Source organism: Hyphomicrobium sp. 2TAF46 (assembly GCF_052114865.1).
Taxonomy (GTDB): domain Bacteria; phylum Pseudomonadota; class Alphaproteobacteria; order Rhizobiales; family Hyphomicrobiaceae; genus Hyphomicrobium_B.
On record NZ_JBFRFO010000003.1, the window covers coordinates 57,672 to 288,357 of the forward strand.

The 230,686-nt window shown below is 60.0% G+C and carries 211 protein-coding genes, 3 tRNA genes and 2 pseudogenes (1 of these 216 running past the window's edge); 115 read left to right on the top strand and 101 right to left on the bottom strand.

The genetic code is table 11. The features are described 5' to 3' along the window. The first annotated feature begins 60 nt into the window (after positions 1–60). Positions 61–3,336 carry an O-linked N-acetylglucosamine transferase family protein gene (locus tag AB4Z24_RS07020; RefSeq protein WP_441706924.1) on the top strand — a complete coding sequence of 1,092 codons (3,276 nt, stop codon included), beginning with the start codon at positions 61–63 and terminating at the stop codon, positions 3,334–3,336. Between the two features lie 32 nt (positions 3,337–3,368). Here the strand turns inward: AB4Z24_RS07020 and AB4Z24_RS07025 are convergent, their stop codons facing one another. The 3 genes from AB4Z24_RS07025 to AB4Z24_RS07035 all read right to left on the bottom strand — a co-directional run bounded on the left by AB4Z24_RS07025 (position 3,369) and on the right by AB4Z24_RS07035 (position 6,339). Beyond that, entirely contained in the window at positions 3,369–4,535 is a 1,167-nt protein-coding gene (locus tag AB4Z24_RS07025; protein ID WP_441706926.1) for an extensin family protein, read from the bottom strand. Between the two features lie 184 nt (positions 4,536–4,719). Further along, positions 4,720–5,733, bottom strand: coding sequence for a helix-turn-helix domain-containing protein (locus AB4Z24_RS07030; RefSeq protein WP_441706928.1), 1,014 nt, complete (start codon positions 5,731–5,733; stop codon positions 4,720–4,722). A 141-nt stretch (positions 5,734–5,874) separates the two neighbouring features. Beyond that, the gene (locus AB4Z24_RS07035; protein WP_441706930.1) at positions 5,875–6,339 is read right to left on the bottom strand and encodes a MarR family winged helix-turn-helix transcriptional regulator; all 465 of its coding nucleotides are present in this window, start codon (positions 6,337–6,339) and stop codon (positions 5,875–5,877) included. Between the two features lie 392 nt (positions 6,340–6,731). Here AB4Z24_RS07035 and AB4Z24_RS07040 point away from each other — a divergent pair, with 392 nt between their 5' ends. The 4 genes from AB4Z24_RS07040 to AB4Z24_RS07055 all read left to right on the top strand — a co-directional run bounded on the left by AB4Z24_RS07040 (position 6,732) and on the right by AB4Z24_RS07055 (position 11,460). Continuing rightward, positions 6,732–8,648, top strand: coding sequence for a hypothetical protein (locus tag AB4Z24_RS07040; RefSeq protein ID WP_441706932.1), 1,917 nt, complete (start codon positions 6,732–6,734; stop codon positions 8,646–8,648). A 167-nt stretch (positions 8,649–8,815) separates the two neighbouring features. After that, a complete protein-coding gene (locus tag AB4Z24_RS07045; protein WP_441706934.1) occupies positions 8,816–9,514 on the top strand; it encodes a hypothetical protein in 699 nt (232 codons plus the stop codon). A gap of 114 nt (positions 9,515–9,628) precedes the next feature. Next, a complete protein-coding gene (gene dusA / locus AB4Z24_RS07050; RefSeq protein ID WP_441706936.1) occupies positions 9,629–10,633 on the top strand; it encodes a tRNA dihydrouridine(20/20a) synthase DusA in 1,005 nt (334 codons plus the stop codon). A gap of 2 nt (positions 10,634–10,635) precedes the next feature. Next, on the top strand, positions 10,636–11,460 hold the full coding sequence (locus AB4Z24_RS07055; protein ID WP_441706938.1) for a sulfite exporter TauE/SafE family protein: 825 nt from the start codon (positions 10,636–10,638) through the stop codon (positions 11,458–11,460). Between the two features lie 52 nt (positions 11,461–11,512). Here the strand turns inward: AB4Z24_RS07055 and AB4Z24_RS07060 are convergent, their stop codons facing one another. From AB4Z24_RS07060 to AB4Z24_RS07075, 4 genes are all read right to left on the bottom strand, one after another. Beyond that, positions 11,513–13,018 carry a phosphomannomutase/phosphoglucomutase gene (locus AB4Z24_RS07060; RefSeq protein WP_441706939.1) on the bottom strand — a complete coding sequence of 502 codons (1,506 nt, stop codon included), beginning with the start codon at positions 13,016–13,018 and terminating at the stop codon, positions 11,513–11,515. A 129-nt stretch (positions 13,019–13,147) separates the two neighbouring features. Next, positions 13,148–13,723: a retropepsin-like aspartic protease family protein gene (locus tag AB4Z24_RS07065; RefSeq protein ID WP_441706941.1), complete on the bottom strand. Its 576-nt coding sequence runs from the start codon at positions 13,721–13,723 to the stop codon at positions 13,148–13,150. Between the two features lie 47 nt (positions 13,724–13,770). Further along, positions 13,771–14,463 (bottom strand): retropepsin-like aspartic protease family protein, encoded by a 693-nt coding sequence (locus AB4Z24_RS07070; RefSeq protein ID WP_441706943.1) that lies wholly within the window; start codon positions 14,461–14,463, stop codon positions 13,771–13,773. 21 nt (positions 14,464–14,484) lie between these two features. Beyond that, positions 14,485–16,152, bottom strand: a complete 1,668-nt coding sequence (locus AB4Z24_RS07075; RefSeq protein WP_441706945.1) for a sensor histidine kinase — start codon at positions 16,150–16,152, stop codon at positions 14,485–14,487. A 182-nt stretch (positions 16,153–16,334) separates the two neighbouring features. Between AB4Z24_RS07075 and AB4Z24_RS07080 the strand changes: the two genes are divergently transcribed. After that, entirely contained in the window at positions 16,335–16,820 is a 486-nt protein-coding gene (locus tag AB4Z24_RS07080) for a thermonuclease family protein (RefSeq protein WP_441706947.1), read from the top strand. A gap of 11 nt (positions 16,821–16,831) precedes the next feature. After that, complete coding sequence (locus tag AB4Z24_RS07085; protein WP_441706949.1) at positions 16,832–17,443, top strand: glutathione S-transferase; 612 nt, start codon at positions 16,832–16,834, stop codon at positions 17,441–17,443. Between the two features lie 35 nt (positions 17,444–17,478). Here the strand turns inward: AB4Z24_RS07085 and AB4Z24_RS07090 are convergent, their stop codons facing one another. Beyond that, positions 17,479–17,925, bottom strand: coding sequence for a beta-lactamase hydrolase domain-containing protein (locus AB4Z24_RS07090; RefSeq protein ID WP_441706951.1), 447 nt, complete (start codon positions 17,923–17,925; stop codon positions 17,479–17,481). A 193-nt stretch (positions 17,926–18,118) separates the two neighbouring features. Between AB4Z24_RS07090 and AB4Z24_RS07095 the strand changes: the two genes are divergently transcribed. Next, a complete protein-coding gene (locus AB4Z24_RS07095; RefSeq protein ID WP_441707777.1) occupies positions 18,119–18,616 on the top strand; it encodes an Lrp/AsnC family transcriptional regulator in 498 nt (165 codons plus the stop codon). Between the two features lie 5 nt (positions 18,617–18,621). Here AB4Z24_RS07095 and AB4Z24_RS07100 read toward each other — a convergent pair whose 3' ends face one another. Together AB4Z24_RS07100 and AB4Z24_RS07105 are read right to left on the bottom strand one after the other, a co-directional pair. Continuing rightward, complete coding sequence (locus tag AB4Z24_RS07100; protein WP_441706953.1) at positions 18,622–19,602, bottom strand: NAD(P)-dependent oxidoreductase; 981 nt, start codon at positions 19,600–19,602, stop codon at positions 18,622–18,624. 42 nt (positions 19,603–19,644) lie between these two features. Next, positions 19,645–20,349: a hypothetical protein gene (locus tag AB4Z24_RS07105; protein WP_441706954.1), complete on the bottom strand. Its 705-nt coding sequence runs from the start codon at positions 20,347–20,349 to the stop codon at positions 19,645–19,647. 182 nt (positions 20,350–20,531) lie between these two features. On the opposite strand from AB4Z24_RS07105, the gene AB4Z24_RS07110 reads away from it, so the two are divergent. Continuing rightward, positions 20,532–21,797 carry a threonine ammonia-lyase gene (locus AB4Z24_RS07110; RefSeq protein WP_441706956.1) on the top strand — a complete coding sequence of 422 codons (1,266 nt, stop codon included), beginning with the start codon at positions 20,532–20,534 and terminating at the stop codon, positions 21,795–21,797. A 125-nt stretch (positions 21,798–21,922) separates the two neighbouring features. Here AB4Z24_RS07110 and AB4Z24_RS07115 read toward each other — a convergent pair whose 3' ends face one another. Then, positions 21,923–22,093 carry a hypothetical protein gene (locus AB4Z24_RS07115; protein WP_441706958.1) on the bottom strand — a complete coding sequence of 57 codons (171 nt, stop codon included), beginning with the start codon at positions 22,091–22,093 and terminating at the stop codon, positions 21,923–21,925. A gap of 224 nt (positions 22,094–22,317) precedes the next feature. Between AB4Z24_RS07115 and AB4Z24_RS07120 the strand changes: the two genes are divergently transcribed. Next, positions 22,318–24,645, top strand: coding sequence for a DUF4384 domain-containing protein (locus tag AB4Z24_RS07120; RefSeq protein ID WP_441706960.1), 2,328 nt, complete (start codon positions 22,318–22,320; stop codon positions 24,643–24,645). Positions 24,646–24,915: 270 nt separating this feature from the next. After that, a complete protein-coding gene (locus AB4Z24_RS07125) occupies positions 24,916–26,094 on the top strand; it encodes a type III PLP-dependent enzyme (protein ID WP_441706962.1) in 1,179 nt (392 codons plus the stop codon). A 143-nt stretch (positions 26,095–26,237) separates the two neighbouring features. Here the strand turns inward: AB4Z24_RS07125 and msrA are convergent, their stop codons facing one another. The 4 genes from msrA to AB4Z24_RS07145 all read right to left on the bottom strand — a co-directional run bounded on the left by msrA (position 26,238) and on the right by AB4Z24_RS07145 (position 28,589). Next, the gene (gene msrA, locus AB4Z24_RS07130) at positions 26,238–26,981 is read right to left on the bottom strand and encodes a peptide-methionine (S)-S-oxide reductase MsrA (RefSeq protein WP_441706964.1); all 744 of its coding nucleotides are present in this window, start codon (positions 26,979–26,981) and stop codon (positions 26,238–26,240) included. 171 nt (positions 26,982–27,152) lie between these two features. Then, positions 27,153–27,701 carry a BPSL1445 family SYLF domain-containing lipoprotein gene (locus AB4Z24_RS07135; RefSeq protein ID WP_441706966.1) on the bottom strand — a complete coding sequence of 183 codons (549 nt, stop codon included), beginning with the start codon at positions 27,699–27,701 and terminating at the stop codon, positions 27,153–27,155. A gap of 175 nt (positions 27,702–27,876) precedes the next feature. Beyond that, positions 27,877–27,951, bottom strand: a tRNA-Val gene (locus AB4Z24_RS07140). A 107-nt stretch (positions 27,952–28,058) separates the two neighbouring features. Further along, positions 28,059–28,589 carry a hypothetical protein gene (locus tag AB4Z24_RS07145; protein WP_441706968.1) on the bottom strand — a complete coding sequence of 177 codons (531 nt, stop codon included), beginning with the start codon at positions 28,587–28,589 and terminating at the stop codon, positions 28,059–28,061. Positions 28,590–28,888: 299 nt separating this feature from the next. Here AB4Z24_RS07145 and AB4Z24_RS07150 point away from each other — a divergent pair, with 299 nt between their 5' ends. Beyond that, positions 28,889–31,201 (top strand): efflux RND transporter permease subunit, encoded by a 2,313-nt coding sequence (locus AB4Z24_RS07150; RefSeq protein WP_441706970.1) that lies wholly within the window; start codon positions 28,889–28,891, stop codon positions 31,199–31,201. Positions 31,202–31,286: 85 nt separating this feature from the next. Continuing rightward, a complete protein-coding gene (locus tag AB4Z24_RS07155; RefSeq protein WP_441706972.1) occupies positions 31,287–31,664 on the top strand; it encodes a DsrE family protein in 378 nt (125 codons plus the stop codon). On the opposite strand, the gene AB4Z24_RS07160 is transcribed toward AB4Z24_RS07155, so the two are convergent. Further along, complete coding sequence (locus AB4Z24_RS07160) at positions 31,654–32,337, bottom strand: HAD family hydrolase (RefSeq protein ID WP_441706974.1); 684 nt, start codon at positions 32,335–32,337, stop codon at positions 31,654–31,656. The two genes, AB4Z24_RS07155 and AB4Z24_RS07160, sit on opposite strands and share 11 nt — an antisense overlap. Positions 32,338–32,494: 157 nt before the next feature. Between AB4Z24_RS07160 and rpiA the strand changes: the two genes are divergently transcribed. The 8 genes from rpiA to gltX all read left to right on the top strand — a co-directional run bounded on the left by rpiA (position 32,495) and on the right by gltX (position 41,769). Then, positions 32,495–33,217: a ribose-5-phosphate isomerase RpiA gene (gene rpiA, locus AB4Z24_RS07165; protein ID WP_441706976.1), complete on the top strand. Its 723-nt coding sequence runs from the start codon at positions 32,495–32,497 to the stop codon at positions 33,215–33,217. 1 nt (position 33,218) lies between these two features. Then, positions 33,219–33,707, top strand: coding sequence for a DUF2059 domain-containing protein (locus tag AB4Z24_RS07170; RefSeq protein WP_441706977.1), 489 nt, complete (start codon positions 33,219–33,221; stop codon positions 33,705–33,707). Positions 33,708–33,738: 31 nt separating this feature from the next. Beyond that, positions 33,739–35,121: a glutathione-disulfide reductase gene (gene gor, locus AB4Z24_RS07175; RefSeq protein ID WP_441706979.1), complete on the top strand. Its 1,383-nt coding sequence runs from the start codon at positions 33,739–33,741 to the stop codon at positions 35,119–35,121. Between the two features lie 80 nt (positions 35,122–35,201). Then, positions 35,202–35,957, top strand: a complete 756-nt coding sequence (locus tag AB4Z24_RS07180; RefSeq protein ID WP_441706981.1) for an SDR family NAD(P)-dependent oxidoreductase — start codon at positions 35,202–35,204, stop codon at positions 35,955–35,957. A 142-nt stretch (positions 35,958–36,099) separates the two neighbouring features. After that, positions 36,100–37,503: a class II 3-deoxy-7-phosphoheptulonate synthase gene (locus AB4Z24_RS07185; RefSeq protein ID WP_441706985.1), complete on the top strand. Its 1,404-nt coding sequence runs from the start codon at positions 36,100–36,102 to the stop codon at positions 37,501–37,503. 137 nt (positions 37,504–37,640) lie between these two features. Then, complete coding sequence (locus AB4Z24_RS07190; RefSeq protein WP_441706987.1) at positions 37,641–38,165, top strand: hypothetical protein; 525 nt, start codon at positions 37,641–37,643, stop codon at positions 38,163–38,165. A 340-nt stretch (positions 38,166–38,505) separates the two neighbouring features. Next, positions 38,506–40,260 carry an NAD+ synthase gene (locus tag AB4Z24_RS07195; RefSeq protein WP_441706989.1) on the top strand — a complete coding sequence of 585 codons (1,755 nt, stop codon included), beginning with the start codon at positions 38,506–38,508 and terminating at the stop codon, positions 40,258–40,260. Positions 40,261–40,398: 138 nt separating this feature from the next. Continuing rightward, on the top strand, positions 40,399–41,769 hold the full coding sequence (gene gltX / locus AB4Z24_RS07200) for a glutamate--tRNA ligase (protein WP_441706991.1): 1,371 nt from the start codon (positions 40,399–40,401) through the stop codon (positions 41,767–41,769). 43 nt (positions 41,770–41,812) lie between these two features. Here the strand turns inward: gltX and AB4Z24_RS07205 are convergent, their stop codons facing one another. Beyond that, positions 41,813–43,108 carry a DUF2865 domain-containing protein gene (locus AB4Z24_RS07205; protein ID WP_441706993.1) on the bottom strand — a complete coding sequence of 432 codons (1,296 nt, stop codon included), beginning with the start codon at positions 43,106–43,108 and terminating at the stop codon, positions 41,813–41,815. A 289-nt stretch (positions 43,109–43,397) separates the two neighbouring features. On the opposite strand from AB4Z24_RS07205, the gene cysS reads away from it, so the two are divergent. Then, entirely contained in the window at positions 43,398–44,870 is a 1,473-nt protein-coding gene (gene cysS / locus AB4Z24_RS07210) for a cysteine--tRNA ligase (protein ID WP_441706995.1), read from the top strand. A gap of 114 nt (positions 44,871–44,984) precedes the next feature. Here the strand turns inward: cysS and AB4Z24_RS07215 are convergent, their stop codons facing one another. After that, positions 44,985–45,872 carry an SDR family oxidoreductase gene (locus AB4Z24_RS07215; RefSeq protein WP_441706997.1) on the bottom strand — a complete coding sequence of 296 codons (888 nt, stop codon included), beginning with the start codon at positions 45,870–45,872 and terminating at the stop codon, positions 44,985–44,987. 91 nt (positions 45,873–45,963) lie between these two features. Here AB4Z24_RS07215 and AB4Z24_RS07220 point away from each other — a divergent pair, with 91 nt between their 5' ends. The 4 genes from AB4Z24_RS07220 (at position 45,964) to AB4Z24_RS07235 (ending at position 50,402) form a co-directional block, all read left to right on the top strand. Further along, positions 45,964–46,845 carry a helix-turn-helix transcriptional regulator gene (locus tag AB4Z24_RS07220; protein WP_441706999.1) on the top strand — a complete coding sequence of 294 codons (882 nt, stop codon included), beginning with the start codon at positions 45,964–45,966 and terminating at the stop codon, positions 46,843–46,845. Positions 46,846–47,052: 207 nt separating this feature from the next. Further along, positions 47,053–47,565: a GNAT family N-acetyltransferase gene (locus tag AB4Z24_RS07225; protein ID WP_441707778.1), complete on the top strand. Its 513-nt coding sequence runs from the start codon at positions 47,053–47,055 to the stop codon at positions 47,563–47,565. Further along, positions 47,562–49,193 carry a citramalate synthase gene (gene cimA / locus AB4Z24_RS07230; protein WP_441707001.1) on the top strand — a complete coding sequence of 544 codons (1,632 nt, stop codon included), beginning with the start codon at positions 47,562–47,564 and terminating at the stop codon, positions 49,191–49,193. Before AB4Z24_RS07225 ends, cimA begins: the two co-directional genes overlap by 4 nt. A 357-nt stretch (positions 49,194–49,550) precedes the next feature. Next, complete coding sequence (locus tag AB4Z24_RS07235) at positions 49,551–50,402, top strand: outer membrane protein (protein WP_441707003.1); 852 nt, start codon at positions 49,551–49,553, stop codon at positions 50,400–50,402. A gap of 88 nt (positions 50,403–50,490) precedes the next feature. On the opposite strand, the gene AB4Z24_RS07240 is transcribed toward AB4Z24_RS07235, so the two are convergent. Both AB4Z24_RS07240 and AB4Z24_RS07245 read right to left on the bottom strand, forming a co-directional pair. Beyond that, on the bottom strand, positions 50,491–50,787 hold the full coding sequence (locus AB4Z24_RS07240; protein ID WP_441707005.1) for a MoaD/ThiS family protein: 297 nt from the start codon (positions 50,785–50,787) through the stop codon (positions 50,491–50,493). Next, positions 50,784–51,899: a WD40/YVTN/BNR-like repeat-containing protein gene (locus AB4Z24_RS07245; RefSeq protein WP_441707006.1), complete on the bottom strand. Its 1,116-nt coding sequence runs from the start codon at positions 51,897–51,899 to the stop codon at positions 50,784–50,786. The genes AB4Z24_RS07240 and AB4Z24_RS07245 overlap by 4 nt, the downstream gene beginning before the upstream one ends. 280 nt (positions 51,900–52,179) lie before the next feature. Here AB4Z24_RS07245 and AB4Z24_RS07250 point away from each other — a divergent pair, with 280 nt between their 5' ends. From AB4Z24_RS07250 to AB4Z24_RS07260, 3 genes are all read left to right on the top strand, one after another. Continuing rightward, positions 52,180–53,091 carry a LysR family transcriptional regulator gene (locus AB4Z24_RS07250; protein ID WP_441707008.1) on the top strand — a complete coding sequence of 304 codons (912 nt, stop codon included), beginning with the start codon at positions 52,180–52,182 and terminating at the stop codon, positions 53,089–53,091. A 255-nt stretch (positions 53,092–53,346) separates the two neighbouring features. Next, on the top strand, positions 53,347–54,546 hold the full coding sequence (locus AB4Z24_RS07255; RefSeq protein WP_441707010.1) for an NAD-dependent formate dehydrogenase: 1,200 nt from the start codon (positions 53,347–53,349) through the stop codon (positions 54,544–54,546). A gap of 73 nt (positions 54,547–54,619) precedes the next feature. Beyond that, entirely contained in the window at positions 54,620–55,117 is a 498-nt protein-coding gene (locus AB4Z24_RS07260; RefSeq protein ID WP_441707012.1) for an HPP family protein, read from the top strand. Between the two features lie 72 nt (positions 55,118–55,189). Here AB4Z24_RS07260 and AB4Z24_RS07265 read toward each other — a convergent pair whose 3' ends face one another. Beyond that, positions 55,190–57,013 carry a methanol/ethanol family PQQ-dependent dehydrogenase gene (locus AB4Z24_RS07265; protein WP_441707014.1) on the bottom strand — a complete coding sequence of 608 codons (1,824 nt, stop codon included), beginning with the start codon at positions 57,011–57,013 and terminating at the stop codon, positions 55,190–55,192. A gap of 285 nt (positions 57,014–57,298) precedes the next feature. On the opposite strand from AB4Z24_RS07265, the gene AB4Z24_RS07270 reads away from it, so the two are divergent. After that, positions 57,299–57,907: a c-type cytochrome gene (locus AB4Z24_RS07270; protein ID WP_441707016.1), complete on the top strand. Its 609-nt coding sequence runs from the start codon at positions 57,299–57,301 to the stop codon at positions 57,905–57,907. Between the two features lie 36 nt (positions 57,908–57,943). Here AB4Z24_RS07270 and soxZ read toward each other — a convergent pair whose 3' ends face one another. Beyond that, on the bottom strand, positions 57,944–58,267 hold the full coding sequence (soxZ, locus tag AB4Z24_RS07275; RefSeq protein WP_441707018.1) for a thiosulfate oxidation carrier complex protein SoxZ: 324 nt from the start codon (positions 58,265–58,267) through the stop codon (positions 57,944–57,946). A 12-nt stretch (positions 58,268–58,279) separates the two neighbouring features. Next, positions 58,280–58,768, bottom strand: coding sequence for a thiosulfate oxidation carrier protein SoxY (gene soxY, locus AB4Z24_RS07280; RefSeq protein WP_441707020.1), 489 nt, complete (start codon positions 58,766–58,768; stop codon positions 58,280–58,282). Between the two features lie 178 nt (positions 58,769–58,946). Here soxY and AB4Z24_RS07285 point away from each other — a divergent pair, with 178 nt between their 5' ends. From AB4Z24_RS07285 to AB4Z24_RS07305, 5 genes are all read left to right on the top strand, one after another. Continuing rightward, positions 58,947–60,263 (top strand): FCSD flavin-binding domain-containing protein, encoded by a 1,317-nt coding sequence (locus AB4Z24_RS07285; RefSeq protein WP_441707022.1) that lies wholly within the window; start codon positions 58,947–58,949, stop codon positions 60,261–60,263. A 239-nt stretch (positions 60,264–60,502) separates the two neighbouring features. Beyond that, on the top strand, positions 60,503–62,980 hold the full coding sequence (locus tag AB4Z24_RS07290; RefSeq protein WP_441707023.1) for an acyl-CoA dehydrogenase: 2,478 nt from the start codon (positions 60,503–60,505) through the stop codon (positions 62,978–62,980). A 34-nt stretch (positions 62,981–63,014) separates the two neighbouring features. Next, complete coding sequence (locus AB4Z24_RS07295; RefSeq protein ID WP_441707024.1) at positions 63,015–65,036, top strand: 3-hydroxyacyl-CoA dehydrogenase NAD-binding domain-containing protein; 2,022 nt, start codon at positions 63,015–63,017, stop codon at positions 65,034–65,036. 14 nt (positions 65,037–65,050) lie between these two features. Beyond that, positions 65,051–66,355: an acetyl-CoA C-acetyltransferase gene (locus AB4Z24_RS07300; protein ID WP_441707026.1), complete on the top strand. Its 1,305-nt coding sequence runs from the start codon at positions 65,051–65,053 to the stop codon at positions 66,353–66,355. Between the two features lie 70 nt (positions 66,356–66,425). Then, a complete protein-coding gene (locus tag AB4Z24_RS07305) occupies positions 66,426–67,739 on the top strand; it encodes a class I SAM-dependent methyltransferase (RefSeq protein ID WP_441707027.1) in 1,314 nt (437 codons plus the stop codon). A gap of 6 nt (positions 67,740–67,745) precedes the next feature. Here AB4Z24_RS07305 and AB4Z24_RS07310 read toward each other — a convergent pair whose 3' ends face one another. Both AB4Z24_RS07310 and AB4Z24_RS07315 read right to left on the bottom strand, forming a co-directional pair. Continuing rightward, positions 67,746–68,180 carry a MerR family transcriptional regulator gene (locus AB4Z24_RS07310; RefSeq protein WP_441707029.1) on the bottom strand — a complete coding sequence of 145 codons (435 nt, stop codon included), beginning with the start codon at positions 68,178–68,180 and terminating at the stop codon, positions 67,746–67,748. Beyond that, on the bottom strand, positions 68,177–69,814 hold the full coding sequence (locus tag AB4Z24_RS07315) for a long-chain-fatty-acid--CoA ligase (RefSeq protein WP_441707031.1): 1,638 nt from the start codon (positions 69,812–69,814) through the stop codon (positions 68,177–68,179). Before AB4Z24_RS07315 ends, AB4Z24_RS07310 begins: the two co-directional genes overlap by 4 nt. 396 nt (positions 69,815–70,210) lie before the next feature. Here AB4Z24_RS07315 and AB4Z24_RS07320 point away from each other — a divergent pair, with 396 nt between their 5' ends. The 4 genes from AB4Z24_RS07320 (at position 70,211) to AB4Z24_RS07335 (ending at position 73,617) form a co-directional block, all read left to right on the top strand. Further along, positions 70,211–70,480, top strand: coding sequence for an acyl carrier protein (locus AB4Z24_RS07320; protein WP_045836129.1), 270 nt, complete (start codon positions 70,211–70,213; stop codon positions 70,478–70,480). A 94-nt stretch (positions 70,481–70,574) separates the two neighbouring features. Further along, a complete protein-coding gene (locus AB4Z24_RS07325) occupies positions 70,575–71,816 on the top strand; it encodes a beta-ketoacyl-[acyl-carrier-protein] synthase family protein (protein WP_441707034.1) in 1,242 nt (413 codons plus the stop codon). A gap of 228 nt (positions 71,817–72,044) precedes the next feature. Then, a complete protein-coding gene (locus AB4Z24_RS07330) occupies positions 72,045–72,425 on the top strand; it encodes a cyclophilin-like fold protein (protein ID WP_441707036.1) in 381 nt (126 codons plus the stop codon). Positions 72,426–72,471: 46 nt separating this feature from the next. Beyond that, positions 72,472–73,617 (top strand): alpha-hydroxy acid oxidase, encoded by a 1,146-nt coding sequence (locus AB4Z24_RS07335; protein ID WP_441707037.1) that lies wholly within the window; start codon positions 72,472–72,474, stop codon positions 73,615–73,617. 37 nt (positions 73,618–73,654) lie between these two features. Here AB4Z24_RS07335 and AB4Z24_RS07340 read toward each other — a convergent pair whose 3' ends face one another. The 3 genes from AB4Z24_RS07340 to AB4Z24_RS07350 form a co-directional block, all read right to left on the bottom strand. Continuing rightward, entirely contained in the window at positions 73,655–75,160 is a 1,506-nt protein-coding gene (locus tag AB4Z24_RS07340) for an undecaprenyl-phosphate glucose phosphotransferase (RefSeq protein WP_441707039.1), read from the bottom strand. 282 nt (positions 75,161–75,442) lie between these two features. Continuing rightward, a complete protein-coding gene (locus AB4Z24_RS07345; RefSeq protein WP_441707041.1) occupies positions 75,443–76,447 on the bottom strand; it encodes a YXWGXW repeat-containing protein in 1,005 nt (334 codons plus the stop codon). Positions 76,448–76,728: 281 nt separating this feature from the next. Then, on the bottom strand, positions 76,729–77,343 hold the full coding sequence (locus AB4Z24_RS07350; protein ID WP_441707043.1) for a hypothetical protein: 615 nt from the start codon (positions 77,341–77,343) through the stop codon (positions 76,729–76,731). A gap of 935 nt (positions 77,344–78,278) precedes the next feature. On the opposite strand from AB4Z24_RS07350, the gene AB4Z24_RS07355 reads away from it, so the two are divergent. The 3 genes from AB4Z24_RS07355 to AB4Z24_RS07365 all read left to right on the top strand — a co-directional run bounded on the left by AB4Z24_RS07355 (position 78,279) and on the right by AB4Z24_RS07365 (position 82,909). Further along, a complete protein-coding gene (locus AB4Z24_RS07355) occupies positions 78,279–79,562 on the top strand; it encodes a tyrosine-type recombinase/integrase (protein ID WP_441707045.1) in 1,284 nt (427 codons plus the stop codon). 683 nt (positions 79,563–80,245) lie between these two features. Then, a complete protein-coding gene (locus AB4Z24_RS07360; protein WP_441707047.1) occupies positions 80,246–80,494 on the top strand; it encodes a helix-turn-helix transcriptional regulator in 249 nt (82 codons plus the stop codon). Between the two features lie 606 nt (positions 80,495–81,100). Then, the gene (locus tag AB4Z24_RS07365) at positions 81,101–82,909 is read left to right on the top strand and encodes a hypothetical protein (protein ID WP_441707049.1); all 1,809 of its coding nucleotides are present in this window, start codon (positions 81,101–81,103) and stop codon (positions 82,907–82,909) included. A gap of 305 nt (positions 82,910–83,214) precedes the next feature. On the opposite strand, the gene AB4Z24_RS07370 is transcribed toward AB4Z24_RS07365, so the two are convergent. The 4 genes from AB4Z24_RS07370 to AB4Z24_RS07385 all read right to left on the bottom strand — a co-directional run bounded on the left by AB4Z24_RS07370 (position 83,215) and on the right by AB4Z24_RS07385 (position 87,292). Then, a complete protein-coding gene (locus AB4Z24_RS07370; RefSeq protein WP_441707051.1) occupies positions 83,215–85,767 on the bottom strand; it encodes a site-2 protease family protein in 2,553 nt (850 codons plus the stop codon). Positions 85,768–86,010: 243 nt separating this feature from the next. Next, positions 86,011–86,475 (bottom strand): hypothetical protein, encoded by a 465-nt coding sequence (locus AB4Z24_RS07375; protein ID WP_441707053.1) that lies wholly within the window; start codon positions 86,473–86,475, stop codon positions 86,011–86,013. Between the two features lie 104 nt (positions 86,476–86,579). Next, positions 86,580–86,861 carry a tetratricopeptide repeat protein gene (locus AB4Z24_RS07380; RefSeq protein ID WP_441707055.1) on the bottom strand — a complete coding sequence of 94 codons (282 nt, stop codon included), beginning with the start codon at positions 86,859–86,861 and terminating at the stop codon, positions 86,580–86,582. 47 nt (positions 86,862–86,908) lie between these two features. After that, positions 86,909–87,292 (bottom strand): hypothetical protein, encoded by a 384-nt coding sequence (locus AB4Z24_RS07385; protein WP_441707057.1) that lies wholly within the window; start codon positions 87,290–87,292, stop codon positions 86,909–86,911. 249 nt (positions 87,293–87,541) lie between these two features. Here AB4Z24_RS07385 and AB4Z24_RS07390 point away from each other — a divergent pair, with 249 nt between their 5' ends. Next, a complete protein-coding gene (locus tag AB4Z24_RS07390; protein WP_441707059.1) occupies positions 87,542–90,499 on the top strand; it encodes a DUF3857 domain-containing protein in 2,958 nt (985 codons plus the stop codon). Positions 90,500–90,764: 265 nt separating this feature from the next. Here AB4Z24_RS07390 and AB4Z24_RS07395 read toward each other — a convergent pair whose 3' ends face one another. From AB4Z24_RS07395 to AB4Z24_RS07405, 3 genes are all read right to left on the bottom strand, one after another. Next, complete coding sequence (locus AB4Z24_RS07395) at positions 90,765–91,457, bottom strand: hypothetical protein (RefSeq protein WP_441707061.1); 693 nt, start codon at positions 91,455–91,457, stop codon at positions 90,765–90,767. A 264-nt stretch (positions 91,458–91,721) separates the two neighbouring features. Then, positions 91,722–92,249, bottom strand: coding sequence for a hypothetical protein (locus tag AB4Z24_RS07400; protein WP_441707062.1), 528 nt, complete (start codon positions 92,247–92,249; stop codon positions 91,722–91,724). Positions 92,250–92,408: 159 nt separating this feature from the next. Continuing rightward, on the bottom strand, positions 92,409–92,564 hold the full coding sequence (locus tag AB4Z24_RS07405; protein ID WP_441707064.1) for a hypothetical protein: 156 nt from the start codon (positions 92,562–92,564) through the stop codon (positions 92,409–92,411). A gap of 234 nt (positions 92,565–92,798) precedes the next feature. Between AB4Z24_RS07405 and AB4Z24_RS07410 the strand changes: the two genes are divergently transcribed. Continuing rightward, entirely contained in the window at positions 92,799–93,209 is a 411-nt protein-coding gene (locus AB4Z24_RS07410; RefSeq protein ID WP_441707066.1) for a hypothetical protein, read from the top strand. A gap of 87 nt (positions 93,210–93,296) precedes the next feature. Here AB4Z24_RS07410 and AB4Z24_RS07415 read toward each other — a convergent pair whose 3' ends face one another. The 3 genes from AB4Z24_RS07415 to AB4Z24_RS07425 form a co-directional block, all read right to left on the bottom strand. Next, positions 93,297–93,947, bottom strand: coding sequence for a HEAT repeat domain-containing protein (locus tag AB4Z24_RS07415; RefSeq protein WP_441707067.1), 651 nt, complete (start codon positions 93,945–93,947; stop codon positions 93,297–93,299). Next, positions 93,940–94,932 carry a hypothetical protein gene (locus tag AB4Z24_RS07420; protein WP_441707069.1) on the bottom strand — a complete coding sequence of 331 codons (993 nt, stop codon included), beginning with the start codon at positions 94,930–94,932 and terminating at the stop codon, positions 93,940–93,942. Before AB4Z24_RS07420 ends, AB4Z24_RS07415 begins: the two co-directional genes overlap by 8 nt. 263 nt (positions 94,933–95,195) lie before the next feature. Continuing rightward, positions 95,196–95,681 carry a hypothetical protein gene (locus AB4Z24_RS07425; RefSeq protein WP_441707071.1) on the bottom strand — a complete coding sequence of 162 codons (486 nt, stop codon included), beginning with the start codon at positions 95,679–95,681 and terminating at the stop codon, positions 95,196–95,198. Positions 95,682–96,327: 646 nt separating this feature from the next. Between AB4Z24_RS07425 and AB4Z24_RS07430 the strand changes: the two genes are divergently transcribed. After that, positions 96,328–96,882 (top strand): hypothetical protein, encoded by a 555-nt coding sequence (locus AB4Z24_RS07430; RefSeq protein ID WP_441707073.1) that lies wholly within the window; start codon positions 96,328–96,330, stop codon positions 96,880–96,882. 111 nt (positions 96,883–96,993) lie between these two features. Then, entirely contained in the window at positions 96,994–98,043 is a 1,050-nt protein-coding gene (locus tag AB4Z24_RS07435; protein ID WP_441707074.1) for a DUF2971 domain-containing protein, read from the top strand. Positions 98,044–98,086: 43 nt separating this feature from the next. On the opposite strand, the gene AB4Z24_RS07440 is transcribed toward AB4Z24_RS07435, so the two are convergent. Beyond that, positions 98,087–98,356, bottom strand: a complete 270-nt coding sequence (locus AB4Z24_RS07440) for a helix-turn-helix transcriptional regulator (RefSeq protein ID WP_441707076.1) — start codon at positions 98,354–98,356, stop codon at positions 98,087–98,089. A gap of 222 nt (positions 98,357–98,578) precedes the next feature. Here AB4Z24_RS07440 and AB4Z24_RS07445 point away from each other — a divergent pair, with 222 nt between their 5' ends. From AB4Z24_RS07445 to AB4Z24_RS07455, 3 genes are all read left to right on the top strand, one after another. Beyond that, complete coding sequence (locus AB4Z24_RS07445; RefSeq protein WP_441707078.1) at positions 98,579–99,544, top strand: tyrosine-type recombinase/integrase; 966 nt, start codon at positions 98,579–98,581, stop codon at positions 99,542–99,544. 312 nt (positions 99,545–99,856) lie between these two features. Continuing rightward, entirely contained in the window at positions 99,857–101,473 is a 1,617-nt protein-coding gene (locus AB4Z24_RS07450; RefSeq protein ID WP_441707080.1) for a VPA1262 family N-terminal domain-containing protein, read from the top strand. Continuing rightward, on the top strand, positions 101,470–102,915 hold the full coding sequence (locus AB4Z24_RS07455) for a hypothetical protein (RefSeq protein ID WP_441707082.1): 1,446 nt from the start codon (positions 101,470–101,472) through the stop codon (positions 102,913–102,915). The genes AB4Z24_RS07450 and AB4Z24_RS07455 overlap by 4 nt, the downstream gene beginning before the upstream one ends. Before the next feature lie 28 nt (positions 102,916–102,943). Here the strand turns inward: AB4Z24_RS07455 and AB4Z24_RS07460 are convergent, their stop codons facing one another. After that, positions 102,944–107,596, bottom strand: a complete 4,653-nt coding sequence (locus AB4Z24_RS07460) for a TIR domain-containing protein (protein WP_441707084.1) — start codon at positions 107,594–107,596, stop codon at positions 102,944–102,946. Positions 107,597–108,382: 786 nt separating this feature from the next. Here AB4Z24_RS07460 and AB4Z24_RS07465 point away from each other — a divergent pair. Beyond that, on the top strand, positions 108,383–108,910 hold the full coding sequence (locus AB4Z24_RS07465) for a hypothetical protein (protein WP_441707086.1): 528 nt from the start codon (positions 108,383–108,385) through the stop codon (positions 108,908–108,910). A gap of 397 nt (positions 108,911–109,307) precedes the next feature. Here AB4Z24_RS07465 and AB4Z24_RS07470 read toward each other — a convergent pair whose 3' ends face one another. After that, on the bottom strand, positions 109,308–110,444 hold the full coding sequence (locus tag AB4Z24_RS07470) for a hypothetical protein (protein WP_441707088.1): 1,137 nt from the start codon (positions 110,442–110,444) through the stop codon (positions 109,308–109,310). 410 nt (positions 110,445–110,854) lie between these two features. After that, positions 110,855–110,930 (bottom strand) — tRNA-Ile (locus tag AB4Z24_RS07475). Between the two features lie 330 nt (positions 110,931–111,260). Here AB4Z24_RS07475 and AB4Z24_RS07480 point away from each other — a divergent pair. Continuing rightward, a complete protein-coding gene (locus AB4Z24_RS07480; protein WP_441707089.1) occupies positions 111,261–111,989 on the top strand; it encodes an SIMPL domain-containing protein in 729 nt (242 codons plus the stop codon). 23 nt (positions 111,990–112,012) lie between these two features. Here the strand turns inward: AB4Z24_RS07480 and AB4Z24_RS07485 are convergent, their stop codons facing one another. The 3 genes from AB4Z24_RS07485 to AB4Z24_RS07495 are packed head-to-tail and all read right to left on the bottom strand — an operon-like array spanning position 112,013 to position 113,983. Beyond that, on the bottom strand, positions 112,013–112,921 hold the full coding sequence (locus AB4Z24_RS07485; protein ID WP_441707091.1) for a carbon-nitrogen hydrolase family protein: 909 nt from the start codon (positions 112,919–112,921) through the stop codon (positions 112,013–112,015). After that, the gene (locus tag AB4Z24_RS07490; RefSeq protein WP_441707093.1) at positions 112,921–113,535 is read right to left on the bottom strand and encodes a GNAT family N-acetyltransferase; all 615 of its coding nucleotides are present in this window, start codon (positions 113,533–113,535) and stop codon (positions 112,921–112,923) included. Before AB4Z24_RS07490 ends, AB4Z24_RS07485 begins: the two co-directional genes overlap by 1 nt. Before the next feature lie 13 nt (positions 113,536–113,548). Next, positions 113,549–113,983, bottom strand: a complete 435-nt coding sequence (locus AB4Z24_RS07495) for a ketosteroid isomerase-related protein (protein ID WP_290988735.1) — start codon at positions 113,981–113,983, stop codon at positions 113,549–113,551. 132 nt (positions 113,984–114,115) lie between these two features. Between AB4Z24_RS07495 and AB4Z24_RS07500 the strand changes: the two genes are divergently transcribed. Then, a complete protein-coding gene (locus AB4Z24_RS07500; RefSeq protein WP_441707095.1) occupies positions 114,116–114,736 on the top strand; it encodes a TIGR02466 family protein in 621 nt (206 codons plus the stop codon). 30 nt (positions 114,737–114,766) lie between these two features. Here AB4Z24_RS07500 and AB4Z24_RS07505 read toward each other — a convergent pair whose 3' ends face one another. After that, positions 114,767–115,186 carry a secondary thiamine-phosphate synthase enzyme YjbQ gene (locus tag AB4Z24_RS07505; protein ID WP_441707097.1) on the bottom strand — a complete coding sequence of 140 codons (420 nt, stop codon included), beginning with the start codon at positions 115,184–115,186 and terminating at the stop codon, positions 114,767–114,769. Between the two features lie 37 nt (positions 115,187–115,223). Here AB4Z24_RS07505 and greA (AB4Z24_RS07510) point away from each other — a divergent pair, with 37 nt between their 5' ends. After that, positions 115,224–115,682 (top strand): transcription elongation factor GreA, encoded by a 459-nt coding sequence (gene greA, locus AB4Z24_RS07510; RefSeq protein WP_441707099.1) that lies wholly within the window; start codon positions 115,224–115,226, stop codon positions 115,680–115,682. 18 nt (positions 115,683–115,700) lie between these two features. Here the strand turns inward: greA (AB4Z24_RS07510) and AB4Z24_RS07515 are convergent, their stop codons facing one another. The 7 genes from AB4Z24_RS07515 to AB4Z24_RS07545 all read right to left on the bottom strand — a co-directional run bounded on the left by AB4Z24_RS07515 (position 115,701) and on the right by AB4Z24_RS07545 (position 123,093). After that, positions 115,701–116,198, bottom strand: a complete 498-nt coding sequence (locus tag AB4Z24_RS07515; RefSeq protein ID WP_441707100.1) for a VOC family protein — start codon at positions 116,196–116,198, stop codon at positions 115,701–115,703. 208 nt (positions 116,199–116,406) lie between these two features. After that, positions 116,407–117,123, bottom strand: coding sequence for an acireductone synthase (gene mtnC, locus AB4Z24_RS07520; protein WP_441707102.1), 717 nt, complete (start codon positions 117,121–117,123; stop codon positions 116,407–116,409). Between the two features lie 14 nt (positions 117,124–117,137). Further along, positions 117,138–117,686 carry a 1,2-dihydroxy-3-keto-5-methylthiopentene dioxygenase gene (locus tag AB4Z24_RS07525; RefSeq protein ID WP_441707104.1) on the bottom strand — a complete coding sequence of 183 codons (549 nt, stop codon included), beginning with the start codon at positions 117,684–117,686 and terminating at the stop codon, positions 117,138–117,140. After that, complete coding sequence (gene mtnB, locus AB4Z24_RS07530) at positions 117,683–118,333, bottom strand: methylthioribulose 1-phosphate dehydratase (protein ID WP_441707106.1); 651 nt, start codon at positions 118,331–118,333, stop codon at positions 117,683–117,685. Before mtnB ends, AB4Z24_RS07525 begins: the two co-directional genes overlap by 4 nt. A gap of 96 nt (positions 118,334–118,429) precedes the next feature. Next, positions 118,430–120,403: an RNA polymerase sigma factor RpoD gene (gene rpoD / locus AB4Z24_RS07535; protein WP_441707108.1), complete on the bottom strand. Its 1,974-nt coding sequence runs from the start codon at positions 120,401–120,403 to the stop codon at positions 118,430–118,432. A 113-nt stretch (positions 120,404–120,516) separates the two neighbouring features. Further along, entirely contained in the window at positions 120,517–122,487 is a 1,971-nt protein-coding gene (dnaG, locus tag AB4Z24_RS07540; protein WP_441707110.1) for a DNA primase, read from the bottom strand. A gap of 168 nt (positions 122,488–122,655) precedes the next feature. Next, a complete protein-coding gene (locus AB4Z24_RS07545) occupies positions 122,656–123,093 on the bottom strand; it encodes a GatB/YqeY domain-containing protein (protein WP_441707112.1) in 438 nt (145 codons plus the stop codon). Positions 123,094–123,261: 168 nt separating this feature from the next. On the opposite strand from AB4Z24_RS07545, the gene carA reads away from it, so the two are divergent. From carA to greA (AB4Z24_RS07580), 7 genes are all read left to right on the top strand, one after another. Next, positions 123,262–124,461 carry a glutamine-hydrolyzing carbamoyl-phosphate synthase small subunit gene (carA, locus tag AB4Z24_RS07550; RefSeq protein ID WP_441707114.1) on the top strand — a complete coding sequence of 400 codons (1,200 nt, stop codon included), beginning with the start codon at positions 123,262–123,264 and terminating at the stop codon, positions 124,459–124,461. A gap of 3 nt (positions 124,462–124,464) precedes the next feature. After that, a complete protein-coding gene (locus AB4Z24_RS07555; protein ID WP_441707115.1) occupies positions 124,465–125,535 on the top strand; it encodes a ChaN family lipoprotein in 1,071 nt (356 codons plus the stop codon). Between the two features lie 112 nt (positions 125,536–125,647). After that, entirely contained in the window at positions 125,648–126,274 is a 627-nt protein-coding gene (locus AB4Z24_RS07560) for a hypothetical protein (protein WP_441707116.1), read from the top strand. A gap of 36 nt (positions 126,275–126,310) precedes the next feature. Continuing rightward, positions 126,311–127,027 (top strand): hypothetical protein, encoded by a 717-nt coding sequence (locus AB4Z24_RS07565; protein ID WP_441707118.1) that lies wholly within the window; start codon positions 126,311–126,313, stop codon positions 127,025–127,027. A gap of 118 nt (positions 127,028–127,145) precedes the next feature. Continuing rightward, positions 127,146–128,372: an MFS transporter gene (locus tag AB4Z24_RS07570; RefSeq protein ID WP_441707120.1), complete on the top strand. Its 1,227-nt coding sequence runs from the start codon at positions 127,146–127,148 to the stop codon at positions 128,370–128,372. A 149-nt stretch (positions 128,373–128,521) separates the two neighbouring features. Beyond that, entirely contained in the window at positions 128,522–131,797 is a 3,276-nt protein-coding gene (carB, locus tag AB4Z24_RS07575; protein WP_441707122.1) for a carbamoyl-phosphate synthase large subunit, read from the top strand. A 129-nt stretch (positions 131,798–131,926) separates the two neighbouring features. After that, positions 131,927–132,400, top strand: a complete 474-nt coding sequence (gene greA, locus AB4Z24_RS07580; RefSeq protein ID WP_290989306.1) for a transcription elongation factor GreA — start codon at positions 131,927–131,929, stop codon at positions 132,398–132,400. A 21-nt stretch (positions 132,401–132,421) separates the two neighbouring features. Here the strand turns inward: greA (AB4Z24_RS07580) and AB4Z24_RS07585 are convergent, their stop codons facing one another. Then, positions 132,422–132,991, bottom strand: coding sequence for a hypothetical protein (locus AB4Z24_RS07585; protein WP_441707124.1), 570 nt, complete (start codon positions 132,989–132,991; stop codon positions 132,422–132,424). Positions 132,992–133,017: 26 nt separating this feature from the next. After that, a complete protein-coding gene (locus tag AB4Z24_RS07590; RefSeq protein WP_441707126.1) occupies positions 133,018–133,506 on the bottom strand; it encodes an Lrp/AsnC family transcriptional regulator in 489 nt (162 codons plus the stop codon). A 135-nt stretch (positions 133,507–133,641) separates the two neighbouring features. Here AB4Z24_RS07590 and AB4Z24_RS07595 point away from each other — a divergent pair, with 135 nt between their 5' ends. From AB4Z24_RS07595 to ettA, 3 genes are all read left to right on the top strand, one after another. After that, positions 133,642–134,670: a mitochondrial fission ELM1 family protein gene (locus AB4Z24_RS07595; RefSeq protein WP_441707780.1), complete on the top strand. Its 1,029-nt coding sequence runs from the start codon at positions 133,642–133,644 to the stop codon at positions 134,668–134,670. A 35-nt stretch (positions 134,671–134,705) separates the two neighbouring features. After that, positions 134,706–135,455: a CPBP family intramembrane glutamic endopeptidase gene (locus AB4Z24_RS07600; RefSeq protein ID WP_441707128.1), complete on the top strand. Its 750-nt coding sequence runs from the start codon at positions 134,706–134,708 to the stop codon at positions 135,453–135,455. Positions 135,456–135,588: 133 nt separating this feature from the next. Beyond that, positions 135,589–137,247 carry an energy-dependent translational throttle protein EttA gene (ettA, locus tag AB4Z24_RS07605; protein ID WP_441707129.1) on the top strand — a complete coding sequence of 553 codons (1,659 nt, stop codon included), beginning with the start codon at positions 135,589–135,591 and terminating at the stop codon, positions 137,245–137,247. A gap of 66 nt (positions 137,248–137,313) precedes the next feature. Here ettA and AB4Z24_RS07610 read toward each other — a convergent pair whose 3' ends face one another. The 4 genes from AB4Z24_RS07610 to AB4Z24_RS07625 all read right to left on the bottom strand — a co-directional run bounded on the left by AB4Z24_RS07610 (position 137,314) and on the right by AB4Z24_RS07625 (position 141,514). Continuing rightward, the gene (locus AB4Z24_RS07610; protein ID WP_441707131.1) at positions 137,314–139,179 is read right to left on the bottom strand and encodes a hypothetical protein; all 1,866 of its coding nucleotides are present in this window, start codon (positions 139,177–139,179) and stop codon (positions 137,314–137,316) included. A 176-nt stretch (positions 139,180–139,355) separates the two neighbouring features. Further along, positions 139,356–139,943 (bottom strand): PRC-barrel domain-containing protein, encoded by a 588-nt coding sequence (locus tag AB4Z24_RS07615; protein ID WP_441707133.1) that lies wholly within the window; start codon positions 139,941–139,943, stop codon positions 139,356–139,358. Between the two features lie 226 nt (positions 139,944–140,169). Then, positions 140,170–140,643: an ABC transporter substrate-binding protein gene (locus AB4Z24_RS07620; protein WP_441707135.1), complete on the bottom strand. Its 474-nt coding sequence runs from the start codon at positions 140,641–140,643 to the stop codon at positions 140,170–140,172. Positions 140,644–140,893: 250 nt separating this feature from the next. Beyond that, entirely contained in the window at positions 140,894–141,514 is a 621-nt protein-coding gene (locus AB4Z24_RS07625; RefSeq protein ID WP_441707136.1) for a hypothetical protein, read from the bottom strand. A 161-nt stretch (positions 141,515–141,675) separates the two neighbouring features. On the opposite strand from AB4Z24_RS07625, the gene AB4Z24_RS07630 reads away from it, so the two are divergent. From AB4Z24_RS07630 to metH, 3 genes and pseudogenes are all read left to right on the top strand, one after another. Continuing rightward, complete coding sequence (locus AB4Z24_RS07630) at positions 141,676–142,689, top strand: ArsR/SmtB family transcription factor (RefSeq protein WP_441707138.1); 1,014 nt, start codon at positions 141,676–141,678, stop codon at positions 142,687–142,689. Next, the gene (gene metF / locus AB4Z24_RS07635; protein ID WP_441707140.1) at positions 142,689–143,597 is read left to right on the top strand and encodes a methylenetetrahydrofolate reductase [NAD(P)H]; all 909 of its coding nucleotides are present in this window, start codon (positions 142,689–142,691) and stop codon (positions 143,595–143,597) included. Before AB4Z24_RS07630 ends, metF begins: the two co-directional genes overlap by 1 nt. Positions 143,598–143,621: 24 nt before the next feature. Next, positions 143,622–147,384 (top strand): annotated as a pseudogene (gene metH / locus AB4Z24_RS07640) (methionine synthase). 667 nt (positions 147,385–148,051) lie between these two features. Here metH and AB4Z24_RS07645 read toward each other — a convergent pair. The 3 genes from AB4Z24_RS07645 to AB4Z24_RS07655 form a co-directional block, all read right to left on the bottom strand. After that, positions 148,052–148,531, bottom strand: a complete 480-nt coding sequence (locus AB4Z24_RS07645; protein ID WP_441707141.1) for a GNAT family N-acetyltransferase — start codon at positions 148,529–148,531, stop codon at positions 148,052–148,054. Between the two features lie 125 nt (positions 148,532–148,656). Beyond that, positions 148,657–149,757: a polysaccharide deacetylase family protein gene (locus AB4Z24_RS07650; protein WP_441707143.1), complete on the bottom strand. Its 1,101-nt coding sequence runs from the start codon at positions 149,755–149,757 to the stop codon at positions 148,657–148,659. Between the two features lies 1 nt (position 149,758). Then, positions 149,759–150,562 carry an enoyl-CoA hydratase gene (locus AB4Z24_RS07655; RefSeq protein WP_441707145.1) on the bottom strand — a complete coding sequence of 268 codons (804 nt, stop codon included), beginning with the start codon at positions 150,560–150,562 and terminating at the stop codon, positions 149,759–149,761. A gap of 221 nt (positions 150,563–150,783) precedes the next feature. Between AB4Z24_RS07655 and cysE the strand changes: the two genes are divergently transcribed. Genes cysE through AB4Z24_RS07670 form a run of 3 tightly spaced genes read left to right on the top strand, consistent with a single transcriptional unit; the run spans position 150,784 to position 152,391 of the window. Further along, entirely contained in the window at positions 150,784–151,611 is an 828-nt protein-coding gene (gene cysE / locus AB4Z24_RS07660; protein WP_441707146.1) for a serine O-acetyltransferase, read from the top strand. Positions 151,612–151,632: 21 nt separating this feature from the next. Further along, positions 151,633–151,848, top strand: a complete 216-nt coding sequence (locus AB4Z24_RS07665; protein WP_290988666.1) for a DUF3126 family protein — start codon at positions 151,633–151,635, stop codon at positions 151,846–151,848. Between the two features lie 12 nt (positions 151,849–151,860). After that, positions 151,861–152,391, top strand: coding sequence for a gamma carbonic anhydrase family protein (locus tag AB4Z24_RS07670; protein ID WP_441707148.1), 531 nt, complete (start codon positions 151,861–151,863; stop codon positions 152,389–152,391). On the opposite strand, the gene AB4Z24_RS07675 is transcribed toward AB4Z24_RS07670, so the two are convergent. The 7 genes from AB4Z24_RS07675 to AB4Z24_RS07705 all read right to left on the bottom strand — a co-directional run bounded on the left by AB4Z24_RS07675 (position 152,388) and on the right by AB4Z24_RS07705 (position 156,329). Further along, complete coding sequence (locus AB4Z24_RS07675) at positions 152,388–152,819, bottom strand: CopD family protein (protein ID WP_441707782.1); 432 nt, start codon at positions 152,817–152,819, stop codon at positions 152,388–152,390. The genes AB4Z24_RS07670 and AB4Z24_RS07675 overlap by 4 nt on opposite strands. Positions 152,820–152,830: 11 nt before the next feature. After that, positions 152,831–153,163, bottom strand: a complete 333-nt coding sequence (locus AB4Z24_RS07680; protein WP_441707150.1) for a DUF3817 domain-containing protein — start codon at positions 153,161–153,163, stop codon at positions 152,831–152,833. After that, complete coding sequence (locus AB4Z24_RS07685; RefSeq protein WP_441707152.1) at positions 153,163–153,426, bottom strand: hypothetical protein; 264 nt, start codon at positions 153,424–153,426, stop codon at positions 153,163–153,165. The genes AB4Z24_RS07680 and AB4Z24_RS07685 overlap by 1 nt, the downstream gene beginning before the upstream one ends. An 11-nt stretch (positions 153,427–153,437) precedes the next feature. After that, positions 153,438–153,734 carry an ArsR/SmtB family transcription factor gene (locus tag AB4Z24_RS07690; protein ID WP_441707784.1) on the bottom strand — a complete coding sequence of 99 codons (297 nt, stop codon included), beginning with the start codon at positions 153,732–153,734 and terminating at the stop codon, positions 153,438–153,440. A gap of 330 nt (positions 153,735–154,064) precedes the next feature. Continuing rightward, entirely contained in the window at positions 154,065–154,745 is a 681-nt protein-coding gene (locus AB4Z24_RS07695; RefSeq protein WP_441707153.1) for a transglutaminase-like cysteine peptidase, read from the bottom strand. Positions 154,746–154,904: 159 nt separating this feature from the next. After that, positions 154,905–155,534, bottom strand: coding sequence for a PilZ domain-containing protein (locus tag AB4Z24_RS07700; protein WP_441707155.1), 630 nt, complete (start codon positions 155,532–155,534; stop codon positions 154,905–154,907). A 159-nt stretch (positions 155,535–155,693) separates the two neighbouring features. Then, a complete protein-coding gene (locus AB4Z24_RS07705) occupies positions 155,694–156,329 on the bottom strand; it encodes a PAS domain-containing protein (RefSeq protein WP_441707157.1) in 636 nt (211 codons plus the stop codon). 239 nt (positions 156,330–156,568) lie between these two features. Between AB4Z24_RS07705 and AB4Z24_RS07710 the strand changes: the two genes are divergently transcribed. Together AB4Z24_RS07710 and AB4Z24_RS07715 are read left to right on the top strand one after the other, a co-directional pair. After that, positions 156,569–157,294, top strand: coding sequence for a rhomboid family intramembrane serine protease (locus AB4Z24_RS07710; RefSeq protein WP_441707159.1), 726 nt, complete (start codon positions 156,569–156,571; stop codon positions 157,292–157,294). A 190-nt stretch (positions 157,295–157,484) separates the two neighbouring features. After that, a complete protein-coding gene (locus AB4Z24_RS07715; protein ID WP_441707160.1) occupies positions 157,485–157,916 on the top strand; it encodes a CBS domain-containing protein in 432 nt (143 codons plus the stop codon). Here AB4Z24_RS07715 and rssA read toward each other — a convergent pair. Both rssA and hisI read right to left on the bottom strand, forming a co-directional pair. Continuing rightward, positions 157,898–158,920, bottom strand: coding sequence for a patatin-like phospholipase RssA (gene rssA, locus AB4Z24_RS07720; RefSeq protein WP_441707162.1), 1,023 nt, complete (start codon positions 158,918–158,920; stop codon positions 157,898–157,900). The genes AB4Z24_RS07715 and rssA overlap by 19 nt on opposite strands. A 156-nt stretch (positions 158,921–159,076) precedes the next feature. Further along, positions 159,077–159,523, bottom strand: coding sequence for a phosphoribosyl-AMP cyclohydrolase (gene hisI, locus AB4Z24_RS07725; protein ID WP_441707164.1), 447 nt, complete (start codon positions 159,521–159,523; stop codon positions 159,077–159,079). A 200-nt stretch (positions 159,524–159,723) separates the two neighbouring features. On the opposite strand from hisI, the gene AB4Z24_RS07730 reads away from it, so the two are divergent. The 5 genes from AB4Z24_RS07730 to AB4Z24_RS07750 all read left to right on the top strand — a co-directional run bounded on the left by AB4Z24_RS07730 (position 159,724) and on the right by AB4Z24_RS07750 (position 163,942). Continuing rightward, the gene (locus tag AB4Z24_RS07730; RefSeq protein WP_441707166.1) at positions 159,724–160,185 is read left to right on the top strand and encodes an iron-sulfur cluster assembly scaffold protein; all 462 of its coding nucleotides are present in this window, start codon (positions 159,724–159,726) and stop codon (positions 160,183–160,185) included. Between the two features lie 289 nt (positions 160,186–160,474). Continuing rightward, entirely contained in the window at positions 160,475–161,125 is a 651-nt protein-coding gene (locus AB4Z24_RS07735; RefSeq protein ID WP_441707168.1) for a hypothetical protein, read from the top strand. Between the two features lie 57 nt (positions 161,126–161,182). After that, positions 161,183–161,461: a membrane protein insertion efficiency factor YidD gene (gene yidD, locus AB4Z24_RS07740; protein WP_441707170.1), complete on the top strand. Its 279-nt coding sequence runs from the start codon at positions 161,183–161,185 to the stop codon at positions 161,459–161,461. A 111-nt stretch (positions 161,462–161,572) separates the two neighbouring features. Further along, positions 161,573–163,516, top strand: coding sequence for a threonine--tRNA ligase (thrS, locus tag AB4Z24_RS07745; protein WP_441707171.1), 1,944 nt, complete (start codon positions 161,573–161,575; stop codon positions 163,514–163,516). Positions 163,517–163,693: 177 nt separating this feature from the next. After that, positions 163,694–163,942 carry a DUF883 family protein gene (locus AB4Z24_RS07750; protein WP_441707173.1) on the top strand — a complete coding sequence of 83 codons (249 nt, stop codon included), beginning with the start codon at positions 163,694–163,696 and terminating at the stop codon, positions 163,940–163,942. Positions 163,943–164,103: 161 nt separating this feature from the next. Here the strand turns inward: AB4Z24_RS07750 and AB4Z24_RS07755 are convergent, their stop codons facing one another. From AB4Z24_RS07755 to AB4Z24_RS07765, 3 genes are all read right to left on the bottom strand, one after another. Next, positions 164,104–164,922 (bottom strand): GTP-binding protein HSR1, encoded by an 819-nt coding sequence (locus AB4Z24_RS07755; protein WP_441707175.1) that lies wholly within the window; start codon positions 164,920–164,922, stop codon positions 164,104–164,106. A gap of 85 nt (positions 164,923–165,007) precedes the next feature. Then, entirely contained in the window at positions 165,008–165,898 is an 891-nt protein-coding gene (locus tag AB4Z24_RS07760) for a lysophospholipid acyltransferase family protein (RefSeq protein WP_441707177.1), read from the bottom strand. 134 nt (positions 165,899–166,032) lie between these two features. Then, positions 166,033–167,235 (bottom strand): FAD-dependent monooxygenase, encoded by a 1,203-nt coding sequence (locus tag AB4Z24_RS07765; protein ID WP_441707178.1) that lies wholly within the window; start codon positions 167,233–167,235, stop codon positions 166,033–166,035. Positions 167,236–167,472: 237 nt separating this feature from the next. On the opposite strand from AB4Z24_RS07765, the gene AB4Z24_RS07770 reads away from it, so the two are divergent. The 8 genes from AB4Z24_RS07770 to AB4Z24_RS07805 all read left to right on the top strand — a co-directional run bounded on the left by AB4Z24_RS07770 (position 167,473) and on the right by AB4Z24_RS07805 (position 172,323). After that, positions 167,473–168,804 carry a porin gene (locus AB4Z24_RS07770; RefSeq protein WP_441707180.1) on the top strand — a complete coding sequence of 444 codons (1,332 nt, stop codon included), beginning with the start codon at positions 167,473–167,475 and terminating at the stop codon, positions 168,802–168,804. 267 nt (positions 168,805–169,071) lie between these two features. Continuing rightward, entirely contained in the window at positions 169,072–169,416 is a 345-nt protein-coding gene (locus AB4Z24_RS07775) for a hypothetical protein (RefSeq protein ID WP_441707182.1), read from the top strand. Between the two features lie 132 nt (positions 169,417–169,548). Then, entirely contained in the window at positions 169,549–169,881 is a 333-nt protein-coding gene (locus tag AB4Z24_RS07780; RefSeq protein WP_441707184.1) for an FtsB family cell division protein, read from the top strand. A gap of 131 nt (positions 169,882–170,012) precedes the next feature. Beyond that, complete coding sequence (locus AB4Z24_RS07785; protein ID WP_441707186.1) at positions 170,013–170,342, top strand: DUF5076 domain-containing protein; 330 nt, start codon at positions 170,013–170,015, stop codon at positions 170,340–170,342. A gap of 232 nt (positions 170,343–170,574) precedes the next feature. Further along, positions 170,575–170,955, top strand: coding sequence for a hypothetical protein (locus AB4Z24_RS07790; RefSeq protein WP_441707188.1), 381 nt, complete (start codon positions 170,575–170,577; stop codon positions 170,953–170,955). Positions 170,956–171,154: 199 nt separating this feature from the next. Further along, entirely contained in the window at positions 171,155–171,442 is a 288-nt protein-coding gene (locus AB4Z24_RS07795; protein ID WP_441707189.1) for a hypothetical protein, read from the top strand. Between the two features lie 62 nt (positions 171,443–171,504). Then, positions 171,505–171,759 (top strand): GlsB/YeaQ/YmgE family stress response membrane protein, encoded by a 255-nt coding sequence (locus AB4Z24_RS07800; RefSeq protein WP_441707191.1) that lies wholly within the window; start codon positions 171,505–171,507, stop codon positions 171,757–171,759. A gap of 93 nt (positions 171,760–171,852) precedes the next feature. Then, positions 171,853–172,323 (top strand): type II toxin-antitoxin system RatA family toxin, encoded by a 471-nt coding sequence (locus tag AB4Z24_RS07805; RefSeq protein WP_441707192.1) that lies wholly within the window; start codon positions 171,853–171,855, stop codon positions 172,321–172,323. On the opposite strand, the gene AB4Z24_RS07810 is transcribed toward AB4Z24_RS07805, so the two are convergent. From AB4Z24_RS07810 to AB4Z24_RS07830, 5 genes are all read right to left on the bottom strand, one after another. Continuing rightward, positions 172,320–173,177: a pentapeptide repeat-containing protein gene (locus AB4Z24_RS07810; RefSeq protein ID WP_441707194.1), complete on the bottom strand. Its 858-nt coding sequence runs from the start codon at positions 173,175–173,177 to the stop codon at positions 172,320–172,322. The genes AB4Z24_RS07805 and AB4Z24_RS07810 overlap by 4 nt on opposite strands. Next, positions 173,174–173,677, bottom strand: a complete 504-nt coding sequence (locus AB4Z24_RS07815; protein WP_441707196.1) for a CinA family protein — start codon at positions 173,675–173,677, stop codon at positions 173,174–173,176. Before AB4Z24_RS07815 ends, AB4Z24_RS07810 begins: the two co-directional genes overlap by 4 nt. A 95-nt stretch (positions 173,678–173,772) precedes the next feature. Continuing rightward, complete coding sequence (locus tag AB4Z24_RS07820) at positions 173,773–174,258, bottom strand: MarR family winged helix-turn-helix transcriptional regulator (RefSeq protein WP_441707197.1); 486 nt, start codon at positions 174,256–174,258, stop codon at positions 173,773–173,775. Between the two features lie 156 nt (positions 174,259–174,414). Continuing rightward, positions 174,415–175,035: a cation transporter gene (locus AB4Z24_RS07825; protein ID WP_441707199.1), complete on the bottom strand. Its 621-nt coding sequence runs from the start codon at positions 175,033–175,035 to the stop codon at positions 174,415–174,417. Then, complete coding sequence (locus AB4Z24_RS07830) at positions 175,032–176,216, bottom strand: bifunctional 2-C-methyl-D-erythritol 4-phosphate cytidylyltransferase/2-C-methyl-D-erythritol 2,4-cyclodiphosphate synthase (RefSeq protein ID WP_441707201.1); 1,185 nt, start codon at positions 176,214–176,216, stop codon at positions 175,032–175,034. Before AB4Z24_RS07830 ends, AB4Z24_RS07825 begins: the two co-directional genes overlap by 4 nt. Positions 176,217–176,496: 280 nt before the next feature. Here AB4Z24_RS07830 and dusB point away from each other — a divergent pair, with 280 nt between their 5' ends. The 9 genes from dusB to AB4Z24_RS07875 all read left to right on the top strand — a co-directional run bounded on the left by dusB (position 176,497) and on the right by AB4Z24_RS07875 (position 188,080). Then, positions 176,497–177,483, top strand: a complete 987-nt coding sequence (gene dusB, locus AB4Z24_RS07835; protein WP_441707203.1) for a tRNA dihydrouridine synthase DusB — start codon at positions 176,497–176,499, stop codon at positions 177,481–177,483. Beyond that, positions 177,480–178,646: a two-component system sensor histidine kinase NtrB gene (locus AB4Z24_RS07840; protein WP_441707205.1), complete on the top strand. Its 1,167-nt coding sequence runs from the start codon at positions 177,480–177,482 to the stop codon at positions 178,644–178,646. The genes dusB and AB4Z24_RS07840 overlap by 4 nt, the downstream gene beginning before the upstream one ends. After that, positions 178,646–180,091, top strand: coding sequence for a nitrogen regulation protein NR(I) (gene ntrC / locus AB4Z24_RS07845; protein WP_441707207.1), 1,446 nt, complete (start codon positions 178,646–178,648; stop codon positions 180,089–180,091). The genes AB4Z24_RS07840 and ntrC overlap by 1 nt, the downstream gene beginning before the upstream one ends. Positions 180,092–180,352: 261 nt before the next feature. Continuing rightward, positions 180,353–182,677, top strand: a complete 2,325-nt coding sequence (locus tag AB4Z24_RS07850; protein WP_441707208.1) for an ATP-binding protein — start codon at positions 180,353–180,355, stop codon at positions 182,675–182,677. 33 nt (positions 182,678–182,710) lie between these two features. Continuing rightward, a complete protein-coding gene (gene ntrX, locus AB4Z24_RS07855; protein ID WP_325021752.1) occupies positions 182,711–184,111 on the top strand; it encodes a nitrogen assimilation response regulator NtrX in 1,401 nt (466 codons plus the stop codon). Between the two features lie 12 nt (positions 184,112–184,123). After that, complete coding sequence (locus tag AB4Z24_RS07860; protein ID WP_441707210.1) at positions 184,124–184,984, top strand: D-amino-acid transaminase; 861 nt, start codon at positions 184,124–184,126, stop codon at positions 184,982–184,984. Between the two features lie 198 nt (positions 184,985–185,182). Continuing rightward, positions 185,183–185,431, top strand: a complete 249-nt coding sequence (gene hfq / locus AB4Z24_RS07865) for an RNA chaperone Hfq (RefSeq protein ID WP_045836201.1) — start codon at positions 185,183–185,185, stop codon at positions 185,429–185,431. A 62-nt stretch (positions 185,432–185,493) separates the two neighbouring features. Next, entirely contained in the window at positions 185,494–186,843 is a 1,350-nt protein-coding gene (gene hflX, locus AB4Z24_RS07870; RefSeq protein ID WP_441707786.1) for a GTPase HflX, read from the top strand. Between the two features lie 10 nt (positions 186,844–186,853). After that, positions 186,854–188,080: an FAD-dependent oxidoreductase gene (locus tag AB4Z24_RS07875; RefSeq protein WP_441707213.1), complete on the top strand. Its 1,227-nt coding sequence runs from the start codon at positions 186,854–186,856 to the stop codon at positions 188,078–188,080. Here the strand turns inward: AB4Z24_RS07875 and mazG are convergent. Both mazG and AB4Z24_RS07885 read right to left on the bottom strand, forming a co-directional pair. After that, a complete protein-coding gene (gene mazG / locus AB4Z24_RS07880; protein WP_441707215.1) occupies positions 188,077–188,970 on the bottom strand; it encodes a nucleoside triphosphate pyrophosphohydrolase in 894 nt (297 codons plus the stop codon). The genes AB4Z24_RS07875 and mazG overlap by 4 nt on opposite strands. A gap of 67 nt (positions 188,971–189,037) precedes the next feature. Next, the gene (locus AB4Z24_RS07885; protein ID WP_441707217.1) at positions 189,038–189,658 is read right to left on the bottom strand and encodes a DUF2306 domain-containing protein; all 621 of its coding nucleotides are present in this window, start codon (positions 189,656–189,658) and stop codon (positions 189,038–189,040) included. On the opposite strand from AB4Z24_RS07885, the gene AB4Z24_RS07890 reads away from it, so the two are divergent. From AB4Z24_RS07890 to AB4Z24_RS07905, 4 genes are all read left to right on the top strand, one after another. Then, entirely contained in the window at positions 189,636–190,226 is a 591-nt protein-coding gene (locus AB4Z24_RS07890; RefSeq protein WP_441707218.1) for a hypothetical protein, read from the top strand. The two genes, AB4Z24_RS07885 and AB4Z24_RS07890, sit on opposite strands and share 23 nt — an antisense overlap. An 80-nt stretch (positions 190,227–190,306) precedes the next feature. Next, positions 190,307–191,035: a hypothetical protein gene (locus AB4Z24_RS07895; RefSeq protein ID WP_441707220.1), complete on the top strand. Its 729-nt coding sequence runs from the start codon at positions 190,307–190,309 to the stop codon at positions 191,033–191,035. Between the two features lie 20 nt (positions 191,036–191,055). Continuing rightward, on the top strand, positions 191,056–191,412 hold the full coding sequence (locus tag AB4Z24_RS07900; protein WP_441707222.1) for a putative signal transducing protein: 357 nt from the start codon (positions 191,056–191,058) through the stop codon (positions 191,410–191,412). Between the two features lie 238 nt (positions 191,413–191,650). Then, entirely contained in the window at positions 191,651–192,499 is an 849-nt protein-coding gene (locus tag AB4Z24_RS07905) for a hypothetical protein (RefSeq protein ID WP_441707224.1), read from the top strand. A gap of 116 nt (positions 192,500–192,615) precedes the next feature. Here AB4Z24_RS07905 and AB4Z24_RS07910 read toward each other — a convergent pair whose 3' ends face one another. Beyond that, positions 192,616–194,160: a leucyl aminopeptidase gene (locus AB4Z24_RS07910; protein WP_441707226.1), complete on the bottom strand. Its 1,545-nt coding sequence runs from the start codon at positions 194,158–194,160 to the stop codon at positions 192,616–192,618. 393 nt (positions 194,161–194,553) lie between these two features. Between AB4Z24_RS07910 and lptF the strand changes: the two genes are divergently transcribed. The 6 genes from lptF to rsmA all read left to right on the top strand — a co-directional run bounded on the left by lptF (position 194,554) and on the right by rsmA (position 202,760). Continuing rightward, positions 194,554–195,744, top strand: coding sequence for an LPS export ABC transporter permease LptF (gene lptF / locus AB4Z24_RS07915; protein ID WP_441707227.1), 1,191 nt, complete (start codon positions 194,554–194,556; stop codon positions 195,742–195,744). Next, positions 195,741–196,835 carry an LPS export ABC transporter permease LptG gene (gene lptG / locus AB4Z24_RS07920; RefSeq protein WP_441707229.1) on the top strand — a complete coding sequence of 365 codons (1,095 nt, stop codon included), beginning with the start codon at positions 195,741–195,743 and terminating at the stop codon, positions 196,833–196,835. Before lptF ends, lptG begins: the two co-directional genes overlap by 4 nt. A gap of 3 nt (positions 196,836–196,838) precedes the next feature. Then, on the top strand, positions 196,839–199,376 hold the full coding sequence (locus tag AB4Z24_RS07925) for an LPS-assembly protein LptD (RefSeq protein ID WP_441707788.1): 2,538 nt from the start codon (positions 196,839–196,841) through the stop codon (positions 199,374–199,376). A gap of 222 nt (positions 199,377–199,598) precedes the next feature. Then, positions 199,599–200,855 carry a peptidylprolyl isomerase gene (locus tag AB4Z24_RS07930; RefSeq protein WP_441707230.1) on the top strand — a complete coding sequence of 419 codons (1,257 nt, stop codon included), beginning with the start codon at positions 199,599–199,601 and terminating at the stop codon, positions 200,853–200,855. After that, entirely contained in the window at positions 200,839–201,888 is a 1,050-nt protein-coding gene (gene pdxA, locus AB4Z24_RS07935; protein WP_441707232.1) for a 4-hydroxythreonine-4-phosphate dehydrogenase PdxA, read from the top strand. The genes AB4Z24_RS07930 and pdxA overlap by 17 nt, the downstream gene beginning before the upstream one ends. After that, positions 201,885–202,760 (top strand): 16S rRNA (adenine(1518)-N(6)/adenine(1519)-N(6))-dimethyltransferase RsmA, encoded by an 876-nt coding sequence (gene rsmA, locus AB4Z24_RS07940; RefSeq protein WP_441707234.1) that lies wholly within the window; start codon positions 201,885–201,887, stop codon positions 202,758–202,760. The genes pdxA and rsmA overlap by 4 nt, the downstream gene beginning before the upstream one ends. On the opposite strand, the gene gmk is transcribed toward rsmA, so the two are convergent. The 11 genes from gmk to AB4Z24_RS07995 all read right to left on the bottom strand — a co-directional run bounded on the left by gmk (position 202,757) and on the right by AB4Z24_RS07995 (position 211,642). Continuing rightward, on the bottom strand, positions 202,757–203,446 hold the full coding sequence (gene gmk / locus AB4Z24_RS07945; protein ID WP_441707236.1) for a guanylate kinase: 690 nt from the start codon (positions 203,444–203,446) through the stop codon (positions 202,757–202,759). The genes rsmA and gmk overlap by 4 nt on opposite strands. Position 203,447: 1 nt before the next feature. Then, positions 203,448–204,338, bottom strand: coding sequence for a YicC/YloC family endoribonuclease (locus tag AB4Z24_RS07950; RefSeq protein WP_441707238.1), 891 nt, complete (start codon positions 204,336–204,338; stop codon positions 203,448–203,450). A gap of 91 nt (positions 204,339–204,429) precedes the next feature. Beyond that, positions 204,430–205,776: an endolytic transglycosylase MltG gene (gene mltG, locus AB4Z24_RS07955; RefSeq protein ID WP_441707239.1), complete on the bottom strand. Its 1,347-nt coding sequence runs from the start codon at positions 205,774–205,776 to the stop codon at positions 204,430–204,432. Positions 205,777–205,907: 131 nt separating this feature from the next. Then, a complete protein-coding gene (gene fabF, locus AB4Z24_RS07960) occupies positions 205,908–207,170 on the bottom strand; it encodes a beta-ketoacyl-ACP synthase II (protein WP_441707241.1) in 1,263 nt (420 codons plus the stop codon). A gap of 133 nt (positions 207,171–207,303) precedes the next feature. After that, a complete protein-coding gene (locus AB4Z24_RS07965) occupies positions 207,304–207,546 on the bottom strand; it encodes an acyl carrier protein (RefSeq protein ID WP_013215676.1) in 243 nt (80 codons plus the stop codon). Between the two features lie 396 nt (positions 207,547–207,942). After that, positions 207,943–208,689 (bottom strand): 3-oxoacyl-[acyl-carrier-protein] reductase, encoded by a 747-nt coding sequence (gene fabG / locus AB4Z24_RS07970; protein WP_441707243.1) that lies wholly within the window; start codon positions 208,687–208,689, stop codon positions 207,943–207,945. A 10-nt stretch (positions 208,690–208,699) separates the two neighbouring features. Further along, positions 208,700–209,647 (bottom strand): ACP S-malonyltransferase, encoded by a 948-nt coding sequence (gene fabD / locus AB4Z24_RS07975; RefSeq protein WP_441707245.1) that lies wholly within the window; start codon positions 209,645–209,647, stop codon positions 208,700–208,702. Positions 209,648–209,780: 133 nt separating this feature from the next. Beyond that, complete coding sequence (locus AB4Z24_RS07980; RefSeq protein WP_441707247.1) at positions 209,781–210,038, bottom strand: hypothetical protein; 258 nt, start codon at positions 210,036–210,038, stop codon at positions 209,781–209,783. Between the two features lie 103 nt (positions 210,039–210,141). Then, positions 210,142–210,669: a VOC family protein gene (locus tag AB4Z24_RS07985; protein ID WP_441707249.1), complete on the bottom strand. Its 528-nt coding sequence runs from the start codon at positions 210,667–210,669 to the stop codon at positions 210,142–210,144. Between the two features lie 139 nt (positions 210,670–210,808). Then, positions 210,809–211,051, bottom strand: a complete 243-nt coding sequence (locus tag AB4Z24_RS07990; RefSeq protein ID WP_441707251.1) for a hypothetical protein — start codon at positions 211,049–211,051, stop codon at positions 210,809–210,811. A 108-nt stretch (positions 211,052–211,159) separates the two neighbouring features. Further along, the gene (locus AB4Z24_RS07995) at positions 211,160–211,642 is read right to left on the bottom strand and encodes a hypothetical protein (protein ID WP_441707253.1); all 483 of its coding nucleotides are present in this window, start codon (positions 211,640–211,642) and stop codon (positions 211,160–211,162) included. Between the two features lie 295 nt (positions 211,643–211,937). Here AB4Z24_RS07995 and rpsF point away from each other — a divergent pair, with 295 nt between their 5' ends. The 11 genes from rpsF (at position 211,938) to AB4Z24_RS08050 (ending at position 222,372) form a co-directional block, all read left to right on the top strand. After that, positions 211,938–212,501 carry a 30S ribosomal protein S6 gene (gene rpsF, locus AB4Z24_RS08000; protein ID WP_441707254.1) on the top strand — a complete coding sequence of 188 codons (564 nt, stop codon included), beginning with the start codon at positions 211,938–211,940 and terminating at the stop codon, positions 212,499–212,501. A gap of 3 nt (positions 212,502–212,504) precedes the next feature. Beyond that, positions 212,505–212,759 carry a 30S ribosomal protein S18 gene (rpsR, locus tag AB4Z24_RS08005; RefSeq protein ID WP_045836217.1) on the top strand — a complete coding sequence of 85 codons (255 nt, stop codon included), beginning with the start codon at positions 212,505–212,507 and terminating at the stop codon, positions 212,757–212,759. A 170-nt stretch (positions 212,760–212,929) separates the two neighbouring features. Beyond that, positions 212,930–213,883, top strand: coding sequence for a DUF2232 domain-containing protein (locus tag AB4Z24_RS08010; protein ID WP_441707256.1), 954 nt, complete (start codon positions 212,930–212,932; stop codon positions 213,881–213,883). 39 nt (positions 213,884–213,922) lie between these two features. After that, positions 213,923–214,498 carry a 50S ribosomal protein L9 gene (rplI, locus tag AB4Z24_RS08015; RefSeq protein WP_441707258.1) on the top strand — a complete coding sequence of 192 codons (576 nt, stop codon included), beginning with the start codon at positions 213,923–213,925 and terminating at the stop codon, positions 214,496–214,498. 149 nt (positions 214,499–214,647) lie between these two features. After that, a complete protein-coding gene (locus AB4Z24_RS08020; protein WP_441707260.1) occupies positions 214,648–216,159 on the top strand; it encodes a replicative DNA helicase in 1,512 nt (503 codons plus the stop codon). Between the two features lie 22 nt (positions 216,160–216,181). Further along, positions 216,182–217,324 (top strand): alanine racemase, encoded by a 1,143-nt coding sequence (gene alr, locus AB4Z24_RS08025; RefSeq protein ID WP_441707261.1) that lies wholly within the window; start codon positions 216,182–216,184, stop codon positions 217,322–217,324. Between the two features lie 3 nt (positions 217,325–217,327). After that, complete coding sequence (radA, locus tag AB4Z24_RS08030) at positions 217,328–218,704, top strand: DNA repair protein RadA (protein WP_441707263.1); 1,377 nt, start codon at positions 217,328–217,330, stop codon at positions 218,702–218,704. 55 nt (positions 218,705–218,759) lie between these two features. Next, positions 218,760–219,395 carry a CvpA family protein gene (locus tag AB4Z24_RS08035; protein WP_441707265.1) on the top strand — a complete coding sequence of 212 codons (636 nt, stop codon included), beginning with the start codon at positions 218,760–218,762 and terminating at the stop codon, positions 219,393–219,395. A gap of 83 nt (positions 219,396–219,478) precedes the next feature. Further along, positions 219,479–220,966, top strand: a complete 1,488-nt coding sequence (gene purF / locus AB4Z24_RS08040) for an amidophosphoribosyltransferase (protein WP_441707266.1) — start codon at positions 219,479–219,481, stop codon at positions 220,964–220,966. 29 nt (positions 220,967–220,995) lie between these two features. Further along, complete coding sequence (locus tag AB4Z24_RS08045) at positions 220,996–221,763, top strand: SDR family NAD(P)-dependent oxidoreductase (RefSeq protein WP_441707268.1); 768 nt, start codon at positions 220,996–220,998, stop codon at positions 221,761–221,763. A gap of 216 nt (positions 221,764–221,979) precedes the next feature. Then, positions 221,980–222,372, top strand: coding sequence for a DUF930 domain-containing protein (locus AB4Z24_RS08050; RefSeq protein ID WP_441707270.1), 393 nt, complete (start codon positions 221,980–221,982; stop codon positions 222,370–222,372). A gap of 33 nt (positions 222,373–222,405) precedes the next feature. Here the strand turns inward: AB4Z24_RS08050 and AB4Z24_RS08055 are convergent, their stop codons facing one another. From AB4Z24_RS08055 to AB4Z24_RS08085, 7 genes are all read right to left on the bottom strand, one after another. Then, positions 222,406–223,203, bottom strand: coding sequence for an MBL fold metallo-hydrolase (locus AB4Z24_RS08055; RefSeq protein WP_441707272.1), 798 nt, complete (start codon positions 223,201–223,203; stop codon positions 222,406–222,408). Continuing rightward, the gene (locus AB4Z24_RS08060; RefSeq protein ID WP_441707789.1) at positions 223,200–224,009 is read right to left on the bottom strand and encodes a TatD family hydrolase; all 810 of its coding nucleotides are present in this window, start codon (positions 224,007–224,009) and stop codon (positions 223,200–223,202) included. Before AB4Z24_RS08060 ends, AB4Z24_RS08055 begins: the two co-directional genes overlap by 4 nt. Positions 224,010–224,063: 54 nt before the next feature. Continuing rightward, positions 224,064–225,602: a methionine--tRNA ligase gene (metG, locus tag AB4Z24_RS08065; protein WP_441707274.1), complete on the bottom strand. Its 1,539-nt coding sequence runs from the start codon at positions 225,600–225,602 to the stop codon at positions 224,064–224,066. A gap of 48 nt (positions 225,603–225,650) precedes the next feature. Continuing rightward, positions 225,651–226,772 (bottom strand): DNA polymerase III subunit delta', encoded by a 1,122-nt coding sequence (locus AB4Z24_RS08070; protein WP_441707275.1) that lies wholly within the window; start codon positions 226,770–226,772, stop codon positions 225,651–225,653. Next, on the bottom strand, positions 226,772–227,401 hold the full coding sequence (tmk, locus tag AB4Z24_RS08075) for a dTMP kinase (protein WP_441707277.1): 630 nt from the start codon (positions 227,399–227,401) through the stop codon (positions 226,772–226,774). Before tmk ends, AB4Z24_RS08070 begins: the two co-directional genes overlap by 1 nt. A gap of 27 nt (positions 227,402–227,428) precedes the next feature. Further along, positions 227,429–228,607: a D-alanyl-D-alanine carboxypeptidase family protein gene (locus tag AB4Z24_RS08080; protein WP_441707279.1), complete on the bottom strand. Its 1,179-nt coding sequence runs from the start codon at positions 228,605–228,607 to the stop codon at positions 227,429–227,431. Positions 228,608–228,721: 114 nt separating this feature from the next. Further along, positions 228,722–229,723, bottom strand: coding sequence for a septal ring lytic transglycosylase RlpA family protein (locus AB4Z24_RS08085; RefSeq protein WP_441707281.1), 1,002 nt, complete (start codon positions 229,721–229,723; stop codon positions 228,722–228,724). A gap of 480 nt (positions 229,724–230,203) precedes the next feature. On the opposite strand from AB4Z24_RS08085, the gene AB4Z24_RS08090 reads away from it, so the two are divergent. After that, positions 230,204–230,293 (top strand) — tRNA-Ser (locus AB4Z24_RS08090). Here the strand turns inward: AB4Z24_RS08090 and AB4Z24_RS08095 are convergent. Next, positions 230,264–230,686 (bottom strand): annotated as a pseudogene (locus AB4Z24_RS08095) (recombinase family protein); its annotated part runs 1,218 nt beyond the window's last position; the annotation flags it as partial. The gene AB4Z24_RS08090 and the pseudogene AB4Z24_RS08095 sit on opposite strands and share 30 nt — an antisense overlap.

Genomic DNA, 230,686 nt, shown 5'->3' on the forward strand with positions numbered 1-230,686 from the left:
CGCCGGAGTCAAAACAGACTCCGGCGTTTTTCATTGGCCGATGCGAATCAGGACTGCGACATGAACCGAAGAGACCGGCGGCTGGCACTTGCGACGTCGCGAACGGCACCACAGCGCGTAGGCAATCCCGGGGTCATGCGGGATTATCAGCAGGCGGTCGAACTCCTCAAAAGCGGCCGCTTGGCGGAATCGGAGGCCGCCCACCGCCGCGTCCTCGCTCAACTCCCGGCCCATGCACCGAGCCTGCACCACCTGGGCCTGATTGCGTACAAGCGGCAGGAAACGGTCGACGCGGTCGACTATATCCGGCGAAGCGTTGCGGTTCAGCCCGATTACCACGAAGCGTGGCTCAATCTGGCGATCATCCTCGGCGAGATGCGACGTTCTCAAGAGGCGATTGCCGCTTGCCGTGAATGTCTGGCGCTGCAGCCGCGTAACTCGGAAGTTTACACGGTTTTGGGCAACCTCCTCACCGTGGTGGAGAACGAATCCGAGGCCATGACGGCCTATATCAAATCGCTCGAGCTGAAGCCCGATCAGCCCACAGTGTTGACCCGTCTTGGCGTCTTGATGTTGAAGACCGGTCAGGCCGAAGCGGCGGCGGCACGCTGTCGCCGGGCCCTCGATCTCGATCCAAGCCTGGAGGAAGCGCGCGTTCTCGAGCGCCGGATCGCGGCATCGCTGCGTCCCATCGGGGCGCTCGTCGCCGACGTCGAGACGGCATCGAAAAACGACGATGACCGCGCCAAGGGGCTGGACGAGCTGGCCGTCTGTCTGCGTCAGGATCGCCGATTTGACGAAGCGATCGAACTTTGCCGCCGCGCCGTTGAAATCAAGCCCGATAACGCCGACTACCACTTCAACTTGGCCCTCGCGCTCGAAGGGCGAGGGCTTATTCAGGAGGCTCTCGAGAGCTATCAGGTCGGTCTCGCGATCGAACCGGACCGTGCCGATGCCTACATCGGCGTTGGCGGTGTCTTGAGGTCGCTGAACATGCAGACGGGCGCCATCCAGGCATTCGAGCATGCAATCAAGCTCGATCCCAAGTCCGCTCATGCGCATTACAATCTGGCGATCACGCTCAAGACGATGGAGCGCTACGATGAAGCGGACGCCGCCTTTCAGAAATCCCTCGAATGCGCGCCTGACGCGTTCGTCAACCGTTTCGAGTACCTGAACCTCCTCCATTTTCAATGCGATTGGCCCGGTGTCGATGAGGAGGGGCGCTACTGCCTCGAAAATTTCCGCACGAGGTCGATGCATATCGCGCCGTTCCAGCTCATTTCGCTGTGGGCGACGCGCGCCGATCAACGGAGAGCCGCTGAGAACTACATCAAGCCCATGGGTGTTCCGCAGCAGATGCGGTTCAAGACGTACCAGAATCGTCTCGGCATTGGGCAGCGGATCCGTCTCGGTTTCCTCTCATGTGATTTCTTCGAGCACGCGACAGCAATGCTGTTCTCCGAAGTCTTGGAGAAGCTCGATCGCACGCGCTTCGAGATCTTCGGTTATTGCTTCAGTCCCGAGGATGGCAGCGCCATGCGTCAGCGGATGCTGAAGGCGTTTGAGCATGTGCGGAAAATCGGTCCGATGACCCACCGCGATGTAGCCGCGGCAATCAACGCCGATGCCATCGACATCCTCATCGATCTCAAGGGCTATACAAAGGACGGACGTCCAGAAATTCTCAGCTATCGCCCGGCGCCGATCCAGGTGAACTACCTCGGCTATCCAGGGACGATGGGAGCCGACTTCATCGACTATATCGTCGCCGACGCCATCGTTGCACCGATGGAACATCAGGCGGACTATTCCGAAAAAATCGTCCACCTCCCGAATACGTATCAGCCGAACGACCGGCAGCGGAAAATCTCGGATGAGCCGCTAACGCGCGCCGATTGCGGGCTGCCTGAAAATGCCTTCGTGTTCTGTTCGTTCAACAACAGCTACAAGCTCAACCCGACGATGTTCGACGTCTGGATGCACCTTTTGAGAAAGGTGCCGGGTTCCGTGCTGTGGCTGCTCGTACCGAACGCGACCTGCGCCAGCAATTTGCGACGGGAAGCAGCGGCCCGTGGCATCGATCCAGGCCGGCTCGTCTTTGCCGAACGCATGAGGGTCGAAAAACATCTCGCCCGCCATCGCCTTGCCGATCTCTTTTTGGATGCGCTTCCTTGTAACGCACACACGACGACGAGCGATGCCCTTTGGGCCGGATTGCCGGTTCTGACATGCCTCGGCGAAACGTTTTCCGGCCGCGTCGCAGGTAGTCTCCTGACGGCCATGGGCGTGCCGGAACTCGTCACCACCGACCTCGACGCCTATACCGCTCTGGCGCTCGAACTCGCGCGAGACAAGGAGAAGCTCGGTCGGATTCGGCGCAAACTCGCATCGATGAGAGATACCGCGCCGTTATTCGACTCCACGCGCTACACGCGCAACCTCGAAGCCTCGTTTGAGAAGATGGTGGAAATCATGCGATCCAGCGAAGCGCCACGGGCATTTGCAATCGTTGAAAACGACCGCACGTCGGCGCCCTCGCAAATGCCAAAGCCGGAGAGCCAAGGGCCGAGGGCAATTTACGATGCCTGCCCACTTTGCGAGAGCCGCGATATTTCGCACGCACAGGAGGCACGGATAACGAACCATCCGTCCTACAACTCGATACTCCCGACGATGCTGAAATGGTGCCGTTGCGGATCGTGCGCACACGTCTTTACGGAAGGATATCTGACGCCCGAGGGCCAGGAGCTGATCTATCCGGCCGCGAAGGCGGAGCAGAAGGTCGGAAAGGATGCTGAAAACCAGCGCAAGGTGTCAGCGAAAACCGTCGCGCGCGTGGCTCGGCACATGCCGCAAGGCGACTGGCTGGACGTCGGCTTCGCCAATGCATCGCTCCTTTTCACGGCAGCCGAATGGGGATTTTCACCCGTTGGCGTCGATGCAAACGTCGAACGCGTTACCAAGCTGAAGAAATTCGGATACGAGGCGCATCATGACATCGAGGCTCTTGCCGCCGAGGAACGTTTCAGTGTCGTCAGTTTGGTCGACGTCCTGGATAGAACGCCTTTTCCCGCGGCGATGCTTCGTTCCGTCAATCAAAGGATGAAGCGCGGGGGCGCGCTTTTCCTATCAATGCTCAACCGCGACACCATCGTCTGGCGCGCGCTTGATGCAACGGGCACCAACCCGTATTGGGCGGAGATCGAGCACTACCATCACTTTACGCGAGCGCGGCTCGTGCAGCTGCTCGAGGCGGAAGGCTTCAGGTTTGCCGAATACGACATCGGCGAGCGCCATCGCAGCTCCATGGACGTCATCGCACTTAAGATTTGACGCACCGGAACCGGCAGTTCGCGCGCACCTATTTATTCACACAGCGAAGTCTGTTGCCGGCGCACTTTCATATCGAGATGAAAGTGATCGTGGTGGGCGTCGTTGGCGTCAGGGCCGAGTACGGTGCCGAAGATCTCGCAGGCGCTATCGTGCGCATGATGCAGAAACGATGACAGGGCTAATTTCGCGGCGGCTTCCTTCTCCGCTTCTGGCGATTTTGGCTTGTCTTCGCCGTGCTTCGCAATGTCGTTGGCGCCGAGCTTCGAAGCCGAGACGAGTAATTTTTCGCCTTTGACTTTATTGACAGTTGGAGGTTCGCTCGCCTTCGCAGCTGCTCGTTTCAGTTGCGCCGCGGTTGGACCCCATCCCTTGGAAATTCGGATGACCTTGCCATCGGCGAGAACGAACGCCGCAATGTCGACGGCATCCATCAGCGCGTGCTCGCTCAGCGGTGCGCGCGCAAGCCCATAGCGATTCCGGCATGAGTAGGATGCGCCGATGACCCGGGCGATGGGCGAACCGAAGCTCTGCTGGGCAGCTGGCTGCAGTTTGTCGTTTATCCAAGTGGCGAGCCCGGCAATCATCGGGCAATTGAGCGTGGCGGGCGGTTCAAATTTCACCTTGCCCTCACCGACGCTCCTGAGTTCGCGTGGCGCAGGCGCTCCGCAAATTCCCTCGCGCGCGGGAGGAAGTTCTTCCGTTACGGCAGTGATATTGGCGAGCAGCCGTCCGCACTCAGCCTTCGCGTCCGCGATTTCGGCATCCGTCCACGGCCGAGCCGCCTGCTTTGAAGGTGGAAGGGGTTTTCCGTCCGGCGCCACGGGCTCTGCCGGCGAGGCATTTGGTTCGGCCGGCTGCGCAGGCAACAGAGGCGTCGGCATATCTACCGGCGGCAAGGTGGGGACCTTGCTGTCGGCTGCCCTCGTTGATGCCGATTCAACGTCTGCCTCGGAGGGCGGTTGGTCGGCTTCGGCCGTAACCCCCGGCGCAATTTCAGGGGCCGCAGCGCCAACCTCCGATCGCGCATGCAACTCTGTCTCCAGCGGCAACGTCACGCGGCCGGCGCGAATGATAGAGAAGCTGTTGGGCTCGATCAGCGGAAGCAGCAAAAGGCCGAGAAAAGCAACGCGGGTGAGAATGACGGAATAGCGAACGGCCAAGCGATGCGCCTTGGCTATGGCCTTCGATCGAAGCGCCATGACACGGGCTAACAATTCCTGTTGCGCGCTCAAGACGGACCTACAAGCTGCTTACCCTTACAATGCGCCCGCGCGCATGAAGATTAAAATTTAGACCCGAAATTTGACCACAGATGGTCTCGAAGCAAAAGAAAAGCAAAATGACGGGCGTATGGTTCCGCGATCACAGATCGCTAGCAGGAATTTATTCAGATTTCGTCAACGCGCTGAGGTTGAACTTTTTGTAATCGCGCGGCGTCATGCCGGCCATCGCCTTGAAGAGGCGGCCGAAGTGCGAAACGTCGCCGAAACCCCAAGAATACGCGATATCGCTGATCTGGCGATGGGCTTGGGCAGGGTCGGAAAGTGCCGCCTGGCATTTTTCTATTCGCCGATTGAACAGCAATTTCTGCAGCGATGTCTGCTCAGCTTCGAGCAACTGATTGGCATACCGAACCGAAATACCTGCCGCCGTGGCAAGCTCTTCGCATGTTGCATTGCAGTTCGTCAGGTTGGCATCGACCACGGATTTGAGACGAAGCAGCGATGCAAGCCGCGCCGACGAATGGGAAAAAGCAGCGCCTTCGATTTCTTTCACCGCCAAGGCGACGAGATCTAGGAATTGCCGAGCGATCTCGGCCTGTGACGGACCGCTCATGAAGGAAAGCTGGTCGGGAAGCTGTCTTGCGAATGTCGATGCGAGCGCGCCGCCTCCTTGCTTGCCGCTGACACACCGCGCCGTCCACCGGGTGAGCGGCCCGAGACGAGCCTCGCACTCGCGCCGCGGAAATTCGACGACAAGACAACGGGCTTGCGACGATTGAATAAGCGTAGATGCCCTTCCGGCATCGATGAGACAGAGGTCTCCGGTCTCCAGTTCAGCCTCTCGGCCATCCTGCCTGAGCTTCACTGAGCCGAAGAGGGGGACGGTGATATGGACGAGATCGCCGAACAGGTTGGCCTGACGCTCTGTGCGCCATGCCCGCATGCCGTTGCAACGGTAGATAATGAGCGACATCCCAGGCATCGTGAGATAGCGCAAGTCTCCTTCGAAACGCGCCCGCTGGTTTGGGCGGTTTTCGTAGGGCCCAAAAACGCGTCGCGTCGACTCAAACCAATATTGGAATCGGTCGCGCGGATGCACATCGGATGTGTGGATGGAATACTCGGCCAACTCGTCTGATGACGAATTAGCCCAGTCAACTGGCGTGCGTAGCATAGCCCTCAACCCCTTACCAATATGTAAGATAGGTGGCAATCGCGACACGTCAATTGCAAAGTCTAAAAGGCCGCCCAACATTCTACGATTAATGTGGGCGGCCTATATATGGCAGGTATATGGCAGGCAAACTTGCGAAAGTTACGCAGACGCTCCGGTTTGCTCATCGTCAGCGTGCGCCGAGAGGATCGTCTTTAAGGTCGAAACGAACTTGGACGCCTCCGCTGCCGGAACCGATGCGAGAAGCTTCTTTTCTACGCGCGAGTAAAGACGGTCGGCGCCGGAAACGGCCTTTTGGCCGCGCTTTGACAGACGGACGCAGTAGGCCCGGCCATCGAGTGGCGAACGCTTGCGTTCCAGAAGTCCTTTGCGAAGCAGACGGCTAACGATGCCGGCTACGGTAGAGCGGTCGATCCCGGTCATCGCGACGAGATCGGTCTGGCTCAGGTTCTCCTGACGAGAGATCGCCGTCAGGATCGCAAGCTGCCGGAGCGTGAGATCGTTGTCGGCACTTTCGGTCGTATAAAGCTGAGCAGCGCACTGATCAACGCGGCGAAGAAGATGGATGACCGAGCGCTGGGGATTCGTGGACGGCGATTGACTCATTGAAGATCTTTTCCTTGGTTTTCGTATGCGCGTGAGTTGGTCAGCACGCAAATACTCAGTGAAGAAAACAGCTTTCAGTCGGCGCCGTCTCTTCTGGTGTGGGTATGAAAGTCGGATGTGCGGGAGATAAGGTCGAAGACGCGTCAAACGATCACAGAGACGCGCTTGCCTATTCTCGATGCGAGGCAAAGTGGCCCGTCGTTGCGCAAAGCAGCAAGGCCACATAGGCAAACATTCGTGACGCCTGAGATTTTGCCTGATGCCACCGTTGATGGGATGCGGCATCATCCGCCGCCGTTCGGGCATAGGGACGTCATGCGGAATTCGTAATCGCGGCTCACGACCCCGGTGAATGGGTTTGGGACCGTCGCGTGAGGACGGAGGAGGGGGCTTTGGCAACGATTATTGCGGTGCACGGCACGTTCGCGGGTCCGACGGCGGCGAATCCTGACGGTAGCCCCCCGCCTGAGTTGCAATGGTGGGAAAAGGGAAGCGTCTTCGAAAAGGAGATGCACGATTTCATCGACGCGCGTGACGGCGAGCTGAACTTTGTGCCTTTTCCCTGGGCGGGAGATAATAGCGAGACCCAACGGCGCGACGCAGGCGAGCGGCTTACCAGGTTCATGCGCGAGCTCGAGGCCAAAAGTGAGCCCTATTGCCTCATAGGCCATAGCCACGGCGGCTCGATCCTCTCCGATGCGCTGCTCGAAAGCGCCGCACGCAAGAGACCTCTCGCGAACCTGAAGCGCTGGATCACCGTCGGCACGCCATTTCTCAAATTGCGCAAAGAGGTTTTTCTGCTGACGAGATTGAGCTTGATGCGCAAGGTCATCTTCGTCGCATCGATGATGCTGCTGTTGATGTTCATCGTCTACGTGTTGGCGACCCAGCTCGGCAACGAGCGTACGCTCTTCGGAAATACCTTTCCGCGCGTATGGATCGCAACCGGTGTCCTCGCCAGCCTGCCTGCGCTCACGTTCTATATAGTGCTACACTGGCTCGATAGCCGGAGCTTGCTAAGCTACCATTCTCGAATAACGAGACGCGCGAAAAACAACTTCGGGGCGCGCTGGCTGCCGTTGTCTCATCCCGAAGACGAAGCCATTCAGGGCCTCGCGCTCTTGCCCGATGCCCGCCTCGAATTTTTCGACAAGTCGTTCGCGGTTTCGTCGATCACTCTTCTATCCGTCATAACCCTGCCGATGATCTATTTTTTGATCCTGTTTTCGCCTCCCGCGATGGTTGGCATAGCGGAATGGCTCAAAACGGAAATTTACGATGCGAACGCATCGCCCGAGGCCGAAGCGGCGTTGGCCGCGCTGCGCAACCAGCTCGTCGTTGCACGCAAGGGTGATGGCCAAGAGGTGACGACGGAAAGCGGCGCGCCCGTACAACCACCCCAAGACCGCAAGGCGGCCTGGCAGCAGTATCGTGAAAAGCGCGAGGCGCTCGAGGCGCAATATCCAAACCTCGACGCCATCGAGCGAGGCATTCGCTTCAAGAGGCGCTTCTTCGAAGCCGGGGGGCAGCCTTGCCCCAGCGGCACGTTGTGCGGCGGCGGACACGATCTCTCGATCAACAGCGGGCTACTGCTTCATGTGGTGACCGACGAGCTTTCCTGGGCCCTCGGAGCCGCTGATTTGCAGGATCGGCGCAAGCGTTGGTTCTGGTCGTTGTTCGTCCCCGCGATCATCGTGCCGGCGATCTTGGGAGTCGTGGCACTTCTCCTGATGGTTGTCATTCAAGCCCTGGCGACATTCATAAGCGCCGTCGCGAGCAAGTTCTTAAACGGCATCACGAATGCCGAGGTGAAGCGCGCCGCCTACGGCAACGACACAGCGGGCGAGGTCGCTATAGGAGCGCTGGATCGTCCTATGTGGGTCGAAAAATCGTTGCCCCGGCTCCCGGCGGCGGTCGCAGACATTATCACCGACTACAGCAATGCGGCCGCGAGCCTGTCGATCGCCAAGTTTCGCCGTGCCATCGGACAGATCAGGTTCGCAGTTCCCTCCCATACGGCAGACACCGCCATCAGCACCTACTTCACGTGGAAGGAACTTGTGCACGCGTCGTATTTCGACGTTCCGGAATTTCGCAAGCTCATCGCGCAGGCCATCAGTCGTTCCGAAGGTTTTGCGCCGAGCGAACGGTTCACGGCCGATCCCGATTTCACGCGAACGGCCGAATGGCTGAGCGAAATCGAGAACGCTCCGGGCACGACCGACGAACCTTCTGATCGCGATCCCGGCCCTAAAGATTCAAAAGCAGTGGCAGCCGTCGTCGGCTCGACCGTAAAGGCATCGCCATAGGCGGCGCCTAATGAAGAAAAAGTGACAAAAGCGCGCTCATGGCCGCAGAGCGCGTTTGAGCGCGTTTGAAAGACACAATAGAGATCGCAATCCTCCCGACGTGCCTTGACGTCCGTCGAGCATGCTGGTTGCTTGCCGCGGGGACTTGAGATTGGGGGATGTCGGATATGGCGAAGGCTCAACACGAGCTGGCAGTTGACGGCTTGGAAAGCGATGCAAGCCCGTCATCCGGACACAGCCGCGGCACGCTTTCGGCAATGATCTCGGTGCTGGCGCTCGTCTTCTCCGGCTACAGCCTTTGGGAAAGCTCTCTCAAGGCTCCGGATATCAAAGTCTTTGTGCCCTCTGTCATCCAATTCAGCTCGCCTTACAACAACACTAATTTCGAGGTCATTGAGGTGCCCGTCACGCTCCTGAACGATGGGGGCCGCACCGGCACGATCCTGTCGATGGATCTCGAAGTGACAAACCCCAAGACCGGCGACACGAAACGCTTCTACGCCGCCGATCTCGGCAGGTGGACGATGGATAAAGCCCGCGCCAACGGTTTTGAACCATTCGCGCCGATCCCACTGTCCGGCAAGTCAAGCAAGACGCAGACGGTTCTATTCTACACGAACGGCCCGGCCCAAAAGCCCGATCAGCTCATTCGCGAGCCTGGCTCTTACAACTTCCGTCTGGTGCTCGATCAGGCAGAGGTTAACGATTTCGGACCTCTCGACCATATTCTTCGGGGTGGTCCCGCGCAGGTGAAGTTCGCAATGGAGCTGCGCGAATACGACGCGCGTGCTTTCCAGACTGGAACGCTTCCGCTTTATTCGACGACAGGGCGCTCCGCCAAAAGCGGAGAAGCCCCACAGCCATAGTAGAGACGTTCATAACGCATTGCACAGCCAGCCAAGCCGCACTATTCCGGGGTGCGAGTTACGCGCGCGTGGCCGCGGGCAAGCGCCTGATGCCCGCTGAAAGCAGGATCCGGTTTGCAATACCAAGCCCATAGATTCTCTGTGGCCCCCATGATGGACTGGACTGACCGGCATTGCCGCGTCTTCCACCGTGGGCTGACGAAGCGCGCGCTTCTCTATACGGAGATGGTCACCGCCGACGCCGTCATCCGCGGCGATCGCCAACGCTTGCTCGGCTTCTCGGCCATCGAGCACCCGATCGCTCTGCAGCTTGGCGGCTCGGATCCGGCAAAGCTCGCGGAAGCGGCCTCCATTGGCGCGGGCCTCGGTTACGACGAAATCAATCTCAACATTGGCTGCCCGTCGGACCGCGTTCAGGAGGGGCGTTTCGGCGCCTGCCTGATGGCGGAGCCTGAATTGGTCGCCGCATGCGTATCAGCGATGCGCAACAGCCAATCAATGCCTGTCACCGTCAAATGCCGCATCGGCATTGACGATCAGGACGCAGAAGCCGACCTGCAGCGTTTCATCGACGTCGTGGCAGCAACCGGCGTCAGCACGTTCATCGTGCACGCGCGCAAGGCTTGGCTGAAGGGATTATCGCCGAAAGAGAACCGCGAAGTTCCACCGCTCGATTATCAGCGCGTGTACCGCCTGAAGGCGAAGCACCCCGAACTCACCATCGTGATCAACGGTGGCGTCGAGACGCTTGACGATGCCTGCCGCCATCTCGAGCACGTCGACGGCGTCATGCTCGGCCGCGCCGCCTATCAAAATCCTTACATCCTTGCGGACGTCGATCAGAGGATTTTCGGAGATAACGACGTTGTGCCGGGAAGAGGGCAAGCGTTGTCCAGCCTGCTTCCCTACGCGGCCGAGCACATGCGCAACGGCGGCCGGCTGTCAAACATCACGCGGCACGTCTTGGGCCTTTATCATGGTCAGCCGCGCGGCCGTGCATTCCGCCGCCTGCTCAGCGAGCGCGCGACGAACGCATTGGCAACGATCGGCGTGTTGGAGGATGCGATCGCTCTCGCCGAGCACGGGTACGGCCGCGACGACCAATCGGACGCGGCGTAGGAATGCATGCGATTTCGCCTGAACATCTGATCGCACTGCTGGCTCTGCTGGGGGCCGCCGGCCTTCTCGCAGGATTTCTTTCGGGCCTGCTCGGCATCGGCGGCGGTGGCGTCATCGTCCCGGTGCTTTACGAGGTGTTCGGCGCGGCGGGTGTGCCTGAGGATGTCAGGATGCACGTCACGCTCGGGACGACACTCGGCGTCATCGCGCCGACAGTGTTTCGATCTTTCTCGGCGTTTCGCGCGCGAGGCACCGTCGATATCGATGTCGTGAAACGCATGGGGCCCTGGATCTTTCTCGGAGTGATCGCGGGGATCGTCATTGCGTATTACGCCAGCAGCGAAGCACTCCGCTGGATATGGGTCGTCTTCGGCACGGCGCTCGCCGCGAAAATGTATCTCGGCAGGGACGATTGGCGGATCGCCGATAAGCTTCCTCAGCCGCCCTGGCTCGAGGGCGCAGCGGCAATCATCGGCCTCATCTCGACGCTGATGGGGATCGGCGGCGCGACGTTCACCGTTCCGCTGCTCACGCTCTACGGGATGCCGCTGCTGAGAGCCGTCGGAACCGCGACCGGCATCGGCACGGTCATCGCCGTTCCGGGCATCGCGGGATACATCATATCCGGATGGGGCGAACCAAACCTGCCGCCGCTATCGCTTGGCTATGTCAATCTCGGCGCATGCGTTATCGCCCCGCTGGCCGTGCTGACGGCACCCTTGGGCGTGAAGGTTGCGCACGGCATCTCGAAACGCAGGCTCGAACTTGCGTTCGCCGTCTTCATCACGACCGTTGTCGCGCGCTTCCTTTGGACGTTGCTGGATTGACACGCAATGCGCCGGCGGCTGGCTCCGTGAGCGAAACCGCCGGGCGTCGAGATTAGACGGCGATCTTCTGATTGTACTCACCGACCTCGGGAAAGCGCGCGAGCTGCTGGTCGATGTCCTTGAAGATCGCCTTCATGTTCGCTTCCGACGTCGGGCTCTCGACGACGACTACCAGCTCCGGCTTGTTCGAAGATGCGCGGACAAGACCCCAGGTGCCATCCTCGAGCATCACGCGCACGCCATTGACCGTGATGAGATCGCGGATCGCCTGACCGGCCACACGTCCACCCGTCTCCTGCTGGCGTTTGTAGTGCTCGGTCACTCGATCGACGACATTGTACTTCTTCTCGTCGTCGCAATGCGGAGACATCGTCGGTGAGCCGTAGGTCTTGGGCAGCGCATCGCGAAGATCCGCAACCGTCTTTCCGGGACTGCGATCGAGCATGTCGCAAACGGCAATGGCCGATACCAGACCGTCGTCGTAGCCGCGGCCGAGCGGCTCGTTGAAGAAGAAGTGGCCGGACTTCTCGAAGCCCACGAGTGTTTTGTGTTCGAAATTGTAGCGCTTGATGTAGCTGTGGCCCGTCTTCCAGTAGCTGGTCGTTGCGCCGTTCGCGAGCAGCACCGGGTCGGTCGAGAACAGTCCCGTCGATTTCACGTCCACGACGAATTTGGCGTTCGGATAGATCGAAGAAATATCGCGGGCCAGCATCACGCCGACCTTGTCCGCGAAGATCTCATGCCCGTCGTTGGCGACAACGCCGCAACGATCGCCGTCGCCGTCGAAGGCGAGACCGACATCCGCGCCGGTTTCGAGCACCTTTGCCGAAACCGCATGCAGCATCTTCATGTCTTCGGGATTGGGATTGTGGTTGGGGAATGTGTAGTCGAGGTCGGCATTGAGCGGCACGACTTCGCAGCCGAGTGCTTCGAGAACCTTCGGCGCGAATGCGCCCGCAGTGCCGTTGCCGCTTGCCGCGATGACCTTGAGGCGGCGCTTGAACTTCGGACGGTTGGTCAACGCCTTGATGTAGCGCGCTTCGAGGTCCGGAACGAAAATATATTTGCCGCCCGATCCTTCCTGGTACTCGCCGTTGAGAACAATCGACTTCAGTTCGGACATGTCATCGGGTCCGAACGTCAGCGGACGCGACAATCCCATCTTGATGCCGGTCCAGCCGTTGTCGTTGTGGCTTGCCGTTACCATCGCGACGCCTTCGACGCCAAGCTCGAACTGCGCGAAGTAGGCCATCGGCGAAAGTGCGAGTCCGATGTCGTGAACTTCACAGCCTCCGGCCAGAAGACCCGTCATCAGCGCCTGCTTTACGGCGGCGGAGTACGATCGGTAGTCATGCCCCACCACGAGACGCTTGGGCACGCCGCGCCGGGCGAAGAGCGTCGCCATGCCGAGGCCCACGGCGTTGAGGCCCATGAGGTTGATTTCTTGCGGGTAGAGCCAACGCGCATCGTATTCGCGGAAGCCGGTCGGCTTGACGAGCGGAAAGCGCTCAAAGTCGGCGGTATTCGGCTTCAGGTCGGCGCGTGGCTTCGGCAGCATATGCCTCTCCTCGAACAGGATTCATTCGGGGAACCTAACGCACTGATGCCAGGGCCGGGTTCCGGGGTGCGCTCTATCAGCAATGTTATGGGCGGAATAGTGGAATAGTGGAGGGGTATTTGCGGATAGTTACTCTTGCAGCACGAGGGTGCCACCGCGCATTTCGACACGGGAAAGCCGCCCGAGGAACGACATACCGAGCAGCGTCCGCTCGGAAGCGCCACGCTCCGATACTACGCCTGCAACGTTTCGAACGGTAATATCGCCGATGCTGATGCGTTGAATTGTGACAGGTGCAACTCGGGCGATGCCGTTCGCGGTCTGGGCCGTATGCGTGAAGTCGGAGGGAGACACCGAAATTCCTGCGCGGCGCGCATCCTCGTAGGTGAGCGCAACGAGAGATGCCCCGGTATCGACCATCACATCGATATCGCGTCCGTTGATGTCGGCCTCAGCCTGGAAGTGACCATAGTCGCCGGCGGGCAGGGTGACGACGCCGGATTGTCGACGTGGAGTTTCTTCCGTGCTGGGGAGAGCGCCGTCGCTTTGTCTCAAGGACGCTTGTTGCGAAAGACCGGATGTCGCTTTTGCGCGTTCAACAAAACCTGCAAGAACCCCCGGATGCGTCAACGTATATGCAAGACCAGCGGCCCCTACCGCCGCAAGCGCGAAGGATCCAAACAGACTGACAGTTGCCGATGACATTCCGGACGCCCTTTTCCAAGAGAGCAGTGCAAACCGTGATCGGCGTTCTATTGCCGAAGCGTCGCAAAATTGCCGGTAACTTGATAAGACGCCAAACGTCTTAAGAAACTCGTACCGATCAGGTTTTCGTTAAGAGTTCCGGGCCGCGCGACGAGCCCTTCGACGTCGTCGATCGCCAATGGTCCGATGCGCACCGACTTCAGTCGGACCGGAGCAAGATAGTTCGTTCCGTTCGCTGTCTTGAGCGGCGTATCGAAAGTGAGATGGGTGACGTCGATGCCGGCCTTCTCGGCGTCCGATTGCCGTAGCACCACCGTCGCGGAGCCGGTGTCGATCCGCACGGTCATCGGTTGTCCGTTGACCTCGGAGTTGGCGAGAAACGTGCCGTCGTCGTTCTGGCGGATGCGCACTGAGGCAGGCGTATCGCGTCGCGCCGGTGCCGCATCCACGCTGCTCCTTTCGCTGGGCAAGAGATCCGTCAACGTGAACGGCGTGCCCTTGTTGAATGCACCGGCGACAAGAACCGCGCCGGAGAAGCACGCAGCAAGCGTCGGCCATAAGGCAAGCCGCCGTTCGCCTCGGTGATTGAGCAGCGTCGCCATGTAGAGCGCGACGAGGATCGCGATCACTGTTGCCGCGACAGGCAGGTCGGGAATGGCGTCCAGTTTCAGCCCGCCAAACACCGTTGCGGCGAGCAGCGCACCAAGTCCCAGAATGACCGTTAGCAGAAAGCCGAGCATCGGACCCCGAATAGCAATGGACTATCGCGCCTCGCCTGCGACCTTGTAGGCCATAGTCTCGGGCGCCAGTGGTGAAACGGGACGCATGCGCGGTTGCCGCGCCGGACGCGGCGCCGGATCGCGGTGACGTTCCTGTCCGAGCGGCTGCAGCGGTGCAATCGCGTGCAGAACGCGCTGGGGCGGAAGCATGACGGTCACTTCCGTTCCCTTCCGCAGCTCTGACTGCAGATCGAACGTGCCACCATGCAAGTGGATGAGGTTTTGCACGATCGGAAGCCCGAGGCCGGTGCCGCCCTCGGCGGTTTCATGCGCGAGCGAACCCTGGCCGAAAGCCTGCAGCACGCGCGGGATCTCTTCCTTCGGAATCCCCGGCCCAGTGTCCGCGACAGTCATGAATTGCCCGCCATCCTGCGTGTGACCGACGATCAGCGTGATGCGGCCGCCCTTCGGCGTGAACTTCAGGGCATTGGAGAGCAGGTTGAGGCAGATCTGGCGGAGCGCCCTGGGATCGGCCCAGACATGGGGCAGGTCCGGGGCAAAATCCTCGACGATCGTCAGAGCTTTCGCGTCGGCCTTGATCTTGACGAGGCGCTGGCAATCTTCCGCGATATCCGTCAGACGCATCGTCTCTTCGTGCAAATCGTAGCGGCCCGCTTCGATGCGCGAGAGATCGAGAATTTCATTGATGATGCAGAGCAGGTGGTCGCCGCTCTGATAAATGCTGCGTGCATAATCGCGATAGATGTCGCTGCCGATCGGTCCGAGCAGCTCTTTCTCCATCACCTCGGAAAAACCCATGATCGCGTTGAGCGGTGTGCGGAGTTCATGGCTCATCGTCGCGAGAAAGCGCGATTTCGCCTTGTTGGCAGCTTCCGCGCGGCGGCGCGCTTCGTCCGAAATGGCGCCGGCCTCTTCCAGTTCCGAGATCAGGCTGTCCTTCTCGGCGCGAAATTCGACCATCGCCAAAGCAGTCGAGTGCAATCCGCGCGCGAGATAGACGAAGAATACGTGAATGCCGATCGCCATCGAAGCGAGCGCGAAATAGAAGGGATCGCCGAGCGTGAAGAGACGGCCGGCGACGGCAACGGTCATCGGCACGGTTCCGGCGAGAAAGAGGCGAGGGAGCGTCGAGGCGAACGTCATCCGGATGGCGAGCACGACCATCAGCGTCGCGAATATGAAGACGTGCGAGGAAAACGTCGCGGGCGAAACACCGGTGGGGTTGTTGATCGAGATACCGATGAGCGCGAATGCCGCGAGTGCGAAACCGTTGACGAGTTCGATCCGGGTGAAGTGGCGGCGCCACTGGCCCACGTTGACTTCGGTCCGGGGGATGGCAAGCAGCCGCCGGCATTGATCGAGCATATAGACGCGAGAAATCGAGACGATGGCGATCCAGGTCGTCGCCTCGGTGAACGACGCCCAGAACATCGATGTGATGTAGAAGATGAAGCAAAGTGCCGGCATCGCGAAGGGCGCGCTGGTCTCGTTGCGCGCGAACATCGTGAGCAGTTCGTATTCGAACTCGGGCTTATGGACGGTGCCGTGCGTCAGCCTCTCCCGGAATGATTTGAGCTCATCCCGAGAACGGCCTCGTCTTGCCGGACGTGCTGGCTGTTCAGCTGCCGGCTCGACGCTGTAGGCGTTATCGTCCATACCGCGCGTTGAGTCCTTTAGATGAAATGGCACGGGTTGGCGAAACCCGGGCGGCGCCCGTAAATTGGCGTCAATTTGTTAAAGCAAGACTTAAAATCTCGCGGATTGGTTGAGGGTCCGAAATGCAACCCAACCCGCCCAGGCGGCGGAGGGCGCCGGCGCGCCGCATAAACGGCCATCTAGCACGTTGGGGGCCCTATGTAAGGCTCACGCTGATGTTAATTGTCGCTGCAACGGCCATTTTCGCCGGCCGCGACCATTGGCGCTTCTCTCGAAGCCAGCACGACCCGTTTCCGCCCAGAGTTAGCGGCTCCGGGCGCCCGATTGACGGCGACAGCTTGTGGGTGGAGGGGAACGAGGTCCGGCTTCAGGGAATAGATGCGCCGGAAGGGCGCCAGACATGCGGGCGCGGCGGAGAGGTCTGGAAGTGCGGTGAAGAAGCTTACCTCGCCCTGGCTCGCGCCACCGGCGGCGGGACCGTCACCTGCGACGTCACTCAAAGGGATGTCTACGGCCGGCTGCTTGCCCACTGCGTGGTAGGTGGCCGCGATCTCAATGCCGGTATGGTAGCGGCCGGTATGGCGGTCGCATACGGCGCTTATGATGCAGAGGAAGCCGACGCGCGAGCTGCCAAGCGTGGCCTGTGGGCTGGCGAATTCGACCGGCCGGGCAAATGGCGCGCTGAGAATAAAATCAAATAGGGAGGTAAGAATTGCGGATCATCGAAACGCATGCAGCGCCAAGCCCGCGACGGGTCAACATCTTTCTCGCCGAGAAGGGCATCGACGTTCCGCGCGAAGAGCTGAACATGATGGTCGATGACCTGAAAACCGGCGACTTCGCGAAGCTCAATCCCTGGGCTCGCGTGCCGGTATTAATTCTCGATGACGGCCGCGTGATCTCCGAGACCATCGCCATCTGCCGCTATTTCGAAGAGGTTTCGCCCGAGCCCGCATTGTTCGGCAGCGGGGCTGTCGGCAAGGCCGAAGTCGAGATGTGGAACCGGCGCATCGAGATCGGGCTCTTCAACGCCGTGTTCGCCGTTTTTCGGCATTTGCACCCGAAAATGGCGCATCTCGAAGTCCCCCAAATCGCTGCATGGGGCGAAGCCAACAAGGAAAAAGTCGCGCACGAATTGAGGCTGATCGATGCGCGCTTAGCGGAAAGCGCGTTTATCGCCGGTGCAAACTATTCAATTGCCGACATCACCGCTCTCGTCGCCATCGATTTCATGAAACCCGCACGCCTCGGTCAACCCGAAGGTTTCAGCAACGTCTTGCGCTGGCATGGCGAGGTTTCAGCCCGGCCGAGCGCGAAGGCCTGACCGGTGTCAACGCCGGCGGGTGAGTGGCCGCCCGATCAGCCGGGCGACTGCTGCGGGCGAACCGCCTGCGCCTCGAGATCGTCGCGGACGAGCCGCAGGTCGAAGCCGCAGCTACTGGCCGAGGAAAGCACCTCGTCAACCGGATGAGACCGCACCGTCGCAGCTGCCCAGACGATGGCCGCGCGCTGACCGGAGGCACAATAGGCCAGCGTCCGCTCCCCCGATGCGAATTCCCTCGCAGCCCTACCGATCACCTCTTCGGTGAAGAGGTTCTGTCGCGTTACGGGAATGTGCAAATATTCTAGACCAGCCTCATGGGCAGCGGTCTCTGCCTCGGTGCTCGGTATCTGATCTCGTGCTTCATTGTCTGGACGGAAATTGACGACCTTCTGAAAGCCGAGCGCCTTCACATCTGTGAAGTCGTTTTTGCCCAGCCAGCTGCTTATGCATACACTGTCGGAAATGGGCCTGATGGGGGGCATCTTGATGATCCGGAGACTTGTTGTTGTTGAGAACCTCTTACATGTGTGAAGGGACGCCTCCGATCAAGGAAAACCGTCGCAAAAACGAAAAAAAATACTAATACCCTCGTTGACACCGCTTAATTAGAAAATATTAATTTCAAAATCGCAGATTGAACAAAAACATGTTTCTTACTTAGAGGGCGGACGAATGTTGGACGAAATGGATGTGAAGATCCTGCGCATTCTACAGCAGGATTGCACCCGCCCCGTGGCCGATATCGGCAAAGAGGTCGGGCTATCGACAACGCCATGCTGGCGCCGTGTCCAGAAGCTCGAAGAATCCGGCGTCATCCAGCGCCGCGTCGCGATCTTGGATGCCCAGCAGGTGAACGCCGGCGTCATGGTGTTCGTGTCCATCAAGACCGACAAACACTCGCTGGCATGGCTGGAGAAATTCCACGCCGCTGTCGCCGAGTTTCCGGAGGTCGTCGAATTCTATCGTATGTCGGGCGACATCGACTATCTGCTCCGCGTCGCGGTCCCTGACATCGCTGCCTACGATGTCTTCTACAAGAAGCTCATCTCGCGCATCGATATCGCCAAGGTCTCGTCGGCCTTTGCAATGGAGCAGATCAAGTACACCACCGCATTGCCGTTGCAGTACGCGATTACCGAACGCTCCGCAAAGAGCGAGCGCGCCGAAGCCTGAGGTCATCAGACGTCGTTCTTCGGCTGCAGCCTCGCGATAAGGCTCGACGTGTCCCAACGCCGGCCGCCGCGTTCCTGAACCTCGCCGTAGAACCGGTCGACGAGCTGCGCCACCGTCAGGTCGGCGCCGTTCGCCGCCGCTTCCTCGAAGCAGATCGCAAGATCCTTGCGCATCCAATCGACCGCGAAGCCGAAGTCGAACTTTCGCTCGTGCATCGTCTTCCAGCGGTTGTCCATCTGCCACGATTGCGCCGCGCCCTTGGAAATCGTTTCCATCAGCGCTTCGATATCGAGCCCCGCGCATTCCGCAAAGTGAATGGATTCCGCCAATCCCTGAACGAGCCCGGCAATGGCAATCTGGTTCGCCATCTTGGCGAGTTGCCCCGAACCGGACGGACCCATTCTGCGAACGCTGCGCGCATAACTTTTGATCAAATGCTCTGCAGCGGCGAACGCATCTTCTGCCCCGCCCGCCATCACGGTCAGCGTGCCGCCCTCGGCGCCCGCCTGTCCGCCGGAAACCGGGCAATCGAGAAACTGGAGGCCTTGCTTTTCCGCAGCCGCGGAAAGTTCGCGCGCGACCCTCGCCGATGCCGTCGTATGGTCGATGAAAATCGCGTCCGGCCGCATGCCCTCGAAGGCACCGCTGCTTCCGATCGTGATGCTGCGCAGATCGTCGTCGTTGCCGACGCAGGCGAACACGGCATCGCAGTCGCGCGCCGCTTCCGCGGGAGTTGGGGCGACAGTCCCGCCAAACTGCTCTTTCCACTTTTCGGCTTTAGCGGGAGTTCGATTGTAGACGACCACATCGTGGCCGCCGCGCGACTTCAAATGGCCCGCCATGGGATAGCCCATCACACCCAATCCCAGCCACGCTACTTTCGCCATGTTGTGATTTCCCATCTGCGCTGATCGACAGGAGGGCGAGCGCCAGCGCCGCGCGGTTCGACCCGTGCGGCAGATCGCAGAAAGAAGCTCCAGGATCAACCAGGATTGCTTGCTGCGGCGATGATGCGGGCGCTGGAAGCCTTAGTCATGGCCGTCCCGGCGCCATCGCTCGGAACGGGCAAACCCGCGCACAGGCAGCGCGCTGGCGATGCAAATGAGACCTTCGCGGCGGTCGGGCATGCAGTCGACGCGCTTGGCTGCGGCCGTGCGCCAATGGGCAAACTCAGGTCCAAAACGATCCGCGACCTTGCGGCGCCAGGCTATGATCGCGGCATGCCGCGCGTCATGCTCTCGGATTTCGTAGGGAACGTTGCTGTCCGGCGCACTGGCTCGGACTTCAACACGAGGCAGTCCGCCGTCGAAATCGCCCGCCGGCGGGGAAGCTGCGGCATCGCGAGGCCCTGGCTCTTGTCCATTCCCGGGTGGAGGACGATAGGCATCTGAAGGTGGACCGTCGGCCTCGTCCTCGCCGTCATCCGCGTCGGTTCCGGAAGCATCCGCCCCGGAACGCGCACGTGCCGCGTCCCCATAGTCCCTGGCCCCATTCGGCGCATCGGCGGCCGGTCGCGTGGCATCGCCGCCGCGGTAAACCGGGGCCGGTGGCTCGTTTTGCGGGATCGCCTGGTTGCTGCCGGGATTGCTCTCTGACCCGTACGGGCCATATTCGAATTTCTGGCCCGTCGCGCCGGTGTACGAGCTGCTGGGATCCGCTCGCAAAGGGCTTGCAAGCACGGCGGACAGCATCGCAGCGACGGCAAAAGCAATCTTTGCGGGCAGGCGAGCCATGCGATATCTCCGCACCGGGAATCATCGGACGAAACAAATGAACTGGCCTCGGCGGACGCTAGACACTAAAACGCCTGGGCTTCGACTAGTGCGCGCGCTAGATCTCTTCGCCAAGGGCATGAGGGCGAACCTCAAGCCGGTGTGGTAAGAACGCCAATCTGCAACAAATCTGCCCAAAGATAATGACCAAATTAGCGACGACGAAACCTCCTCAGCTTGCCGTCGCCTATGACGACATCAAGCGCGCCGCCGATGCGATCCGCGGCGCTGTGGTCGCAACACGATTTGAGCAAAGCCGCACGTTGAGTGCGCTGCTGAATGCCGAAATCTGGCTCAAGTTCGAAAACTTGCAGTTCACGGCGTCGTACAAGGAGCGCGGCGCGCTGAACAAGCTTCTGACGCTACCGCCCGAGCAGCGCCAGAACGGGGTGATCGCGATGTCGGCCGGCAATCACGCGCAAGGCGTCGCTTACCACGCCCATCGTCTTGGCATTCCTGCGACGATCGTCATGCCCGCCTGGACGCCGACCATCAAAGTCGAAAATACCCGTAGCCACGGAGCGAATGTCATTCTCGAAGGGCAAAGCCTGGAGGAAGCTTACCGCTTCGCCGTCGGCTACGGCACCGAACATGGGCTGACCTTCGTCCATCCCTACAACGATCCTGCGATCATCGCCGGACAGGGAACGGTCGCGATTGAAATGCTCGAGACGGCGCCTGATCTCGACGTGCTGATCGTTCCGATCGGCGGTGGCGGCTTGATCTCGGGGATGGCGGTCGCCGCAAAGGCGATCAATCCGAAGATCAAAGTTATCGGCGTCGAAGCTCAGCTTTATCCGTCGATGCTCAACGCAGTGAAAAAGACGTCTCTCCCGGTCGGAGGAGATACGCTCGCGGAAGGCATCGCCGTTACCGCGCCGGGCAGCTTCACGCAGCAGATCATCGAAGAACTCGTCGACGATATTCTGCTCGTCTCGGAAGCCGACCTAGAACGCGCTGTCTCGCTGCTGATTACGATCGAGAAGACCGTCGTCGAAGGTGCCGGCGCCGCGGGTCTCGCAGCGCTGATCGGCGGAGCCAACAGGCTTTATAAGGGCAAGAGGATCGGGCTTGTCCTCTGCGGAGGCAACATCGACACCCGCCTGCTCGCAAGCGTACTGACGCGCGAACTCGCACGCGATGGGCGTCTGTCGCGGCTCGCCATCGATATTCCCGATCGTCCCGGCCAGCTGGCGAGAGTTTCAGGCATCATCGGTAAGGCCGGCGCCAACGTCGTCGAGGTCTATCATCAGCGTGTTTTCACCGACGTGCCGGCGAAGGGCACCGAGCTTAATCTCGTCATCGAAACACGCGACCGAAAGCATCTGGAGCAAGTCGTCTCCGAGCTCAAGGCCAACGGCTATGTCGTGCTCGTCAAAAGCTCAGGGGCGGGCGCCGGTGCGCCCTGACGAGAGATCGCGCAGAACCGAATGGCGCAAAAAATGGGCCCCGCGCCTATTGGCGAGGGGCCCAGGTGGATCGGTAGGATACTTAAAAAAACAGGATCAAGATTGGGAAGTACAAAAGACAAGTGCTAGTGAGACGTGGTCGTGTTCGGGATCGTCGCGTGGCGGTTCTGATCGAGGGAGGCGGCGGCGAGCGTGCCGATGAGAAGTGCCCCCGTTGCAAAGAAGCACACCATCATGCTTGCTAAAGCCAGACGGTCAGCTGTCGAATTCCGATCGCTCGCTGCCTTGAGGTCCATCGGTCGTGCCCGCATTCGCTGTACTAATGAAGTAAGGTTCTTGTAACCGAACTTTGCTTAGCGGTCGATTTTGAACTCCCGGAATGCCTAACTGGTAGTCGAGCAATTTAACGAATTCTTCATCTGTGTTAACGGCACCGCTTTCGATGCGCCGCCACGATGGTGCCGCGCCTCAGCGTTAGGAGCGGCGAATAAGAAAAAGAAACGGGGCGGGGCTCCAACAGGTGCGGTCGAGATACCTGATCATTTCCGCGTGTCTGGCCGTGATTCCGATTGGATTCGCGCTTCCAAGCACGCGCGTCATCGCGCAGGCGATCGCTAAGCCGGGAAGCAACGCGTCCGCACCGCTTCCATCGCGTCCCGACGAGCCGCGTGCAGCGAAGGCATATACGGTCCTCGAAACCTATTGTGCCAGTTGTCATCAGACGGGAAAGCTTGAACGGCCGCTCGCTTCCGGCGACCTCGCAAACATCTTGGGCGTCGATGAGCTGGCGCGCGATCCGGTTCTGGTGAAACCAGGCCTTCCCGACGCCTCACGCCTCTATGACGTATTCGAAACGCGTCACGCACCGCTCGACGTATTTACCGGGCCCGACGCCAAGCCCGAGCCGCAGCCCGACGATATCCAGGCCATCCGCCGTTGGCTGAAGGATCTGCCTCAAGCAGTGCAGAGCTGCCCGTCGCGCCAGCCCGTGCGCCCGGCCGAGTTCGATAAGTTGATGCGCGAGGCGCAGCACCTCGAGCGCGACCAAGGCAAAGACGTTCGTTTTATCTCGCTCGCCCATCTCTACAACTCATGTGCGACGCCAGGCGAATTGACCGCCTATCGAAAAGCGCTCGACAAACTGATGAACAGCCTCTCCTGGGCACCCGAGCCGGTAAAGCTGACGCCGCTCAACGAGCCCGGTACGCTTCTGTCGTTTCGTCTCGCCGATTTCGGCTGGGATGAGGCGCGCTGGAAGCTGATTGAAAAAGCCTACCCACCCGCACTCATTCACACGATAGCGCCCGACGTCGTGAAGACTGCGGGCAGCAACGTTGTCGTCGTCAACGGCGATTGGCTTGCCGCAACAGCCGGAGACACACCACTCTATTACGCGTTACTCGGGCTTCCCGCGAAGCTCTCCGAGCTTGCGAAAATGAATGGAACCGATCTCGATGCGAACATTCGGGCCGGCTCCGTACGGCGCCTCGCAGTTCGCGAAAGCGCCATTACGCGCGGCAATCGTTTGATCGAAAGACATCCCGGGAAGCACGCCGGACTCTGGCTCGCCTACGACTTCGCAACCAGCAACGGCGAACAAAATGTCTTCGAACATCCGCAAGGACCGAAATCGGCGACGACGGCGAAGTCGCCATTCCGGCCGGATCAGATCCGCGCGCTCTTCGCGCTTCCGAACGGGTTTTATGCATTTGCGCTATTCGATGCCGCCGGCAATCGCATCGACCGCGCGTTGCCCGGCATCGAGAAGCCTTATGCCGGTATCGAAGCCAACGCCGTTGAGCCCGCGACGAAAGCCGGCATCAATTGCTTCGCCTGTCATACGGAAGGATTGGTCCAGGCGAAGGATGATTTCCGCGCTGCCGGGCCGCTCGATATTTCCGCAGGCCCCATGTCGCCCGACCGCCGCGCCGTGCTGCCGCTCTTCGGCACAGATAGCGAGAACGCGCTGCTGATGCTCGGCGGATGGGATCGTTATCGCGCGGCGGCAAAAACTGCCGGAGTCGACCTCGACATGCGCGTGCACGGCGACGAAATCGTCTCGGGATTGGCACGACGCTATCGCGAAGGCGCCGACTTCGAGATTGCGCTGGGCGAGACGGGCCTTGAGCGCCCCGAATTCCTGAAGGAGCTGGCCGACGCGAAAGGCGCTGCCGCGCCGCTATCGCGTCGCCTCTTGCACGGTGTCCTGTCGCGCCAGGAACTCGAGCATCTCTTTGCGCTTTTGAAGGGAATGGACACGCCGAGCCAAACCACCGCGTCGGCAGGCTTTCTGCGCGAGGTCAAATCCGCGATCGGACTGACGATGTGGATCGACAAGCCGCGGCCGGTGCCGGGCGATCTCGTGACGGTCAAGGCCGAGGCCGATAACGCCTGCTATCTGACCGTGATCAGCGTCGATTCAGCGGGCATCGCCACGGTTCTCTTTCCGAGCGATTTTCAGCCCGACAACCTGATCAACCCAGGCGAGGCCATCAGCATTCCCCCGACCGATGCGCCATTTCAGTTGCGTTACAAAGCAGAGGGCAGCGAGACGATCCTCGGCCGCTGCTCGACGCGCGCGGCGCCACCCGTCGGCATCGAGCACGATTTCGAACGCCAGCGGTTCACCGTTCTCGGCAATTGGGAGAATTTCCTCCAGGACACGCTCGTCACCGATTGGGAAATGCGAACGAGCCCCGAAAAGGCGGAACGCGCCCGCATCGCGCGAACGGGCGCCATCCGCCGTCAGCAAGATCGGGGCGAACGCATCCCCGCGCCGCGTCCGGATGTGGCCAGCGAGAAATCTCTCCGCGATGGACGTGCGATTCTCGTTCTTGGCCGGAGCTAGTGCGGCGAACGCAGCGTGCGAACCAGCCCCTCTTTTCATCAAACTGTCATCGCAACAGGTGCCGAAAGGTACCGCTCGGTGCGTCATTCTCAACAGGTACTCGCTTTGCTGAGAGAATCCGGCAACCATTGCGAGCGTTTGGGTTCGGAAAGGCTTTACAGCGGGGGCCGAGATACCTAAATGCACCCCTTCAATATATCATCCAGAGCCGACATAGCTCGGCTGCCGCGAGCGAAACCGGATAGTTCTTCCTTAGGAGGTTCTTTCGCGATGGAGAAGTTTGCCACCGCCCTCGAAATGGTGACGGAAATGAAGCCGGATTTGCCGGTCTTCGCCGCGCGTCCTCATGCGGCCGGTCGTGCCGCCCGCTGGTTCATCAACAATTTCCCCGGCGAAGTGGCATATGCCTACAAGGCGAACAGCTCAGTCTTTCTGCTTGGCGCGCTTTACGGTGCGGGCATCACGCAGTTCGATGTGGCCTCCGTGGCGGAACTCGAGGACGCCGCGACGATACCCGGCGTGCGCCTCCACTTTATGCATCCGGTCAAATCGCGCTATGCCATCCGCCGCGCCTATTTCGACTACGACATCAAGTGCTTCGCCCTCGACAGCGAGGACGAGCTGCAGAAAATCGTCGAGGAAACCGACGGCGCGAAAGACCTCGAGTTGTTCGTCCGTATCTCGGTGCCGGCCAAGAACAGCCGCGTTCCACTCGAACATAAATTCGGGATCACGGGCCAGCGGGCGCAGCGCCTCCTCATCAAGGCGCGCCAAGTCGCCGACGAACTCGGCATCACGTTCCACGTCGGCTCGCAGACGGTGACCCCGGACGCCTACGCAATGGCCTTCGAGGAAGTGAAGAAGCACATCGTGAAGGCCGGCGTGGTCGTCGACGCAATCGACATCGGCGGCGGATTCCCGTCGCGCTACACCGACAGTGTCCCCGCGCGCCTCTCCGACTTCATGGAGGTCATCAAATCTTCGATGGCGAAGATGCCGGTGACCGAGCACTGCCGTCTGATCTGCGAACCGGGCAGGGCGCTTGTCGCCGAGGCCGAGAGCTTGATCGTGAAGGTCGATCTCAGGAAGCCCGGCAATCAGCTCTATATCAATGATGGTTCCTATGGCGCGCTCTTCGACAGCGCCCATTTGGGCTTCATTTTCCCTGTACGGCTGATCCGTCCAGACCTCGATCCGAACGAGCCGCTCGAACCGTTCGAGTTCTGGGGGCCGACCTGCGACTCGATCGATCGCATGAAGGGACCCTTCATGCTGCCCGCTTCGGTTCGAGAAGGCGACTATATCGAGATCGGCAACCTCGGAGCCTATGCGCGCGCCATGGCGACGCGCTTCAACGGTTACGGCGAATACACCGACGTTATCCTGCAGGATGAGCCGATGTATTCGATCTATACCGAGGATCTCGAACCCATCGCCCGCAACGCCTGAGCAGACGACGTCGAAGCATTTCCCACAACGTCATCCCGGCGCAGGCCGGGATCCAGACAAACATCAAATAGTGATTGTTGAAAGCTGTCTTGATGCCGACCTCCGTCGGCATGACGAAGCTGAGCGAATAGCTGCCTACGGCTTCAATTCGACGGCTTGGCAACCGCGACCAGAACCGGGTCCGCCCGGTAGTTTTCCGGAAAGCGCTTACTTAGGTTCGCGATCTTCGGCATGTCGTTGATGGCGATATAGGGATACGCCGGATTGAGCGTCAGAAAATTCTGGTGATAGTCCTCGGCCGGATAGAACGTGCGGCGGGGTTCCACGGTTGTCGCAATCGCTGCCGGGAAGACATGAGCCCCGTCGAGCTGAGCGATATACGCTTCCGCGATTTTGGCCTGTTCCGCCGTCTGCGGGAAAATGGTTGAGCGGTATTGCGTGCCCGAGTCCGGTCCCTGGCGGTTGAGCAATGTCGGATCGTGCGCAACCGAGAAGTAAATTTGCAAAAGCTTCCCGTAGCTGACCGTCTTCGGATCGAACTTTATTTGCACCGACTCGGCATGGCCCGTCGCGCCCGTGCCGACGACGTTGTAGTGCGCATCTTGTTGCTTGCCGCCGGTATAACCCGAGGTTGCGCTTTGGACGCCTTTGACGTGTTGGAAGACGCCTTGAACGCCCCAAAAGCAGCCGCCCGCCAAGACTGCCGTCTCTGACCCCGTTTCCAGTGCCGCCTGCTCATCCAGGGCGGGTGAGGGAAGGGATACGCCTTCCTCCGCGATGAGCCGCGATCCATTGAAAGCCATGAAGATACCAAGGATCGCAGCCGTCGCGGTAAACCAGTAAAACCATCGATCGGCTTTCCAAAATGATTTGCTGTTCAATGACATAACCGTCGCTCCGCAGTGGCGCTGCACTGATGCGGTACTCATTCCGTTGAGTACGTAGCGACGAGTACGTTTGTATCCAAGGCTTCGTTACCGGCCTTGCCGCTTGGAAAAGCGGACTTCGCGGCCGCCGGGCTGATCACAACGGAACAGCCCAGCCATTGCCGCAATGGACTACTTCGAAATCCGCGAGATCTTCGATCCCTCGAGCGTCAGATTGTACATCAGGCCCTTGGGATCGAGGATAAATCCGACCACAGGGCTTGTGATCTTGTTGGTGTCGATCGAGCCGCCGACGCCGACCGTGATGATTGCAACGGAGCCGTCAACGCCGACCTTCCAGCCGGCCGTACGCCGAAACTGCTCGAGCGCCTCGGGCGTCATGAACGCGATGATGACGGACCGCGCTTGCACACCCAACTGAAATCCAAACGAGGCCGAGACTGTATTGTAATATCCGGCGTTGCGGCCGCGCACGAGAAGCGCGCCTTCTCCATATTCGCCGCCGACGCCGAACCCGGCTTTCACGACGGACGGAAAGACGAGCATGCCGACAGACTTGTTCGCAAGTTCGCGTGCGCCTCCAACCTGGTAGAAAAACCGATCGAGCGTTTCATGCACGCTTGCATCGATCTCGTGCGCCGATGCGGCGCGGCTTTCATGCGCCGACATGACAATCGCGCACAGCGCGAACAACGCTACGCTTATTCCCTTGATGGACATCGTGTACTCCCTCAGTTCCCCGAATGACTTATTGACGGCGCTTCATGGCCGAATTCGCGCGGAAAGCGGCAAAATCGGGATAAATAGAGCTCAGTCGTAAATGAATCACGTGCGCCAGCCGACTGCAGCCCTGATTAAGCGGCCTTTGGATCATTGCAAGCGTCGTTAAGCATGATGGTGGGCGGTATAGGGATTGAACCTATGACCCCACGCGTGTGAAGCGTGTGCTCTACCGCTGAGCTAACCGCCCGTGTTGGGAGGGCCCATATGCGAGGCGGCGGGTTGGCCTGTCAAGCTGCCCTCATCGCCGCGCTTGGTCCGATTTGAATGCGACCGGATTGAGGGATGTTTGGACCCTTAGGGCTTTTTGCCGGCCCCGGCTGGGACCACTGCCGCGCTCGAGAGGATCGCCTCGACAGCCGCGCGGCTTGCGTGTCCATTCTCGAATTCGCTCTTCGGTGCATAGGCGGTGACGATTGCCGCCCGGCCTTCGCCCCCGAGGACGAGAAGAAACCGCGACTCAGGCCCCCGGGGACCTTTGGCGTCCGCTAGTACGTACGTGTAGGCGTCGCCTCGCTTCAGCGCACCTTCGGCGTAAGCGGGATTCGCGTAGCCTCGGCTGCCTAGGAACTCGAGAAAGGCCTGGCCTTTGAATTCGTGCAACGCTTGCGGCGGCAGCTCTCCCACCACCACGGTTATGCCCGAAGCATCCTGATGAATGGACGGCGAATCGCCAGCGGCCGCCTTGAAATCGTCCGGTACCTCGAACGCCACGGGCCCGACGATCATCTTTTTTGCCGCGAAAGCGTTTGGCGCGCTGGAAAATATCATGGCAACCACGGCCAAAAGCGCGACGGCGATTAGCGGAAACGGCGAGTTTTTAAGCATCGAAGAACCTCGATCCAGAGGCAGGTGACGATCGCAAACGAGGCTGTTCCACAGGCCGGTAACGTGACGCAAGCGAACTCTGCGTATCGTGGTGGATGGCATCGGGGCGCATGCCTATCTCTAGCCAAAGTTGTCGGCGACCCGGTGCGCTCCTTGAAGCCCGCATATATAAGCTTGGATTGCATGCGATGTAGTCCTTGCACCCAACCCCGGCAAAATGCGATGTCTCCCGGCAAACACGAACGATTGCAGGGGGCGCCTGGGCGGCTTCTTAGATCGAAGTCGTTGGGGAGGACGGTTTGAATCCAACGGAGCCGCAACGCCCGCATCTGATCTCGTTGGGCCTGAACAAGCTCGGCCTGATCGGAATCAAAGCGCCGATCGTTTCGGCAATCCTCGTCGTGCTTCTCACCGCCGCCGCGGTCATGGGGCTGACCCACCTCAAGGTGGACGACAGCCTCTCCGAACTCTTCCGCACCAATACGCCCGAGTTCAAAACCTACGAAGAGATCGACCGCCGCTTCCCGTCGAGCGAATACGATGTGCTGGTCGTCGTTGAAGGCAAGAACCTTCTGACGCACGACGGCCTGAAGGCCTTCGCCGGGGCAGCCGCAGATCTCCAGCTCGCCGATGGCGTCAATGGGATCGTCTCGATGCTCTCGGCGCGTGGCAAGCCCGACGCCACGGGATATGCGCCACCCATCGTGCCCGACGAACTTCCCGGAGGCCCGGCCTTCGATCAGATCCTTGAAGCGCTGAAAAGCAACGACATCGTCAAGGGCAAGTTCCTGTCGGAAGACGGCCAGCTTGCGCTGATCGTGCTCTCGCTCAACCGTGAGGTCGTCGCCGAGAAATCGGCGAAGGCCGTCATTGGCGACATCGAACGCACCGCGAAGGAAGACCTGGAACCAGCCGGCCTCACGGTGAAGCTCGCTGGCGCTCCGGTTATGCAACTCGAAATCCGCAACGCCGTCGAACGCGACCAGCTCGTTTACAATGGCCTCGGCCTGTTTTTCGGCGCCGCCATCGCCGCGCTGTTCTTCCGCCGCGTGTCGCTGATGCTGGTCGCCGCGTTGCCTCCCGTCATTGCGGTCTGCTGGTCACTGGGTCTGCTTGGCTGGCTTCATTTCAAGCTCAACCTCTTCCTCAACGTGATGACGCCTCTCATCATGGTGATGGGCTTCGCCGACAGCATGCAGATGGTGTCGGCCATTCGCATCCGTCTCCGCGAGGGCGACAGCAAGCTTCAGGCCGTGAGGTTTGCGGTGAACGTCGTCGGCCCAGCTTGTGTGCTCGCTCACGGAGCGACGCTTCTGTCGTTTCTGGCGCTTCTGTTCTCCGAATCGGGCCTCATTCGCACGTTCGGCGAGGCCGGCGCGATGGCGGTCTGCATCTCATTCGTTGCCGTGATCGTCGTGCTGCCGATCCTGGCGCTTTTGCTGATCCGCAACGAAAAGTCTTTGGCGCGCGACCACACCCCCGCCGACGGCATGATGGATGCACTGGGCAACTTCGTCGGCGCCATCGTTGACCGTGTCATCAAGCATTCGGTCATCTACACGATCATCGGAATCGGGCTCTTCGCTTATTTTGCGTCACTTCATCTGCAACTCGAGCCGCGCTATCGTCTCGCCGATCAGGTTCCGGACCGGGAGCAGGCGCTCGCAGCGACCGGCCGCATCGACACCAAGCTCACAGGCGCCAATCCCTTCCACGTCATGATCCGCTGGAAAAACGGCGCCAGCCTCTACGATCCCGCAACGCTCAAAGTCATCGAGCAGACGCATCTGGCGCTCGAAAAGGCCGCCGGCCTCGGCAATGTCTGGTCGCTCGAAAGTCTCAGGCGTTGGCTGCGCGAGAACGGCGACGACAACGTCGAGACGGTCAAGAAGTACGTCAATTTGCTGCCTGACCATCTCGTCCGCCGCTTCATTGCGAAGGAGCAGGATGCGGTCCTTGTGACGGGCCGCTTGCCCGATGTCGACGCCAGCCAGATTCTGCCGCTCGTCCATAAGGTCGATCAAGCACTTGATCCGGTCCGCCAAGCCTATCCGGACTACGAAATCTCGGTGACGGGACTGCCGGCGCTCGCCGCGCGCAACAGCTACCGCATGATCTCGCAGCTCGATGAAAGCATCCCGCTGTGCGTGCTCGTCGCCGCCGTGCTGCTGGCGCTTGCCTTCCGCTCAGTCTTTGTCGGCTTCATCAGCCTGCTTCCCGGCCTGTTCCCGGTCGTCACGTCCGGCGCGATGCTCTGGTATCTCGGCGGAGGGCTCGAATTCTCATCCGTCGTGGCGCTGATCGTGGTGTTCGGATTGGGCGTCGACGCGCTCATCCACTTCCTCAATCGCCTGCGGCTCGAGGAAAAGCCGGGCGTCGCGCCGGAGCTTGCAATCCGCCGCGCCCGCGTGCTTGTCGGCCCCGCCATCATCTTGACGACGATCGTGCTCGCCTTTGGACTGGGCGTGACCGTCTTTTCGCAACTGCCGTCGCTTCGGCTCTTCGGCCTCGTGTGCGGTGTGACACTGCTGGCGTCGCTCATTGCCGATTTGGTTTTCCTCCCGGCAACGATCCTCGTTTATCGCCGCTATATCAGCGGTCACGACGTCTGAACGGAGGATTGCGCCCGCGGAGGTTGCGGCAGCCCGCGCCAAGGGCGTAGTGTTCGTGCGTCGTCATCGGCAACGAGAGGCAGCGATGCCGCAGAAACTCGTGATCATCCTGGCAAGCACAGATCCGCTGAGCGGCGAGGCCCTGAGCGCGCCGCTCTTCCAGGCCTCCGTCGCCGCCGGAATGAACTATCACGTTGAAGTCGTCTGCACTGGCACCGCTGCGAAATTGCTGCGAAACGGAGCCGCGGCAAGCATTCATCTGAAGCCGGACGAAAAGCGCTCGGTCTACGATTTCATCAAGGAAGGACACGCCGCGGGGGTGAGGTTCTTCTGCTTCTCGCCGGGGCTCGATGTCTGTCACTTGCGGAAGGAAGACCTGATTCCCGAATGCAGTGGCGTTATCGGCGCCGCGCATTTCATCGAAGAAATCATGTCGGGCGATTGCCGGGTTCTCACGTACTGACGGCAGTCCCGAAAAACTTCTCGAGCGCCCCCGGCAGTTGGCGATAGTCGTCGATGATGGCATCCGGACCGAACGAGGCGACGGGATCCACACTATAACCGAAGCTGACGGCCACGATGGGCACGCGCGCAGCCTTCGCCGTCTTGATGTCGGTTTCGCTGTCGCCGACCATGATGCTCGTCTGCGGGGCGCCCCCGGCCCGTGCGATTGTGCCGGTCAGATGCAGCGGATCGGGCTTATAGGCGCCGAGGCTGTCACGCCCGGTGACCGCAGAAAAATAATGATCGAGCTTCATCGCTTCGAGAACGGCGCGCGCTTGCAATTCCATTTTGTTCGTGCACACCGCAAGTGTCGCGCCCTCGGCCTTCAGCCCATCGAGTGCCGCAATGACGTGCGGATAGGGAACGCTATAGTCCGCAAGATGGGCCGTATAATAGACAATGAAGACCTCAAAGAGGTCGTGCAATTCCCGCTCGGATAGCTTCCGCCCGTGCGCCTTCACGGCCCCATCGATCATTGCCAGTGCCCCGTGCCCGACGAACGGCCGGATTTCGAGCTCGCTGACGCGGTCGAGTCCGAGCGTCGAAAGAACGTGATTCGTCGCTTCGGCGAGATCCGGTGCGGTATCCACAAGCGTACCGTCAAGGTCGAAGACGATGGTCCAGCCCTGCATGAATTCTCCTCGCATTTTCAAGGTAGCGTATTCATCCCCGCCGGCGATGTCACGGCGTCACGAGGACCTGCTAGGGTGGCTGGCTTGAAAGAGCCGCATCCGCAGCCTAGAGAGGTCCCGCGCGGAGGGCGCTGATTTTGCAAAGCTTGAGGCCGTGATGAGCAATGACGATTGGAAGCGACAAGCCGCCGAACAGGCGCTGACGTACGTCGAAGACGGAATGAAGCTCGGCCTTGGCACCGGCTCGACCGCTGCCAAATTCGTCGAGCTTCTCGGCGCCAAGGTCAAAGCCGGTCTCAAGGTCGTCTGCGTCCCGACCTCCGAAGCGACGCGCGCCCAGGCGGCGGCACTGGGTATTCCGCTGACGACCCTCGACGAAACGCCGTCCCTCGATTTGACCGTCGATGGAGCGGACGAAATTGATGAAGAGTTGCGGCTCATCAAGGGCGGCGGCGGAGCCCTGCTGAGGGAAAAGATCGTCGCCGTCGCGTCCGATCGCGTTGTCATCATCGCCGATAACTCCAAGCTCGTCGAAACGCTTGGTCGTTTTCCCCTGCCGCTCGAGGTCGTGCCATTCGGATTAGCCGCGACCGAGCAACTCATCATCAAGCTCGCGGCCGATACGGGATGCGAAGGCGAGGTTAGGCTTCGCAAAGGTACAGACGGCAAGCCATTTGTAACGGACAACGGCAATTATATCCTCGATTGTTCCTTCGGTACGATTGAAGATCCCGAAGCTCTGGATGACTCCCTGAAACTCGTGCCCGGCCTCGTCGATACGGGGCTGTTTTTAGGAATTGCAGACGTTGGGATCATTGCAGGGCCAAAAGGCGTTGAAGTGCTATCCGGAATTGAAACTGATTTCGAAGAGGACGATTGATATGGGTTACGCCCTGCGGATGATTGCTCTGAGCATTCTTTGTTTCTCCGGAATGGCACTCGCTGAAGATGTGCCGCCATCGCAACCGGATCCGGCGCGTGTCGCCGCCGCGCGTGATCTTCTCCAAGTAACCGGCGTAACGAAACAGATGGAGGGCATGGTTCAGGCGATGACGCGCGGGTTCGCTCAAGGCGCCAACGCCAATTCGTCGGAAGCCGGCAAGAAGCTTTCCGAGCAGTTCGATCAAACCATGAAAAAGCTGCTCGGATATCAGGACCAGATGATCGCCGATTTCGCCAATCTCTATGCCGAGACCTTCACGGCTGAGGAAATGAAAGCGGTCGCCGATTTTTATCGCTCAGGCCCCGGTGCCAAATTCGTATCTAAAACGCCGGAGCTAATGAAGAAGGGCGCCGAGATCGGTATGAAATATTCAAGCAAAATAGCTGACGAGATGAAGGCCCAGGAAACTTCACCCGGGCAGAAATAGGTCTCAGCAAATAATTTCGTCAGACCGCGCAATGACAGTTTTCGATTTTGACCTCTTCGTCATCGGCGCTGGCTCCGGTGGCGTCAGAGCTGCCCGCATCGCGGCCAGCCACGGCGCCAAGGTTGCCATTGCCGAAGAGTACAGGGTAGGCGGCACTTGCGTCATCCGCGGCTGCGTTCCGAAAAAGTTGCTCGTATACGCCAGCCGTTTCGCTGACGATTTTGCCGATGCCAGGGGGTTCGGCTGGTCCGTGAGCGGCGAGACGTTCGACTGGACGTCGCTCGTCGCCGCGAAGAACAAGGAAATTTCGCGCCTCGAAGCGGCCTATCGCGCCACCCTCGACAAATACAAGGTTGAGGTTTTCCCCGAGCGCGCAACGCTGCTCTCTCCGAATGAGGTGCGGCTCGCGAATTCCGGACGGAAAATCACTGCGAAGACGATTTTGGTGGCGACCGGCGGCCGCCCCAACGTCGATCCTGCTCTTCCCGGTATCGAGAATGTCATCACGTCGAATGAAGTGTTCGACCTGAAGGAGTTTCCGCGCTGCATCGTCATCGCGGGCGGCGGGTATATTGCCATCGAGTTTGCCTCGATCTTCAATGGACTCGGCGCTGACGTGACGCTCATCTATCGCGGCGATAAATTTCTCCGTGGCTTTGATGAAGATCTGCGCGACGGGCTAGCAGCCGCGATGACGGCGCGCGGTATCCGCATCATCACCGGCCAGAAATTCACGAAGATCGAGAAGCGGGCATCAGGTCTCGCCGGCACGATCAGCAGCGGTGAAACGCTCGAAGCCGATCAGATCATGTTTGCTATCGGACGCTCGCCGAATACGAAAAACCTCGGTCTTGAAGCTCTCGGCGTTCACATCGATGCCGAAGGCGCCATCGTCGTCGATAACGCCTCGCAAACCACCGTGCCCTCGATCTATGCCGTTGGCGACGTCACCAACCGCGTAAACCTCACTCCGGTCGCCATCCGCGAAGGTCACGCGTTCGCCGATACGTTATTCGGCAAAAGGCCGTGGATCGTCGACTACACGACCATCCCGACAGCCGTCTTCTCGACACCCGAGATCGGCACCGTCGGTTTCACCGAGCAGGAAGCACGTGCTCAGTACGAGGACGTCCATATTTACAAGGGCAGCTTTCGGCCGATGAAGGCGATTTTGGCCGGTCGCAACGAGAAAATGCTCATGAAGATTATTGTCGAAGGCGCCAGCGACCGCGTCGTCGGCGTCCACGTTTTGGGGCCTGACGCAGCCGAAATCATTCAGATGGCTGCAATCGCCGTCCGTATGCGTGCATGCAAGTCGGACTTCGACCAGACGATGGCCTTGCATCCATCCGCCGCAGAGGAACTGGTCACGCTTCGTGAGAAATGGCTGGCCCCTGGCGAAGCCGCCGGTTGATCGCCGAAAAGCTCCGCCGTATGGGTTCGCGCCCACGTCTCGGCGAGAGTCGCGGCACGACTGACGGCAGGAGGGAACAAATGACGCGGCTCAGCGGCAAGATCGCAATCGTAACGGGTTCTGGCGGCGGCATCGGGCAAGCCATCGCCGCGCGGTTCGCCCTCGAAGGCGCGCATGTCTGGGTCACTGACATCAACGGTGAGACCGCCGAACAGACGGTTCAAAAAATCAAAGCCAACGGCGGCGCCGCAACGGCGATGGTGGTCGATGTCTCGAAAGGGCAAGATCTCACCGCCCTCCTGCGCAACGTCGAGAAGGCGCACGGAAACGTGGATGTTCTCGTCAACAACGCCGGTATTCTCGTTCGCGGCGAAATCCGCCAGCTTTCCGATGCCGACTGGGCGAAGCTGCGCGAAGTTAACCTCGATGCCATTCTAAGGCTGTCGCGCGATGCACTACCGCTGCTCCGGAAATCGGAGTCGCCATCGATCATCAATATCTCGTCGATCATGGCAAACCGCGGCCTTCGTCCGCTCGCGGCCTATACGGCGACCAAGGGCGCGATTACGGCGCTGACCAAAGGCCTCGCCATCGAATACGCCCCGTTCAACGTTCGGGTGAATTCCATTGCGCCCGGTTACGTCGAAACGGGCATCACGGACCGGCTGTTGAAGTTGCCGCCCGTCAAGAAGGCACTGATCGACAAGACGCCGATGGGCCGCCTCGGCACGCCCGAGGACATGACGGGAGCGGCGGTCTTTTTTGCCTCCGACGACAGCATATATTGCACAGGCTCGGAACTCGCCGTCGATGGCGGCATGTCTGCTGGTCTCTAAGCGGGTAAAAGCAGGGGCTTGAGGCGCTGGCATTGCCTGCCGATATCTCCTATAAGCCCCGAGATAATATGCCACAGAGCCATAAAAGGCGCTGCCTTTGGGCATTGCGGCCCGTATGTGCTCTTCAGGAGTTTACCTTACTATGGCGTCGAACGCCCAAGTCGAAAAATGGTCACCGGACACCTGGCGCAGCAAGCCGATCCTGCAGGTGCCGGATTATCCCGATGCCAAGGCCCTGGCCGATGCCGAAGCGAAGCTCGCGACGTTCCCGCCGCTCGTATTTGCCGGTGAAGCGCGTGAGCTGAAGAAGCAGCTTGCCGGCATTGCCGGAGGCACGGGCTTTTTGCTCCAGGGCGGCGACTGCGCCGAAAGCTTTGCCGAGCACCGCGCCGACAACATCCGCGATTTCTTCCGCGTCTTCCTGCAGATGGCGGTCGTGCTGACGTACGCCGGCGGCGAACCCGTCACGAAGGTTGGCCGCATCGCCGGGCAATTCGCAAAGCCGCGGTCTTCGCCGACCGAGAAAAAGGACGGCAAGGAGCTGCCGAGCTACCGCGGCGACATCATCAACGGCCCTGAGTTCACGCCGGAAGCACGCATTCCAGATCCCGTCCGTCAGCTCGAAGCCTATCGCCAATCGGCGGCGACGCTGAACCTGATCCGCGCCTTCGCAACGGGCGGCTATGCCGACCTCGAGCGCGTGCACCAGTGGAACATGGGTTTCGTGAAAGATAGCCCGCAGGGTCACCGCTATCAGGAGATCGCCGATCGTATTGCCGAGACGCTGCAGTTCATGCGCGCCTGTGGGATCACGTCGGATAATACGTCCCAACTGCGCACGACGAGCTTCTACACCAGCCACGAAGCGCTGCTTCTGGGCTACGAGCAGGCTTTGACGCGCAAGGATTCCACCAGCGGCGACTGGTACGCGACGAGCGGCCATATGATCTGGATCGGAGACCGAACGCGCCAGCCGGATCATGCCCATATCGAGTACTGCCGCGGCATCAAGAATCCGATTGGCTTGAAGTGCGGGCCTTCGCTCGACGCCGACGGACTGTTGCGCCTGATCGACCTTCTCAATCCGAAGGACGAGCCCGGCCGCCTGACGCTCATCTGCCGGTTCGGCTTCGACAAAGTCGAGGCGCACCTGCCGAAGCTCGTCCGCGCGGTGAAGAAGGCCGGCCGTTCCGTCGTCTGGTCTTGCGACCCGATGCACGGCAACACGATCTCCGCCGTCAACGGCTACAAGACGCGCCCCTTCGATCGCATCTTGAAAGAAAGCCTGTCGTTCTTCGAGGTGCATCGCGCCGAGGGAACGCACGCGGGCGGCATCCACGTCGAGATGACCGGTCAGAACGTCACCGAGTGTACGGGCGGCGCCACCGCAATTTCCGAGCAGGATCTATCGGACCGCTACCATACGCATTGCGATCCCCGCCTCAACGCCGACCAGGCGCTGGAGCTGGCTTTCCTCGTTGCTGAACAGTTGAAGAAAGAGCGCGATGCCGAAGGCCGGCCGGAGCCGAAAACGCTGATTGCTTAATTTGGAACCATAAGTGAGAAGCCCGGTGCTAGTCACCGGGCTTTTTTTATACGTCCCGTTTTTGCTCTAGTTGCGCGACTAATCGCTCTTTTGATAATATTAATCGATACTGTTCTTTTTATTGATGCGAGGGTTCTATGGGCAAAAATTTAAGGACGAGGCCAAAAACTGGTCTGAGCAGGGGCACGCCGGGATATGCAATCAATTTTTTCCGGTCGGACATCCTTGTAAATCTTCAGCTTGACCTGAAACGCCTTGAGAGGTCAGGTATAGATGAGGAAATTTGTCGTGTGCGCGAGCTTTTAAGCGCTCTGGTGAGTGCAGCCTCTGCAGAACCCAAAGGCTCATTTTGGGGGCCCAAGCTTCATGAGGTGCTTCGCGAATATGAAATTACGTACAAGAAATGGAATGACGTCTCTGGTTCTGAACCGCATTCAATCGCCAAGCGTGATGAACTTTTGTGCAAATTGCAGGATATACGTCACGACATTTCAAATACATGTCGACGAAATGCTCATAGCCTTTCGGAAGCACACGATTTGGAACTCATCAGTTCGATAAATGATGCCCTCGTCCAGGTAATTCGAGCGGTCCCAAATACATTTACGGCGCTTTCGAAAAGTGCAGAAAGATACGCGCAACGCGCAATGCTCGGACATTAATCCAGTCCGCTATCGAAAGCGCGATAGTCTACCGACAGATTTTGTGAGTATACTGAATGGTGGCCTGCGGTTGCGGGCCGCCATTTCGGTTTTACCGGATGGTTGCAGCCATGCGATTACATCTTTTCCTGGTCCTGGCTTGCCTTGTGGGAATGTCCGTCGTGTCGAAATACGCACTGACCGTCCCGGTCAATTCCCGCGTACATGCCAGCGAAATCTGCTGGGACCCCGACGTTGAATTCCCGGTCCCCTGCGACGACGATAACGATTGAGCGAGATAGGTCCCGGCCTGGACGCGGTGGTCCTGGACCTCGATAGCGGTGCGCTCTAAATAGCGGGAATGACCGCACCTCTCTCACTCAAGATCGCCCTCGTGCAGCTCAATCCCGTCGTCGGGGATTTGAATGGCAACGCCGAGCTTGCAGCCGCTGCCCATGCCCGCGCCAAGGAACTCGGCGCGGACGCCGTCGTGTTCTCCGAGCTTTTCCTCAATGGCTACCCGCCCGAAGACCTCGTGCTGAAACCCGCCTTCCTGCAGGCGACGCGCGAGCGGCTCGAATGGCTGGCCAAGACCTGCGCCGATGGCCCCGCGATGCTCATCGGCGCGATCTGGAATGAGGAGGGGAAGGTCTACAACGCCGTTGTTCTGCTTGATGGCGGACGAATTCAGGCAACGACGCTGAAAGTCGATCTCCCGAACTACGGTGTCTTCGACGAGAAGCGGGTGTTCGCCGCCGGTCCGATGCCTGGGCCGCTAAACGTGCGTGGCGTGCGGGTCGGCGTGCCGATCTGCGAAGATATCTGGGGCTCGGAAGTCGTCGAGACGCTCGCAGAGACCGGCGCCGAAATTCTGATTTCGCCAAACGGCTCGCCGTTCGATTGGCCGAAGCCCGACAACCGCATGAACGTTGCCGTCGCGCGCGTAACCGAAAGCGGTCTGCCGCTCGCCTACCTCAATCAGGTCGGCGGCCAGGACGAACTGGTATTCGACGGCGCATCTTTCGTGCTCAACGCCGACCATAGCCTCGCTGTGCAACTGCCAGCATGGCGCGAAGCGATCGTCTTGACGGAATGGACGAAATCCGCCGCCGGATGGCGGTGCGAGAAGGGTGAGGTTGCAAAACTTACCGAGGGTCCGGCGTCCGCCTATCAGGCCTGCGTGCTCGGGCTCAAGGACTACGTCGACAAGAACAATTTTCCAGGTGTCGTCCTCGGTCTTTCCGGCGGTATTGATTCAGCACTCGTCGCGGCCATAGCGGTCGATGCATTGGGACCCTCGCGCGTCCACGCCATCATGCTGCCGTCGAAGTTCACGTCCGACGAAAGTCTGCAGGATGCCGCCGCTTGCGCGAAAGCTCTCGGCATCCGCTACGACAAGGTTTCGATCGAGCCGACCGTTGCCGGACTGACCTGGAGCCTCAAGGACCTCTTCGCCGGCACCAACGCCGACATCACCGAGGAGAACATGCAGAGCCGCGTGCGAGGCACGATTCTGATGGCGGTGTCGAACAAGTACGGCGGCATGGTCGTCACCACCGGCAACAAGAGCGAAATGTCCGTCGGCTACGCCACGCTCTACGGCGATATGAACGGCGGCTTCAATCCTATCAAGGATCTCTACAAGACCGAGGTCTATGAACTCGCGCGCTGGCGCAACGCGAATGTGCCTGAAGGTGCGCTGGGTCCATCTGGCCCCGTAATTCCCGAGCGCATTCTGACGAAAGCGCCGACGGCGGAGCTTCGCGCCAACCAGACGGACCAGGACTCGCTGCCACCCTATGAAGCGCTCGATGACATTTTGAAATGTCTCGTCGAGAGGGAAATGCCGGTCTCGGACGTAATCGCCCGCGGCCATGCCGTCGAAACGGTACAGAAGGTCGAACGGCTGCTCTACCTCGCCGAGTACAAACGCCGTCAGGCAGCGCCGGGCGTCAAGATTTCGGCACGCAACTTCGGCCGAGATCGCCGCTATCCCATCACCAACAGGTTCCGCGAGAACGTCGCGGCGCTGACTCGTCATCCTCGACAGAGCACGCCGGAGGGCGTGTCGAAGGTTGGGGATCCAGCGTTAGACCCGTCGAAGACGCAATATTGAGCCTCCGGCACTTCTTGCGCTGGATCCCCGAACGGCCTCGCGATGCTCACCCGTTCGAGGATGACGGAAGACCAGCACTTCTTGCGTTTGATCCGGCACGAAGTAGGGTGCGGCACCTGAATCTCTCAAAGGCCAGACATGACACCCCGCGTCCGTTTCGCACCGAGCCCAACAGGGCGGCTCCACATCGGCAATATCCGGACCGCGGCGCTGAATTGGCTTTTTGCCCGAAAGCACGGCGGCAGCTTCCTGCTTCGCCTCGATGACACCGACACCGCGCGCTCCACCCAGGAATTCGCCGACGCAATCCGCGATGACCTGACGTGGCTCGGCCTGACTTGGAACGATTTTGCTCGCCAGCAGGATAGGACCGCGCGCTACGTAGAAGCCGCTGACGCGCTTAAAGCCTCAGGCGCGCTCTATCCTTGCTTCGAAACCGAGGAAGAGCTGGACCGCCGGCGCAAACGCCAGCTCGCGATGCATCGTCCGCCCATCTACGACCGTGCCGCGCTGAAACTCACGCAGGAAGAAATCGACGCGAAGCTCGCGGCCGGTCAGACGCCTCATTGGCGCTTTCGCCTGCCGAACACAGCGGCAGGACGCGGGCTCGCACCTGAGCCAACCCTCGTCACGTGGAACGATCTGATCCGCGGCGATCAGACTGTCGATCTCGGCTCCCTGTCCGATCCCGTGCTGATCCGCGGCGATGGCACGTTCCTCTACACGTTCACCAGCGTCGTCGATGACATCGACTTCGCCATCACGCACATCGTGCGCGGCGAGGATCACGTCACGAATACCGGCGTCCAGCTTGCGATCTTCGAAGCGGCGGGAGGAACGCCACCGGCGTTCGGCCATCACTCGCTGCTGGTTGGTGCCGACGGGCAGGCTCTGTCGAAACGCCTCGGCGCGCTCTCCATCCAAAGCTTCCGCGACGAAGGCCTGGAGCCGATGGCAGTGCTCTGCCATGCCGCACTCGTCGGTACGTCGGATGCGATAGAGCCGCTGCATTCACGCGACGAACTTGCGGCGAAACTGGACTTCTCGAAGATTTCGACAGCGCCGGGGCGTTTCGACGTTGCAGAACTGAAAGTGCTGAATGGCAAACTACTCCACACGCTCGATTACGTGAGCGTCGCCGAGCAGCTACGCGCACTCGGCATCGAAGGCCGCGAGGAGTTCTGGAACGCCGTGCGCGGCAACCTCGAGATCTTCGCGGACGCGCGCATCTGGTGGGACGTCGTCGCGGGCGACATCGACCCCATCATCGAGGATTCGAAATTGACCGTCGCCGCCACGGAGGCCTTGCCGGCAGCCCCCTGGAGCGAGAGCACCTGGTCGGAATGGACGAACGCGGTGAAAGCCAAGACCGGCGCTAAGGGCCGCGCGCTGTTCCATCCGCTCCGCCTCGCGCTCACCGGCCGCGAAGCCGGTCCCGAACTCAAGACGCTTTTGCCATTGATGGGCCGCGACCGCGTCCTCGCCCGCCTTGAGGGCAAACGTGCCTGACACGCGGCCGGGAAAGGCCTCGGCCGAGCTTAGCGACGGACCGCTACTGTGGCTGAGCCTCAGTCTGCCAGCCGCCGGCTGAACTCGCCGGCTGAGCCGCGCCAGTCATCGGCGCCGCCGAGCGCTGAGCGGTCGAACCCGTAGTGATTGTGGTTGAACCGCCGCTATCCGCACGGCGCCCCGGCACCTGCGCTCCGGGGGTGGTCCCCTCGGCCTTCTTGTCCGGCTGCGTGCCGTCCGGCGGTGGCACGTATTCGGCAACCTTGCACGAGCAGCCGTTCACGTATTCCTTCCGGTAGCGAAATGCGAACTTCAACCGCGTGTACGGTTCTTGCGATCTGAGCGCGACGGATTGCTCGACCGTGCCGCCCGGATTTGGATAGTAATACAACTCGGTCGGCGCCGCGCATTTCGACGTACACGCGTCGGCATCCTGCGAGAAATGGCTCGGCAGCGTCGAGAAGCTTACCGGGAAATAGAAGCCGTCGCAAAGACGGACGCACAGTGTCCGGTAGGTCTGCGCGCCGTTGGCCGCCTGCGGGTTCCACACGTTACCGCCACTCGATTCCTCGTCTTCCCACATGCCGCCGCCACCGCCGCTGCTCCGGCGCGCCATGTCGACGTAGTTAGCGCCGCAGTTGTTGCGCGCAAGCTCGCGGATGATGTCGTCCTGATAGGAGCGTCCCGCCGAACCCAGAATATCGCGGCGCCGCGCATCGAGATCGGCGAGCCGCCGTTTCGAAGCGTCGAGCTGCCGCGCCAAGTCTTTACACTGCGGGGTGTTCTTCAGCGACTTCGTGAACAGGAAATATTCGTAGCAGCCGCGGTCGAGCTGCGAATTGTTTTGGTCGACGACCCGTTCGAGTTGCCGGATGTCATTCTCAAGTCGCGGCAGATCGTTCTGAGATTGGCCGTTCTTTTGGCCTTCCTGCACCAGCCGTTGCTCGAGCTGATAGCAGATTGGGTTCTTCGCGGACCAGTTCGATGCCGGTTGGGCAGGAGCTCCTGGAACTCCAGACGCCCCAGGAGCGCCGGGCGAGGCCGGTGCCGCCGGGGTACCCGGATACTGCGACTGCCCGGGATACGGCGCTTGACTGGGATAGGGTGCTTGCGACGGATATGGCGGTGGGGCCTGCGCCGGGCCGGGCTGCCGGTAGACCGGCTCCTGTGGGACGGGCGGTCCACCTCCCCGGTCTTCCTCATCGTGCCCGCCGCCTCCGAAGGGCCACCAGCTTTGCGCCGAAGCCACTTCCGTCGCCAAAAACAGGGCGCCAAGCATCATTGCCAGCACGAGCAGCAACCGGCGGACGGCGATATTGAAAGATTTCCCTTGGCTCACGCCTGTTCCCCGACGCCCCTTGACGACTTTCGCGCTCCGTATGAAGGCATCCGAAGCAGTGCTTTCCGAAGCCTAAGCAGCGATTTGCTAGCGGGTCAATGCGGAGCAATTGCGACGTGAAGCATTTTACAAGGGGTTTCAGAAACTTGAGGCCCGCTTGACGTGGAAGTGAAGAAGCGCCAAAGGCGCGGCGGCACCTGATGGCGCCGTTGGCGGCTATGGCATATTCAGTGTTCCGGAATAGCTTCCGTTCGATATTGCAGAATCCAGGCGACGCGAGAGGTCCAGTTTGGCGCTCAAACTTTACAATACTCTGAGCCGGCATAAGGCCGAGTTCGTGCCGATCGACCCATCGAACGTGCGCATGTATGTGTGCGGTCCGACCGTCTACGACTACGCCCACATCGGCAACGCGCGCCCCGTGATCGTTTTCGACGTGCTGTTCCGGCTGCTCCGCCACATCTACGGACCGGACCATGTGACCTACGTGCGCAACATCACGGACGTCGACGACAAGATCAACGCCCGCGCCGCGCGCGATTATCCCGGGCTGCCGCTGAACGAAGCGATCCGCAAAGTCACCGAAGCGACCGAGAAGCAGTTCCACACCGACATCGCGGCCTTAGGCGTGCTGCAGCCGACGTACGAGCCGCGCGCAACCGAGTTCATCCGCCGCCAGGATGGTCGCGAGGACATGGTTTCGCTGATCGACGCGCTGGTGAGGCGGGGCCATGCCTACGTCGCCGAAAACCACGTGCTCTTCGACGTCGAGTCAATGCCCGATTACGGCCGCCTTTCGAACCGTACGCTTGAAGAGATGGAAGCAGGCGCCCGCGTCGAGGTCGCGCCCTACAAGAAAGGTCCAATGGACTTCGTCTTGTGGAAGCCGTCGAAACCGGGAGAGCCCGCGTGGCCCTCACCAAGCGGCATCCAGGTTCCCGGACGCCCAGGCTGGCACATCGAATGCTCCGCAATGGCGGGTGCCTTGCTCGGCCCCGTGTTCGACATCCACGGCGGCGGCATCGACCTGACGTTCCCGCATCATGAGAACGAGATCGCCCAATCACGCTGCGCCCACGGCACTTCGGTGATGGCCAACGTTTGGATGCACAACGGCTTTCTGCAGGTCGAAGGCGAGAAGATGTCGAAGAGCCTCGGCAACTTCGTGACGATCCACGAGCTGCTGAATACCAAAAAATTCGGAGGTCGCAGTTGGCCAGGCGACGTGTTGAGACTCGCAATGTTGATGACGCACTATAGACAGCCGATTAACTGGACTCGGACTTTAATCGAAGAAAGCTATTCTGTATTGTCCGGCTGGAAAGAAGTCCTCAAAGGACTCATGAGTTTCCAAGAAGGAAATAGAGAATACTACGAGTCCGAGGAGATACCTCCGAGTTTCATCGACGCTTTGGCCGATGACGTAAATACTCCGAGAGCAATTTCGCTTTTGCATGCGATGGCAAAAGAGAGCGACGCGCACACTTCAGCTTATCGGCAGTTGTTTGTGTCGGGGCGATTGCTGGGTTTGTGGACCTTCGATAGTCTAGCTGCAGAGTACAAAGAAGAAGCGGAGCGTTCCGTCGATATTGCGCCGTACGTTAATCGGCTCATCAATGCCCGCCTGGAAGCGAGGAAGCGCAAAGACTTTGCAGAATCCGACCGCATCCGCGACGAGCTTGCCGGCATGGGCATCGCCCTCAAAGATACGAAAAACAAGGAAACCGGCGAGATCGAAACCACCTGGGAAATCGCAAGGTAGCTTCTCATGTCATCCTCGGGCTTGTCCCGAGGATCTATAGAGCCGGACGCTCGCTGGCCGATGGATGCTCGGGACGAGCCCGAGCATGACAACGTCTTTAGTCGACGGGAATTCTTAGCCGAAATACCCCGGCTGACCGATATCGGCGATGAGCCCGATCTCTCTGGGCTTCCAGCCGAGCCACTGTTTCGTCAAAGCGCTGGATGCCGGCAAGTCGAGACCGGCGAACATCGCGAGCGGGCCATAATAATCGCCAGCTTCTTCCTTCTTTATCGAGACGACAGGCACATTCAGCGCGTGACCAATCACCTCGATGATTTCGCGCATGGGCACGCCTTCGTCGCCAACGGCATGGTAGAGGCCGTCTGCAGTGCCTTTCTCCAACGCGAGCCTGTAGAGGCGAGCCACATCCAATCTGTGTGCCGCCGGCCAGCGATCGCTGCCGTCGCCGACATATGCTGCCGAGCCTTTCTGGCGCGCCAGCAGGAGCAGATAGGTGATCAAGCCGGCTTTGCCTTCGCCGCCATGCACCTGCGGCAGGCGTATCGCCATCGCGCGCACGCCCCGCGACGCATAAGCCAAACCAGCTTGTTCAGACACGCGCGGAACCGTTGGGCTGGCCTCGCGCCGCATCTCTTCGGTGACCGTCACGTTCGGTGCAACGAGCCCCGTTCCGGATGTCACGATGAATGGCTTGTTTGTCCCTACCAGCACATCGCCCATCGCTTCGATGGCGCGCTTGTCGATCTGCCCGTTCTCCGCGAACTTCGAGAAGTCGTGGATGAAAGCGCAGTGGATGGTACCGTCGGTTTCCTTCGCGCCTTTGCGAAGACTGTCGAGGTCATCAAGGTCGCCGCGATGAACGACGGCACCTATTGTCGAGAGCGCTGCAGCGCCTGCATCTGAGCGCGTGAGGCCCAGAACTTGGTGCCCCGCGCCGAGCAATTCCCGAACGACCGCTGTCCCAACAAAGCCTGTCGCTCCGGTTACGAAAACACGCATGAGATGCCCTCCTGGTTACGTTGGAGGGAAAGTCGTGCTAGCCTTTATCCTGGTAAAGTAGTGAGCTTATACGGGTATAATTGCTACCAGCATGAGCGTGTCGGAAACGAGAGAGAGCGCGTTGGGTGCCTACCTGCGCGATCGCCGGACCAAACTCGATCCGGCCTCCTTCGGCTTGCCGCTTACACGTCGCCGCACACCGGGTCTAAGGCGTGAGGAAGTGGCGCAACGCGCCAACGTCAGCGCTACGTGGTACACGTGGCTGGAGCAGGGGCGGGGCGGCGCACCATCGGCCGATGTGCTCGACCGGATCGCCCGCGCGCTGATGTTGACCGATGCCGAACGCGAGCACCTTTACATTCTCGGCCTCGGCCATCCTCCTGAGGTTCGATACCGGATCGACGACAGCGTCACGCCACGCCTTCAGCGTCTCGTCGACGCTCTCGAGTTCAGTCCCGCCATGATCAAGAATGCGACCTGGGACGTCGTCGCCTGGAACCGCGCGTTCGCGACAGTGCTGACGGACTACGGTTCGCTTCCGGCGGAGAGGCGTAACATCCTACGCGTTATCTTCGGTGATCCCCATGTGCGCGCCGCGCAGTTCGATTGGGAGAGTGTTGCGCGGTATGTCGTCGGTGTCTTCCGGGCCGACATCGCTCGTGCTGGAGCGACCGCGAGAGTCGCGGCGTTGGTTGACGAGCTCTCTCAAATAAGTCCCGACTTCGAGAGGCTCTGGCGTGACAACGACGTGCTTAGCCACGGAGGCGGCGTCAAGCGCCTGCGCCATCCAATCCTTGGAGAGGTGTCGTTCGAATATTCGGCGTTTGCGGTCGACGGCCGTCCGGATCTCGGCCTGGTCGTCTACAATCCAGCGACGCCGGAGGATCGGGAGCGCGTCAAGGCGCTGATCAAATCGTCTAACGGCATCCTCGATGCGGCGAGCAGCGCGAGGCGCGTCCGGGATTCAGCGTAAGAAGTGCCGAACGCCCAATATTTTGCGACGAGTCTTGTGCTGGATCCCCGGCCGTCACGCGCTTTCAGCGCGCTTGGCCGAGGATGACGCGGGCAGCGACCTTGCAGGGGGTTGCATCGTGCATCACATGGGGATAGGCCAACGCAGCACCCCATGACATCCATTTCTGAGACCGGCCTAATCCGGTCCAACAGCAATCTTTCCGCCATGTCCGACGACTACCCGCTCCGTCCATTCCTGCCAGCCGACGCCATGGTGCTGCGCGACCTCTTCGCGCAAAGCATCGATGAGTTGACGGCTGACGATTACGACGACGATCAGCGGCTTGCCTGGGTCGCCACCGCCGAGGATGCGGCAGCATTCCGTGACAGGCTCGCCGGAGCGTTGACCCTCGTCGTTCAGCTCGACGGCGAATACCTCGGTTTTGGGTCCCTTAAGGACAATAAAACCATTGATATGCTTTATGTGCATCCTGACTTTGCGGGCGAGGGGGTCGGCACGGCACTTGCCGAAGCGCTCGAGAAGATCGCAGGCGCGCGCGGAGCAGAGGCCGTGAGTGTCGATGCGAGCGACACGGCCGTGCCGTTTTTCGAGCATCGCGGCTACGTCGGAGCTCAACGAAACTCCATACCGCTCGATGATCAATGGCTTTCCAACACGACCATGGTAAAGCGTCTCGCCGGCAATCCGGCGAAAGCCGGGCCACCGAAAGCATCATGAGCAAAGAACGCCTCTACCTCTTCGATACGACGCTGCGCGACGGCGCCCAGACGACGGGCGTTGATTTTTCGCTCGAGGACAAGCGCCGCCTGATGCGCGTGCTTGACGACCTCGGCGTCGACTATATCGAGGGTGGCTTTCCCGGCGCCAATGCGACGGATACGGAGCTTTTCTCCGCTCGCCCCTCTCTGAAGTCCGCGCGCTTCACCGCGTTCGGCATGACGAAGCGCGCCGGACGCTCGGTCTCGAACGATCCAGGACTTCAAGCAATTCTCCAGTCCGCCGCCGACAGCATCTGCCTCGTGGCCAAGTCTTCCGATTACCAGGTGCGCGTCGCCCTTGGCATCACCAACGACGAGAATCTCGAAGCTATCCGCCAATCGGTCAGCGCCGTTGTCGAAACGCAGCGCGAGGCGATGATCGACTGCGAGCATTTCTTCGATGGCTACAAGTCGAACCGCGACTACGCGCTCGCCGTCGCGAAGGCGGCGTATGACGCCGGCGCGCGCTGGGTCGTCCTTTGCGATACCAACGGCGGAACGCTGCCGCACGAAGTCGAGCGTATCGTCGCCGACGTAGCCAAGCACGTTCCTGGCGCGAACCTCGGCATTCACACCCACAATGATACCGAGAACGCCGTCGCCAACACGCTGATGGCGGTCCGCGCCGGATGCCGGCAGATTCAGGGCACGCTCAATGGCCTGGGCGAACGCTGCGGTAACGCCAACTTGACGTCGATTATTCCAACGCTGCTTCTGAAGAGCGAATTCGCCGAGGCATTCACGACGGGCGTCACGCCCGACAAGCTTCGAACGCTCACGCATGCGAGCCGCGTGCTCGACGAAGTTTTGAACGAAGCGCCGAACCGTCACGCACCTTACGTTGGCGAAAGCGCATTCGCGACAAAGGCCGGCATTCACGCTTCCGCGCTAATGAAGGCGCCCGAGACCTACGAGCACGTTCCGCCCGAAAGCGTCGGCAACGAACGGCGTATCCTTGTATCGAAGCAGGGCGGCCGCTCCTCGCTAACATCGGCACTCGAACGTCTCGGTCTGCCCTCCGATAAGGATGACGCGCGCGTGCAGGCGCTCCTCGATGAGGTGAAGGCGCGCGAGGATCAGGGCTATTCCTACGAGTCCGCGGAAGCATCGTTCGAGCTGCTGGCCCGCCGGGCGCTCGCGACCGTGCCGCGCTATTTCTCCGTCGATAATTTTCGCGTGACGGTCGAGCGCCATGAAGAGCGCTCGCGATCGCACAACGGCAACGGAACCGTTTCGCACGCCGTCGTCACCGTCTCGATCGCGGGCGACGAGGCGCCGCTGGTTTCGGTCGGCGAAGGCAACGGCCCCGTCAATGCTCTCGATAAGGCCTTGCGCAGCGATCTCGGCCGCTACCAGAAGCACATCGAGAACGTGGAGCTTGTCGACTACAAGGTTCGCATCCTGACGCAGACGCACGCGGGCGGCACCGATGCGGTAACGCGCGTGCTGGTCGAAAGTCATGACCCGCGAACTGGCGAGCGCTGGACGACCGTCGGCGTCTCGCCAAACATCATCGACGCGAGCTTCGAAGCGCTCCTCGACAGCATCAACTACAAGCTCCTGAAAGACGAAGCTCAGGTCAGCTGAAGGCGGCCGACGCTTTTATCCCCAGCTGTGGAGAAGTATTGCGGGGGATCGGACGTTGATCCGGTTCGGTCGAGCGTGCTTCGCTCGACACGCTTTCGCACATCGAAGCTAAGTTGAACGAACTCCAATCTGTAAGCGATTATCATCACTCGGATTTATTCAAGTCCGGCTCACGGAATGCCGCATTACAGCGTTCATCCGTACAGTGATCGAAAAGCAGCGGTAACTAAAAATCGCCACATTCAGTGTACGAACAACTTGTCCACGCATCGCTCGCTCGCTAGCACCGAGCTGTGGATAAGCTGTTGATTTCAGCAGCGGGAAAAACGGGGAGCTTATCGGGGAGCGAGTATTGTGATGCGTAAGAGTGTTGCGTTGTTCGCGTTCATTTTATTTCAGTCCAGCGGAGCATTTGCGGGCGGCAGCCTGAAGGACACGCCGGCACCCATACCACCACCAGCGGATGCCTGGTCCGGCTTTTCCGTAGGCGCCGGCATCGGCGGTGTCAGCATCGATCAGAATGCCACCGCCAGCGCAAAGCGAAAGGACCTTATTTGCGTGTATTGGTGGGGGTGCTACCACGATCATGACCACATCTCGGGCGGCATGAACGATGATGACTGGAAGGTCTTCGGTACGGTGCAGGTGGGCTACGACCGGCTCATAACCGACCGCATCTTAATCGGCGCCTTCGCCGACTACGACTTCTACCCCAACGGCGACGAAAGCTCCTCGGGAGGCAACTACTATAGGTCGCTCTCAGCCGATCTTCACCGCGACGGAGCTTGGACCGTTGGTGGCAGGCTTGGCGTCTTGGTGCGACCCGATCTTCTGGTCTACGGGTTGGGCGGCTTCTCGCGCATGAACCAGAGCGGCGAAGTGACGGCCAAGTTCAACGACTATTATTTGCCGACGAGCGTCACCTTGAAGGCCGGTGATCTCGATGGCTGGACGGTTGGCGGCGGTATCGAAACCAAGCTCAACAGGCTCGACAAGAGGCTGTCGCTGAAGCTCGAATATCGCTACTCGCAATTCGATGGTGAGAGCGGGAAAGGTTCCGCTTGGAACTATGCGAACTATTGCTGGGGGGAGCAGTTCGCGAAGGAAAAGGCCCGCTTCGATATCGACGATGCGACCGTGCAGTCGGTTCGCGCCGTGCTCGTCTGGAAATTACAGGCTGACGCAACTCCGATCGAACCGCTCAAGTAACGTTTGAAGTCACAATCGTCTTCCCTTGGGGTGCCTCGTCCGAAGTATCGCGTCGGAGGCGCCCCACCCTCTTTTCATTTCCGTGCGATCACCCGCCCGCAATCGCTCCGACGATAAGAAACGGTTTCGATCCAGCCGTCACTTCGTCCGGCAGCGGCGCGTCCATCGGCTCGTGCGAGAGATCGCGCTGACACGCAAAAAATCTCAAGAACGGCCGGCGCCGCTGCGTGGCATGATCGCGAATGGTCCCGCGCAAGACCGGATACCGACTCTCGAGCGCATCGAGCAGTGACCGCTGCGTCGCTTCCCCATCCACGTCGAGCAGAATTTCGCCGTTGATATTTGCGTGCATCCTGAGATGCGACGGCAGCACGACGCGGATCATGTGAGCGTTTGGACCTCCACGGAAAGCACGGGAGGCAAATCGTGGACAATGGCGTTCCATGTGTCGCCAGCATCGGCGGAAGCGTAGACTTGCCCGCCCGTCGTACCGAAATAGACGCCGCACGCGTCGAGCGTATCGACGGCCATCGCGTCCCTGAGCACATTCACGTAGCAGTTTGATTGCGGCAGGCCGTTCGTCAGCGGCTCCCAATCCTCGCCGCCGGAGCGGCTACGCCAAACTTGCAGCTTGCCCTCGATCGGAAAGTGTTCGGCGTCGCTCTTGATGGGAACGACATAAATCGTTTCTGGCTCGTGCGCATGAACATCGATCGCAAACCCGAAATCCGTCGGCAGGTTACCGCTGACCTCATGCCAGGAATTGCCGGCATCGTCGCTGCGCATCACGTCCCAATGCTTTTGCATGAACAACACATTGGGCCGCGACGGATGCATCGCAAGGCGATGAACACAGTGGCCAACTTCAGCATGCGGGTCCGGTATGTGCTCCGACCTCAGCCCCTTGTTGATGGGCTGCCAGGTCGCGCCGCCATCGTCCGTCCTGAAAGCGCCAGCAGCGGAAATCGCAATGAACATCCGCTTCGGATCGACAGGATCCAGCAGAATGGTGTGCAGGCACATGCCCCCCGCGCCGGGCATCCAATGCGCCCCCGATCCATGACCGCGGAGGCCGGAAAGTTCAGACCAGGATTTTCCTCCGTCACTCGAACGGAACAGGGCGGCATCCTCGACACCGGCAAAGACCGTATCGGGGTCGGTCGCCGAAGGCTCGAGATGCCAGACGCGCTTGAACTCCCAAGGATGTGGCGTGCCATCATACCATTGGTGCGTGCCGGTAACGCCATCGTAGGCGAACTTGTTGTCGACCGGCTCCCAGGTCTTTCCACCATCGTCGGATCTCTGGATCTGCTGCCCGAACCAGCTGCTCGATTGCGATGCATAAATGCGATTTGGATTGGCTCGTGAGCCCTTGACGTGGTAGATTTCCCAACCGGCAAAATGGGGACCGCTGACGTCCCAAGATTTGCGCTTGCCGTCGGCCGTGAGAACGAAAGCACCCTTCCGGGTTCCAACCAATACACGCACACCTGTCATCGCTTTCCTCGCCCAAGTTCTTGTGCCGTTCGCCGGCATTCAGATGATTTATGGTCTTCTGTCAGGCTGCCATTTTCTGTTGGCGTGATTTCGACCGCTTCGAACTTATGAAGTCGTGATGTGTGACTTTTATTAGAACGACTCTACAGACATCGCCGTGTTTTGGGAAATCTGGCGCCGCCCTAGATCTTTGGGCAGCAGGGCGCGGACATCTACGGCTGACATCGATATAGAAGTTCGACTATATCGAGGGTGAAAATGTCATTCGGGATCTTCACTAATGTTTGTCCGCCAAATGAGCTACCTGGTGGCGCTTGCCCGCGAGAAGCATTTCTCGCGTGCCGCTGAGCGGTGCCACGTGACTCAATCGACGTTGTCATCCGGTCTCAAGGCGCTGGAACGCGAACTCGACATGCGCCTTGTTATTCGCGGGCCCAGATTTTTGGGTTTGACGCCCGAAGGCGAGCGCGTCGTCGCCTGGGCGTCGCAGATCATCTCCGACTATGAAAACCTTAAACAGGACGTGGAGGGCATCCGCGAAGGATTGAATGGAACATTGCGGTTCGGCGTCATTCCTGCCGCCATGCCGGCCGTGGCCAAGCTCACGTCGCCGTTCTGTGCCAAGCATCCGCACGTGACCGTCGACGTGCGATCGATGTCGTCCATCGACATTCAGAACGCGCTCGACAAGTTCGAGATCGATGCCGGTCTCACCTACCTCGACAACGAGCCTCTCGCGAATGTCCGTAAGAAGACTCTCTATCGCGAGAGATATCTTTTCGTCACGCATGCCGACGGCCCACTTGCGCAGACGGATGCTATTACCTGGCGTGATGCGACCGCCGAGAATTTATGTTTGTTGCATGAAAGCATGCAAAACCGCCGAGTCTTGAACAATCTCGTGGGGTCACTCGGTCTAAAGTTGGCGCCGACCGTCACGTCTGACTCTTTTCTGGCCGTCTGCTCGCACGTCTGCAGTGGCGAATGGTCGAGCATTATTCCGCACACTTTTTCTTTCATTTTCCGAGGATGCAAGGAATTGGCTCTGGTCGGTCTCATCGATCCCGTTCATAGCCAGGCAATCGGTCTCGTCGCTTCGGCCCGCGACCCCCTGTCTCCGCTCGCGCATGCTCTGATGCATTGCGCCGGACGCCTCGACATTGATCAGTTCGGGACGGTCGACAAGGTTTGATCGACGGCATCGATCATCCAACAAATCACATGCGTTTGACCTAATCGCCTTTGTCCTTGAGCTTCCGCAAGCCTCGGCAAACAATAGAGCTTTCTAAGAAAGCCGATTGCCAAGGCGGGGAAGCGCGAGGAGTGATGATCGTGTTCTGCTAACGACGAACGCGGTGCGTTCAACCCTCACAGACAGCTTGTCACTCGTTCGGGGCGTCTCGGACGAAGCGCCGCCTCATGGCCAATTCCATGACGGAGAAAGACCATGGCTAAGATCGTATGTGTTCTCTACGACGACCCGGTAGGGGGCTATCCCAAATCGTATGCTCGGGACGATATCCCGAAGATCACCAAATATCCCGACGGCCAAACCACGCCGACCCCATCGGCAATAGATTTCAAGCCGGGTGAATTGCTCGGCAGCGTGTCAGGCGAACTCGGGCTTCGCAAGTTCCTGGAGAAGGCCGGACACACTCTCGTCGTGACGTCCGACAAAGACGGCAAGAATTCCAAGCTCGATCAAGAACTGCACGACGCCGAAATCGTCATCTCGCAGCCCTTCTGGCCGGCCTACATGACGGCCGAGCGCATTGCGAAAGCTCCGAAGCTGAAGATGATCGTGACCGCCGGTATCGGCTCCGATCACACAGATCTGCAAGCTGCCATGGATCGCGGCATCACCGTGGCAGAGGTCACGTACTGCAACAGTAACAGTGTCGCCGAGCACGTCGTGATGCAGATCCTCGCGCTCGTGCGGAATTATATTCCTTCGTACAATTGGGTGATCAAGGGCGGCTGGAATATCGCCGATTGCGTCTCCCGCTCGTACGATCTCGAAGGCATGCATATCGGCACGGTCGCGGCCGGCCGCATCGGTCTGCGCGTCCTCCGCCTGCTCAAGCCTTACGACGTCCATCTCCATTACATGGATCGCCACAGGCTGCCGGATGCGGTCGAGAAGGAACTCAACCTGACGCATCACACCTCCGTCGAGAGCCTGACCAAAGTTTGCGACGTCGTGACGTTGAATTGCCCGCTTCATCCCGAAACCGAGCACATGATCAACGACAAGACGCTGAAGAACTTCAAGCGCGGTGCTTATCTCGTAAATACCGCGCGCGGTAAACTGTGCGATCGGGATGCAATCGTTCGTGCGCTCGAAAGCGGCCAGCTCGCCGGGTATGCAGGCGACGTCTGGTTCCCGCAGCCGGCGCCACAGGATCATCCCTGGCGGACGATGCCCTATCACGGGATGACGCCGCACATCTCGGGCACATCGCTTTCAGCCCAGGCGCGCTATGCGGCCGGAACGCGAGAAATTCTCGAGTGCTACTTCGCAGGCAAGCCAATTCGGAACGAATATCTGGTCGTTCAGGGTGGCAAGCTCGCTGGCGTCGGCGCCCACTCCTACAGCGCCGGTAATGCCACGGGCGGCTCGGAAGAAGCGGCCAAGTTTAAACGCTAACGGACGGTTTGGCGGACGCCGTCAATGGCGCGTCCGCCATTCCCTTGAAATCCAGCTTATCGAAGAGGGTCGAATGGATCAGCGTGTCGGCGCGGTCGAAGGTTTGTCGTGGCTCAAGGAACGGCCGTGGCGAGCTTCTGTTCTGGCAGGCTTCGGCGGATTTCTGATCATCGGCGCGCTCGCGCTGGTGAGGGACGCGACCACGCTCCCGCTCATTATCCCGCCGTTCGGAGCATCCTGCGTGCTCGTATTTGGCGCTCCGGCAAGTCCGTTTGCGCGCCCAAGGAACGTTATTTGCGGACATCTGATAGCGGCCTCGATGGGTTTCCTGGCGACCGCGTTGTTCGGATTCGGTGTGCTGGGTATCGCCACCGGAGTTGGTTTTGCGATCGCTGCGATGATGATGACGGATACCGTCCACCCGCCGGCGGGAGCAAACCCGATCGTCGTGGCGTTGCTGCACCCGGACCTGTCGTTCCTCGTCGTACCGGTTCTGATAGGAGCGACGGCAATCGTTGCAAGCGCCAAGCTTTACAATGCGCTGTGCAGAACCATCGCGGTTGCCGGTTAGCGCCGGGCAAACAAATTGATGGCGCGACCCGCCTCGGGGCCGCGCCATCGGTTGGAAAGCAGAGAGCACGTTTTAGCTAGGCAGTCCCCAAATCGTCAGTGAGCCGCCGAGAGCTGTGTAATTGCTGAGGGATGCATACCCGCCAACGGCGCCAAGTCCGTCGGTTGGATTGGTCAATCCGGCGGCGAGACCTATGCCGGCCCATCCACCAACGCCCGAGTAGACACCGAGGTACTGCTTACCCTTGTGCTCGTAGGTGAAGACGTTGCCGATGATCCCGGACGGCGTTTTATATTTGTAGAGTTCCTTGCCGTCTTTCTGATCGACGCACTTGAAATAACCTTCGAGAGTGCCGAAGCAGGCTAAGCCGCCGGCCGTCGTCAATGCGCCTGACCACACCGAGAACTCTTCTGGCTTCGACCAGACGATCTTGCCCTTGGACGCGTCCCAGGCGATGAAGTTGCCCATGTTGGTTCCGCCTGGCGCCGGGAACATGGAGAGCGTGGCGCCCACAAAGGGCTGACCGGCCGTATACGAAACCTTGAAGGGTTCGTAGTCCATGCAAACGTGGTTCGTCGGAACATAGAAAAGTCCCGTCATCGGCGAATACGATGCCGGTTGCTGGTCCTTAGAGCCGAGAGCCGCGGGGCAAACGTTCTTGGTATTGAAGTCCTGGCCATTCTTGAACGTCGATTTGCTTGCGACGCGCACGGGGCGGCCATAATCCGCACTGTTTGGATCGAGGTCGATGCTTGTCGCCCAATTGACGGCAGGATCGAACTTGTCGGCGACGAGCGGAAGGCCGCTCTTGCGATCGAGCGTATACCCGAAGCCGTTGCGATCGAAGTGCACGAGCACGTTGTGCTTTTCTCCTTTGATGTCCATGTTATCTGCGAGGATCATCTCATTGATGCCGTCGTAGTCCCATTCATCGAACGGCGTCATCTGATAGGCCCATGCCGCCATGCCCGTATCCGGGTTGCGAGCAAAAATCGTCATGGTCCATTTCTGGTCGATCGGTTTGCCGCCAGGGCCCGCGCGTTGCACCGGGTTCCACGTTCCCGGATTTGCCGTGCCGTAGTAGACTAGGTTCAGTGCCGGGTCGTAGGCGTACCAGCCCCATGTCGAGCCGCCGCCGATTTTCCACTGGTCGCCGTTCCATGTTTTGAGAGAACTATCCGCTCCGACCGGTTTGCCGAGCGACATGGTCTTTTCCGGGTCGATCAGCATTTCCTTATCGGGCCCGGTCGAGAAAGCGCGCCAGGCCAGCTTGCCGTCCGAAATATTGTAGGCGGTCAGACGCCCATGAATTCCGAACTCGGCACCGGAAATGCCGACAATGACCTTGTCCTTGACGATGAGGGGAGCGCTCGTCCCGGTCTCGCCAACCTTGGGATCACCGTTTTTGACTTTCCAGATTTCCTTGCCGGTCTTGGCATCGAGAGCGACCAGGAAGGTATCGGCCTGATAAAGGAAGATCTTTCCATCCGCATACTGCACACCGCGATTGACGGTATCGCAACACATCACTGGAACGACCGAGGGGTCCTGCTTCGGCGAGTACTTCCACATAATCTTCTGATTATCATCGAGGTTCAGCGCATAGACCAAATTGGGGAAGGGCGTATGCACGTACATCGTGTCGCCGATGACGAGTGGCGAACCCTCGTGACCTCTCAGAACACCGGTTGAGAAACTCCACTGCGTTCTTAACGACCCGACATTCTCGGTATTGATTTGATCGAGCTTCGAATAGCGATGGTTGCTATAGTCGCCTTGCTGCATGGCCCAGTTCTGCGGGTTCTTCGTGGCTTCAACGACACTGTCGTTTGCCAGGGCCGGACCTACTGCGGCGACGAGCAGCCCGATCCCGCAGGTTATTGCGCTTAGTCGCATGACAAATCTCCTTGCGCGCGCCGCCTGCCGATGCGCGGTGGCGTACGCGTCAAAGGCAGATAATCCCAATGACATTTGCGTTTGGCCGTACCAATCAAATGTCATGGAACTATTGACGTGGACGTTGGTTTCGCCACGGGTTACTTATGCTTCGTCAAACACTCCTCGAAACTCTTCTGAGATGCTCGGAGCGATGGCCGCTAATCTGGCAATTCGCCATGAAGGGAGCGAAATAAAATAGTTCGATTTAACTGAGAATGCCGGGATTGCTAGTGGAGTTTGATGATGACCGGAATCTCACTGCATATGGCCGTTGCAGGTCTATTGGCGACAAGCACTCCACTTTTTATCTGCGAAGGTGCGTCAGCCCAGACATTGAGCGATCTCACTCAGGTCTGTGCTGGTTGTCACGGTGATCAGGGGGTGCCGACTGAAAAGACGACGCCTGTCATTTGGGGCCAAAACCGCGATTATCTTTTAAACCAACTTAACGATTTCAAGATCGGGCATCGCAAGAACGAACTCATGTCCCCCGTCGCAGATTCGTTGAGCCGGACGGACATGGAAGAACTCGCGACGTACTACTCGAAGCAGCCGTGGCCGAATCTTCAGCAGCCAGCGCCACCAGCGGACGTGCAGGTCGCCGCCCACGCCGTGCTAAATCCGCTCAATTGCAGAGGCTGCCACCAAATGCACTATCAAGGCGACATGGTAAGGCCGCGCCTTGCCGGTCAGCAGGATGAGTACCTCCTGAAGACGATGACCGACTTTCATACGGGCGAACGGATGAATTACATCGGCATGCACGTCCTGATGAAGTCCGTCGACGAGGCCGCGCTGAAGCCGGTCGCCGCCTATCTCGCAAGTCTGCAAATTGCAGCTCATCCGAAATAGAAAAACCGAACTCGTTGTGCAAAGCGGCGATAGCGCTTAAGCCACCTTCAGCGGCGCGGTGGCGACGGTCGTCACGCCATGATCGTCCGTCCACGCAAATTCAAAAACGCCAGGACCCGGAACGCGCATGTGAAACGCGACATAGGGGTTCGCAGAAATGCCCGGCCCGAACGTCGCGCGGAACACTTGCTGGCCTTCAAACTTCACGACAAAGGCATTGATGATGTCGCGCGGGATAGGCTTGCCGTTCTTGTCGTGACGATTCCCGGTTTCCATGACATGCGTGATGAGCGTCTTGATCTCGATCACCTCGCCGGGATTGGCAATGTCCGGTAGCTTGATGCGCGGATTGGCGGTCATGACGTTTGCTCCTCAGATCCCGCAGCCGCCGATCGTGACTTTGACGAGCGTCGTCGAAATCAGCATCTCGCCGTTTGATTGCTCCGCCAGAACGACGACGTTCTGCGTCTTGGCCAGCCGCATCCGCGTCTGCACGCGCGCGACGGCGTTCGCGGGTGATAGATAGAATGTGGCGACGTGGGCGTGGGGATTTTCCGTCGAGAGAATATGGATCGCCCGCACGTAATCGGCGTCCGTCATTGGGCTTTCGACGGCGATGGTCACCGGCACGAAATTGCCGTTCTCGGCCGTCTCGGGCAAATCGACCGTGACCTTGCCTTCGATGGGCGTGACCGAATCGGCGATCCGCGCGAAATCATCCTTGAATTTTTGACTGGGTGCGAGCGCATTCGCTCCTGCATCCTCGGCGCGAGCGAGATGGGGGAGAAAAGCCGCCGCGGCGGCGCCCGCTGCAACAAACTTCCGGCGGGTTAGAATAGTAATATCGATTGGGTCTGGCACGCGCCAAGCCTCGAAGCGGAAGGTTGGATGTTATATATAGGATACCTCTTCACGGCGCCTCCAGCTTCCTTACCATTTATTTTCCTGACACAAGGTGATCGCCCGTGGCAAATGAGCGTTCGAGAAGGCCGTGAGGTAACGATGGGGCACCTCAGCGGGCCCAAACAAGAGGCGGGGAATGACCGAGATCACGCGCCGCGAATTTGCTCTGCTGACTGCTGGCGCAAGCGTCGCCGCGGCGTCGCAATTGCCGCGTCCGGCACTCGCGGCGGGGTCGGCGAAAATCGTCGTCATCGGCGGTGGCCCCGGCGGCGCGGCCGTCGCCAACCGCTTGAAGTCGGCGGACGCCAATCTCGACGTGACGCTGATCGAACCGAAGGAAAGATATACGACCTGCTTCTACTCGAACATTTATCTCGGCGGGTTCCGGTCCTTCAAATCCATTACGCACGACTACACAGGCGTGAAGAAGCGTGGCATCAATGTCGTCACCGATACCGCGACGGCGATCGATACCACGGCGAAAACCGTGACGCTCGCCCGTGGAACATCGCCTCTGAAGTATGATCGTCTCGTCGTCGCTCCGGGGATCGATTTCAAATACGAGACCATTGAAGGCTATTCGCCGGAAGCGGCCAAAATCATGCCGCATGCTTGGCAAGGCGGCGAGCAGACATGGCTCTTGAAGGAAAAGCTGCTCGCGCTTCCCAATGGCGGACTCGTCGTCGTGTCGGTTCCGCCGAACCCGTATCGCTGTCCGCCGGGGCCCTACGAGCGGGCGTGCATGATCGCCCACTTCCTGAAAACCAAAAAGCCGAACGCCAAGCTGATCCTCTTCGACGCAAAGAAAACCTACTCGAAGCAGGCCGTCTTCGAGGAGGCGTTCGACGAATATTATAAGGGCATCGTCGAAATCAATTTGACGAACGAGATCGACGATTTCAACGTCATCAAGGTCGATGCGAAAACCGGCATCGTGACGACGAAAGCTGGCCGCACGGAGCGCGCCGCGCTCGCCAATATCATTCCCGCGCAGAAAGCTGGTGCGATTGCAAGTCACGCCGGCCTGACGGAGGGTGACTGGTGCCCGGTCCACCCCGAGAATTTCATGTCAATGAAGGCGAGGGACGTTTACGTCCTCGGCGACGCCGCGATCGCGAATGATATGCCGAAGTCCGCCTACTCGGCCGTCAGCCAGGCCGCCGTGGTCGCGACGGACATCATTGCGAGCCTCGAAGGCAAGCCCCGCTTGCCCGGAACATACAGAAACACGTGCTGGTCGATGCTCGCACCCGATAACAGCGCCAAGATCGGCGGCGATTACGTGCCGGCAACCAAGGATGGAAAACCCTATCTCGAAGTCAAAGAGCCGTTCATTTCCAAGCCCGATGACAGCGCTGAGCTCCGCCGCCAGACATATCAAGAGAGCGCCGACTGGTACCGGACGATTGTCGCCGATCTGTTCGGCGAGCTGACGGCGAAGGCGGAGCGCTAATTTCCGCAATCCTTAAGGTTTATCGCGCAGCATCGGTCTGACTGAACGGCGACTGGGGAATCGGCGCGGGGAAAAGTCCGCTTTGCATCCGCAAGTTAGGTTCTGTTGCAGAAACGTGATTAACTCGACTGGGTCACGCCCTGGACCCTCGCACGAGAAATCCCTAGATTGACGTATACGTCAACACTAAATTCAGGGCCTGCCGGTATCTGACGGCGGCTCTTATGGGAGGCACGGAAATGGCACCCGTCATTCTTCTACTGGTGGCAGCGATCGGCTTCCTGACGCTCGGCATGGTCCGCGCGCCGCTGTGGGGCTGGGCCGCGGCCGTAGGCCTCTTCACGCTGCTCACGACCGGCGCGAGCTTCGGTCTCGTCACCTGGATCGCGTGGTTGCCGTTCGTCGCGCTCGCCGTCCTCGCAATTCCATCGGTGCGCCGAAGCCTGGTCATTGCGCCGGTCTTTGCAGGGATCCGCAAAATTCTCCCGAAAGTCTCCGACACCGAAGCCCAGGCCCTCGAAGCCGGGACCGTCGGTTTCGACGCCGAGCTGTTTTCCGGAACACCCGACTGGGACAAGCTCCAGTCCATCCCGCCGATCGAACTCACGGCCGAAGAGCAGGCCTTTCTTGACGGCCCGACCGAAGAACTCTGCCGTCTCATCAGCGACTGGCAGATCCGCCATAACCTGCACGAGATCCCGGACAGCATCTGGGACTTCGTCAAAAAGCACGGCTTCCTTGGCATGCTGATCTCGAAGGAGCACGGCGGCCTCGGATTTTCGCCGCAAGCTCAGTCGCTGATCCTCGGCAAGATCGCGTCGCGCTCGCCTGACGTTGTGACGATCGTCATGGTGCCGAACTCGCTCGGGCCGGGCGAGCTGATCGAGAAGTACGGCACCGACGAACAGAAACACTATTATCTACCGCGCCTCGCCAAGGGCGAGGAAGTGCCCTGCTTCTCGCTGACCGGCCCAACCTCCGGCTCCGACGCCGCTACGATGCGCGACATCGGTCACGTTGCGCGCGGCACCTACCAGGGAAAGGACACCCTCGGCATTCGCCTTTCATGGGACAAGCGCTACATCACGCTCGGACCCAACGCGACGCTCGTCGGCTTGGCTTTCCGCCTTTTCGACAAGGACAATCTGCTCGGCAAGGGCGAGGACATCGGCATCACGCTCGCGTTGATCCCGGCTGATCATCCGGGCGTTAACATCGGACGCCGCCATCTGCCCTCGGGCGCCGCATTTCCGAACGGTCCGAACTGGGGCAACGACGTTTTCATCCCGATCGACTGGGTCATTGGCGGCGAAGCGATGGCCGGCAACGGCTGGCGCATGCTGATGGAATGCCTATCCGCCGGGCGCGCGATCTCGCTTCCGTCGTCCGCCACGGCAGGCGCGAAGATGATGCTGCGGGTGACGTCCGCCTATGGGCGCATCAGGAAACAGTTCGGGCTGCCCGTTTCGCGCATGGAGGGCGTCGAGGAGCCGCTCGTCCGTATCGTCGAAGCCGCTTACGTCAACGAGGCGGCCCGGGCGATGACCGCCGCGATGGTCTCGCGAGGCGAGAAGCCGTCGGTCATCTCCGCGCTGATGAAATATCAGACGACCGAGAAAATGCGCCGCGCTGTCAACGACGCGATGGACATCCACGGCGGCCGCGGTATTTGCGACGGTCCCGCGAACTACCTACAGTCGGCTTACCAGATGGTTCCCGTGGGCATCACCGTCGAAGGCGCCAACATCCTGACGCGCACGCTGATCACGTTCGCGCAGGGCGCGCTCCGCTCGCACCCATACCTCTACAAGGAAGTCCAGGCGGCGCAGGACACCGATAAGCAACGCGGCCTCGATGACTTCGAAGACGCGTTCAACAATCACATCGCCTTCTCGCTTTCGAACGCCACCGGCGGCTTCGTTCACAACGTGACGGGCGGAGCGTTCGTCACGGCGCCAGAGAACGCGCTGCGCATGTCGCACTGGTATCGCCAGCTTGGACGCGCCAGTCGCTCTTTCGCCTTCGTCGCCGATCTGACGGTCGCGCTGCTTGGAGGCGGCCTCAAGACAAAGCAGAAGATCACGGGCCGGATGGCAGACGCGCTGTCGGAACTCTACATGCTCTCGGCGACGCTGAAGCGCTACGACGACGACGGCCGACCCGTAGGCGATGAGCAGATCGTCGAGCTTGCCGCGCAGAATGCTCTTTACCGCTTCCAGGAAGCGATCTCCGGCGTGATCGACAACTTCCCCGTCGGCTGGGCGCGGCCGCTGATGCGCGTCGTCGTGTTCCCGCTCGGACGCCGTTTCAAGCCCGCATCTGACGCGTTGGGCCACCAGGTCGCCCGCCACGCGTTGCAGCCGGGTGAAGTACGCGATCGCTTGACGCGACAGATTTTCGTCTCCAAGGACGTCAACGATCCGACCGGCATCCTCGAAGTGACGCTGGAAAAGGTGATCGCCGCTGAACCCATCGAAAAGAAGCTCGAAAAAGCGATCCGCGAAGGGACCGTCCAGCGTTATCACGGCATCGACTGGTTTGCGGAGGCGCAAGCGAAGAGTGTCATCACCGCAGCGGAGGCCGATCAGCTCCGCGAGGTTGAGCAGCTCGTCGCGCGCGTGATCGCGGTCGATCATTTCGATCCGGCGGAGTTGAAACCGAATTATGTGACGCTCGGCCATAACGCGCGTGGTGCCGAGAGCCTGGCAGCGGAATGACCCAGGCTGAAGTCTCGAACTGTTGAGGTGAGTAATGACGGACGTACCGGTGCAGGCGAGTGAACCGCAGTTGAAGGACTGGCGCTTCAAGATCGATGGCGAGGGCATTGCCTGGGCGACCTTCGACCGGGAAGGCGAAAGCGCCAACTCGCTCGGGCGGCGGCCAATCGAAGAGTTGAACGCGATCATCGAGCGCGTCGAAGCGGAAGTCAGAGCGAAGACTGTGCGCGGCCTCGTCATTATGTCGGGCAAGGAGCGTGGCTACATCGTCGGCGCCGATATCCGCGAGTTCGAGACATTTCAAAGCGAGCAGGACGTCATCGCGGCTCTGAAGCCGGTCAATGATCTGCTCGACCGTATCGAAAAGCTTCCCGTGCCGGTCGTCGCCGCCATTCATGGCGTCTGCGTCGGCGGCGGCTTGGAACTAATCCTCGCCTGCCATTACCGCATCGCGACCCGCGATGACTCGACACGCGTCGGCTTCCCGGAAGTGAAGCTCGGCATCTTCCCAGGCTTCAACGGCACCGCGCGCTCGATCAAGCAGGCCGGCCCGATGGCGGCGATGCAACTGATGCTGACAGGCGGCATGATCCGCGCCACCGTCGCGAAGGCTCAGGGCCTCATCGATCAGCTCGTCGGCAGCCCGGGAGAGCTGCAGTGGGCAGCGCGCAAGGCCGTGCTGCAGAACCGCCGTTCGAAGTCGGCGGGTCTCGCCAAGATGCTGCTGAGCAAATGGCCCGCGCGCGGACTGCTCGCCAAAAAAATGCGGCAGGAGACGGCGAAAAAGGTTCGCGAGGATCACTACCCCGCACCCTTCCGTTTGATCGACCTCTTCGAGAAATACGGCGGCGATCTCGACACGCTGAAGCGCGAGGAGACCAAAGCGTTCGCGCCGTTGATGGTGTCGGATACCTCGCGCAACCTGCGCCGCGTTTTCCGCCTGACGGAACTTCTGAAGGGCCAAGCGCCGAAGGGCTTCAAATGGCGACCGAGCCGCGTTCACGTCATCGGCGCCGGTACGATGGGCGCCGACATTGCCGGCGTCTGCGTTGCCGCCGGCATGGAAGTGACGCTCCAGGATATCTCCGCCGAGCAGCTCGAGAAGGGCATCAAGGCGCAAGGCAAGCTCTTCGCCCGCAAGTTCAAGACCAAGCCGACGCGTGACGCCGCGAAAGCGCGTCTCATAGCTGATCCCGAAGGCAAAGGCATCGGCCGCGCCGACGTCGTCATCGAGGCGATCGTCGAACGGCTCGACGTCAAGCAGAAGCTCTTTGCCGACCTCGAAACGAAGATCAAAGCCGGTGCCGTGCTCGCGACGAACACGTCGTCGCTGAAGCTTGAAGACATCGCCGCGCCGCTGAAGGACCCCGGCCGCCTGATCGGCCTGCACTTCTTTTCGCCCGTCGCGCAGATGCCGCTCGTCGAGGTGGTACGCGGCGCCAATACGCGCGACGAAGAAGTAAAAAAAGGTGCGGCCTTCGTCACGGCAATCGACAAGTTCCCGCTGATCACGAAGGACGTCCCGGGCTTCCTCGTCAACAAGGTGCTGACCCCCTATATGTTCGCGGCGATGAAGCGTCTCGAAGAGGGCGAGGACAAGGAGAAGATCGACGAAGCAGTGCGCACGTTCGGGATGCCCATGGGTCCGATCGAGCTTGCGGACAACGTCGGACTCGACATCTGCGCCCACGTCGCGAAGATTCTCGGCCAATCGAGCGAAGGCTCGAGGCTCGACCGGCTCGTGGCGTCCGGCCGTCTCGGCAAAAAAACCGGCGAAGGCTTCTACGTCTGGAAGGACGGTAAGCCCGTCAAGTCGGACAAGAAATTCTCGAAAGCCGATCTTGACCGCCTTGGACGCGAACTTGTCGATCCGATGATCGTAGAAGCGCAGAGAACGCTCGATGAGGGCGTCGTCGAAACCGCCGACCTCGTCGATGCGGGCATGATTTTCGGCACCGGCTTTGCGCCGTTCCGCGGCGGTCCTCTGCATTACAAGAAGAGCTTGAGCGCCGCTGGTGGCGCTACGCCGTCTCCGCACGCCGCAGCTGCCGAATAGTTTGGGAGAATGAGATGACACGAGAACTCCGGCGCGTTGCAGTTATTGGCGGTGTCCGCATCCCGTTCTGCCGTTCGAACACGTTTTATGCCGACCTTTCCAATCTCGACATGATGGCAGCTTCGTTGAACGGGCTCGTCGATCGGTTCGGACTGAAGGGCCAGCACATCGACGAGGTTGTCGGCGGCGCGGTCGTCACGCACTCGAAGGATTTCAACCTGGCGCGCGAAGCTGTTCTGTCGACGAAGCTCGCGCCCTCGACGCCGGGCGTGACGCTCATCCAGGCATGCGGAACGTCGCTGCAATCGGCGCTGATGTCGGCTGCTAAAATCGCGTCGGGCGAAATCGAAAGCGCGATCTCCGTCGGCTCCGACACGACGTCGGACGCGCCGATCGTGTTCTCGAAGAAATTTTCAAAACGCCTCGTGGGCGCTCAGCAAGGCAAGACCACGCTCGACAAGATCAAGGTTTTCAAGGGGCTCTCGCCCACCGAGCTTGCGCCGCAACCCCCGAGCGTCGCCGAGCCGCGCACCGGCCTCACGATGGGCCAGCATTGCGAGTTGATGGCACAGGAGTGGCACATCCCGCGCGCCGATCAGGACCAGCTCGCCTACGAGAGCCACAAGAAGGGCGCTGCCGCCTATGACGAAGGCTACATGGACGATCTCGTGGTTCCTTGCGCGGGGGTCTATCGCGATAACAACTTGCGCCCCGACATCACGCTCGAAAAGCTCGCAAGCCTGAAGCCCGCGTTTGAAAAGTCCGAGCGCGGAACGCTGACGGCCGGCAATTCGACGCCGCTCACCGATGGTGCCGCGACCGTTCTGCTCGCGTCCGAACAGTGGGCGAAGGAACGCAATCTCCCCGTCCTCGCGTATCTGACGTATGGCCAGCACATCGCGAACAATTTCGTCGGCGGCGACGGGCTGCTGATGGCGCCGACCATCGCCGTCTCGAAGATGCTCGACCGCGCCGGATTGACTCTGCAGGACTTCGATTTCTACGAACTCCACGAGGCCTTCGCCGCGCAGGTGCTGTGCACGCTCAAGGCTTGGGAAGACGCCGAATACTGCAAGACGCACCTCGGTAAGAACGCGCCGCTCGGCTCCATCGATCGCGCGAAGCTCAACGTCAAAGGCTCGTCCCTGGCATTCGGCCACCCCTTCGCCGCAACGGGCGCACGTATCGTTTCAAACCTTGCCAAGCTTTTGTCGACGAAGGGCGGACGCGGCTTGATCTCCGTCTGCACGGCTGGCGGCATGGGCGTAACGGCCATCATGGAAGCCCCGAACACGATTGAGGCGCGCGCCGCGGCGTAATGCGCCGAAGACAAGACTCGGGCCTTCCGTTGCGCTATTCACCTTGCGGCGGAAGGAACGAGGGATGCGCATGGCCGCGAAGGACGACAAGCAACTCGATGCGGCGCGCGCGCTGGTCCGTGACCTAGCAGGCCGCCTGAACACCGATGGCTGGGTGCGGTTGTGGGACGGCACCCGCTTGCCGCTGGGCAGCGCGCCAAAATCCGACTTCGAGATATCGATCCGCGATCCCGGCGTTATTGGCGCGATCCTCCGCCATCCGTCGCTTGATTCAATCATCCGTCAGTACGTCGAAAAGGGCATCGACTTTTCGGGCGGAACGCTCGTCGATTTCGGATTGGGCCTGCAGGATGGCCGCAAGTCCGTGAAGATGAAGCCGGCGGAGTTCGCGAGCATTGCTCTGAAGCTGTCGCCGTTTCTGTTCGCGAAAACCGCGGACGCGCGCGACGCGCATGGCTTCGAAGGCGAGATCACCGGTAAGAACCGCAAGACCGAAGACAACAAGGCCTTCATCCAGTTCCACTACGACCTGTCGAACGATTTCTACGCGCTCTTCCTTGATCCCGAGATGGTCTATTCGTGCGCGTACTACACGGATTGGTCGAACGGCGTCGAGCAGGCGCAGCACGACAAGCTCGAGATGATCTGCCGGAAACTCCGGCTGAAGCCCGGCGATCGCATGCTCGACATCGGCGCCGGATGGGGCGGTCTCCTTTGTCATGCGGCGAAGAACTATGGCGTCGTCGCGCACGGCGTCACGCTGTCGGAAGAGCAGCTCGCCTTCGCCCGCGCTAAGGCGAAACGCTTGGGCATCGACGACCGCGTGACGTTCGAGCTCAACGACTACTCGAAGCTGACAGGCACCTACGACAAGATCGCCTCGATCGGCATGTACGAGCACATCGGACTGAAGAACATTCCGGCGTACATGAGCAAGGTCCGCTCGCTGCTCGCCGACGAAGGATTATTCCTCAACCACGCCATCTCGCGCCGCGCCCATAAGCCGAAAACCGGTTGGCTGAAATCGCGCATGCGCCCCGAGAAGAAGGCCATCGCGAAATACATCTTTCCGGGCGGCGAGCTGGACGACATCGGGCATTCGATCGCGGCCATGGAACGGGCAGGGTTCGAGGTCCACGACGTCGAAGGCTGGCGCCTGCATTACGCGCGAACGTGCCAGCTCTGGTGCGAGCGGCTGACCACCAACCGCGAGCAGGCCATCGCTTACGTGGGCGAAGAGAAATACCGCATCTGGGTCGCCTATCTCGCCGGCGTCAGCTTGGCGTTTTCGCGCGGGACGCTGCGTCTCTTTCAGACGCTCGCCTCGAAATCAGCGAAACGGAACCCCGTTCTGCCGCCAACGCGCGCCGATCTCTACCGCTGAGCCCGATCAAGTATTTTTCTTGAGATGCTCCTCGCAGCGCGCCCGGATTTCGTTGAGATCGGCAAGCGAACGCTCGATGTCGTGGCGCTTCGTTTCGAGATCGCCAATGGCCGCTGTCACCTTGTCCAGCAGGTGCCGCGTCTGCGTCAGTTGCGCAGGATCGGAATCGTAGAGGGAAAGATAACCGCTCACGTCTTCGACCGTGAACCCGAGGTTGCGGCCACGCAGGATGAGGATCAGCCTCGCCCTGTCGCGCCTCGAATAGCGCCGCGCAGTTCCGACGCGCTCCGGCGAAATCAATCCGCGGCTCTCATAGAAACGGATGGCCCGCGTCGTGATGCCGAATTCTTTGGCGAGCGCCGAAATCGTGTACGCCGGTTCGTGTGGCGCATCCTGACGGGATGCGGAAGCTTGGAACGAGTCCGTATTCTTGACGCTCATGCTGGTCGGCCGCTCTTGGCTTGTTCGGCGACCAACTCTTTCTTGGAAAGCTTGCCGATCATCGTCTTCGGCAAGCTGTCGCGAAACTCGATCGCCGCCGGCATCTCGATCCGGGAAATCTTCGGCTGCAAATGCTTCAGGATGTCTGCCTCGGTCGCCGACATCCCGCTTTTCAACTTGATGAATGCTTTGGGTGCCTCGCCGCGATAGGCGTCCGGAATGCCTATGACGGTCACCTCTTCGACGGCCGGATGCGTGTAGATCGCCTCCTCGATGCGCCGCGGATAGACGTTATAGCCAGAGCAGATGATGAGATCCTTGATACGGTCGACGATCGAGAAATATCCGTTCTTGTCCATGATGGCGACGTCGCCAGTACGCAGAAAATCTCCGACGAACTGCTTCTCGGTTTCGGCCGGTTTCTTCCAATAGCCCTTCATGACTTGCGGACCCTTGGCGCAAAGTTCGCCGCGCTCGCCTTGCGCCACTTCCTTCGTCGGATCATCGATATCGCGAAGCGAGATGGTGGTGCCGGGCAGCGGTGGGCCAATCGAGCCCGCAATGGGTTCGCCCTGAACGGGATTGCAGGTGAGAACAGGGGAGGTTTCGGAAAGGCCGTAGCCCTCGACGACCTTCGCCCCGGAGACCGCTTCGAACTTGAGCTTCACCTCAAGCGGAAGAGGCGCTCCGCCCGAAAGGCAAAAGCGAAGCGACGAGACGTCATAGGATTTGAAATCCGGGTAGTTGAGCATTGCCGTAAAAATCGTTGGCACGGCAGGCAAAACGGTCGGCCGCTCCTTGTTCAAGAGCTTGAGGGCTTCAAGGAGCTGAAAGCGCGGAATCAAGATGATCTTGGCGGCGAGTTCGATCCCCATGTTCATAACGACGGTCATCGCAAAGACGTGGAAGAGGGGGAGCGCGCCGAGAATGCTCTCCTTGCCGGGCTCCAGGTCGACACCCCACGCGGCGATCTGAGCGGTGTTTGCTGTGAGATTGGCGTGCGTCAGCATTGCCCCTTTGGGCGTGCCCGTCGTGCCGCCGGTATATTGCAGCACCGCGATGTCTTCGTCGGGATCGATATCGACCCGGCTCATGCGCGAGGATGTCGCTGCAAGCGTGCTGCCGTTTACGATCTGAGCCGCCGCGCGGGACGAACGGACGTCCGCGACATCTTTCCTTTTGAAGAGACGAAAGAGCACAGATTTGACCGCCGGCAGCACGCTGGCGAAGGGCACGACCACCGCTCGCGCGATTGCGCCGCTGTCCAGCAATGCCTCAGTCTTCGAAAACAGCATCGTGAGATCATGCGTCACCATGATCTCCGTCTCGCTATCCTTGACCTGGAAGCTCAGTTCCTCAAGAGTATAAAGTGGATTGAAATTTACGACCGTCCCGCCGGCCTTAAGTATTGCAAAATAATAAATAATAAATGTCGGAGTGTTGGGAAGTAGTAGACCAACTTTAGTTCCCCGCTTTACTCCGATGGATTGTAGCCCTGCCGCTACGCGATCGACCTCGGCCCCGAGCATCGCATAGGTCGTCGTTTGCCCGAGGAAGCTGATCGCCGGATTGCCGGGAAAACGGTTCACCGCCCGCTCGAGAAGCTCGGGCACCGGCCGCGTGGGAATCGGCATGTGCCAATCGATCCCCTTGGGGTAATGATCAACCCACAAGGGGGAAAGCGTGACCGCTTGAGATACTTCGGGTTTCATGATTTTCCGGGTAGTTGGGTCTTGTTATGTCCGGATAATATTTACTTCGCCGAAGCTTTCGAACGCTTGAAAGCTTGCTGCAATATTAGTCAAGTTCGGGCTCGGAAAGCTAGCGTCCGATCGCTTCAATCCCGTCTCGTCGAGTATAACTTTTCGGACCTATCCTATGAGCCCGGAAGGAGCGCGACGGTCCGCACCTAGACTTGCCGGTTGTTTAAGGATAAGTGACCCCCCCGCTTGCTGATGTAATGGTCTTGGCTTAGGTAGATGCCAAGCAAAACTGGCCCATCGCAGACATTGCGAGGGTGGGAGAGGCCGATGGACGAAGTCGCGACGAAGGTTATCGAAATCCTCAAGAAGCATATGAAGGAGCCGCGCGACGACATCTCGCTCGACACCCAGCTAACAGATCTCAAGATCGAGTCCCTTGATCTTGCGATGATCGTGTTCGACATCGAAGATGGCTTTGGGATCGAGATCCCATACAACGCCAACGAGGAAGTCGAAGCATTCAAGACTGTTGGCTCGGTCGTGGATCGGGTGAAGTCGCTGATCGCCGCGAAGCAGGCTTCCGCAGCCAAAGCTTAACGGTCTCGCGGCGTCTTCTGACGTAACGGGTATGAATTGCCGGAGGCCCCCTATCGGGGCTTCTGTGCGTTCACCAGACAAGAAAGATTGATTGATGTCGAATGGTAAACCGGGACGCCGCGTCGTCGTCACGGGCCTCGGAGTTGTAACTCCGATTGGGTCGACTGTCCCTGAGTTCTGGGCCAGTTTGAAGGCCGGGAAATCCGGTGTCACCCCGCTCGCCGGCTTTCCGTTGGACGACCTCAAGATTCTGATCGCTGCGCAGATCAAGGATTTCGATCCGAAGCAGCGTCTGAAGCATTTCAAGCGCGACCGCATCATCACGCTCGCGGACCGCTATTCCTGGTTCGCCGCGGCAGCCGCGGACGAGGCGATCAAGATGGCAGGCCTCGATATGCCGCTGGCCGATCCTTACCGGTCGGCATGCATCATCGGTTCGGGCGCCGGTGGCCTCACGACATTTGAGACCGCATACCGCGACCTCTTCATTCACAACAAGCGCGCGACCCATCCGCTGACGCTCCTGCGCATCATCGGTTCGTCTGCTGCTGCTCACGTCGGCATCGAATTCGGCGTCAAGGGACCGACGTTCGCGACCTGCTCCGCATGCTCGACGGCAACGCACGCCATCGGCATCGCGCGCGATTACATCCGTGACGGCATGGCTGACGTCGCCATCGCAGGCGCATCGGAATCCGTGATCAACTATGGCACGATGAAGGCCTGGCAGGCGCTGCACGTTCTCTCGCCGGAAGGCTGCTTCCCGTTTGCCAAGAAGCGCAACGGCACGGTTCTCGCCGATGGCGCCGGCATCCTCGTTCTCGAGAGCCTCGAGCACGCGCAGGCGCGCGGGGCCACGATCCTCGCCGAGCTTCGCGGCTTCGGCATGGCCTCCGATAGCCAGGACATGGTCAAGCCGACTGTAGAAGGCCCGAGCATCGCCATGCAGACGGCGATCGAGGAAGCTGGCATCACGCCGGACGAGATCGATTATCTCAACGCCCACGGAACCGCGACGGCAGACAACGACATCAACGAGACGAAGGCGATCAAGAACGTCTTCAAAGATCACGCCTACAAGCTCGCGATCTCCTCGACGAAGTCGATGCACGGTCATCCTTTGGGAGCCGGCGGCGGCATCGAAGCCGTCGCGACCATCATGGCCATGCGTGAAAGCTTTGCGCCCGCGACCATCGGGCTCGATGAGCCGGGCGAGGGCTGCGATCTCGATTACATTCCGAACGTCGGCCGCGAGATGAAGCTCAGATACGCGATGTCGAATTCGCTCGCGTTCGGCGGCTTGAACACATCACTGGTTTTCGGACCGGCACCCTGATTTGGCTCCCGGCGCTCGTCTCGCAGGGCTTGCACCGGGCGCTCTTCGCAATTGCAGCATGGCAATTCGCCGCTCATCCGACGAATCCGGGCAACTTTCGCTCTTCTACAGGCATTTTGTTCTGGCTGAGATGCTCGAAGCCCTTGAAGGCAGGCAGCCTCAATGAGACACTTCGCGTCTGCGACCGTTATATGCTCCCGGTCGCGAAGCTGATCGGGATCATACGGTATGCGGAAGATCGTAATCCAGGCCGGGGGTGTTTCTATTCGAGCGCGATTGCTCGATACGCCGACGGCCGAGCGCATTTGGGCCGCGCTGCCGATCCAGTCCGCCGCCCGCACGTGGGGTGAAGAAATCTATTTCGACGCGCCGGTCTCGTCCGAGGCTGAGCCTGACGCGCGCGTCGTGGTCAAGGCGGGCGACATCGTCTTCTGGCCCGATGGCGATGCGATCTCGATAGGTTTCGGCCCGACGCCGCTATCGAAAACACGCGGTGAAATTCGTCTTGCCGGTCCCTGCAACGTCTGGGCTCAGGCGCTTGACGATGTTCGCCTGCTGAAATCCGTTCATCCCGGCGTCGCCATCTCCGTCTCCGAAGCCGACGCTTGAGCTCGCGTCGCTGCATATCGGCGCTTGAGCTTTCCGGACGATACGCGTGACGACACTCGCAACTGTTGCCTGCATCGACGATCTCCGGCGATTGGCGCACCGTCGCGTGCCCTTCGATGTCATGGGCTATTATGAATCAGGCTCGTATTCAGAATCGACTCTCAACGCCAATCTCCGCGATCTTGCCAGTATAAACATTCGTCAGCGCGTTCTTGCGGGCGCCGCAAATCGCGATCTCACGCAAAGCATCCTCGGCAAATCCGCGGCGCTGCCATTCGCGCTCGCGCCCGTCGGCTTGAGCGGATTGGCTTATCGCGATGGAGAAATCGCCGCCGCGCGAGCCGCAGAAAATGCTGGCATTCCCTATGCGTTGAGCACGCTCTCGATATGCTCGATCGAGGATGTTGCCTCCGCGGTCGCAAAGCCTTTCTGGTTCCAGCTCTATTTCATGAAGGACCGCGCCTTTGTGGCGGATCTCATCGCCAGGGCCCGAGCCGCAAATTGCTCTGCGCTCGTTTTGACGGTCGATCTCCAGGTGCTCGGCCAACGCCACCGTGACATTCACAGCGGCCTGACGGTGCCCCCGCGCATCCAGCTGGCTACCATCGGACGCACGCTGTCCAGGCCCGCGTGGATTGCCAACGTCCTGATGGGGAAAAGGAAGACCTTCGGCAACGTCCACGGCCGCATTCAAGGGACGGAGGGGCTCAAGTCTTACAGGGATTGGATCGGCAGCCAATTCGATCAGGAGCTATCGTGGGACGATGTCGCCTGGGTTCGCGAGCGTTGGCCCGGCAAGCTCGTCATCAAGGGAATACTCGACGTCGATGATGCCCGCCTGGCTGCCCGGACGGGCGCGAGTGCCATCGTCGTCTCGAACCATGGCGGCCGCCAGCTCGACGGCGCAGTATCGTCGATTTCAATGCTCCCCCGCATCGCCGACGCGGTCGGATCCGACATTGAAATCATGTTCGACGGCGGCATTCGAAGTGGGCAGGATATCTTCCGCGCACTCGCGCTCGGAGCGAGATCCTGCCTCATCGGCCGCAGCTATCTTTACGGCCTCTGCGCCGCGGGCCAAGCGGGCGTCAGCAAAGCCATCGACATCATCGCCAAGGAGCTCGACGTGACGATGGCGCTCGCCGGAGTACGCACGATCGATGACATCTCCAAACGCAATTTGGAGACTTAGCATTTGTCCTGCTCGCGCAAGCGCTCGCTCATTCGCGCTAGTAGGCGTTCTTGCCCGTTGCCAGCGATAGGGGCGTCAAAGCGATGATGTAAAGGTCGAACAGAACCGACCAGTTGTCGATATAATGCAGATCGTGCTCGACGCGGCGCACGAGCTTCTCACGTGTGTCGGTTTCGCCGCGCCAGCCGTTGATCTGCGCCCAACCCGTGACACCGGGCTTCACGCGGTGGCGGGCGAAATAACCTTCCACGACATCCTCAAAGAGATCCCGCTCGGCCTTGGATCCCGTCGCATGGGGACGCGGACCGACGAGCGACATCTGACCTTTTACGACGTTGATGAGTTGCGGCAGTTCATCAAGGCTCGTACGCCGGATGAAGCGGCCAACCCGGGTCACCCGAGGATCGCCGCGGGTAACCACCTTGCTTCCCGTCGCATCCTGCTGCTCGACATACATCGAACGGAACTTCAAGACCTCGATCAGCTCGTTGTTGAAGCCGTATCGCTTCTGACGAAAGAAGATAGGGCCTTTGCTGTCGAGGCGAACCGCCAGAGCCACAAGTGCCATGACGGGCGCCGCCATGAGAAGCAACAGCGTTCCAAGTACCCGGTCCTCGACGTTTTTAACCACCCGGTCCCAGTCGCTTAACGGCTTGTCCATCATCGCCAGCATCGGAACGCGGCCGATGAAGCTCAAGGTGCGTGTGGCGAAGCGAAGCTTGGAGTTCAGCGCCGAGACGCGGATATCGACTTGGAGCGTGAACAGTTTGCGGAGGATCTGCATAAGCCGTTCTTCGGCGCGCGCCGGAACAGTGACGATCAGAAGATCAACCCCGGCCACGCGACAAAAATCTGCGAGGTTTTCAAATCGTCCAAGCCGAGCGATGTCGGCACAGCTTCCGGAAACCCGCTCGTCCTGTCGATCATCGAAGATGCCAAGGATCTGCATATGGTTGGTCGGATCGGACTTGAGCGCTCGGATAAGATCGTCGGCATCTTTGCCGCCGCCGACAATCACCGTGCGCCTGACGAGTAAGCCGGCGCGCGTCAGGCGATCGATACTGCATGCCGCAACGGAGCGGACAACGCACAGAAGAAGTGCCGACACTTCCATCCAAGCTGCGACTTCGCGGGGAGCGACAGTCTTCTGGTCGAACAGAAATGCGAAACCCGAAATTCCGAGTGCGACGGCCGCGAGCGATACCAGAACCTTGAAGACCTGCGGTACGAACCGGCGCAGCGACGGGATCGAATACGACCATTGTTGATGCAGCACGCCAACGGTCAGCAGCGCGAGCAACGTCGTTGCCGCGAAGCTCGTCCACGATGGCGCGAACGGCGCGTCCCGCAGTAAAAACGATAGCGGCCAAGCGGCGACAATCGACGAGACATCAGCGGCGGCAACAGCGAAGAGCAGCTTCGGCCGCGAAGCGTTGCCGCGCCAATCGAAGAAGAGCTTCCTCGCCCAAACCGACAACCGCTCGCGGTCGCCGGGGCCGATGTTCTCGATGACCAATTGGGCGGAACCTGACTCTTCAGCCATTTGCGGGAGCCCCGAAAAGCACTCCTTTACGGGGGCTTTCGTGAGGCTCCGGTAAAAATGTCGAAGATGCGAACGAAGAATAGGCGAGAAGCGAGATATCGATGGCCTTAGGATAAATGAGACTTTATCGCGCGGCTCAATATGGGACCTGATCGGGTGTCGTCGTCAGAGATACACTCACCCATGTCTTTACGCGGATAGATTATATCCTCCTTCGCCTATAGGCCTTCTCGGGACTAATGAAATGAGCGGGCCAACCTCTCGACCCGCTCACTCGATCCTTCAGCCATGCTCCGGTTTTTGCTTCTGCTGGTGCGGATGAGGACGCTCGATATGCGGATGGCCCTGAGGGTGCGCGGACGCCAAATTCGGAGGCCGGACATTTCGGTGTTCGGGAGCATGCTCGAAGTGACGTTCAGATTGCGGATGCTGAGCACCCGTTCTGTTCGCGAGTTTGGCAGAGCCATTGACCTGAGGATGTTGGCCGTTGGGCAGGCCCGGATGCACATTCGCCAGCTTGGTCTGACCGGCGGGCATAACCGGCTGCCCGGCTTTTCCAGCAATTCCGCCGTGTCCGGGAAATACGCCCGGCTTGGACGTGGCGGTTATACTCGGAGCGCCATGGTTCACCGAGGCAAAAAGCGCCTTGTTCGTGCTGGCTGTGTGCTGGTGCTGAACCTGTAGCGATGTTGGTGCGAAGTGATGCTCCTGGCCGGCTTGTATCTCCGTAGGAGTCGGCTTGGCGACGATACCGCCATTGCCGCCATTGAAGCTCACATGCTGCACGTTGTTGTTTACGACGACCGTATTGTAGGTGTTGTGAATGATCGTCGTGTTCACATGCGTGACGGACGTATTGTAAAAGAATGCACCGTGGTCCCAGTGGCCGCCCCAGTATCCTGACCCGGTGTAGCCGCAGCCATAGTTGATGCCGCCATAGAAGCCGATATGTGGCCCCCAGTAGCCGGCATGCCAAATATAAAAACCGTCCTGCCAACCCCAGTAACCCGGCGTCCACAACAGCCCGACCTGAGGGGCACGGACCCAGGTTCCTGGAACCCAATAATAGCCGTCCTCATCGTAGGCCCAGTAGCCCGGCGCCCAGATGAAGTTCGGGCCTGGAGCGATCGGTTGAACGTAAACCGGCAGCGCCGGCGGAGCGACGTTGATCGATAGGAAGACTCCCGCCGATGCTGGAACCGCTAGAAATCCGGAGAGCAACAGTGGTAACGCGAGCATTGCTGCGCACACCGTGGTGTGGCCACAGTCGAATTTTCTGATGTTCATAATTTAGCCCCTGATGCGAAATTTGTCCGATCACGGGCGATCAAGCTCGAACGGGGTGGCAAAAGTTGCGCTTTGAGGCCGCAGTATGTGGCCTAGGTCATAGTGCTTAGGCCGTTCCGCCAAAGCAGGCAGGCTGAGCCTAAGTTCAGTCGGGGAATTGGTTCGCCCTCGCGCATAAAGCCAATGCTCGCGGCTCGTCTGTCTGATGCGGAAGAGAGCTACCTAGGCGCCTGCCGATGGATTCTTTATTCGCACAAACGGTCAAACAAGTTGGCGCCCAGTTATTCACTCTGTCCGGGCAGGCGTGCCTCCCATCCGCCGCCACGTACGCCCGTCCAATAGGATTTTCGGAACAGGCGACGCGTGTAGTCAATGTCGAAGGTGTTGAGCGGGACATCCTCATACGACGGTTGGTATGGCGCCATAGCAAATTTGAAAATGGCACGCGCGTTGACGGTGATCTGCTTGAAATCGAACGCCGTGACTAATGGTGTGCGAAGGCGCTTCTCGTCGTTAGACTGATCGGCTTCGCGACGCGCAATGTACTGCGCGCTTTCGTTCGTCGCCACGGTATTGCCGTCGAGCAGGAAATAGGCTGAAAAGCGCCGCTGGCTTTCAGATGGGAAAAGGAATGGGTCACCTGAGCCGATATCACGAAACGTAAAGTTTCTCTTCGCGACAAAGCCGAAGGACTTCGGATATGGCTTCGGGTCAATGAACGCGTCCAACCTGACGGAGGCGACTAAGATGTCTCCAATCAGTTGCGCGGCATCCGTTCGCCGGCTAGTGGCGATAGTTCCCAAATCCCACACTGTTTCGAGCCGCGCCGCAGATCCGGGAAGTGCAACAAGCAATCGCCCACCTTGTTGGTGCTTGCGCGCGATGGCTTGAACCATAGCTTCATCGATCAGGCCTGCCGCATGGCTCGCGATTTCTGTCCAACTTCCTGCGTTACAATTGAATGCGTCGGCTAATTTCTGGTCCGCTGTTTCGCCTACAAATGCGAATGGCGCGATCAACGCGCCAAAGCCAACACCCGTGACGACTGAAAAATCGGGTCGATCACCCGTTTCACCCCAGCCAAGCAGCAGTCCGGCTGCGAACGGCGTGCGGAAGCCGTCAGCCGAAATAGCTAGTAATGCCGGTTCCAGCGTCGCGTGGGCCTTTTGACGTCGGGCGCTAAAGCGCCCTTGATTTTGCAAGCGCGTAAATCCGGCCTCGATTGACTCTGGCTCTGGTCGAGACCAGCAGTGCGCCCAGGCGCTCCGGGAAAATTCGTAGGACAGCGCGGGCTTGCTGGCGGTAAGGGCCGCGAAGGCCGACAGCCAAGCGACCAGCGGGCCCCGGTGCGAACGCAATCTCACGAGGACATTTCCCGTTCTGCGAAAATCGGAGGATTTTTTTCTTGGTCGCTTAGGCATGTAGGTGTGCGAATTGAGCGATCAAGCGACGACGGGAAGGCCTACGAGGTTGGCAGCGAGCCTGTTTGGTCTCGCTTGGACGAGCTTCGGGCAACACTTTTGTCGTCGATCAAGGTGAGCACCTTTTTTGCGCACCGTCCCAGATCATAATCGGGCATCCTGAGTGCCTGGTATTAGTATAAGTTATTCATCTTGCTGGTGAGCCCGCCAGGACTCGAACCTGGAACCAGACGGTTTTTCCTGTGATCCGGCATGATCTGCGTTGACCTCGCATGATCCGACAAAACGATCAGAAAGCCCGATAAAACAAGCTATTATGGATGTATCTGATCGGGCCTTGTCGGGTCAGCGCGGGTCACCTAAGGTCGGAAAAGCAGATCATATTCCAGATCATATTCCGACGGTTACGAATGACGACGCAACTGCTTCCGTTCACTGACAAGTCCGTAAAAGCAGCCGCCTATCTCGGAAGGGGGCTCGCAACTGAGTACCGGATTGAAGGGAATCCGGGTCTCGTCCTCGTGGTCAGGAAGCCGGGTCTAAGCCAAACCAGTAGTCGGGGATGGCGCTTCCACTACAGCACCCAGCGCGACGGGCGTCAGATCAAGCGACGCGTAGGACTTGGCGATTATCCGCGCGTTACCTTGTCGGAAGCGCGTCGGAAATCCGCTGATCTCTTGGAGCGCGTAAAGACGGATGGCGATGTCGTCGAGCATGAGCGCGCAAAACGTCAAATTACCGACCGTGCGGCACTCACCTTTGGCGATCTGCTTGATGACTACCTCGAAGCGCGGAAAGACTTGGCGCGGATCAAAGAGGTCGAACGCGAGCTGCGGAAGGATGCAATTCCCGCGCTGGGCGCAAAGCACCCGGCCTTGATCACCGCCGGAGATATCGACGAAGTGGGCCGCGCCATTCTGAACCGTGGCTCAAAGGCTATGGCATCACGGTTCGTCATGCATTTGAAGGCGCTCTACAACTTCGTGATCCTCGATCAACCTAGTCTAGCAGAGCGTTACGGGATCACCTCGAATCCCGCGGCGATGCTCGGTCGACGCAGGAGAGGTGCGGGCGGTAGTTATACGAAACCGAAGGCGCGAGAGCGCATTCTAGACGATCCTGAGATCGCAAAATGGTGGCGGGCACTAGACGATAGCGAGAAGCGTCTTGGGACGAAGTTGGCACTCAAGCTCGTCCTGGTGACCGCACAGCGACCAGGAGAGGTGAGGCGAGTACGAAAGCAGGACCTCCACCTAACCGCTGCCGAGCCCTATTGGATCATTCCCGCCGAGCACTCCAAAAACCGGCGCCAGCATTACGTGCCCCTGTCGCACCTGGCCGTGCAGCTCTTCACCGAGGCAGCAGCCGCCAGTTCGGACAGCGGTTCGCTGTTTGTCTTTCCGAGCCCTGACGATACAGAGCATCCCATCGCGGATGTCGTGCTGCCATCAGCCCAGCGCGATCTCTTCGTCAATACTCTTAAGTCAACGACGCCTGCCACCGTTCATGATCTCCGTCGTTCGGCGGCCACGGGCATGCGACGTCTGGGGATCAATCGTGACACCGTCGGGATGGTGTTAAACCACACCGCCAAGGGCGTGACCGCGGAGCATTATGACTGGCATGATGGCGCCAAAGAGAAGCGGGCAGCGCTCGACGCCTGGGCGAGGCATCTGGGGCGCGTTTTTGAGTGACATCGAGCTAGCGGCGAGGCTCGGCTTGGTTAGGTGTTACCGCTTTCACATTCAGCCTCGATTGTGGCTTTGGCCAAGGTGATCGACTTTAGTGTCCGAGCAAGTGCGCGAGCCAAGGGGCGCAGACAGGGATCAAGATGAGAGACAACCAGATGGCAATTTCGAGTATCGACGGAAATGCCTTCTGAATCGGTTTTCCGATCCTCGCCAGCAGCGCCACAGGCGCCAATATAATCCCGTCTAAAAATTCTCCCGCCAGGGCTAGCCTTCTCCGCCTTGCCTGGTTGCGCGCATCCAGAAGGTCATCCCTGACCCACATGGCGCCCACAATGTCATTGGTAGCCAGATACTGCGCAAGCTCCGCGAGCGCTCCGCCCTGTGGTTCCGCGCCCCAAAACTCCGCACTCCTTGCGAGTCTGGCGCATTCGGTCTTGATCAGAGAGTGATCCATTAATAGATGGCCGCTGCAGATTGCATGTTTATCAACAACAAATATCCGATTCCACGAAGGCAAATTAGAATTGGCGATAGCGGACCACAAAAATGTGAATCCGTCCAATGACTTGAGTGGCTTGCCTGTCCAGAATAATTTGACAGGCAGATCAATGGGTTATGATGGAGTTTGGGGGGCAAATGGCATATAAGGGACATATCGCAATATTGATCATGCGGGGTCTAATACAATGGCATCGCCAAACGAAAACGCGATTGTCGCTGGAATCGTCGCGGGGCGCATTTTTGGTATTTCTGGCGCAGCAGAGCGTCTCGGTATTTCTGTCAGCACGTTGAAGCGCGGATGGCCTAAGGGTGACTATCCCGCGCCAATTCGCACATCGAATTCAAGGATCGGTTTTTTGGAGTCCGATATCATCCGCTGGCAACGCGAACGCATTGCCGAGCGCGACGCACGCGTCATGCAAAAGTCAGCGTAACGAGTTTTCAGAAACAAAGAGCCGGCAGTCCTGCAAGACCACCGGCTCAGATTGTGGAGCGAGGCTCGCCAGAACCTCGCGGATTTTTGTCGAAGATCGGGAAGATCAAGACAGCAAATTTGATCTCCCAATTACGAGCAGTCGGAAGCGCCATCAAGATTGTCTTGACGGCGAACGGGGGAGATCTGTGCATTGTGGAATTCGACAACACGCCCGATCGCGAACGTCGAACATCGCGAAACACGGAATAGGAATGCAGACGATGCGGACCGAAAGGCGGCTCTAGTCAAGGAGATCGAAAGTTATCTCAGTGGCGAGCGGCAACGGGAAATGTCGGCCCGTGACCTTGCATCAATGAGTTCTGGCGCTAGGCGCCTTTTGACGCTTCGTAACGGGCTTCTACTTGCCACCTATTGCACCTATCGCCGTGGAGAAAAGAAGCGCACGTCGCTTCTTCCCGGGGTCCTCATTCTGATCTCCGTATACAGCGACAGTGACGCCGACGGCTTCTCCTGGGTCAGCCACGGGCGTATGGCGGCATTTCTCAATACGGATCGCGAGAGCGTCGCACGTACCGTCGGTGAGGCCGAGAAAGCGGGTCTTATTTTGAAAGCCGCCGAGCGGCGTGGTTTCACCAATGGTTATACACTCGCCATGCCAGGTGCGCTCGCGGATCCGAGGGTCAACATCTTCGACATGCTCGATGCGTTGGCGCCGCGCGAGCCGGACGTCCTGCCGCGTGGGCGGCGCCGTGAGGTAGGGAAGAACGTTCGGAATGCCGACCCTCACGCTACTGTCGGCGCGCCTGACAGCCGTGATCGTGCGATCACATCTGATGGTGACAGCCTTGATCCTACGATCACAGGTGTCGTCGACAGGTGTGATCCTAGGACCGTGACAGGTGTGATTGTGGGATCACCCGACTCCTCTACTGATCTCTCCGAAGAAGAAGAGGTCTCCTCACTCGCTGGCGCGAGGGAGTTTTCTTTTTTTGCGCCAAGAGAAGCGCCAATGGAAATCCCTGAAGAAGTGGCGCCCTCCCCCATACCCCCTCCCGAGGAGGGCTATACAACGCTAGTATATGCAAGTCGGGTATCTGCAACCTGTTCGGGACTGCGTGATCTCGTGACCGATGACTTGGTGCAGGCGTTCGCCGAGATCACGGCATGGCTTGCACCTGGCGACCGCCCCGATACGTGGGTGCCTCAGCTCGACCTCGATTTGGCGCGGAGGCACCTCGATAACGTGCTCGTCAAAGCCGATCCGGCCAGTGACCCGGATGACCGACAGCAGGCGCTGCGCGAAGCCGTCAGCACTCTCCGCGAAAAGCTTGATGATGCAGAGGTAGCACACCATCGCGGTCTCAGCAGCGCGAACATCGGCCATATCCAGAAGCCCATCCCTTACCTCGCAAAGACGTTCATGAACCGCCTTCGCGAAATTCCGATCGAGCGGCATAAAGATCAATTGGCAACGCGCAATGCGACGCTGAAGGCTCGGGTCGAGGCCGAGACGGAGATCGAAATCGGCCAGAAGAAAATTACAGCCTTCAACGCAGCCGTCGAGCAGCATGCAAATGCTCGGCAGAAGATCGCAGATAATCGTGCGGCAAGAGCTGGCGAGGCGCGTAGCGCAAAGGCAGAGCGCCGAGCCTACGGAGTAATCGAGTGCGACGATGGTTCGAAAACCTTTGATCCGTATGCGCGGGTTATGACTGTCCACCGCACGGATGTTGGAGGCAATGACGCAATCGAAATTATGGGTAGCTTCGATGGCGCGACGGTTGATGACGTGATCAAGGCGCTGCGCCGCGTTCAGGAATCCGATAAGCCCTCGTCGAACGGCAAAAGTGGTTATTTCGATCCGATGCCTGTCAACAAGGTTGTCGCGCTGGCAAAAAAATATTTGCCTGCAATCACGCTGCATCGCTTGCATGGCGCTCCGGAATCCTTTGTCGTTGGTCCGGTTGCCATGAAGTCCGACCTTGTCGCGATTAGTCAAAGCTGGCTCGACGAATTGAAGCGGCGGTTGCCTGACTTGTCACATGTAAATGTGGACGACGGCGTTCGCGCGCTGGGTTTGCCTAGCGAAATCATTTCTGGATCAAAGGCGTTTTTGTCCGGGTCGGTTGAAAGCGCGGTCTTTAAAATTGCAGCATTCACGACTTCCTCGCGCCTGGAGACGTACGGTCTGGAACTTAATCGGCAGGTCGAAGCCGAGATGGAGGCGCTTCTTTCACGCATCAATGAGCTGGGTCGCACCAAGCGCGAAGCGTCGGAAGCAGAAAGGGGCCGTGCCGCCGAGCGCGCGTCAATGGCGCCATCACCACAGCCGGGCAATGCCACGAGAAGCATTTGGCAGAATTGGCGCCACCAAATTTCTAATTCTGATGCGGATGGCGAGATCATCCACTGACTTCGGAAGATAGCGTGGGGAACACGAGTCCCGAAGGCACCGGGCAGCGGCGCAGAGGAGGAATGCCCATTTTTAGCCGCAGAGGGCTTTTTAGTCCGGCGGCTACCAGCCTACCAGCAGCCATTCAAACGCCCGCCATAGATCGAAACCGGCTATAAGAAACGACGTTCCAGTCGAGCGCGGGCATCACGAGATCGCTACGGCTATCCATAACTCCGAGAGTCGATACAACTCAACTCCGTGCCGCTCGCTTTCGTCCAACAGTTTTCTTGGTCGAGAGCCTCGCCAAGCGGACAGCCTTGGAATTACTTCGGAGCTAAGCAAATTGCGTCGAAGGCTTCGTCAACTGCGCGGTTGCGAGCCTCGTTCCAAGCTGTCGATGAATGCCAGGGCTTGCCTTGGCATGCACGAGGAGTTTCCCTCTTCACGAGCGCGGCAGCCTCGCTCGAATGACCTTCTTTGATCATCACGTAGGCTAAATCGAAAGGGTGGAGGAGGTATCCCTTTGACGACCTTCCAAGGGCTTTCTGGAGGAAGCTCAACTCACGAGGAGGTGAATAGGCAGCAAGACGCATGATCCGACCACCTTCCTTCAAGTCGCCTGCGAAAACGCAGGCCCAAGCGTCATCGAGAAGAAGCAAGTTCGGTTTCTCTTTCAGTTCGCTCGACATCGCGCTTTCCAGAAGCGCGGCGGCCTTCGCCGGTTCTCCCTGTGCGATTTGAAAAGCCGCCTCCGCACGAACTACACTTGCAAAAAGGTACGGTGGCACCTTCGTCAGGCGAATGCTTGCTTTGAGGGCTTCCAATGTACTCCAGGCCTGCTCGGGCTTTCCGCTCTTATCGTAAAGCTCGGCCAATGTAATCCAGTAATCGGCCGTGACACGGAGATCGTCGGGGCAAACGCGCATGACCTGGTCAATCCCGTCCTTGAGCGAGGCGATGCGCACGTCCACGGACTTATCCGCATTTTCTTCAAGCGTCGCCCGAAGAAATTCGCCTCCTAGCATCCGTAAGGGAAACCAAACCCCGTCGTGCCGTTCCTCCAAAAGTGACGCGAGCTTCGCTGAACGCTGCGGATGCGGCAGTTCCACGGCCTTTAGGACAACAATATCGTTTCGGCGCTTGTCCTGCGCATCAAGCGGCGCGCTCAGACTTTCGATTGTGGCTACCGTTGTGCGCCGAGGATCTTCCTCGAAATATGCGTCGATCGCTTCGTCAAAGGCTTTCTGAGACGGCGATCGGGAATCTGCAGGAGCGGTAACCACTTTCTGCTTCTGAGGTAGAAATGTAATGGCTACCGCTGCCACCGGCGCCCATACCAAAACCATGAGGGAAAGTACGGCAATGCTTTCCCTCATCCGAGTTGGCAGCATCTTTCGACGATCGAACACTCCTTTGATCAGACCGTACTGACGGGCAAAGGTCCGTGCGCCGAACCTGTTCCTTGCAATCTCAGACAGACGAATGAGTTGTTCGCGTGTGCTAAGCTCCTCTTTCCATGCGCGTTGCAACTCGGTCAGATGCCATTGGCTGCGCAATGTGTACGCGAAAAAGGCGGCTGCAGACACAACAATGGGATCCCGCAGATAAATCGCGAGGCTCGAAAATGCAGCAACGCTCAAAACGGAGAACACGAGGCGCGCACGCGGCCACCGGTTGAAAACTGAGATCTCCAAGAGACGTCCACCGTCGAGCGGGGTGAGTGGAAGGAGGTTAGCGAGATTGATAAGCACCGCCACAAATGCGATGCTGCTCATGTTTAACGTCTCGGTGTCGAACGGGTGGAAACCGCGATAGATCAAAAAGCCGAAGCCAGCCAAAAGACCCGGCAGTGGCCCGGCCAAGATCACGACCGCTTGCTTCCATGCAGGCATTTCCTTCGCCGTACCTGTAACGGCTGCGCCAAACAAGGGAATGAAGAACATGCTGATATCGCGGTAGCCAAAAGCTTTCATCGCGACCGCGTGTCCAGCTTCATGTACGAACAGAACCAGGGCCAGCAAGACGGCATAGTTCCAGCTTAAGGCGCTGCCCCACAAAGCGACCGACACGGCAAGCGTAATGATCAGCACGGCGGCGGTCACGTTGGGTCGCGGTGGCCGTCGTTCATTCGCGACTGCGAGTTCTTCATAGGCCCGCGCGAAAAGAATGCTTTGATTTGGCCCCGTTAACAGAGCCGATCGATAAGGCGCCTTGCGCTTGGTTTGCGTGGTCCATTGACGCCAAACGATGCGAATGGCCGAGCGGAGCGTGGGATGAAATACGCCATCGCGGCCATTCACGAGCGCTCCACTCTTTATCAGTTGCGATAGATCGTCTGCGGACCGTGCCTTGATCTTTCGGTCTGCTTCCGTGACGTCAATCTGGACGACAGACGCATTAGTGAGACGCGCCTTGTGAGCATTCCAATGCTCAGCCAAGGACGGAGCGAGGGCATCGACGGACTCGATTTCGGGCAACACACCCAACAAATACATTGGCGCGTAATTGACGGTCAAAAGAGTTTTGCCATCGGACCTGAAACTGATGAATCTTGTTGTGAAGCCAGTTATCGGCGACACTAAGAAAGCAAGATAAGCATAGGCATACCCGTCACTGTGCTGGAACAGAATTTCATCGTAGCTAATCGGGCCCGCTTCGACCCTATCCGTGGATACCGGTTCAAAACCAAGGTTTCGAAGCTCATCTACAGCTTGCTGTTGATCAGCATCAAGTGCGGGCGGCCGCGCAACACCAGTCGTCTTGAGTGGCCAGTACGGAACACGAAGAATAGCCACTACCATCGCGAACGTTCGGAAGGCGATGAAGCTTACGGCGAATGCCACCGCGAAAAAAGCAACATCCGAGATAGTACTCATCAACATTCCGCAAGGTATCCCCGATGGACCGATCCCAGGAAGCGGAACTTAATGATCTTCAAATAAGCTAGCTATGGCGGCGTGGGCACATTCACTCGGTAACTTGCAATAGTGCTAGCGCACCATCACAAAACAAATGTCGCGAGGTTTATTGCTCCGCCCGCATTCTGACCTTGTCCTGCGTCGACCGATGATGATCGGCGCTACATCGTCGGAAAGTGCGACATGAGCGCATTCTTGCGCTTAATCAGCACTCGCCCAGGGATCGCCGTCGTTGAGTCCCCATTCCTCGACCGAGACGATACGCGGAACTTCATCAAATGAGATTGTGAGCACCCGAAATGAGTAGGGTTTCGTTATTCCGCAGCGACCGATCTTGTAGATGTAGGCAGACGCCGCGTCGCGCCGTCGTAGTCGAAACCGCTCGTAGTCTTCTCCAGACACCACAATGTCAGGTGATCCCAAAAGGGAACGAACCTCTTCTTGCGTCCGGCCATTTTTGGCAATCGTGAATGCTTCACCAAGCAACAGTGCGCGCGTACACGCGTGAAGCATAGATTTATAATCTTCGTCGGACTTGCCCTCCTTGCTCCAATGCCGCGGAAAATTGTCAGTGCCCATGGCGACCATCAATCGGAGAGCGAGAAAAAGCGCTGCTACGCCGAAAGCGACGCCAAGAAGGAAGGCGCCAATGATTTTGGCTCTCATTTTCTGGAAAAGCTCCCCGTTGCCCGGCACGCCCTGCGAACCAGAGCTTCCTATAGCCCCATGACGCGCACCAACCCAAGGCTGAAGACTACGAGCACCGACTGCTAAATTAGACCTCTCGTTCTGCCGTCTAGTAGCGAGTTCAAGCCGTCTATGAAAAGCTGATCGCCTGGCCCCACGCTGATTGCCCTCCGGTAATGCGCTGCCGCCTCATCCAACATTCCCAGCGTCGCGCAACAATTTGCGAGGCAATAGTGCGCATAACCGTGCTCCCACTTGTCATTTACTTCTAAAATTTGCTGCCAACGCTTCGCCGCGAGCTTATAATCTCCAATCCTCTGCAGCTGCAGAGCTTCACGCTCAAGCTCCCTCAAATCATCCATCATTCGCCTCGCTCAAATTACTCGGCGGCTAGTCCCACGAGTGGTCTGCGTCACGCCAACTCGTTCACAATCCGGGAAAGCACAGTCACGACCTGCGAGTACACTCGGAGCGGCAATTGCAGATCAAGGCGTTCCGGCACGCCACGCAGAATGATCCTTGTTGTCACTATCTTGCTCAGGTCACCGCGTAGGCGCATGAAATCTAGGAGAGGTGTGAGTTTGATCGCGTCCACCTCGTCATACCTGCATTCGAAGTGCTGCGGTGGCCCCTCATACGTGAAGCCCATTTGCGAGAGCACGAGCGTCATCGGGCCATCCGTGACCTGATAGATCCGTTTGCCGAGAGCTGATTCCGGAGAATCGGACCATTCCCCGATCCCGGCGGCCACGGCGGAAGCCAAACTCCGTTTGATCCATCGCTCGATCCTGTCCACCTATGGTCCCTTCACGCCGCTGGCTGAAGACAAAGCCATTTTGCATATTTTTGACGACCTCGCGACGCACCTATCGATCGTTGGGAGCGGGAATCACATCAGAGCCAGTGTGGCCGCGGCACCATACGCATCACGAACTAAATGGGGATTGCTGCCGATCACAACATCCTTGGCTTGTTTCTTCTTCGATATAGAAACTAAGCTCACAAGGGGCGCCGATATAAGGCGTCAAATTGAGGGTCTGAATTGATGTTAAAGATTTTTGGCGTTGCAGGCATATTTTGCCTGCTTGCAGCGAACAGTGCTCATTCGCAAACGCTTACGCCGTCAGCGCCTCTCACTCAGCCGCAGATTAAGGAGGTCCAGGTCGCTCCAGACACATTTTCTCGTGGCACGCCTCCGCCTTCCTGGGTCGAAAACATTTCTATGCCGGAGCAAGATACGTCACGCCCACTAGTCGAGCGCCTGGGGGACACTCAAGTTTACATCGGCGATCAACCTACGACGTTCATTCATTTCGCAATGGCAATCAACGATGCGTCGATGCTGTCGAGCATGAGCCAGTTGCCAATTGAGTTCGTGCCTGAATACCAACGACTGGAACTGCATGCTGTGCGCATTTTGCGCGGCGGAGAGACACTCGATCGCACCCAGACCGCAATCATTAGATTTCTTCAGAGCGATGCGACGCTGGCGGTCAATGCCTACCGGGACGTCGTTACGGCATCTGTGTTGATCGACGACATACGCGCGGGCGATACGGTTGAATATTCTTATTCGATCCGTGGTCAGAACCCCGTATTCGGAGGAAAATTCGTCAATTATGCGTATTTGGATCAGCCCTATCCTGTCACTAAGCGACGAATATCGCTTACCTATCCTGCCGACCGCAAAATCAACTGGCGCGTGATCGGGGACACGCCGGGTGAAACTTCTGTCGTGCCATCGGAGGCTACTACCAGCGGTCAACGAAAGGTGGTCTTCGAGACTGCAGGCATGCCGGCAAAAAACGCAGAGCCATCTACGCCCACTGACTACACAACCTTTCGTTGGATTCAGTTTTCGGAATTTACCGATTGGAATGACGTATCGCGTTGGGCTTCGGGACTGTTCGACGTCGCTAAGCACGATGACGGAGATCTTGGCCGCGAGATTGGAATGCTCAAATCTGCAGCTACTGATCAGGAGCGTGTTGTCAAAGCATTGGAGTTTGTTCAATCCGAAATACGTTACTTCTCAGTCGCGCTCGGTGAAAATTCACATCGGCCAGCATCGCCAGAATTGGTCCTGCAGCATCGTTACGGGGACTGCAAAGACAAAGCTCTCCTTATGGTGGCTCTCTTGAGGCCACTAGGTATCGACATTCGTCCCGTCCTGCTTTCCGTGAGCCGTCACAAAGGTCTTGAAAAGGTCCTTCCTAGTCCTTTGAATTTCGACCATGCAATCGTGAAAGTTCATCTCGACAAAAGAGACTATTTCCTAGATCCGACGCGTCAGGGCCAACACGGTCGTCTCGACCGAATGGGACAACCTTATGAGGGCTTCCAGGGCTTGGTCATTGCCCCCGACACGCAGCAACTCATCACGATCACAAGCCCGAATGCCTTAGATCTTAGGCGGAATGACACCGTTGTCACCGCACGGATCGCCGACTTCGGTGGCGACGTCGACATTCAGACAGTCGATACGTTCAATGGCATCGAGGCTGAAACGCTGCGAGTGATTTTAAGGCAGCTCACCGCTGACCAATTCCAAGAACGTCTGACTGAAAGCACAGCGAGGTTCTTTCCGGGTGCCTTATCCACGGGCGCGCAGAAGATCGTCGATGACGTCGCGAATAACGTGCTGATTTTGACCTCGACATACAAAGTCCCAAAGCTTCTCAAAGACAGCAAGCAAGCTTGGTACTACGTCTTCAATCCAACTAATCTAGGTGGCGCCGTCGCGATAGCATCAACAACAAACAGAAGGGCGCCCCTGAAAATGACCCGTTTTCCGTTCGAGGGACAATTCACGCTTATTACGGAATTGCCGCCTAATGTTCACCTCCCACGCGATCAATTGAACCATTCCACCAAGAGCCGGTTCTTCACGTACGAGGCGTCTAGCGCGTATCGCGGAAACAAAATCACGACTGAGGTCTCGTTGAAAACTTTGGTGGACATCGTCGATCCCATTGACCTCGCAAAATATGCTCAGGACATTGCAGCGACGAAAAGTCCAGCGGGCTCGCTGGTCTTCATCCCCAAAAAGTTCGTCTCGGAAAACAAGTTGGCGGCGGCGAAGGTTGAGTTTGGACAAATTTTGAAGCGCGAGCGCATGGAAGAGATTGCCAGCTACTCTCGAATGATCAATTCCAAAAAGCTGAAGCCGACCGAACTTGCCAATGCGTACTGTGAGCGCAGCGCGCAATACGCCAATCTGAACATGATGGTTGAAGCGTTTCGCGATTTAGAGAAGGCCATCAAACTCGATCCAAACAACGCTCGCGTATGGATGTGCCGAGGCGAAGCGAACTTTGATGTGGCAGCATTCGGTCAAAGCATCTCGGACTACTCGAAAGCAATCTCACTCGATAGCAAAGATCCCTTTTACTATCGAAAGAGGGGGGAGAGCGAATTCTATAGCGGCGACCTCTCGGCGGCTGCCGAGGATTTCAAAAAGGCCAGTGCACGCGATGATCAGTCCACGAGAAACTACTCGGACATCTGGCTAGCTATGACCCTTATGCGTCTTAATAAACCTCTACCCGAAGATCTCCTCAGCCGCGCGGGTGCAGATCCACGCGGAAGTTGGCCACTGCCGATACTCGCGGTCATGGGTGGCTATCTAAGTCCTGACGATCTTGTAAAGATGCTCGATCAAAAGTCTGGAGACGAAAGCCGGTCCGCCGGCACAGAAGCGCACTTCTACCTTGGCCAGTACTATTTGCACCTCGGCGACAAGAAAAAGGCTCGTGAAGAATTTCTAAAAGCACGCGAGCTAGACATGTTCACCTACATCGAGTTCACAGCCGCCGAATTTGAGCTTGATGCCATGAACGGCGAACAGTCTTTGACCACGAGCACTTTGCCGTCGGGTGTGCCGGATTCCAAAGCAGTGGAGCCGGCAATCTCTCTTCCGAAAAGTCAAGTAAGCCGACAGAAGAAGAATGGTAGGCAGACGACAGATAAAGAATCCGAATGGAATAGAAATCCACTGCAATGAGCTGCCGGGTGGACGCGCACCGTACGCTTGTGATCTCGGACGATGCGGACCAGAATCCAGCAGCACGGAGACTTCTGGATCGCGCATGTCGACGGGGCCGAGGTGATCAATTGCGGAACTACTCGGCTTCAATAGCGAAATTAAAGCTTATCCAGGCCGCGATTTGCAACCTCCGCTAATCGGACGGCGTGACGGCTTGGGAAAACGGGGACGCCGCAAATTAGCGTAATTCGAGTTTTGCGGCGACCACGATGAGACCAGACTCTCACCGCTCTCGCCACCCGCCGATCTCCTCGACAAGCGCAGGGTGGCGCGCGACAAAAGCGAGTTTTCCAAAAATTGTGGAGAGATCTTCCCGTTCTTCGGTTTCAATCACGCTACCAAACTCTGCGTTCTTCGCGTTGAACCACTCGACCGCACGCCTGAGAATAGCTCGTACCTTCGCCTTTTCAGGCTTGGGTCCGAGAGCCTGAAGTTCTCGCATTACTAATTGAAGACGCTCTCGCGCAGCTGCCGTAAAGTCGGGGGGTGGGAACGGTGGATGTTCATCCCATCTCGGAAGCGGGCTCTCCAGCAAGAGCTTTTCCCACGTGAGCCCTTTCAGACGCTTCTCATATCGATCGAGATCGGCGGCTTGCCGCTCGGCTTGAGCTTCACGATAGCGCTCAATCTCTTTTTGGTAGGCGGCTCGGTCGTGCCGCCAGCGCCACTCGCCTTCTGCATGGATGCTCGCCGATCTCAAAGGACCAAAGGACCGGCACGCTGACATGAGTTCGGCGTCCTCATTCGCCAGGTCAACTGTGCCCACATAGCTAAACTCTGCCAGACCTGGCTCCCAATCAAGCATTGCGCCCCCGCACGCAGGCTCGTAACGATGTGAGAAGCGCGACGTTTTCAGCCAGGCCAGGCGCGACACTTGGCTAAGATCGGGAGGGCGATCGAAGATGCCATCGAGCACGACGTAGTAGAGGCTCGCGTTTTTGATCCCGAGAACTTTAAGCGCGGCGTATCTTCCTGTTTGTAGCGGGCTGAACTCCGTGGCCGGAGAGGTTCGAAACGAATAGATATCTCCGGGCAAATACTCTCGACCCGGCGCCTTTTGATGCTTTCCTGCCATTTGCTTTGTCTTTCTAGCGTCATTGGATGGTTAGCATCGTCCGCTTGCGCACTGCCACTTGATCGGCACATTCCCAAGTACTTTGCCGAGCAGCCTAGTGCGGCGCTACGTCGATGGCATTTGTTCTTTCAGATACAGGCGCATCGACTCCACTGTTGTGCCGGGAACAATCCATTTTCGGATAAACTGTGTAAGCGGCGGAAGTCGATCTTCGGTCAGCAAGATCCAGATGCGCATCATATCGACGTCTTTTTCGATTTCTTGGATTCGCCATAGGCCTTCGTCCAACCCTACGTCTATCCATCCCCTTTCCGGATAGTCCGGAGCTTCCGGAAGTTCACTCGCTTCTGCTTGATTAATCATCAGGCCTTTGGAACTCTGCGGAGCCACCATACGGAGAATGGGACTCGTGCCCTTCAATTCTCGATAAGATTGGACAGGGTCCAAATATGTACCGTCACCAAAGGAAATTCCGCCTCGTCCGAAAGGCATCCAGGACTGTGCTTGACCACTTGCAGTCACGATCTCGTCGAAGAGAACGAGCCAAAACCGCTCACAACAAGAGTATGCCTCCATATTAGAAAGATAGTCTTTGTGGACGAGTGGAGACGGCGCTGTAGATCTAAACATCATGACAAACCGCGTGGAGAAGATCGTCGCCGACCATGAGAGCGGTCAGATCACGCTCACACCTCTGGAAGCACGCTCTGGAACGGCTCAAAACAATTCTAGAACCTATCGAGAAAAGCACGAAGCCCAAAGGCATTAAAGGCGAGAAGCACCCTGCTGGCGTCATTCGACAACGACAGCTTCTCCGATAAGTCCATCTTCCCACAGATAAAACCTACCGGCTGCACGCATTTTGTCCGCCGCTTCTTTGCCAGAGGCAAAAACAAAGCCGATGGCATTGCGCGTTTCGCCAGGGCGAAGCTCCTTGTCACCGAGCAATGGCCAACCATCATAGCACTCGTCAGTGCTCCGTTGAGCCGTGCAAGGACATCCCCAACCCAATCCGATTGGCTTTGTCCGACCTCCTTGGAACGTCGGATAAAGCCACAGATCTGCGACTAGCTCGGGCGTTGAGTGCTTAAGTGTCTCGGCTCGGCTCACTGGCTTTCGCAATCTGGATATCGCATTTTGGTCTGATACTATCACAAATGGCATCACATATCGGCAATGAGCTTGAACATTCCCAGCTTTCACGACGGTAATCTTACGGGTGTCCAACTTGCCGAAGGGCAAGTGACACTAACCTTGAAGCGCGTAGATGGACAAATGTACGAGTTAGTCCTGTCATCGGTGCAGGCACTCCAAATGGATGACTTCCGGGAGGGAAACATCATCAATCGCCTTAGAGTTATCCAAGGCTCGGTACCGCATTCCGAAATTCTCGAACGCCTATTTCCGCCTCCACATCCCTCTGCCGCAGAAAATTACCACGCCGCTCACGCAAAGAGCCTCCAAACAAAAGCATTGAAGGTCGAAGCAGGCGAGGCGGTGGTTATCCTGATCGATCCATCCTATGGCGCGGACTTAGTAGCATTTTGCGACAGGATCACAATCACGGCTCTGACCACTACTACTGACGAATAAACTTGAATTGAAGTAACGAACTCAGAACAAGTCGACACCGCGTGCGTCCGCCCCTTTGCTTCAGCCTAAAAATTACCAAAGCCGCAATCAGCTGCTTGAAAGTTTTTGGATCGCGCGCGTTGCCGCCTTTCGAACGTGACCGTCGACGTCCRAGGACAGGAGTGACAACACTGGTAGGATGTCCGGACCTGAAAACTTCTCGGCCAGCTCGCAAGCCCATTGTCGGTGTCGGGCGAGCTGATCCACATAGAATGCGTCGAAAAGCGTTTGCCAGCGAGCAGAGGTGACTCGTTGCCGTAAGACCCAAGCAGCTGCTCTCCGAGCCTCAACTTCCGAAGCGTTGGTGTAGATGCGAAAGATCATCGGAAAATCTACATCCACCCAGATGGTACCGAGAGTGCGAATGGCTGTTTGTAGGGTGGCCCTGGATGGGCTCGCCAGTAGGGCTACCACAAGTTCATGCGCCTCCTGCAACTCCCATCGTGCGACGACTTCACAAGCTGTGCGCACAACATATTCTGATGGATCACGGAGGGCGCTCAAGATGATGGAACGCAACTCCCGCCCTTGGGGGTGATGTCCGATGGCCTCTATCGCGGTTCGCCGCAAAAATTGATCTTCAACCGCGGCTGCGGCGGCCAGTGCGTTCAGTGCCACCGCACCTTCTTGCAACGCGAGTTCACGTATGACAGGCGCCGATCTCACTTCGTCGTCCGGCTCATTCGGTTTACTATTCATCGGGCAAAAAAGTTCGCTCAAACACCTCGGACGAATTGTCAAGAAGCAGCCCGATGAGAGATGCCCTCGCTCTGACAGCTGTCTCAAACTCAGCATTGGTCCTGAAACAATTATATCCCTGCCAGATAAACGGCACGAACCCATGATACTGAAGCCTAAATAACTCCCCAGTTCGTCCTGAATCTTGGAACGTTGCACTTAGCTTCGACTGACAGACGTAGAGTTCTTCAAAGAAGAGATAGCTCGCGATACCATACGTGTCGTTGATACCTTCGAGAGAGCCCAACCTGGAAAGATCCTTTTCCGGCGCCCAACGGAGTTCCCAATTGCTGTTGAGCCGCTTGCTAACGATCGGATACACCCGATCCCCTTTACCCATCCACGCCTTGAAACCATGGTGCTGAAGCTGCCGTTCGGCAACGTCTCGAAATATCTCGCAGCGATCGCGAACGGTAGTGCCAATTCTTCTGGATAGATCGGTTGCGTGCTGAACTGCCTCAAGCTTTAGTATCTTCGCCGCTTCATCGAGCGCACGAAACCGTTTGGTTTCGTAGACCTCATGCATCTCGATCCGCCGACGTCTATCAACTTCGCTCAAAGCCCCGCGTACCCAAGCCTCGCGCGAAGGAAAATGTTCATCCAACTCTCTTTCGGAGCACCCATTTTGGGCGTCACGCTTCTGCCGAAGCTCCTCCAAGAACGGAGAATTACCGTCGCCTCTGCGTACCATACCATCCAACATGCCGACGGGGAGACGTCTGAAATTTTCCTTCGATTGTTCGCGGCGAACATGGCGCTCAACTGCAAGCTCTTCCGTATTCTGGGCGTAGCTTTCGTCCCAAGCTAGTAGCGGTTCGTAAGCAGCAAATCCCTTCGATTTGAGAATTGATGTAAATTCGTCAGTACGTTCGAACAACGCATCAAATTGGCTCAAGAATTTGAGTGCCGCGCTGCCGGACGTTTTCGATCCATCAAATCTCGTCATAGCGGCCCCAGTCAATGTCGCTTGCGGTCGGGACATCCAATTAGAATTTTGTCGACCGCCAGATCAATGATGAATTGAAATTGCTCTAGGTGCTGCGGAGAAGGGGCGCGAGGCCCGCCAGATATTCAATTTAACGGATTCCCGAAAGAGGGGGCAGAGGCAGCGACGCGCCATCTCGCTGCCGTGGGGAAACCGCGTCGCTTTTTAGGGAACAGTTGACATCGTTCCTCTACGCCACACCGCCGGCTTTGCGAGTACACGGCCTAGAATAAGAGCAGTGCGGTGGCGAGCCGCTCTTCGAATTTGGCCTTCAAGTCGTGAGCGAAATTGTCGGGAAAGTCGAAGTGGCTCTTCTTCAATCTCTTCGATTTGTTCGGAGGGTTCTTGAAGATGTTGAACCTGATTTTCTTGGCGCTCCGAATGTCCGCGAAAACAATGTGCTCATCCCGCACCAGTGTCAGAGTCAGAACGTTTTCTTCCTGGTGACGATTGAAACCCAGCGCGAGCACGCGCGCTTCGGCCCAGGAAAGCAGATCGATTGCTCGGCATTTGCCAAACCACGCATGATAACCTTCATCGATCAGCTCCGACGGCTCGAAGGGATGAACCTTGTATAAGGTCTCTGTGCTTCGGCGAGTGGCAGTTAATCGTGCCTTCTCTGCTTTCTCGGCCTCTTCCGCAGCTGCTTCGGCCTCGCCGTAGTTGCGCTCGACGTATGTTCTGCCAAGCTCAAGTGCTGCCCCGCTCACTGGACACTGGCGGGCATTGCCGTAGCCGGTCAAGTGGTGAACTAGGCCTCTCGGGATTTTAAAGCCTTCGGGATATGGTCCCAGCGTAGAACTTCCACATAGCGGACAGTCTGCTCGTCGCTCCCCAAATTTCTCAGTTATTGCGTCCTCAGGCACGCGATTGGCAATCTTTTCCGCCATCAGTTCTCGCCACGCCCAATATTCGCGCGTCGACTTGCACTCGCGATACGAGGCAAGAGTGTCTTGGTATTCGATCGGCACGAGGCGGATGATAGTTCTGCGAGCGAATTCCAATTCTCGCTCAAGCTCCCGCACCCGCTCTTCGAGCGGACAAACGTCATCGACGTTGGGTGCCGTCGGCGCACTTCAAAACTCCAATTGAAATGATATTGTAGCAGAGAATGTCCTTTTATTTTCAGTTGGAGGCGGTATTGCGTCTAACTGACGTCCATCTTCAAAAGCAATGAAGAATAGTCCGGCGTACATATCTTGAGCAACGCATCGTCCAAATCGACCCGTCGTGTAGAACGTGAGCCCGCTCTTTTGAATGAGCATCTGTTAAGCGCGGGCGTCCCACATCAGAATTGAAATCGAAATCTTGGCACAGGCAAAAAATGCTTGATCACCGTCGCCCGTTCGACTTGCAATGATGTATACGGACGAAGGGGGAGCGATCGGAGGAAAGGTCATGGCAAACGGTGGGGACAGCGAAGATAAGAAGTTGGTATTCGAGAAGCTGAAGAACCTTCAGGACACCTCTCTGAAGATTTGGGCCCTCTACATCACCTGGCAGAATTGGTTCATTGGCATAAGCGCCGCGGCGCTGGGGGCTTTCGCGGTCTATTTCAATCAGCTGAATAAGGTGGTCGGATGTGCCACGGGCGTTGCCATCTGTGGCGCAGCCGTCTTCGGCATTTGCGCGGCACGAAAGATCAGCGATTATGAGCTGATTGCGCGCAAAAAGACCCTTGATTTGGCGGAGAAGGTGGACTTGCTGGCGGTCAGCACAGCCGCGAGAGACGTGTCATCCCAGGTGGCGTCGTTTCTCAAGATTTCGCTCTTTGGCATTATTGCAGTGTGGTTGGTGGTGATCGGTGCCCTGGTCGCGCGAGAGGAACCGCGGCACACATCTCCTGCATCCGAGCAAGGGAAGGCCCCCCCGGTATCACCTCAGGGAAAACCGGACGCCAAGCAGCAATAAAAAAAACCACCGCGGATGCCGATCGTGCAGTCAAGATTTGAAAAGAAAGATCTGCTGGTAGCCTGAATAAAAACGCTGTCAGTTTTGATATCAAAACTGTTGGAGATTTGCTTGCAAGCACCGGGATTTCCGCCACCACTGCAGCCATTTGCCATCGCCGGCCAGCTCCAGGGATCGATTGTCCGTATGATGAGCCTGGGCTTTGATCCGGTCACCGCTGGTCTGCAAGTCCTGTTTCTCCCTGACATTGTAGCCGCTCACATCCGTGCGCTCGATAGTGACATTCGCTTGGCGCACTACACTTCTGCTGATAACGCGATAAAAATTGCTGACAGCAAGGTTCTCTGGCTTCGAAGCGTCGAAGATATGAATGACTTCACTGAGGTGGAGCACGGCGTAAAATCGGTCAAGCAAGCATTCGAAAGCGATGCTGGGCGCGCACTACTTGCCGCTTTGAAAAACATCGACCCTACGATTGCTCAAGCAACGGTCGATGCAGTCGACAGTCTCCTGCCATCGCTAAGGAGGGATGTTTTCATTGCCTGTCTATCGGAGCATCACCCGACATGCCCGAGAGAGTCGAAGTATGGCCGCCTTTCAATGTGGCGAGGCTATGCAAAACAGAATGGTGTAGCAGTCGTCGTCAATATGAAGCCCATGCGCACGATTACCGACTACTTTGACGCATACTCGTTCCCGGTTCTATACGCCGAACAAAAAGAAGTGACCGAGAAGATCGGCTCGATCGCAGAGGCGATCAATGCGAACCTCCAACTACTAACTCAGCTTCCGCGTGAGCAACTGCTGTGGGCCATGTCAGCGATGCTCAACTACTACGCGACCTGTGTAAAGCACCCGGGCTTCGAAGAGGAACGCGAGTGGCGCATCGTCCACCAACGGCGCGTTGGGGTGGCCAGCAAACTCCAAATAAAACCTGTTACCATCCGAGGCATACCTCAGCCTGTCGTCGAATTCCCTCTAGATATAAATCCGCCGGATGGCAGCGGGTTTCGGCTTTCTGACGTTGTCGAACAGATCATCATAGGACCGACGGCCCAAAGCGGTCTGATCAAAGAAGCAGTTCAATCAAAGTTGGCTGAGATTGGGATCGAAGACGGACCAAACAGAATTTATGAGTCCGACGTCCCGTTCCGAGTATAGGGTGACGCAGGTCACCTGTACTCATCTGATCGCTGGTGCTGGCTCAGGGTCGAACCCAGCGCACCCCGCCGCCGTGGCTGCCGGCAGCATGCAGCAATTCAACGCCATGATCTAGGAGCCCTCCGACGACTTTCTCCCAGGTCGTGAGTGAGATCGCACCGTGTGTCATGCGTTCCGAGACGGTGATTGTCTCCGCAGCTTCGATCCGCCGAATGGTCCGCTCTGTGACACCCGCGGCATTGGCTAGCTCGATGATCGTCAAGCCGGCGAGTGCTCTCGCTGCGGTGATCTGTTTTCCATGCCACGCGTTCATGGCGGCGAGATATCAGATTCTAAGAGGGACGAATATCAGCCTTGGCAAGGGACGAAAAACGTCCCTATATAGGTTCCGACAAGGGACGGTTATCGGGACTTATCAGGCTCGGTTCAATGAGCAGGGGCGCCATGTCGAGCACGGACGTCATTCCGCAAGTCGACCACCTTTCAAACGATGCGTTAGCCTTTCTGAGGGCGTCTCTCGCGCCGAACACGCTTCGTGCTTACGCGGCGCAGCTCAAAGAGTGGGAAGCCCCACTGCGAAGAGGAGAGGATCGCTCCGTATCCGGCCTCTCCAGTCGCCGTTGCAAACTGGATCGCCGATCGCGCCAATCATGGACGACGGGGCGGTAGGCGGCTGGCGAGCGGCGAGGTAGGGCAGGCGATTGCGATCGTCAGGACAGCCATCCCTGCGATCCGAGCGGCGCACATCGCCAAGGGCCTGACCTTCGGCACGCGGCATCAAGCTCTCCGTGGCGTGCTCCAGGGCATCAAGCGCGAGAAAGCTGAAGCGCCCAATCAGACTGCCGCACTTCAGGCGCGCCAGCTCCTCGACATCCTCGCTGGCCTTGGCGACGACCTGGTTGCCGTCCGCGATGCCGCCCTTTTGGCGCTGGGCTTCGCAGCAGCGCGTCGGCGGAGTGAGATCGTTGGCCTCGACCTGGACCGGCTGGGGGAGGGAAGCGGCATCGTTGTTCGAAGTGCCAAGGATTTCCGGATCATCCTGGTCCGCGGCAAAACCGTGACCGATGATGAAGACCCAATCATAGTGAACCGCGAGGACAACCGGGAAGCGGCGAGGGCGATCGATTGCTGGATTGATAAGGCGGGAATTGCCACCGGCCAGGCAGTGTTTCGATCGATCAGGAAGGGCGACAGGCTCCAGACAGGGCGCCTGTCAGCGGATTACGTTGCTCGGATCGTGAAGGCTCGCGTCGCCGAGCATCTCGTGAAAATCGGAGTGCCGGAAAAGCTCGCGCTGACTGAGGCCAAAAGGTACGCGGCACATTCACTGCGTCATGGATTTGCGGCCAGCGCCGCGGAGGCCGGCGCTTCAACGCTGGAGATCGCAAGCGTGACCGGTCATCGATCGCAGGCAATTCTTGCACGGTATGTGAGACAAGCCGACAAAAACAACCTCCGCCCTGGTCGACGGAGCGGGGTTGGATTGCGTAGAGAGGCTTGAGCGATAGGAGAGTAAAGGAGAAGGCTCGATGGAGGAGACAGAAACAACCGCGGGTCGGTCAGCCGAGTAAATTGGTGCGCTATTACCAAGAAGACCGTGAAAGGGCGGGCATTCTCTCCGTCGCCCCACCAATGCTTTGGGCGGGGTTCGGCGAGACAGTAACTGCTTTGCAAACAGAACGCCTCCAATCCGCGAACAACGCCCAGGCCCCGTACTGACTGCCTCGAAAGGCCATCCTTACAAATCTTCGTCCAATTCCTGAGGCATGTGCTGCGCCACGGTGCCGCCGCTGGCGGCCGCAGGGACCCGAACATGAACACACCGACCGCTAGGCACGACTCCACAGCCGAACTCGCCCGCCTGCTTGTGCCAAGCGTGCTCGGTTTCGCGACGCACTTTGAGGCCACAGAGATTGTCGCTTTTAGGACCGGCGAGGCTGCGCCGATCAATGTTTTCTCTATCTTCGTTGCCGAGGAGCTGGACGGCGAAACTGAAACAGCAGTTACCTTTCTCAATGGCCGCAATCGTATCGAGCTGAAGTCGCTTAAGGGGTGGAAGTTCGGCGTTGCGCGCTACCGCTTGAAAGCGGCCAAACTGTCAACTGCTTTCGATCACCTCCGTTCGACAAGGCAATGGAAGCCGTCGGGCGAGATATTACGTGTGGGTATGCTCGAAGGCTTGCCTCCCGTCTTTGTGCCAGCCGACACCTACATGGGGGTTCCTTGGAATCAGGTGCTGAAGAACAACTTCTGGAGCGGCTCGTACGTGCTTGAATGGGCCGATAAGGTGAAGGCTGACCTGCAACCACTATATGAAGATCCGCTCCGCCTACGTGAACTATCTGCGGCCGTGCAGCCCTACGTGCCACTTGGGCTTGCTAGCTTCGCCGACCGGCTCGGCAATGTAGCGGTGCAGATTCCCGCCAGCATAGTTATGGCGACCGTTTCCCGAGCTGATGAAGAACTATGTCTGGAACTCGCCTGGCACCCGCTCGCAACGCCCCGCCCGCTGCGGGTGTCATTCGAGATGGAGCACGACCGCACCGTTTGTGGGTTTGGGTCGGCGGCAGTCACCGAACCATGCACTGTCGTTCCAATACAGACACGGCGCGGCATCCTGCGCGCTCATCTCTGGGACGACGCGCACCGCCTGCTCCTCTGGAGCCTCGGCGAGTCTGCCTTCATCAATACCATCGGCTTCCACACCACGCTTGGCGAGCCGGAGCCGCGCAGCTTTATCGTAACGGGTGATAACGGCGTCCGGCACGAGGAGCGTGTCCGCCTTGTTACCCCCTCAATCGATGCAGCCATCGGCGACAAGCAAGGCGACGACAACGGCGGTCGAACACATTGGCGCATCTATCGCCACGAAGTTGAACGCCTTGCCAGCGAACGGCGCTTTGTCCAGTACAGGCCGGAGCCCGGCGAAGTGCCAGTCGAACGCCGGAAGGCGATTGCCGATCTTCGCCTTCTCATTAATCAGTACGGTAAGACCGGCACTTGGCTGTGGGATCCGTACCTGAATGCCAACGACATCCTGCAGACGCTATTCTACTCCAAGTTTAGCGGCGCTGATCTTCGCGCGCTGACCGCTGCAGAGAGCGTCCCTGGAAGCGGCGCAACGCGCACCGACTTTGTCGCGGAGCAACGCGCTGTGTTAGAAGCGGCAGCAGGCAACCGGCGCGGACTTCGCCTCGAATACCGCGCCCGCGTTGGCCAGGCTGGCTGGGGCTTCCACGACCGGTTCCTGATCTTTCCCGGGACCGAGCGTGGTGCGTTTGCCTGGTCGCTTGGAACGTCCGTCAACAGCGTTGGCACGGATCACCATATTCTGCAGCGCGTCGATGACGGACAGCTCGTAGCTGATGCCTTTATCGAGCTTTGGGACCAGCTCGACGCTCCCGAACATCAGGTTTGGAAATCATCATGACCGGCACCACGCCGCGCTTCAGCGAGATAATGGCCGCTGCCGTTGAGTCGGGGGCCGAAGCCGTGCCCCGCACCCTACTGGCCGAACTGGGCGGCGTTCGTTCCCCGGTTGAAGCCATCGGTAATCCTGACCAGCGTGACGCGCTCTTCGCAGCCTTCACCCGCGAGTACGACTTCATCCAATACGCACTATGTGGAGGAGAACTCAGTACGCAGGACCGCGAGAAATGGATCGCACTGTCGCGCTGGCTCATTCGCGAGTTGCGTGATTGGACCCCCGCCGCCGATCCGGAATTCTGCCGTCTGGTTGCTGCTTGCGTTGTGATCGAATGCTGTGGTGGTGCCCAGACCCTCTGGAGCTCCATGCCTGCCTGCGTAGGCGCCAATGCACAACTGCTCGCGGAATTTGAGGTCACAGTCCGTTCTGCCGACATCGGCGTAACGGCGAGCGAACATTCGCTGCTCTGGGAGTGCGATGTCCTTGCGGCTATCGCGGAGGCAGACATGGCCCGTGACTGGGTTAGAATCCGCGAGCTGCTTCCACAACTGGCCAACGTGCTCTTCCCTCCGACCCGCCTCACCGTTGCGGCGAATGCCCTTGCCAGGTTCGATTTAGACCGCCTAGTGCGCTCCTTCTCGGCCATAACGACCACGCCCGCCGCCATCGTATCCGGGCGCGCGCTTGGCCAACAGTTCCGCCTGCGCGCTGCCAGCGAAAGCGCAAATCCTCATGTACAGTTCTGCTTTACGCTGCTCACATTGATCGACAGTCCGAGAGACGCTGTTCTGCCCGATGCCGACCGCAAAAGCCTCGCGAACCTGCTTGTCTCTGTCGCGGGAGACACCCGGCGCTGGACTACCTGGATGCGCGCATTGAACATGTATCCCGTGTGGTTGCCCATCCTGCAGCCGGCTCTCGGCTTAGCACTGGCGGAGGCACCTGCTTCAGCCTTGGCGCCATACGTGGATTCCATAGAGCTTACGAACGGCGCGGCTCACAGACGCGAACAGGTGGCGGAGTGCCTCCGCAATTTCCGTGCAGCCGCCGACAATGCCCATGCCAGAAATCTGTTTGCTCTAGCCCATACGCGATGGCAGAACTGGAATTTCGGTGGCGACGCCAGCGATGCCCTTATCACGGGTATCGCCAGATCAGAGCTCGACTACGCGGTCGTAGGCTATGTACTCGAATGCATGAGCGAAAGTCAGTGCGCGCAAGAGATGCACAGTTTGCTCGCTGAACTAGGCAGTCTGGACAACGCCTGGCACGTCTCGAAGATAGCAGTACTATCAGAATGGAACCGCATCCTTTCGCGCTTCCAACCCTATGCCCACGCCGACCTCGTCCGGAAATCGGGCGGAGATTGGCTGGCCCGGCAGCAGCTTTACAAGCCGAACGCCTTTGCGAGCCGCTACGCGGTGATGAGGTTTTCTTCTCGCTGACGCGGCCCGTATGCAGGCGCCGATCGCTCTACTCCTCCGGTAGCCCAATGCACGTACTCGCCCGCTGCAACCGAAGATGCGCTGACCAGTTCCATGCGATTTGCGCGAGCGGGGGCCAAGGTTTGCCAAGCGCAATGTCGGGATGGCGGGCCTCGTCCACGGGATCGCCATATCCTTCCCGCCAATCGTCAATTACTTGCAGCAGCCTTGCGCATGTGGAAGAGGCATCATCCTCCACAAGGGCCCGAGCGAAGAGCTGAGCACGAAGAGCCGTGATTGCCCGCGGAACTCTCTCATATGGTTGATGGGCAGCATTTGCTGGCAGATCTTCGATGCAAATATCGCGCAGAGCATCCGCGATGGCGCCTCCAAGCTGTTTTACTGTAGACCCTGGAAGCGCGACGACCTCCCTCACGAAGTCCTCAGCGCGTATGTTGCGGACGACGCCGTGGACGATCCCTAGCGCATGCTGATCCCCTCTCTCCGCAAGCTGCAAAATGCGTTTGCGCAGAGATGGGGTTCTCTCTGCTATTCGGGCGACGGCCTGGGCTAAATCCCTGCCGTCATAAAAGCCCCGAGGCTTCAAGCCTTCAAGGAGGAATGAAAGCAGGTCATCTCCTGCTTCAGGTGTTCCGAGCGCGGCAAGGGCGCCAGCCCATTCTGCCCCCGAATGCTGTTGTATGCAGAGTTTTTTGATGCACCGCAGGGCTGGCAAGGCATCCGCGTGCCCGCATGATCCTAACGCTCCAAGAATGCGGCGAAGGCTGTAGTCTTTGGTGTTCACATCGTATGTCAGCAGCCGTTCTACAGCTTCAAAGGGCTTGCCGCCGAATATCATCAACTCCAGCAACTCATCCCATCGATACCAGCGCTCGGAGTATTCCCACGTCCATTTCTCGTCGAACCTGCGCGCATCGAGTCCGTCAAGGCATTTCACGGCCGAGGCGGCGTCGACCTCATGGCCCAGTTGGAGACACAGTTTCAAGAAGTCTGAAACGTCGGCAATAGAGCCTCGGTCCAAAATACATTGCCGAACTTGTTCGAAGCGATCTCCGCATTCCATCCGCGCCGCCGAGTGGGCGAGCCCTATGGCCTGTTGGACCGCACTCTCCGAACCGTCAGCGAGCAGCCGGGGCAAGACGTCGAGAACGCGGCCTGCCACTGCGTCTGTCGGCTGGAGTCCGCGCTCCTTGCGGGCGACCCTCCGCTTTGCCACGAGGCTTACATCGAAGTGGCCGAGGGTCTTCTTGCCTATCGACCAGATCGGGTCCGGGCAAAGGACTGCAAGAACACGCGCGGCCTCGCGGCCGAACTCGGGATCAGTAAGGAAAGCGCTCATTACATCGATGACCGCATCCACCTGCTCTTTTGGGGGAGGAGGTCTTTCGGTAGTGTCCTCGTTGGATACATCATCTGCATTGCTGCCGGACGCTAAGCTTAGCATATTCTGGCCATACCGGTGTTCGTAACTCAGGCGAGCCCCTGAATCGTGAAGGATTGCGCCGCGTTGATATGCGGCTTTGAATTCAGCCTTCTCTTTCCGCCAGCGCTCCAACTCGGCCTGGATCAAGCTGCGCAGAGGGGGCAGCAGATTCACGTCTGGGAAGGTCGCCATCGCCTCGGCGAGGTAGTGCAGAGCATGACGCGACGCGCTTGGATCAGCCACCAATCTATCAGCCCACTTCTCAAGTAAGGCGACGATCTGTACGCGCAATTCTGGACCGAGCGGCGTTCGCGTGTCGCGGCCGAACTGGTTGCCAAAGGCCCTCATCATCAGCTCGGCGATCTCTCCTATCTCGCCGCCGTTGGTGGGCTCGTACTCTAGAATCGCTGTTGCCAGCACGTTCTTGTCCGCGTGATAGAGAGCCTTCGAAAGCGCCTCCCGCTGGCCAGCCAGCAGCGCCTTTCGCGCGGGAACATCGGCTGCCCTGCGGCGTGTCTCGACGTCGAGGAACTCGGGAAGCAACTGACGCACGCCATTGAGGTCGAGCAGCGGGGCCAACGCCTCAATCTCCCGCGGCCGCTCGCCTGCACGGCAAATCTCCAGCAACCGCTCCTGACTGACGGCGGCGGTTCGTTTGACGAAGCGCAAGGCGCCGTAAGGCGACGGACGCCCCTCTAGGATGTGCACTAGCAGCGCATCCGACAGCCTGTCCGGTTCGAGCGCTGCAACCTTTTCGAAAAGACCATGCCCATCCGAACCGCGCTCGAACTGGAGAGCAAGGAGTTCGGAGACAAGATCGACGCCGACATGCTCGCCCCTGTCCTTCAATGAGAGCGCAAATCTCAGCCGGGGAGCGCCAGCCTCCATCTTCTGCAGAGCCCTTTGCGCCGCAGCTGCAGCCTTTTCACGCCAAGGCGGGTTCCACAAGTCCTCGATTTGGCCTCTCTGGACAAGCAGCTCCCATGCTTTGTCGGTTATCCCCCTCAAGAATTCCGCCAGTAGCTCGTCAAAGTGATAGAAGGAGAGCGTGTCAGCAACTTCGGCCTGAACTTCTGCCTCGCGGCTGACAAGCGCGCCTTCAAGCGCCATTTGTGCACCCTCGATGCCGCTGTTCGAAGCGAGCATCGTCAGCACACTTCGGCGGCCGCTTGGCTCAAGACCAGCCGTAAGTGCCTTCCAATTCGGCCCTAGTACGCGTGGGTGATCGAAGCGATGATCCTGAAGAGCTTGCGCAGCAAGTTGATCGCGCTCTTCCCTGATCGCGCTCCAAAGCGCATCTGCGAAATCCTCTTTGCCACACTTCATGATGAAACGAATTGCGCGTGCTTTCGAGATCGGCAGCCACTCGTCGACGAACTTCTTGATGGCCGGAGCGATCTTTGTCCAAACCGAGTCTGGAGCGGCCGCGATCATTTCGCCCGCAAGATCCGGATCGATCCCCATCGCTCTCAATATCATGAAGGCCGTGGCATCTACTCCGTCCTCACCCGCGGAGCTCTCAGCCGCAAAAAGCAAGGCTTCGGTCCACACACGGCGGTTTAGGACTTGGTCGAGCGCGCCAAGTGCACCGTCATCGCGCAGTGCGAGCACGGCAAGCCTGCGCACCTCCTGCGCCGCATACCATTCATTGAGGAGCTGGTGCTGGAATTGGTAGCTTAGCTTGCTGCGCCCTCTTTCAATCAGGCAGTGATGATCGCGCAATGCTGCAAGGACGATGTCCGCCTTGACCCCCTCGGTTTCTATGCCAGCGCCCACCAAATCTAAGGAGACCCTGTTGACGACGATCCGCGCTTGATCGCCATTGAGTTCTGCTGTTTCCGCCTTCAGCATTTCGACCGCGAGAGCGGTCAAGTATCTATCGTGATGCAACCCCAGCACTTCGCGCAGGGGCTTCGCATGTTCAGGCTTTGCCGCCATGGTCTCCAGCATGCCTGTTATCAGCCCTTCCCTTGTCGTGGCCTGTGATCCTGCCGAGCGGGTGGCGCAAAATGCAGACAGAAAAAAGGGATTGCGCACGAGTTCGAGGAGGGTGCCAGAGCGCCGCAGCTCTGCCAAAGCAGCTTCCACATTCGGACCAACGCGATTCATTACAATCTCGCGGATTTGCTCGCGGGTTAAGGATTGCAGCACAATCAAAAGATGCTCTCCCCGAAGGGGCGGAGGAGCCAGCGGGCGCGTCCCTACCACGAGGCCCGCCATAGGGTACGAGACGGCAAAGAGATCGAGAGCTGACCCGATCTTGTCGCGCTCGGCAGCGCTTAGCTCATTCCAACCATCGCAAAAAACAGCCATGCAACCGCTTCGAGCAAGTTCGTGCCACGCGCTCTCCGATACGAGCCTGCTGATCTCCAAGCGTTCGAGATGGGAAAGCACATCGTCATCTTGATTGAACAGGTCCTTCAGCCGAAGGTAGACGCCAATGCATTCGTCGCCGGATTCCGAGTATGCGCGCGCCAAGTCGAGTAGCGCGATCGACTTGCCCCCTCCGGGCGCTGCCTGGAGCACCGCCTTGGCCCCGCTTTGCAAACTCTCAAACAGCTCGGCGCGAGAGAACGGGCTAATCTCCTTCGTTACCTTTTGCATGCCGAGCGGCGGGGTGAACTCGGGCTTTCGAACTTCTCGCGCAAACCTCCCGATGATCCCACTTGCCGCATCGCGAGCCAACACGATATCGGCGCTCCGGATATCGCATTCCGCCGCCCGCAGTTCAGCATCTCTGGCGTACCGGCTCGCAGGAGACGTTCGTGCAAACTCTCTGAACGCCTCCGCATTGTTTACCTCTTCGGCCTTGAGCCACGAGGCAATCTCACCGGCTTCAGGCAAACCGCGCGGCCCGCACAGAGACTCCAGCCGCGCTGCGATCCTTATGAAGGCGGCATCATCCGCATTGCCCCGCCAATTGGATAGGTCCTCTTCCTGAAGGATGTTATGCGGGAACGGACGTTCCGCTTCGCCAATCCGAACCGGCAACAGCGCATGACGGCGGTGTGCCGCCGTGGCTTCCGCCGCTACCACGTCGGACCTATATATTCCGTCCGGCGTTACGGACTTCGGGGTCCAGACGACTACCGCGCAGGTCGCGGCATCCAAGGCGCGTTTGATGCAGGTAATCCAGTTGCCACCCCATTCGAGGCGATTGTCCCACCAGACGGTAAATCCCCGCTCCTGAAGAGCACGGACAAGCATGCGGACGAGATCCCGATCTTCTCTTTTATAAGATATGAAAATGTCCGCCATTGTCAGTGCCGTAGCCTGCTCCTAACCTTCGCGCCGAAATCATTGCAACTGCGCCTCGCAGTCATAGGAAAACCGCCCTGCATGATGATTGCCACAGACACAACCGCGTTTCGCTACCTTTCCCCACTGGTGGAGGGGTAACTCAAACGCGCGCCGCGCGATAGCTTCGAGCATCGGAATCTCCCAGGCATTGCTTATGTGGATCGTCACACATCTGTCTCCATAGGCACGGAAATCAACATCGAGCAGCGAGTCAGGGCCAGCGCATCTCGGATTGGCAAACCGGCGCGATCTGGTCCGAGGCTCGTGCCCGACGGCGACCGCATCTTGATCTAGGATGATCTTTTGTTCGGTGTGGAGGAGGCGGGGAAGCTGTGCTTGTGATTTGAACGAGAGTGGCCCAGCGCACGCACTTGCGGCGTGGGCGCTAAGTTCTTGACGCCCATGCACCTTACCGTTTTCTACCTTTGATCAACAGATTCTCGGCAAGATGACGGTAAATTTCCTGCGAGCCTTCGTCTAGCGACGACYAAGTTTCATTGTCTGCTTCGCAAAGCTCGCGTGCCAAATTTTCGATTTCATTGCGGCTGGGGTATGCCATGTAGCCTCCGATTTTCGCATTAAAGGATAGCACGTGCTGAGGTACCGAAATTGCACTTTTGGCACTTCTGCCCAACTTGGAATGCGGGGTTGCTAACAAGCGGCTTGCAAGAGACGCTTGGCGTCGAAGCCTGAGCCGATCGAATCAGCAAAGAAACGGCTAGCAGGCTCAGAGAGAAATATTGAATGAATCAGAAAGCCACGCAGATCACGAACATTAACTTCGAGAGATTCGAGGCTGCTTTCGTGAGCACCGATGACATAGGCATCGTAGTGCGTTGCGAGTATGAAATTGAACGTGCTGCATACCGAGCATTGTCGGCTATGGTGCCAAAGTACGATAAATTCAAACACCGATACCTATCAGATCATCTGAAAACGTTTCGGGCGTTCAACTTCTCTGGCCCAATATTCCAAGTCGCAGATTACGTCAGAAAAGTCCGCAATGAGTTTGCGCACGATGGCATCGAGCAGATAACCGAGCAGCACGTGAAGGAACTCTGCTCACAGGCAGGCAGCGGATTTGGTGGGCGGCCAATTCTTGACTGGACACTCGGACTAGGGATGTGGGGTGCCAAAAGAGAAACCAAATGGTCGGAATTTAACAGTCGCCAGCAGTTTGTCCTGATCTCGGCGACTGATGCAGCAGCTATAGATACGTTGCCTCAAAGAATTCCTCAGACACTACGTTTAGATCATTTGTCGGAACTCTGAGCCTCCGCTGGCTTTGGTACCCGCGTGCCGCATCAAGAGACTGCTGCGCTAATCCCGCACTGCCACCGAGTCTACGCTAGGGTGCAGGTCGGAATAGGCCGCGACGCATGCTTGGTGCGGTAGCATTGTCCGCGGGAGCGGTCCGCGCTCTCGGGTTCCAGGTTGGGTAACAACCCTATACCCGAGACAAAACCTTATCACGCCGAAGCGTGTGGTTGCTTTAGCCGCAAACACACAGAAAGTACGATCTCCTCTCAGTATGAGACGATTGCTGGGGTTGCGCTAAATTCAGAGTGAGAACTACAATTTCCCGACTGCGCGCGGTTGCGAATTATCGTAACAGTCGGGAAAAGCGGTTCATTTCTTCAATTTTATGAAACTGCTCGAATAGCCCTTTTCAACCAATCGACCGGCAACGTCGCAACCGCAAAGCCGTGAGCTGCTGCGGACAATGTTCCGTGTCCAATGCAACCCGCGCGGCACGCCACAACGTCGATTTATGGAGGCCCGGAAACTCAGCGCGCATCTCCGGAATATTCGGCGACCGTCCGTGTCGCTCGCGAAACTTGCGAACGAAATCGAGTACATTCGGATCGCGTTTGCACCCGCGCTTTCCAGTTGAAGCTTTTCTGGTCACCTGGCGCGACGGAGCCGACGGCGTGGGGGGCCGTGGCACCCCGGGCGTATCAGCAATCTTAGCCGGCTGCGGCACGCTCTTAGGTACGGGTGAACCGGTGCCGATCACAGGGCGCAAGTACCAAACGGCAGATGGTACAAAGGCGCCGAGGAGTTCGAGCGAGATTGCGAAGAACACCGCGCGTGCAAAGCCGACGCTCTCGGTGCGCCATCCGAAGACGTCGGAGATCGTGGTCAACTCGGGGCTAGCGGCTTTGGCCTCATCAGGAGCTGGAGTTGTCAGCTTCCGTCTGATCTCGTCGATACGCATCCTCAGGCCGTCGGCCTCTGCCGCGTTGGCCCGCGCTGCTTGCTTTAGCGCCGCCTTCTCGCAGAAGCGCTGGGTAGATGGGAATACATGGAGCGGGTTACATGCATCAGTCGTTCGCCAACGGGCGTCGGCCTTGAAGCCATCGATCTCAGCCTCAACCGCTGCCACGGGAGGTGGCGATCCCAGCTCAACAATGCGGTTCTCAGCAGCGGTCATCTCATTGCGCAAATCGGTTTCGACCTGTGATGCGGTCCTGGTCTTTGCGTCATTCGCCGCTCGCTCGATGGCGGTGATCGACGTCAAGGACCACAGCGAAAGGCCCAGCAACATCGCAAAGACGACGCTGAGCGTTCGTGCAGTTGCCCTGTGTGATCGTGCCCACAATGCTACGATGATCGCGGGCAGGCCGATCTTCACAACATCGGCGATTGCGAGCGCGGCTCCAGTCAACCAGGGCTGTGGCTCTAAGCCTGCGAGGATGATCCCGTAGCGATAGGCGTAGATGACGCTGGTGCTGGCTGCTGTGACTGCGATAGCCATCACGAGCAGCCAGCCAATGATCGTGAGCGCAAGACGAAGTTTCGGCACAGGATGCGTCCCAGATTGTTGACGACGGTGCCAAGCATCTTCAGCAAGAACGCAACGACCAAAGGCCGAGATGGCTAGGCCTTGATGAGGGACTCGTATTCGGAATGATGGTCAAGCCATTGGTCAGGACCAATCTGGTGCGGAAAAAATTGCTCGCAACGAGCGCGACTTTGTCGGGATTTCAGACAACTAAGTCTGTCGGGTGAGCGATTCCCGGATTGATGCGGCACGCGAATAAAATGAGTCGAAGAAAGTGCAATCGCTGATGCGGGGGGCTCTGCTTCTGTGGTTCGGGCGAACTCAGGGCGCTGATCTCGGTCAGCGCCTTTTTCGGCGCGCGAAATAGATCATATCCAGATCATATGCGATCGCGAAAGAAGGGTGGAAATGTCGTAAGATGTTGTTTTTGCTGGTGGGCCCGCCAGGACTCGAACCTGGAACCAGACGGTTATGAGCCGTCAGCTCTAACCATTGAGCTACGGGCCCGCGCGGGTTCTCCATACCAGATGTTCGGCGAAGGGCCAGAGCTGGTCCGCGAATCTCCGCCGGCAATCTGTCGCCGGGGCAACTTTATTGAGTTTTCCGGCCCCCGCGATCCTGGATTCTGTTGTTGACGATGACGGCATGAGCCCGCGCCTTATACACCTCGATACCGGCTTAGCCGATCGGGAGGCTACCGGGAGATCCGAAGGTCGCAAGACAACCCCAAATTGCGCATCGACGCTCAATATCGCGCGTTCAGCCCAGATACAGCATTTCGCCCTCTTTTACCCGCGAACCGTTTATAGCGAGCAGAGAAAAGGTGAGGAGACCCCCATGCTAAGCGCCCCGCGTTCTCGAATTTTCGTTTCGCTGCTCAATATCGCTCTGGCGTCCGGTTTCCTCGTGACGCAGGCAACCGTCTTGCACGCTGAGGATAAGGTCATGGAACGCACGATTACCGTTTCCGCAACGGGTACGGCCGAAGCTGAGCCCGACAGCGCCCGCATCACCTCAGGGGTCACGACGGAAGCCAAGACCGCGCGCGAGGCGCTGGCCGCCAACAGCGAGACGATGAGCAAAGTCATCGCGGAGCTCAAAAGCAGCGGCATCAATCCGAAGGACATCCAGACTGCGGCGTTCAACGTCGAGCCCGTGATGGATTTTTCCAAGGACGGGCAGCCGCCGGTGCTCCGGGGCTATCGGGTGAGCAACCAGGTCGTCGTCCACGCTCGCGAACTCGGCAAGCTGGGCGAAATTCTCGATCAGATCGTGAGCGCTGGCGCCAATCAGATTCAGGGGCTGACGTTCGAGGTGTCGAAGGAAGACACGCTCAAGGACGAGGCGCGCAAGGAAGCGATTGCCAATGCGCTGCGGCGCGCCAAGTTGCTGGCGGCCGCCGCCGGCGCCGAAGTCGGCAACGTGATCCAGATCTCGGAAGAGACGACGTCGAGCGGCCCTGTGACGTACGCTCCCCGCATGGCAAAGGCTGCGATGGCTGCCCCGATCGAGACCGGCACGAGCACACTCGAAGCCCGCGTGACTGTGACCTGGGCGCTGAAATAGCAGCGCCATTCAGGCGAGGTTGATCAGGCGAGGTTGACGACTTCGACGTCGACCTTCGCCGTCGTTCCGCCGCCGGGCTGCTTCAACCAGTCACCGAAGTTGTGCATCTCGCCGGTTTCGCGGACGCGCGCGAGACGGGCAAGATCGATCTCGGCCGACACCCATTCCGCCGCGTTGAGCGTGCCTTCCGCGAGCACGCCGGTATCCGAAACATCGTGTTCGGAAGGCACATAGATGCCCGCTGCGCCCGCGTTGAAGTCGACGGCGGGGGACCAAGGCGCATCGCCGACCGTCGGGCTCTGCACGGCGGCAATCGTATTCTCGAGCGCGCGCGCCATCGAGCCTGTACGAACGCGGTGGTAACCGGAGGTCCGTTCCGTGCACGAGGGAACGAGCAGCACTTCTGCACCCGCTTCCGCCATTGCGCGAGCGATCAATGGAAACTCGCTATCGTAGCAGATGGCGATGCCGATGGTGCCGAGCGACGTCGAGAACACGCGCACCGGACCGCCTGCTGTGACACCCCAGTTGTGTTCGAAGGGCGTCATGACCAGCTTCTCCTGCTCGCCGACAGACCCCTTGGGCGTCACGAGCTGAGCCGCATTCACGAAGCGGCCGTCGGTCTTTTTGACCGGCCCCGATCCGACCAGAATATGCACGTTGTGCTTCTTCGCGAGTTCCAGATGAAGCTGGACGCGGCTTTCCTTGAGCTCCGCAACCTTCGTGAGCGTCGCCTGCAAATCTTCGTAGACCTCGGGTCCAAAGCAGGCAGCCTGCTCGATCGCCGCGTATTCCGGAAAGACCAGAAGCTCAGCACCCGTCGCCGCACCGTGCTTGACCCAGAGCGCGATCTTCTTCTCCCACTCGGCGAGCGTCCTCGGCTGGCCGATCGGATATTGAGAACTCGCGACTTTGAGAGACTTCGCCCGCATCAGAAGGTTTTCATCCAGAACTGCATCTTATGAGTCGTCTCGCCGGGCTGATCGATGTCTTTCCAGTCGTAGGTCGCGACGATGCCGTCCACCGGAGCGTACCCGCGCTTTTTCCAGAATGGATCAAGTGGGGCATAATCCGCCGGCTTCAACGGGTGATCGTCGGGCCGGACGACGCGGCAGAACGACGAATGCGTGAACCCGCCGAGTTTCTTCGCTTGCGCTTCGCGGCCATCGAAGAACGCGTGTCCGAGGCCATGGCCGCGATGGCTCTTCAACAGCACGCTCTCGCCGCAATAGAAGATCTTCGAAATGTCGTAGCCGGCTTTACGGAACGGCTCACCGAATTCGTCCGCATGCTCGATCATCGGTGCCCCGGTCGAAGCGCCGACCATCTGGTCGCCATCGTATGCAGTAACGACCACGGCGCCTTTTGCGGCGGCAAACTTCTCGAGATACTTTTCCTCGTACTCGAGCGTACCGTCGTAAAGATACGGCCAATCGCGAAACACGACGATGCGCAGGCGGCTGAGATCCGGAAGGACCTTGAGAATGTCGCTCCCGGTGACCGACCTGACTTCGAGGTTTTTCTTCTCGCCCGTAGCTGCCGCCATTACGATCGATGCCTCAGCCCGCGACCTGCGCGATCCAATCCGTCAGATTGTAATAGGTCGTGACGCGGGCGATCTTGCCGTCGCGGACCGCGAAGAACGTACCGGCGGGCAGAACGTATTTCTGGCCAACGGCGTCCGGCAGACCCTCTTCCGTATTCTTGTAAATGCCGTGCACGTTGAATTCCGCAGCGGCGCGCGTCGCGTCCTTCGAGACGAGGACGACGATGTCCTTCAGCTCTTCCTTGTAGTTGTGCGACATGCGCGCGTTGAAAGCGCGAAACTTCTCTTTGCCCTGGCGCCGCTCGCCCTGGTTGACGTCGTGGATCACGTCGTCGGCCAGGTAGTCCAGCATGGCATCGGTATCGCCTCGGTTGAAGGCGGCGTAGTAGTCGCGGATGAGCGCAGCCGTTGCGGCGCGGGCTTGCGATTCTGGCGTGGTATCGGACATCGGTTGTCTCTCCGGAAGGGTCGTCAATGGATCTGCGGGGGTCTTTAGCAGGTCGGACCGGAGCCTTCCATGTGCAAGCGTGGTGGGGTAAACGCGACATTTCACCTTCAGTTGCGGAATTCGGAGAAGCTAATGGCGCGCGTTCAAGAGCTTTTCGTTACCCAAATCTACCGGGAAGAGCTTCAACGCGGCCCGACCTCGGCTCTGATCCAAGAGCTTGACGAAGCCGCCCGCGAAATCTCGGCCCATGACCGGGCCGGGCAAGCCTGGGCAAAGGCGAATGATTATCCGGGATATACATCTTATGCCTCGCTCAACGACCTGCCCGACCGGCACCCGGCATTCGGTGATCTCGTCGGCGTTCTGGATCGGCATGCCAACGCCTTCGCTAAACTTCTTGAGTTCGAGCTGGACGGGAAGCGCCTGACACTCGATAGCCTCTGGATCAATGTTCTGAAGCCCGGCGGGCACCACACGGCGCACATTCATCCGCACTCAGTCATCAGCGGCACGCTCTATCTCGACGTCCCAAAGGACGCGAGTGCCATCAAGTACGAAGACCCGAGACTGGCGATGTTCATGGCCGCGCCGCCGCGCAAGCCCTCGGCGAAAGAGAAGAACAAGACGTTCGTCGCGGTCCAGCCCGTGGCGGGCACGCTTCTGCTCTGGGAAAGCTGGCTTAGGCATGAGGTGCCGGTCAATCATGCCAAAGCCGAGCGCGTTTCCGTAAGCTTCAATTATCGTCTCGATTGATCGATTGGACGAAGCAGGGGGAGGAGCGTTCTACTCTCCCAGAACATGGACGACGATCTGCCGCGTATGGGGTTTGCGCCGATGCTCGAAAAGATAAATGCCCTGCCAGGTACCGAGCATCATCTGAAACCCTGCGATGGGAACCGCCAGGCTCGTTTGGGTTAGCGCACTCTTAACGTGCGCCGGCATATCGTCCGGACCCTCCGACTGATGCACGAAGAGCGGATCGCCATCAGGCACCAGATGCTTGAAGAACGCGACGAGATCGCGCTGCACGTCCGGATCGGCATTTTCCTGGATCAGGAGCGACGCCGAGGTATGGCGGCAGAAGACATGCGCCATGCCCGTCTCGATGCCCGCGGTCCGGACGATCCGCGCCACGTCATCCGTAAATTCCAGCAGGCCGGTACCGCGCGTCTCAATTCGCAATGTTTCCTGAAATTGTCGCATCCTGGTGCCCGTCTCCGAGAGAGCCTATATAAGCGGGATGAGCAGAGCATTCGTCAAAGAATCCGATGCGGTCGAAGAGCTTCCCGACAAGCTCATCTCCGAGCACCGCAATCTGGTCACGCCGGAAGGCCTGACCCTGATCGAGGCTGAAGTCGAAAGGCTGCAGGCGGAGCTTGCTGAAGCCCAGCAGGCGAGCGATCGCGATGCGATTCAGCGCGCGTCCCGGGATCTTCGCTACTGGAAGCAACGTCTCGCTACCGCGGAGGTTCAAAAGCCCCCGTCCGATAGAGCCGCCGTGGCTTTCGGCTCCGTCGTGACCCTCGAAAGAGACGATGGGCGCATTCAGAAATACCGCATCGTCGGCGAGGATGAATCCGATCCCGCAAAGGGCAAGATTTCCTATGTCTCGCCCTTGGCCCAGGCTCTCATTGAAAAGAGCGTCGGCGATGTCGTTCACGCGGGCACCGGCGAAGCCGAAATCATAAAAATCGAGTAGGCGCGGGGCCCGCTCGGATCAGCTGTCGCAACCGCCGGCCGACGGCATGAACGACTTCATCGCCAGCTCGATTTCGTCAGCGGTCATGTCGCGCTGATGTGTTGCAATCGACCATTTGTGGCCGAACGGGTCTTCTATGATGCCGTAGCGATCACCCCAGAACATATCTGCGGGGGCCATCCGCAGCGTTGCGCCGGCTTTGACAGCCCGATCGATGAATGCATCGACGTCGGCGACGTAAAGATGGATCGTCACCGGACTGCCGTTGAGCGAGGTCGGCGCAAAAGAACCCCAATCCGGGCTTTCGTCGACGAGCATCACCGACGCGTTGCCGATCTTGATGGCCCCGTGCATCAGCTTGCCGTCCCTGCCGGCCAACCTCATCTTTTCGACGGCGCCGAAGGCTTTTTTGTAAAATTCGATGGCATCAGCCGCTCCGGCGCACACCAAATGCGGGGTGATGGCCTGAAGATCATCTCCTCGGATGACTTTCGGCTTTTCCTCAGTCTGGGTCATTTCGCTCCTCCTTTTTTATTGGTGGCCGCGTTTTTTCGCGGGGAAAGCGCATTGAATTGCGTGGCACCAGCGCAATCCGTCAGGTCATCTTCATGCGCAAAAAGGCTTCTTCATGCTTCATGAAGCCGGAATAGCAAAATAGCGCTGCTCTCTCCGGAGGCGAAGAAAATCTGTTCCTCAGGAATAACGGAGCGACACGGTGCGTTGCCTAACGCCTGACGGCCACACTGCAATAGTCAGAAATTTCGGGGAAATCTGGATTGTGCGGTGTCTCGTCCTTGACGACGTGCACCGTTTGCAGATCCGCTGAACGCGCCGCTTCCAGCTCTTTTGGATTATCGGAGAAGTAAACGATGCGCGCTGGTCTCGTCCCGATATGCTCGGAGATACGGAGATACGATGAAGGTTCGGTTTTGGGGCCAACATCGGTGTCGAAAAATTCGGAAAACAACGGTCGCAAGTCGCCTGTGGCGCTGAACTCAAAAAACAATTGCTGAGCCTGCACGGAGCCCGATGAGTAGATGTAGAGAGGCAGACCTTCCGAATTCCACTGCTTCACCGCCCGCAGAGCATCAGAAAAAATCGTGCTTCTGAGCGCGCCAGAGCGATAGCCGCTTTCCCAGATCAAGCCTTGCAGCTTCTTGAGCGGTGGAGCTTTGACGTCCCGCGCTTGCCAGCCGAGCAGGGCGCTCACGGCATCGCTTCCCCCAGCGAGTGCCTTTGCCTGCGCGAGAATATCTTGAACAATCGGGCTCATGAAATTGTCGGATACGAACCCTTCCAGACGATCCCGAGAGTAGGGGAAAAGCGTATCGCGAACGAAGCTGATGGGGCTGATCGTGCCCTCGATATCGAGAAGCACGGCATCGGCTTTAATGTGCACAAGCGCCTGCGTCTCGGGCGTCGCCAGCTGTAGTTCACTCACGTCGGGCGGCACCTTCACGCTGCTTGGTAGTTCGGCACGCTCTCAGCGATCGCGTCGCCGGTATAATGCGCGATCCAGCCCGAAGGATCGTTGAAAAGACGGATCACCGTGAAGTTTCCTTCCGATCCGCCATCGAACCAGTGCTTGGTGCCGCGCGGAACCGAGAGAAGATCGTCTGCCGTGCCGACGATCTGATAAACCTTGTCTCCGACGTGAAGATAAAAGGCGCCGCTGCCTTCGACGAAGAACCGAACCTCGTCTTCGTCATGCGTGTGCTCGCTCAAAAACTTCTGCCGCAAAGCCGGCCAGTTCGGATTGCCCGGACGGACATGAATGACATCGGCATTCGTGTAGCCGCGTTCATTTTTCAGGCGGTCGATCTGCGGCTTGTAAGCCGACAAGATTTCTTCCGAAGACGAATCCGATGAGAGCGGCTCCTCGGCTTTCCAGCGCTCGATGCTTGCGCCGGTATGAGCGAGCTCTTCCTTGATAAGATCAAAATCGATGGTGTCCAAAAGAACATCGGTGGCGTCGGCTGCGGAATAGACAATGAGCTGTGTCATGGTCGATAGCTCCTGAAGACAATGATCTGGTTGAACAGCGCTTCCAACGCCTCCAAATGGCGCGTGGCATCGCGAGGCGTCCTTCCCCAAGCGTAGAGGCCGTGGCCCGCGAGCAAATATCCCGGCGCACGTATCTGCTGCGCGGGTACTGGCTCCGCAAGGCGCGACGCAACCCGTTGCGAGAGCGCGTCGATATCTTGGTCATTGGCAAAGACCGGGACCTCGACGGTTGCCTCGTGAGTCGTCACGCCCAGAAGCGCCTTCTGTAATTCCCAGCCGTTGAGAAGGACTGCGCCGTCAACCAGGTGAGCATGCCCGATCACGGTCGAGGAGGGGCCATGAATATGGAAGATGGCGCCGATATCAGGATTGTCCGTGTATTGCCGGATGTGGAGCGCGGCTTCGGCAGAAGAGCCTGGCAAGAGCCGCTCGTCGAGAGCTTGGATCAATACATCCGACGCCGTCAGCGCGCCCTTATCGGCACCGCTTCGTGTAATCGCGACGCGGGTGGCATCGATCCGGACCGAGAAATTTCCGGAAGTCGCGGGCACCCAGTGCCGCGCGGACGCATAACGTCCAGCATCGATAACGGCCTCGATCGCCGTTTCGACCCGATCGTCGTCAAGGATTGCCAGTGCCACTGTCATGATGACAGTGATCCACTGATTTTATGATACTTGAATGACTAATAACGTATTCCGTTATCACATGAAAAAGGGCCGCTTTCGCGGCCCTTGATCGGATCAGTTGTCCAGGAAGCTCCTGAGCTTCCGCGACCGGCTCGGATGCTTCAGCTTTCTGAGCGCCTTCGCTTCGATCTGACGGATACGTTCGCGCGTCACCGAGAACTGCTGGCCGACTTCCTCCAGCGTGTGGTCGGTGTTCATGCCGATCCCGAAGCGCATGCGCAGGACGCGTTCTTCGCGCGGCGTCAGCGAGGCGAGCACACGCGTCGTCGTGTCCCTGAGGTTCGACTGGATCGCCGCCTCGATCGGCAGCACGGCGTTGCGATCCTCGATGAAGTCGCCGAGATGCGAATCCTCTTCGTCGCCAATCGGCGTCTCGAGAGAGATCGGCTCCTTCGCGATCTTCAGAACCTTGCGAACCTTCTCGAGCGGCATCGCAAGCTTTTCGGCCAGCTCTTCCGGCGTCGGCTCGCGCCCGATCTCGTGCAGCATCTGCCGCGACGTGCGGACGATCTTGTTGATCGTCTCGATCATGTGCACGGGGATGCGGATCGTGCGCGCCTGATCCGCGATCGAGCGCGTGATCGCCTGCCGAATCCACCACGTCGCATAGGTCGAGAACTTGTAGCCGCGGCGGTATTCGAACTTGTCGACGGCCTTCATCAGGCCGATGTTGCCTTCCTGAATGAGATCCAGGAACTGCAAACCGCGGTTCGTATATTTCTTGGCGATCGAGATAACGAGACGAAGGTTCGCTTCGACCATTTCCTTCTTCGCCTGCCGTGCCTCGCGCTCGCCCTTCTGGACGGCTTTGACGATACGGCGATATTCCGGGATTTCGAGACCCGTCTCGGTCGCGAGTTGATGAATCTCGCCGCGGATCTGTTCGACCTGAGACCGTTCGGTCTTGACGAACTGGCCCCACTTCTTGCCGTTGTTGGCGACGCGATCGAGCCACGTCTGATCAAGCTCGTTGCCGTAATATTCGTCGATGAAGTGCTGACGCGGCACGCCGTAGCTATCGGCGAGACGCATCAACCGCCCTTCGAGCCCGATCAGCCGCTTGTTGATCGCGTAAAGCTGCTCGACGAGGCTTTCGATACGGTTGTTGTTGAGCGACAGCGACTTCACGTCGACGATGATTTCGTCGCGGATCTTCTCGTAGGCTTTCTGCTGCTGGCGCGAGCCCTGATCGCCGACGAGCTGCTGCTCGATCTTCTTGTCCTGCTGCTTGCGGAGCTTTTTGTAGGTGGCGGCGATCTTGTCGAAGGTTTCCAGAACCTTCGGCTTGAGTTCCGCTTCCATCGCGGCGAGCGACATCGCGTTTTCGAACTCGTCCTCGTCCTCGCCTTCTGCGGGTGACTCAGGGCCGCCTTCAGACGGCTCTCCGTCGCCCGGCATGGCCGCAACCTCTTTGGCCTCGGGGCCTTCGTAGGTGGCTTCCAGGTCGATGATGTCGCGAAGCAAGATCTTGCCGTCGTTCAGCTCGTCGCGCCAAATGATGATGGCCTGGAAGGTGAGGGGGCTTTCGCACAGGCCCGCGATCATCGCCTCGCGGCCAGCCTCGATGCGCTTCGCAATCGCGATTTCGCCTTCGCGCGACAACAGCTCGACCGAGCCCATTTCGCGCAAGTACATGCGAACGGGATCGTCTGTGCGCTCGGCAGGCTCCGACTTGGCTTCCGATTTGACGAGGGCGTTGTTCTGCGCGACGAGCGCACGGCCTTCTTCGTCTTCCGCGAGCTCTTCCGCCCCTTCTTCCTTCTCCTCGCCTTCTTCGGTCTCTACGACCGTGATGCCCATGTCGGACAGCATGGCGTAAAGGTCCTCGATCTGGTCGGAAGACACCTCTTCCGAAGGCAGAACCGAGTTCAGCTGATCGAGCGTGACGTAGCCTTTGGCCTTCGCCGTCTTCAGAAGACGCTTAACGGCCTGGTCCGACAGATCGAGGAGCGGGCTGTCGCGTTCTGGGGCATCGGCGGCCTGATCTTTGTCTTCTGTCTTTTGGACTGCCTGCTGGGCGCGTGCCATCCTTGGTTCCTTGTCGTCTGGGCCGCTCCCGCACGAGAACGGCTAGATCACGAATTTAGGTTTCGAAACGCTGCCTGCTGCAACTTTCCGAAGCGGAAATGCTAATCACACGCCTAGCCGGCGCGCTTGACATCTGAATCGTTGTCGTCGGGCTGATCGAACTCATCCATTTGGTTCAGCGCCGTCTCGCGGGCGATCTGGCGCTTGATGTCGAGAAGGCGATTTTCAGCGTCTTCCGTGCAATCCCGATACCAAGCCTCCTCAGCGCTCTTCAGGGCAAGGCCAAGCTCGGCCTGTCGCTGTTGTAGCGCAAGAATATGGTGCCAGGCGGCTTCGACATCGGCGGCGGAGGCATCTGGCTCGGCAAAACGGTCGCTTTTGTGCGTAATCGTTCGCGCGACGAGGTCCACCACCTTTGCAACCCCCGATTTGCTCAATTGGGTTCGTAAAGTTGCGCTGTCAAGGGAATTCTGCCGCGCATGCACTGCCAAAATCTCATCGCGAAGCGCTGAGATGGCAGGCGAGGCGAACTCAATGACGGCAACCGCTTCCGAATGCTCATCAATCAGCCAGGGATGGTTAATAAGTGTTTTCAGGATCAACGCCTCGCGTGGCGATATACTCTGAAAATGACTTACGAGTTCCGGGCTGGCCGTTAAAGCCCCGGGATAGGGGGACTTGTTGGGAAAGCGCTTGTCGGCCGGAGCAAGGCGGCTGCGCTCGCGTCCACGCCAATCCGGCGCAGCCATAGGCCGCGCGTAGGAGGATTGGAAGGACGGCGCCCCTCCGGTCTTCCGATTGGCGGCAGAATTTCTGTCCCGGCCGAGCTGATACAACCTGTCGCGTAGCTCGCGGGCGTAGTGGCTGCGAACCGTCGCATCTTGAATGGACTCGGTTAGGCTCTTCAGTCGTGCTTCGAGCGCCGCCCGCTGTTCCGGCGTTCCCGTCGGCTGAGCCTTGAGCTCCCGGTCCCACAGCACGTCGATGAGCGGACGCGTCTTCTCCAGAACTTCCATCATGGCACCGGCACCCCGCTGACGGACGAGATCATCCGGATCGAGGCCGTCTGGGAGAAAGGCGAATGAAACGCTAAAGCCTGGCTTGACCAGGGGCAGAGCGATCTCGACGGCACGATCGGCAGCCTTGCGGCCGGCGCCATCGCCATCGAAGCACAGAGTAGGTTCTGGTGCAAAACGCCACAAAAGCTTCAACTGATCTTCGGTCAGCGCCGTTCCAAGCGGCGCGACGCTTTCGTTGAAGCCCGCCTCCGAGAGGGCCACGACGTCCATATAGCCCTCGACCGCGATCACCCTGTTCTTGTCATGGGCAGCCGTCCGGGCGCGCGCGGCGTTGAACAGGATGTGGCCCTTGTGAAACAGCGGAGTTTCCGGCGAATTCAGGTACTTGGCGGGTACGTCCTTTTCGAGCGCACGGCCCCCGAACGCGATGACGCGGCCTTTGAGATCGAGGATCGGAAACATCACCCGGTTGCGAAACCGGTCATAGGGCTCAGGGATGTCGTCCCCTGCAATCAGCATCCCGGCGGTTGCCATGTCGGCCGGCGAAAAGCCTTTGCCCTTGAGGTGAGCGCTGAGCGCGGTGCGAGAGTTCGGCGCGAAGCCGAGCCGGAACGCCTGGATCGTTTCTTGCGCCAGCCCCCGCCGCTCGAGATAGCCCCGCGCTTCAGCACCGAGGCCCGTGCGCAGATTGCTCTCGAAAAACGCGGCCGAGGCTTCCAGAAGCCGGTAAAGCCGTTCGCGCTGGTCTTCCTGCTCGACGTTGCGCTCGGCGGGCTTGGGCATCGCGACGCCCGCTTCCGCCGCAAGCCGCTCCACCGCCTCCGGGAATTCCAGCCCCTCGGTCTTCATCAGGAAGGTGAAGATGTCGCCATGCTCGCCCGAAGCGAAGCAGTGGTAGAACCCCTTCTGATCATTGACGAAGAACGAGGGCGACTTTTCCGCCTTGAACGGCGAAAGGCCCCGGAATTCACGGCCCGATTTTTTCAGCGCGACTTTCCGGCCGACGACCTGACTGACGAGCAGCCGGGATCGGATTTCATCCAGAAGGTTCGGACTGAAGCGCATGAGCGCGGAAAGCCTCGATGAGCGAAAACGACGCCCCGGCCCCTTTTGGGGAGCCTCGGCGTGATACTGAATAGGTGATTCGCTGAGAAGCTCGCCCGTTCAACGCCTTGTCACGACGGACGATACCCACTTTCCACAGGCTCACGCACGCAGCCGCGCTGTCGGAGTTTAGCCGAGCGCGGCTTTGACGGCGGCGCTCGCCTTCTGAAAATCCATCTGTCCCGCGTACTTGGCTTTGAGCACGCCCATGACCTTGCCCATGTCCTTGGCCGATGACGCGCCGGTTTCCTTGATGGCGTCGACGATCGCGGCGCTAACAGCGCCTTCATCCATCTGCTTTGGCAGGTAGGCTTCGATAATATCGATTTCGGCCTGCTCGGTGGCGGCCAGATCGGGGCGGCCGCCGCTGGTGTACTGCGCGATGGAATCGCGGCGTTGCTTGACCATCTTCGTCATGACGGCAAGGACGCCTGCGTCGTCGAGTTCCTTCTTCGTTTCGATCTCCGCGGTTTGGATCGCGGCATTGATAAGCCTGAGCGTCGCAACGCGTTGTTTCTCTCCGGCTTTCATTGCCGTTTTGAGATCGGCGTTGATCTTCGCGCGCATGGATGTCTCCTTGGAACCAAGGGATTGGTTTACGAGGTGCGCTTATGCCCCCGCAAGCGCTGCGGCGACAAGTTTTACGAGCTGACCATAATTGACGTTGAAAGGTCGTTACCCTAGGTTCCCGCGCGATTTGAGCCTTTGCTCGAAGCCCCATTCAATGGATGACAGATGACCGCACCTGAACCCTGGACAGAAGTGCCTCTGACGGCGCGCCTCGTGCTTGACGATGGCACAGTCATTGCGGGCCGCGGTCTCGGTGCGACAGGCACCGCCGTCGGCGAGGTTTGCTTCAATACCGCGATCACCGGCTATCAGGAAATTTTGACTGACCCGAGCTACGCCGGACAGATCATCACGTTTACCTTCCCGCATATCGGGAACGTTGGCGCCAATGCCGAAGATACCGAGACATCGAACCTCGCGTCGCGGTCTGGCGTCAGGGGCTGCATCCTGCGCGCTGATATCACCGCTCCGTCGAATTACCGCTCAGCCGAGGATCTCGATCAATGGCTGAAGACGCGCGGCATCATCGCGATCACGGGCGTCGATACGCGCGCCCTGACGGCGCGTATTCGCGAAAAGGGCATGCCGAACGGCGTCATCGCGCACGATCCGGCCGGCAAGTTCGACATCGATGCATTGAAGGCCGAGGCGAAAGCCTGGCCCGGCCTGCTGGGCCTCGATCTCGTGCCGGAAGTGACGAGCGGCCAGAGCTACTCTTGGGATGAGCAGCGCTGGGTTTGGAACGAAGGCTTCAAACGCAACGAGGATCCGGAATTCCATGTCGTGGCCATCGACTACGGCCTGAAGCGGAACATCCTGCGCTGCCTCGCCACCGCCGGCTGCAAGGTCACGGTCGTCCCGGCGACGGCAAAGGCCGAAGACGTGCTCGCCCGCAATCCGGACGGCGTTTTCCTGTCCAACGGTCCGGGCGACCCGGCGGCAACCGGCGAATACGCGGTGCCTGAAATCAAGAAGCTCGTCGACAGCGGCAAGCCGATGTTCGGGATCTGCCTCGGCCACCAGATGCTCGGTCTGGCGCTGGGCGCGACGACGAAAAAGATGCATCAGGGCCATCACGGCGCCAACCATCCGGTGAAGGACTTCACGACCAACAAGGTCGAGATCGTTTCGATGAACCACGGCTTCGCTGTCGACCGCGAAAGTCTCCCGGCAGACGTCGTCGAAACGCACGTCTCGCTGTTTGACGGGTCGAACTGCGGCTTGGCGCTCAAGGGCAAACCCGTCTTTTCCGTGCAGCACCATCCGGAGGCGTCACCCGGCCCGCAGGACAGCCACTATCTCTTCACGCGCTTCGTCAACATGATGCGTGAACAGAAGGGCCAGACGGCACGCCGCGAGCGCTGACCGATGAAAATACCGGGGGGAGCGAGAAGTGTCGCCGGAGGCTTGGTCGCCGCACTTTTGACGGCGCTCACGTTCGGGGCGAGCGCACGCGCCTGCACGTTCGAGCGCGGGCCGTTTCTTGAAGAGATTGCGCGTCAGGCAAAGACGTGTGCGCATCCCCTGTGCGGGCAAATCCTCGCGACGGGTCCGGCGGGTTCCGAGATTTCGGATGCCTCATGTGCGGGTAATCCGTGGATCCGTCTGAAGGCGGCAGCATCCGCCGCCATGTCGTCTGGCGGCGTTCTCATTCTCGGCGAGACCCACGACAATGCCGAACATCATCTTCTGCAAGCGGCAGCCGTCGAGGAGTTCGGAGGCCAATCGGCCGAGAAGCGGCCGGCGGTCGTTTTCGAACAGCTTCGCTCTGATCAGGACGCGGGCCTCGCCAGCTTCAAAACCTTGTCCGGCAGCGCGACGCCCGGCACCGGCACGCTCGGCGATCTGAAGCGGCTCGTCGACTGGGAGAAATCCTCCTGGCCGAAGGATATCTACGATCCGCTGTTCGCCACAGCGATCAAGCTGCGTCTCCCGATTTACGCGGGCGACGTCTCACGCGCCGAAATCATGAAGGCGGCCAAGGGAGGGGAGGCGGCGCTTTCGACGGAAAGCAGGTCGCGCCTCGGCCTCGACGCGCCTTTGGGAGAAAGCCTGGACGCGGCCTCGGTCAAGGAAATTGAGAACGCGCATTGCGGCGCTCTTCCGAAGGAAGCGTTCGGCGGCATGGCGTACGCCCAGCGGTACCGCGACGCGCATCTCGCGAATGCGGTGCTGGATGCGGTGGCGACGGACGGCTCCGCCTTTCTGATTGCGGGCACCGGGCACGCCCGGACGGACCGCGGCGTGCCTTGGTACATCCGCCAGCGCGATGGGCAGAAAAAGATCGTCTCGGTGATGTTCGTGGAGGTCGAGGACGGCAACGACGCCCCCGAGACCTATGTACCGCGAGGTCCCGACGGCCAGCCGGCTGCCGATTTCGTGGTCTTCACCGCACGCACCGAGCGTGGTGACCCTTGCGAGAAAATGCGCAAAAAATAGCCGGCCGACGGTGGCTTCCCGACCGTCCTCTCCGAAATCAACCTTGCTGAACTTTAAGATCGCTTCGCAGGCGCTTCTGAGTATAACCAAGGAAAAAATCTGGAGGAAATGAATGCGCGCGCTCTGCTTGGCCATCCTCTCACTTGCGATGGCGGCACCTGCTTTCGCAGCCGATTGCACCAACGAAGTTCTGGCCGCCTTTGCCAAGCAGCGAGCATCCAAGGCCTTCCGCGTCGAATTCAGCCAGCCGACGGCGGAGGGCGAGGCGCATATGCGGATCGACTACATGCCGCCCAACCGGATGCTGCAGACAGTGACGTCACCCGCCATGCCGGGCGAGCAGCAAACGATGCTTGTCGGAGACCGGGCATTTGCCGGAACGAGCGGCAGCTTTGAAGAGCTTTTGCCCCAGTATACCCAGTCGATCGTCGCCGAGGTGAACCAGACCGTATACGCGCCGCCCAAGGGCCTTGGAGACTTCGAATGTCTCGGCCCCACAAAGTTCGACGGCCACGATTTAGTCGCCTACCGCACCGCGGATAAAACGCCGCCGGGGGCCGATCATACGAAGACGATGGCGCGGACGATCTATGTCGATCCAGCAACTGGGCTGCCCGCCTTCAACGTCGTGGCGAGCCTTGCAGACGGGGCGAAGCCCGTCTTGAAGGTCAAGTATTCGTACCCGACCGATATCGACATCGTTGCGCCCACGAACGCTCCCGTGCAAAAGCTCCGTTAAGTCCAGCCGCACCTCGGTCTCAGTTAGGATATTCCTATGCGCCGCATCGCGCTCGCACTCGTGACAGTCGCCGCTCTGTCCGGCCACGCATTCGCACAGGCCCCGACGCCCGAGGCCGCTCCAGGAGCGAAGCCCAACGCCAATCCGTGCAGCGATGAGGTTTCCGCCGCGCTTCAGAAACTCCGGAAGTCGGCGTGGTTCCGCATGGACACGCACATGCTGACGGAGAACGGCCCGACGCAGATGCAAGTCGATTACGTCCTTCCCGACCGCATGCATCAGACAGTGACTGACAAGCTGACCAATAAGACGACGGAACTGATCCTCGTCGGAAACGAGGCCTGGTCGAAGCAGGACGAAAAGGGCTGGCGTCCGCTGCCGCAGAAAGTCACGGATCAGGTCAAAAATCAGATGCAGGAATCCGTCGTAACGCAGCAGACGGATATCGGCAGCTATGCCTGCAAAGGCCGAACCCAGCTCCAGGGGCGCGACGTCTTCTCCTACCGGCTCGATAATGAGCCGGAGAAGGGGTCCACGGCGACATCCAACCAAGCCTATCGTATGTTCTACGTCGACGCGCTCACGGGCCTACCATCAAGCAACACGATATTGGCGCCGGGCCATGAGGATAAGCCGATCTTCAGAACGAGCTATACTTTCCCCATCGACATGAAAATCGATCCTCCGAAGGACGTGGTTGCGCCGCCGCCCGCCCCGCAGTCGCAAGGCAGCGAACCGGCGCCCGGCAAATAGTTTCTCAGATCTCGTGACGGGTAATGCGTACAGGCCATGCCGGCTGGGATGGCTGGTATGCCAGCTTGCGCGATGACCTGGCGGTCCTTCGGCGTTAAAAGCTGGGCCGGAGATTTTCATGACCACACTGGAATCGTCACGCTCGGCGCTGCGCGCGCCGATGGCCACCGCTTCGTTCGCCGTTCTCGTCGCCGTCAGCTTTTGCCACCTTCTCAACGACGTCATGCAGTCGTTGCTGGTGGCCGTCTATCCGATCCTGAAGCACGATTACGCGCTGACGTTCTGGCAAATTGGCCTTCTGACGATGGCGTTCCAGGTGACGGCATCGCTCTTGCAGCCATTCATCGGGTACTACACCGATAAACGTCCCGTACCGTATTCGACGACCATCGGAATGGGGTCGACCTTTGTTGGCCTGCTGATGCTGGCTTTTGCGAACAGCTACGCGAGCCTGATCATGGGCGCGGCCTGCGTCGGCATCGGCTCGGCGATCTTTCACCCGGAATCGTCGCGTATTGCGCGCTTGGCATCCGGCGGCCGTCACGGCTTTGCGCAATCACTGTTTCAGCTCGGCGGCAATTTCGGCACTGCGATCGGTCCACTGCTGGCCGCGTTCATCGTGCTGCCTCGTGGTCAGCAGAGCCTGGCCTGGTTCGGCTTGATCGCGCTCGTCGGAATGGCGATTCTCTGGAAAGTCAGCCAATGGGCGGCCTCTGCACAGAGCAAGAGTGTCAATCAGCTGCGCACCGTCGGGCTTCTTCATTCGCGGCGCCGGACGGCCGTCGCCCTGACGGTTCTGACCGTGCTGGTCTTCTCCAAGAACGTCTACATGGCGAGCATAACGAGCTACTACACCTTCTATGCCATCCATCGCTTCGGCGTTTCCGTGCAGACGTCGCAATTGATGCTGTTTGCATTTCTCGGCGCTTCCGCGGTCGGCACGATACTCGGCGGTCTCTTCGGCGACCGCTTCGGGGCCAAGACGGTGATCTGGTTTTCGATCCTCGGCTGCCTGCCGTTCACGTTGGCGCTGCCCTATGCCGATCTCAATTGGACGGTCGCGCTCTCTGTGTTGATTGGCCTCATCCTGTCGTCCGCCTTCCCGGCGATCGTCGTCTTTGCACAAGAGCTTGTGCCCGGCCGGGTCGGCATGATCGCCGGCATCTTTTTCGGCTTCGCCTTCGGCATGGGAGGCATCGGAGCGGCCATTCTTGGCATCGTCGCCGATGCCAAAGGCATAGATTATGTCTACCTGATTTGCTCTTACCTGCCGTTTCTCGGCCTGTTGACCGTCTTTCTTCCACGGTCCGATGCGCCAGAATGTGACAAGGTGAAAAAGGGATAAACGCGCTTATCCGCGATGAACGATCGCTCGAAAAATTTTCGGGGTTTCCCCGGCGCAGCGCATTGCCTATAAGGCCCCCTTAGCCCGACCCCAGATCCAACCCTGAGCCGACCGCGACGTTGCGAGCCTCGGCCAAATCCGTGCGCCGAATGCCAAAACGAACCGACATAAACTCCATTCTCATCATCGGCGCAGGCCCGATCGTCATCGGCCAGGCGTGCGAGTTCGACTATTCCGGCACCCAGGCCTGCAAGGCACTGAGGGCCGAGGGCTACCGGATCATCCTCGTCAATTCCAATCCCGCGACGATCATGACCGACCCCGATCTCGCGGACGCGACCTACGTCGAGCCGATCACGCCGGATGTGGTGGCGAAGATCATCGCCAAGGAGCGCCCCGACGCGATCCTTCCGACGATGGGCGGACAGACGGCGCTGAACACCGCGCTTGCACTCCATAAGCAGGGCATCCTGAACAAGTACGGCGTCGAGCTCATCGGCGCCAAGGCCGAAGCCATCGACAAGGCCGAGGATCGCCAGCTCTTCCGCGAAGCCATGCGCGAAATCGGCCTCGAGACGCCGCGCTCGGCACTCGTGAACTCGCGCGATGAGGCAGCGGCGGCGCTCGAGACCGTCGGCTTGCCGGCGATCATCAGACCCTCGTTCACGCTCGGCGGAACGGGCGGCGGTATCGCCTATAACCGCGAAGAATACTTCGAGATCATCGAGCGCGGCCTCGATGCCTCGCCGACGTCTCAGGTCCTCGTCGAGGAGAGTGTTCTCGGCTGGAAAGAATTCGAGATGGAGGTCGTTCGCGACAAGGCGGACAACTGCATCATCATCTGCTCGATCGAGAACATCGACCCGATGGGCGTGCACACCGGTGACAGCATTACCGTCGCCCCCGCGCTGACGCTGACGGACAAAGAATATCAGATCATGCGCGACGCCTCGATTGCGGTGCTGCGCGAGATCGGCGTCGAGACCGGCGGCTCGAACGTCCAGTTCGCCGTCAATCCGGCTGACGGCCGGCTTGTCGTCATCGAGATGAACCCGCGTGTTTCGCGATCGTCGGCGCTGGCGTCGAAGGCGACGGGCTTCCCCATCGCCAAGGTCGCGGCCAAGCTCGCCGTCGGCTACACGCTCGATGAAATTCAGAACGAAATTACCGGCGGCGCGACGCCCGCATCGTTCGAGCCGACGATCGATTACGTCGTCACGAAGATTCCGCGCTTTGCCTTCGAGAAGTTTCTCGGCTCTGACACGACGCTGACCACCTCGATGAAATCCGTCGGCGAGGCGATGGCGATCGGCCGGACCTTCGCGGAGAGCATGCAGAAGGCTCTGCGCTCGATGGAAACCGGCCTCACCGGCTTCGATGACGTCCAGCTTGAGGGCCTCGGCCAAGGCGACGACAAGAACATCGTCCGCGCCGCCGTCTCCCGGCCGACCTTCGATCGGATCCTGAAGGTGGCGCAAGCCTTCCGCGAAGACTTCTCGCTCGATGAGATCCATCAGTACTGCAAAATTGATCCGTGGTTCCTGCGCGAGATCAAAGCCATCGTCGACAGCGAAGCCCGTGTCCTCGCACACGGACTGCCGAAGTCGGCTGCTCATCTTCGCGCGCTCAAGGCGCAGGGCTTCTCCGATGCTCGCCTTGCGAAGCTCGGCAAGACGACCGAGGCGGACGTCCGCGCCCGGCGCAAGGCACTGGGCGTCGAGCCCGTATTCAAGCGCATCGATACGTGCGCGGCGGAATTCGCCTCGCCGACCGCCTACATGTATTCGACCTACGAAACAGGTCTTAGCGGCGACCCCGTCTGCGAAGCGGACCCGACCGGCAAGAACAAGATCGTCATCCTCGGTGGGGGCCCGAACCGCATCGGCCAGGGTATCGAATTCGACTACTGCTGCTGCCACGCCTGCTTCGCGCTGACGGCGGCGGGCTTCGAGACGATCATGATCAACTGCAATCCGGAAACCGTGTCGACCGATTACGACACCTCCGATCGTCTCTTCTTCGAGCCGTTGACCGCCGAAGACGTTCTCGAAGTCATCCGTGTTGAAAACAACAAAGGCACGCTCAAGGGCGTGATCGTGCAGTTCGGTGGCCAGACGCCGCTCAAGCTCGCGAGCGCGCTGGAAGAGGCGGGCGTCCCGATCCTCGGCACCTCACCGGACGCCATCGATCTCGCCGAAGACCGCGATCGTTTCAAAGCGCTGATCGACAAGCTGGGGCTCACCCAGCCGAAGAGCGGCATCGCCAAAGCCCCGGGCGAGGCGCGCGGCATCGCCGAGCAGATCGGCTATCCGGTTGTCATTCGTCCTTCCTACGTTCTGGGCGGACGCGGGATGGAGATTGTTCACGATGGGGCGGAGGTCGACCGTTATGTCGCCCGCCTTTCGGCGACGCTCGACAAGCCTTCGGAACTCGTCGTTTCCGAAAAGCGCCCGCTCCTGATCGACAGCTATTTGACCGATGCCGTCGAGGTCGACGTGGACTGCCTGTCCGATGGCAAGGATACGTTCGTCGCCGGCATCATGGAGCATATCGAGGAAGCCGGTATTCACTCCGGCGACAGCGCCTGCTCGTTGCCGCCGCATTCGTTGTCACCCGCCATCATCGCCGAACTCGAGCGGCAGACGCGCGAACTCGCACTCGCGTTGCGCGTCGTTGGCCTGATGAACGTCCAGTTCGCCATCAAGGACGAGCAGGTCTTCATCCTCGAGGTCAATCCACGCGCGTCACGAACCGTGCCGTTCGTCGCGAAGGTCATCGGCTTGCCGATTGCCTCGATCGCCGCGCAAGTGATGGCAGGCAAGCCGCTTGCCAGCTTCAAGCTCTCGAAGCCCGCTTACAAGCACATCGCCGTCAAGGAAGCGGTGTTCCCGTTCGCGCGGTTCCTCGGCGTCGATCCGATCCTCGGGCCGGAAATGCGCTCGACAGGCGAGGTCATGGGCATCGACCACGACTTCGCGATGGCGTTCGGGAAAAGCCAGCTCGGCGCCGGCCAGAAACTGCCATCGGGCGGGACAGTTTTCGTCTCCGTCAAGGAAAGCGATAAGGCGCGCGTCGTCGCGCCCGTCCGGGAGCTTGCCGCCATGGGTTTCAAGATCGTTGCTACCCGCGGGACGAAGCGTCTGCTCGAGGCCAACGGTATCCAGTGCGATGCCATCAACAAGGTTCTGGAAGGCCGTCCGCACATCGTCGACGCGATGAAAAACGGGGATATTCACCTTGTTTTCAATACAACCGAAGGGGCTAAAGCCCTGAGCGACAGCAAGGACATCCGGCGCACGGCCTTGCTTCACCACATCCCCTACTATACAACACTGGCGGGGGCAGTAGCGGTTACACGGGCCATCAAAGCGTTGGCATCGGACACGCTGGAAGTGGCTCCGTTGCAGGCTTTCGCCCATCGCTAAGCCTTTCTTGGAGTGTTCGGAGCGCGCTGGGAGGCGCGCCCGGCTTCGCTGCTTTCCTGTATGCCAACCTTACTGTTACCGTGTGTTGGGGGGCTCTTCCCCGCAATAATCGAGCCGTTGGAGAACATGATGGAACGGGTGCCGATGACGCTTGAGGGTTACAAGAACCTCGAGGAGGAACTGCACCGCCTGAAGGCTGTCGAGCGCCCGCGCATCATCGCGGCGATCTCCGAAGCTCGCGCTCATGGGGACCTGTCGGAAAATGCCGAATACCATGCCGCCAAGGAGCAGCAGGGGCTGAACGAGGCGCGCGTCGCCGAGATCGAAGACAAGATCAACCGCGCCGAAGTTATTGATATCACCAAGCTTTCCGGCGACACGATCAAGTTCGGAGCGACCGTTACACTGCAGGATGAAGATTCCGGCGACAAGGTCACCTATACGATCGTCGGTGATACGGAAGCTGATTTGCGCGCGCGCAAGATCTCTATTTCGTCTCCCATCGCCCGTGCGCTGATCGGAAAGTCCAAGGGCGAAAGCGTCGACGTCACCACGCCGAAGGGCACACGCACACTCGAAGTTCTGAAGGTGAACTGGGGCTAAGCCGAGCCCCCTCCCGATCCTTCAATCGCTATTGTTGCTGCCGTCGAAGAATGCCGAGGCGGACCGGCATTCTTCCTTCGACTGAACAAGGTCGAAGGCGCGATCGCCGCCCGTTTTGTCGTTGAGTTCGACCTCACCCGCGCCACCTTGGATGGCGATGCCGCTATCGCCAGGCTCGAGGCGAAGTCCGCCGCCGCTCTGGGGCGTCAGTCGGAAGACGCCGCCGTCGCCTTCGAGAAAACACTCGAAATCCGCGTCGTTCGTCTTGCATCGCGCGGCCTGTCCGTACCAGTCGGGGCCCGATTTCAGCATAAGCCCGAAGCCGATTTCGAACCGATCGGCGGTATTCGGCGTCCCGTCGGAATTCTGCTTGGAAAGGTCGATCTCGATTTTACGGACCCGCTGCGCCGGATGGTCCTTGAGAAAAGGCTCATCATAGGTCCGCGCAAAGCACGGCGCGCCGTCGAGCACATTCGCGAAGTAGCTATTGTAGAGATCGTCCGAGGTGGCGGCATTGGACGGCAATACGCTCACGACCGAGATAACGAGCGCTTTTCCGGTCCCCAGCGCCAGATTAGGAAAGGTCCTCATCAACCCTCCGCGATAGGCCGCGTTCACTAAGTTCCTTCCGGGCCTTCCATGCTGATCGGTACGCCCGGATCGCGTTTCGCCCGGCGGATCGTCAGATAGGTTTTGACGCTGGCGACATTCGGCGCCGCCGTCAGTTCATCGAGCACGAAGCCTTGGAACCGTTGCAGATCCCGAGCGATACACTTCAGTATAAAATCGCTTTCGCCCGACAGCATGTAGGCCTCTCGGACGAGGGGCCAGCTGAGAATTCTGTTTTCGAAGGAGCGGAGATCGGATTCCGCCTGATTGTGAAGCCTGACCATGGCGAATGCCGTCAGCGCATATCCGAGCCTTACCTCATCGACGAGAGCGGTATAGCTTGTGATGAGCCCTGCTTCCTCGAGCGCCCGCACGCGCCGGAGACAAGGCGGTGCCGACAAGCCGATGCGATTGGCGAGAGCGATATTGGTGATGCGTCCGTCGGCTTGCAGCTCGCGCAGGATCCGCCAGTCCGTTTCGTCGAGTTCGAGTGCCATGGAGCCGCGCCAATGCAGGGAAGGCGGAGTAATAACAGGAATGTAGATCGCCGCACGAAGTTTCGCTTATTTCTTTAACCGGACCGCCGCTATTCTCAAGACCGCCTCGGTGAGGAGCCGCAAAGTTTGTCGAACATGACTCGCACCGACCCATACGCGACCCTGCTTCAAGGCCAGACCGCCTGGATTTTCTCGGATGGCAAGGCCGGGCACGAAGCGCAGGCCCTGGGCGTTGTCGAAGCGCTCGGACTGTCGCCCGAGATCCGCCGGATCGACCTGACTGGCATCTACAAGTTTATCGCCCCCTGGGGGCCGCTCCCGTCTTTAGCCACGACCAATGGCGGCAGGCTGCGGCTCCGCCCGCCGTGGCCCACCTTCGCGTTTGCGACGGGCCGGACCACCATTCCCTACATCCGCGCCCTGAAGCGCCGGGCGGGGCTCGAGACCTACACCGTCATCCTGATGGACCCYCGCACAGGCCCGAGTAGCGCCGACCTTATATGGGTTCCCGCCCATGACCGGCGCCGGGGCCCGAACGTCATCTCGACGCTGACGGCACCGCATCGCTATTCGCCCGCCCGATTGCGTGCGCTCAACACCACCGCGCCGCCAAAGATCGCCGCCCTTCCACGGCCGCGCATTGCCTGCCTGATCGGCGGTCCGAACGGCGACTACTGGTACTCGCCGGCGGACGAGACGCGCCTGGTGGAGACATTGGGCCAGCTGGCAGCGAGCGGAGTGGGCCTTATGATCACCACGTCGCGGCGCACGCCCGAGCGCCTCGCGGCGCGCCTAAGGGGCTCGGTCGCTGCCGCGCAGTCCTTCTTCTGGGATGGGGAAGGACAAAATCCATATCCCGACTTCGTCGCCCATGCCGACATGTTCGTTATCACGGCCGACAGCGTCAGCATGACTTGCGAAGCGGCCGCGACGGGACGGCCGATCTTCATCTTCGCGCCGAGCGGCGGAAGTGCGAAGTTCAATCGTTTTCACTCCGGGCTTGCGTCATACGGCGCTACCCGTCCGTTGCCCCCGCCCGGCGAACCGCTGCCGTCGTGGACATACGAGCCGCTGCACTCGGCCGATGTCATCGCCGCCGAAATAGCGAAACGCTGGCGCCGTCGCGCTGAACTGCTGCCGGGTCTGGTCAAAGCGAAGATCTGAAGACCGAACAAGGGAAGACGAGAGGCGAAGAGTCGATGACGAAAGTCTTCTCGTCGAAAGATGTCGTTTTCGGTTCAGCCGATCTTTGCGCCGGCGGAACGCTCGCCCAATCGTTCGCGGTCATTCATCCTTCGGAACGGCGCAGGCTGCAGCTCTGGGCGGAACTCGGCGTGCTGTTCGTCGGCCTGCCGCTCTTGATGCGGATCGCCGTCTTCGATTACCGCGTTCCGCTGTTTTATGCATTGCCGCCGGTATTCATCGGATTTCTCGCATTCCTGTATTTCGACCGGACCTTCAGCCTGAAAAAGGAACTGAGCCGCGGCATCTCCGGAACGACGGCGCTTTCGATCCTCGGCACGTTCGTCATCGGGAGCGCGCTGGTCGGCTCGCTCGTTGCGGTGTTGATGCCTGAGAGGTTGTTCGCGCTCGCCGCCGAGCGTCCGGGTCTCTGGCTGAAGATCATGACGCTCTATCCGTTCACGTCCGTATTGCCGCAGGAATTCGCCTACAGGGTCTTCTTCTTTCACCGCTACGGACCGCTGTTTCAGTCGCGGTGGACCCTGATCTTCGCCAACGCACTGGCATTTGGCTTTGCTCACGTCCTCTTCCGCAACTGGCTCGCGGTCGGCGGAACGTTCGTCGTCGGATTGCTGTTGGCGTGGCGCTACGAGCGCACCCGGTCGTTCTGGCCGGTTTATATGGAGCACTGCCTCTGGGGATGGCTCGTCTTCACGATCGGCCTGGGCGTTTACTTCTTCACGGGCGTCAAAAACCCGGCCTGGTGATATCGGGACCGAGCTGAAGCCCGCAGCGCCCGCGGCACGTCGCACATGGGCGCAATGATGCAATTGAGGAAGGCGCGACAATCGGCTAGGAAGTCCCCAATCCCTAAACTCTACTCCGAACGAGGCGCCGCTAATGGCAGCACATCAGTACGTTTATCACATGCACAAGCTTTCCAAGGCCTATCCGGGCGGCAAGCAGGTGCTGAAGGACATTTCGCTTTCGTTCCTGCCGGGCGCCAAGATCGGCGTCGTCGGCCTCAACGGCGCCGGTAAATCGACGCTGCTTAAAATCATGGCTGGCGCGGTTGACGACTTCATCGGTGAGGCACGACCCGCCGAGGGCATCAAGGTCGGCTATCTGCCGCAGGAGCCGGAACTCAATCCCGAGAAGGACGTGCTCGGCAACGCCATGGAAGGCGTCGCGGAGAAAAAGGCCATTCTCGATCGCTACAACGAGATCGCCGCGAACTACTCGGAAGAAACCGCCGACGAGATGACGGCGCTTCAGGATCAGATCGACGCGCAGAACCTTTGGGATCTCGACGCTCAGGTCGAGCAGGCACTCGATGCGCTGCGCTCGCCCCCGGGCGACGCCGACGTCACGAAACTCTCAGGCGGCGAGAAACGCCGCGTGGCGCTGACGCGGCTCCTCTTGTCGAAGCCCGACATCCTGCTTCTTGACGAGCCGACCAACCATCTCGACGCCGAAAGCGTCGCCTGGCTTGAACGCTATCTGAAGGAATACACGGGCTGCGTCATCCTCGTGACCCACGACCGCTACTTCCTCGACAACATCACGGAATGGACGCTTGAGCTGGACCGCGGGCAGGGCGTGCCGTGGAAGGGCAACTACTCCGGCTGGCTCGAGCAGAAGGCCAAGCGCGAAGCCGTCGAGAAGGCGCAGGAGGAAGGGAAGCAGAAGACCCTGTCGCGCGAACTCGAATGGATCCGGTCTTCGCCGAAGGCACGTCAGGCCAAGTCGAAGGCACGTATCACTGCCTACGAAAAGCTTGTCGATGAGGCTGGCCGCGAGGAAACGGGGCGCGCGTCCATCCAGATCGCAACCGGTCCGCGTCTCGGTGGCGTCGTCATCGAAGCGGAAGGCCTGTCGAAAGCATTCGGCGACCGCCTGCTGATCGACGATCTCTCGTTCAAGCTGCCGCCCGGCGGCATCGTCGGCGTCATCGGCCCGAACGGCGCCGGTAAGACGACCCTGTTCAAGATGCTGACCGGTGCGGAGCAGCCCGATAAGGGTTCGATCCGTCTCGGCGATACAGTGAAGATCGGCTACGTCGATCAGTCCCGCGCTCACCTGGACGACAAGAAGACGGTCTGGGAAGAGATCTCGGGCGGCCTTGACCAAATGTTGCTCGGCGGCAAGAAGGAAGTGCCGAGCCGCGCATATTGCGGCTGGTTCAACTTCAAGGGCGCCGATCAGCAGAAGAAGGTCGGCATGCTATCGGGCGGCGAACGCAACCGCGTGCATCTTGCGAAGCTCTTGAAGGAGGGCGGCAACCTGCTGCTGCTCGACGAGCCGACCAACGATCTTGATACGGAGACGCTCGGCGCGCTCGAAGCGGCGCTCGAAGATTTCCCCGGTTGCGCAGTGGTCATCTCGCATGACCGCTTCTTCCTCGACCGCCTCGCGACGCACATTCTCGCATTCGAAGGCGACAGCCACGTCGAATGGTTCGAAGGCAACTTCGCGGACTACGAAGAAGACAAGAAGCGCCGCCTCGGCGATCAGGCCGTCGAACCGCACCGGATCAAGTTCAAGCGCTTCGAACGGTGATTGACTCCGCCAGCAATTGGACGGACACGCATATCCGCTGGGAGTGCATGTCCGTCCAAGCTGGCTTCAATACATCTGCAGCGAGAGCACCCCGCCAGGTCCGATCATCACGCCCCAGATTTCATTGGCGCCGACTTCGATCGGGGCGTCGGGTACGGCACCGCTCGTGCCGCCTTTGAGCTTGTAAGGGTACTTGCCGGGCGCAACGTCGAGCGTCGGTCCGTCCGGGCCTTTGCTGCCGGCGCCGGCCGGAACCTTGATCGTCTTGCCGGCGATGGTAATGACGGCTTCTGTATCGAGGTAGTTGCCGAACAGGAGCTTTGTCTGTCCCGCCTTCGCCAGCAACCCGGATTTCGTCGCCTTATCGTCTTCGCGCACGGTGAGCGCGACTGTCGTCTCGCCATTGGCGCGCCTGAGCTTCAGGACAGCAGGACCGTCCGCCGTCGTGAAGTGAATCTCCGCGGAATCATCCTTGACGACGGACTTTGACGTCTCCTCTTTCCAGTCGCGCTTGCCGAGCTCCCTGCGATAGAATGCAAGCACAGAGGTGAGCTTTGCCGGCACGCTGGCATTGGCGCCATGGCGAAACATCGACTGCTCGCTCCCGCTCAGCGAATGCTCTTTCGGCACGGGGAGGCCACCGGCATCTTCGGCTTCAAGTTCCTTTTCAGGCTCGTTGGCAGGCGCACTTGCGGTATCGCTGCTTGCTGACGCTTCCGCTGCCGCCTCCGGCTTTTCGAGTGCCGAGCCGTTAGCCGTGACGTTGACCGTTGTGCCCATCTTCATCAGCGTCAGCGACACGTCCTGCTCACCCTTGTGGAAGCCGAGTACCACCATGTTTGATTTGTTGATGACGGACTTCTCTTCCGTCCAGCCGAGCGTCTTCATCTGACTCCTGTAGAACGCGGCGATTTGCTTGATTCCGGATGACGAGGTGAATTCAAGATTGCCGCTGGCGCCGTCGAATTCGACGTCCGCCGCCGTCGACGGAACCGGAATGGGCGCGGTGTTGCCGTCGAGAACCGTCAATGCCTCCGTGGGTTCATCGGCAGCCTTGTCGGACTTGTCTGGGGCGGCTGGCTTCGCTCCTTGCATCGAGTCAGCGACCGCCTGCTGGGCCTGCTTGATGATACTCGCAGCCAGATCGTCCATGGCATCGCCAATCTTGTCTTCATGCTTGGCTGCCGGAGCGGGAGAAACCTCAGGCGCTTTCGCTGCCTCTTTCTTCTCGTCCGGATGCAGGAGATCAGGAGAAACGGATTCAAGCTTCACCAATGTCTTGCCGCCATCTGCGCTCTGCAACACTAGGATCAAAGGCTTCCCAGCGTCGCGGACGTAATACGCATAGAGACCGTTGTCGGTCTTCTGGTCGGCATAGGCCGACTTGGCGTTGTCCTTCACCGACCACGGCGACCAGCCGCGCGCGATCAACTCCGTACGGAGAAAATCGGAAGTCGCCGCGAGATCGCCGCCCGTCACACACGATAGAAACGGTCGATCACCATCGAACTTGATATCCGTTGCCCCGTTGGGGAATGGCAAGTCGTTGGCGATGACCACCCCGGTATAAGTGACGCTCGTCGCGTTGTTTTGCGCTGGCGCAACCGTGACGAACACGGAGAGGCCAACCGCGCCTCTCTTCAAGTTCGCGATCGCCATCGTTGGGGTTTTGACCTGCTCAGCAAACGCCGGCGCATACTGCTGCCAGCCTGCCGCCGTGAGCGCCGCGACTGTACCCTCGGCCGCCTCAGCGACAGCGCCCGGTGCCGTAAAAATCGTCGACGACGGGCTTGCGAAAATGTCCTTCGTGCCCGAGACGCGCGGCAGTTTGCTGGTGTCGAGGGTTTCGTCCGCCGAAGCACCAGAGATGCCGGCGAAGAGCGCAAATGCCGATAGGACAAGCGGACGTGCGACGAAGCCAATGCTGCGCATGACGTTTCCATTCTCCGACGAGGTTGCGGTCGTTGAGGTCGGAGGACCTGGATATTCGAGCAGCGCCACGTTTGCGAGAGAACCGGCCGGCAAATTCCGCTGAACACGGTGAATTGGCAGCAAAAAGCCGCGCTTCGGTTAAAAGCGCGGCTTCAAAACAACCTTCAGTCGGCTGACTAGCCGTTGCTGTTGTCGATGATCGGGAGCTTCTTGGCTTCTTCCGAACTGAGCGACAGCTTCACGCCATCCGATACGCTCGTGATCTTGTCGGCTGAAATCGCAAAGACCTTCGCGTTGATGCCGGCCGCAACGCCATCCGTCACGAGAATTTCCTGGACCTTGCCGGCGTGGTCGGATTTGACACCATTGACTTCGCCGATTTTCGCACCGTCGGCGCCGTAAACGGCGGCACCAATCTTGAGATCACTGGCCGGGACGGCTGCGGTTGTGGCCGCCGGAGCTTCCGCGGCTGCGGCGGGTGCTTCCGGCTGGGCAGGTTGCGTCTCAGCCGCGCCACCCTGCGGTTCGGCCGCCTGGGCCGGAGCTTCAGTCGCGGCCGCACTACCATCATGTTGTTCGGGCTGTTCTGCGGAAGGCATCGTATCGGCAGCACCAGCGGCGCCGGCATCTGCGGGTGCCGCTTGATCGGCTTCAGCAGGAGGTTGCTGCTGATCCTGCGCCGAACCCGGCATTGTCTGCATCGCGAAGCCGATGCTGAAAGCCAGCGCAATACCCAGCGCCGAACGCAACTTCAAAGAAATCATGGCCCGTCTCCAATCCCCACTCGCAACAGCACGCACATAGCGCTCGTAAACAGCTGTTATAGGGTGCCCGCATCGAATTTGCTCGTGCTTGCTCGACAAGGACCACGGGTGCGGCGCTTTGTCAAAGCTCACGGCATCTCGCAAGTGGGGATCGATTCAGACCTTTGAATGGCAAGCGAGTGAAGCTGCAGCAGGCAGCCGGACGATAGTGCCCGGAAGGCCACTCCTAGCGGCTTAGAGCCAAGACGAGCGCACGCGGGTTGTTGCCGTTCTCGGTGATGTAATTCTGGAAAAGATCGTCGAGGAACGACGTCATCCAGAAACCGACCACCTGAGCATCGCGAACCTTGTAACCCGTTCCCGATTTCATCACGAGCCAGCGGATATCGTAGCTTTCGCCCGACACCAGCGTAATCCGGCTGTCGACATTCGTACCACCCGCGTCGCCAGGGCCCTGACCTGTCACCACGGCGCTTTTGACCATGTATTTCGGGCCTTCCTTCGCCGCGTATTTGGCGATGAAATTGATCATGCCATTGTAATAGGCCGGCCGCTCATCCTTCGGTAGCGTGCGGGCGTGTGGGCCAAGGGCCGTCAAACCAATCCCAGGGACGTCCATGTGCTGACGCAGCACGTTTGCAAACTGCGCGACGCCACCGGACTTCTGCGCGACGATCAATTCGTTTTGCACGCGCTGCATGTAAACAGCGGGAGATTCAGCTCGTGCGCCACCGGTAGAAATCGCGGCAAAGCAGGCGGCAAAAACGACAAGACAACCCGCGGAGCGTATCCGGGAAAATGCCCACCTCATGTCTAACCCTCGCATAGTCGTCCCCTGAAAGAAATAAAGCGGTCGGTGGCCCAACGTGACTCTGCCGCCCTCACTGCTTCGAAACAAGTCTCACCTCGCGTTAGAGAGGCAACAATCTCGTCAAAACGATGCCGGATGGCTACGCGGCCACAGCATTTTCTCGGCGCGAGACCTGATCGGCCATGCCGAAACGGCGCTCCGCCGGAGCACATGGAAGGCTCAGCAAATTCCTTAATTCTTCGAGTTCCCGCGCGCCGATATGCTCGCCCGTCATCAAAATAATGCTGCGATTTCTATCGGGATGCACCAGGACAGCCTCTTGGCGCACGCCGGAAAGCGACGAGCGAACGTGCACCGCTACGCCCTCGTAAGCCTTGAGCGGCATCCGCCAAAGCGTCTTCGAAAAAGCCGTCCGGTCAACGACTTTGACCTCGCCATCACGGATATCGACGATCCGGTCCGACAACAAAGCGAGCAGGATATTGCGGAGCGGCCAAACGATCAGGCCAACCCAGAAGACGAGGGCGAGCGCCAGCTCGATCGCAACCACGGGATGCGTAACCATCGCATGTCGCACCTCCGGGGACGCTACGGCATAGGCCGAAAACGCCAACTGCGGGGCAACGATCAGCGCCGCGAGAATTCCCAAGAGCACGAGCCCCGGGATCCTCGTGAGCTTTGTATTGGTTTGTCTGAGGGTAATCGGCAACCTGTACGGGTCGCTTGAAACTTCAATCACTTCAAAATCCTGACGTCGCATTCTGAACTCGATCCCCGCAGAACCAGCGGCAGGCACGTTATGGTAAACATCGCTAAAAGGCCGTTAAGCCGCGTCCCGAAATCTGCGGGCCGCCGTGCAACGTCGCCACTTGACACATAAACATATCTTTATATGTTAAGCGCATGCATCGAACGCCGGAAATGCGAACCGCAGATCTTGTCGCCGCGCTTAAGGCCGCGGCCGAGCCGACGCGGCTGCGCATTTTGCTGTTGCTCTCGGCCGGCGAGCTGAACGTCAAGGATTTGACCCTGATCCTCGGCCAGAGCCAGCCGCGCATCTCCCGCCACCTGAAGCTTCTCTGCGAGGCCGGCCTGATCGAACGCTTCAGGGACGGCAGCTGGGTCTATTTTCATATTTCCGATCGCCAGCCGGGCGGCCGCTTGGCGCTCCGCCTCGTGTCAGACGTCGATCCCGCTGAATCCTCGGTTCGGCGTGACCGTGAACGCGCCGAAGCCTTGAAGCGCGAGCGCGAGGCCACCGCGCAAGCGTTTTTCGAACAGCACGCTGCAGATTGGGACCGGATCCGCACGCTGCACGTTGCCGAAAACGACGTCGAAGCCGCCATGCGCCGGGCACTTGGCGAAGGGCCGTTTGGTCTCTTCGTCGACCTCGGAACGGGTACGGGCCGCACGCTCGAACTGTTCGCCGATCGCTTCGCGCGCGGACTTGGGCTCGACGTCAACCAGGCCATGCTCAACTACGCCAACGCCAATCTGAAGTCCAAGGGCTGCCTTAATGCCCAGGTTCGTCACGGCGATATCTATTCGCTCGCGCTGGCGGACCGGCAGGCCGACGCCGTGGTCATGCACCAAGTGCTGCATTTTTTGTCCGACCCGGCGCTCGCCGTTCGCGAAGCCGCACGCGTCCTCGCGCCCGGCGGCAAGCTGCTGATCATCGATTTCGCGCCGCACGACTTGGAGTTCCTGAGAACCCGGGAAGCCCACGAACGGCTGGGCTTCGCTCACGATCAGGTCAGGGGCTGGCTCACCGATGCCGGTCTCGTACCGAAGTCGACGGAAGATCTGAAGCCCAAGGACGGCGATCGCGAAGAAATTCTGACCGTGACCATCTGGCTGGCGGAACGCCCCGCAGCCAAGGCCGCGGTCGCAAGCACAAGCGCACCACTTAAGGAAGTGCGCGAGGGGGCAAGCTGATGGCACAGGAACGGAAAAGCAAACTGCTCGGATCGGGCGACATCCTCGTCAGCTTCGAATTCTTTCCTCCGAAAACGGAGAAGATGGAGGAGACGCTGTGGTCATCGATCACGCGGCTAGCGCCACTCGGTCCCGAATTCGTCTCGGTAACGTATGGCGCGGGCGGATCTACGCGCGAGCGCACCCACGCAACCGTCACGCGTCTCATCAAGGAGACGCCGCTGAAGCCCGCTGCCCATCTCACCTGCGTCGACGCCACGAAGGAAGAGGTTGACGCGGTCGCCAAGACCTATTGGCAGGAAGGTGTTCGCCACATCGTTGCGTTGCGCGGTGATCCTGTGCAAGGCACCGGCGCGAAGTATGTGCCCTTTCCCGGCGGCTACAAAAACGCCGCCGATCTCGTCGCAGGATTGAAGCGCATTGCCGATTTTGAAATTTCGGTCGCGGGCTATCCCGAGACGCATCCCGAAAGCCCGTCGGTCGAAGCCGATCTCGATAATCTGAAAGCGAAGGTCGATGCGGGCGCCGATCGTATCATCACGCAGTTCGGTTTCGACAACACCCACTTCCTCCGCTTCCTGGAGCGTGCGCGAGCGGCTGGCATCTGGGTGCCGATTTCTCCGGGCATCGTGCCTATTCACAACTTCAAGCAGGTGGCAGGTTTTGCAAAACGGGCCGGCGCCAGCGTTCCTTCATGGCTCGCTCGCCGTTTCGAAGGATTGGAAGACGACAGCGCGACGTCCCATCTCGTCGGAGCGGCCGTCGCCACCGAGCAGGTGATGGATCTCGTCGACGAGGGCATCAAGAAATTCCACTTCTACACGTTGAACCGCGCTGATCTCGTTTACGCGATCTGCCATCTGCTGGGCTTGCGCTCAGTCAGACCGGCGAACGCCGACGCAGCGTGAAATATCTGAAAGTCGAGGCGTGATATGAGACGCAAAGCAAGTTGGGCCGCGCTTGAAAAGGCCGCAAGCGAACGCATCCTGATTATCGACGGCGCGATGGGCACCATGATCCAGCAATACAAGCTCGGCGAAGAACATTATCGCGGCGAGCGCTTCGCGGATCATTCGAAGGACATCAAGGGCAACAACGATCTTCTCGTTTTGACGCAGCCGGAGATCATCCAAGAGATCCACGGCAAGTATCTGGGCGCGGGCGCCGACATCATCGAAACGAATACGTTCAACGCGCAGCGCATTTCCATGGCTGACTACCACATGGAAGAGCTGTCCTATGAGATGAACGTCGAGGCGGCGAAGCTCGCGCGCCGCGCCGCGGACGAATGGTCCAAAAAGACGCCGGAGAAGCCGCGCTTCGTTGCGGGTGCCGTCGGGCCGACCAACCGCACGGCGTCGATCTCGCCGGACGTCAACAATCCCGGCTATCGCAACGTCAGCTTCGATGAGCTGCGCGACGCCTATAAGGAGCAGGTGAGGGGGCTGATCGACGGCGGCTCCGATATCATCCTGATTGAAACGATCTTCGATACCTTGAACGCCAAGGCCGCGGGCTTCGCGACGCTGGAAGTGTTCGAGGAGAAGGATCTCGAGCTGCCGATCATGATTTCAGGCACGATCACGGACCGCTCGGGGCGGACGCTTTCGGGCCAAACGGCCGAAGCCTTCTGGTACTCGATGCGGCACCTGAAGCCGTTTTCGATCGGGCTCAACTGCGCGCTGGGCGCCGAGCTGATGCGGCCATACATTGCCGAGCTCTCGCACGTCGCCGATGTGCGCATCTCCGCCTATCCGAATGCGGGCCTGCCGAATGCGATGGGTGAGTACGATGAGAGCCCCGACGAAATGGCCTGCAAGGTCGAGCCGTGGCTCGCCGATGGATTGATCAATGTTGTCGGCGGCTGCTGCGGCTCGACGCCGGATCACATCGCTCATATTGCGAGCCACGCGAAATCCTATAAACCGCGCCCGCTGCCGGAGCATGAGCCCCGTCTACGCCTCTCCGGCCTCGAACCGTTCGTCCATGGGTGAACTCAGCACAATGACCACAGCCAATGCCGCGCAGTCTTTTATCAATATCGGCGAGCGCACGAACGTTACGGGTTCCGCCAAGTTCCGGAAGCTGATCGAGCAGAACGATTATGCGGGCGCTCTTGCGGTCGCGCGTCAGCAGGTGGAAGCCGGCGCACAGATCATCGACGTCAACATGGACGAGGGCCTGCTCGACTCCGAGCGCGCGATGTCGACATTCCTCAATCTGATCGCGTCCGAGCCCGACATCAGCCGCGTGCCGATCATGATCGACAGCTCGAAATGGAGCGTCATCGAAGCGGGCCTGAAGTGCGTGCAGGGCAAGCCTATCGTCAATTCGATTTCCATGAAGGAAGGCGAGGGGCCGTTTCTCGAGCACGCCCGCAAGGTTTTACGCTACGGCGCCGCCGTTGTTGTCATGGCATTCGACGAAGAAGGCCAGGCCGACACGACGGAACGTAAGGTCGCGATCTGCGAGCGCGCCTATAAGCTGCTGACCGAGAAGGTCGGGTTTCCGCCGGAAGACATCATCTTCGACCCCAATATCTTCGCCGTCGCAACCGGGATCGAAGAGCACAACGGCTACGGCATCGCCTTCATCGAGGCCGCCCGACAAATCAAGGAAAAGATGCCGCTCGCCCATATCTCCGGCGGCGTCTCCAATCTTTCGTTCGCCTTCCGCGGCAACGAGCCGGTTCGCGAAGCGATGCACTCCGTGTTCCTCTACTACGCAATTCGTGCGGGCATGGACATGGGCATCGTCAACGCCGGTCAGCTGGCCCTTTACGACGACATTCCTGCGGAGCTGCGCGATCTTTGCGAGGACGTCATCCTCAATCGCCGCCCGGACGCAACCGATCGTCTTCTCGAAGCCGCGCCAAAATTCAAAGGGGGCGGCGGCCAGAAGGCGAAGGAGAAAGATCTCACGTGGCGTGAGGCGCCCGTCGAAGCGCGGCTGACGCATGCGCTCGTCCATGGCATCACGGACTTCATCGAGTCCGACACGGAAGAGGCGCGCGCCAAGGCTGAAAAGCCGCTGCACGTCATCGAAGGACCGCTGATGGCGGGCATGAACGTCGTCGGAGACCTCTTCGGCGCCGGCAAAATGTTTCTTCCGCAGGTCGTGAAATCGGCGCGCGTGATGAAACAAGCGGTCGCCTATCTGCAGCCTTACCTCGAAGCCGAAAAGAAAGCTTCGGGTCTCGATCAAATGCCCTCGGCGGGCAAGATCCTGATGGCGACGGTCAAGGGTGACGTCCACGACATCGGCAAGAACATCGTCGGCGTTGTGCTTCAGTGCAACAACTACGAGGTGATCGACCTCGGCGTCATGGTGCCGGCTGCCAAAATTCTCGAGACCGCAAAAAAGGAAAAGGTCGACATGATCGGCCTCTCCGGCCTGATCACGCCGTCACTCGACGAAATGTGTTTCGTTGCATCCGAAATGGAGCGCGAAGGCTTCTCCATGCCGCTGTTGATCGGCGGCGCGACGACCAGCAAGGTGCACACGGCCGTCAAGATCAATCCGAACTACAACCGCGGACAGGCGGTTTATGTTCTCGATGCGAGCCGTGCCGTCGGCGTCGTCTCGAAATTGCTTTCGGACACCGAAAACGCACCCTACATCCAGAACATCAAAACGGAGTACACCAAGGTTCGCGAGTCGCATCTGGCCAACGAAGCACGCAAGCAGCGCATCACGCTCAAGGCTGCGCGCGACAATAAGTTCAAGATCGACTGGCCGGCAATGAAGCCCGTCAAGCCTAGCTACCTCGGTATCCGCAGCTTCTCGAATTACAGCCTCGCGTCGCTGGTTCCCTATATCGATTGGACGCCGTTCTTCCAGACTTGGGAACTCGCGGGCCGTTATCCGCAAATTCTGACTGACAACAAGGTCGGCGCCGAAGCAAAGAAGCTCTTCGACGACGCGCAGGTGCTGCTGAAGCGTATCGTTGCCGAGAAGTGGGTAACGGCATCGGCTGTCGTCGGCTTCTGGCCAGCCAACAGCATCGGCGACGATATCGCCCTCTATAAGGACGACACGCGCTCCGGCGAGCTCGCGAAGCTGCATACGCTCCGCCAGCAAATCGCTCGCGATCCGGCCCGCAACAGGGCGCACACGGCGCTTTCCGATTTCATCGCGCCCAAGGAGACGGGTATCGCCGATTACATCGGCATGTTCGCGGTGACGGCGGGTCTCGGCGAGGACGAAGCCATCGAACGTCACATCAAGAAGACTGACGATTATAATCGCATCATCGCGAAGGCATTGTGCGATCGCCTTGCGGAAGCCTTTGCCGAGGCCATGCACGAAAAAGTCCGCAAGGAGCTTTGGGGCTATGCGAAGGGCGAAAAGCTGACAGCTGACGATTTGATCCTCGAGAAATATCAGGGCATCCGCCCGGCGCCAGGCTATCCCGCCCAGCCGGATCACACGGAGAAGGCGACGATCTGGAAGCTGATGGATGTCGAAAAGGCTGCCGGCATTACGCTGACGGAAAGCTACGCGATGTGGCCGGGCTCATCCGTGTCGGGACTGTATTTCGCAAATCCCGAGAGCCATTATTTCGGAGTAGGCAAGGTCGAGCGCGATCAGGTCGAGGACTACGCGGCGCGCAAGGGCTGGACCGTGGAAGAAGCGGAACGCTGGCTGGCGCCGGTTCTGAATTACGATCGAAGCAGCACAGCCGCAGCCGCTTAAAACGAGCTGTCAAAAAAAAATCGGCGCGGTCCGCTTCGGTACCGCGCCGCATGGTCGTTTGGCTCGCGCCAGACATCCCAGAAATAGTCCCCCGTCTCATTGGCTCCTTGGAGCATCGCGCGTGGGATTACTGTTTCAGGCATTTCCTCCAGACGGTCGCTCTCAAAGGGTCCCGAGCACGACCACACCACGAAATCCAAACGACAATATTACCGCAAGAGCGTTAAGTCAGTCCTGCAGAGCCTTGCCACGTCCCCGGTTAGGGCCTTGGAATTCGCGTCGCTTCTCTCTTCGAAGCTTGGCTGGAAGCTATGCAACGCCGCCCGTGAGTGACAAGCGAAAAGCATTTTGCGTCGCAGAAACAAACGCTATCCGGCGTCGCTGCGAGACTGCGGATCCGAGCCTTCGCCGGTTTCGAAACCTCGGTTAATGGATCTGTTGCGCGCCCTGGATCGGCAGACATTGCGCAAAAAGCCCCACAAAATCGCAATTATTTGCGTGACTGGGTATCGTTGTGGGTTGCCCGCAAGGGAGGGAAAAATGAGAGATGCGCCGCACAATAATGATCCAAAAATATTTGGCTTGCATTCGTCGCGATCCAAGGTTCCGTCGAAGCCGGGGCGCAGAAGCGCTTTGAAATTCGTGCCGGGCATCAGCAACCCGGCCGCTATTCCACCGCCAGCCGCTTTCGAAAAAGTATTTCTGCGGTCCCCTCGGCAATGAGGCCGTCGACGGTCGCGATCCGAACGAAGCCGTGCCGCTCATAAAAAGTTTGGGCAGCAACATTGAATTCGGACGCGGCGACCCAAAGATTTCGCGCGCCGTCAGCTCGCGCAGCGCTCTCGAACCAGCCGAGGGCCGAGCGCCCCAGTCCCCGGCGATGAAATGCCGGAAGGACCCCCAAGAACTGCAAATACGGTCCCCGGAACCATTTGCTCTGGATAACGATTGCGCCGGCAAGCGCTTGATCCGCCATGATTTGAAATCGCTGCGTGCCGGGTTCCGCATCGGCGAGGAAGGTGGCGAGCGTCGCAGCGGTGTAGGCGTAATGCGCCCAGGGATCGAGTGCAGCGAAGGCGCTTCCAAGACTCTCCGCCGCCTCGACGGTCATCGGCTGGAACGTTACCGCTTGAGCATTTTCAAGCAAAGTGGGCACCGGTTTGCGTAAAGAAAAATGCGATAAACAAAGAGATAGAGCGTCGATCCTGATCCTATCAGGATCGACGCTCTAAGGCCGAAACGGAAACCGGCGCGGCATCCTTGTCCGCCATTTCAGTGGTCGGCCGCGACGGGCTTTTGCGGAGCTTTCTTCGCCGCCTTTGTCTTGGTCGCGGGCTTCTGCGCGGACGCGGGCGCAAGAGCGACCGCTGGGGCACTCAGCGAATGCTGGAGCGCACCGAGGAAATCGTAGCGATTGGTGTCGCCGGGCTTGCGATCGTAGCATTCGGACGTGATCACGGGCTTACCCATCGTCATCAGTTCGCTGACCGTCACGAACTTGTAGCCCTTCGCCTTCAGTTTCGGAATGGCAATCAATAGGGCTTCGGCGGTATGCCAGCCGCGCCCGTTCGCATGATTGACGATGATCGAGCCGGGTTTTGTTTCGTTCACCATGGCTTCGGCTATGCGCGCTGCCGAAACGCGCGGCTCCGGATCGCCCGTCGCGACATCCCACTGGATCGCGAGCATGCCAGCATCGTTGACGGCCTTCATCGAAGCGTCGTTGCAGGCGCCATAGGGAAAGCGGAAAAGCTTCGGCTGCTCGGGAATGCTGCTCATCGCCTCCGGCGATGAGGCAACGCACTGCCGCGCCGCGAGCCGGGCGCGCGCGTCTTGATAGGCTTTCTGCGGAGCGAGCACCTGCTGCGTCACGGCCGCTGGCTGCAGAAGGCGGAGGTTCGCATGTGTTTCCGTGTGATTGCCGATCTCGAACAACGGATCGGCCAACAACTGCTCCGTGCGCGATGCGTGGGAAACCATCCATTTCCCACCTGCAAAGAATGTCGCCTTGATGCCCTGCTGGCGTAGATAATCGAAGATCCGCCCATCGTAGCCAGCGATCTCTCCGCGTTGCTCACAAAGGTCAAACGTCAACGCGACCGCCTTCTCACCGGCTGGAAGAGTGACGCGGCGGATTGCGCCCCGAAGCGCATCCGGAACGGGCGAAGCCGACGTGAACCCAGTGAGCTTGATCGAAGCATCGAAGGTGCGATTGCCCTTGGCGGCTGCTTCTTCCCCCGGCACGGCGGCCAGCGCGCTTTCCGCAAAGCAGGCGTTGAGCAACTTTTGGTCGCCCGCAAAGGCGGCGTTCGCGCCCAAACACAAGAACGCAATGATGCCGATAATCCGGAACCGGTCGGACCGCTGGATCACGTCAGCTGCCCTTGAATTCTGGCTTGCGCTTTTCGAGGAATGCGCGGCGTCCTTCGGCATAGTCTTCGCTTTCGAAACATGCGGCTACCGCTGCATCGAGACGGGCCATATCCGGATTCTCGGGGTGACGGGAAATCTCGTCGATCACCTGCTTCGCGGCCGCCACCGATAAAGGCGCGTTCTGGGCAATCTCCAGGGCGAGTGCCCGGACCGTCGCCTCGAGCTCGGCCTTCGGCATAAGCTGCGAGACAAGTCCCATGGCCTCTGCATCGGCAGACCGGAAACGGCGGCCAGTGAACAGGAGTTCCTTGGCGCGCGCGGCGGGAACCGCGGCGAGGATCGGCCTGACCCAGCGGGCATTGTAGCCAATGCCAAGCTTCGCCGCGGGAATGGCGAACTGGCTCGCGTCGTCGGCGATCCGCATGTCGCAACACAAGGCAAGCCCGAGCCCGCCGCCGAGACAGAAGCCGTGGATCATGGCGATCGTCGGTTTCGGGCAGCCGATGATGGCATTGAAGGCACCGTCGTTCAGCGCGTCGTAGGTTTTGGCGGCGTCGCCCGTTCTCGAATTCTCGAATTCGGAAATGTCGGCGCCGGCCGAAAACGCCTTGTCGCCCGCGCCACGCAAAACGACGACCCGGACGTCTGGGTCGGCAACGGCCTTGGCGATCGCCCCCGGGATGGCTTCCCACATCGAAGCCGTCAACGCGTTCATCCGTGCGGGGTTATCGGCAATGAGCCAGCCGATGGCACCGTCTTTGTGATATATGAGTGACGGGCTGGCGGCTTTCTCAGCTTGAGCCATTGGTCGGAATTCCTTCTATCCGGGCGGCCATGCAAGTCGCAATAAAGCGACCCGCGAACCGGGGCCAGGGCGGCAGATGCACGCGGTTCATGGAAAGTGTATAAGTTAATGAGCGCGATCGATTGACCGGGGTTTACGCCGGCGTTAATCGGCTGTTGCTAATTTGGACCGGGTCCGCTCGCGTGGGCTGCTGGACCTAATTCCCGCGTTAGAGGCACGCCGTGTCGAACACAAAGACAGCCACTTCGAAGGTCCAGATCGTCGATCCGATTTGGGCTCAAATTCGCGCCGAAGCGGAAGCCGCCATGAAGACCGAGCCGGCGCTCGGCAGCTTCATCTTCGCAACCGTGCTCAGCCATCAGATGCTGGAAGAAGCGGTCTGCCATCGGCTGGCCCAACGGTTGAATCATACTGACGTGGACGCGGGGCTGATCTCGCAGACCTTTCAGAGCGTGCTGCAGGAGCAGCCGGGCCTCGGCGCGATCTTCCGCGCCGATCTGCAGGCGGTATACGACCGCGATCCGGCATGCACCCGCTACCTCGATCCGTTGCTCTACTACAAAGGTTTCCATGCGCTCGTTACGTATCGTTTCGCGCACGCTCTTTGGAAGAGCCGCCGTTACGATTTTGCGCTCTACCTCCAAAGTCAGTCGTCGCGCATGTTCGCCGTCGACATCCATCCGGCCGCGCGCTTCGGCAAAGGCATCATGCTCGATCACGCCACTGGCTTCGTCGTGGGCGAAACGGCTGTCGTCGGTGACAACTGCTCGTTCCTGCACGCGGTGACACTTGGCGGCAGCGGCAAGGAAACGGGTGACCGCCATCCGAAGATCGGCGATAACGTGCTGATCGGGGCAGGCGCCAAGATCCTTGGCAATATCAAGGTTGGGCGTTGCTCGCGCGTGGCCGCCGGATCGGTGGTTCTCGCCGAGGTTCCCCCCAACGTCACCGTTGCCGGCGTACCTGCGAAAATCGTCGGTAGCGCCGGTTGCGCCGAACCCGCCCGGTCCATGGATCAGGGTTGGGTCGATGATTTCGGCGGCCTCTGAAATTCGTCTAGGAGAAAGAAATTGAAGAAAGAAGAGCTGGCGCGTCTGCAGTCTTACCTCCGTAAGACGTTCGGTGCCTCCAATCTTGAGGTCAAAGCTCAGCCAAAGAAAGACGACATGGCCGAAGTCTTCATCAATGGCGAGTTCGTGGCGACGCTCTACCGCGAAGTTGAAGAGGGCGAGACGTCCTATCAATTCCAGATGGCGATCCTCGACATGGATCTGGAAGGCGTCTAGAGCGCGATCGGGATGACTCTCTACAACTTAAACGGCGTGGGGGTGATCACACCCCCGAACGGCCTTTTCTGGGTCGCGCCGAACGCTGTCGTCCTGGGCAAGGTGAAGCTCGAGGAGGATTCCAGCGTCTGGTTCGGAGCGGTGCTCCGCGGCGACAATGAACTGATCAGCGTCGGCGCGCGATCCAATGTCCAGGACGGCTGCGTTTTGCACACCGATCCCGGCTTTCCGCTCGCCATCGGTGAGGATTGCACGATCGGCCACATGGTGATGCTGCACGGCTGCACGATCGGCCGCGGCAGCCTCATCGGCATCGGCAGCATCATTCTAAATGGCGCTGAGATCGGCGAGGAATGCGTCATCGGCGCCAACACRCTGATACCCGAAGGAAAGATCATCCCGCCACGGTCGATGGTTCTGGGATCGCCTGGCAAAGTCGTCCGTCAGCTGAACGACGAGGACGTGCAGCGGTTCGGCCGTGGCGCGAAGCGCTACGTCGATAAGTGGAAGCAGTTCGCCTCCGGTCTGACGCCTCAGTCTTAGATTGGCTTGGTAACGACGAGGACGACGATGATGAGCGTAGCGATCACGACCGCCGCGCCGGCGTAGCGCAGAGCGGCCGGCGAACTCGGCACCTGGCTGCGCGAGAGTCTATGCAGCCTTCCGGACAAAACGCCGTGCAGCGCCGACAGCAGCAGCACCAAGGCAAGCTTCGCCAGAAGCCATGTCTGCGGAAACCAATTGCCCGTCAGCGCGAGCGTCAGCCCTAAGATCCAGACGAGGAGCATCGCCGGCGACGTGACACGCTGATCCCAGCGGCGCACACATTCCAGAAAGGCGGACCGCGTTGCGATCTCCTGCTGGCCTCGCACGTCAGCCACGGCCGCAATGGTCACGGCAACGACCAACATGCCGCCGATCCACGTCACGACGGCAACAATGTGCAGAGCTTTTATCCAGAGATAGTCCATCACCTGCGCCCTCAGACTGACGCAGCGAGGGCCTGCTGGCGTCGCGCCAGCGCCCGCTCATTGAGGAACGCCCCGAAGGGAATGAAGGCCGCGAGCACCATCCGGGCCGTCGCGCCGCGTGACCATCCCCCGATCGACACTGTTTGGATGAGCATCCAGACGTAGAGAACGAAGGCGATGCCATGAACCGGACCCATGACGCGGGTTGCAATCGGATAGCCGGCAAGATGCTTCAGTGGCACGGCAACGCCGATGAGCAGGAGAAGTGTCGTCCCCTCCAACAACGACACGGCGCGCATCTTGCGAAGCTGCGACAGCTCCTCGATTTGGTCGGCTGAGAGCATCACTCAACCTCCTTGAGGACCTTTTCGACCCGCCCAAGGCGGCCCTGAATCTCGGCAACACTGTCGCGCAAGGCCGATAGCGCGGCGGCGCCATCCTCTTGGGACTTCACGGCGCGCGCGGCGAGATCGCGATAGGCGTCTTCGCTTGTGATCCTGAGACGCGCCGTGCGCGCGCCGACGAAGTATTTCATCGCGAAGATCGCCAATATCACGACGAGGACGAGGATCGTGACGAGGAGAAATATGCTGGCGCGATCAGCCATCGGAGGTCCTTTCAGGGCTTTGAGGTCTTGGACGAAGGGCTCAACGATCGTGCCGCATCCGCTATGACCGAAGGATTCAGCGCGACATCGAAAGTAGCGACTTGGAAGAAGTTGAGTGCCTTCCCGTCACTGGAAACCTCAAGCTGGCTAGTTACGAGGCCAGCTTCTTCAAGCTTCCGTAGGTGAAGGTGGAGGAGAGGCCGGCTGATGCCGATCTCGCGGGCGAGCTGGCTCACATAAGTGCGCCCATTTGCATGGAGAGCTTCCATGATCCGCAGACGATGCGGGTTAGCCAAGGCGGCCAACATCTCCAGCAACCAGTCTCCGTAGCTCTTCAATCGACTCGCTCATAAACATTTTTATCATATGTCAGATATTTCTGACACATGAACTGCGCGGCGTCAATCGCTGCCGGCGAAAGTAGGTTTCGACGGAGGTCGGCGCATGTTTTCACGCGCTAAGCAAAGCTAGGTTGAAATTAGTTCGAACCTACCGGCCGCACCCGGCGCGCAAAGAGACGCGCATAAAAAAGCAGGCCGGCGTCTGGGGAAACGCGCGGCCCGCGAACAGGTCCGGATTTGATCGGGGGGATCGGAGGGGCTCCGGCCTGCGAAGTTACCTAAAAAAGCGACAGCGTCTTAGGGCAGATCTCGCGTCGACTCGAGGATGCCCGGAGTGACCGATTGAACTCCCGACAGCGCGGCAGGCGTCGTAGCGTCGTTCGGATCGAGCGAGACCCAAACCTTCGGATCCATATATGACTGCCGCATCACGTAGTGATAGGGCGTCTGGTTCCAGAGCCGAACGACGTCGACCTTGTTGTCGAGAATGAAATCGCCTTGCGTCGTCCGGGCCGTGAGCACGGCGTGCCCTTCATTTTTTTCGTCGCGAACGACCGTCATCAACAGCACGCTCGACGGCCAGCCGCGCGCGATCAGGCGATGCCGTTTGAGGAGAGCATAATCTTCGCAGTCGCCACGCGTCTTTGGTAGCGTCCAGTACTCGACCACGCCGTACACTTCCATGTCGGTCGCGGGCTCGATTTCGTGATTGACCGTGCGGTTGACCTCGTCGAGCTCACTCAAGCTCTGAGGTGTCGCCTGATAGCGCGCGTCATCCGGCGATGTAACGATGCATTCTTGAGGCATGCGATCGCAGAATGCCACAAAGCCGTATGGTGGCTGCGAGCTGCCGTAAACCCGCATGAATTCCGGAGCGCGCGTCGCGGGACTGATGACCGCTACCTGCTGAGCTGCCGCCGGCATTGCTGCCGCAAAGAGACCGACTGCCAAAGAAATGGCTACGCTACCGTACTTCATGAAACGCCCTCGAACACGGTACGATACATTACGCGAGACAGCTGCTTTTAGCATGAATGCCCGCCGTGGCATTCGCATCAAAGTTACATCCAAATTGAACTTTATGATTTTGGCAACTCGGCGAGCGATTTGAGGCATCACACAACCAACGCGTAACGATTATGGAAATCTTTCGCGCAACGCCTCAGGCGAAAGCAGCGAAAGAAATTGTAAACCAATGCCATGTCCGTGATGACGCCGAACGATAGCTCGCGTCCTCCCGGCGATCACGAGGCTTCCGATCGGTGGTCGTGCAGGAGTGCCGATAGAAGCGCCAGATGCCGAAACATCGAGCAATTCAACGTCGATAATGACGCCTTCCTCGACCCTCAACGTCGTCCGCCGTCCGCGAGTTCCGACGCGCTCGTGAAGCCGTCCAGTCTCCTCCGGGAAGTCGTCCCTGTTGATGAGCCACATGATTTGCGCGGCGAGCTTCTCGCGTTTGTGCTCCGTGACTTTAAAAGCAAATGCGAAGCCGTCGGGTATAAGCCGCGAAACCGTGCCCTCGAGGCCACCGATATGCTCTAGATAGACGACGACGCGCTCACCGATTTCGGGCGCGTTGGGCGTTTTGATTGCCGCGCCGCCGACCGAGATGTCTCTCAGCTCGCAGGTGTACTCGCTGCGGTCTGCGCGCATGAAACGGCCGGAAAGCTGCAGCGGCAGCCGGCGATGCTTGCGCAGGTCGCCCGCCTTCAGCGCATCGGCCTGCTGCAACACTTCTCGGAGGATGCTCGAATGCACGGCCATAGCCTACCCTTGGAAAAAACGGGGTGGGTTTCCTGGGCTTCCGCGCTGTCAACTCTTGAACGCTGCCCGGTAGGACTATGCCGACGACCTCCTTAATGAAGTTCTAACCGGCGCACCATAATCGTCATGTGCCCGGTAAGGTTATATCGGACGAGAGGATTAGCGGTCGGTGTTGAGACGGCTTAATCCGCCCTCGTAGACGCGGAATTGCCGCCGGGCCGATTTCACAATTCTTGCCTCGCGCACGGTCGGATAGAATGGCGTCTGCCGATCCAGATTTTCGATCTCGCTTCGTACCGCGCCGTCGGGCCAGATGAGCTTGTGCCGGACGAGCGACCGATGTGTGAGCGGCACGAGGCCGAGCCATTGCGGACGGTTGATCGGCGCGACTGAGCCGAGATAGCGTTCCACGACTTCGCGCGTGTGCATCAACGGCAAGATCGTGATTTCGAAAGACGCCGAGCGACCTTGCCCATCGGATGCGGAAATCTCGAAGACGCCCACAGCAGCCTGCGATGTAATCAGCGACATCTGACGCTGCAGTATGCTGGAATCTTCTTCGCTGAAGAGACCGAACAGATTTTTCCCGCGGAGATCCATGCCGAATGCTTCCGAGATGCGCGTCCCGGCGAGCCGGAACCGCATGGTCGCGTAATCGACGCGTTCCAGAATGAAAGTGTCCGGCAGTTGTTGTGCGATGGCCGAGGGCTCGATTTCGAAGCGCCTCGGCGCCGAACGGTCTCCTCTGAGATCGTTCCAATAGGTAAACAGCGACTGGCTTACGGCTTCTTTCATGCGAACAGCATCCGGCAACGATTTCAACTTGGCCGGACGCGGGAAAGCCGCTCCGTACCATTTCGGCGCACGACGTTTGAGTGGCGGCCCCGACCTCCCCTAGGGAGCATCCTTCGTGCCAGTCGGGAGCAGTCGGCCGAGGTCCGCGCTTCCTGGCGTGTTGCCGGGGGCCAAGTGAACGGCTAACAACGGCCGTCCGGCAGGAGGATGCCGCATCGCATCAAAGTGGGACGCCCGCAGTGAACCGAGAACCTATCTTTAACGTCCCAGGCGCGGTGCTCGCGACGCTTGCGGTTTTGATCGCGGTCCATGCGATCCTGTCGTTCCTGACGCCGGATGACGCCAACTGGTGGCTGTTGGCTCTCGCATTTATTCCGGCACGCTATTCAGGCCTGGCGAGCGAATTGCCGGGCGGCGATGTGTCGGCGGTCACGTCGTTCGTAACGCACATGCTCGTTCACGCCGACCTCACGCACCTGATTTTTAACTCCGCTTGGCTGCTCGCGTTCGGAACCGTCCTCTGCGCGCGCATCGGCAGCTTTCGCTTTTTGGCGTTTTCGATTGCCGGCGGAATAAGCGGCGCGCTTTTGTTTCTCGTCGTCAATCCCGGACTGGTGGCGCCGGTCATCGGTGCGTCTGGCGCCATCTCCGCGATGATGGGCGCCGTCATGCGATTTCTTTTCACTGCGATCGACAGAGGCGAGGGCTATCTGCTTCGTGAACGCCCGTCGGCAATACCGCTGACGACGTTGAAAGCGGCCTTGCGAGACAAACGCATTGTGCTCGCGTCTGTGGCGTTTATCGCCATCAATTTGCTGGCGATCATCGGCTTCGGAAAATTCGGTGAATCCGGCGATATCGCTTGGGAAGCGCACGTCGGTGGATACCTGTTTGGTTTATGCGCTCTTGGCGCATTCGAAGGTGCAGCGCAAAATGAACCGCCCGCTTCACCGGAATTGGATTGAAGTCTTGCATTCCCTGCGAATTTGCCTCAGCCTTTCCTCAGCTCGCCGTAAGAGCGGGCACAATTAGGGTAAGAAAACGCAGCGTTATGCCGGCAGAAGACCAGGCAAGCTTGCGAAGCCTGTAAGTCGAGCGCAAGCGCGTCGCTTGGCCTTCGGTTCGGCACGACGTCCCTGAGTGGAGGCTGAACCAGTGATTATTGGACAAATACTCAAGTCGAAAGGCCGTGGTGTCATGACCGCGCGCCCGGACGACTCAATCCAGGAAATTGCCTTGCGGCTCGCGAGTCGCAAGATCGGCGCGATCCTCATTCTCGGCGACAGCGATAACGTTGTCGGCATCATTTCGGAGCGAGACATCATTCGCTTGATTGCGGAGCATGGTGCGTCAGCGCTCACGATGCTGGCGCGGGACGGAATGACTCGCGATGTCGTCTCCTGCACGCGCGAGCACACGCTCGACGAAATTATGGAGACGATGACGAAAGGGCGCTTCCGTCATATTCCCGTTGTCGAGGACGGCACGCTTGTCGGCATCGTTTCGATCGGTGACGTCGTCAAGCATCACACCGCCGAAGTCGAGCTTGAGGTGACCGCAATGCGCGGTTACTTGGCGACGGGTTGAATGCTGTCGAGCGGAGCAGCCGCTGTGAGGCGCGCGCGGTCGGTCTGACTTTGCGCGCGTCGAACATCGCGAGCTGGAACGCACGTTTCAATTTCGCGGACCATATCGTCGAGCTGACGCTCCACGGCCTGAATACCGCGCTCGATGGCTTCTTCCGCACGATGAAAATCGAAGAGGCCGACATCCTGAAGGCGCGGCGAGATCATCGCGTCCGGCGGGTCACCGGCAAGGCGCGAACGGGCAATGCGATCCTGCACGATGTTGAGTGCATCGACCATCACCGTTGAGATGCCGGGCGCACCGTCGCCTTTCCCAAGGATCTGACGCTGCAGCAGCGCGCGCACGCCGCGCTTGCCCTGCGGTTCGTCTTCGTGCGTGTGCAGTGCCTCTTCGCCTTCCGCGAATAGCGCTTCCGGCGTCGAGATAACGCTTCCCCGGCCGAGGATATCGAAATTCAAATTGACTGCGATGACGTACCGGGCCCCGAGAGCACGGCAAACCGAAACCGGAATAGGATTGACGAGTGCGCCGTCGAAGAGCCAGCGGCCATGCACCTTCACAGGTTTGAAAACACCCGGAAGCGCATAGGAGGCGCGGACTGCGTCGACCAACCGGCCGCGTGAAAGCCAATGCTCGTGGCCGGTCCCAATTTCCGTCGCAACCGCCGTGAAGCGCGTTCCGAGATCTTCGATGTTGCGATCGCCGAGATGCTGTTCCAGCCGCTCGCACAAGCGTTGGCCGCTGATCAGCCCGGTCCCGGCAAAATTCAGATCGAGGTAGCCGAAAATGCGTTTCGGCGTGAGTTCCCGCGCCCAGCGCTCGAGATTGTCGAGATGGTCGGCCGCATAGCAACCGCCGACAACAGCGCCGATCGAGGTGCCGGCGATAATGTCGGGCTTGATCCCAGCGCGCTGCAAAGCCCTGAGGACGCCGATGTGTGCCCATCCGCGAGCCGCCCCGCCGCCCAGTGCCAATCCAATTCTCACGCCCGCCCCACCATTCATGATGGCACTCCTTGCCAGCGGACGGCGGCTATTAGCCGAGCCGCACCCGCGACCCTTATGCTAGCGCTGCGACATTAAGGCCGCGCTACCAATAGGTAATCAAGGTGTGAATGGGAGACGTAGAGCAACTGGCGAAAGCGCCGGTTTGCGGCACGGTCAAGCCGGCGTCTTGGTCCCCGGCAGCGGTGCAAACTCCAGAATCGGTGCTCCGCCGCCGGTGGGCTGCACAACCTGGCGGTAGAAGCAGGATCGTTCGCCGGTGTGGCAGGCGACGCCGTCGCCTTGGACCTCGGCTACGACCCAAAGGACGTCTTGGTCGCAGTCCGTCCGCAGTTGGATGACCTTGAGCAGGTTTCCGCTTTCGTCGCCCTTCTTCCAGAGCTTAGCCCGCGACCGGCTCCAGAAATGAGCGAGACCGCTGGCGATCGTTTCCCTTAGGGCCTCTTCGTTCATGTAAGCGAACATGAGCACATCGCCTGACGCTCTATCGGTGACGATAGCCGGGATAAGGCCGTCCGGGCCGAATGCGGGCCGGAATGAGCGCGTCGTCTCCTCCGTCTCGCCACTGGCTAGAGGCGACGTGGGCTGGCTAGTGCTCGTCATGATGACGTTCCGGCCTCGAAGGGCGAAATGCGGCGTTTGGAAGGGCTCATTCGGGGACTATCGCTCCGGGTACGAAACACCGGCGGATCTCGCATTCGGTGCAGGCCGGCCTTATATACGGTGACTGATATATTTCGACGAGGGGTCAATGACCTGCCCGCCCTCGTGACCCAAAATGACCATAAGACGCAAAGAGAGCTATGGCCAATCTCGATGAGATCTACAACACGCGCATTCTCGAGCTGGCGGGAGCAATCTCCCGGATCGGCAGATTGGCAGATCCGGACGGGACGGCGACGGGCCATTCGAAACTGTGCGGGTCGACCATCACGGTCGGTCTCAAGCTTCGCGATGGCCGGGTCAGTGACTTCGGGCAATCGGTCAAGGCCTGTCTTTTAGGTCAGGCCGCGGCGTCGGTCATGGCGCGCGAGATCGTGGGTTCGACGCCCGATGAGCTTCGCCGTGTCGGCCATACCATGCGCGCCATGCTTAAGGAGGGGGGACCGCCCCCCACCGGGCGCTGGGCAGATCTCGCCGTCCTTGAGCCGGTTCGAAACTACAAAGCGCGTCAGGCATCGACGCTTCTTGTGTTCGATGCGGTTGAAAAGGCCCTGGAAGATGCCGCGGCGCAAACCGCCGCCGATGTGCAGGCCGTGCGATAACCTTTATCGCAATATTTTGCGTCTGAGTGCGTCGCCTGTCCGTTCAACCAATCGACGAGCACCGGGTCGGCGTGCTGTATGGTCCGAAGCCTGACCCGCAGGACGCATCGACAAACAACAGCCTCACGCTTGCCGTTTTCTACCCGCCGTTCTGTCCGGCAAATGGGAGTGGAAGTCGGCTCATCCGTTGGGTATGCCAGACACGAGTCATAGAAAAAGATTAGGTTCGGCGAAGCGGCGTCGCGTAAACCCGCCAAACCGCACCTTTTGAAGAAAACGGAGTTTTCAGATGTCAGCGCAGGACAACGAGAGCGGCGCGCACGCGGATAGTGCGACCTCATCGGCCAGCGCAATCAAGTGGGGCGTGATCGCGATCCTGGCACTCCTCGCAGTCTATGGATGGCACGGCAAGACATCGGCCGAGGGCGAGCTTTCGGCGCTCCAGGGTGAAGTCGCGTCGCTTCGCAAAGCCGTCGACGACGCCGCGCAGGTGAGGAAATCCTCACAGGACGAGATCGATCGGCTGAAGGCCGCTGAAACCGATGCATTGCGGCAGGTCGAGGAGGGCAAGGCTGACGTATCGACAGCCATGGCCAAAGTGTCCGAGCTCGACAACAAGGTAACCGCGCTCGGCAAGGACAACGGCGATCTGAAAGCCAAGCTCGCTGCGGCGACTGAGGATGCGAAGGCCCAGCTGTCCGCCGCCAGCGACGTGACGAACAAGATCAAGGCAGATCTCGATCTCGCCAACAAGGCAAAGGCGGACGCTGAAGCGGCATCGGCGGCGCTGCGCGGCGAAGCCGATGGTCTGAAGGCCCAATTGAACGCGCTCCAGAAGGACCTGGACGCGGCGAAATCCGCCGCTCAGACGCCGGCGCCGCAGCCTCCCGCAGGAACCGAAACACCTCCGGCCGCCGCTCCGGCAACCCCCGCGCCATAATCTCCAAGGCCGAACCGGGCCCTTGCACGACGCGGAGACCTGCGCTCTGTTCGGCTTATGACGTCCGTAATCGCCAAAAGGCTGCTGAAGGCCCCCGTCTACGTTTACCGCTACACCTTCAAGGGCATAGCCGGTGGGCAGTGTCGGCATTGGCCAACATGTTCCCAGTACGCCCTTGAGGCGATCGAGCTGAACGGCGCGTGGAAAGGCTTCTGGCTGACCCTCTCCCGCTTCGTCCGCTGTGGGCCGGGCGGCACGCATGGCGTCGATCCGGTGCCGGACCTCCGCGCCGTGAAGCATACCTTTGAGCCCTGGCGCTACGGCCGCTGGCGATAAGCCCCTGCTTCACTTGCACCGGCTTGACTTGGATCGCGTCACATCCCATTAGCCCTGTCGAAATCGTCTTACGCCGCGTTCGTGTGCGGCGAGTGAGCAAAGGAGGCCGCGATGAGTGAAGTCACGATTACGTTCCCCGATGGCAAGCAGCGCCAGGTCGCTTCGGGAACCACCGGCCTCGAAATCGCGAAGTCGATCTCGCCGTCCCTCGCCAAGCGCACCGTCGCCATGCAGCTTGACGGCGCCTTGGCCGATCTGGCCGAGCCCATCACCAACGACGCATCGATCAATTTCGTATCGCGGACCGACCCGGGGGCTCTCGAGCTTATCCGGCACGACGCCGCGCACGTCTTGGCGGAAGCGGTGCAATCGATCTGGCCCGGCACCCAGGTGACGATCGGCCCGGTGATCGACAACGGCTTCTATTACGACTTCGCGAAGCAGCAGCCTTTCGAGCCCGAAGACATCCCAAAAATCGAAAAGAGGATGGGCGAGATCATCGCCAAGAACGCGGCCTTCACGAAGGAAGTGTGGTCGCGCGACAAGGCGAAGAAATTCTTCAAGGACAAGGGCGAGTACTTCAAGGTCGAGCTGGTTGACGCCATCCCCGAGGATCAGGACGTCAAAATCTACAAGCAGGGCGATTGGCTCGATCTCTGCCGCGGCCCGCACATGACGTCGACCGGACAGGTCGGCAAGGCTTTCAAGCTGATGAAGTTCGCGGGCGCGTATTGGCGCGGCGATTCCACGAAGCCGCAGCTTCAGCGCATCTACGGCACCGCGTTCGCAACCGAAGACGAGCTCAAGGCCTATCTGCATCAGCTGGAGGAAGCCGAGAAGCGGGACCATCGCAAGCTCGGCCGCGAGATGGATCTCTTCCATTTCCAGGAAGAGGCGCCGGGCTCGGTCTTCTGGCACGCCAAGGGTTGGACGCTCTTCCAGACGCTGATTGCCTTCATGCGGCGCCAGCAGCAGCGCGCGGGCTATCAGGAAGTGAACTCTCCCGACATGATGGAGAAGCATTTCTGGGAGCTTTCCGGCCACTGGGAAAACTACGGCGAGAACATGTTCACGACCGTCCTTCCGGACGAGCGCGTGTTCTGCTGCAAGCCGATGAACTGCCCTGGCCACGTCCAGATCTACAAGCACGGCCTGAAAAGCTATCGCGATCTGCCGTACCGGATCGCGGAGTTCGGCAAGGTGCATCGCTACGAGCCGTCGGGCGCCTTGCACGGCATGCTCCGTGTGCGTCATTTCACGCAAGACGACGCGCACATCTTCGTCACCGAAAATCAGATCATGGAGGAATGCCTCAAGATCAATGATCTGCTGCTCGGTATCTACAAAGACTTCGGCTTCGACGACATCGTCATCAAGCTGTCTCTGCGCCCGGAAAAGCGTGTCGGCTCGGATGCGCTATGGGACAAGGCCGAAAAAGCTTTGTCGGACGTGCTCGACGAAGTGAAGCGTCGCTCGAACGGGCGCATCAAGACCGAGATCCAGCCGGGTGAGGGCGCTTTCTACGGACCGAAGCTCGAATATGTGCTGCGGGATGCCATCGGCCGTGACTGGCAGTGCGGCACGACGCAGGTCGACTTCAACCTCGCGGGCCGCCTCGGCGCGTTCTACATCGACGATCACTCCGAGAAAAAGACGCCGGTGATGATTCACCGCGCCATCTTCGGCTCGCTCGAGCGCTTCACCGGAATTCTGATCGAGAACTTCGCCGGCCACTTCCCGCTGTGGCTCGCGCCGCTGCAGGTCGTCGTCGCGCCGATCGTGTCGGATGCGAACGATTACGCAAGCGAAGTTGCCGAGAAGGCGAAGGCGCTGGGGCTGCGGGTCGAAACGGATCTTCGCAACGAGAAGATCAACCTCAAGATCCGCGAGCATTCGCTGTCGAAGGTGCCGGTCATCCTCGTCGTCGGGAAACGCGAAGCCGAGGAAAAGAAGGTATCGCTGCGCCGCTTGGGTTCGCAGGATCAGACCGTGCTCAGCCTCGACGAGGCGTTAACCGCGCTTGCCACCGAAGCCGTCCCGCCGGATTTGCGATAAGCCGCTGAACCTCGAATAGCCGCGGTCGGCTGCGGCTATTCAGTGATACGCGTTATCTTTCTCGAATATCGGCGGCGTACGCTCTCCGCCGATATTTTCTTTCGAGGTAAGGCCGTGCAACCAACGCCTTCCGCTCCGCGTTTGCACCATGAACTTGCAACGAACGGAGTTTTGACTATGGCCGCATCTGCTTCCCAGTATGGGACATCGACATCACTCGACGACATCAAAGGCAAAGCCAAACAGACCTTTGATGAGGCTTCTGACCGTGCGCAGGAGTTGGCTGGCCAGGCACGGCAACAGGTCGGCGACGTGGCCGGCAACGTGAAGGGCGCAATCGACAAATCGGTGAAAGATCAGCCGATCGCGACATTGGCAATGGCGGCTGCCGTCGGCTTTGTCATCGGCGCTCTTTGGAAGTCGTAATGGCGCGTTGGCTGGAATTACACGCTAAGTCAACGTTCCGCTCGTGAGACCTGATCGAGGTCGTCGAAAGCTGGCATTGGGAAACATCCGCGTTTCCGATGCGAGGCTTTGGCGGCCTCTCTTGTTATGGCCTCTGCGATGTGGGGTTCAAAAAGGAGTAACTACTTGGTGATTGGCTGCGGAGTTACGGGCTTCTTGTCCTTCCTGTCGCCGCCAGCCTTGCGAAGTTCGCCGCTATAGAGATCTATGGCGGCGGCACCGACCTCTTGAATATAGGCGCGAACGAGCCGGCCGGAGATCGTGCCCTTGACCCATTGGATCAGGGAGTTCGACAGCCGCTCGCGCAACTCGTATGTGGCCGCCGTCGCAGGGTTCAGCATCCGGACGATACGCCAGGCCGACCAGGCCCGCCCGGCCACGTCGTAGATGCCGCGCCATCTGTAGATCTGGGCGAACTGCGCGACCGTCAGCCGATTGCCAAGCGGAATTGTGCCCTCGAATACCGGTCGCAGCCGCCCGCTGACCTGCTCGACCAGCGTCAAGGCTTCCGGAACCGTAAAGCGTAGCATCGGGTCCTTGCGATCGGGATGATAGATCTTGGCGACCAGCTCGACTGTCTCGAGCCCCGTATTCATCAAGTCGTTCCACGTTGAGATCGTCCGCGCGTTCGCTGCCTCGGCGAAAACGTCGACCGCCTTTTTGGATTCGCGGCGCAACCGGTCGCCATCGGAGGCGTCGCGGTGGGTCTCCGTGTCGGCAGGCGCTTCGTCCTTGCTTCCTGGTTTCTTGGGCAGCGGACCGAGAGTGCGGCGCTCGAAGAGATAGGCGAAAAGGGTGCAGGCCAGCGTCGCCAATGCCCAGTAGATCAGATACCCGTGCTGCCAAAGCCAGAGGCTTCCCAATGGAATGAGAGCCAGGGTAGGCAGCAGGATTCCGAGAAAAACGATAAACAATCGTAATGGCGAAAGGGCGTCGTGCATCCGGCGCTCCGTGGCGGTTCAACCACATGAAACGCCACGCATTCACCCGCGGTTCCGGTTAAGAGCCGCAGCTAGGACGTCAGCCTCAACTCCAGCGGCGGTTCGACCACATCCATTGTTCCGGGTATTCTTTCACCCAGGCTTCGAATTGACGGGTCATCTCGGCCGTCGCCCATTTGACGTCGTCGCCCTGGTTGGCGGTGCGCGGCACGCGAAGTTCTTTCAACTCGATTTCGAAACGGCTGTCCCTGCCGATGCGGCGGCAGCGCGCCATCCAGATCCGCGCCCCGACGCGGCGCGCGATCATCGCCGGAATGCTGACGGTTCTCGCGTCCTGGCCGAAAAACGGAACGGGGAGCCCGGTCTTATCGTAGAGATCGCAAACGACGCCGAGGCGGCCGCCGTTGCGAACATAATCCATGATGACCCGGGCGGTTTTCTGGCTCTCGCCATGATCGCCTTCGACTCTTCCGCGGCCGAACAGGCCACCCGGATAGAGATCGCGCCGCTGATGGCGAATATATTTGTCGATATAGGGATTGTTGACCGAACGGTAGACGCAAGCGGGACTGGCGCCGGCGATCGTCAGCGGCCAGATGGCCAGCTCCCAGTTTCCCATGTGCAGCGATGCGCCGACGATAGGACCGAGCTTGCTCGAATAGCGATTGAAGACTTCGGGGTTCTTTATGGTGAGACGCGACGGCTCGGCGATGATCTGGTCGATGCGCATCGTCTCGGCCATGACGCGTCCGAGGTTCTCCCAGTGCGCGAGCGCAATCGCCTCCCGCTGCTTCTCCGATTTCTCCGGAAAGGCGATCCGGAGATTATCGAGCGCGCGGTTGTGGCGTTTCGGATTGATCTTCGGCGCCAATCGGCGCCAGCTCCAGGCAGAAAAGTGCGTCGCCGCATCGAGCGGTATCGTGCGTATAACCCCGGCTATGCCACGGAGGAGCCAATATTCCAGCTTGAACTGCAAGTCGCGCAGTCGCGAAATTTCTGCCGTGGACAGTGCCCGACCCTCGTTTGCCCATCATTGTCCGAGGTCATGCCCCCCGAAAGAGGCGCCCGTCAAGCCGCCATCGGCCGTTTTCCCATTTTGACGCCCCGAGGCTATGAGTGCTGGGCCATTAGGGCCGGTGTTGAAGCAGATGGCATGAATCCCTCACGCATCATCTGAACTCGGAGGGCAGGGCTGGTGGCGAGCGCGAAGAGCCCAAGCCCGCGCGCGAGACCAATGCCGGGAAGATTGGTGAAAAGAGACCGGTTCAAGACATCGACCGCAAAAATGCGTGTCGAAATGTCTGTCCGTCGCGCAGCTTCATAACGCGCAAGCGTAGCGTCGGCACCGATATCGGAACCATCTCGCTTCGCCTCGGCGGCGATTTCCGCAACAGTCGCCGCATCGCGCATGCTGAGATTGAGGCCCTGTGCGCCAATCGGCGGGATGACATGAGCAGCCTCGCCGGCGAGCACGACACGGTTCTTGCCCAGCGAACGTGCTGTCTGCCCTGTAAGCCGGAAGGACTGCCGCCGCGAAAACTCCGAAAGCGCTCCTAGATGGCCTTGCAATTTGGAGGTCAGCTCTAAACCGAAATCCTTATCATCAAGTCCGAGCAATCGTTCGGCCTCTTCGGGCGTGTCGACCCAGACGAGATGTGAAACGCTGTCTCTTCCGGGCACCACCGTCAGCGGCCCAGAGCGCCGATGCAACTCGGTCGAGATCCCGTGATGCGGACGCCGATGCCGGAACGTGGTCACAATCGCAGATTGCGGATACGACCACGTTGACACGTCGATGCCCGCGAACTGCCGCGCCGAAGACTTCCGCCCATCCGCCGCAACGACCAGCCGAGCCCGGATTTCCCGGCCCGTCTCGTCGAATAGCGCGACGTGCGAGCCGCGGGTCTCGTAATGCGTCACGCCTTGGCATGTGATCCGCGTCACGCAAGCGGGGCTTTTCTCCTCGAGCGCCCGGGCCAGGGGGACATTGGGGACATTATAGCCGAAGGCCTCAATGCCGACCTCGCTCGCCCTGAAAAGCACTTCCGGCGCCGTCAGCAACCCGCCGCCCGCGTCGGCAATGCGAATCCCCGAGATCGCCGCCGATTGATCGACGAGCGCCGGCCACACGCCAATGGCCTTCAAGAGGTCGATCGACCCACCGAAGAGTGCCGACGTGCGCGCGTCCGCGAAACTGGAGGTTGGCCCGATGACAGCCGTCCGCAACCCCGTGGCCGCACACGACAATCCGGCGATCAGCCCGGCAGGCCCCGCGCCCACGACAGCGATGTCAAAAATGTCTTGTTCGACCATGCCTTAGCCCCTGTGAGTGTGATCATTGAAACACAGAAATGGCGCAAAGGGCAGCCGTTGCAGCCGAGCAACGCGTTTGCAGCCGGACTGTCACGTATCTGTTAAATTGGCGTGGTTAGCAGACGAGTAAGTTGCTCACGGAGAAATACTTACGGGAGCATCCGGCGCGAAGGGGATTGCGCGCCGTTAAGTTTGGGGTCTGTAAACAGAGGGGCACCGATGAAGTCGGTATTCAAAATGTCTAGTAGCCGCATGGCGTTAGTAGCAGCCTTCGGGTTGGCCATGGGCTTTACACCCGCGCAAGCGGCTGATCTGGGCGGCAACTGCTGCGCCGATCTCGAAGAGCGCGTTGCCGAACTCGAAGCGACGACCGCCCGCAAGGGTAACCGCAAGGTTTCGCTCACGGTTTCGGGTTGGGTCAACGAAAGCGTGATGTTCTGGGACGACGGCACGGAGCGCAACGCTTATGTCGGCACCAACAAGCTTGAGCAGTCGCGCGTCCGCTTCGTCGGAGAAGCGCAGATCGTTCCCGGTTGGTCGGCTGGTTATACCTTGGAGCTCGGTATCCTCGGCGCCAACTCGTCGGGTTCTTCGGGCTGGAACCAGAGCAATCCGGATGGCACCGGCAACAACGCCGTTTCGGTTCGTAAAAGCAGCTGGTTCATCAAGAGCAAGGACTACGGCAAGGTTACCGTCGGCCAAGACGGTACGGCACTGTACCACGTGCTCGACGACGCCGATGGCGCCAATACGCGTAACTTCTCGGACGCTCAGGCGGCCGCTGTTTATCAGGGCAACTTCAACCTTCGTCATAACGGCGCGTTCATTGGCGGCGCTAGCGGCCTGACTTGGGCCGGCGCGAACGGCGTCATGCAGGGCATCGACAACAGCACGGTCGGCCAGGACGGTCGCCGTAACGTCGTTCGTTATGACTCGCCGACGATCGCTGGCTTTACGCTGACGGCTTCTTGGGGTGAGGACGACGACTGGGGCTTGTCGTTGACCTATGCCAACACGTGGGGTGACTTCAAAGTTCTCGGCAAGGCTGGTTATGGCGAAGTTTCGGACGAGAACATTGGTTGCTCGACGAAGACCGCCCCGACGGATTGCCAACTGTTTGGTGCTGCCGGCACGATCATGCACGTTCCTACGGGCCTCTATGTTTACGGCGGCTACGGACAGAACAAGGACAACCGCGTGGCTGATCTCGGCGCTTCGGGAACGGAAGCCACGAGCAGCATGTACTTCATCCAGGGCGGCATCGAGCAGAAGTGGATCCCGCTCGGCAAGACGACGGTGTTCGGCGAGTATCGTCACGATGACGGCGGCAGCAAGAATAACGTTAGCATCTCGGGTTTCACTGGGGCCGATGCAGTCCGTAACGGTGCTTTGGGCTCCACCAGCCTCAACTTCATCGGTGCAGGCGTGATTCAGAACATCGAACCGGCCGCGATGGACCTCTATGTCGTCTACCGTCACGCGGATGGCGATATCGCCAACACCGCCGGTGTTACGACGAGCGTTGATGCTTTCGATGCCGTCATCGCTGGCGCCATGATGAAATTCTGATCGCTTAACTCCCGTTTGCGTCAGAGTACTGGGGCTGCCTGCGGGCAGCCCCTTTTTGTTGAGTCCCAGTCGGATCAAATTGGGCGGGCGGGGGGCGGCCGGGAACGGACCAACCTGTGTGTCGTTCCAGCAACATGGCTGCGGTACAACAGCGACGATAAGAAACGGTCGTTGTCCAGTTAACGGACGACTAACGCCATTGAAGTTCTGCTATCTACCGCGCAACATTGAAATATGTGCGTGCTTTCGAGGCATGGCGGGGTAGACGTGAGACGATTGATACTGGTGGCTGGCATGCTGGCGGCGGTCGCTGCAGCAGCGAGCACCAATGTATTCTCAATGGAAGAGCAGCGCGGGGCAATCCCCGGTGGCGTCTCCGTGCCCGACGCGCCGAAGGCACAGGAGCAGGACTCGTCGTCTCCTTCGCAAAGCCAGGGGACTGAAATTCGCATTCCCGGACTGGGTAAAATCGGCACCTTGCCGAAGATGGATTTCGGCCTCGATCTTCTCTACGGCGCCGCCGAAGACACCAACAGAGCCGCGGACCCCGATGCGAACTCGGACGACCAGAAGGATCTGATGATTCACGGGTCGGTGAAACATCGCTTCTAGGTCTTTGGCGGCGTGCAAGCGCTTGCGCCCGTGATCCGATATGACTGTGTCCGGATATGACCCGGGGTTTACCCGCTTTTAAGCCACCGCTTCGTATATCCTCGTTGTCGCCCTTTTCGTGGGGATCGAAGCGTGCCCTATCTCAGCTCCTCAAAGAACAGCCCGAACGCGGCTCGACGGCTTCTTGAGCAGCTCGCCGTGACGTTCGCCTGCGTCGCGCTGACGGCGTACTTCGCCTATCACATCCGCTACGGACGGCATGGCCTCGAGGCCCGCGCGCAACTGACCGAACGTTCGGCGCTTGTAGACTTCGAGATCAAGGGCCTTGAGAGCGTCCGCACGAAACTTCGCCACGACGTCGCGCTGCTGTCGCCCGAAATCCCGAATGCGGACATCGTCGAAGAGACGGCGCGCGATATGCTTGGCTATGTGCGCAGTGACGACAAAATCATAGTCGCCCAATAAGCACCGTAGTTTATGACTACCCTCCCCTAGCGATGAGCACGCGCCCGAAGCGTTAATCGCCGCTTGAGCATCGCCCTGAGACTGGCTACGTCCAAGAGATGCGTTGGGAGCATCGAAGGAGTCCGTTGAACATGTCAGATTTGCAAGATGCGGACGACCTCCTGGAACTCGAAATTCCCGAAGAAGTGCCGGAAGCGGATCAGGCCGTCGAGCTTATCAGGGCATGGGTCGCCGATGGCGCGCTCGTCGTAACGCTCAACAGCGAAGCCTTCGGCGAGCGATTGGAAGAATGGGGCAGGCTGCTCGCTCAGATCGGCCACCACGTCGCACGCTCGGCATCCATGAACGGAGAGACCGGCGAACAGCGATTGATCGCAGCCGTTCGCAAAGGCTTCGACGAAGCATTTCCGAAGAACGAGTTGGCTGTCTACGGCAAAGCTCGGAAGCGCGTCACCCATTAGGCCGCATGGACTGCGAGAGGCCGCCACCGGGCAACGTTAGACCGGCGCCATAAGGTCTGTTGCCGATATGCGCCAGATCGTCGATGTCCACACTTTCGGCCGCTCTCCGTAGGTCTCCGCCCAATTTGACGGGGATGACTGGGCCTCGCCGCCTTGCGCCGCGTACCGCCCAATCGCTAAGCAGTGATGAGGTGCGCGTCGAGTTGTGGGTGGCAACTCCCTGGGGGTTTCGATGAGAAAAGTTCATATTGGCAAAATCGGTTTTATCGCTGTTGCGGCGGCTTTGACGTGCGGCTGCGCGAACTCGGGACTGGATCTTTCGACAGCATCCGTCACCACGCCGGAAAAGACGGCAGCGAAAGCTGATCCTGCCTGCGCCACGCTCGCCAGCCAGATCAACACGCTGAAGGCCGACGGCACGATCGATAAGCTGGAGAAGGCAGCCGACGGCAAGGGCGCCCAGGTTTCAGTGAAGCGCACCGCTCTGCAGAAGCAGGCCGAACTCAACAAGGCCTACGGCGAGTTCCAGTCGAAGTGCGGCGCCGGCATTCCAAACCAGGTTGCAGCCCAACAGCCCTCCAAGCCGCCGGCTTCGCTCCCAGCTGCGAACTGACGAATCCTGGTTTCGACGGAATGAGGCCTAGCGCGCCGTATTGGCGCGCTAGATGCGGCCATTTTGAAACCTTTATTGCCGCAGTGCCACAGGATGGCCACGGGGGATTGCGAAGGCTCCCAGGCTGTGATCTCTGCAACGTCGGAAGAAATTTTGTTTCGGAATCCTCTTCGTAGATTCAAGCTAAGTGGGACGAATAATGCGGGGTTGTTTAGCTGTTGCTTTCGTGATCGCCCTCTCCGGGGCGCTGCAGGGATGTGGCGGCGCTGCAGGAAACAACGGCGGCGATCCGGGAGCGAGGCCTCTTCCTCCGGGTGAGTCGTGCGGTTCGATTCGCGGTGAGCTCAATCGACTGGATTCGAAGGGCGTGCCCGCTCAGGTTGAACGCGCCAGCAGCGGCGGCAAGCTGACGCCCGCCCAGCGCGCCGACGTCGACAAGTACAACGACCTGCTGAACCAGTATCTGGGCGCCCGCTGCCACGTTTGAGGCGGGGAATTGAAGAACCGGGCATCGCGCCTCACGCGACCGGAAATGCGTTGGAGCGAAAAATGGACACGCAAACGCGCGAACTGATCGTCTTCGCGATCATCGGAATTATCGCCGGCTTTCTTGCTTCCCTCGTCGTGGGAGGGAATGGCCTGATCCGGTACCTGATCACCGGCGTTATCGGTGCCTTTGTCGGCGGTTATCTGTTTCGGGCGCTGGGCATCAATCTCGGGATCGGAAACGCCTTCGTCTCGGAAGTCGTCACGGCGGCGATTGGCGCGATTGTCATCGTTCTGCTCGCGCGCTTGATCGCTTAGTCGGCCAGCGCGATCGGCTGCACCCCGCGCGGTGCGGCCGCGTGAAGCATACGCTTTTCCCGACGCTGCCAGCCGTGCCATAAGACCGGCGCCATGCCATCGTTTTCCACCCAGCGGCACGCCCGCTTTTCGGCCGAGCAAATGTTCGCGCTCGTCGCCGACATCGAAAAATATCCTGAGTTTCTTCCGCTTTGCACCGGCCTGACGGTGCTTTCCCGCCAGCAAACCACAGCTGGAGAGGATCTGACGGCGCGCATGAGTGTCGGTTATAAAACCATCGCCGAAAGTTTCACGACCCGCGTCGTCGTCGACAGGCCAGCCCGCCAGATTGATGTCAGCTACCTCGACGGTCCGTTCAAGCATCTCGAGAACCGTTGGAAATTCGAGGACGACCCGTCCGGATGCATGGTCGACTTTTTCATCGACTACGAGTTTCGCTCGAAACTGCTCGGCGTTCTGATGGGTACGATGTTCGATCAGGCCTTCAGACGCTTCACGCACGCCTTCGAAGAGCGCGCGGCACAAGTCTACGGTACGACGTCGGCGAAGACAGCCGGGACCTAACGGACACTCTTCCCTAAGTCTTTCGCAAGTTCCAAACCCCTGAGCCTGTCGAGGCCTTTGGCATCGCCAAGCTTGGCGCCGGAGAGATTGGCGCCGCGAACGTCCGCGTCGGTGAGGTCGGCACCGGTCAAATCAGCATTCGTCAGGTCGGCGCCCGAGAGATCCGCGCCGGAGAGATCGGCTCCGCGCAGGATGACATCGCGCATGATCGCGCCATTGAGGTGAGCGAAACTCAATTGGGCGCGGCCCATGTCGGCCCGGGTCAGGATCGCCCCCACGAGCTTGGCGCTTGTGAAATCGGTCCGCCAGATATGCTCGATGAATCCTGTCGTATTGGTCGGCGCGCAATGAGAATCGGTAAGATCGGCTCCGGAGAAATCCGAACTCGCGAAGGTTCCGAAAAACCGCGCTCCGCGCAGCGAAGCGGCCTTGAGGCTCGGCGCCTCGACCGGCAGCGGCGCCAGGGTGGAGAACGTCGACGGGCGCATCAGGCTGGCGTTGTCGAGACGTGCGCCATCGAGGCGGGCGCCGACCAGCGTGACGCGGTCGAGGTTTGCGCCCGTCAGGTTGGTGTTGGAAAGGTTGGCTCCAGAGAGATCGGCTCCGAACAAATTGGACTGACTGAGATCAGCCTCTTTGAAGTCGAGGCCGGCAAGATCGAGCCGGGCCAAATCCCGTTTGTTGAGGGAAGGGTGGCTGCCCGGCGCGGCGCGAAAGACGAGGATCGAGACGTCCCGCGCCGACATGTCAGCCGCTCCGGCCGAACCCGAGCCCAAGCCCAAGGCAATGAAGACGCCAAGCATCGCCAGAAAACCGGCGCCGCCACCTGAAACCAAAGATCCCGCCCGTCTCATACGGCAGCCTCTCGGAGCATTCTAAGGGCGGCCCGGAGGCTCGCGAGACGAACTTCATCCCGCCCGATTTCCCCAAATGTATGACGTTCGACGCGTGGCGCATCGAAGACGGAAGCGATCCCGATGTAAACTAGGCCTACGGGCTTATGCGGACTGCCGCCGCCTGGACCGGCAATGCCTGTGATCGAAACGGCGAGATCGACGCCGGTCTTGCGAATGACGCCGTCGGCCATTGCGTGGGCAACCGCTTCGCTAACCGCGCCATGTTGCCTGATGAGTTCGGCATCGACGCCGATCATGCCCGACTTTGCTTCGTCCGCGTAAGTGACGAACCCGCCGAAAAAGACGTCTGACGACCCGGCAATGGCGGTTATTGCGCCGGCGACGAGGCCGCCCGTGCAGCTTTCGGCTGCTCCCAGCAGCCTTCGCCGGGCCCTCAGGGCATCAATGAGCCGGCTGGCATCTTCGAGTACGTCTGCAGGAAACACGTCGAGGCTCACCGTTGCTCCCAAAATGCCAGCGGGGAGTGCTTCAAATGAAGCACTCCCCGGCAAGGCTATCTAGAGAGAGAAAAAACTGCAAACGACTTGGCTGATCAAGCCGCGGCCAGGACTTCCGCGTGTGAAAGCAGGCTATCGAGAACGGACCGGCTATCGGAACCCATGGCCCCGACAGTTCGCTTCTGGGCATCCTGCCAGATCGGATAGGCATCCTTCAGAACGGCTTGACCTTTGGGCGTAAGGTGCAGGCCGCGTCCACGCCGTCCGGCGGGAGGATCCATGATGATATGGCCGAGTGCGAGCAGTCGCTTCAAGTTGCGCGAGAGAGTGGACTTCTCAATGTCGAGTTCGTGTCCGATCTCGACGGCCGTGATACCGTCACGAGAAGCCAATTGCGCGAGCAGCGTGTACTGGCTCGCGGTGATGCCGAGTGGGCGCAAGGCATCATCATAAACTCTCGTGACGATACGCGAGAGCTGACGCACACGGGTCGCCAAGCACATCTCCGATTGTGCCTCAGCAATTGTGCTGATGGCGTCGTCGACCGGCTTGCGTTCAAGATTTTGGGGCATGATGTTCATATCGGCTCCCGTATGAGCACTCTCGTGGGTCGTGGCAATACAACCACTTAACCATTTGATGCCGCGATTCTGCCTTGATGGTCAACGACGAACGCCATTGCAAAGCAGCATCAATTCTCTCCGAAAGTCGAATTGACAGCGCATGCAACGCGAGGGTCACGATTTAGCCGAAACGTGTTCATCCCGCGCGGCATTATAAACTTCGAGGGCTGCGCCCGCGTTCAATGCCGCAATGCCAAGTCCGACGATGAGGTCCGGCCAGCGAGACGCCGTGGCCGCAGTCAGTAGCCCTGCCACCACGATCGCGACGTTCGCCGCCACATCGTTACGCGCTGACAGGAATGCAGCCCGGGTCAGACTTCCGCCCGTCGTTCGGAAGGGTGCGAGCATTCGCGCGCAGGCGAGGTTGACCATGAACGCACCGAAACCCGTGATGCTGAGCGACATCGCATCGGGAACCCGGCCATCGGAAAAGTTCTGCCAGGCCGTCCAAAGCGTCGCGAGGCCTGGAACGAGAATAATCGCTGCAAGGAGCATCCCGAGCTTGGCTCGGCGAGCAGCGCTGAACCCCAAGCCAGCGAGGATCAGCAAATTGATTGCGGCGTCTTCGAGAAAATCGACGCTGTCGGCAAAGAGCGCAACCGATCCGATCGCGAGCGCAACCGCGAACTCGACACCGAAATATCCGAGGTTGAGAACGGCGGCATTTCGAACCGCCGATCGCAGCGCGAGATTTGTCGCGACGTCGCCAAGTGTTGGATCGGGCTCTTCGCTCATTTGCCTTCAGCCGGAACAAACACCGTCGCCGTGGCCATGGCGGCAATCCCTTCGCGGCGGCCGACGAAACCCATGCATTCCATTGTAGTGGCTTTGATACCGACGCGGTTCGGAGGAAGGCCAAGGACGTCGCCGATCAATTGCTGCATCGCCGGCCGGTGCGGGCCGATGCGCGGCGCTTCCGCTAAAACCGTTATGTCGACATTGCCGATCTGCCCACCGATTTCTCGAATGCGGCGGGCAGCGTCCTCGAGAAACAGCCGCGACGCCGCGCCTTTCCATTTGGGATCCGAGGGAGGGAAGTGCTGGCCGATGTCGCCGTCTCCGATGGCTCCAAGCAGAGCGTCCGTCAATGCGTGCAGCACCACGTCGGCATCGGAGTGACCTTCCAATTTATGCGTGTGCGGAATTTTCACGCCGCCGAGCCAAACATGATCGCCGTCCGTAAAGCGATGGACGTCAAAGCCCGTGCCGGTGCGAGGTTCGCGTGCACTTGTCATTTGCCGGTCGGCCAATTCGAGATCCTCTGCCGTTGTAATTTTGATGTTGCCGATCGAATCCTCGACGACCGCGACCTTGAGGCCGGCCCATTCCGCGATCGCGGCATCGTCGGTGAACGTATCCAATCCCTTTGCGGCCGCGGCGCGGTGGGCATCGAGGATCGGCGCGAATTGAAATCCTTGCGGCGTTTGTGCCCGCCATAGTCCGGCGCGCGCCACCGTCTCCGTCACGAGGCCGTCACCGGACGTTCGCTTCAAGGTGTCCGTAACGGGAAGTGCTGCGAGCGCCGCGGGCCGCTCCCGAAGCGCCGCGATCACGTTCGAGATGGTTTTTGCCGAAACAAACGGCCGCGCCGCATCGTGGATCAGGACGACGTCCGGCGCTGACGCAGTCAAAGCCTCGAGCCCCCGGAGCACCGACGCTTGCCTACTCGCACCCCCGGTCGCCGCAGCTGAAAGTTTGCCGGAGCCGCACCCCTCGGTGGCGTTTTTATAGAGATCGGCATCGTCCGGATGGATGACGACCTTGATCTCATCGACCTCGGGATGGCGCGCGAATGCATCGATGGCACGGGTAAGGACCGTTTTGCCTCCAATGGCCGCATATTGCTTGGGGCCTGAGCCCTGGGCAGTAGCACGCGTCCCCCGACCGGCCGCGACGATCAAAGCGGCAATGCGCAAGATGTGATCTCCTTAGAAATGCTCGATGCCTGAAGCCCCGGCCTTCCGTGCCCGCTGGCGGGATCTTTCGCAACACCCCGTTGCTTATGAAAATGAGGCGAACGGACCGCTGGATGCCAATTTCATAGCCGCCAGATGCTCAGCCGCGTCAAATCGGCAATTCCAAAAGGTATTGTTCACCCTTGCGAAATGGCCGCCCGGCGCCTAGTCTGCCCAAACTCGCAGCACAAATTCGATCTGCTCATGGAATAGGCAGCGGTTGGGGACTGGTTTCGCCCGTATGTTAGAAGACATAGTAAACGGTGCACCACCTGCGGTTCTGGCGCCGATGTCGGGAGTGAGCGATCTGCCCTTCCGCCGTCTTGCGCACCGCCTCGGAGCGAGCCTCGTCGTTTCCGAAATGGTCGCGAGCGAGGAATTGGTCAAATCGCGCTTCGACGTGCTGCGCCGCGTCGAAGGCCGGGACCTCACACCATTCGTCATACAACTCGCCGGCCGCGAAGAGCGGTGGATGGCCGAAGGCGCCCGCATCGCGGAAGCGAAGGGCGCGAACGTCATCGACATCAATATGGGTTGCCCTGCGAAAGAAGTGACGGGCAAGCTTTCGGGCTCCGCGCTCATGCGCAATCTCGACCACGCCCAAGCGCTCATCAAATCCGTGATTGGCGCCGTCAAGGTGCCGGTAACGCTGAAGATGCGGCTTGGCTGGGACCACGGCACCCGCAATGCCCCGGAGCTGGCGAAGCGCGCGGAGGCGGAGGGCGTCAAGCTGATCACCGTGCACGGCCGCACCAGATGCCAGTTCTTCACCGGCACCGCTGATTGGTCCGCAGTGCGCTCCGTAGTCGAAGCGACGTCGCTTCCCGTCCTGGTCAACGGTGACATTCTCAACCCAGAACATGCGAAGCAGGCGCTCGACGCATCGGGCGCCAGAGGCGTCATGGTCGGGCGCGGCGCTTACGGCGCGCCTTGGATGCCTGGGCGGATTGCGGGCTTCCTATCCTCAGGTCGCGATGGCGGCGATCCGGCGCTCGACGCGCAACGCGATATCGCCCTCGAGCACGTCGAAGCGATGTTCGCTCACTACGGCAACGAACTCGGCGTGCGCAACGCACGCAAACACATCGGTTGGTATTTAGCGTCAAGCGGCGCGAGCGAAGCGGTCGTCAAGTCCTGGCGAGCCAAGCTCTGCACGATGCTCGATCCCGGACGCGTCCTCGATGGCCTTAAGACGTTCTATGCTTCTACGGAGTCCCGCGCGGCATGAGTAGCAAGTCGGCATCGGTACGGAAATCTGAGCGCGCTTCGGCACCGCCGCCCGCAAGGGTCGTCGATTGCGAGGATTTATTGAGTGCGCTGCCGCACCCGATACTCGTCATCGCCAACGATCAATCTATTGTTTTTGCCAACACCGCTGCCGAAGCGTTTTTCTCGATGAGCGCCTCGGCGCTGACGCGAAGCCGGATTTCCGACATCGTTGCGTTCGGTTGCCCGTTGCTCGGATTGATCGAGCAGGTTCAGGCCACGAGTTCGACCGTCAATGAATACGGAATTGAAGTCGCGACGCCGCGGTTCTCGGGCGCGAAACTCGTCGATGTCTACGGCGGCCCATTGCCGGAAGAGCCGCGCAACATGTTTGTCATGCTGCAGCAGCGCTCGATGGCTCAGATGATCGAGCGGCAGTTGACGCATCGCGCGGCGGCACGCTCCGTCTCCGGTATGGCCGGAGTTTTGGCCCATGAGATCAAAAATCCGTTGTCCGGCATTCGCGGCGCCGCGCAGTTGCTCGAGCCCGCTCTTTCGGACGAAGATCGCGCGCTGACCCAGCTCATCTGCTCCGAAACGGATCGCATCCGCAATCTCGTCGATCGTATGGAGGTGTTCGGCGACGAACGCCCGATCACGAAGGATGCCGTCAACATTCATGACGTTCTCAATCACGTGCAACGCATCGCGGAGCACGGGTTCGGTCGCAACGTCCGTTACGTCGAAGATTACGATCCCTCGTTGCCGAGCGTGCTCGGCAATCGCGACAAGCTCGTGCAGGTCTTCCTCAATCTTCTGAAGAACGCCGCGGAAGCGATCGGCGACAAGACCGACTCCGGCCGCATCGTCCTGCAGACGGCGTTCCGGCCCGGTGTCCGCCTGTCGCTTCCCGGTTCCGATACGCGCGTCAGCCTCCCTCTGATGATCCAGATCGAGGACAACGGCTGCGGTATTCCCGAACATCTGAAGCCGCACCTGTTCGACCCGTTCGTCACCACGAAAGCGTCCGGCAGCGGCCTCGGCCTTGCCCTCGTCGCCAAGATCATCGCCGATCACGGCGGCATCATCGAATGTGAAAGTGAGCCCAAGCGCACGATCTTCCGCGTGCTGCTTCCCATGCAACGCACGCGGCCAGCTCCCGTGCCGACCACGAGAGAGACGTGATGGCCAGAGGCACTATCCTTATCGCCGACGACGATACAGCTATTCGTACCGTCTTGAACCAGGCATTGGCGCGCGCCGGTTTCGCGCCCCGTGCGACGGGCAATGCGGCAACGCTCTGGCGCTGGGTGAGCCAGGGCGAGGGCGACGTCGTCATTACCGATGTCGTCATGCCGGATGAAAACGCCTTCGATCTCATTCCGCGCATGAAGAAACTGCGTCCGGATCTGCCGATCATCGTCATGAGCGCGCAGAACACGCTGATGACGGCGTTGACGGCAGCCGAGAAGGGCGCCTTCGAATATCTTCCGAAGCCGTTTGATCTCAACGAAGTCGTGGCTGTCGTTTCGCGCGCGCTGTCGGAGCCGGGCCGCAAACGCCAGACGGTGACGACGGAGCGCGAAACGGATGAATTGCCGCTCATCGGCCGCTCGCTGCCCATGCAGGACATTTATCGCGTCCTTGCCCGGCTGACGCAGAGCGATCTGACGGTCATGATCAACGGCGAGAGCGGTACGGGCAAGGAACTCGTCGCGCGCGTGCTGCACGATTATGGCAAGCGCCGTCACGGTCCGTTTGTCGCGATCAACATGGCGGCAATACCGCGCGAGCTGATCGAGAGCGAACTCTTCGGCCATGAGAAGGGCGCCTTCACCGGCGCTCAGACCCGCACACCGGGCCGCTTCGAGCAGGCCGAAGGCGGCACGCTGTTCCTCGATGAGATCGGCGACATGCCGCTGGAAGCGCAGACGCGGCTGTTGCGCGTGCTGCAGCAGGGCGAATACACAACCGTCGGCGGCCGCACGCCGATCAAGACCAACGTCCGCATCATCGCCGCGACCCACCGCGATCTGAAAACGCAGATTCAGCAGGGCCTCTTCCGCGAAGATCTTTTCTACCGGCTGAATGTCGTGCCGATCCGTTTGCCACCGCTGCGGGAGCGCCTCGAAGATATCGGCGATCTCGTCCGCCACTTCCTGCGACAGGCTTCGCGGGAAGGCCTCGGACAGAAATCGATCGAGAGCGCCGCCATCGAACGGCTGAAGGCGCATCCCTGGCCCGGCAACGTCCGCGAGCTGGAAAATGTCGTCCGCCGCCTCGTCGCCCTCTACACGCAGGACACTCTGACCGCACAGATTGTCGAGCAGGAACTCGCGGGCTCCGCACTCACGCCGCAAGGCGGAGGGGCCGCGGAAAGCGCCGACCTAGGAGAGGCGGTCGAACGCTACCTCCAGCGGTATTTCTCGACATTCGGCAACGATCTGCCGCCGCCCGGCCTTTACGACCGGGTTATCCGCGACGTCGAGAAACCCCTGCTCAGCGCCGCGCTGGCCGCGACGCGCGGCAATCAAATTCGTGCCGCGGAGCTTCTTGGGCTCAACCGGAACACGCTGCGCGCGCGCATTCGCGACCTCAACATCCGGGTTTTCCGGACTGTTGAGGGCTGACCGCCGAATCCGGCCAAACGACCTCTGCACCCCAGAAGTTCTCCACAGGCCTTGACCGAAGACGCGTTTGGCGCTTGATGTGCGCCACACCCGTCGCGAAAATGTCACAGTTAGGCTGTTGGTAGTTCGCAGCTGTAGCGTTGTCGTCGCTGTCGGCAGGCCCGATACAAAGAAGCTCGATCGGGAATGACCGTCCTCCGATTTGGACAGGCGGGTTATTGGGAACGAATTCAGAGTCGTAGTTGGATCGGTCGACAACTGATGAACGCCAGCAACAGCGATTGCAAAGCCGACACGATCGCCTCGCGCGATAAGGTGCCTGCTGCTGCGCTGGTCGAGGAAGGAGCCACACCGCTCAATCCCTCTGACCGGGCGTTTTGGTTCGGCCTGGGCGTCGTTCTGCTCTCTCTGATCTCCGCTCTCGGAAGCTATCTCATCCTTACGGGCCTGACCGCGATCACGCCGCGTAACGAATACGTCTGGACGGCGCTCGCGGTGAATGCGGTGCTCATCGTGGCGATGCTCGGCACGATCATCTGGCAGGCCCTGGGCCTCTGGAGCGCGTGGAAACAGAAAGTCCCCGGAGCCCGGCTGCACACGCGCATCGTCGCGCTCTTCACGCTGACCGCGGCGTTGCCGGCCGTGCTTCTTGCCGTCGCCGCCACGACAACCTTCTCGCGCGCCATCGACGGCACGTTTTCGGGGCGCACGCGCGCCATCGTCGAGAACTCCTACGACGTCGCGAAAGCCTATGTCGACGAGCACAGCCAGATCATCCGGACCGACATCGTCAATATGGTCCGCGACATCAACGGCGAAGCCCCGACCCTGAACGTCGATCCGGATGCATTTCAGAAGTTTCTCATCGGCCAGGCGGGCCTGCGCGATTTGACGTCGGCCTACGTGATCGACGCCGAGGGCGTGCCGATCGTCCTTGCACTCGATGATCCGAAACTGCCGTATGTGGTGCCGCCGCCCACTTCGATCCAACAGGCGGAATCCGGCCAGGTCGCCCTGTCGCGACCGTCGAGCGATTATCGCATTTCCGCAATCGCGAAAATCGACAGCATGCCCGGGCGTTATCTCTACGTCGCGCGCGGCGTCAGCCCGAAGGTCATCAGTCACCTTCAGAGCACCGAGCAGAACGTCTACGAATATACGCGGCTGAGACAGGCCAAAGGCGGCCTCAAGGTCGCGCACGGCCTCATTTACTTCATGATCTCGATGACGTCGCTGCTCGCCGCCATCTGGGTCGGCATGTGGTTCGCAGGCCGGTTCGTCGCGCCGATCCGCCGGTTGATCGCCGGTGCGCAGCAAGTGTCGAAAGGCAATCTCGAATTCGCGCTGCCCGAGATCCGCGGCGAAGGCGACCTCCGGCGCCTTTCGCAAACCTTCAACGTCATGACGCGCGATCTGAAACAGCAGCAGAGCGCCCTCGTCGCAACGAACGCGCAGTTGACGGAGCGGCGGAACTTCATTGAAGCCGTTCTGTCGGGCGTCTCCGCCGGCGTCATCGGTCTCGACAGCGCCGATTGCATTACGCTCATCAGCCGTTCGGCCGAACGCTTGCTCGGCTTCTCGAGCGCGGAGGTCGTCGGCAAACCGATGAAGGATGTCGTTCCCGAGTTCGCGCCGGTTCTGGCGGGCGGGGAGGAGCCTGGGCCGAAGAGCAAGCAGTACGAGATACAGAAGCAGATCGGCGACGAAGAACGAACTTTCGCCGTCAGGATTACGCACGAGCGGGCAGGCGAGGGCGACGTCGGCTCCGTCGTCACGTTCGATGACATTTCCGAACTCGTGCAGGCGCAGCGTACCAGCGCCTGGGCGGACGTCGCGCGGCGCATCGCCCACGAAATCAAAAACCCCCTCACGCCGATACAACTCTCGGCCGAGCGACTGCGCCGGAAGTTCGGCACCCAGATCGGCGACAATCGCGAGTTGTTCGAAACGCTGACGCAGACGATCGAACGTCAGACGGGCCAGATCAAAAGCATGGTCGACGAGTTCGCATCGTTCGCCCGCATGCCGCAGCCCGTGATGGCCGATCAGGATCTGCGGCTTGCAGTCCAGGAACCGGCAATCCTTTTCCGCGAAGGACACAAGGACCTCGACTTCAAACTCGTGCTGCCGGATCGCCCGGTCACGGCGCACTTCGATTTGCGGCTGATCTCGCAAGCCGTCACAAATCTCATCAAGAACGGCGCGGAGGCAATCGAGTCCTTCGGCGAGGCGCAGGGCCGTCCGCCGGGCTACAAGGGCGAGATTGAAGTGCGGCTCGTGCCGTCGCCGGATCGCGTCGCGATCGAGGTCATCGACAACGGCATCGGCCTTCCCAAACAAAACCGTGCCAAGCTTCTCGAGCCCTATGTTACGACAAGAGCCAAGGGCACAGGCCTCGGTCTCGCAATCGTGCAGAAAGTTGTCGAACAGCACGGCGGCACCTTGGCCCTCGAGGATGCGCCGGCAAGCAATACGCGAACGCGCGGCGCGCTGGTCCGGCTGACATTGCCGATCAAGGCCGGACCGTCCCGCGAGATGACTTCAGATGAAATTCGCGCCGCAGTGCAGATCGCTGGCGGAGCATGATATGAAAACGCTTAACCCCCCAGGAGCGCAGCAATGTCAGCTGATATATTGATCGTCGATGACGAGGCGGATATCCGGGATTTGATCGCCGGCATTCTCCAGGACGAGGGGCATCGCACCCGCCTTGCTCGCGACAGCGATGAAGCGCTCCGCGCGATCGAGGATCGAAGGCCACATCTCGTTATCCTCGACATCTGGCTGCAGGGAAGCCGCCTCGACGGGCTTGAAGTCCTGACCGTGATGAAGCGCACCTATCCGGATCTGCCGGTGGTGATCATCTCGGGCCACGGCAACATCGAAACGGCCGTCACCGCGATCAAGCGCGGCGCTTACGATTACATCGAGAAGCCGTTTAAATCCGATCGCCTCATCCTCGTCGCGTTGCGCGCTCTCGAAGCCTCCCAGCTGAAGCGCGAAGTCCGCGAGCTGAAGGAGCGTTCCGTCGTCTCGGCTGAAATGATCGGCAAGTCGCCCGCGATCAATCAGCTGAAGAACAACATCGAAAAGGCCGGCCCGACCAACAGCCGCATCATGCTCCGCGGCGCGTCCGGAACCGGCAAGGAGCTCGCCGCCCGCGTCCTCCATCAGAAATCGCTGCGCGCAGATGGTCCCTTCGTCGTGCTCAATGCCGCGGCCATGGTTCCCGATCGCGTCGAGGACGAATTGTTCGGCACCGAAGACCGCACGGGCGGCCCGCGCAAGGTCGGCGCGCTCGAGGAGGCGCATACGGGAACGCTTTACATCGATGAAGTCGCCGACATGCCGATGGAAACGCAGGGCAAGATCCTGCGTGTGCTCGTCGAGCAGAAGTTCCTGCGCCTTGGCGGATCGCAGAAGGTGTCCGTCGACGTCAGGATCATTTCGTCCACCTCGCGCGACCTCGAACAGGACATCCGCGAAGGTCGCTTCCGGGAAGATCTGTACCACCGGCTGAACGTCGTGACGCTGCGAGTGCCGAGCCTCGCCGAGCGTCGGGAAGATATTCCCGAACTCATCCAGTATTTCATCGGACAGGTCGCGCAGACGTCGGGTCTCGCCCCCCGCCGGATCGGCGAGGATGCAATCGCCGTTCTGCAAGCGCACGATTGGCCGGGCAACGTCCGCGAACTCCGCAATAACGTCGAGCGTCTCTTGATCCTCGCCGGCGGCGAACCGAATGCGGCAATCACAGCCGATATGCTTCCCGACGAAATCGGCTCCAACGTCCCGCTCCCGGTCAATGGCGGCGCCGAGCACCTGATGTCGCTACCGCTGCGCGAAGCGCGCGAAATCTTCGAGCGCGAATACCTGCTGGCGCAAATCAACCGGTTCGGGGGCAACATCTCGCGAACCGCCGAGTTCGTCGGCATGGAGCGATCGGCATTGCATCGTAAGCTTCGTGCACTCGGCGTTTCGTCGGAACAGCGTAGCGGCGACCTGAGATCAGCGTCGTAGGAGCCGGCTCGCTTGACCCGCATTGTTTATGTCAACGGCGCCTACAGGCCGTATGCGCATGCCGCAATTCATGTCGAGGATCGTGGCTTTCAACTCGCCGACGCGATTTACGAAGTCATCGAGATCCGCGACGGCGGGCTGGTCGATGCAACCCGTCATCTCGCGCGCCTCGCCCGGTCGTTGACGGAACTCGCAATCCCGTCACCGATGTCGGATGGCGCGCTGCTCCACGTCATGAATGTCGTGATCCGCCGCAATCGCGTGCGCGATGGCATCGTCTATATGCAAGTCTCGCGCGGCGCCGGGCCGAGGGATTTTGCCTTGCCGCCCGCCACGATCCCGCCGACGCTCGTTGTGCTCGCGCGCGCCCACCGGCGCGGATGGTCGGCTGAACTCGCCGAAACGGGCATCGCCGTGAAGACCGTGCCCGACAACCGGTGGGGCCGCTGCGATATCAAGACGGTGATGCTGCTTCCCGCTGTCCTGGCAAAAGACGAAGCCCGCCGCGCCGGAGCCCGCGAAGCATGGTTCGTCGATACCGCAGGCAATGTCACCGAAGGTGCCTCAAGCAACGCCTGGATCGTCACCCCCGACGGCACACTTGTCACGCGCCAGCTCGATCATCACATCCTTCCCGGCGTCACGCGCGCAACCGTCATGGACGTTGCAAAAACGGAGGGAATAAAAATTGAACAGCGGACCTTTAGCCGCGACGAGGCGCTCGCGGCGCGCGAAGCCTTCATTACGTCAGCGACGAACATCGTCATGCCGGTCGTAAAGATAGATAAAACCCCAATCGGCGACGGCCGGCCGGGAAAGCTTTCCCTCCGACTACGGTTGAGATTTCATCAGGTTGCTGAATTTTCAGCGTGAGGAAGGTGCGAATGTTGCCGCATTGTGCGAGGCAACAATGGATGTAAAGTGCGCTCGCTCCGATCATCGACGCATTTCCTGGTGGTCGTTGCACCGGTGCTCCATCGCTGTCAAAACGCGGCGGCGCCAGTCGGCTAATAAGAGCTAAAAAGAGAAGACGCTAAAACAAGACGTCGAGATAAAAAACGGACAACAACAATGGCGGCTGAAAAACCACAAAATTTGCAGGACACATTTTTAAATTATGTTCGCAAAAATAAAACGCCTCTGACGATCTTCCTCATCAATGGCGTGAAACTCCAAGGCATCGTCAGCTGGTTTGACAATTTCTGCGTTCTCCTGCGCCGCGACGGTCACTCCCAGCTCGTCTACAAGCACGCGATTTCGACGATCATGCCGGGCGGCCCCGTCAATCTCAACGACCAGGATGAAAGCGCCGCAGGTTGACCTCGCGCTCTAAGGACGGGGAAGGCGAAAAGCACGAGGGTGGACGAAATCGCGAGCGGCGCATCTCGAAGGAGACGAGAGCGCCAAGGACGCGAACGCTCGTCGTCGTGCCGGCGTTCAAACGGCCACCGAAATCCAAGACCGCCGCAACAGCCAAATCATCCGCTCAAACGCACACTCCCGAAAATCGATTGGCCGAAGCCGTGGGCCTCGCGAACGCCATCGAACTCGACATCATCGACTCGACGATCGTGCCGATCTCCGAGCCACGGCCATCGACGTTGCTCGGATCGGGAAAGGTCGAAGAGATCAAGGGCCTCGTCGAAGAGCTTGAGATCGGCCTCGTCATCGTCGATTACAACATCACGCCGGTGCAGCAGCGAAATCTCGAGAAGGCGTGGAACGCCAAAGTTCTCGATCGCACGGGACTGATCCTCGAAATCTTCGGTGCACGCGCAAGAACACGCGAAGGCGTGCTGCAAGTCGAGCTGGCGCATTTAACGTATCAAAAAGGCCGGCTGGTTCGCGCCTGGACCCATTTGGAACGGCAACGTGGCGGCGGCGGCTTCCTCGGCGGCCCTGGCGAAGCACAGATCGAACTCGATCGCCGTATGCTCCAAGACCGCATCGATGCGATCAAACGCGACTTGGCCGATGTCGTGAAAACACGCGATCTCCATCGGAAGGGAAGGCGCAAGGTGCCTTACCCCATCGTCGCGATCGTCGGCTATACGAATGCCGGCAAGTCGACGCTCTTCAATAAGATCACCGGCGCGGGCGTCGTCGCGATGGACCAGGTCTTCGCCACGCTCGACCCGACGATGCGCGAAGTGAAACTTCCGAGCGCCAGGCGGATCATCCTGTCCGATACCGTCGGTTTCATCTCCGATCTCCCGACGATGCTGGTCGCAGCGTTCCGCGCGACGCTCGAAGAGGTCGTCGAGGCCGATCTCATTCTTCACGTCCGCGACATTGCCCACGAAGAGACGGACGCGCAGGCCGAAGACGTCGAGAAGGTGCTGACCGATCTCGGCATCGATACGCTGCCGGTTGAAAGTCATATTCTCGAAGTCTGGAATAAGATCGATCTTCTGCCGACGGATCGCCGGACGGAGCTGCAACACGAGATGCACCGCAATGCGCGGCCTCCCGTACTCGTCTCGGCGGCGACGGGCGAGGGGATGGCGCCGCTACTTCACACGATCGACGATCGCTTGGGCGCGTCCGACGAAATTCTGGATGTCATCGTTCCGGGCAGTAATGGATCGCTTCTCAATTGGTTGCACGAGACGTGTGACGTTCTCGCGAGAGAAGCGCGCAAGGACGGAAATATCGAATTGCGGCTTCGCGTGCCGAGCGAAAAGAAGGCGCGCGTCATAGGACAGCTTCGCAAAGCCGGGATATCGGTTTAAGCTCATACGCGTGGATGAACGCGTCACATGCTGCATAGCCGGCGGCGGCCCGGCCGGGATGATGCTGGGAGTGCTTCTGGCACGCGCCGGCATTCGCGTCACCGTTCTCGAGAAACACAACGATTTTTTCCGCGATTTTCGTGGCGATACAATTCATCCGTCGACGTTGCGATTGATGGAAGAACTTGGCTGGCTCGATGAATTTCTGAAGCTGCCGCATCAAGAGACGAAGAGCATCTACGCCCAGATCGGCGACACGCGCTTCGAGATGGCGAATTTTTCGCATCTTCCGATTACGACGAAGTTCATCGCCCTGATGCCGCAATGGGACTTTCTGAATTTCCTCGCCGAGAAGGGCCGGGCCTACCCAAGCTTTCATCTGGAGATGAACGCGGAAGCCACCGGCCTCACATTTCAAGGCGATCGCGTAACGGGCGTGAAGGTGACGACGCCGGCAGGCGACGAAACCATCGAAACCGATCTGGTGGTCGCGGCCGACGGACGGTCATCCATCCTGCGTGGCGCCGCGGGCCTCGTAAGCGAGAACTTCGGCGCGCCGATGGACGTGATGTGGTTCCGGCTGCCACGGCTGCCGACCGACACGGACGAGACGCAGGGCCGGTTCGATGCTGGGCATATCTTCGTCATGCTCCAGCGCGGAGACTATTGGCAGTGCGCCTACGTCATTCCGAAAGGCGGAGATGCAAGAATTCGCGCCGCCGGGCTCGATGCTTTCCGCAAGTCGGTGGGAAAACTGCTTCCGTTCGACGCCGCGCGCGCAAGTGATATTGCGAGCTGGGATGACGTCAAACTTCTGACCGTCGTGGTCGATCGCCTGAAGACCTGGGCGCGGCCCGGCTTCCTTTGCATCGGTGACGCCGCGCACGCGATGAGCCCCGTCGGCGGCGTCGGTATCAATCTCGCGATCCAGGATGCGGTCGCCGCGGCCAATCTGTTATGGCAACCGCTGAAGTCTCGCAGCGTGACGCTAAGAAATCTTGAAGCCGTGCAGGCCCGCAGGGAATTTCCAACCCGCGCGACGCAGCGTCTGCAACTCACTATTCAGAATATGGTGATAGCAAAGACGCTCGGAGCAACAGGTCCGCTGAAGCCGCCGCTGTTGGTCCGGATCATGACGGGCCTGCCGTTTTTCTCTCGCATCCCCGCGCGCCTTCTGGGGCTCGGGTTCCGGCCCGAGCACATCTCCGAGGCGATACGGAACGCGAAGGGCGCCTAACCCTTCTCGATCGCTTTCGCCTCGTCCCAAAGCGCATCCATTTCAGCGAGCGACGATTGCGACGGAGATTTCCCGCGTTCACCCAGCGCCTTTTCGATGTGCGCGAAACGCCGGGCGAACTTGTCGTTGGCCCCGCGCAAGGCAGCCTCTGGATCAAGCTTCAGATGGCGCGCGATGTTCGCCATGACGAACAGCATATCGCCGAACTCTTCTATGATCGCGTATTGGTTCGCGACCGGAGGCAAGGACGCAACGGAAGACTCTCCTCTGGGATCGGCCGCGAAAGCAACCTCCTCCAGCTCCGCAATTTCCTCCTTCAGCTTTTCGAACACCGGCTGAAGGTTGGGCCAATCGAAACCGACCCTTGCGGCTTTGTCCTGCAACTTGATGGCCCGCGTCAAAGCCGGAAGACCAACGGGAACATCCGCCAGCGTAGCTGCCCTGTGGGCCGGCGATGAGCCGGCGGCCGGTAGGCGCGAACGCTCCAGAGCTTTCTCGGCGCGCTCTTCCGCCTTGATCTCCTCCCACGTCAACTTGACGGCCGCCGGATTGCGCGCGGCACCGTCGCCGAATACGTGCGGATGCCGCCGGATCATTTTTTTCGTTGAGGAGAGAACAACGTCGCCGAGCGCGAACGCGCCTTGTTCTTCCGCGATCCGCGAATGGTAGACGACCTGCAGAAGAAGATCGCCAAGCTCGTCTTTCAGGTCGACGAGGTCCTTGCGCGCAATCGCATCGGCAACTTCGTAGGCTTCCTCGATCGTGTATGGCGCGATCGTCTCGAATGTCTGCTCGAGATCCCAAGGGCAGCCAGTCTTGGGCGTCCTGAGCGCGGCCATGATTTCGACTAGCCGCGAAATATCGCGCGAGGGTTTGAGTGTATCCGCCATATCCGTCCTCTTTCGATGGCCGGACAGTAGACGACGGGCCGGAAATCCACGAGAGCCGGTCCTGCGGCTATCTCGCCCGTTTGAGGACAGCCGAAACGAGACGCGGCCTGGATAGGACAATCGACAATGGCACCATCCAGCCGATCCACGCGGCCAGCGAGTAGACGGGCTCGAACGGCAGGCTGAAGGCGATCGCGGTGCCCGTGATGACCCGGAACCAGACGGCGCCCGTCGTCACCGCAACCATCGCCATCATCAGATCCGCGTGGCGAGAAATATTCCGCTGGCGGATCGCGACAAATGCCGCTCCGAAGAGATAGAGCCAGACAAGTCCCTGCACGAAGAACCCGGCCCGGGCCAGTGCCGGCGAGTGGCTCATGATGGCGACCGGTAACGACGTCAGCCCCCCAATCACCACAAATACGCCCAACAGCCGGCCAAGCGCTCTGTGAAGCTGAGCGCGATGTCTGACGGCAATGACGACCGGAGCGATCAGCAGCGCCATTGCGGAAGACAACATGTGCGCCGGAAAAAGGGTCGGCACACGGCCGGCGAGTTCGAACATTTCAAAGGGCAGTGGTATTAGGCCGGTTCCTGATCCGATCGCAACCGCGCCAACAGGAATAACGAGGAAGCCGATGATCAGCAGAATGGCAACGCGAAGAATGAGCGTCGACGGCGCACCCAACGGCGAAGTGCGCGAGCGCGTCGCGCGAACTGCAGGAGGAGTTGTCGTCGCCATATCGGTCATTGCGGCAGGCATCATGGCCTCTGGATTTGGCGGCTCTGCGGCGGCGGACGAAGCTGTCGCCACAAAGGCCGGCGAATCCGCCGTTCCAGTCTCTCTCGCCGGACGATGGGTCGGCCGCTATTACGGCTACGGCCGGGGCAAGGACGTGCAGGACTGCGGCGCCGATGGCTGCGGCCTGACCTACGATATCGTCGCGTGCAAAGAAGGCTGGTGCGGCATCGCCATCAAGGACGACAAATCCTGTGGTGCGGTCGCCGTCCATCTCGCGGCTGACGCCAAAGAGGGCGACGCCGCGTTCAAGGGCAAGCTCGAACTCGCGAAAGGCGCTGCCCCGTATACGGTTGAAGCTTGGTACTCGGCCGATCCGGAAACCAAAACCGTCCAGATGCATCTCCTCGGCGATACGGGCCCCGAACTCATGCTCTTTCGCCGCTCGTTTCCGCTCGAAGCCACCTTCGAGCGCGCTGGCGATTCAACTTGCAGCATCGATAAGGCGACGAGCTGACGGCCAAAACGCGACCGGGCTCTCCGGCCCGTTGCCGAGCCCTGCGGCTCTGCTAGTCTCGACGGCAGAGCGGGGTAGCGATGCACATTCTCTTCAACGGTCTTATGATGGCGCTGGAACTGGCGGCGATTGTCGCCATCGCCTGGACCGGCTTTACGGCGCCGCTAGTCTTTGCAGCGGGTACGGGACTGTTGGCGCTCGGCGTCGGCGCCGCCCTCGAAATCGCGCGCCTCAAATACGAATTTCCGTTTTATTTCGATCGCGCGCCGGGCCGGTCGATGATCGTCATCGTGACGGTCGGGGCGCTTGAAGCCGTCACCAAGGCCATCCTCGCCGGAGTCGTCGGGCTCCTGACGTTTCTCGGCACGGATGAGGAACGGCTGAAGTTCGTCGCCGTGATTTTCGCCGTTTCGCTTTTCCTCGGCGTACAGGCCGTTCGCTTCCTGATGGACCGGCTGAAGGCGCGCCCGCTGCGTTGGGGCTACTTCCGGCTCGCCGCACCCTTGGGATTGTTGTTCTCAGCCGGCCTGACATTCCTGCCAGCCCCCGGCATCACCGAGCTTGCAAAGCGCGCCGCCTTCGATCTCCCGACGAAGCCGACCATGGAGCAGGCAAGCGAGTTCCTGTTTCTTTTGAAACAGAGCTTCGACGAAATTGTCGTCAGGATGCTGTCCTGGGTGTTCGATCCTGCGCTGGCGCAGGCAATCGGAGCCGTCGTCTCGGTCAACATGCTGTCGGGCTTCGTCCTGGCGCTGTATGCCGTTCTGATCGCCGAAGGCATCAGAACACTCGAACGCCGCGAGCCGTGATTTGATCTTGAGGCAAAGAGATGCCGCATGTGATTGCCCACACCAGTCTGATGCTTCCCGAGATCCTTGTCATCGAAAGCCTGCTTCAGGCGCACGGCATTCACTTCGTGACGGCCGGCAAGGATATCGTCACGCAATGCCCACACTTCGCGGTGCTCTTCGGCGGCATTTCGATCCTGGTCGAGGAGGACGATTTTGAAAATGCCCGGACGTTGATCGCCGATACCCATGACGTCCCGGGCTACAAATCAATAGAAAGCGACGGCTTCGAAAAACACCCCATCCGCAACGCGGTGCTCGCGTTTCTGATCCTGATCATGGGGGCGCCGTTTCCGTTTTGGTACCGAAGAGCGGGCTCGCGCAGAGCGGGAGGTTAACGGCAGCGCGACGACAGTCCCGGCGATTATCCGCCGGATGAACAAATACAACGCAAGCGGTGTATTTTCGTCGCCATAGCTCGATAAATGGCGCTCGTTTCGCCTTTTGATGCGGAAAAAGCCGGCCCCAGCGCTAATCTTCGCCCGTATCGGACCTATCATCCGCCGCGACGTTGCCGGCGGATTTTGTAATCACGCAACGACGAGAAGACCGCATCCGGCATGGCGGGTAATCGCGATGATCTTCGATTGCTTCAGCTTTTTTGACGAACTCGATTTGCTCGAAGTGCGGCTCAACGAGCTCCACACGGTCGTCGATTATTTTGTGCTCGTTGAAGCGCGCCAGACCTTTCAAGGCGCGCCGAAGCCACTCCATTACGCAGAAAACGCCGATCGCTTCCGAAGCTATGCCGACAAGATCATTCACGTCGCCATCGACTTCCCCGAGGCAAGAGATGCCTACCGGTTGGACACGAGGCCCCTCGATGACAATTGGGCGCGCGAGCACTATCAGCGCAATCAGATCGCCCGGGGATTGGTCACTGCAACTGAGAGCGACTTGATCATCGTGTCGGACGTCGATGAGATTCTGAGTGCCGAGGCGCTGAAACGCGCTCTTGCCGAACGCAGACCCGGCGAACTGACGATCTTCGAGATGCCGATGTATCGCGGCAGTGCCAACCGCCGGGTGAGGGACCTGCAATGGGACCGAGGGCCGCGTCTCATCGAGTACGGAAAATTCCCCGGTGGCCAACGTCTTCGGCTGAGCAAGATCTGGGCGTCGAGACGTTTTCAAGGGACGGCGATCGGGCTCCTTCACACCAGAATCTGGAACTGGATCAACGCCGGCATCACGAGCCCCGTTCGCGTCATTTCGAACGGCGGCTGGCACATCACGAGCTTGGGCAATTGGGAGACGTGGCGCCGCAAGGTATGTGCTTACTCGCACGCGGAACATAAGCTGTGGGAGAGCTACGAGTGCCCGATCGCGTACGCAACGAACCTCGACGACGAGACGGAGATCGTCGGCATCAACGAGATGCCGAACTTCATCCAGCAGAACCCCGCGAAATTCCTGCTGGCCTGACTGGCCCCCTAATTTCGCATAATATATATTATGGAAACAAAGAGGCGGGCCGGCATATGTATCAGAGCGATACGCCGACCCACCACCCATGAATTTTCAAAAATCTAGACTGCCGCTTACTTTTCGGACTTCTCAGCCTTCTCCGATTTCTCGTGCTGCTCCGCGAACGCGTTGAGCAACCGCACACCCCAGCCGGCGCCCCAACTTTGGTTCGTGTCGTTACGGCTCCCGTCCATCGCGGTACCGGCGAGATCGATGTGACTCCAGGCCGTATCCTTGTGAATGAAGCGCTGCAGGAAGGCCGCTGCGGTCGCAGCGCCGGCCCAGCGTCCGCCGGCGTTCTTCATGTCGGCGTTCTTGGAATCCATCATCTTGTCGAATGCCTTGTCGAGCGGCATCCGCCAGATTTTCTCGCCCGTGGCCTTCGACGCCGATAGCAGCTCATCGGCGAGCTTGTCGTCGTTGGAGAACAGACCGGCGTACTCTTTGCCGAGCGCCACCATGATGGCGCCCGTCAGCGTCGCGAGATCGATGACGACCTTCGGTTTGAAGTTCTCCTGCGCGTACCAGAGGACGTCGGCAAGCACGAGCCGGCCTTCCGCGTCGGTGTTGATCACTTCAATCGTCTGGCCCGACATCGACTTCACGATGTCGCCCGGACGGACAGCGTTGCCGGACGGCATGTTCTCGACGCAACCGATCAACCCCACGGCGTTGACGTTCGCCTTGCGCTCCGCAAGCGCGTGCATCGTTCCGATCACGGCAGCCGCGCCGCCCATGTCGCCCTTCATGTCCTCCATGCCGGCGGCCGGCTTGATCGAGATGCCGCCGGTATCGAAGACGACGCCCTTGCCGACGAAGCAGATGGGCCGCTGCTTCTTGTTGCCCTTCGCGCCGTTCCAAACCATGACGGCAAGCCGGGACGGCCTGGCGCTGCCCTGACCCACGCAGAGAAGCGAGCCCATCCCGAGCTTTTCCATGTCCTTGACGTCGAGGATTTCGACGCTGACGCCAAGCTTTTCGAGGGTATTTGCCTTCTCTGCGAGTTCGACCGGGCCGAGGATGTTTGCCGGCTCGTTGACGAGATCGCGCGCGACGTTGACGCCGTTGGCGACGGCCTTCAGCGGCTGGAATGCGGCCTTGGCCTTGTCCGGATGCGGCACTTGGATGACGAGCTTTTTCAAGCCGTCCTTGTCGGGGGAATCCTCTCCCGACTTCTTCGTCAGGTATTTTTTGAAGTTGTAGTGGCGGAGCACTGCGCCCTGAGCAACCAATGCCCCGACTTCATCGGCCGAGAAATTGCCCGCGCCTTCCACATCGACGATCACGCTGGCCGACGAGGTCTTGCGGCTTTGAATGGCAGCAAGGATCGCGCCGCCGAGATCGACGAGTTGCAGATCGGTCAGCGTCGCCGTCTTGCCGAGACCGCCGACGATCAGGCGATCGATACCGATCTTGGCGGGAGCGAGAATCTCGATCGACGATTTGTATTTGCCTTTGAAATCGGCGGCAGCTGCAGCCTTGCTGAGCGCGCTGGCGGATTTCGTCTCGAACTCGCGTGCTTTGGATCCAAGGCTCATGCCGTCGGCCGCGAATACAACGGTTACGGAGTCGGGCTCGGCGTTGAGCGGCGCAAAAGCGATTTCGAGGCGATCGGACATTTTCAAAAGGGCTCCAAGTTGAAGAGGATCGAGGCCACGAACGGGCCGAGGATGGGATAGGATGCCGGGACGCGGACGCCGATCCGCTGGTTTTCCAGCACCCTGTCACGATGGCGGAGGAAGTGGCAAGAACCGGTGGCTAGGCTGCTCAACTTAGTCGTTCGTGAGGGCGAGGCAAGGGAGCCGTTGCAATCGCTCTTCCATCTAAGGCTCTTTAGCGATCTAACTGTCTGGGCCCAAAGACCGTTTTTTGGCATCCACCAGACGGCCGGGGCACGGCGAGAAGCCGAAATTCCGCCACTGTGCTATGGGAGCCGGACATGTCCTCACAGGAGCCGGTGATGGGGAGTTTGCTTCGGCCAGTGTGGCCGGAGGGGGGAGAGCGGCTGACGCATGCGAATTTTATCGAGATATGTCTTCCGGCAGGCGGTGGGCTCGTTTCTGCTCATTCTCGCGTCGTTGACGGGCATTGTCTGGATCGCCCTGGCGTTGCGCCAGTTCAATGTCGTGACGAGCCAGGGTCAGGACACCTGGATGCTCGTCAAGATGACGTCCCTCGCCGTTCCCAACCTGATGGCAATCATCGCCCCTTTTTCGTTTTTGATCGCAGCCCTTCAAACCCTTAACCGCCTGAATACCGACAGCGAACTCATAGTCCTCTCGGCGGCCGGCTCGAAGGTCTGGACGGTTGCGAAACCCCTCATGCTTTTGGCCTTGCTCGTCAGTTGCTTTCTGGCGTTCGTCGGCCACTTCGCGCAGCCCTGGAGTATGCGGCTGCTCAGCGATTATCTCGTGCAGGTCCGAAGCGATCTCTTGACCCAGGTCATCCAGCCCGGCCGGTTCTCGAGCCCCGAACCCGATCTTATGTTTCATATCCGCGACCGCTCGGCCGACGGTGAGCTGCTCGGCCTCGTCATGCATGACACCCGGGACAAAGCGCAGTCTCAGAGCTATCTCGCCGAGCATGGGTCGATCGTGAAGCAGGACGGCACCGCCTATCTCGTCATGTCGACGGGCCACATCATCCGCCGGACCGATGCCGACGCGCCGCCTCAGATCGTGGCCTTCGACAAATACGTCGTTGACCTCGACCGGTTCGAACCCCAGGACGACGCATCGGGCGAGAGAAAGCCCCGCGAGCGCTATTGGAGCGAACTCACGCAACCGAGCCCCGACAGCAAGCTCTTCAAGAGCTCGCCCGGCCAGTTCCGCGCCGAAATCCACGAAAGACTGGTGGGCCCCCTCTATCCGCTGGCCTTCGTCTTCCTCATTGTCGCCTTCGTCGGCCAAGCCAGGTCGACCCGCTCGAGCCGCATGCAAAGCCTTGTGCTGACATTCCTTTTTGCCGCCACCTGCCGCATGGCCGGATTGGCGCTGAATAGCGCAGTCACGCGCGATGCCTCGATGCTCGTTGCACTCTACGCGGTTCCCACGATCGCCATCGTTCTATCGCTGATCGTCATCAAGCGGGCTGACCGCCAGCGGTCGGGATCGGCACTCTTCGGACGCATCCGCGATACGGCGTCCGCAACGGCTGATCTTGCTATCCGCCTCGTCATGCCGCGCCGGAAGGCTGCCACATGATCCGCTCGTTCACCCTCACACGCTACATCGCGAAACTGTTCTTCGTCGCGATCGCCTCCACGCTCGCCGTCTGCGCGCTGTTGATCTTCATGATCGATTTTGTCGAGTTGCTGCGGCAATCGAGCAAATTCGGCAGCGTTCCGCTGACGACACTCGTGAGCATCGCCCTGCTTCGCCTCAGCGCGTATGTCGAATTTCTCATCGGCTTCGCCGTCCTCGTCGGCACCATCAGCGCCCTCATCTACCTCAACCGGAAGAGCGAGCTCGCCGTCATGCGGGCCGGCGGCATGTCGGTCTGGCAATTTCTGGCGCCGGGCATCGCCGTTGGACTTCTCGTCGGCATCTTCGGCGTGACGGTCTACAACCCCCTCGCAGCCCGCGGCCGGGCCATATCGGAACAGGTCTTCGCCAAGGCCTTCAACAACGACACCAACCTGCTTCGCGCCCAGGGTGGCGGGTCCTGGATCACGCAGAATGGCGTCGACGGAGAATCGGTTTTGGGCGCCGCCGCGGCGACGAACCGGGGCCTGACGCTGAACGGCGTTATGATTTTCGCTTATGATCGCGACGGGCATTTCGCCGAGCGCGTTGACGCCAACCAGGCCGAGCTCAAGGACGGCTATTGGCAGCTGACCGATGCCTGGGTTTCGCGTCTCGGTCAGCAGCCCGAAAAGTTCAAGTCCTACCTTGTATCCACTTACCTCACCCCGGACCGCGTCCAGGAGGCGCTGGGCACCGTTTTCTCGGTCTCCTTCTGGGACCTGCCCGAACTCATCGAAGCCGCGGAAAAGGCAAAACTTTCGACCGAACGGCTCAAGGTCCAGTACGAGTCCCTTTTGGTCCGGCCGCTGTTATGTGTGGCAATGGTCCTTTTGGCAGCAACTGTGTCATTGCGGTCATTCCGCTCTGGTGGCATCCAGACTATGGTTACGACAGGGATGATCGGTGGGGTCGGGTTCTTCTTGTTCTCGGAAATCGCGAGACAAATTGGCATCGCAGGTCTGGCACCAGCGTGGGCGGCGGCATGGTTGCCTGTCGCACTTGTTTTGATCATTGCAACCACGGTGCTGTTGCACCAGGAGGACGGCTGAGTGATGCGTGAAGCGCGGACACCGCAAGAGGGTTGCGGGCCGTTTCGCGAGGGTTCTCGGCGCCGTAGGGCGCGCGGGGCCGCTCGTGCGCTTCTGCGCCTCGTTCTCGTCAGCTTCATTGCCTCCTTCTCGACCTTGGCACACGCGCAGGGCATCGACGCCAACGGCGCGACGCTTCCCAATTCGAAAAAGAACAAATCCTCTTTCGGCGCCGCGAATGCGCCGAGCGCGATCTTCGGCAAGGTCAACACGAACATCGATCGCGCGCAGCCCATGCGTTTGCAGGGCGACCAGCTGATCTACGATAAATCCGGCGATCGCGTTATTTCACGCGGCAACGTCGAAATCTTCTACAACAACTACATCCTGACCGCCGACGAGGTCGTCTACGATCAGAGCGGCGGAACGCTGACGGCCATCGGCAACGTCACGCTGAAAGAGCCGCAAGGCAACATCGTCCACGCCGACCGCTACACGCTGACCGATGACTTCCGTGACGGCTTCGTGTCGGCGCTGTCGATTGTCTCCGCCGACAAGTCCCACATCTCCGCCGACCGCGCCACCCGGCGCGAGGGCAACATCACCGAATTCGAGAACGGCAAGTTCACGCCGTGCCAAAGCGATGGCGGCACGCCTCCCCTTTGGTGCATCAGCGCCGCGCGCATCATCCACGATCAGGAAGCCGCCACGCTGACCTACCAGGACGCGTACTTCCAGATCTACGGGCAACCGATCCTCTACCTTCCGTACTTCCAGAGCCCCGATCCGTCCGTGAAGCGGAAGTCCGGCTTCCTGACGCCCGACTACGGCCACTCGTCGACCCTCGGTTACATCACCGGCATTCCCTATTTCTGGAACCTGGCCCCGAACTACGACATCACGCTCGATCCGCTCTACATGAGCGAGCAGGGCCTGTTCATGAAGGCCGAATGGCGGCATCGTCTGGCCACTGGCGAATACACCGTCAAGCTCGCGGGCATCGATCAGGATGCGAATAACCTTCCGGGCGGCGTGAACGCTCCCGGAAACGCAAAACTCGACGGCTTCCGCGGCAGCGTCGAGACCCACGGCTTGTTCTCGTTGTCGAGCTGGTGGAAATTCGGCTGGGATGCGATCGTCGAAAGCGACGATCAATTCCGCCGCTTCTATAAGCTCGACAGCGTTCTCGTGACCGATCGCGTCAATCAGGTCTACCTGACCGGACAGTCCGACCGGAACTACTTCAACGCGACGCTCTATCAGTTCGGCGGGCTGTTGACCAACGACACGCCGGAAACGGAAAGCTACACCCACCCCATCATCAACTACAATTATGTGTTCGCCGATCCCGTCGTCGGCGGCGAGCTCAAGTGGAACACGAATGTCTTGAGCTTCACGCGTACGGACGGCACCGTTGTCGATCCCTTTACCGGTCGCCAGCAAGACCAGAACATCAACCGTATCGTCACCCAGCTCAATTGGCGTCGCCGTTTCACTGACACCATAGGTATCAGCTACACCCCATTCGCCGACATTCGCGGCGACGTCTATCAGTATGAGAACATCGTTGATCCCACGAGCATAACGTTAGAGAACGGGATTAACGGGCCAGAGGTAAACCCCGCCACGACGCGAATAATTGGGAACGAAACCGTCACGCGCGGCATCGTCGACGGCGGCTTGCTCGTCTCCTATCCCTGGGTTGCGAATAGGGCCGGCGGAACGCACATCATTGAACCGATCGGCCAGATCGTTGCCCACCAGGAAAGCCTGCCGCAACGCCGGTTGCCCAACGAAGACGCCCAGAGCCTCGTTTTCGACGACACCAACCTGTTTGCGACGTCGAAGTTCTCAGGCTTAGACCGCATTGAAACGGGAACGCGGGTCAATGCTGGCCTGCAGTACACCTTCCAGTCCAACGACGGCGGTTACGCGCGCTTCCTGGCAGGCCAGAGCTATCAGTTGACGGGAGATAACGCCTATCTATTGCCGGGCCGTACCGGCGAGGGCAACTTCGTCTTTAATCCGATTAACGGCCTTGAGACACAAAAGTCCGACTACGTCCTCGGCGCCTATTTCGCCCCCACCGCCGATTTCAGGATCATTTCGCAGAGCCGGTTTAGCGAATCCAACCTCGCTTTGAAACGCGAGGATCTCGCCGCGGTCGCGAAATATGGCCCGCTGTCGGCTCAGGTAGGCTATTCGTATGACGCCGACGCTCTGTTTACGGACCCCGAAAATCCGGACGTGATTGCCGTTTCGACGCCGCTGCAGGAAGTCCTGGGCGCGGTCACTTTGCAGCTGACCAACCGTTGGAGCGTTGGCGGCTCGACACGCTATGACATCGAAACCGGCGACTTCCGCTATGATAGCGTTAATCTCAAATACGCCGACGAATGCTTCGTCCTGACCGCCTCATATATCCAGTCGAATTACTCCGACCTCTCGATCACACCCGACCAGACGGTCATGTTGCGGTTCGAATTCAAGCATCTCGGAGATTTTGCGGCCTCGACCGGCAATCTGGACTTCAATATGGGCGGCGACCAGCGTACGAACTGATCCGGCTGGCGGCAGCCGCACCCTCGAACCAAGGGGGATCGGATTTTGGCCACTCTTGATGTGGATAAGCCCCCAGTCACCGGCCGCGGGCGCGGTATCCTGACGCCCAAGCCGATTCGGACTTATGGATGTCGTTCAAGCATGCCCTTGCCACGGACCCGTGCCGCTCAATTCTCAAGCCTAGCAGCGCGATGTGCGCTCGCAGGCATAGCAAGTATCGCGATGTCGTTTGCCGCTGCCGCACAAGGAGGCACGGTCGCGGTGACGGGCGACGGCACGTCGTCTCTGCCGAAGCCCGCAGTTGGCGACGCCACCGCCGATCCGTCCGCCGATACGAAGGGCAAAGGCAAAAATCAGAAAAATAAGCAATCGCCGAAGGCCGCAGCCGCCGAGCAGGCCGGCCGGGATCTGACCGCGCCTTCCAAAGACGAGCGCGCGATAGCAGTGCTCGTCAATGACGAGCCGATCACCGGCTTCGAGCTCGAGCAACGGGCGATGATGCTCAGCGGCACCAACATTCAGCAGCAGGCGAAAGCCAACTTCGAGTCCATCGTCAAAAATCCGAAAACGTCGGAACGCCTCAAGGCGATCCTGCAGGAAACGGTGAAGGCCAACGAAGGCAAATCGCGCGAGGAGATCATCGCGATTTTCGAGCGCCGCAAAAAAGAGTTCGGCATGAGCCTGCAGAAGCAGGCGTTTGATAGCGCCAGGAACTCGGCGCTTCCCGCCATGAAGAAGCAAGCGCTCGAAGAGCTGATCGATGACCGGCTCAAGATGCAGGAAGCCAAAAAGCAGAACGTGACGATTGAAGATGCCGAGATCGACCGCATCGTCAGCGGCATCGCCGAACGCAACAAAATGAACGTCGAGCAATTTACGAAGCAGATCGGCGGAAGCCTCGAGCCGATCAAGGCGCGCATCAAGGCAACGCTCTCTTGGAATGAGGTCGTGCGCCGCCGGTTCGGTCCCTTGATCAACGTCACCAACAAGGACGTCGACAAGCTCGTCGCGGCGACCTCCGTCGCCGGCAACGACGATGTCGAATTGCAGGTGCAGCGCGTTCGGATATCGATGCCGGTCAAGATCGAGGAAAATGGCGTCGCTGCGCGCATCCAGGAGGCCGACAAGATCAAGTCGAAGTTCGCAGGCTGCCAGACGACGGCCGCAGCGGCCACCGGCGTTCCCGGCGCGACCTTCGAAGATCTCGGCAAGCGCCGGCCTTCGACAATCTCCGAGCCGACCCGGACGCTGCTCGTCAACGCGAGTGACGGCGAAATGCTCCCGCCCACCGTGAATGACGGGGCGATCGAGCTCTGGGTCGTTTGCGGCCGCAATGTCGTGAAAGCCGTCGACGAGAAGCGCAACCAGGCGGAAGGCGAACTCAAGCAGAAAGAGTTCGAGTTGATGGCCAAGCGCTATCTGAAAGACCTGCGCGAAGACGCCCACATCGAGTACCGGATAAATGTCGGTTCCCGGTAAGGAGCCGCGCGCGCCCCTGGCACTGACGATGGGCGACGCTGCGGGCATCGGCCCCGAACTTGCCCTTCAAGCCTGGCGAGATCGTTACGCCGATCGATTGCCCGCGTTCGTTCTCTATGCGGATGTCGCCCTGATGCGCGCCACCGCGCGCTCGGCCGGCTTTGATGAGGCACGCATCGTACCCGTGGCGGATCTATCGGCCGGCGCGGAGGTCTTCGAGGATGCGCTTCCGGTCTTCCCCATTCCCCTTGCCGAGCCTGCGCAGCCGGGCACCCCATCCGTCAACAATGGGCCCGCCACGATAAGCGCTATCCGTACCGCTGTGGCTGACGTCGCCGCTGGCCGTGCGTCGGCCGTCGTGACCAACCCGATCGCGAAATCGGTGCTCTATGGCGCGGGGTTCGAATTCCCGGGACATACCGAATATCTCGGCGCACTGGCGGCGGAATTTTGGCCCCGCGATCCTGCCGACCCGGTAATGCTGCTTGCCTCGTCACAGCTCCGCGTCGTGCCGCTGACGATCCACGTCCCGTTGAAGGACGTGCCCGCCTTGCTGACGGCCGACAAAATCATCAAGACCGCGCGCATCATGGCGGCGTCGCTGCGGCGTGATTTCGGCATCGAAAGCCCGCGAATTGCCGTCGCTGGACTGAACCCGCATGCGGGCGAAGACGGCGCTCTCGGCTCGGAAGATTCCGAAATCATACGCCCCGCAATCGAAGCCTTGCAGGCCGAGGGGCTTAACGTGACCGGCCCCCTCGCCGCCGACACGATGTTTCACGAGGCGGCACGCAAAACGTATGATGCGGCGCTCGCCATGTACCACGATCAAGGATTGATCCCGATCAAGACCCTGGCATTCGACGAAGGCGTCAACGCAACGATCGGCTTGCCATTCGTTCGCACATCCCCCGATCACGGAACGGCCTTCGGCATCGCGGGCAAAGGCGTTGCATCGGCCGCGAGTCTCAAGGCCGCCCTGAAACTCGCAGGCGAGATGAGCGCACGCCGACGTCGCACGGGCACAACATGAAGGGCTCCACCCCCGACGGATTACCGCCCCTTCGCGACATCATCGAACGCTATGGCCTCAGCGCCAAGAAATCGCTCGGACAGAATTTTCTGCTCGACCTCAATCTGACGCGGAAGATCGCGCGCCTCGCCGGCGATTTGAGCGATCAGACCGTCGTTGAAGTCGGCCCCGGGCCCGGCGGCCTGACACGCGCACTCCTTATCGAAGGCGCCAAGCGCGTCGTCGCCATCGAGCGCGATGACCGTTGCCTCCCAGCGCTCGCCGAAATCGCAGAGCGGTTCCCCGGAAGGCTGGAAGTCCACGCCGACGATGCGCTCGATGCCGATTGGCGGAGGTTGCTGGCCGGCGCGGGCAAGGTCACGGTCGCAGCGAACCTTCCCTATGGCATCGCCTCGCTGCTGCTCGTGAATTGGCTTGAAACCGAACCCTGGCCGCCGTGGTATGACCGGATGGTCCTGATGTTCCAGCGCGAGGTTGCCGAACGCATCGTTGCGGCGCCGAAGTCGAAGGCCTACGGCAGACTTTCCGTCCTCGCTCAGTGGCGGACGGAGGCGAAGATCGTCATGAACCTGCCGCCGGAAGCCTTCACGCCACCGCCGAAAGTTGCATCAGCCATCGTCGAGTTTCGCCCGCGCGCAAATCCGGAACCGCGCTGCGAGGTCAAGACGCTTGCCCGCGTCTCGGCGGCAGCCTTCGGCCAGCGCCGCAAGATGCTTCGCTCCAGCCTGAAACAATTGACGCCGTTTCCAGAGCTTCTGCTGCAACGCGCTGGGCTCGCGCCGGAACGGCGCGCCGAGGAACTCTCCGTTTCGGATTTCGCCCGCCTCGCCGCAATTCTCGACGAGGGCGGAGAGGTCAACGCGAAAGCCTAAAGCGCAGACTGCAATTTGCGAACGAACTCCGAGAGCCCGAGCTGGCGCCCACGCTTCAGTCGCTCCGCGAGAAGAATGGCAAGCGCCGCAGCCGTGCTTTGTTCGATGTGTGAGTTGACGAGCACGTAGTCATATTCCGGCCAATGGCTGATCTCCGACGCTGCCGCCGCCATGCGTTTCGCAACGACGTCCGCCGGATCCTGCGCGCGGGACTTCAGCCGGTTCTCGAGCACCTCACCCGATGGCGGCAGAACGAAAACCCTGACGACATCGCCGGGCATCTTCTCGGAAAGCTGCTGCGCGCCCTGCCAGTCGATATCGAATAGGACATCCTTACCTTCGCGAATGGCGTCTTCGACCGGAGCGCGCGGCGTGCCGTAATAGTTGTCGAACACGCGCGCCCATTCGAGAAGTTCACCGCGCTGCTTCATGCCCTCGAATGCGGCGTGATCGACGAAGTGATAGTCGACCCCATCCTTTTCACCTGGGCGCGGCGCCCGCGTAGTGACGGAAACCGACATCTCGATGTTGCTGTCGGCAGCGAGAACGCGCCGCGCCAGCGTCGTCTTGCCGGCCCCGGACGGCGACGAGACGATATAAAGCAATCCCCGGCGCGCGATGTGCGGCGCGGCGATGCTCTCGTTGTTTGAACCGTTGTTCGAAGCGTCAGCAGCGTTTTTGGTCATTCTATTCGACATTTTGCACTTGTTCGCGAAGCTGGTCGATGACCGTCTTCAATTGCAGGCCAAGCCGCGTGATATCGACTGCATTGGCTTTCGAGCAAAGCGTATTGGCTTCGCGATTGAATTCCTGCGCCAGAAAATCGAGCTTGCGCCCGACGGCGCCAGGCTCCCCGATGATGTCGCGAGCGCCCGCAACGTGCGCGGCAAGCCTCTGCAGCTCTTCCTCGACGTCGGCGCGCGTCGCCAGCAGCATGGCTTCCTGATGGAGGCGGTCTTGATCAAGCGCCGCCGTCGCCTCGAAGAGACGCGCTATGGCATCCTTGAGCCGGCTGGCGATGGCTTCGGGAGATCGCGAAGGCGATGCCCGCACATCGCCCGCCAGACGCTCGATCTGCGCAAGCTGATCGCGCACGATCTCGGCCAGACGCGTGCCTTCGGCCCGTCGCGCTTCGCCAAGTTTGTCGAGCGTCGCTTCAAGGCTGCGCAGAACCGCACTTTCACGCGCTGTGCGCGCTTCGCTGTCCTCGACCGTTTGATCCGCAGTCTCGAGAACGCCCTTGATCATCAGAAACTGCGCCGCATCCGGCTTCGATGCCCCCGATAGCGCCGAAACCCGTTCCGCGGCCTTCATGACATCCGCGAGCACGAGTTCGTTCAACCGGACGGAACCGTTCCCCTGCTGCCGTTCGAGTGCAAGCGACAGGGCGATGTTGCCGCGTGCGAACCGCTTTGAAACGGCGTCACGCGCCGCGACTTCGAGGGCCTCGTAGCCCGGCGGCAGGCGCAAGCGGACATCAAGCCCGCGGCCGTTGACGCTGCGCGCTTCCCATGTCCAGGCGAGGCCATCGTTCGAGCCATCGACACGGGCAAATCCCGTCATGCTGGAAATTGTCATCGGGGAAGGTCTCATCGACGGGTGAGCTATGCGGCGCGCAACTTAACGGGAAGCGCCGCGCCCGCCAACAGGACTTATGGTCGAGCCTAAACTATTGCTTTTTCGGCTTCCGGACAGGCAAAGGAACGTCGGCTCCATTGCTGTCCGCCGTCGCGGAGCTATCGGCCGACGCCGCCGCCTTCGTCGATTTCTGAGACTTCGTCGTGACGGGACCGGGCTTCGGTCCACCATCGACGCTTTGCGGGATGGGCGCCGTTCCGCTGTCCGGATCGGTGTCGGCCGCGCCCTGCTTGCCGGCTTTCGTCTGCTTCTCGACGGCGCGCCACTTTTGAACGGCCGAATTGTGCTCTTTCAGGGTTTCCGAGAACGTATGGCCGCCGGTGCCGTCGGCGACGAAGTAGAGATCGGACGTTTTGGCCGGATGCAGGGCGGCCTGAAGCGCGGACTTGCCTGGGTTGCAGATCGGCCCTGGCGGCAGACCGTTGATCTGATAGGTGTTGTACGGCGACTTCGTATCGATATCGGCCTTGGTGATGCCGCGGCCAAGGACGCCATGTCCGCCGACGATGCCGTAGATGATCGTCGGATCGGATTGCAGCCTCATGCCCTTCCTCAGGCGGTTGTAGAAGACCGCGGCGACCCGGTCGCGCTCGTCCGGACGGCCCGTTTCCTTTTCGACGATGGAAGCGAACGTCACCAGTTCCTCGATGGACCGGATAGGAAGGTCAGAATCGCGCTGCTCCCAGATTTCCGCCATGGCCTTCTCCATGCCGTCACGCATCCGGTCCAGCACCTCGTGTCGCGAAGCGCCTTTCGAGAAATAGTACGTATCGGGAAGGAGCGTCCCTTCGGGAGGAATGCTCGTGATCTCACCACTGAGGTTTGGTTCGGCTTTGAGACGCTCTACGATCTGCTCGCTTGTCAGGCCCTCGGGGAGGGTCGCCTTGTAGAGGATCGACTTGCCCTCGGAGAGGGTATCGATCACGTCCCGCATGGAAGCGTGTTCTTTGATCTCGTATTCGCCTGCGCGAAGCTCGCTCGTCTTTTTCGAGCCGAGAAAGCCCTGCAGCAGATAACCGCCAACGAAGGTCCATCGGTTGGTGATGATGCCTTCTCTTTCCAGCCGTTCCGCGATCGCGATCCGCCCTTCGCCTTTTGGAATGACGATGGTGCGCGCCGCATCGAGCGGGCCGGGACTTTCGAAATTATTGAAGATGGCGAACGCCGTTCCGCCGACGAGCACCATGACAATAAGCGATACCGTGAGAATACCGCTGATGGCGCGGACGATGCCCCCCAGCGCCCGCGACGGTTCGCGGGCCTGCAGGCCACGGGGACGCCCCGGCGCGCGACCCGGCTCCAACCGTTCGGCAGGGCTTCGAGCCCCAGCAGTCCGGGCCGTGCGGACGCCGTCCGGACGCTTCCTGTTTTGACTCATGATACCGCGAGCACCGTCATTGAAAGAGCGCCGCATACGAGGCTTCTTGCCTCGAATTGCGCTGCTCGATCCCCCACCCGCGCGGGACGCTCAACGTAAAATGTGGCAAAAACCCGTATTCGCCGCAGCTTTCACGCTACGCGGCGAAGAACGAGCGAAGCATTCGTCCCGCCGAAGCCGAACGAGTTCGAAAGCGCGGTATTGATATCACGCTTTTGTGCCTTGTGAGGCACAAGGTCGATGGCCGTCTCGACCGACGGATTGTCGAGATTGAGCGTTGGTGGAGCAACGTTGTCGCGAATGGCGAGAGCCGAGAATATCGCTTCGACGGCACCGGCGGCGCCGAGCAGGTGCCCGATAGCCGATTTCGTCGATGACATCGCAAGTTTCCCGGCGCTGTTTCCGAACAGGCGTTCAACAGCCTTGAGTTCGATTTCGTCGCCCATTGGCGTCGAGGTGCCGTGAGCATTGACGTAGTCGATCTCGCTCGGGCCAATGCCTGCGCGTGCAAGAGCGGCCTTCATGCATCGATAACCGCCGTCGCCATCCTCGGCAGGCGCCGTGATGTGATAGGCGTCGGCCGACATGCCGTAACCGATGACCTCGGCATAGATTTTCGCGCCACGCGCCTTGGCGTGCTCATAGCTTTCGAGAATGACGATGCCGGCGCCCTCGCCCATGACGAAACCATCGCGGTCCTTGTCGTAAGGACGCGACGCGCGCGTCGGGGCGTCGTTGAAGTCCGTCGAGAGCGCACGGCAAGCGGCGAAGCCCGCCATCGAGATCCGGCAGATCGGGCTTTCCGTTCCGCCCGCCACCATCACGTCGGCATCGTCGAGCGCGATGATCCGCGCAGCATCGCCGATCGCATGCGTGCCGGTCGCACACGCGGTCACGACCGCGTTGTTGGGCCCGCGCAAATGATGCTTGATGGAAACGTAGCCGCCCGCGAGATTGATGAGCCGGCCCGGAATGAAGAACGGCGAGACGCGGCGCGGTCCCTTCTCCTTGAGAAGGATCGACGTATCCGCAATTCCCGAGAGCCCGCCGATGCCCGAGCCGATGAGGACCCCGGCGCGTTCCTGCGCGTCGGAGGTGTCGAACTTCAAGCCGGAATCCGTAATCGCCTGATCGGCAGCAGCAACGGCATAGATGATGAAATCATCGACCTTGCGCTGCTCTTTTGGCTCCATCCAATCGTCAGGACTGAACTTGCCTTCGGAGGTCGGCCCGCGCGGAATGAAGTTCGCAATCTGGCACGTAATGTCCGAAACTTCGAATTCCTCGATACGCCGCGCACCGCTCTGTCCAGCCAGAAGATTGGACCACGCAGCCTCGACACCGCATCCGACGGGAGTGACGAGACCCATTCCTGTAATGACGACACGGCGCATCGATTTTGTCTTATTTACCGTTGCTGTGATTGCGATCCACGTTGGGCACGTGAAGGGGGCCGGTTGCCCAGCCCCCTATAAAGCCTGTCCTTAAGGCGCAATTGCGCTCCGGACGAAACGGAAGGGCTGGCTCTTAAGCCGCGCTCGCGTTCTTCTCGAGGAATTTGACGGCATCGCCGACGGTCAGGATGTGCTCAGCGGCATCGTCCGGAATTTCGCAGCCGAATTCCTCTTCGAAGGCCATCACGAGCTCAACAGTATCCAAGCTGTCTGCACCCAGGTCGTCGATGAAGCTTGCATTGTCGGTGACCTTGTCGGCCTCGACCCCAAGATGCTCTACGACAATTTTCTTCACGCGCTCTGCGACATCGCTCATCGTCAATCCTCGTGTCTTTCTAATTTTTGGCGGCCCTTTATTGCTCGCCTATTCGCCCTGCAGAACCCGCTAAAAGCCGCATGACAGGAATTCAACTTACGAGAAGTCTAGCCTGTTCGGATAGGGGTTCGCCCCGTTCAGAAGTGTTTTTTCCTTAGTCGCCGTAGCGCGAGTCTCGTCGCTAGGCACCGTCCCCAACTTGCACGGCGCCGAGTTGTCCCCAGCTACGCACCGTCCCGATGACGTGATTTTGACGCCTCAAAACCGTGGTGTCGTTAACACACTTCAGGAGCAATGCAAAGCACGCGGTGACGCACCGTTCCGCATCTGAAATCCAGATGCCCGAGCGGCCAATAAATCAGGCATTCTGGACGTTTACCAACTCGGAAGACGGCCTCAAACCATCGCCATGCCGCCATTGATATGCAGCGTTTGCCCGGTGATGTAGCCGCCTTCGTTCGAGGCGAGATAGAGGCAGCCCGCCGCCACATCCAAGGGCTCGCCAAAGCGCTGGGCAGGAATGATTTGAGCGATTTCGCCTTTCTGCTTTTCAGTCAGAACATCCGTCATAGCTGTTTTGATAAAGCCCGGCGCGATGCAGTTGGCGGTAATCCCGCGGGACGCGACTTCACGCGCGAGCGATTTGGTCATGCCGATCATACCGGCTTTGGAAGCTGCATAATTGCCTTGCCCTGGATTGCCGAATACGCCCGAAACGGAGGCGATATTGATGATACGGCCATAGCCCGTCTTCGAGCGCATCATGTGGCGCGAAGCGGCACGGCAAAGCATGAACGTCGAGGTCAGATTGACGGCGATGACATCGTCCCACTGGTCATCCTTCATCACCATGAAGAGATTGTCCTTGGTGAGACCGGCGTTGTTGATGAGGATATCCAGCCGTCCGTCCAGCGCCTTGACCGCTTCATCGACCAGTTTCGAAACGCTTGCGCGATCGGCGAGGTCGCAGGGAACGACATGAACGCGGTCACCCAGCTCCTTAGCCAAGGCATCGAGCGCTTCGACCTTGCGCCCCGAGATGGCAACCGAAGCGCCAGCCTTGTGTAGCGTCCGCGCGATCTCCGCGCCAAGGCCGCCGGTGGCGCCCGTCACAAGCGCAGTCTTGCCGGTCAAATCGAACATTCAAATCTCCTTACTTGGTGAGTGCGGCAATCGCCGCATCGATGTCTGCGGGCGTGCCGACGCTTGTCGCGTTGGCAGTTGACGCTATGCGTTTGACGAGCCCGGCTAGGACCTTGCCCGCACCGATTTCGTAAAAATCCGTCACGCCGGCGGCGGCCATCGTCGCGACGCATTCGCGCCAGCGGACGGTGCCGGTAACCTGCTCGACGAGACGCTTTTTGATCTCATCCGGATCGGAAATAGGTTGCGCCAGAACGTTCGCAACCACCGGTACCGACGGCGCACGAACCGTGACCGTAGCCAAAGCCTCGGCCATCGCATCGGCCGCGGGTTGCATCAGCTTGCAATGGAAGGGCGCCGAGACCGGCAGCGGCACCGCGCGGCGAACGCCGAACGCCTTGCCGATTTCCCCTACCCGGTCGATCGCTGTCTTGTGCCCGGAGAGCACGACCTGCGTCGGCTCGTTATCGTTCGCGATCTGGCAGACATCGCCCTGCGCCGCCTCGGCGGCAACCTTTTCGGCGACCTCGATCCCAACGCCAAGAAGCGCCGCCATTGCGCCTACGCCAACTGGCACGGCTTTCTGCATTGCCTGTCCGCGGAGTCTCAGAAGCCGCGCCGCATCGGCGACAGACAGAGCGCCCGCGGCCGTCAGAGCCGACCACTCGCCGAGTGAGTGCCCGGCGACGAACTTCACATTGTCAGCGAGAGAAAAGCCCTTTTCCTGCTCGAGCACGCGCATGACGGCCACGGACACGGCCATGAGCGCGGGTTGCGCGTTTTCGGTCAACGTCAGGGTCTCTTTGGGACCCTCCCAGATGAGCGCCGAGAGCTTTTCACCCAGCGCCACATCAACCTCGTCGAAAACGGCACGGGCGGACGGAAACGCGTCGGCAAGCGCTTTGCCCATCCCTACGTCCTGGCTGCCCTGACCCGGAAAAACGAATGCGCGTGCCATCGTTGTGAGAAATACCTTGTGCTGGAATGCGGGGAAGCCTCCCCGCGGCGGGATTTGGCGGCCTTAGTCCACCCCTGCCCTGCGGCTGTCAAGTGACGCAGGGGACGCTTCTAACCCTTAGCTCCCCCTGTTATTAGCCCCACGTCTCGTGATTATCGCGCACCGTCCCGGCTACCTCACGCGCGGTCCAAGCGCGCCACTCGGAGTTCCATTCCAGTCTCGCTTCCATCTCGATCTCACCAATCATGTAAATCGTGACGATGAGGCCCTCCTTCGGGCCCCCCGGGATTTTAGCAAGATCGTCGCGCGACTTGTCGAGCCAGAGCCCATAAAGCCCGATTTCGACCCGCTCATTGCTATCGAAATAGATGCGATGCATGTCGCTAAGCATAGCGTGAAGTTTAGCAACATGCCGAATATCACCGTCAAATTTCATAGGGAGGTATTACCGGCGATAGGCGCACCCGCTCTTCCCGGCTTGCACTTGACGGAGCCTATGCCGCCGGCGCCGGTTCGCGCAGAAGATCGTCCAGGTCCAGGGCCCGGGTGAACATTGCGATATTCCCAGCGGCGTCGCGCGGCCACTCAGCTTCGGGACGGTCCCAATAAAGTTCCACCCCGTTCCCGTCCGGATCGTCGAGATAGAGAGCCTGGCTGACACCGTGATCGCTGGCACCCGTCAGCCGTACGCCCGCCGCGATCAGTCGCCGCAAAGCATCCGCCAGCGCCGCTCTCGTCGGATAGAGGATGGCGACATGATAAAGCCCGGTCGTGCCCGGAGGCGGCGGCGATCCCCCTTTGCTTTCCCACGTATTGAGGCCGATGTGATGATGATATCCGCCGGCGGAAATGAAGGCCGCTTGGCTTCCGTAACGCTGCATCAGCTGGAAACCGAGCACGCCGGTGTAGAAATCCAGCGCACGCTGAAGATCTGCGACTTTGAGATGAACGTGGCCAATTCTGACCCCGCCATCGATGGGCGAAGGCGCTACCGCCGTCGCCGACTGAGGCTCGTCCGTCACGGTTGAAACTCCCGAGTTGTCCTTGACGGAGAGATGGGCAGGTGCCAGTTGCGAGGCAAGACGTCCCTTGAGCGCACAAAAAAAAGCGCCGCGAGAACGCGGCGCCCCATGTGAAGGCGAATTGCGAAGTCCGTCTCGATCAGCCGTCGACGGTCTCGACCTCGCATAGCTCTCCGTCGATCAGGTCGAAAAGCACGTCGCCGCCGGTGGCCTCGGCCTTGGCGAGGGCTTCCACGAGGTCGTCATCGATTGGCGCCACCTTGAGAGCTGCGACATCCGAGACGCCGTTCTCCTGCATCGTCGCCTCGCCTTCGCTTTTGGCGGTCGCTTCGTCATCCTCGACCGCCCAGATCGTTTCTTCCGTATAAGCTGCAAACTTCATGGTCTTCTCGTCTCCCTTCACGCGCCGGGACGGTCCCCCGGCACCGCATCTAGGCCATGATTCCCACGTTTGCGCCGTGACTGAGGTGCTATTGTCGACCGTCATATTCTAAAGTTGTATATTTCCCGCGTGGCGGAGAGCCGTCCAACCGGTAAGTATGGCATCGACCGCCTCCCTCCGCCGCCGGGCGAATTCGGGCAAAGCGGTATCGCCAGTCCCCCTTTTGTACCGGCTGTCCGTGGTCGGCGTCACGATCACCGGGTCGGCGCCGAATTGGTCCGCTGTAATATCGACGATCCAGCCGGCGCACTCCACCCAGGCGTGACCTTCCCATCTTCCGCCGGCAAAAAAACCGTAAGGTCCGATTTCCGGCCCCATTTCCGCGAGGCGCGGCACGCCGCTGGCCCATTCCGCATGCAAACCTTCGAGGCCAAGAATTTCCTGGAGGAACAAGCTAGTGCGACCGCATGTGTGGGTCGAGGGAATGGCCGGGTCAGGAACTCCAGGTGCCCACGCCCGATGCCATTCCAGCCAAACAGGCTCCAAAAAATCGCGGGCGGCGACAGCGACGCGATGAAGTCTCTCGATCATGCCGCTTCATAGCTAGATTCGCCGCATCGTTCTGGCCCATTGCAATGTCCAAGGCGGCTTGCCCTCTTCCGAAATTCCTGTATAAGCCCGCTTTCCCGTGTCGGCAGGAGGCTGAACGGGGGCTTAGGTTGTACCGGCTGAACGGCCGTTTGAGCCCAAGGGGCGCTTCGCGCGCCGTCCCCCAGTGTCTTCTCCTATTTGGTACCAGATTGGCCTTTCTCGGCCTTTTGGGGCTTTGCGCCGGCGGGAAGACAGGACGTCGCAAGACGTTGAACTCGAACCGAAAGGCCAACGTATGCCGCTCTACGAGCATACCTTCCTGGCACGCCAGGACGTTACCCAGGCCCAAGTCGAAGCGCTCATGAAGGAATTTCAGGGCGTCATCGAAGAAGGCCAGGGCAAGATCACCAAGCAAGAATACTGGGGTCTCAAGAACCTCGCCTTCAAGATCAAGAAGAACCGCAAGGCGCACTACGCGTTCTTCAACGTCGATGCTCCTCCTGCCGCCGTGACCGAAATGGAACGGCGCATGGGCATCAACTCCGACGTCATCCGCTTCATGACCGTCCGCGTTGAAGAACTCGAGATCGAGCCGAGCGTCCAGATGCGCAAGCAGGATCGCGACGAGCGCGGTGATCGCGATCGCGGCTTCGGCGGCCCCGGTGGCGGCCGTGGCGGCCCGCCGCGTGGTGATCGTGGCTTCGGTGGTGGTCGCGAAGGCGGCTCCACATTCCGTTCGCGTCCTCCCCGTGAAGGTGGCGGACCCCCGCGTGATGGCGACCGCGGTCCGCGTCCGCCGCGCGATGGCGAAGCGCCCCGCGCACCGCGTCGTGATTCCACATCTGAATCGGAGGGCTAACCAATGGCTGAAATCGCCTCGTCAGGCGGCGGAGCCCGCCGTCCGTTCCAGCGTCGCCGCAAGACCTGCCCGTTCTCGGGCGCCGGCGCACCGAAGATCGACTACAAGGATGTCCGCACGCTCGGCCGTTACATCTCCGAGCGCGGCAAAATCGTGCCGAGCCGCATCACGGCTGTCTCGGCCAAGAAGCAGCGCGAGCTGGCCCGTGCCATCAAGCGCGCCCGCTTCCTCGGTCTTCTGCCTTACGTGATCAAGTAATCTGCTTTCCTTCTCCCTTGGGGAGAAGGTGGCCGAAGGCCGGATGAGGGGCAGTTCTACGTCCCTCACCCTAGCCCTCTTCCCTTGGGGAGAGGGAAATACCAAATCGTTGGGTCGGAACGGGCAACCGGATCCGCCTCTAACCGCCGAAATCGCGGGACAGCAAACGCATGCAGTCGAAAATTTTCATACTTGCCATCGGCGCCGGGTTGATCTCGGCAGTCGTCTTCGCTTCGGCGACGACGGGAGCGTTCCTGCTCCGCATCATTCTCTTTCTGCTGACGCCGCTGCCGCTCTACTTGACGGGCCTTGGACTGGGCCCCGTCGCAGCTGCCATCGCCGCGATCACCGCGACCGCCGCCGTTCTTCTGATCGCCAATCCGCTTGCCGGCGAAGTCTACGCCATCAGCACCGCCCTTCCCGCCGTCGTCTGCACGCGCCTCGCACTTCTGAGCCGCGATTTCGAGGGGGAACGCGAATGGTATCCGATCGGACGCATCGCCGTCACCGCCGCGATCTTCTCCGCCGTCTTCGCGATGCTGGCGTTGATGCTGATGGGCGGCGACATGGAAACGCTAACGAAGCTGCTCCGCACCGTCGTCGAGAGCTTCGTCAAAACCGAGCTCTCGCGCGTTCCGGGCGCACCGGAGATCGGCCCGGCCGAGATCGATTCCATCACGCGCTCGACGCTCTCATCGCTGCCGTGGGCGCTGGGTCTTCTCTCGATGGGCACGATCCTGCTCAATCTTTGGCTTTCCGGGCGGATCACGCTGGCATCCGGACGCCTTCAACGTCCATGGCCGGATCTCGCGGCATTCTCCCTGCCCGGAACCGCCGTGTTCGCGCTGCTGATCGCGATTGCGCTATCGTTCGTCGGGGAAATGCCGGGCCTTTTGGCCGCCGCCGTCGCCGCGCCTTTCACACTCGCCTTCGCCCTGGTCGGTCTCGCGGTCGTTCATTCGCTGACACGCGGCTCGCCATGGCGCGCGTTCATTCTGACCGCTCTCTATACCGGTATTCTTTTCGTTCCCTACATCGGCCTTCTGCTCGCCATCACCGGCTTGGCGGAAACAGTCTTTCACTATCGAGCGGCAGGGCGGCCGCCTGAAACACCCGCCCAATAATTCAACCTCATCATCTGATCCCAATAGGAGCTACAAACGATGCAAGTCATTCTTCTCCAGCGTATCGGCCGCCTCGGCCAGATCGGCGATATCGTCAACGTCAAGGACGGCTACGCCCGCAACTTCCTCCTGCCGCAGAAAAAGGCGCTGCGCGCAACCGAAGACAACAAGAAGGTCTTCGAAGGCCGCCGCGCCCAGCTCGAAGCGGACAACCTCGCGCACAAGTCGGAAGCCGAAGCCGTGTCTGCCAAGCTCACCGGTAAGTCCTTCGTCCTCATCCGCGCCGCCGGCGATACCGGCCAGCTGTACGGTTCGGTCTCCACCCGTGACATCGCGACCGTGATCACCGAAGGCGGCTTCACCGTCGACCGCAACCAGATCGTCCTTGAAAAGCCGATCAAGGCGCTCGGCGTGACGTCTGCCAAGGTTCAACTTCACCCGGAAGTCGTCGCCAGCATCGATCTGAACATCGCTCGTTCGCAGGACGAAGCCGATAAGCAGGCGCGCGGCGAAGACGTTGCCGTCGTCAAGGAAGAAGCGCTCGAGCTCGAGACCTTCAACCCCGACGCCGTCTTCGAAGGCGGCCGTTCCGCTTCGGACGACGAATCGGCCTGAGCCCAGGCTCTTAGAATCACCGATGCTTGGCCGTGGCGTGATTCCCACGGCCAAGCACTTCTCTCACCCCGTGTTGATATCGGGGATGCTTTGCGGGTTGTATGCCCACAGGCGAAGTACGCGCCGCGGAATCTGCTAGCGTCCGCCCCATGGCAAATCCCGCATACCTCGCGACCGAGAAGCTGAAGCAAGCCGTCTCGGCCGATGACGCGCTGACCTTCCGTCAGCCGCCTCACAATCTCGAAGCCGAACAGGCGCTTCTCGGTGCGATCCTCGTCAACAACGAGGCGCTCGATCGCGTTTCCGGCTTTCTCTCACCCGCACATTTCTTCGATCCGCTGCACGGGCGAATCTTCGAAACGCTGGCGACCCTCATTCATGCGGGCAAGACGGCGACACCGGTTACGGTCAAAACATTCTTCGAGAATACCGAGCCGATCGATGCGAACCTGACGGTGCCGCAGTATCTCGGCCGTCTCGCAGCCAACGCCACCACGGTCATCAACGCCGCCGAGTATGGCCGCACGATCTATGATCTTTCGACTCGCCGGTCGCTGATCATCATCGGCGAAGACCTCGTCAATACCGCCTACGACAGCGCCGTCGACCACCCGCCCCGGGCACAGATCGAGGAAGCCGAAGGCCGCCTCTACTCGCTCGCCGAGCAGAACAAGTACGGCAAGGGATTCGAGACCTTCAAATCCGCGCTCATCACTGCCGTCGAGATGGCGAACAGCGCGTTCCAGCGTGCCGGACATCTCTCGGGCGCGTCGACGGGCCTTTCCGATCTCGACAACAAGCTCGGAGGCTTGCAGCGGTCGGATCTCATCATCCTCGCGGGCCGTCCGTCGATGGGTAAGACGGCGCTGGTCACGAACATCGCCTACAACGTCGCCAAGGCCTATCGCGGCGAACGCCAGGCGGACGGCTCGATGAAGACGGTCGACGGCGGCATCGTCGGCTTCTTCTCGCTCGAAATGTCGTCCGAGCAGCTCGCGACACGTATCCTTGCCGAGCAGGCGGAAATCAGCTCGGAAAAAATTCGCCGCGGCATGATCGACGAGAACGAATTCCGCAAGCTCTCCGAAGTCGCCTCGGAGATGTCCCGCATTCCGCTGTACATCGATCAGACCGGCGGCATCACCATCGCGCAGCTGTCGGCCCGGGCACGAAAGTTGAAGCGCCAGAACGGCCTCGATCTTCTCGTTGTCGACTACCTGCAGCTGCTCGCCGGATCGAAACTGAGCAGCAGCGCCAACCGCGTGCAGGAAATCACCGAAATCACGACGGGCCTCAAGGCACTCGCGAAAGAACTTGTCGTACCCATCATCGCGCTCTCGCAGCTTTCTCGTCAGGTTGAGCAACGCGAAGACAAACGCCCGCAGCTTTCCGACCTTCGCGAATCGGGCTCGATCGAGCAAGACGCCGACGTCGTGATGTTCGTCTTCCGCGAGGAATATTACGTCGAGCGCCTGAAGCCTGCCGAAGGAACGCCTGAATTTGCCGATTGGATGACCAAGATGAGCCTCGTATCTGGCAAGGCCGAGGTCATTATCGGCAAGCAGCGCCACGGTCCGGTCGGCACCGTCGAGCTGGCATTCGAAGGCCAGTACACGCGCTTTGGCAATTTGGCTCGGGACTATATGGTGCCCGAGCGGTAAGAGATCGGGTGGAAACGACGAGATGACGGTCAACACGCGCATGCCGGAAAGCCTTGCCAGCGCGACCGGCACGATCACGGTTGATCTCGCACAGATCGTGGCGAACTGGCGGGCGCTCGCCGCCACAGTCGCGCCCGCGCGCTGCGCCGCCGTCGTGAAGGCGGATGCCTATGGCCTTGGCGCCGAGCGTGTCATCGCGGCCCTGGCACGAGCGGACTGCAATACCTTCTTCATTGCGACACCCGAGGAAGCCGAAGTCGCGCGCAAGTTCGCGCCGAAGGCCGACATCTACGCGTTGGACGGGCTCGTCGGAAATTCCGCCCCCGCCTTCGACCGGCTTTTAGTCAAACCTGTTTTGTCGACACTCGACGACGTCGTCGCCTGGTCGGCGCTCAGCCGGGCTCGTGGCGGAGACTTGCCGGCCGCGCTCCACATCGATACGGGCCTCAATCGTCTCGGCCTGCCGTTGCGCGACGTTCGCCGTCTTGCGGACGAGCCGTCGATGATGAAGGGCGTGACGCTCGAACTCGTCATGAGCCACTTGGCGTCCGCCGATAATCCGCGCGATCCGAAAAATCGCGATCAGCTTCTCGCGTTCGAAACGCTGTCAGCACTTTTCTCAGGCATCCCTCGAAGCCTCGCCGCGTCCGATGGCCTGATGCTCGGACCGGCTTATCATTTCGATCTCGTACGACCGGGCTATGCGCTCTACGGCGGCCAAGCATCGCAAAGCACGCCCACGCCCGTTAAACCCGCGGTGACAGTCGCAGCACGCATTCTCGCCGTCGCCGATGTCCTCCGCGGCGAGACCGTCGGCTACTCGGCAACATGGCGCGCCCATCGGCCGAGCCGCATCGCCACGATCGCGGCCGGCTACGCCGACGGCGTCCCGCGGAGTGCCAGCGCGCCCGACGGTAAGCCCGGAGGGCAGGTCCTCATCAGTGGTCATCTCGCGCCGATCGTCGGACGTGTTTCGATGGACCTCATCACCGTCGACGTCACCGATCTTCCCGAAGGCGCGGCGAGGCCCGGCGAATTCGCGAAGCTGATCGGCGATGGGTTGACGATCGAAGACGCAGGCTTCGCGGCAGGCACGATCGGCTACGAAATCCTGACGCGATTGGGCCATCGCTTCACGCGCCTCTACCTCGACGACAATCCTTAAGCCATGGCAAAAGCCTCTCGATCACTCTACGTCTGTCAGTCCTGCGGAGCGACCTCGTCGCGCTGGGCGGGAAAGTGCACCGCGTGCGGTGAGTGGAACGCGCTCGTCGAGGAAACCGATGCCGGACCGCCGCCAGGTTCCGGCGTCACGCGGCAAACCAAGGGACGCATCGTCAAGCTCGAGCCGCTCAAGGGCGAAGCCGAGGAAGCGCCGCGCTTTTCGAGCGGCATCGCCGAACTCGATCGCGTCACCGGTGGCGGCATCGTTCCCGGCTCCGCAATTCTGATCGGTGGCGAGCCCGGCATCGGCAAATCCACGTTGTTGCTCCAGGTCGCCGCGCATGTGGCACGCGGTGGTGGCCGCGCCGTCTATTTTTCGGGCGAAGAAGCGGTCGCGCAGGTTCGTCTGCGCGCCGCACGTCTCGGCCTCGACAACGCCCCCGTCGGTCTCGCGTCCGAAACGAACCTGTCGAATATTCTCGCGACGCTCGGCGACGAGCGCCCGCCCGATCTCATCATCATCGATTCGATTCAGACGCTCTGGGCCGACACGCTCGATGCGGCGCCCGGTACCGTGAGCCAGGTCCGCGCCGCCGCGCTCTCCCTGATCCGCTATGCCAAGATGGCAGGCTCCGCCCTGCTGCTTGTCGGCCATGTCACCAAGGACGGCCAGATTGCAGGCCCGAAGGTCATCGAGCACATGGTCGATACCGTGTTGTATTTCGAAGGTGATCGCGGCCTCACCTATCGCATCCTGCGCGCCGTCAAAAATCGCTTCGGACCAAGCGACGAGATTGGCGTTTTCGAAATGGTCAGCGGCGGCCTGCAGGAAGTCGCCAACCCGTCGGAGCTTTTTCTCGGCGACCGCGAAAGCCGGAGCCCCGGCGCCTCGATCTTCGCGGGCGTGGAAGGCACCCGCCCCCTCCTCGTCGAAATTCAAGCGCTTGTCGCACCGTCCGGGCTCGGAACGCCCCGCCGCGCCGTCGTCGGCTGGGACAGCAATCGGCTCGCCATGCTGCTCGCGGTGCTGGATGCCCGCTGCGGCGTGTCGTTCAGCAGCCACGACGTTTATCTAAATGTGGCAGGCGGCCTCAAAATCACTGAACCGGCTGCGGATTTGGCCGCCGCAGCAGCGCTCCTGTCATCGATTTCCGGGGTGACGCTGCCACGGGACGCCGTCTATTTCGGTGAAGTTTCGTTGTCCGGAGCCGTCCGTGCGGCTTCCATGATGACATCGAGACTGAAAGAAGCCTCAAAACTGGGCTTTGGACGCGCCTTTTTGCCCGAAAGCGGCGAGGTCGATGTACAAGGGATGAAGTTGTCGCTATCTCGCCTCTCCCATCTCAAGTCGCTTGCAGAGGCCACGGCGCCATGCGACTGAATTTCCGCGCGAGTCTTAAGCGCGGGGAGCTGTCGATCAACGAGGGATTTTGGCCATGATCGGTCCATTCACCTACTTGGACCTGGCACTGATCTGCGTTGCCTTCATATCCGGTCTACTTGCCATGTACCGGGGCTTCGCACGCGAGCTTCTTTCGATTGTGTCGTGGATCGCCGCAGCCGGCGTCGGCTACTGGATCTTCGCGACCAAGAAGGAAATGACGGCCGATATCGCGGCGCAGACAAGCCTGCCGCCCCAAATTGCGACAATCGCCGTGGCCGTCGTCGTCGCGCTGATCGTTTTAATTATCGTGCACCTCATCACGGCGCGCATATCTGATGCGATCCTCGACAGTCAGATCGGGATGATCGACCGGGTCTTGGGCTTCATTTTCGGCGTACTGCGCGGATTTCTGCTCTTCGTCATTCCCTACATGGCGTACGAGGCCTTCATCTCGCCGGACAAAGAAAAGCAGCATCCCCTTGTTCGCGACGCATATTTCCGCGATTACGTAAAAGGCACGGGCGAGGCGATACGCAATGTTCTGCTTCAAGTGATCCCGCAGCCATCGACGGCACCACCACCACCGTCGCCCAACGAACAGCCTGGACAGCAAGGATTTAATGACCAAAAGGGTCGTTCAGTCGCGCTGGTCATTGGCGGCAAGCGGTACTATATGACGCTCGCGTGACGAAGGCGCCGAACGTATCGAAGCGTTCAGTTGTTAACCGATGTATCGAGCAGAGCGGGCGGCTCAATCGCGGGAGGGTGCCTATGGCACAGCAGAGCGGCGTGACCACAATCGACGGTCTGACCTTTACTCGCTACGGCGATGATCGCCTTCGTGAGGAGTGCGGGGTCTTCGGCATCTTTGACCATCCGGATGCCGCAGCCATAACCGCGCTGGGTCTCCACGCACTCCAGCACCGCGGCCAGGAAGCAGCAGGCATCTGCTCCTACGACGGCCGCAACTTTCACTCCGAGCGCCGCATGGGCCTCGTGGGTGATAACTTCTCCAAGCCAGATGTTCTCGCCCGCCTGAAAGGCCGTATGGCTATCGGCCATGATCGTTACTCGACGACCGGCGAAGCCCTCATCCGAAACGTCCAGCCACTCTTCGCAGATATCGATACCGGCGGCTTCGCCGTCGCCCACAACGGCAACCTCACGAACGCTCTGACGCTCAGGCGCGAGCTCATCTCCTCCGGCGCAATCTGCCAGTCGACTTCCGACACCGAAGTCATCCTCCATCTCCTCTCGCGCTCGAAGAAGCGCCGCATCGTCGAACGCCTGATTGATGCCATCCGCCAGATCGAAGGCTCCTACGCCCTCGTTTGCCTGACGAACGATATGATGATCGGCGTTCGCGATCCCGTAGGCATCCGGCCTCTCGTCATCGGCCGTCTCGGCCAGTCCTACGTTCTTGCTTCCGAAACCTGCGCGCTCGATATGGTCGGCGCGGAATTCGTCCGCGAAGTCGATAACGGCGAGGTCGTCGTCATCACCGACGGCGGGCTCGAAAGCCACCGCCCGTTCCCGATCCGCCCAGCGCGGCCCTGCATCTTCGAATACATCTATTTCGCCCGCCCCGATTCAATCGTCGGCGGCCAGACCGTTTATGACATCCGCAAGCGGATGGGCGTCGAGCTGGCCCGTGAAGCAAGTACCGGCGCCGATGTCATCGTTCCCATTCCGGACTCCGGCGTTCCCGCCGCGATCGGCTTCAGCCAGCAGAGCGGCATCCCCTTCGAGCTCGGCATCATTCGCAACCATTACGTCGGCCGCACCTTCATCGAGCCGGAGCAGCGCATTCGCCAGCTCGGCGTCAAGCTGAAGCATTCGGCAAACTCGGGCGTCATCCGTGGCAACCGCGTAGTCCTTATCGATGACAGCGTCGTCCGCGGCACGACCTCGAAAAAGATCGTACAGCTCATCCGCGACGCGGGCGCCGCTGAAGTCCATATGCGCATTTCTTCGCCGCCCATCACCCACCCTGATTTCTACGGCATCGACACGCCAAGCAAAAAAGACCTGCTCGCAGCGAACATGTCGCTCGACGAGATGCGGGATTTCATGGAGGCCGATAGCCTCGCGTTTCTCTCGGTGGATGGCATCTACCGCGCCATTGGCCTCGATAGCCGCGACGACCGCGCGCCGCAGTTCACCGATCATTGCTTCACCGGCGATTACCCGACGAACCTGACCGATTACGGTGGTGAGGCGGTGCCGCGACAGCTTTCTCTCTTGGCCGAAGTCGGCTGAGCCGCCACCCCTAGCTTCGTAAGTGAACCATGACCGACAGCCCGCTTTCCGGTCGAATAGCACTTGTGACGGGCGCGTCGCGGGGGATCGGTCGCGCCGTCGCGCTGGGCCTCGCCAAAGCCGGCGCTCATGTCATCATCGCCGCACGCTCGGTCGGCGCGCTCGAATCCCTCGATGACGAGATCCAGGCAATCGGTGGCGCTGCCACCCTCCTTCAGCTGGATCTGAAAAAGGGCGACCGTGTCGATCAGGTCGGCCCGACGATCTTTCAGCGCTGGCAGCGTCTCGACATCCTGGTGGCGAACGCCGGCATTCTCGGTCCGCTTTCGCCGCTCGGCCATACGACGGACGATGGCTTCGTCTCGACGATCGATATCAACCTCATCGCCAACTGGCGGTTGATCCGCACGCTCGATCCTCTGCTAAAGCGCTCCGACGCTGGCCGTGCCATTTTCGTGACGTCGGGCGCGGCGAGCGGCAAGTACGCCTACTGGGGCCCCTATGCGGCTTCCAAGGCCGGCCTCGAGGCCCTCGTGAAATCCTGGGCCGCAGAACTCGAGAATACGTCCGTCAGGGCAAACCTGATCAATCCCGGCGCAACGCGCACCGGCATGCGCGCGAAAGCCTTCCCCGGCGAAGATCCTGAAACGCTTCCGCCGCCCGAAGCGCTCGCACCTCTGTTCGTCGAACTCGCGTCTCCCAGCTGCGAACGCAACGGCGAGATCGTCAATTTCCGCGATTGGCGCATTGAACGAGATTCGAAAACCTCAGCCATCGTATCGTCGCCCGGCGCGTAAACGCCTCCGCGCTTTCGCCCAACGCGGGCAATGACGCATTTGCGACATAGGCCGCACCCCTCGCAAATAACCCGCTGATCATTCCCATCCTGCATTGGAGACCTGCAGACTTTCGCCTCATTACGGACACAACCTCGCGCGTTTTGGCAGTGGCGGTCGGGGGGCCGTGTTGGAACCGGCGAGAGCCGTGCAGGGACACTGGGGGAAGCTAACTGAATGCTTGCAGCGAGAACTCTCGTGATGCTGCTCATCTTGGCGGGCGGCACTGGAACGGCTTTGGCCGATGCTTCAATGGACCGAGTGTTGAAGGAACTCGAACCCGAAGAACGCGCCCATCAAGTCTGCAATCTGCGCGGCATCGATGCGGTACGGAAGGGAAGCCATCTCAAAGGCGTCGATCGCGTCACCACCACCCTTCAGAAGCCTGCGCTTTTCAAAAATAACGTGGTCGTTGCCAAGAGCGCGGCGGTCCGTGCGAAAAACCGCTGGTACTTTCTGGATTTCACCTGCGCCGTCAGCGGCGACCAAATGAAGGCGACATCGTTCGACTACAAGCTCGGGGGCGAAATCCCCGAAAACAAATGGGAAGACTACGGCCTCTGGAAGTGATGCCGCCTGCACGCGACGAGCGAGACCGCAATATCAGGTGAACGAAATCATCATGCCGTCGTAAGCGGGCTCGACGCCCTCCGGCAGTTGTCGCGTGAGCGTCTCATAGTCGAGTTCACTCGTCATGTGCGTCAGGATGGTGCGCTTCGGCTTCAGCCGCGCCGACCACGCCAGCGCCTGTTTCACGCTGAAATGCGATTCATGAGGCGTATGACGCAAGGCATCGACGATCCACACGTCCAGCCCTTCGAGTAATGGGATCGACTTTTCCGGGATGTCGTTGACGTCTGGCGAATAGGCAAGATTCGAAACGCGGAAGCCGAGCGATTGTATCGACCCATGCCACTGCGGAATCGGCTGCGCGACGATTGGACCGCCTCCGCCCTCGACGACGACCGGAGAAACGCCATCGATCTCGTGAGCGTTAAGCATCGGCATATATTCCGAGCCCTTCGGCGTTTCGAAACAGTAGCCGAAACGCGTCTTCAGGCTGTCGCCCGTTTCCTTGGTGAAATAGACATCCACCCGCCGCTTCATCGCAAACGATACCATGCGGAGATCATCGATGCCGTGAGTATGATCCGCATGATCGTGCGTATAGAGCACGCCATCGAGCGCCATCAGGCGCGTCGCCAGAAGCTGTTCGCGGAAATCCGGCGACGTATCGATGAGCACGGACGTTCGCCCGCCAGAGCCGGTACGCTCGACGAGAGCGGAACATCTGAGCCGGCGGTTCTTCGGGTTATTAGGATCGCACGAACCCCAATTCATCCCGATGCGCGGCACGCCGCCCGATGAGCCGGAACCGAGTATCGTACAGCGAAAACTCATGCCGCGGCGGACCCGCAGATACCGGCCGCCGGTCGCTTCGCTTTGCTGTAGAGCCTGAAGAAGTTCTCCGTCGTCGCCCGCGCGAGGTCTTCTGCGGAAACACCCTTCACGTCGGCTAGCGCCGCGGCGGTGCGGACAACGTATGCCGGCTCATTGCGCTTTCCGCGAAATGGAATAGGCGCGAGGAATGGCGCATCCGTTTCAACAAGCAACCGGTCGAGCGGCACGTCGCGCGCAATCTCGCGTAACGCTTCCGAATTCTTGAATGTGATCACACCGCTGAACGACACGTAGAGGCCGAGATCGAGCGCCCGCATCGCAAGCTCGCGCCCGCCCGTGAAGCAATGGAGCACTGCCGGAAACGCACCCTTGGCGTGCTCGTCCTGAAGAATGGCGATCGTATCGGCATCGGCTTCGCGCGTGTGAATTTCGAGCGGAAGCCCGGTTTCGCGCGCGGCCGCAATATGCCGACGGAAGCCTTCCGCCTGCGCTTCGGGCGTCGAGTGCTGATAATGATAATCGAGCCCGGCTTCACCGATCGCCACGACTTTCGGATGTTTCGAAAGCTCGACAATCCTCTCGACAGGAATATCGAGTTCCTCATGCGCGTTGTGGGGATGCGTCCCGACCGAGCAAAAGACATTGTCGAACCGTTCGGCGACAGCTTTCACGTTGTCGAACTTGCGAATGCGCGTCGAGATCGTGACGAGCGTCCTGACGCCGGCCTCATGTGCACGCACCACGACCTGATCGAGTTCCGGAGCAAACTCGGGAAAATCGAGATGACAATGATGGTCGACAAGCATCAAGTCTTTTACTCTTCAGAGGTGCGCATCGGTCGTGCGGCGCGTTGTCGTCGCTTACTCGGGCTCCACGTAGCGCGGGAAAACGCCCTGCGGCTCGGGGATTTTGCCGCCCGGCTGCAAACGGCCCTTTTCGCCAAGGCTTGCAAACCTGCGGCCCTCCGGCGCAATGGCAAGTAGGTCGAGCAGCTTCGCAGCGCTTTCCGGCATCACCGGCTGAATGAGAATGCCGAACTGACGAACGATCTCCGCTGTAACGTAAAGGATCGTCGCCATCCGCGCCGGGTCCGTCTTCTTTTTCGCCCACGGCTCTTCCGCCGCGAAATAGCGATTGGCGTCGGCGATTACGTTCCACACGGCATCGAGATACTTGGTGACAGCCTGCCGTTCCATCTCGGCGCGCGCAACGACATAAAGACCATCCGTCGCCGACAGGATTGTCTGATCCGCTTCGCTGAGCGGACCCGGCGCCGGTATCGCGCCCTCGCAATTCTTGAAGATCATCGACAGCGAACGCTGCGCCAGATTTCCAAGATTATTGGCGAGATCGGCGTTGATGCGATTGACGATGACGTCCGACGAATAGTTTCCGTCCTGACCGAACATCACTTCCCGCAGAAAGAAATAGCGCACGGCATCGCGGCCATACGCCTTCACGAGATCGAACGGATCGACGACGTTGCCGACCGATTTCGACATCTTCTCGCCGCGGTTGAACAGAAACCCGTGCGCGAAAATCCGTTTCGGAAGTTCGATACCGGCGGACATCAGAAAAGCCGGCCAATAGACGGCGTGAAACCGCACGATGTCCTTGCCGATGATGTGAACGTCGGCGGGCCAATACTTCCACTTCGCCGCGTTCGTATCCGGATATCCGGCAGCGGTGATGTAGTTCGTCAATGCATCGACCCACACGTACATCACGTGCTTATCGTCGCCCGGAACCGGCACGCCCCACTTCAGCGTCGAACGCGAAATCGAAAGATCCTTGAGGCCGGATTTGACGAAGCTCGCGACTTCGTTGCGCCGCTCGACGGGGCCGACGAAATCCGGATCGCTGTCATAAAGCGCGAGCAGCTTGTCCTGATAGGCCGACAAGCGGAAGAAGTAACTTTCTTCCTCGTTCCATTCGACCGGCGATCCGAGCGGCTCGCGGCGCACGCCGTCGTCGCCGACGGTCGTTTCCTTCTCGTCGAAATAGGCTTCTTGCCGCACCGAATACCAGCCGCCGTAGCGGGCGAGATAAATGTCGCCGTTCGCAGCCATCCGCTCCCAGATCGCTTGGCACGCCGCGTAGTGGCGCGGCTCGGTCGTGCGGATGAAATCGTCGTTCGAGCCGCCAAGTGTTTCGATCATCGAGCGGAAGATTGCCGAGTTCCGGTCCGCCAGTTCCTTGGTCGGGATCCCCTCTTTCTCGGCGGTCTGCTGCATCTTGAGACCGTGCTCGTCGGTTCCTGAGAGAAAGAACACGTCCTTCCCATCGAGACGAGCAAATCGCGCCAGTGTATCGCTCGCGATCACCGTATAGGCGTGGCCGATATGCGGCTTGCCGTTGGGGTAGAAAATCGGCGTCGTGATGTAAAATTTTTCCGCCACTCTCGGTATCTTTCGTTATCGCAATCGCAGGATGCGACCGCACCCGCCTCAACCGCGGCTCGCCGCCTCGAGGCGCGCGAAAGTTCCGAGGATGAGCGATTTGCGATCAAGGTTGAGGGAAACGACATCAGCCTTTTCGCGGGCCAGTGTTTCCCATAGCTCGGCAAAAGTGGCAAGGCGGCCCTCGCCGATAAGCCGTTTTGCGAGTTGAACGTCCCGTTCCGGCCCCTTTCCGGTGGCGGCAGCGGAAATAAGCCGCGCCAGCGACGTTTGCAGAAGATCCATGAAGAGCTGGAACTTGCGGTCCTGTGCCGCCGGTTGCAGTTCGTCCGAAATGGCATGAACCGTCTTGAGATCAAGCCGCGGCAGACCCGAAAGCACCTGGTCGATCCTCGACTGAAGCGCCAAACCTCCGCCGCCAAGCAAAACGAGCGCACGGCCAACGCTGCCCTCGGCGAGAGGCGCGAGCGTTTCCCACTCGTGCTGTTCCGGAACGGCTTTGCCGGCCGCTGTGAGCGCCTGAGCCGCCGCGCGTTTCAAATCGCTTTCAGCGAGTGGCCCCATCTGGATCGTCCGGCAGCGCGACCGGATTGTCGCAAGCAGCCGTCCGGGTGCGGACGTAATCATCAAGAAGATCGTTCGCGGCGGCGGCTCCTCGAGTGACTTCAACAGCGCGTTCGCCGCGTTCTGATTAAGCTCGTCGGCCGTATCGACGATGACGACGCGCCGCCCCTGACCCGTGGCGCTGTGCGCCAGAAAGTTTTTGACCTTCCGGACTTCGTCGATCGGAATGCTCTGCGGAAACCGTTTCGTCTTCTGATCGAACGGACGCCTGATGATCATCAACGACGGATGCGATAGCGCCCGCACCTGCCGGTCGGTGCGCGAGTCCGGTTCGATCGCGAGGCCCTGCCCGAAAAGATCGCGCTCTTCCGGCTCCGCAAGCGCAGCCTTCGCGACCTGATAGGCGAGCGTCGCCTTGCCGACGCCGGCCGGCCCCGAGAGAAGCCACGCATGATGCATGCGCCCACCGGCGAGCGCTTCGGCGAAAATCGACTGCGCCCCCTCCTGGCCATAAAGCGCCCGCGTCTCTCTGGGATGCGGAAAGTCGTCGAGCCGGTCGGCCTCGGGAAGGACCTCGACATCGGCGGCGAGCGGAGCCCGCGCCATCAATTGGCCTCGGCGAGCAGGTGCGCCGATACCGCCTGCCAAACCGCCGTCTCGACACTCGATACCGCCAGGCTGGCATCGATCAGCACGCAGCGTAACGGCTCCGCATCGGCGATCTCGAGAAAGCCCTCGCGCAAGGTCTCGTGCGTCTCGATGCGTTCGGCGTCGTAGCGCGAAAGCGTGCCACGAAGTTGCGCCCGCTCGACACCGGCACTTGCCGGCAGATCGAGGATCAACGTGAGATCCGGATAATCCGGCGCGACCGTGTAGCGTTCGAGCTGAGCGATGAACTCCGGCTCCAGGCCATAGAGTTTGCCCTGATAGACGCGCGTCGAATCCATGAAGCGATCTGAGATCACCCACGTTCCATCGTCGAGCGCAGGCCGGATGACGGACGTTACGTGCTCGGCTCTCGCCGCAGCGAAAAGCAGCAGCTCCGTGACGGGATCGGTCGGGCGATCCCTCATGATGAGCTCGCGCACGTCCTCGCCGACCGGCGTACCGCCCGGTTCGCGCGTGACGACGACCGAAATGCCGGCTCGTTCCAGCCGCTCTGCGAGGCGTTTCGCCTGGGTCGACTTGCCAGCCGCTTCCCCGCCCTCGAATGTGATGAATTTTCCGCGTTTCATGGTTCGCCTCTATTCCCGGCGGGTAATCTAGAGCGCCAGGCGGCGCAAGGCCATCAGAACAAGAGAATCGACACCCTGCCGCACGATGCCGCCATTGACCACGTCTTCCGTCGCGTAGAGCGGTACTTCGGTCGACGCACTGCTGGTACTTGTAATTTTAAGTATCGCGACCTGATCGCCCTTCTTCACGGGCGGCTTCAACGGCGCCTTATAGACGATTTCAGCCGAGAGTTTTTGCGCCGCTGGATATTTCGGCATCGTAAACATCACATCGCCCTTCGGCGCGAGCGGCACATACCAGGTCTTGCCGCCCCAGACCCGCGCCTTGCCGACGATCTCGCCGTCGTCGAAGACCTTGACCGCGMTGAACGAGCGGAAACCCCATTCGAGAAGCTTGGCGGCCTCGTCCTTGCGCTGGTCGGCTTTCTCGAGACCGCTGACCACGACGATCAGACGCTTGCCGTCCTGCACCGCAGACCCGACGAGACCGTAGCGCGCGACCGCGGTGTGGCCTGTCTTTAATCCGTCGGCGCCGATGTTCAAAAACAGCAGCGGATTGCGATTGATGAACTTGTGCTTGCGATACAGAAATTCCTTCTGACCGAAGACGGGATAGAAATCCGGATATTCGGTGACCAGATAGCGCGCGAGCATGGCAAGCTCGCGCGCCGTCATCAGATGGTTTGGCGCTTCAAGTCCTGTCGCATTGGCGAATGTCGATTTGACGAGGCCGATACGGCGCGCTTCGTCATTCATCATGCGGGCAAAGGCTGCTTCCGTCCCAGCCATGCCTTCCGCAACACACATCGCTGCGTCGTTGCCGGACTGTACCGCGATGCCTTGAATGAGCTCATCGACCGTCGCCTTGGTGTTCACCGGCACCATCATGGCGGATGTGCCCGATGGCGCCCCGCCGTTCCGCCACGCATTGACGCTCATGATGAATTCGTCATTCTTGTTGATGCGCCCTTCCTTGATCGCGCGGAAAAGCACAGCAAGCGTCATCAGCTTGCTCATGCTCGCGGGCGGCGCCAACTCGTCGGCGTTCTGCTGGAACAGGATCGCGCCGGATTCCGCATCCATGAGGACGGCGCGTGGCGCTTTCGTCGCAAAGGCCGATTCGGCTGCTGTTACCGAACTCAAAGGCGCCAGGAGCGACACCAAGATCGCCAGGACGGCGAACCATATGCTGCAAGTTTTCGACATCGATCGGACCATGCTCGCCCGGCGCTACTCTAATGGCAGCGCCCTCCCTCATTAAGATAGGAGTATCCGGCCCGATCGTGACATGGTCAACGCTGGGCTAACGGCAGTTTGGCCTCAATCGCTGACGATTGCGGTGCCGGCGACGCCATATGTCGCGATTTGGCTTTGTGCGCGCGAAGCGTCGGCTTGTGAAAACGGTCCGACACGCACGCGGTAGGCTTGCGAACCGCTGCCGACTTGTAGCGGCGCCACTTCGACCGGCCCGAGCGATCCAAGCTCGCGACGCAATCTCTCGGCGTTCGATCGATCGCGGAAAATACCGACCTGCACGTAGGTGCGATCCGCACCATAGGCCCGGCCGGCATCGCCCGAGGCCGCCGCAAACCGCTGCGGCACAAAGGGTTGTGGGGCGGAAAGCGCCATCCGGCCCTGTCCCGCTTGCGGCTCAGCGTAGCTTGCCGTTTCCAAATACGGACGATACGTAGCCGCCGCTGGCGGCGGAGGCCGAACGGGCTTGCCGGCGAGCGCCGCGCGATAGGCCGTCGCCGACCAGCGGTCCGACGAGTCGGGCGGCAAACCGGAATACCTCGACTCCGCCGCAGCGTACTGCCGTGCAGGCGCAACCGGCGCCCCTTGATCTGGACGCTGACCCCGCTCTTGAGACGCCAGAAATTGCTTTTCGCGCGTATCGTCGCCGTTGAGCGGCGCCAACCCAGCGAAGCGAACCCGCACCCGAGCCCGCCCTTGGTCGAGATACCCGAGCTGCTTCGCCGCCGCGTAGGACATATCGATAAGCCGGTCATTCACATAAGGCCCGCGGTCGTTGACGCGGACCAGCACCGTCTTCCCGTTCGCGAGATTGGTGACGTAGGCATAGCATGGCAGCGGCAGCGTCGGATGCGCTGCAGTCAGGGCCTTCGCGTCGAAGACTTCGCCATTCGCCGTTTTGCGGCCGTGGAAATCGGCGCCGTACCACGACGCCACGCCGTATTCTTGATAATTGGGGTCTTCGCGCGGAACATACCACCGCCCCGCCACCTTGTAGGGCGAACCGAGCTTGAAGTGTCCGCCACCTTTGGGAATGGATTCGGAGGCGACGCGCGGGCTGCTTTTCACGCCGTATTCGTCTTCCGAGAAGACCGAGCGCGAGACGCCAGTCAGCGACCCCGGCGACGGGTTATTCGAAGAACAGGCAGTTGTAAGGGCAGCTACAATCGCAGCGACTGCCAGCCGACACGCGGCCGGCGCGCCGGATAAACGCCTCTCCATTACGCGAACTCACTCGATACGCTACGCCCGCCCAAGCGCACCCTCACGGCGTATCAAGCACGCAAAGGTAGGCCGAAGCTTGCTGGAATAATGACAAATGCGGCTTAGGATCAGGTTAAGCCCCCTGCGCGCCTTGATCGAACGCCGGACCGGCGCGCCAGATGCTCGCCAATATGCAGCAAGACGCCGCTGACAACGACAAAGCCTTGTCCGTGCACCCGTTAGCAAGTAAACGGTCACACTCGACCCAAACGACGGTCCATTGCGGCTCCGGCGATCATTGATTGGCTCGGAATGCCAATCCCATGTCGTTGAAATTGCGTGTTTGGAGGGGTGGCCGAGTGGTTTAAGGCACCGGTCTTGAAAACCGGCGTGGGCGCAAGTCCACCGTGGGTTCGAATCCCACCCTCTCCGCCACTTCGGAACAAAACTGGGCACGCCCAGCGTATCCGATTTTACGCCAGAGCTAGAGATCGCCACCAAGGTTCGAAGCAGGTTGCTCCTGGACCCCATGATGCGGACCTCCTTGTCCTTGACCTCGACCCGCTGGGCCAACAGTCGCAGGTGGTCGCGGCGATAGCCGCCCCCATCGGCCCGCATCCGCTTCCGGGCAACGTCGGCGAACTGGCGAAGCATCTGCGGCGTGACGGCTTGGTGCGCGGCGCTTTCGAGCATGGCCTGCGCCCGTAGGGCATCGGCCTGGGCCTGATCCCGAGTCGCCTTGAGGCCGGTGATGCGGTCCTTGAGGGCCGGATCGTCCAGATCGGCCACGCCAGCCTCGATCGCATCATAGAGCCGCTTCAAGCGCAG

Coding starts and splice junctions, on each gene's coding strand:
- AB4Z24_RS07020 (WP_441706924.1), top strand. CDS start 61: ATGAACCGAAGAGACCGGCGGCTGGCACTTGCGACGTCGCGAACGGCA.
- AB4Z24_RS07025 (WP_441706926.1), bottom strand. CDS start 4,535: ATGGCGCTTCGATCGAAGGCCATAGCCAAGGCGCATCGCTTGGCCGTT.
- AB4Z24_RS07030 (WP_441706928.1), bottom strand. CDS start 5,733: ATGCTACGCACGCCAGTTGACTGGGCTAATTCGTCATCAGACGAGTTG.
- AB4Z24_RS07035 (WP_441706930.1), bottom strand. CDS start 6,339: ATGAGTCAATCGCCGTCCACGAATCCCCAGCGCTCGGTCATCCATCTT.
- AB4Z24_RS07045 (WP_441706934.1), top strand. CDS start 8,816: ATGGCGAAGGCTCAACACGAGCTGGCAGTTGACGGCTTGGAAAGCGAT.
- AB4Z24_RS07055 (WP_441706938.1), top strand. CDS start 10,636: ATGCATGCGATTTCGCCTGAACATCTGATCGCACTGCTGGCTCTGCTG.
- AB4Z24_RS07060 (WP_441706939.1), bottom strand. CDS start 13,018: ATGCTGCCGAAGCCACGCGCCGACCTGAAGCCGAATACCGCCGACTTT.
- AB4Z24_RS07065 (WP_441706941.1), bottom strand. CDS start 13,723: ATGTCATCGGCAACTGTCAGTCTGTTTGGATCCTTCGCGCTTGCGGCG.
- AB4Z24_RS07070 (WP_441706943.1), bottom strand. CDS start 14,463: ATGCTCGGCTTTCTGCTAACGGTCATTCTGGGACTTGGTGCGCTGCTC.
- AB4Z24_RS07080 (WP_441706947.1), top strand. CDS start 16,335: ATGTTAATTGTCGCTGCAACGGCCATTTTCGCCGGCCGCGACCATTGG.
- AB4Z24_RS07090 (WP_441706951.1), bottom strand. CDS start 17,925: ATGCCCCCCATCAGGCCCATTTCCGACAGTGTATGCATAAGCAGCTGG.
- AB4Z24_RS07105 (WP_441706954.1), bottom strand. CDS start 20,349: ATGGCTCGCCTGCCCGCAAAGATTGCTTTTGCCGTCGCTGCGATGCTG.
- AB4Z24_RS07110 (WP_441706956.1), top strand. CDS start 20,532: ATGACCAAATTAGCGACGACGAAACCTCCTCAGCTTGCCGTCGCCTAT.
- AB4Z24_RS07115 (WP_441706958.1), bottom strand. CDS start 22,093: ATGGACCTCAAGGCAGCGAGCGATCGGAATTCGACAGCTGACCGTCTG.
- AB4Z24_RS07125 (WP_441706962.1), top strand. CDS start 24,916: ATGGAGAAGTTTGCCACCGCCCTCGAAATGGTGACGGAAATGAAGCCG.
- msrA (WP_441706964.1), bottom strand. CDS start 26,981: ATGTCATTGAACAGCAAATCATTTTGGAAAGCCGATCGATGGTTTTAC.
- AB4Z24_RS07135 (WP_441706966.1), bottom strand. CDS start 27,701: ATGTCCATCAAGGGAATAAGCGTAGCGTTGTTCGCGCTGTGCGCGATT.
- AB4Z24_RS07145 (WP_441706968.1), bottom strand. CDS start 28,589: ATGCTTAAAAACTCGCCGTTTCCGCTAATCGCCGTCGCGCTTTTGGCC.
- AB4Z24_RS07155 (WP_441706972.1), top strand. CDS start 31,287: ATGCCGCAGAAACTCGTGATCATCCTGGCAAGCACAGATCCGCTGAGC.
- AB4Z24_RS07160 (WP_441706974.1), bottom strand. CDS start 32,337: ATGCAGGGCTGGACCATCGTCTTCGACCTTGACGGTACGCTTGTGGAT.
- rpiA (WP_441706976.1), top strand. CDS start 32,495: ATGAGCAATGACGATTGGAAGCGACAAGCCGCCGAACAGGCGCTGACG.
- AB4Z24_RS07170 (WP_441706977.1), top strand. CDS start 33,219: ATGGGTTACGCCCTGCGGATGATTGCTCTGAGCATTCTTTGTTTCTCC.
- gor (WP_441706979.1), top strand. CDS start 33,739: ATGACAGTTTTCGATTTTGACCTCTTCGTCATCGGCGCTGGCTCCGGT.
- AB4Z24_RS07180 (WP_441706981.1), top strand. CDS start 35,202: ATGACGCGGCTCAGCGGCAAGATCGCAATCGTAACGGGTTCTGGCGGC.
- AB4Z24_RS07185 (WP_441706985.1), top strand. CDS start 36,100: ATGGCGTCGAACGCCCAAGTCGAAAAATGGTCACCGGACACCTGGCGC.
- AB4Z24_RS07190 (WP_441706987.1), top strand. CDS start 37,641: ATGGGCAAAAATTTAAGGACGAGGCCAAAAACTGGTCTGAGCAGGGGC.
- AB4Z24_RS07195 (WP_441706989.1), top strand. CDS start 38,506: ATGACCGCACCTCTCTCACTCAAGATCGCCCTCGTGCAGCTCAATCCC.
- gltX (WP_441706991.1), top strand. CDS start 40,399: ATGACACCCCGCGTCCGTTTCGCACCGAGCCCAACAGGGCGGCTCCAC.
- AB4Z24_RS07215 (WP_441706997.1), bottom strand. CDS start 45,872: ATGCGTGTTTTCGTAACCGGAGCGACAGGCTTTGTTGGGACAGCGGTC.
- AB4Z24_RS07220 (WP_441706999.1), top strand. CDS start 45,964: ATGAGCGTGTCGGAAACGAGAGAGAGCGCGTTGGGTGCCTACCTGCGC.
- AB4Z24_RS07225 (WP_441707778.1), top strand. CDS start 47,053: ATGTCCGACGACTACCCGCTCCGTCCATTCCTGCCAGCCGACGCCATG.
- cimA (WP_441707001.1), top strand. CDS start 47,562: ATGAGCAAAGAACGCCTCTACCTCTTCGATACGACGCTGCGCGACGGC.
- AB4Z24_RS07235 (WP_441707003.1), top strand. CDS start 49,551: ATGCGTAAGAGTGTTGCGTTGTTCGCGTTCATTTTATTTCAGTCCAGC.
- AB4Z24_RS07240 (WP_441707005.1), bottom strand. CDS start 50,787: ATGATCCGCGTCGTGCTGCCGTCGCATCTCAGGATGCACGCAAATATC.
- AB4Z24_RS07245 (WP_441707006.1), bottom strand. CDS start 51,899: ATGACAGGTGTGCGTGTATTGGTTGGAACCCGGAAGGGTGCTTTCGTT.
- AB4Z24_RS07250 (WP_441707008.1), top strand. CDS start 52,180: ATGTTTGTCCGCCAAATGAGCTACCTGGTGGCGCTTGCCCGCGAGAAG.
- AB4Z24_RS07255 (WP_441707010.1), top strand. CDS start 53,347: ATGGCTAAGATCGTATGTGTTCTCTACGACGACCCGGTAGGGGGCTAT.
- AB4Z24_RS07260 (WP_441707012.1), top strand. CDS start 54,620: ATGGATCAGCGTGTCGGCGCGGTCGAAGGTTTGTCGTGGCTCAAGGAA.
- AB4Z24_RS07265 (WP_441707014.1), bottom strand. CDS start 57,013: ATGCGACTAAGCGCAATAACCTGCGGGATCGGGCTGCTCGTCGCCGCA.
- AB4Z24_RS07270 (WP_441707016.1), top strand. CDS start 57,299: ATGACCGGAATCTCACTGCATATGGCCGTTGCAGGTCTATTGGCGACA.
- soxZ (WP_441707018.1), bottom strand. CDS start 58,267: ATGACCGCCAATCCGCGCATCAAGCTACCGGACATTGCCAATCCCGGC.
- AB4Z24_RS07285 (WP_441707022.1), top strand. CDS start 58,947: ATGACCGAGATCACGCGCCGCGAATTTGCTCTGCTGACTGCTGGCGCA.
- AB4Z24_RS07290 (WP_441707023.1), top strand. CDS start 60,503: ATGGCACCCGTCATTCTTCTACTGGTGGCAGCGATCGGCTTCCTGACG.
- AB4Z24_RS07295 (WP_441707024.1), top strand. CDS start 63,015: ATGACGGACGTACCGGTGCAGGCGAGTGAACCGCAGTTGAAGGACTGG.
- AB4Z24_RS07300 (WP_441707026.1), top strand. CDS start 65,051: ATGACACGAGAACTCCGGCGCGTTGCAGTTATTGGCGGTGTCCGCATC.
- AB4Z24_RS07305 (WP_441707027.1), top strand. CDS start 66,426: ATGGCCGCGAAGGACGACAAGCAACTCGATGCGGCGCGCGCGCTGGTC.
- AB4Z24_RS07310 (WP_441707029.1), bottom strand. CDS start 68,180: ATGAGCGTCAAGAATACGGACTCGTTCCAAGCTTCCGCATCCCGTCAG.
- AB4Z24_RS07315 (WP_441707031.1), bottom strand. CDS start 69,814: ATGCCGATTCCCACGCGGCCGGTGCCCGAGCTTCTCGAGCGGGCGGTG.
- AB4Z24_RS07320 (WP_045836129.1), top strand. CDS start 70,211: ATGGACGAAGTCGCGACGAAGGTTATCGAAATCCTCAAGAAGCATATG.
- AB4Z24_RS07325 (WP_441707034.1), top strand. CDS start 70,575: ATGTCGAATGGTAAACCGGGACGCCGCGTCGTCGTCACGGGCCTCGGA.
- AB4Z24_RS07330 (WP_441707036.1), top strand. CDS start 72,045: ATGCGGAAGATCGTAATCCAGGCCGGGGGTGTTTCTATTCGAGCGCGA.
- AB4Z24_RS07340 (WP_441707039.1), bottom strand. CDS start 75,160: ATGGCTGAAGAGTCAGGTTCCGCCCAATTGGTCATCGAGAACATCGGC.
- AB4Z24_RS07345 (WP_441707041.1), bottom strand. CDS start 76,447: ATGAACATCAGAAAATTCGACTGTGGCCACACCACGGTGTGCGCAGCA.
- AB4Z24_RS07350 (WP_441707043.1), bottom strand. CDS start 77,343: ATGGTTCAAGCCATCGCGCGCAAGCACCAACAAGGTGGGCGATTGCTT.
- AB4Z24_RS07355 (WP_441707045.1), top strand. CDS start 78,279: ATGACGACGCAACTGCTTCCGTTCACTGACAAGTCCGTAAAAGCAGCC.
- AB4Z24_RS07360 (WP_441707047.1), top strand. CDS start 80,246: ATGGCATCGCCAAACGAAAACGCGATTGTCGCTGGAATCGTCGCGGGG.
- AB4Z24_RS07370 (WP_441707051.1), bottom strand. CDS start 85,767: ATGAGTACTATCTCGGATGTTGCTTTTTTCGCGGTGGCATTCGCCGTA.
- AB4Z24_RS07375 (WP_441707053.1), bottom strand. CDS start 86,475: ATGAGAGCCAAAATCATTGGCGCCTTCCTTCTTGGCGTCGCTTTCGGC.
- AB4Z24_RS07380 (WP_441707055.1), bottom strand. CDS start 86,861: ATGATGGATGATTTGAGGGAGCTTGAGCGTGAAGCTCTGCAGCTGCAG.
- AB4Z24_RS07390 (WP_441707059.1), top strand. CDS start 87,542: ATGTTAAAGATTTTTGGCGTTGCAGGCATATTTTGCCTGCTTGCAGCG.
- AB4Z24_RS07400 (WP_441707062.1), bottom strand. CDS start 92,249: ATGATGTTTAGATCTACAGCGCCGTCTCCACTCGTCCACAAAGACTAT.
- AB4Z24_RS07420 (WP_441707069.1), bottom strand. CDS start 94,932: ATGACGAGATTTGATGGATCGAAAACGTCCGGCAGCGCGGCACTCAAA.
- AB4Z24_RS07430 (WP_441707073.1), top strand. CDS start 96,328: ATGATGTATACGGACGAAGGGGGAGCGATCGGAGGAAAGGTCATGGCA.
- AB4Z24_RS07440 (WP_441707076.1), bottom strand. CDS start 98,356: ATGAACGCGTGGCATGGAAAACAGATCACCGCAGCGAGAGCACTCGCC.
- AB4Z24_RS07450 (WP_441707080.1), top strand. CDS start 99,857: ATGAACACACCGACCGCTAGGCACGACTCCACAGCCGAACTCGCCCGC.
- AB4Z24_RS07455 (WP_441707082.1), top strand. CDS start 101,470: ATGACCGGCACCACGCCGCGCTTCAGCGAGATAATGGCCGCTGCCGTT.
- AB4Z24_RS07460 (WP_441707084.1), bottom strand. CDS start 107,596: ATGGCGGACATTTTCATATCTTATAAAAGAGAAGATCGGGATCTCGTC.
- AB4Z24_RS07465 (WP_441707086.1), top strand. CDS start 108,383: ATGAATCAGAAAGCCACGCAGATCACGAACATTAACTTCGAGAGATTC.
- AB4Z24_RS07480 (WP_441707089.1), top strand. CDS start 111,261: ATGCTAAGCGCCCCGCGTTCTCGAATTTTCGTTTCGCTGCTCAATATC.
- AB4Z24_RS07485 (WP_441707091.1), bottom strand. CDS start 112,921: ATGCGGGCGAAGTCTCTCAAAGTCGCGAGTTCTCAATATCCGATCGGC.
- AB4Z24_RS07490 (WP_441707093.1), bottom strand. CDS start 113,535: ATGGCGGCAGCTACGGGCGAGAAGAAAAACCTCGAAGTCAGGTCGGTC.
- AB4Z24_RS07495 (WP_290988735.1), bottom strand. CDS start 113,983: ATGTCCGATACCACGCCAGAATCGCAAGCCCGCGCCGCAACGGCTGCG.
- AB4Z24_RS07500 (WP_441707095.1), top strand. CDS start 114,116: ATGGCGCGCGTTCAAGAGCTTTTCGTTACCCAAATCTACCGGGAAGAG.
- AB4Z24_RS07505 (WP_441707097.1), bottom strand. CDS start 115,186: ATGCGACAATTTCAGGAAACATTGCGAATTGAGACGCGCGGTACCGGC.
- greA (WP_441707099.1), top strand. CDS start 115,224: ATGAGCAGAGCATTCGTCAAAGAATCCGATGCGGTCGAAGAGCTTCCC.
- AB4Z24_RS07515 (WP_441707100.1), bottom strand. CDS start 116,198: ATGACCCAGACTGAGGAAAAGCCGAAAGTCATCCGAGGAGATGATCTT.
- AB4Z24_RS07525 (WP_441707104.1), bottom strand. CDS start 117,686: ATGACACAGCTCATTGTCTATTCCGCAGCCGACGCCACCGATGTTCTT.
- mtnB (WP_441707106.1), bottom strand. CDS start 118,333: ATGACAGTGGCACTGGCAATCCTTGACGACGATCGGGTCGAAACGGCG.
- rpoD (WP_441707108.1), bottom strand. CDS start 120,403: ATGGCACGCGCCCAGCAGGCAGTCCAAAAGACAGAAGACAAAGATCAG.
- dnaG (WP_441707110.1), bottom strand. CDS start 122,487: ATGCGCTTCAGTCCGAACCTTCTGGATGAAATCCGATCCCGGCTGCTC.
- AB4Z24_RS07545 (WP_441707112.1), bottom strand. CDS start 123,093: ATGCGCGCGAAGATCAACGCCGATCTCAAAACGGCAATGAAAGCCGGA.
- carA (WP_441707114.1), top strand. CDS start 123,262: ATGACCGCACCTGAACCCTGGACAGAAGTGCCTCTGACGGCGCGCCTC.
- AB4Z24_RS07555 (WP_441707115.1), top strand. CDS start 124,465: ATGAAAATACCGGGGGGAGCGAGAAGTGTCGCCGGAGGCTTGGTCGCC.
- AB4Z24_RS07560 (WP_441707116.1), top strand. CDS start 125,648: ATGCGCGCGCTCTGCTTGGCCATCCTCTCACTTGCGATGGCGGCACCT.
- AB4Z24_RS07565 (WP_441707118.1), top strand. CDS start 126,311: ATGCGCCGCATCGCGCTCGCACTCGTGACAGTCGCCGCTCTGTCCGGC.
- AB4Z24_RS07570 (WP_441707120.1), top strand. CDS start 127,146: ATGACCACACTGGAATCGTCACGCTCGGCGCTGCGCGCGCCGATGGCC.
- carB (WP_441707122.1), top strand. CDS start 128,522: ATGCCAAAACGAACCGACATAAACTCCATTCTCATCATCGGCGCAGGC.
- greA (WP_290989306.1), top strand. CDS start 131,927: ATGGAACGGGTGCCGATGACGCTTGAGGGTTACAAGAACCTCGAGGAG.
- AB4Z24_RS07585 (WP_441707124.1), bottom strand. CDS start 132,991: ATGAGGACCTTTCCTAATCTGGCGCTGGGGACCGGAAAAGCGCTCGTT.
- AB4Z24_RS07590 (WP_441707126.1), bottom strand. CDS start 133,506: ATGGCACTCGAACTCGACGAAACGGACTGGCGGATCCTGCGCGAGCTG.
- AB4Z24_RS07600 (WP_441707128.1), top strand. CDS start 134,706: ATGACGAAAGTCTTCTCGTCGAAAGATGTCGTTTTCGGTTCAGCCGAT.
- ettA (WP_441707129.1), top strand. CDS start 135,589: ATGGCAGCACATCAGTACGTTTATCACATGCACAAGCTTTCCAAGGCC.
- AB4Z24_RS07610 (WP_441707131.1), bottom strand. CDS start 139,179: ATGCGCAGCATTGGCTTCGTCGCACGTCCGCTTGTCCTATCGGCATTT.
- AB4Z24_RS07615 (WP_441707133.1), bottom strand. CDS start 139,943: ATGATTTCTTTGAAGTTGCGTTCGGCGCTGGGTATTGCGCTGGCTTTC.
- AB4Z24_RS07620 (WP_441707135.1), bottom strand. CDS start 140,643: ATGCAGCGCGTGCAAAACGAATTGATCGTCGCGCAGAAGTCCGGTGGC.
- AB4Z24_RS07625 (WP_441707136.1), bottom strand. CDS start 141,514: ATGCGACGTCAGGATTTTGAAGTGATTGAAGTTTCAAGCGACCCGTAC.
- AB4Z24_RS07630 (WP_441707138.1), top strand. CDS start 141,676: ATGCGAACCGCAGATCTTGTCGCCGCGCTTAAGGCCGCGGCCGAGCCG.
- metF (WP_441707140.1), top strand. CDS start 142,689: ATGGCACAGGAACGGAAAAGCAAACTGCTCGGATCGGGCGACATCCTC.
- AB4Z24_RS07655 (WP_441707145.1), bottom strand. CDS start 150,562: ATGGCTCAAGCTGAGAAAGCCGCCAGCCCGTCACTCATATATCACAAA.
- AB4Z24_RS07675 (WP_441707782.1), bottom strand. CDS start 152,819: ATGGACTATCTCTGGATAAAAGCTCTGCACATTGTTGCCGTCGTGACG.
- AB4Z24_RS07680 (WP_441707150.1), bottom strand. CDS start 153,163: ATGCTCTCAGCCGACCAAATCGAGGAGCTGTCGCAGCTTCGCAAGATG.
- AB4Z24_RS07685 (WP_441707152.1), bottom strand. CDS start 153,426: ATGGCTGATCGCGCCAGCATATTTCTCCTCGTCACGATCCTCGTCCTC.
- AB4Z24_RS07690 (WP_441707784.1), bottom strand. CDS start 153,734: ATGTTGGCCGCCTTGGCTAACCCGCATCGTCTGCGGATCATGGAAGCT.
- AB4Z24_RS07695 (WP_441707153.1), bottom strand. CDS start 154,745: ATGAAGTACGGTAGCGTAGCCATTTCTTTGGCAGTCGGTCTCTTTGCG.
- AB4Z24_RS07700 (WP_441707155.1), bottom strand. CDS start 155,534: ATGGCCGTGCATTCGAGCATCCTCCGAGAAGTGTTGCAGCAGGCCGAT.
- AB4Z24_RS07705 (WP_441707157.1), bottom strand. CDS start 156,329: ATGAAAGAAGCCGTAAGCCAGTCGCTGTTTACCTATTGGAACGATCTC.
- rssA (WP_441707162.1), bottom strand. CDS start 158,920: ATGAATGGTGGGGCGGGCGTGAGAATTGGATTGGCACTGGGCGGCGGG.
- hisI (WP_441707164.1), bottom strand. CDS start 159,523: ATGACGAGCACTAGCCAGCCCACGTCGCCTCTAGCCAGTGGCGAGACG.
- AB4Z24_RS07730 (WP_441707166.1), top strand. CDS start 159,724: ATGGCCAATCTCGATGAGATCTACAACACGCGCATTCTCGAGCTGGCG.
- AB4Z24_RS07735 (WP_441707168.1), top strand. CDS start 160,475: ATGTCAGCGCAGGACAACGAGAGCGGCGCGCACGCGGATAGTGCGACC.
- yidD (WP_441707170.1), top strand. CDS start 161,183: ATGACGTCCGTAATCGCCAAAAGGCTGCTGAAGGCCCCCGTCTACGTT.
- thrS (WP_441707171.1), top strand. CDS start 161,573: ATGAGTGAAGTCACGATTACGTTCCCCGATGGCAAGCAGCGCCAGGTC.
- AB4Z24_RS07750 (WP_441707173.1), top strand. CDS start 163,694: ATGGCCGCATCTGCTTCCCAGTATGGGACATCGACATCACTCGACGAC.
- AB4Z24_RS07755 (WP_441707175.1), bottom strand. CDS start 164,922: ATGCACGACGCCCTTTCGCCATTACGATTGTTTATCGTTTTTCTCGGA.
- AB4Z24_RS07765 (WP_441707178.1), bottom strand. CDS start 167,235: ATGGTCGAACAAGACATTTTTGACATCGCTGTCGTGGGCGCGGGGCCT.
- AB4Z24_RS07770 (WP_441707180.1), top strand. CDS start 167,473: ATGTCTAGTAGCCGCATGGCGTTAGTAGCAGCCTTCGGGTTGGCCATG.
- AB4Z24_RS07785 (WP_441707186.1), top strand. CDS start 170,013: ATGTCAGATTTGCAAGATGCGGACGACCTCCTGGAACTCGAAATTCCC.
- AB4Z24_RS07790 (WP_441707188.1), top strand. CDS start 170,575: ATGAGAAAAGTTCATATTGGCAAAATCGGTTTTATCGCTGTTGCGGCG.
- AB4Z24_RS07795 (WP_441707189.1), top strand. CDS start 171,155: ATGCGGGGTTGTTTAGCTGTTGCTTTCGTGATCGCCCTCTCCGGGGCG.
- AB4Z24_RS07800 (WP_441707191.1), top strand. CDS start 171,505: ATGGACACGCAAACGCGCGAACTGATCGTCTTCGCGATCATCGGAATT.
- AB4Z24_RS07805 (WP_441707192.1), top strand. CDS start 171,853: ATGCCATCGTTTTCCACCCAGCGGCACGCCCGCTTTTCGGCCGAGCAA.
- AB4Z24_RS07810 (WP_441707194.1), bottom strand. CDS start 173,177: ATGAGACGGGCGGGATCTTTGGTTTCAGGTGGCGGCGCCGGTTTTCTG.
- AB4Z24_RS07820 (WP_441707197.1), bottom strand. CDS start 174,258: ATGAACATCATGCCCCAAAATCTTGAACGCAAGCCGGTCGACGACGCC.
- AB4Z24_RS07825 (WP_441707199.1), bottom strand. CDS start 175,035: ATGAGCGAAGAGCCCGATCCAACACTTGGCGACGTCGCGACAAATCTC.
- dusB (WP_441707203.1), top strand. CDS start 176,497: ATGTTAGAAGACATAGTAAACGGTGCACCACCTGCGGTTCTGGCGCCG.
- AB4Z24_RS07840 (WP_441707205.1), top strand. CDS start 177,480: ATGAGTAGCAAGTCGGCATCGGTACGGAAATCTGAGCGCGCTTCGGCA.
- ntrC (WP_441707207.1), top strand. CDS start 178,646: ATGGCCAGAGGCACTATCCTTATCGCCGACGACGATACAGCTATTCGT.
- AB4Z24_RS07850 (WP_441707208.1), top strand. CDS start 180,353: ATGAACGCCAGCAACAGCGATTGCAAAGCCGACACGATCGCCTCGCGC.
- ntrX (WP_325021752.1), top strand. CDS start 182,711: ATGTCAGCTGATATATTGATCGTCGATGACGAGGCGGATATCCGGGAT.
- hfq (WP_045836201.1), top strand. CDS start 185,183: ATGGCGGCTGAAAAACCACAAAATTTGCAGGACACATTTTTAAATTAT.
- mazG (WP_441707215.1), bottom strand. CDS start 188,970: ATGGCGGATACACTCAAACCCTCGCGCGATATTTCGCGGCTAGTCGAA.
- AB4Z24_RS07890 (WP_441707218.1), top strand. CDS start 189,636: ATGAGCGTCGACGGCGCACCCAACGGCGAAGTGCGCGAGCGCGTCGCG.
- AB4Z24_RS07895 (WP_441707220.1), top strand. CDS start 190,307: ATGCACATTCTCTTCAACGGTCTTATGATGGCGCTGGAACTGGCGGCG.
- AB4Z24_RS07900 (WP_441707222.1), top strand. CDS start 191,056: ATGCCGCATGTGATTGCCCACACCAGTCTGATGCTTCCCGAGATCCTT.
- AB4Z24_RS07905 (WP_441707224.1), top strand. CDS start 191,651: ATGATCTTCGATTGCTTCAGCTTTTTTGACGAACTCGATTTGCTCGAA.
- AB4Z24_RS07910 (WP_441707226.1), bottom strand. CDS start 194,160: ATGTCCGATCGCCTCGAAATCGCTTTTGCGCCGCTCAACGCCGAGCCC.
- lptF (WP_441707227.1), top strand. CDS start 194,554: ATGCGAATTTTATCGAGATATGTCTTCCGGCAGGCGGTGGGCTCGTTT.
- lptG (WP_441707229.1), top strand. CDS start 195,741: ATGATCCGCTCGTTCACCCTCACACGCTACATCGCGAAACTGTTCTTC.
- AB4Z24_RS07925 (WP_441707788.1), top strand. CDS start 196,839: ATGCGTGAAGCGCGGACACCGCAAGAGGGTTGCGGGCCGTTTCGCGAG.
- AB4Z24_RS07930 (WP_441707230.1), top strand. CDS start 199,599: ATGTCGTTTGCCGCTGCCGCACAAGGAGGCACGGTCGCGGTGACGGGC.
- pdxA (WP_441707232.1), top strand. CDS start 200,839: ATGTCGGTTCCCGGTAAGGAGCCGCGCGCGCCCCTGGCACTGACGATG.
- rsmA (WP_441707234.1), top strand. CDS start 201,885: ATGAAGGGCTCCACCCCCGACGGATTACCGCCCCTTCGCGACATCATC.
- gmk (WP_441707236.1), bottom strand. CDS start 203,446: ATGACCAAAAACGCTGCTGACGCTTCGAACAACGGTTCAAACAACGAG.
- AB4Z24_RS07950 (WP_441707238.1), bottom strand. CDS start 204,338: ATGACAATTTCCAGCATGACGGGATTTGCCCGTGTCGATGGCTCGAAC.
- mltG (WP_441707239.1), bottom strand. CDS start 205,776: ATGAGTCAAAACAGGAAGCGTCCGGACGGCGTCCGCACGGCCCGGACT.
- fabF (WP_441707241.1), bottom strand. CDS start 207,170: ATGCGCCGTGTCGTCATTACAGGAATGGGTCTCGTCACTCCCGTCGGA.
- AB4Z24_RS07965 (WP_013215676.1), bottom strand. CDS start 207,546: ATGAGCGATGTCGCAGAGCGCGTGAAGAAAATTGTCGTAGAGCATCTT.
- fabG (WP_441707243.1), bottom strand. CDS start 208,689: ATGTTCGATTTGACCGGCAAGACTGCGCTTGTGACGGGCGCCACCGGC.
- fabD (WP_441707245.1), bottom strand. CDS start 209,647: ATGGCACGCGCATTCGTTTTTCCGGGTCAGGGCAGCCAGGACGTAGGG.
- AB4Z24_RS07980 (WP_441707247.1), bottom strand. CDS start 210,038: ATGCTTAGCGACATGCATCGCATCTATTTCGATAGCAATGAGCGGGTC.
- AB4Z24_RS07990 (WP_441707251.1), bottom strand. CDS start 211,051: ATGAAGTTTGCAGCTTATACGGAAGAAACGATCTGGGCGGTCGAGGAT.
- AB4Z24_RS07995 (WP_441707253.1), bottom strand. CDS start 211,642: ATGATCGAGAGACTTCATCGCGTCGCTGTCGCCGCCCGCGATTTTTTG.
- rpsF (WP_441707254.1), top strand. CDS start 211,938: ATGCCGCTCTACGAGCATACCTTCCTGGCACGCCAGGACGTTACCCAG.
- rpsR (WP_045836217.1), top strand. CDS start 212,505: ATGGCTGAAATCGCCTCGTCAGGCGGCGGAGCCCGCCGTCCGTTCCAG.
- AB4Z24_RS08010 (WP_441707256.1), top strand. CDS start 212,930: ATGCAGTCGAAAATTTTCATACTTGCCATCGGCGCCGGGTTGATCTCG.
- rplI (WP_441707258.1), top strand. CDS start 213,923: ATGCAAGTCATTCTTCTCCAGCGTATCGGCCGCCTCGGCCAGATCGGC.
- AB4Z24_RS08020 (WP_441707260.1), top strand. CDS start 214,648: ATGGCAAATCCCGCATACCTCGCGACCGAGAAGCTGAAGCAAGCCGTC.
- alr (WP_441707261.1), top strand. CDS start 216,182: ATGACGGTCAACACGCGCATGCCGGAAAGCCTTGCCAGCGCGACCGGC.
- radA (WP_441707263.1), top strand. CDS start 217,328: ATGGCAAAAGCCTCTCGATCACTCTACGTCTGTCAGTCCTGCGGAGCG.
- AB4Z24_RS08035 (WP_441707265.1), top strand. CDS start 218,760: ATGATCGGTCCATTCACCTACTTGGACCTGGCACTGATCTGCGTTGCC.
- purF (WP_441707266.1), top strand. CDS start 219,479: ATGGCACAGCAGAGCGGCGTGACCACAATCGACGGTCTGACCTTTACT.
- AB4Z24_RS08045 (WP_441707268.1), top strand. CDS start 220,996: ATGACCGACAGCCCGCTTTCCGGTCGAATAGCACTTGTGACGGGCGCG.
- AB4Z24_RS08050 (WP_441707270.1), top strand. CDS start 221,980: ATGCTTGCAGCGAGAACTCTCGTGATGCTGCTCATCTTGGCGGGCGGC.
- AB4Z24_RS08055 (WP_441707272.1), bottom strand. CDS start 223,203: ATGAGTTTTCGCTGTACGATACTCGGTTCCGGCTCATCGGGCGGCGTG.
- AB4Z24_RS08060 (WP_441707789.1), bottom strand. CDS start 224,009: ATGCTTGTCGACCATCATTGTCATCTCGATTTTCCCGAGTTTGCTCCG.
- AB4Z24_RS08070 (WP_441707275.1), bottom strand. CDS start 226,772: ATGGCGCGGGCTCCGCTCGCCGCCGATGTCGAGGTCCTTCCCGAGGCC.
- tmk (WP_441707277.1), bottom strand. CDS start 227,401: ATGAAACGCGGAAAATTCATCACATTCGAGGGCGGGGAAGCGGCTGGC.